The 226,471-nt window shown below is 58.9% G+C and carries 226 protein-coding genes, 3 tRNA genes, 2 pseudogenes and 1 other annotated feature (2 of these 232 only partly in view); of the genes and pseudogenes, 105 read left to right on the top strand and 126 right to left on the bottom strand.

The window, feature by feature from the left end; translation table 11 throughout:
* Nucleotides 1–235 carry the 5' portion of a hypothetical protein gene (locus SLH49_RS10275; protein WP_320269066.1) on the bottom strand. Its footprint begins 200 nt before the window's first position, so only the first 235 of its 435 coding nucleotides appear in the window; the start codon lies at nt 233–235; its stop codon lies beyond the left edge, outside the window.
* 78 nt (nt 236–313) lie between these two features.
* On the opposite strand from SLH49_RS10275, the gene SLH49_RS10270 reads away from it, so the two are divergent.
* Both SLH49_RS10270 and SLH49_RS10265 read left to right on the top strand, forming a co-directional pair.
* Nucleotides 314–1,591, top strand: coding sequence for an aminopeptidase family protein P (locus SLH49_RS10270; protein ID WP_320269065.1), 1,278 nt, complete (start codon nt 314–316; stop codon nt 1,589–1,591).
* A gap of 78 nt (nt 1,592–1,669) precedes the next feature.
* Nucleotides 1,670–2,011, top strand: a complete 342-nt coding sequence (locus tag SLH49_RS10265) for a DUF427 domain-containing protein (RefSeq protein WP_320269064.1) — start codon at nt 1,670–1,672, stop codon at nt 2,009–2,011.
* Here SLH49_RS10265 and SLH49_RS10260 read toward each other — a convergent pair.
* The 15 genes from SLH49_RS10260 to ftsW all read right to left on the bottom strand — a co-directional run bounded on the left by SLH49_RS10260 (nt 2,008) and on the right by ftsW (nt 18,845).
* Nucleotides 2,008–3,696 carry a chloride channel protein gene (locus SLH49_RS10260; protein WP_320269063.1) on the bottom strand — a complete coding sequence of 563 codons (1,689 nt, stop codon included), beginning with the start codon at nt 3,694–3,696 and terminating at the stop codon, nt 2,008–2,010. The two genes, SLH49_RS10265 and SLH49_RS10260, sit on opposite strands and share 4 nt — an antisense overlap.
* Before the next feature lie 855 nt (nt 3,697–4,551).
* Nucleotides 4,552–6,201 carry a DNA repair protein RecN gene (recN, locus tag SLH49_RS10255; protein WP_320269062.1) on the bottom strand — a complete coding sequence of 550 codons (1,650 nt, stop codon included), beginning with the start codon at nt 6,199–6,201 and terminating at the stop codon, nt 4,552–4,554.
* 36 nt (nt 6,202–6,237) lie between these two features.
* A complete protein-coding gene (locus SLH49_RS10250; protein WP_320269061.1) occupies nt 6,238–7,077 on the bottom strand; it encodes an outer membrane protein assembly factor BamD in 840 nt (279 codons plus the stop codon).
* A gap of 135 nt (nt 7,078–7,212) precedes the next feature.
* Nucleotides 7,213–8,130, bottom strand: a complete 918-nt coding sequence (lpxC, locus tag SLH49_RS10245; RefSeq protein ID WP_320269060.1) for a UDP-3-O-acyl-N-acetylglucosamine deacetylase — start codon at nt 8,128–8,130, stop codon at nt 7,213–7,215.
* A 221-nt stretch (nt 8,131–8,351) separates the two neighbouring features.
* The gene (gene ftsZ, locus SLH49_RS10240; RefSeq protein WP_320269059.1) at nt 8,352–9,944 is read right to left on the bottom strand and encodes a cell division protein FtsZ; all 1,593 of its coding nucleotides are present in this window, start codon (nt 9,942–9,944) and stop codon (nt 8,352–8,354) included.
* A gap of 175 nt (nt 9,945–10,119) precedes the next feature.
* Nucleotides 10,120–11,454, bottom strand: coding sequence for a cell division protein FtsA (gene ftsA / locus SLH49_RS10235; RefSeq protein ID WP_320269058.1), 1,335 nt, complete (start codon nt 11,452–11,454; stop codon nt 10,120–10,122).
* Nucleotides 11,454–12,353 carry a cell division protein FtsQ/DivIB gene (locus tag SLH49_RS10230; RefSeq protein WP_320269057.1) on the bottom strand — a complete coding sequence of 300 codons (900 nt, stop codon included), beginning with the start codon at nt 12,351–12,353 and terminating at the stop codon, nt 11,454–11,456. The genes ftsA and SLH49_RS10230 overlap by 1 nt, the downstream gene beginning before the upstream one ends.
* Nucleotides 12,341–13,219: a D-alanine--D-alanine ligase gene (locus SLH49_RS10225; RefSeq protein WP_320269786.1), complete on the bottom strand. Its 879-nt coding sequence runs from the start codon at nt 13,217–13,219 to the stop codon at nt 12,341–12,343. The genes SLH49_RS10230 and SLH49_RS10225 overlap by 13 nt, the downstream gene beginning before the upstream one ends.
* A 112-nt stretch (nt 13,220–13,331) precedes the next feature.
* Nucleotides 13,332–14,282: a UDP-N-acetylmuramate dehydrogenase gene (gene murB / locus SLH49_RS10220; protein WP_320269056.1), complete on the bottom strand. Its 951-nt coding sequence runs from the start codon at nt 14,280–14,282 to the stop codon at nt 13,332–13,334.
* Nucleotides 14,266–14,556 carry a hypothetical protein gene (locus tag SLH49_RS10215; RefSeq protein WP_320269055.1) on the bottom strand — a complete coding sequence of 97 codons (291 nt, stop codon included), beginning with the start codon at nt 14,554–14,556 and terminating at the stop codon, nt 14,266–14,268. Before SLH49_RS10215 ends, murB begins: the two co-directional genes overlap by 17 nt.
* Nucleotides 14,557–14,628: 72 nt before the next feature.
* Nucleotides 14,629–14,919, bottom strand: coding sequence for a UDP-N-acetylmuramate--alanine ligase (locus tag SLH49_RS10210; protein WP_320269054.1), 291 nt, complete (start codon nt 14,917–14,919; stop codon nt 14,629–14,631).
* The gene (locus SLH49_RS10205; RefSeq protein WP_320269053.1) at nt 14,916–15,170 is read right to left on the bottom strand and encodes a DUF2484 family protein; all 255 of its coding nucleotides are present in this window, start codon (nt 15,168–15,170) and stop codon (nt 14,916–14,918) included. Before SLH49_RS10205 ends, SLH49_RS10210 begins: the two co-directional genes overlap by 4 nt.
* Nucleotides 15,167–16,564 (bottom strand): UDP-N-acetylmuramate--L-alanine ligase, encoded by a 1,398-nt coding sequence (gene murC / locus SLH49_RS10200; RefSeq protein WP_320269052.1) that lies wholly within the window; start codon nt 16,562–16,564, stop codon nt 15,167–15,169. The genes SLH49_RS10205 and murC overlap by 4 nt, the downstream gene beginning before the upstream one ends.
* 17 nt (nt 16,565–16,581) lie before the next feature.
* Nucleotides 16,582–17,679, bottom strand: coding sequence for a UDP-N-acetylglucosamine--N-acetylmuramyl-(pentapeptide) pyrophosphoryl-undecaprenol N-acetylglucosamine transferase (locus SLH49_RS10195; RefSeq protein WP_320269051.1), 1,098 nt, complete (start codon nt 17,677–17,679; stop codon nt 16,582–16,584).
* Complete coding sequence (gene ftsW / locus SLH49_RS10190) at nt 17,676–18,845, bottom strand: putative lipid II flippase FtsW (RefSeq protein WP_320269050.1); 1,170 nt, start codon at nt 18,843–18,845, stop codon at nt 17,676–17,678. The genes SLH49_RS10195 and ftsW overlap by 4 nt, the downstream gene beginning before the upstream one ends.
* Before the next feature lie 187 nt (nt 18,846–19,032).
* Between ftsW and SLH49_RS10185 the strand changes: the two genes are divergently transcribed.
* Nucleotides 19,033–20,214, top strand: coding sequence for an NAD(P)/FAD-dependent oxidoreductase (locus tag SLH49_RS10185; RefSeq protein WP_320269049.1), 1,182 nt, complete (start codon nt 19,033–19,035; stop codon nt 20,212–20,214).
* Between the two features lie 112 nt (nt 20,215–20,326).
* Nucleotides 20,327–22,306 carry an autotransporter domain-containing protein gene (locus tag SLH49_RS10180; RefSeq protein WP_320269048.1) on the top strand — a complete coding sequence of 660 codons (1,980 nt, stop codon included), beginning with the start codon at nt 20,327–20,329 and terminating at the stop codon, nt 22,304–22,306.
* A 34-nt stretch (nt 22,307–22,340) separates the two neighbouring features.
* Here SLH49_RS10180 and murD read toward each other — a convergent pair whose 3' ends face one another.
* The 11 genes from murD to SLH49_RS10125 all read right to left on the bottom strand — a co-directional run bounded on the left by murD (nt 22,341) and on the right by SLH49_RS10125 (nt 33,564).
* On the bottom strand, nt 22,341–23,741 hold the full coding sequence (gene murD, locus SLH49_RS10175; protein ID WP_320269047.1) for a UDP-N-acetylmuramoyl-L-alanine--D-glutamate ligase: 1,401 nt from the start codon (nt 23,739–23,741) through the stop codon (nt 22,341–22,343).
* Nucleotides 23,742–24,000: 259 nt separating this feature from the next.
* Entirely contained in the window at nt 24,001–24,651 is a 651-nt protein-coding gene (locus SLH49_RS10170) for an SDR family NAD(P)-dependent oxidoreductase (RefSeq protein WP_320269046.1), read from the bottom strand.
* A 70-nt stretch (nt 24,652–24,721) separates the two neighbouring features.
* Nucleotides 24,722–25,258, bottom strand: coding sequence for an AAA family ATPase (locus SLH49_RS10165; protein ID WP_320269045.1), 537 nt, complete (start codon nt 25,256–25,258; stop codon nt 24,722–24,724).
* A 15-nt stretch (nt 25,259–25,273) separates the two neighbouring features.
* Nucleotides 25,274–25,789 (bottom strand): hypothetical protein, encoded by a 516-nt coding sequence (locus tag SLH49_RS10160; RefSeq protein WP_320269044.1) that lies wholly within the window; start codon nt 25,787–25,789, stop codon nt 25,274–25,276.
* A 190-nt stretch (nt 25,790–25,979) separates the two neighbouring features.
* Nucleotides 25,980–27,062: a phospho-N-acetylmuramoyl-pentapeptide-transferase gene (gene mraY, locus SLH49_RS10155; RefSeq protein WP_320269043.1), complete on the bottom strand. Its 1,083-nt coding sequence runs from the start codon at nt 27,060–27,062 to the stop codon at nt 25,980–25,982.
* Between the two features lie 9 nt (nt 27,063–27,071).
* Nucleotides 27,072–28,499 carry a UDP-N-acetylmuramoyl-tripeptide--D-alanyl-D-alanine ligase gene (locus tag SLH49_RS10150; protein WP_320269042.1) on the bottom strand — a complete coding sequence of 476 codons (1,428 nt, stop codon included), beginning with the start codon at nt 28,497–28,499 and terminating at the stop codon, nt 27,072–27,074.
* Nucleotides 28,496–29,983, bottom strand: a complete 1,488-nt coding sequence (locus SLH49_RS10145) for a UDP-N-acetylmuramoyl-L-alanyl-D-glutamate--2,6-diaminopimelate ligase (RefSeq protein WP_320269041.1) — start codon at nt 29,981–29,983, stop codon at nt 28,496–28,498. The genes SLH49_RS10150 and SLH49_RS10145 overlap by 4 nt, the downstream gene beginning before the upstream one ends.
* Before the next feature lie 12 nt (nt 29,984–29,995).
* Nucleotides 29,996–31,780 carry a penicillin-binding protein 2 gene (locus SLH49_RS10140; protein WP_320269040.1) on the bottom strand — a complete coding sequence of 595 codons (1,785 nt, stop codon included), beginning with the start codon at nt 31,778–31,780 and terminating at the stop codon, nt 29,996–29,998.
* Nucleotides 31,777–32,136, bottom strand: a complete 360-nt coding sequence (locus SLH49_RS10135) for a cell division protein FtsL (protein ID WP_320269039.1) — start codon at nt 32,134–32,136, stop codon at nt 31,777–31,779. Before SLH49_RS10135 ends, SLH49_RS10140 begins: the two co-directional genes overlap by 4 nt.
* Entirely contained in the window at nt 32,137–33,117 is a 981-nt protein-coding gene (rsmH, locus tag SLH49_RS10130; protein ID WP_320269038.1) for a 16S rRNA (cytosine(1402)-N(4))-methyltransferase RsmH, read from the bottom strand. It abuts the gene before it with no gap.
* A 6-nt stretch (nt 33,118–33,123) separates the two neighbouring features.
* Nucleotides 33,124–33,564 (bottom strand): division/cell wall cluster transcriptional repressor MraZ, encoded by a 441-nt coding sequence (locus tag SLH49_RS10125; RefSeq protein ID WP_413785279.1) that lies wholly within the window; start codon nt 33,562–33,564, stop codon nt 33,124–33,126.
* 690 nt (nt 33,565–34,254) lie between these two features.
* Between SLH49_RS10125 and SLH49_RS10120 the strand changes: the two genes are divergently transcribed.
* Nucleotides 34,255–34,572, top strand: a complete 318-nt coding sequence (locus tag SLH49_RS10120; RefSeq protein ID WP_320269037.1) for a hypothetical protein — start codon at nt 34,255–34,257, stop codon at nt 34,570–34,572.
* 41 nt (nt 34,573–34,613) lie between these two features.
* On the opposite strand, the gene SLH49_RS10115 is transcribed toward SLH49_RS10120, so the two are convergent.
* Together SLH49_RS10115 and SLH49_RS10110 are read right to left on the bottom strand one after the other, a co-directional pair.
* Nucleotides 34,614–35,114 (bottom strand): GNAT family N-acetyltransferase, encoded by a 501-nt coding sequence (locus SLH49_RS10115; protein WP_320269785.1) that lies wholly within the window; start codon nt 35,112–35,114, stop codon nt 34,614–34,616.
* A 2-nt stretch (nt 35,115–35,116) separates the two neighbouring features.
* A complete protein-coding gene (locus SLH49_RS10110) occupies nt 35,117–36,190 on the bottom strand; it encodes an Mrp/NBP35 family ATP-binding protein (RefSeq protein ID WP_320269036.1) in 1,074 nt (357 codons plus the stop codon).
* Between the two features lie 244 nt (nt 36,191–36,434).
* On the opposite strand from SLH49_RS10110, the gene SLH49_RS10105 reads away from it, so the two are divergent.
* Complete coding sequence (locus SLH49_RS10105; RefSeq protein WP_320269035.1) at nt 36,435–36,650, top strand: DUF1127 domain-containing protein; 216 nt, start codon at nt 36,435–36,437, stop codon at nt 36,648–36,650.
* Between the two features lie 327 nt (nt 36,651–36,977).
* Here SLH49_RS10105 and SLH49_RS10100 read toward each other — a convergent pair whose 3' ends face one another.
* Nucleotides 36,978–37,430, bottom strand: a complete 453-nt coding sequence (locus SLH49_RS10100) for an Lrp/AsnC family transcriptional regulator (RefSeq protein WP_320269034.1) — start codon at nt 37,428–37,430, stop codon at nt 36,978–36,980.
* Between the two features lie 72 nt (nt 37,431–37,502).
* Between SLH49_RS10100 and SLH49_RS10095 the strand changes: the two genes are divergently transcribed.
* Complete coding sequence (locus SLH49_RS10095) at nt 37,503–38,102, top strand: LysE family translocator (RefSeq protein ID WP_320237833.1); 600 nt, start codon at nt 37,503–37,505, stop codon at nt 38,100–38,102.
* Between the two features lie 63 nt (nt 38,103–38,165).
* Here the strand turns inward: SLH49_RS10095 and SLH49_RS10090 are convergent, their stop codons facing one another.
* Entirely contained in the window at nt 38,166–40,544 is a 2,379-nt protein-coding gene (locus SLH49_RS10090) for an ATP-dependent helicase (RefSeq protein ID WP_320269033.1), read from the bottom strand.
* 97 nt (nt 40,545–40,641) lie between these two features.
* Here SLH49_RS10090 and SLH49_RS10085 point away from each other — a divergent pair, with 97 nt between their 5' ends.
* The 5 genes from SLH49_RS10085 to SLH49_RS10065 all read left to right on the top strand — a co-directional run bounded on the left by SLH49_RS10085 (nt 40,642) and on the right by SLH49_RS10065 (nt 46,490).
* The gene (locus SLH49_RS10085) at nt 40,642–41,781 is read left to right on the top strand and encodes an alpha-hydroxy acid oxidase (protein ID WP_320269032.1); all 1,140 of its coding nucleotides are present in this window, start codon (nt 40,642–40,644) and stop codon (nt 41,779–41,781) included.
* A gap of 61 nt (nt 41,782–41,842) precedes the next feature.
* On the top strand, nt 41,843–45,286 hold the full coding sequence (locus SLH49_RS10080) for a pyruvate carboxylase (RefSeq protein WP_320269031.1): 3,444 nt from the start codon (nt 41,843–41,845) through the stop codon (nt 45,284–45,286).
* A complete protein-coding gene (locus tag SLH49_RS10075; RefSeq protein ID WP_320269030.1) occupies nt 45,270–45,767 on the top strand; it encodes a hypothetical protein in 498 nt (165 codons plus the stop codon). Before SLH49_RS10080 ends, SLH49_RS10075 begins: the two co-directional genes overlap by 17 nt.
* Before the next feature lie 7 nt (nt 45,768–45,774).
* A complete protein-coding gene (locus tag SLH49_RS10070; protein WP_320269029.1) occupies nt 45,775–46,164 on the top strand; it encodes a VOC family protein in 390 nt (129 codons plus the stop codon).
* Nucleotides 46,165–46,415: 251 nt separating this feature from the next.
* A tRNA-Gly gene (locus SLH49_RS10065) sits at nt 46,416–46,490 on the top strand.
* A gap of 456 nt (nt 46,491–46,946) precedes the next feature.
* Here the strand turns inward: SLH49_RS10065 and SLH49_RS10060 are convergent.
* A complete protein-coding gene (locus SLH49_RS10060) occupies nt 46,947–47,669 on the bottom strand; it encodes an imidazoleglycerol-phosphate dehydratase (RefSeq protein WP_320269028.1) in 723 nt (240 codons plus the stop codon).
* A 145-nt stretch (nt 47,670–47,814) separates the two neighbouring features.
* Between SLH49_RS10060 and hisB the strand changes: the two genes are divergently transcribed.
* Together hisB and hisH are read left to right on the top strand one after the other, a co-directional pair.
* Nucleotides 47,815–48,402, top strand: a complete 588-nt coding sequence (gene hisB / locus SLH49_RS10055) for an imidazoleglycerol-phosphate dehydratase HisB (RefSeq protein WP_320269784.1) — start codon at nt 47,815–47,817, stop codon at nt 48,400–48,402.
* Nucleotides 48,399–49,037: an imidazole glycerol phosphate synthase subunit HisH gene (gene hisH, locus SLH49_RS10050; RefSeq protein ID WP_320269027.1), complete on the top strand. Its 639-nt coding sequence runs from the start codon at nt 48,399–48,401 to the stop codon at nt 49,035–49,037. Before hisB ends, hisH begins: the two co-directional genes overlap by 4 nt.
* Here the strand turns inward: hisH and SLH49_RS10045 are convergent.
* Together SLH49_RS10045 and SLH49_RS10040 are read right to left on the bottom strand one after the other, a co-directional pair.
* Entirely contained in the window at nt 49,034–49,702 is a 669-nt protein-coding gene (locus SLH49_RS10045) for a hypothetical protein (RefSeq protein WP_320269026.1), read from the bottom strand. The genes hisH and SLH49_RS10045 overlap by 4 nt on opposite strands.
* Nucleotides 49,699–50,283, bottom strand: a complete 585-nt coding sequence (locus SLH49_RS10040; protein ID WP_320269025.1) for a TetR/AcrR family transcriptional regulator — start codon at nt 50,281–50,283, stop codon at nt 49,699–49,701. Before SLH49_RS10040 ends, SLH49_RS10045 begins: the two co-directional genes overlap by 4 nt.
* Before the next feature lie 133 nt (nt 50,284–50,416).
* Here SLH49_RS10040 and SLH49_RS10035 point away from each other — a divergent pair, with 133 nt between their 5' ends.
* Nucleotides 50,417–50,890 carry a lytic transglycosylase domain-containing protein gene (locus SLH49_RS10035; RefSeq protein WP_320269024.1) on the top strand — a complete coding sequence of 158 codons (474 nt, stop codon included), beginning with the start codon at nt 50,417–50,419 and terminating at the stop codon, nt 50,888–50,890.
* 51 nt (nt 50,891–50,941) lie between these two features.
* Here the strand turns inward: SLH49_RS10035 and SLH49_RS10030 are convergent, their stop codons facing one another.
* A complete protein-coding gene (locus SLH49_RS10030; protein ID WP_320269023.1) occupies nt 50,942–51,331 on the bottom strand; it encodes a DUF2147 domain-containing protein in 390 nt (129 codons plus the stop codon).
* A 138-nt stretch (nt 51,332–51,469) separates the two neighbouring features.
* Here SLH49_RS10030 and hisA point away from each other — a divergent pair, with 138 nt between their 5' ends.
* Together hisA and SLH49_RS10020 are read left to right on the top strand one after the other, a co-directional pair.
* Nucleotides 51,470–52,195, top strand: a complete 726-nt coding sequence (gene hisA, locus SLH49_RS10025) for a 1-(5-phosphoribosyl)-5-[(5-phosphoribosylamino)methylideneamino]imidazole-4-carboxamide isomerase (RefSeq protein WP_320269022.1) — start codon at nt 51,470–51,472, stop codon at nt 52,193–52,195.
* Complete coding sequence (locus SLH49_RS10020) at nt 52,192–52,647, top strand: DUF2867 domain-containing protein (RefSeq protein ID WP_320269021.1); 456 nt, start codon at nt 52,192–52,194, stop codon at nt 52,645–52,647. The genes hisA and SLH49_RS10020 overlap by 4 nt, the downstream gene beginning before the upstream one ends.
* Here the strand turns inward: SLH49_RS10020 and SLH49_RS10015 are convergent.
* The gene (locus tag SLH49_RS10015; RefSeq protein WP_320269020.1) at nt 52,634–53,077 is read right to left on the bottom strand and encodes a DUF302 domain-containing protein; all 444 of its coding nucleotides are present in this window, start codon (nt 53,075–53,077) and stop codon (nt 52,634–52,636) included. The two genes, SLH49_RS10020 and SLH49_RS10015, sit on opposite strands and share 14 nt — an antisense overlap.
* 79 nt (nt 53,078–53,156) lie before the next feature.
* Here SLH49_RS10015 and hisF point away from each other — a divergent pair, with 79 nt between their 5' ends.
* Both hisF and SLH49_RS10005 read left to right on the top strand, forming a co-directional pair.
* Entirely contained in the window at nt 53,157–53,918 is a 762-nt protein-coding gene (gene hisF / locus SLH49_RS10010; protein WP_320269019.1) for an imidazole glycerol phosphate synthase subunit HisF, read from the top strand.
* A complete protein-coding gene (locus SLH49_RS10005) occupies nt 53,915–54,223 on the top strand; it encodes a phosphoribosyl-ATP diphosphatase (RefSeq protein WP_320269018.1) in 309 nt (102 codons plus the stop codon). The genes hisF and SLH49_RS10005 overlap by 4 nt, the downstream gene beginning before the upstream one ends.
* Here SLH49_RS10005 and SLH49_RS10000 read toward each other — a convergent pair.
* From SLH49_RS10000 to rlmB, 4 genes are all read right to left on the bottom strand, one after another.
* Complete coding sequence (locus SLH49_RS10000) at nt 54,220–54,687, bottom strand: CoA-binding protein (protein WP_320269017.1); 468 nt, start codon at nt 54,685–54,687, stop codon at nt 54,220–54,222. The two genes, SLH49_RS10005 and SLH49_RS10000, sit on opposite strands and share 4 nt — an antisense overlap.
* 190 nt (nt 54,688–54,877) lie before the next feature.
* Nucleotides 54,878–55,324 (bottom strand): YHS domain-containing (seleno)protein, encoded by a 447-nt coding sequence (locus SLH49_RS09995; protein WP_320269016.1) that lies wholly within the window; start codon nt 55,322–55,324, stop codon nt 54,878–54,880.
* A 101-nt stretch (nt 55,325–55,425) separates the two neighbouring features.
* On the bottom strand, nt 55,426–55,749 hold the full coding sequence (locus tag SLH49_RS09990; protein WP_320269015.1) for a hypothetical protein: 324 nt from the start codon (nt 55,747–55,749) through the stop codon (nt 55,426–55,428).
* A gap of 18 nt (nt 55,750–55,767) precedes the next feature.
* A complete protein-coding gene (gene rlmB, locus SLH49_RS09985) occupies nt 55,768–56,544 on the bottom strand; it encodes a 23S rRNA (guanosine(2251)-2'-O)-methyltransferase RlmB (protein ID WP_320269014.1) in 777 nt (258 codons plus the stop codon).
* Between the two features lie 117 nt (nt 56,545–56,661).
* Here rlmB and SLH49_RS09980 point away from each other — a divergent pair.
* Both SLH49_RS09980 and SLH49_RS22340 read left to right on the top strand, forming a co-directional pair.
* Nucleotides 56,662–56,745: transfer RNA gene (locus SLH49_RS09980), tRNA-Tyr, on the top strand.
* Between the two features lie 213 nt (nt 56,746–56,958).
* A pseudogene (locus tag SLH49_RS22340) lies at nt 56,959–57,449 on the top strand (AAA family ATPase); the annotation flags it as partial.
* Here SLH49_RS22340 and SLH49_RS22335 read toward each other — a convergent pair.
* From SLH49_RS22335 to SLH49_RS09940, 8 genes and pseudogenes are all read right to left on the bottom strand, one after another.
* A complete protein-coding gene (locus tag SLH49_RS22335; protein WP_413785292.1) occupies nt 57,358–57,804 on the bottom strand; it encodes an IS3 family transposase in 447 nt (148 codons plus the stop codon). The pseudogene SLH49_RS22340 and the gene SLH49_RS22335 sit on opposite strands and share 92 nt — an antisense overlap.
* Nucleotides 57,730–57,846 (bottom strand) — a sequence feature (AL1L pseudoknot). Its footprint overlaps the gene before it by 75 nt.
* Before the next feature lie 80 nt (nt 57,847–57,926).
* A pseudogene (locus tag SLH49_RS22330) lies at nt 57,927–58,073 on the bottom strand (IS3 family transposase); the annotation flags it as partial.
* 109 nt (nt 58,074–58,182) lie between these two features.
* Nucleotides 58,183–58,557: a Na+/H+ antiporter subunit G gene (locus tag SLH49_RS09965; protein WP_320269012.1), complete on the bottom strand. Its 375-nt coding sequence runs from the start codon at nt 58,555–58,557 to the stop codon at nt 58,183–58,185.
* Between the two features lie 10 nt (nt 58,558–58,567).
* Nucleotides 58,568–58,837: a K+/H+ antiporter subunit F gene (locus SLH49_RS09960; RefSeq protein ID WP_320237807.1), complete on the bottom strand. Its 270-nt coding sequence runs from the start codon at nt 58,835–58,837 to the stop codon at nt 58,568–58,570.
* The gene (locus SLH49_RS09955; protein WP_320269011.1) at nt 58,834–59,325 is read right to left on the bottom strand and encodes a Na+/H+ antiporter subunit E; all 492 of its coding nucleotides are present in this window, start codon (nt 59,323–59,325) and stop codon (nt 58,834–58,836) included. Before SLH49_RS09955 ends, SLH49_RS09960 begins: the two co-directional genes overlap by 4 nt.
* A 3-nt stretch (nt 59,326–59,328) precedes the next feature.
* Nucleotides 59,329–60,873 carry a monovalent cation/H+ antiporter subunit D gene (locus SLH49_RS09950; RefSeq protein WP_320269783.1) on the bottom strand — a complete coding sequence of 515 codons (1,545 nt, stop codon included), beginning with the start codon at nt 60,871–60,873 and terminating at the stop codon, nt 59,329–59,331.
* A complete protein-coding gene (locus SLH49_RS09945; protein WP_320269010.1) occupies nt 60,870–61,241 on the bottom strand; it encodes a Na+/H+ antiporter subunit C in 372 nt (123 codons plus the stop codon). The genes SLH49_RS09950 and SLH49_RS09945 overlap by 4 nt, the downstream gene beginning before the upstream one ends.
* Before the next feature lies 1 nt (nt 61,242).
* Nucleotides 61,243–64,101 carry a monovalent cation/H+ antiporter subunit A gene (locus tag SLH49_RS09940; protein ID WP_320269009.1) on the bottom strand — a complete coding sequence of 953 codons (2,859 nt, stop codon included), beginning with the start codon at nt 64,099–64,101 and terminating at the stop codon, nt 61,243–61,245.
* A 242-nt stretch (nt 64,102–64,343) separates the two neighbouring features.
* On the opposite strand from SLH49_RS09940, the gene SLH49_RS09935 reads away from it, so the two are divergent.
* The 5 genes from SLH49_RS09935 to SLH49_RS09915 all read left to right on the top strand — a co-directional run bounded on the left by SLH49_RS09935 (nt 64,344) and on the right by SLH49_RS09915 (nt 71,898).
* Complete coding sequence (locus tag SLH49_RS09935) at nt 64,344–65,225, top strand: BadF/BadG/BcrA/BcrD ATPase family protein (RefSeq protein ID WP_320269008.1); 882 nt, start codon at nt 64,344–64,346, stop codon at nt 65,223–65,225.
* Nucleotides 65,222–66,355, top strand: coding sequence for an N-acetylglucosamine-6-phosphate deacetylase (gene nagA / locus SLH49_RS09930; protein ID WP_320269007.1), 1,134 nt, complete (start codon nt 65,222–65,224; stop codon nt 66,353–66,355). The genes SLH49_RS09935 and nagA overlap by 4 nt, the downstream gene beginning before the upstream one ends.
* A 67-nt stretch (nt 66,356–66,422) precedes the next feature.
* A complete protein-coding gene (locus SLH49_RS09925) occupies nt 66,423–67,412 on the top strand; it encodes a hypothetical protein (RefSeq protein WP_320269006.1) in 990 nt (329 codons plus the stop codon).
* 171 nt (nt 67,413–67,583) lie between these two features.
* A complete protein-coding gene (locus SLH49_RS09920) occupies nt 67,584–68,876 on the top strand; it encodes an O-acetylhomoserine aminocarboxypropyltransferase/cysteine synthase family protein (protein ID WP_320269005.1) in 1,293 nt (430 codons plus the stop codon).
* A 109-nt stretch (nt 68,877–68,985) separates the two neighbouring features.
* Entirely contained in the window at nt 68,986–71,898 is a 2,913-nt protein-coding gene (locus SLH49_RS09915) for a hypothetical protein (protein WP_320269004.1), read from the top strand.
* Here SLH49_RS09915 and hppD read toward each other — a convergent pair.
* Nucleotides 71,895–72,989, bottom strand: coding sequence for a 4-hydroxyphenylpyruvate dioxygenase (gene hppD, locus SLH49_RS09910; RefSeq protein ID WP_320269003.1), 1,095 nt, complete (start codon nt 72,987–72,989; stop codon nt 71,895–71,897). The genes SLH49_RS09915 and hppD overlap by 4 nt on opposite strands.
* A gap of 132 nt (nt 72,990–73,121) precedes the next feature.
* Here hppD and SLH49_RS09905 point away from each other — a divergent pair, with 132 nt between their 5' ends.
* Entirely contained in the window at nt 73,122–73,580 is a 459-nt protein-coding gene (locus SLH49_RS09905) for an Lrp/AsnC family transcriptional regulator (RefSeq protein ID WP_320269002.1), read from the top strand.
* Here SLH49_RS09905 and SLH49_RS09900 read toward each other — a convergent pair.
* Entirely contained in the window at nt 73,577–74,764 is a 1,188-nt protein-coding gene (locus tag SLH49_RS09900; RefSeq protein ID WP_320269001.1) for an MFS transporter, read from the bottom strand. The two genes, SLH49_RS09905 and SLH49_RS09900, sit on opposite strands and share 4 nt — an antisense overlap.
* 86 nt (nt 74,765–74,850) lie before the next feature.
* On the opposite strand from SLH49_RS09900, the gene SLH49_RS09895 reads away from it, so the two are divergent.
* The gene (locus tag SLH49_RS09895; RefSeq protein WP_320269000.1) at nt 74,851–76,728 is read left to right on the top strand and encodes a monovalent cation:proton antiporter-2 (CPA2) family protein; all 1,878 of its coding nucleotides are present in this window, start codon (nt 74,851–74,853) and stop codon (nt 76,726–76,728) included.
* A gap of 26 nt (nt 76,729–76,754) precedes the next feature.
* Here the strand turns inward: SLH49_RS09895 and cobT are convergent, their stop codons facing one another.
* A complete protein-coding gene (gene cobT / locus SLH49_RS09890) occupies nt 76,755–77,765 on the bottom strand; it encodes a nicotinate-nucleotide--dimethylbenzimidazole phosphoribosyltransferase (RefSeq protein WP_320268999.1) in 1,011 nt (336 codons plus the stop codon).
* A gap of 50 nt (nt 77,766–77,815) precedes the next feature.
* On the opposite strand from cobT, the gene cobS reads away from it, so the two are divergent.
* The gene (cobS, locus tag SLH49_RS09885; RefSeq protein ID WP_320268998.1) at nt 77,816–78,604 is read left to right on the top strand and encodes an adenosylcobinamide-GDP ribazoletransferase; all 789 of its coding nucleotides are present in this window, start codon (nt 77,816–77,818) and stop codon (nt 78,602–78,604) included.
* Here cobS and SLH49_RS09880 read toward each other — a convergent pair.
* Together SLH49_RS09880 and SLH49_RS09875 are read right to left on the bottom strand one after the other, a co-directional pair.
* On the bottom strand, nt 78,597–79,337 hold the full coding sequence (locus tag SLH49_RS09880) for a VCBS repeat-containing protein (protein WP_320268997.1): 741 nt from the start codon (nt 79,335–79,337) through the stop codon (nt 78,597–78,599). The two genes, cobS and SLH49_RS09880, sit on opposite strands and share 8 nt — an antisense overlap.
* A complete protein-coding gene (locus SLH49_RS09875) occupies nt 79,337–79,660 on the bottom strand; it encodes a 2Fe-2S iron-sulfur cluster-binding protein (RefSeq protein ID WP_320268996.1) in 324 nt (107 codons plus the stop codon). Before SLH49_RS09875 ends, SLH49_RS09880 begins: the two co-directional genes overlap by 1 nt.
* A gap of 320 nt (nt 79,661–79,980) precedes the next feature.
* On the opposite strand from SLH49_RS09875, the gene SLH49_RS09870 reads away from it, so the two are divergent.
* Both SLH49_RS09870 and SLH49_RS09865 read left to right on the top strand, forming a co-directional pair.
* The gene (locus SLH49_RS09870; RefSeq protein ID WP_320268995.1) at nt 79,981–80,988 is read left to right on the top strand and encodes a TAXI family TRAP transporter solute-binding subunit; all 1,008 of its coding nucleotides are present in this window, start codon (nt 79,981–79,983) and stop codon (nt 80,986–80,988) included.
* 58 nt (nt 80,989–81,046) lie between these two features.
* Complete coding sequence (locus SLH49_RS09865; RefSeq protein WP_320268994.1) at nt 81,047–83,143, top strand: TRAP transporter fused permease subunit; 2,097 nt, start codon at nt 81,047–81,049, stop codon at nt 83,141–83,143.
* 104 nt (nt 83,144–83,247) lie between these two features.
* Here the strand turns inward: SLH49_RS09865 and SLH49_RS09860 are convergent, their stop codons facing one another.
* The 5 genes from SLH49_RS09860 to rpiA form a co-directional block, all read right to left on the bottom strand.
* The gene (locus tag SLH49_RS09860; RefSeq protein ID WP_320269782.1) at nt 83,248–84,678 is read right to left on the bottom strand and encodes a Do family serine endopeptidase; all 1,431 of its coding nucleotides are present in this window, start codon (nt 84,676–84,678) and stop codon (nt 83,248–83,250) included.
* 288 nt (nt 84,679–84,966) lie between these two features.
* Nucleotides 84,967–85,848, bottom strand: coding sequence for a protease modulator HflC (locus SLH49_RS09855; RefSeq protein ID WP_320268993.1), 882 nt, complete (start codon nt 85,846–85,848; stop codon nt 84,967–84,969).
* Nucleotides 85,848–86,996 (bottom strand): FtsH protease activity modulator HflK, encoded by a 1,149-nt coding sequence (gene hflK, locus SLH49_RS09850; RefSeq protein ID WP_320268992.1) that lies wholly within the window; start codon nt 86,994–86,996, stop codon nt 85,848–85,850. Before hflK ends, SLH49_RS09855 begins: the two co-directional genes overlap by 1 nt.
* 79 nt (nt 86,997–87,075) lie before the next feature.
* Nucleotides 87,076–88,515, bottom strand: coding sequence for an FAD-dependent oxidoreductase (locus tag SLH49_RS09845; protein ID WP_320268991.1), 1,440 nt, complete (start codon nt 88,513–88,515; stop codon nt 87,076–87,078).
* 45 nt (nt 88,516–88,560) lie between these two features.
* A complete protein-coding gene (rpiA, locus tag SLH49_RS09840; protein WP_320268990.1) occupies nt 88,561–89,349 on the bottom strand; it encodes a ribose-5-phosphate isomerase RpiA in 789 nt (262 codons plus the stop codon).
* Nucleotides 89,350–89,564: 215 nt separating this feature from the next.
* Here rpiA and SLH49_RS09835 point away from each other — a divergent pair, with 215 nt between their 5' ends.
* From SLH49_RS09835 to SLH49_RS09820, 4 genes are read left to right on the top strand one after another with little or no spacing between them, the layout of a single operon-like run.
* Entirely contained in the window at nt 89,565–90,251 is a 687-nt protein-coding gene (locus SLH49_RS09835) for a glutathione S-transferase family protein (RefSeq protein WP_320268989.1), read from the top strand.
* Complete coding sequence (locus SLH49_RS09830) at nt 90,251–91,624, top strand: L-serine ammonia-lyase (RefSeq protein ID WP_320268988.1); 1,374 nt, start codon at nt 90,251–90,253, stop codon at nt 91,622–91,624. The genes SLH49_RS09835 and SLH49_RS09830 overlap by 1 nt, the downstream gene beginning before the upstream one ends.
* Nucleotides 91,625–91,633: 9 nt before the next feature.
* Nucleotides 91,634–92,125: a DUF6886 family protein gene (locus SLH49_RS09825; protein WP_413785278.1), complete on the top strand. Its 492-nt coding sequence runs from the start codon at nt 91,634–91,636 to the stop codon at nt 92,123–92,125.
* A 37-nt stretch (nt 92,126–92,162) separates the two neighbouring features.
* Nucleotides 92,163–93,074: a DMT family transporter gene (locus tag SLH49_RS09820; RefSeq protein ID WP_320268986.1), complete on the top strand. Its 912-nt coding sequence runs from the start codon at nt 92,163–92,165 to the stop codon at nt 93,072–93,074.
* Here SLH49_RS09820 and SLH49_RS09815 read toward each other — a convergent pair.
* Nucleotides 93,016–93,684: a thiamine diphosphokinase gene (locus SLH49_RS09815; RefSeq protein WP_320268985.1), complete on the bottom strand. Its 669-nt coding sequence runs from the start codon at nt 93,682–93,684 to the stop codon at nt 93,016–93,018. The genes SLH49_RS09820 and SLH49_RS09815 overlap by 59 nt on opposite strands.
* Before the next feature lie 129 nt (nt 93,685–93,813).
* On the opposite strand from SLH49_RS09815, the gene SLH49_RS09810 reads away from it, so the two are divergent.
* On the top strand, nt 93,814–95,631 hold the full coding sequence (locus tag SLH49_RS09810) for a hypothetical protein (protein WP_320268984.1): 1,818 nt from the start codon (nt 93,814–93,816) through the stop codon (nt 95,629–95,631).
* Between the two features lie 82 nt (nt 95,632–95,713).
* Here the strand turns inward: SLH49_RS09810 and SLH49_RS09805 are convergent, their stop codons facing one another.
* On the bottom strand, nt 95,714–95,932 hold the full coding sequence (locus SLH49_RS09805) for a DUF2842 domain-containing protein (RefSeq protein WP_320268983.1): 219 nt from the start codon (nt 95,930–95,932) through the stop codon (nt 95,714–95,716).
* 5 nt (nt 95,933–95,937) lie between these two features.
* The gene (locus SLH49_RS09800; RefSeq protein WP_320268982.1) at nt 95,938–97,230 is read right to left on the bottom strand and encodes an adenylosuccinate synthase; all 1,293 of its coding nucleotides are present in this window, start codon (nt 97,228–97,230) and stop codon (nt 95,938–95,940) included.
* A gap of 139 nt (nt 97,231–97,369) precedes the next feature.
* Here SLH49_RS09800 and SLH49_RS09795 point away from each other — a divergent pair, with 139 nt between their 5' ends.
* The 3 genes from SLH49_RS09795 (at nt 97,370) to SLH49_RS09785 (ending at nt 99,998) form a co-directional block, all read left to right on the top strand.
* Nucleotides 97,370–97,765, top strand: a complete 396-nt coding sequence (locus SLH49_RS09795) for a DUF6524 family protein (protein ID WP_320268981.1) — start codon at nt 97,370–97,372, stop codon at nt 97,763–97,765.
* A 76-nt stretch (nt 97,766–97,841) separates the two neighbouring features.
* A complete protein-coding gene (secG, locus tag SLH49_RS09790; protein WP_320237774.1) occupies nt 97,842–98,195 on the top strand; it encodes a preprotein translocase subunit SecG in 354 nt (117 codons plus the stop codon).
* A 159-nt stretch (nt 98,196–98,354) separates the two neighbouring features.
* Nucleotides 98,355–99,998 carry a CTP synthase gene (locus SLH49_RS09785; protein ID WP_320268980.1) on the top strand — a complete coding sequence of 548 codons (1,644 nt, stop codon included), beginning with the start codon at nt 98,355–98,357 and terminating at the stop codon, nt 99,996–99,998.
* Nucleotides 99,999–100,160: 162 nt separating this feature from the next.
* On the opposite strand, the gene SLH49_RS09780 is transcribed toward SLH49_RS09785, so the two are convergent.
* Together SLH49_RS09780 and SLH49_RS09775 are read right to left on the bottom strand one after the other, a co-directional pair.
* Complete coding sequence (locus SLH49_RS09780) at nt 100,161–101,204, bottom strand: hypothetical protein (RefSeq protein ID WP_320268979.1); 1,044 nt, start codon at nt 101,202–101,204, stop codon at nt 100,161–100,163.
* Nucleotides 101,205–101,430: 226 nt separating this feature from the next.
* Nucleotides 101,431–102,168, bottom strand: a complete 738-nt coding sequence (locus SLH49_RS09775) for a MipA/OmpV family protein (protein WP_320268978.1) — start codon at nt 102,166–102,168, stop codon at nt 101,431–101,433.
* A gap of 115 nt (nt 102,169–102,283) precedes the next feature.
* Between SLH49_RS09775 and SLH49_RS09770 the strand changes: the two genes are divergently transcribed.
* From SLH49_RS09770 to SLH49_RS09715, 12 genes are all read left to right on the top strand, one after another.
* The gene (locus SLH49_RS09770) at nt 102,284–103,075 is read left to right on the top strand and encodes a 23S rRNA (adenine(2030)-N(6))-methyltransferase RlmJ (RefSeq protein ID WP_320268977.1); all 792 of its coding nucleotides are present in this window, start codon (nt 102,284–102,286) and stop codon (nt 103,073–103,075) included.
* Between the two features lie 5 nt (nt 103,076–103,080).
* The gene (locus SLH49_RS09765) at nt 103,081–103,518 is read left to right on the top strand and encodes a TerB family tellurite resistance protein (protein WP_320268976.1); all 438 of its coding nucleotides are present in this window, start codon (nt 103,081–103,083) and stop codon (nt 103,516–103,518) included.
* Nucleotides 103,515–104,267 (top strand): phosphate/phosphite/phosphonate ABC transporter substrate-binding protein, encoded by a 753-nt coding sequence (locus tag SLH49_RS09760; protein ID WP_320268975.1) that lies wholly within the window; start codon nt 103,515–103,517, stop codon nt 104,265–104,267. Before SLH49_RS09765 ends, SLH49_RS09760 begins: the two co-directional genes overlap by 4 nt.
* Before the next feature lie 87 nt (nt 104,268–104,354).
* Nucleotides 104,355–105,128, top strand: coding sequence for an amino acid ABC transporter ATP-binding protein (locus tag SLH49_RS09755; protein WP_320268974.1), 774 nt, complete (start codon nt 104,355–104,357; stop codon nt 105,126–105,128).
* A 22-nt stretch (nt 105,129–105,150) separates the two neighbouring features.
* Nucleotides 105,151–105,882, top strand: coding sequence for a transporter substrate-binding domain-containing protein (locus SLH49_RS09750; RefSeq protein WP_320268973.1), 732 nt, complete (start codon nt 105,151–105,153; stop codon nt 105,880–105,882).
* A gap of 54 nt (nt 105,883–105,936) precedes the next feature.
* Nucleotides 105,937–106,821, top strand: a complete 885-nt coding sequence (locus tag SLH49_RS09745) for an ABC transporter permease (protein WP_320269781.1) — start codon at nt 105,937–105,939, stop codon at nt 106,819–106,821.
* Nucleotides 106,818–107,624, top strand: a complete 807-nt coding sequence (locus SLH49_RS09740) for an ABC transporter permease subunit (RefSeq protein ID WP_320268972.1) — start codon at nt 106,818–106,820, stop codon at nt 107,622–107,624. Before SLH49_RS09745 ends, SLH49_RS09740 begins: the two co-directional genes overlap by 4 nt.
* Before the next feature lie 96 nt (nt 107,625–107,720).
* Entirely contained in the window at nt 107,721–108,404 is a 684-nt protein-coding gene (locus SLH49_RS09735) for a type 1 glutamine amidotransferase (RefSeq protein WP_320268971.1), read from the top strand.
* The gene (locus SLH49_RS09730; protein WP_320268970.1) at nt 108,401–109,753 is read left to right on the top strand and encodes a glutamine synthetase family protein; all 1,353 of its coding nucleotides are present in this window, start codon (nt 108,401–108,403) and stop codon (nt 109,751–109,753) included. Before SLH49_RS09735 ends, SLH49_RS09730 begins: the two co-directional genes overlap by 4 nt.
* Nucleotides 109,750–110,535 carry a hypothetical protein gene (locus SLH49_RS09725; RefSeq protein WP_320268969.1) on the top strand — a complete coding sequence of 262 codons (786 nt, stop codon included), beginning with the start codon at nt 109,750–109,752 and terminating at the stop codon, nt 110,533–110,535. The genes SLH49_RS09730 and SLH49_RS09725 overlap by 4 nt, the downstream gene beginning before the upstream one ends.
* A gap of 4 nt (nt 110,536–110,539) precedes the next feature.
* Nucleotides 110,540–111,844, top strand: coding sequence for an FAD-binding oxidoreductase (locus SLH49_RS09720; protein WP_320268968.1), 1,305 nt, complete (start codon nt 110,540–110,542; stop codon nt 111,842–111,844).
* Between the two features lie 72 nt (nt 111,845–111,916).
* Nucleotides 111,917–113,122, top strand: a complete 1,206-nt coding sequence (locus SLH49_RS09715; RefSeq protein ID WP_320268967.1) for a DegT/DnrJ/EryC1/StrS family aminotransferase — start codon at nt 111,917–111,919, stop codon at nt 113,120–113,122.
* 4 nt (nt 113,123–113,126) lie between these two features.
* On the opposite strand, the gene phaR is transcribed toward SLH49_RS09715, so the two are convergent.
* The 3 genes from phaR to SLH49_RS09700 form a co-directional block, all read right to left on the bottom strand.
* Entirely contained in the window at nt 113,127–113,669 is a 543-nt protein-coding gene (gene phaR, locus SLH49_RS09710; protein ID WP_320268966.1) for a polyhydroxyalkanoate synthesis repressor PhaR, read from the bottom strand.
* Between the two features lie 202 nt (nt 113,670–113,871).
* Nucleotides 113,872–114,321 carry a phasin family protein gene (locus tag SLH49_RS09705; RefSeq protein WP_320268965.1) on the bottom strand — a complete coding sequence of 150 codons (450 nt, stop codon included), beginning with the start codon at nt 114,319–114,321 and terminating at the stop codon, nt 113,872–113,874.
* Between the two features lie 147 nt (nt 114,322–114,468).
* Nucleotides 114,469–116,265: a class I poly(R)-hydroxyalkanoic acid synthase gene (locus tag SLH49_RS09700; RefSeq protein WP_320268964.1), complete on the bottom strand. Its 1,797-nt coding sequence runs from the start codon at nt 116,263–116,265 to the stop codon at nt 114,469–114,471.
* Between the two features lie 69 nt (nt 116,266–116,334).
* On the opposite strand from SLH49_RS09700, the gene phaZ reads away from it, so the two are divergent.
* Nucleotides 116,335–117,606 (top strand): polyhydroxyalkanoate depolymerase, encoded by a 1,272-nt coding sequence (phaZ, locus tag SLH49_RS09695; protein ID WP_320268963.1) that lies wholly within the window; start codon nt 116,335–116,337, stop codon nt 117,604–117,606.
* Nucleotides 117,607–117,643: 37 nt separating this feature from the next.
* On the opposite strand, the gene SLH49_RS09690 is transcribed toward phaZ, so the two are convergent.
* The 5 genes from SLH49_RS09690 to SLH49_RS09670 all read right to left on the bottom strand — a co-directional run bounded on the left by SLH49_RS09690 (nt 117,644) and on the right by SLH49_RS09670 (nt 122,373).
* The gene (locus SLH49_RS09690) at nt 117,644–118,345 is read right to left on the bottom strand and encodes a glyoxalase superfamily protein (RefSeq protein ID WP_320268962.1); all 702 of its coding nucleotides are present in this window, start codon (nt 118,343–118,345) and stop codon (nt 117,644–117,646) included.
* Nucleotides 118,346–118,525: 180 nt separating this feature from the next.
* Nucleotides 118,526–119,242 carry an alpha/beta hydrolase gene (locus SLH49_RS09685; protein WP_320268961.1) on the bottom strand — a complete coding sequence of 239 codons (717 nt, stop codon included), beginning with the start codon at nt 119,240–119,242 and terminating at the stop codon, nt 118,526–118,528.
* Nucleotides 119,243–119,339: 97 nt separating this feature from the next.
* The gene (locus SLH49_RS09680) at nt 119,340–120,197 is read right to left on the bottom strand and encodes an alpha/beta hydrolase (RefSeq protein WP_320268960.1); all 858 of its coding nucleotides are present in this window, start codon (nt 120,195–120,197) and stop codon (nt 119,340–119,342) included.
* On the bottom strand, nt 120,190–121,515 hold the full coding sequence (locus tag SLH49_RS09675; RefSeq protein WP_320268959.1) for an MFS transporter: 1,326 nt from the start codon (nt 121,513–121,515) through the stop codon (nt 120,190–120,192). The genes SLH49_RS09680 and SLH49_RS09675 overlap by 8 nt, the downstream gene beginning before the upstream one ends.
* Before the next feature lie 96 nt (nt 121,516–121,611).
* Nucleotides 121,612–122,373, bottom strand: a complete 762-nt coding sequence (locus SLH49_RS09670; RefSeq protein ID WP_320268958.1) for an alpha/beta hydrolase — start codon at nt 122,371–122,373, stop codon at nt 121,612–121,614.
* Nucleotides 122,374–122,418: 45 nt separating this feature from the next.
* On the opposite strand from SLH49_RS09670, the gene SLH49_RS09665 reads away from it, so the two are divergent.
* The gene (locus SLH49_RS09665; protein WP_320268957.1) at nt 122,419–123,210 is read left to right on the top strand and encodes a metalloregulator ArsR/SmtB family transcription factor; all 792 of its coding nucleotides are present in this window, start codon (nt 122,419–122,421) and stop codon (nt 123,208–123,210) included.
* On the top strand, nt 123,210–123,641 hold the full coding sequence (locus SLH49_RS09660; protein ID WP_320268956.1) for an MAPEG family protein: 432 nt from the start codon (nt 123,210–123,212) through the stop codon (nt 123,639–123,641). The genes SLH49_RS09665 and SLH49_RS09660 overlap by 1 nt, the downstream gene beginning before the upstream one ends.
* Nucleotides 123,642–123,695: 54 nt before the next feature.
* On the opposite strand, the gene SLH49_RS09655 is transcribed toward SLH49_RS09660, so the two are convergent.
* Both SLH49_RS09655 and SLH49_RS09650 read right to left on the bottom strand, forming a co-directional pair.
* On the bottom strand, nt 123,696–123,941 hold the full coding sequence (locus tag SLH49_RS09655) for a hypothetical protein (protein WP_320268955.1): 246 nt from the start codon (nt 123,939–123,941) through the stop codon (nt 123,696–123,698).
* A 98-nt stretch (nt 123,942–124,039) separates the two neighbouring features.
* A complete protein-coding gene (locus SLH49_RS09650; protein WP_320268954.1) occupies nt 124,040–124,630 on the bottom strand; it encodes a hypothetical protein in 591 nt (196 codons plus the stop codon).
* A gap of 196 nt (nt 124,631–124,826) precedes the next feature.
* Here SLH49_RS09650 and thrS point away from each other — a divergent pair, with 196 nt between their 5' ends.
* The 5 genes from thrS (at nt 124,827) to SLH49_RS09625 (ending at nt 129,522) form a co-directional block, all read left to right on the top strand.
* A complete protein-coding gene (gene thrS, locus SLH49_RS09645) occupies nt 124,827–126,773 on the top strand; it encodes a threonine--tRNA ligase (protein ID WP_320268953.1) in 1,947 nt (648 codons plus the stop codon).
* 233 nt (nt 126,774–127,006) lie between these two features.
* Nucleotides 127,007–127,309: a DUF2282 domain-containing protein gene (locus tag SLH49_RS09640; RefSeq protein WP_320268952.1), complete on the top strand. Its 303-nt coding sequence runs from the start codon at nt 127,007–127,009 to the stop codon at nt 127,307–127,309.
* Between the two features lie 60 nt (nt 127,310–127,369).
* Nucleotides 127,370–128,224, top strand: coding sequence for a DUF692 domain-containing protein (locus tag SLH49_RS09635; protein WP_320268951.1), 855 nt, complete (start codon nt 127,370–127,372; stop codon nt 128,222–128,224).
* Nucleotides 128,221–128,958, top strand: coding sequence for a DNA-binding domain-containing protein (locus tag SLH49_RS09630; RefSeq protein WP_320268950.1), 738 nt, complete (start codon nt 128,221–128,223; stop codon nt 128,956–128,958). Before SLH49_RS09635 ends, SLH49_RS09630 begins: the two co-directional genes overlap by 4 nt.
* 12 nt (nt 128,959–128,970) lie before the next feature.
* Nucleotides 128,971–129,522, top strand: a complete 552-nt coding sequence (locus tag SLH49_RS09625; RefSeq protein ID WP_320268949.1) for a DoxX family protein — start codon at nt 128,971–128,973, stop codon at nt 129,520–129,522.
* Here the strand turns inward: SLH49_RS09625 and SLH49_RS09620 are convergent.
* Both SLH49_RS09620 and SLH49_RS09615 read right to left on the bottom strand, forming a co-directional pair.
* Entirely contained in the window at nt 129,506–129,874 is a 369-nt protein-coding gene (locus SLH49_RS09620) for a hypothetical protein (RefSeq protein ID WP_320268948.1), read from the bottom strand. The two genes, SLH49_RS09625 and SLH49_RS09620, sit on opposite strands and share 17 nt — an antisense overlap.
* 45 nt (nt 129,875–129,919) lie before the next feature.
* Nucleotides 129,920–130,249 carry an arsenate reductase family protein gene (locus SLH49_RS09615; protein WP_320268947.1) on the bottom strand — a complete coding sequence of 110 codons (330 nt, stop codon included), beginning with the start codon at nt 130,247–130,249 and terminating at the stop codon, nt 129,920–129,922.
* A 176-nt stretch (nt 130,250–130,425) separates the two neighbouring features.
* Between SLH49_RS09615 and SLH49_RS09610 the strand changes: the two genes are divergently transcribed.
* Nucleotides 130,426–130,635, top strand: coding sequence for a cold-shock protein (locus tag SLH49_RS09610; RefSeq protein ID WP_320237731.1), 210 nt, complete (start codon nt 130,426–130,428; stop codon nt 130,633–130,635).
* Between the two features lie 1,012 nt (nt 130,636–131,647).
* Here SLH49_RS09610 and SLH49_RS09605 read toward each other — a convergent pair.
* On the bottom strand, nt 131,648–132,358 hold the full coding sequence (locus SLH49_RS09605; protein ID WP_320268946.1) for a hypothetical protein: 711 nt from the start codon (nt 132,356–132,358) through the stop codon (nt 131,648–131,650).
* Nucleotides 132,351–133,259, bottom strand: a complete 909-nt coding sequence (gene thyX / locus SLH49_RS09600) for an FAD-dependent thymidylate synthase (protein ID WP_320268945.1) — start codon at nt 133,257–133,259, stop codon at nt 132,351–132,353. Before thyX ends, SLH49_RS09605 begins: the two co-directional genes overlap by 8 nt.
* A gap of 118 nt (nt 133,260–133,377) precedes the next feature.
* Here thyX and SLH49_RS09595 point away from each other — a divergent pair, with 118 nt between their 5' ends.
* Complete coding sequence (locus tag SLH49_RS09595; protein WP_320268944.1) at nt 133,378–134,739, top strand: hypothetical protein; 1,362 nt, start codon at nt 133,378–133,380, stop codon at nt 134,737–134,739.
* Nucleotides 134,740–134,749: 10 nt separating this feature from the next.
* Here the strand turns inward: SLH49_RS09595 and SLH49_RS09590 are convergent, their stop codons facing one another.
* On the bottom strand, nt 134,750–135,178 hold the full coding sequence (locus tag SLH49_RS09590; RefSeq protein ID WP_320268943.1) for a MarR family winged helix-turn-helix transcriptional regulator: 429 nt from the start codon (nt 135,176–135,178) through the stop codon (nt 134,750–134,752).
* Between the two features lie 72 nt (nt 135,179–135,250).
* Between SLH49_RS09590 and hmgA the strand changes: the two genes are divergently transcribed.
* Nucleotides 135,251–136,612, top strand: a complete 1,362-nt coding sequence (hmgA, locus tag SLH49_RS09585; RefSeq protein ID WP_320268942.1) for a homogentisate 1,2-dioxygenase — start codon at nt 135,251–135,253, stop codon at nt 136,610–136,612.
* A 131-nt stretch (nt 136,613–136,743) separates the two neighbouring features.
* Nucleotides 136,744–137,607, top strand: a complete 864-nt coding sequence (locus SLH49_RS09580; RefSeq protein ID WP_320268941.1) for a fumarylacetoacetate hydrolase family protein — start codon at nt 136,744–136,746, stop codon at nt 137,605–137,607.
* Here SLH49_RS09580 and SLH49_RS09575 read toward each other — a convergent pair.
* The 17 genes from SLH49_RS09575 to SLH49_RS09495 form a co-directional block, all read right to left on the bottom strand.
* Nucleotides 137,582–138,454 (bottom strand): NAD(P)-dependent oxidoreductase, encoded by an 873-nt coding sequence (locus SLH49_RS09575; protein ID WP_320268940.1) that lies wholly within the window; start codon nt 138,452–138,454, stop codon nt 137,582–137,584. The two genes, SLH49_RS09580 and SLH49_RS09575, sit on opposite strands and share 26 nt — an antisense overlap.
* A gap of 36 nt (nt 138,455–138,490) precedes the next feature.
* Nucleotides 138,491–140,377, bottom strand: a complete 1,887-nt coding sequence (locus tag SLH49_RS09570) for an acyl-CoA synthetase (protein ID WP_320268939.1) — start codon at nt 140,375–140,377, stop codon at nt 138,491–138,493.
* A 114-nt stretch (nt 140,378–140,491) separates the two neighbouring features.
* Entirely contained in the window at nt 140,492–142,282 is a 1,791-nt protein-coding gene (locus tag SLH49_RS09565; RefSeq protein WP_320268938.1) for an ABC transporter transmembrane domain-containing protein, read from the bottom strand.
* A 101-nt stretch (nt 142,283–142,383) separates the two neighbouring features.
* Nucleotides 142,384–142,457, bottom strand: a tRNA-Gly gene (locus SLH49_RS09560).
* Nucleotides 142,458–142,567: 110 nt separating this feature from the next.
* Nucleotides 142,568–143,209 carry an NAD(P)-binding oxidoreductase gene (locus SLH49_RS09555; protein ID WP_320268937.1) on the bottom strand — a complete coding sequence of 214 codons (642 nt, stop codon included), beginning with the start codon at nt 143,207–143,209 and terminating at the stop codon, nt 142,568–142,570.
* 12 nt (nt 143,210–143,221) lie between these two features.
* Nucleotides 143,222–143,932, bottom strand: coding sequence for a bifunctional 2-polyprenyl-6-hydroxyphenol methylase/3-demethylubiquinol 3-O-methyltransferase UbiG (gene ubiG / locus SLH49_RS09550; RefSeq protein WP_320268936.1), 711 nt, complete (start codon nt 143,930–143,932; stop codon nt 143,222–143,224).
* A gap of 74 nt (nt 143,933–144,006) precedes the next feature.
* Complete coding sequence (cysG, locus tag SLH49_RS09545) at nt 144,007–145,410, bottom strand: siroheme synthase CysG (protein ID WP_320268935.1); 1,404 nt, start codon at nt 145,408–145,410, stop codon at nt 144,007–144,009.
* Nucleotides 145,407–146,342, bottom strand: coding sequence for a glycosyl transferase family protein (locus SLH49_RS09540; RefSeq protein ID WP_320268934.1), 936 nt, complete (start codon nt 146,340–146,342; stop codon nt 145,407–145,409). The genes cysG and SLH49_RS09540 overlap by 4 nt, the downstream gene beginning before the upstream one ends.
* Nucleotides 146,339–148,915, bottom strand: a complete 2,577-nt coding sequence (locus SLH49_RS09535) for a nitrate reductase (protein WP_320268933.1) — start codon at nt 148,913–148,915, stop codon at nt 146,339–146,341. The genes SLH49_RS09540 and SLH49_RS09535 overlap by 4 nt, the downstream gene beginning before the upstream one ends.
* Nucleotides 148,912–149,247, bottom strand: a complete 336-nt coding sequence (gene nirD, locus SLH49_RS09530) for a nitrite reductase small subunit NirD (RefSeq protein WP_320268932.1) — start codon at nt 149,245–149,247, stop codon at nt 148,912–148,914. Before nirD ends, SLH49_RS09535 begins: the two co-directional genes overlap by 4 nt.
* Nucleotides 149,244–151,676 (bottom strand): nitrite reductase large subunit NirB, encoded by a 2,433-nt coding sequence (gene nirB / locus SLH49_RS09525; protein ID WP_320268931.1) that lies wholly within the window; start codon nt 151,674–151,676, stop codon nt 149,244–149,246. The genes nirD and nirB overlap by 4 nt, the downstream gene beginning before the upstream one ends.
* 33 nt (nt 151,677–151,709) lie before the next feature.
* Nucleotides 151,710–152,126 carry a globin domain-containing protein gene (locus SLH49_RS09520; RefSeq protein ID WP_320268930.1) on the bottom strand — a complete coding sequence of 139 codons (417 nt, stop codon included), beginning with the start codon at nt 152,124–152,126 and terminating at the stop codon, nt 151,710–151,712.
* Between the two features lie 65 nt (nt 152,127–152,191).
* Nucleotides 152,192–153,895 carry an ABC transporter ATP-binding protein gene (locus SLH49_RS09515; RefSeq protein ID WP_320268929.1) on the bottom strand — a complete coding sequence of 568 codons (1,704 nt, stop codon included), beginning with the start codon at nt 153,893–153,895 and terminating at the stop codon, nt 152,192–152,194.
* 5 nt (nt 153,896–153,900) lie between these two features.
* The gene (locus SLH49_RS09510) at nt 153,901–154,974 is read right to left on the bottom strand and encodes an ABC transporter permease (protein ID WP_320268928.1); all 1,074 of its coding nucleotides are present in this window, start codon (nt 154,972–154,974) and stop codon (nt 153,901–153,903) included.
* Between the two features lie 77 nt (nt 154,975–155,051).
* Nucleotides 155,052–156,422, bottom strand: coding sequence for a CmpA/NrtA family ABC transporter substrate-binding protein (locus tag SLH49_RS09505; protein WP_320268927.1), 1,371 nt, complete (start codon nt 156,420–156,422; stop codon nt 155,052–155,054).
* 250 nt (nt 156,423–156,672) lie between these two features.
* Entirely contained in the window at nt 156,673–157,818 is a 1,146-nt protein-coding gene (locus SLH49_RS09500; RefSeq protein ID WP_320268926.1) for a CmpA/NrtA family ABC transporter substrate-binding protein, read from the bottom strand.
* Nucleotides 157,815–158,399 (bottom strand): ANTAR domain-containing response regulator, encoded by a 585-nt coding sequence (locus tag SLH49_RS09495; protein ID WP_320237700.1) that lies wholly within the window; start codon nt 158,397–158,399, stop codon nt 157,815–157,817. The genes SLH49_RS09500 and SLH49_RS09495 overlap by 4 nt, the downstream gene beginning before the upstream one ends.
* A gap of 253 nt (nt 158,400–158,652) precedes the next feature.
* On the opposite strand from SLH49_RS09495, the gene SLH49_RS09490 reads away from it, so the two are divergent.
* Genes SLH49_RS09490 through SLH49_RS09480 form a run of 3 tightly spaced genes read left to right on the top strand, consistent with a single transcriptional unit; the run spans nt 158,653 to nt 159,793 of the window.
* Nucleotides 158,653–159,066 carry a hypothetical protein gene (locus SLH49_RS09490; protein ID WP_320268925.1) on the top strand — a complete coding sequence of 138 codons (414 nt, stop codon included), beginning with the start codon at nt 158,653–158,655 and terminating at the stop codon, nt 159,064–159,066.
* Nucleotides 159,063–159,383, top strand: a complete 321-nt coding sequence (locus SLH49_RS09485) for a metalloregulator ArsR/SmtB family transcription factor (protein WP_320268924.1) — start codon at nt 159,063–159,065, stop codon at nt 159,381–159,383. Before SLH49_RS09490 ends, SLH49_RS09485 begins: the two co-directional genes overlap by 4 nt.
* Nucleotides 159,380–159,793, top strand: a complete 414-nt coding sequence (locus tag SLH49_RS09480; RefSeq protein WP_320268923.1) for an SRPBCC domain-containing protein — start codon at nt 159,380–159,382, stop codon at nt 159,791–159,793. Before SLH49_RS09485 ends, SLH49_RS09480 begins: the two co-directional genes overlap by 4 nt.
* 94 nt (nt 159,794–159,887) lie before the next feature.
* On the opposite strand, the gene SLH49_RS09475 is transcribed toward SLH49_RS09480, so the two are convergent.
* Nucleotides 159,888–161,450 (bottom strand): bifunctional metallophosphatase/5'-nucleotidase, encoded by a 1,563-nt coding sequence (locus SLH49_RS09475; RefSeq protein ID WP_320268922.1) that lies wholly within the window; start codon nt 161,448–161,450, stop codon nt 159,888–159,890.
* Nucleotides 161,451–161,601: 151 nt separating this feature from the next.
* On the opposite strand from SLH49_RS09475, the gene SLH49_RS09470 reads away from it, so the two are divergent.
* Both SLH49_RS09470 and SLH49_RS09465 read left to right on the top strand, forming a co-directional pair.
* Complete coding sequence (locus tag SLH49_RS09470) at nt 161,602–161,934, top strand: DUF952 domain-containing protein (RefSeq protein WP_320268921.1); 333 nt, start codon at nt 161,602–161,604, stop codon at nt 161,932–161,934.
* The gene (locus tag SLH49_RS09465; protein ID WP_320268920.1) at nt 161,931–162,983 is read left to right on the top strand and encodes a quinone-dependent dihydroorotate dehydrogenase; all 1,053 of its coding nucleotides are present in this window, start codon (nt 161,931–161,933) and stop codon (nt 162,981–162,983) included. The genes SLH49_RS09470 and SLH49_RS09465 overlap by 4 nt, the downstream gene beginning before the upstream one ends.
* Here SLH49_RS09465 and SLH49_RS09460 read toward each other — a convergent pair.
* Genes SLH49_RS09460 through SLH49_RS09450 form a run of 3 tightly spaced genes read right to left on the bottom strand, consistent with a single transcriptional unit; the run spans nt 162,960 to nt 165,221 of the window.
* Complete coding sequence (locus tag SLH49_RS09460) at nt 162,960–164,297, bottom strand: MATE family efflux transporter (protein ID WP_320268919.1); 1,338 nt, start codon at nt 164,295–164,297, stop codon at nt 162,960–162,962. The two genes, SLH49_RS09465 and SLH49_RS09460, sit on opposite strands and share 24 nt — an antisense overlap.
* On the bottom strand, nt 164,290–164,784 hold the full coding sequence (locus SLH49_RS09455; protein ID WP_320268918.1) for a PaaI family thioesterase: 495 nt from the start codon (nt 164,782–164,784) through the stop codon (nt 164,290–164,292). The genes SLH49_RS09460 and SLH49_RS09455 overlap by 8 nt, the downstream gene beginning before the upstream one ends.
* Nucleotides 164,781–165,221 (bottom strand): PaaI family thioesterase, encoded by a 441-nt coding sequence (locus tag SLH49_RS09450; RefSeq protein WP_320268917.1) that lies wholly within the window; start codon nt 165,219–165,221, stop codon nt 164,781–164,783. Before SLH49_RS09450 ends, SLH49_RS09455 begins: the two co-directional genes overlap by 4 nt.
* Before the next feature lie 177 nt (nt 165,222–165,398).
* Here SLH49_RS09450 and SLH49_RS09445 point away from each other — a divergent pair, with 177 nt between their 5' ends.
* From SLH49_RS09445 to SLH49_RS09410, 9 genes are all read left to right on the top strand, one after another.
* Entirely contained in the window at nt 165,399–165,767 is a 369-nt protein-coding gene (locus SLH49_RS09445) for a MerR family DNA-binding transcriptional regulator (protein ID WP_320268916.1), read from the top strand.
* Between the two features lie 322 nt (nt 165,768–166,089).
* Nucleotides 166,090–166,491: a MerR family DNA-binding transcriptional regulator gene (locus SLH49_RS09440; RefSeq protein WP_320268915.1), complete on the top strand. Its 402-nt coding sequence runs from the start codon at nt 166,090–166,092 to the stop codon at nt 166,489–166,491.
* Nucleotides 166,492–166,534: 43 nt separating this feature from the next.
* Nucleotides 166,535–168,313, top strand: coding sequence for an acyl-CoA dehydrogenase C-terminal domain-containing protein (locus tag SLH49_RS09435; protein WP_320268914.1), 1,779 nt, complete (start codon nt 166,535–166,537; stop codon nt 168,311–168,313).
* Between the two features lie 78 nt (nt 168,314–168,391).
* Nucleotides 168,392–169,021, top strand: a complete 630-nt coding sequence (locus SLH49_RS09430) for a glutathione S-transferase family protein (protein ID WP_320268913.1) — start codon at nt 168,392–168,394, stop codon at nt 169,019–169,021.
* 79 nt (nt 169,022–169,100) lie between these two features.
* On the top strand, nt 169,101–169,490 hold the full coding sequence (yidD, locus tag SLH49_RS22325; RefSeq protein ID WP_413785277.1) for a membrane protein insertion efficiency factor YidD: 390 nt from the start codon (nt 169,101–169,103) through the stop codon (nt 169,488–169,490).
* A 54-nt stretch (nt 169,491–169,544) separates the two neighbouring features.
* The gene (locus SLH49_RS09425) at nt 169,545–170,756 is read left to right on the top strand and encodes an acetyl-CoA C-acetyltransferase (protein WP_320268912.1); all 1,212 of its coding nucleotides are present in this window, start codon (nt 169,545–169,547) and stop codon (nt 170,754–170,756) included.
* Nucleotides 170,757–170,763: 7 nt separating this feature from the next.
* Entirely contained in the window at nt 170,764–171,690 is a 927-nt protein-coding gene (locus tag SLH49_RS09420; protein ID WP_320268911.1) for a hypothetical protein, read from the top strand.
* The gene (locus tag SLH49_RS09415) at nt 171,683–173,878 is read left to right on the top strand and encodes a 3-hydroxyacyl-CoA dehydrogenase NAD-binding domain-containing protein (RefSeq protein WP_320268910.1); all 2,196 of its coding nucleotides are present in this window, start codon (nt 171,683–171,685) and stop codon (nt 173,876–173,878) included. Before SLH49_RS09420 ends, SLH49_RS09415 begins: the two co-directional genes overlap by 8 nt.
* Before the next feature lie 263 nt (nt 173,879–174,141).
* The gene (locus SLH49_RS09410) at nt 174,142–175,767 is read left to right on the top strand and encodes an AMP-binding protein (RefSeq protein ID WP_320268909.1); all 1,626 of its coding nucleotides are present in this window, start codon (nt 174,142–174,144) and stop codon (nt 175,765–175,767) included.
* A 61-nt stretch (nt 175,768–175,828) separates the two neighbouring features.
* On the opposite strand, the gene SLH49_RS09405 is transcribed toward SLH49_RS09410, so the two are convergent.
* Nucleotides 175,829–177,874 (bottom strand): NADH:flavin oxidoreductase, encoded by a 2,046-nt coding sequence (locus SLH49_RS09405; RefSeq protein WP_320268908.1) that lies wholly within the window; start codon nt 177,872–177,874, stop codon nt 175,829–175,831.
* A 393-nt stretch (nt 177,875–178,267) separates the two neighbouring features.
* Between SLH49_RS09405 and SLH49_RS09400 the strand changes: the two genes are divergently transcribed.
* From SLH49_RS09400 to SLH49_RS09385, 4 genes are all read left to right on the top strand, one after another.
* Nucleotides 178,268–178,765: a hypothetical protein gene (locus SLH49_RS09400; RefSeq protein ID WP_320268907.1), complete on the top strand. Its 498-nt coding sequence runs from the start codon at nt 178,268–178,270 to the stop codon at nt 178,763–178,765.
* Between the two features lie 166 nt (nt 178,766–178,931).
* Nucleotides 178,932–179,948 (top strand): hypothetical protein, encoded by a 1,017-nt coding sequence (locus SLH49_RS09395; RefSeq protein WP_320268906.1) that lies wholly within the window; start codon nt 178,932–178,934, stop codon nt 179,946–179,948.
* 32 nt (nt 179,949–179,980) lie between these two features.
* Nucleotides 179,981–180,424 (top strand): GNAT family N-acetyltransferase, encoded by a 444-nt coding sequence (locus SLH49_RS09390; RefSeq protein ID WP_320268905.1) that lies wholly within the window; start codon nt 179,981–179,983, stop codon nt 180,422–180,424.
* 120 nt (nt 180,425–180,544) lie between these two features.
* A complete protein-coding gene (locus SLH49_RS09385; RefSeq protein ID WP_320268904.1) occupies nt 180,545–181,972 on the top strand; it encodes an MFS transporter in 1,428 nt (475 codons plus the stop codon).
* A 4-nt stretch (nt 181,973–181,976) separates the two neighbouring features.
* On the opposite strand, the gene upp is transcribed toward SLH49_RS09385, so the two are convergent.
* The 6 genes from upp to SLH49_RS09355 are packed head-to-tail and all read right to left on the bottom strand — an operon-like array spanning nt 181,977 to nt 187,596.
* Nucleotides 181,977–182,609, bottom strand: coding sequence for a uracil phosphoribosyltransferase (gene upp / locus SLH49_RS09380; RefSeq protein WP_320268903.1), 633 nt, complete (start codon nt 182,607–182,609; stop codon nt 181,977–181,979).
* Nucleotides 182,606–183,595 (bottom strand): adenosine deaminase, encoded by a 990-nt coding sequence (locus SLH49_RS09375; RefSeq protein WP_320268902.1) that lies wholly within the window; start codon nt 183,593–183,595, stop codon nt 182,606–182,608. The genes upp and SLH49_RS09375 overlap by 4 nt, the downstream gene beginning before the upstream one ends.
* The gene (locus SLH49_RS09370; RefSeq protein ID WP_320268901.1) at nt 183,592–184,767 is read right to left on the bottom strand and encodes a phosphopentomutase; all 1,176 of its coding nucleotides are present in this window, start codon (nt 184,765–184,767) and stop codon (nt 183,592–183,594) included. Before SLH49_RS09370 ends, SLH49_RS09375 begins: the two co-directional genes overlap by 4 nt.
* The gene (locus SLH49_RS09365; protein WP_320268900.1) at nt 184,767–186,068 is read right to left on the bottom strand and encodes a thymidine phosphorylase; all 1,302 of its coding nucleotides are present in this window, start codon (nt 186,066–186,068) and stop codon (nt 184,767–184,769) included. Before SLH49_RS09365 ends, SLH49_RS09370 begins: the two co-directional genes overlap by 1 nt.
* 4 nt (nt 186,069–186,072) lie before the next feature.
* Nucleotides 186,073–186,465, bottom strand: coding sequence for a cytidine deaminase (locus tag SLH49_RS09360; protein WP_320268899.1), 393 nt, complete (start codon nt 186,463–186,465; stop codon nt 186,073–186,075).
* Between the two features lie 18 nt (nt 186,466–186,483).
* Nucleotides 186,484–187,596, bottom strand: a complete 1,113-nt coding sequence (locus SLH49_RS09355; protein WP_320268898.1) for a cupin domain-containing protein — start codon at nt 187,594–187,596, stop codon at nt 186,484–186,486.
* A gap of 122 nt (nt 187,597–187,718) precedes the next feature.
* Between SLH49_RS09355 and SLH49_RS09350 the strand changes: the two genes are divergently transcribed.
* Both SLH49_RS09350 and prpE read left to right on the top strand, forming a co-directional pair.
* Nucleotides 187,719–189,998 (top strand): NADP-dependent malic enzyme, encoded by a 2,280-nt coding sequence (locus SLH49_RS09350; RefSeq protein ID WP_320268897.1) that lies wholly within the window; start codon nt 187,719–187,721, stop codon nt 189,996–189,998.
* A gap of 70 nt (nt 189,999–190,068) precedes the next feature.
* Nucleotides 190,069–191,961 carry a propionate-CoA ligase PrpE gene (prpE, locus tag SLH49_RS09345; RefSeq protein WP_320268896.1) on the top strand — a complete coding sequence of 631 codons (1,893 nt, stop codon included), beginning with the start codon at nt 190,069–190,071 and terminating at the stop codon, nt 191,959–191,961.
* Here the strand turns inward: prpE and SLH49_RS09340 are convergent.
* Nucleotides 191,958–192,653: a hypothetical protein gene (locus tag SLH49_RS09340; protein ID WP_320268895.1), complete on the bottom strand. Its 696-nt coding sequence runs from the start codon at nt 192,651–192,653 to the stop codon at nt 191,958–191,960. The genes prpE and SLH49_RS09340 overlap by 4 nt on opposite strands.
* On the bottom strand, nt 192,646–193,410 hold the full coding sequence (locus SLH49_RS09335; RefSeq protein WP_320268894.1) for an NAD kinase: 765 nt from the start codon (nt 193,408–193,410) through the stop codon (nt 192,646–192,648). The genes SLH49_RS09340 and SLH49_RS09335 overlap by 8 nt, the downstream gene beginning before the upstream one ends.
* A 184-nt stretch (nt 193,411–193,594) precedes the next feature.
* Between SLH49_RS09335 and glyA the strand changes: the two genes are divergently transcribed.
* Nucleotides 193,595–194,890 carry a serine hydroxymethyltransferase gene (gene glyA / locus SLH49_RS09330; RefSeq protein WP_320268893.1) on the top strand — a complete coding sequence of 432 codons (1,296 nt, stop codon included), beginning with the start codon at nt 193,595–193,597 and terminating at the stop codon, nt 194,888–194,890.
* Here glyA and SLH49_RS09325 read toward each other — a convergent pair.
* Complete coding sequence (locus SLH49_RS09325) at nt 194,875–195,819, bottom strand: LysR family transcriptional regulator (protein ID WP_320268892.1); 945 nt, start codon at nt 195,817–195,819, stop codon at nt 194,875–194,877. The two genes, glyA and SLH49_RS09325, sit on opposite strands and share 16 nt — an antisense overlap.
* A 90-nt stretch (nt 195,820–195,909) precedes the next feature.
* Between SLH49_RS09325 and SLH49_RS09320 the strand changes: the two genes are divergently transcribed.
* Nucleotides 195,910–196,524 carry a class I SAM-dependent methyltransferase gene (locus tag SLH49_RS09320; protein WP_320268891.1) on the top strand — a complete coding sequence of 205 codons (615 nt, stop codon included), beginning with the start codon at nt 195,910–195,912 and terminating at the stop codon, nt 196,522–196,524.
* On the opposite strand, the gene SLH49_RS09315 is transcribed toward SLH49_RS09320, so the two are convergent.
* Entirely contained in the window at nt 196,521–196,889 is a 369-nt protein-coding gene (locus tag SLH49_RS09315) for a hypothetical protein (protein ID WP_320268890.1), read from the bottom strand. The two genes, SLH49_RS09320 and SLH49_RS09315, sit on opposite strands and share 4 nt — an antisense overlap.
* Before the next feature lie 77 nt (nt 196,890–196,966).
* On the opposite strand from SLH49_RS09315, the gene SLH49_RS09310 reads away from it, so the two are divergent.
* The 3 genes from SLH49_RS09310 (at nt 196,967) to SLH49_RS09300 (ending at nt 198,307) form a co-directional block, all read left to right on the top strand.
* Nucleotides 196,967–197,704: an alpha/beta fold hydrolase gene (locus SLH49_RS09310; protein WP_320268889.1), complete on the top strand. Its 738-nt coding sequence runs from the start codon at nt 196,967–196,969 to the stop codon at nt 197,702–197,704.
* Nucleotides 197,705–197,765: 61 nt separating this feature from the next.
* Nucleotides 197,766–197,879: an entericidin A/B family lipoprotein gene (locus SLH49_RS09305; RefSeq protein WP_320268888.1), complete on the top strand. Its 114-nt coding sequence runs from the start codon at nt 197,766–197,768 to the stop codon at nt 197,877–197,879.
* A gap of 68 nt (nt 197,880–197,947) precedes the next feature.
* Entirely contained in the window at nt 197,948–198,307 is a 360-nt protein-coding gene (locus tag SLH49_RS09300; RefSeq protein WP_320268887.1) for a hypothetical protein, read from the top strand.
* On the opposite strand, the gene SLH49_RS09295 is transcribed toward SLH49_RS09300, so the two are convergent.
* The 4 genes from SLH49_RS09295 to lepA all read right to left on the bottom strand — a co-directional run bounded on the left by SLH49_RS09295 (nt 198,300) and on the right by lepA (nt 203,500).
* Entirely contained in the window at nt 198,300–199,928 is a 1,629-nt protein-coding gene (locus tag SLH49_RS09295) for a choline dehydrogenase (RefSeq protein WP_320268886.1), read from the bottom strand. The genes SLH49_RS09300 and SLH49_RS09295 overlap by 8 nt on opposite strands.
* 345 nt (nt 199,929–200,273) lie before the next feature.
* Entirely contained in the window at nt 200,274–200,777 is a 504-nt protein-coding gene (locus SLH49_RS09290; protein ID WP_320268885.1) for a hypothetical protein, read from the bottom strand.
* Nucleotides 200,768–201,403: a hypothetical protein gene (locus SLH49_RS09285; protein ID WP_320268884.1), complete on the bottom strand. Its 636-nt coding sequence runs from the start codon at nt 201,401–201,403 to the stop codon at nt 200,768–200,770. Before SLH49_RS09285 ends, SLH49_RS09290 begins: the two co-directional genes overlap by 10 nt.
* Before the next feature lie 297 nt (nt 201,404–201,700).
* The gene (gene lepA / locus SLH49_RS09280) at nt 201,701–203,500 is read right to left on the bottom strand and encodes a translation elongation factor 4 (protein WP_320268883.1); all 1,800 of its coding nucleotides are present in this window, start codon (nt 203,498–203,500) and stop codon (nt 201,701–201,703) included.
* A 121-nt stretch (nt 203,501–203,621) separates the two neighbouring features.
* On the opposite strand from lepA, the gene SLH49_RS09275 reads away from it, so the two are divergent.
* Nucleotides 203,622–204,719, top strand: a complete 1,098-nt coding sequence (locus tag SLH49_RS09275; RefSeq protein WP_320268882.1) for a hypothetical protein — start codon at nt 203,622–203,624, stop codon at nt 204,717–204,719.
* Between the two features lie 203 nt (nt 204,720–204,922).
* Entirely contained in the window at nt 204,923–205,246 is a 324-nt protein-coding gene (locus SLH49_RS09270) for an arginine transporter (protein ID WP_320268881.1), read from the top strand.
* Here the strand turns inward: SLH49_RS09270 and SLH49_RS09265 are convergent.
* Genes SLH49_RS09265 through SLH49_RS09255 form a run of 3 tightly spaced genes read right to left on the bottom strand, consistent with a single transcriptional unit; the run spans nt 205,203 to nt 206,801 of the window.
* Nucleotides 205,203–205,571, bottom strand: a complete 369-nt coding sequence (locus SLH49_RS09265) for a low molecular weight protein-tyrosine-phosphatase (RefSeq protein WP_320269780.1) — start codon at nt 205,569–205,571, stop codon at nt 205,203–205,205. The genes SLH49_RS09270 and SLH49_RS09265 overlap by 44 nt on opposite strands.
* 59 nt (nt 205,572–205,630) lie before the next feature.
* Nucleotides 205,631–206,062: a hypothetical protein gene (locus tag SLH49_RS09260; protein ID WP_320268880.1), complete on the bottom strand. Its 432-nt coding sequence runs from the start codon at nt 206,060–206,062 to the stop codon at nt 205,631–205,633.
* A 52-nt stretch (nt 206,063–206,114) separates the two neighbouring features.
* Nucleotides 206,115–206,801, bottom strand: coding sequence for a site-2 protease family protein (locus SLH49_RS09255; RefSeq protein ID WP_320268879.1), 687 nt, complete (start codon nt 206,799–206,801; stop codon nt 206,115–206,117).
* Nucleotides 206,802–206,877: 76 nt separating this feature from the next.
* Here SLH49_RS09255 and SLH49_RS09250 point away from each other — a divergent pair, with 76 nt between their 5' ends.
* The 6 genes from SLH49_RS09250 to SLH49_RS09225 all read left to right on the top strand — a co-directional run bounded on the left by SLH49_RS09250 (nt 206,878) and on the right by SLH49_RS09225 (nt 212,609).
* On the top strand, nt 206,878–207,552 hold the full coding sequence (locus SLH49_RS09250; protein WP_320268878.1) for an NAD-dependent deacylase: 675 nt from the start codon (nt 206,878–206,880) through the stop codon (nt 207,550–207,552).
* Between the two features lie 43 nt (nt 207,553–207,595).
* On the top strand, nt 207,596–208,588 hold the full coding sequence (gene meaB, locus SLH49_RS09245) for a methylmalonyl Co-A mutase-associated GTPase MeaB (protein WP_320269779.1): 993 nt from the start codon (nt 207,596–207,598) through the stop codon (nt 208,586–208,588).
* 200 nt (nt 208,589–208,788) lie between these two features.
* Entirely contained in the window at nt 208,789–209,073 is a 285-nt protein-coding gene (gene rpmB / locus SLH49_RS09240) for a 50S ribosomal protein L28 (RefSeq protein ID WP_320237637.1), read from the top strand.
* Between the two features lie 170 nt (nt 209,074–209,243).
* A complete protein-coding gene (locus SLH49_RS09235; RefSeq protein ID WP_320268877.1) occupies nt 209,244–209,639 on the top strand; it encodes a hypothetical protein in 396 nt (131 codons plus the stop codon).
* Nucleotides 209,640–209,676: 37 nt separating this feature from the next.
* Complete coding sequence (gene hrpB / locus SLH49_RS09230) at nt 209,677–212,082, top strand: ATP-dependent helicase HrpB (protein ID WP_320268876.1); 2,406 nt, start codon at nt 209,677–209,679, stop codon at nt 212,080–212,082.
* Nucleotides 212,083–212,153: 71 nt separating this feature from the next.
* The gene (locus SLH49_RS09225) at nt 212,154–212,609 is read left to right on the top strand and encodes an NUDIX hydrolase (RefSeq protein WP_320268875.1); all 456 of its coding nucleotides are present in this window, start codon (nt 212,154–212,156) and stop codon (nt 212,607–212,609) included.
* Nucleotides 212,610–212,616: 7 nt separating this feature from the next.
* Here SLH49_RS09225 and argF read toward each other — a convergent pair whose 3' ends face one another.
* From argF to SLH49_RS09200, 5 genes are all read right to left on the bottom strand, one after another.
* Complete coding sequence (gene argF, locus SLH49_RS09220; protein ID WP_320268874.1) at nt 212,617–213,522, bottom strand: ornithine carbamoyltransferase; 906 nt, start codon at nt 213,520–213,522, stop codon at nt 212,617–212,619.
* Nucleotides 213,523–213,557: 35 nt separating this feature from the next.
* Entirely contained in the window at nt 213,558–214,040 is a 483-nt protein-coding gene (locus tag SLH49_RS09215) for a GNAT family N-acetyltransferase (RefSeq protein WP_320237631.1), read from the bottom strand.
* Nucleotides 214,033–215,211: an aspartate aminotransferase family protein gene (locus tag SLH49_RS09210; RefSeq protein ID WP_320268873.1), complete on the bottom strand. Its 1,179-nt coding sequence runs from the start codon at nt 215,209–215,211 to the stop codon at nt 214,033–214,035. Before SLH49_RS09210 ends, SLH49_RS09215 begins: the two co-directional genes overlap by 8 nt.
* A 189-nt stretch (nt 215,212–215,400) precedes the next feature.
* Nucleotides 215,401–215,925, bottom strand: coding sequence for a hypothetical protein (locus SLH49_RS09205; protein ID WP_320268872.1), 525 nt, complete (start codon nt 215,923–215,925; stop codon nt 215,401–215,403).
* 3 nt (nt 215,926–215,928) lie between these two features.
* Nucleotides 215,929–216,768, bottom strand: a complete 840-nt coding sequence (locus SLH49_RS09200; RefSeq protein WP_320268871.1) for a DUF6584 family protein — start codon at nt 216,766–216,768, stop codon at nt 215,929–215,931.
* Between the two features lie 133 nt (nt 216,769–216,901).
* On the opposite strand from SLH49_RS09200, the gene SLH49_RS09195 reads away from it, so the two are divergent.
* On the top strand, nt 216,902–217,780 hold the full coding sequence (locus SLH49_RS09195; protein WP_320268870.1) for a DMT family transporter: 879 nt from the start codon (nt 216,902–216,904) through the stop codon (nt 217,778–217,780).
* A gap of 69 nt (nt 217,781–217,849) precedes the next feature.
* A complete protein-coding gene (locus tag SLH49_RS09190; protein ID WP_320268869.1) occupies nt 217,850–218,263 on the top strand; it encodes a hypothetical protein in 414 nt (137 codons plus the stop codon).
* On the opposite strand, the gene SLH49_RS09185 is transcribed toward SLH49_RS09190, so the two are convergent.
* Entirely contained in the window at nt 218,260–219,057 is a 798-nt protein-coding gene (locus tag SLH49_RS09185; RefSeq protein ID WP_320268868.1) for an ABC transporter permease, read from the bottom strand. The genes SLH49_RS09190 and SLH49_RS09185 overlap by 4 nt on opposite strands.
* A 200-nt stretch (nt 219,058–219,257) precedes the next feature.
* Here SLH49_RS09185 and SLH49_RS09180 point away from each other — a divergent pair, with 200 nt between their 5' ends.
* Both SLH49_RS09180 and SLH49_RS09175 read left to right on the top strand, forming a co-directional pair.
* Nucleotides 219,258–219,851 carry a GcrA family cell cycle regulator gene (locus tag SLH49_RS09180; RefSeq protein WP_320268867.1) on the top strand — a complete coding sequence of 198 codons (594 nt, stop codon included), beginning with the start codon at nt 219,258–219,260 and terminating at the stop codon, nt 219,849–219,851.
* Nucleotides 219,852–220,040: 189 nt separating this feature from the next.
* Nucleotides 220,041–220,814 carry an SDR family oxidoreductase gene (locus SLH49_RS09175; RefSeq protein WP_320268866.1) on the top strand — a complete coding sequence of 258 codons (774 nt, stop codon included), beginning with the start codon at nt 220,041–220,043 and terminating at the stop codon, nt 220,812–220,814.
* 57 nt (nt 220,815–220,871) lie between these two features.
* Here SLH49_RS09175 and SLH49_RS09170 read toward each other — a convergent pair whose 3' ends face one another.
* On the bottom strand, nt 220,872–221,534 hold the full coding sequence (locus SLH49_RS09170; protein WP_320268865.1) for a VPLPA-CTERM sorting domain-containing protein: 663 nt from the start codon (nt 221,532–221,534) through the stop codon (nt 220,872–220,874).
* 248 nt (nt 221,535–221,782) lie between these two features.
* On the opposite strand from SLH49_RS09170, the gene rimO reads away from it, so the two are divergent.
* The 3 genes from rimO (at nt 221,783) to SLH49_RS09155 (ending at nt 224,418) form a co-directional block, all read left to right on the top strand.
* Nucleotides 221,783–223,177, top strand: a complete 1,395-nt coding sequence (gene rimO, locus SLH49_RS09165) for a 30S ribosomal protein S12 methylthiotransferase RimO (protein ID WP_320268864.1) — start codon at nt 221,783–221,785, stop codon at nt 223,175–223,177.
* Nucleotides 223,178–223,405: 228 nt separating this feature from the next.
* Nucleotides 223,406–224,026, top strand: a complete 621-nt coding sequence (locus SLH49_RS09160) for a hypothetical protein (RefSeq protein WP_320268863.1) — start codon at nt 223,406–223,408, stop codon at nt 224,024–224,026.
* A 152-nt stretch (nt 224,027–224,178) separates the two neighbouring features.
* A complete protein-coding gene (locus SLH49_RS09155) occupies nt 224,179–224,418 on the top strand; it encodes a CDGSH iron-sulfur domain-containing protein (RefSeq protein WP_320268862.1) in 240 nt (79 codons plus the stop codon).
* 58 nt (nt 224,419–224,476) lie between these two features.
* On the opposite strand, the gene SLH49_RS09150 is transcribed toward SLH49_RS09155, so the two are convergent.
* Nucleotides 224,477–224,710, bottom strand: coding sequence for a hypothetical protein (locus tag SLH49_RS09150; protein WP_320268861.1), 234 nt, complete (start codon nt 224,708–224,710; stop codon nt 224,477–224,479).
* Nucleotides 224,711–224,856: 146 nt separating this feature from the next.
* Here SLH49_RS09150 and ppk2 point away from each other — a divergent pair, with 146 nt between their 5' ends.
* Complete coding sequence (ppk2, locus tag SLH49_RS09145; protein ID WP_320268860.1) at nt 224,857–225,717, top strand: polyphosphate kinase 2; 861 nt, start codon at nt 224,857–224,859, stop codon at nt 225,715–225,717.
* 127 nt (nt 225,718–225,844) lie between these two features.
* The gene (locus SLH49_RS09140; RefSeq protein WP_320268859.1) at nt 225,845–226,342 is read left to right on the top strand and encodes a hypothetical protein; all 498 of its coding nucleotides are present in this window, start codon (nt 225,845–225,847) and stop codon (nt 226,340–226,342) included.
* Between the two features lie 69 nt (nt 226,343–226,411).
* Here SLH49_RS09140 and SLH49_RS09135 read toward each other — a convergent pair whose 3' ends face one another.
* Nucleotides 226,412–226,471, bottom strand: partial view of a DUF6455 family protein gene (locus SLH49_RS09135; protein WP_320268858.1) — the end only. The gene runs 195 nt beyond the window's last position; the window shows 60 of its 255 coding nt (coding positions 196–255); the start codon falls outside the window, past its right edge; it ends in the stop codon at nt 226,412–226,414.

The following is a 226,471-nucleotide window of genomic DNA, read 5'->3' as shown; positions in this document are numbered from 1 at the left end:
ACCCGGCGTTGGGAACCGTCTCCAAAAAGCTGGTTTGTGTGATCAGCAGGACGTTGAGCGCCACGGCCACGGCGAGCCGGATCGCAATGCCCGAAATGCGCCCCAGGATCAGCCCTGCAACCATTATGGCAGCGATGGCAGGCAAGAGATAGGGCGAGTCCGCCCCAAGCAGCCACCCCAGGATGGCGCCGCCAATGATGGTGGACCAGATCGCATCTTTCAGTCGGTTGATCATCAATATTGTCGTTGCACCTATGGCGCGGCAGGCTAGTCTTTCCAAAGAAATCGTCAACTAAGGGCCAAGGCTCCTCTCATGCTCCAAACCTTCGAGGCCCAATCCTCGCCCGAGCAAGGTCCATCACGGCTTGCCGCTCTGCGCCTTACCATGGCACAGCATGGCTTTGACGGATTTCTCGTCCCGCGAGCGGACGCGCATCATAGGGAGTATGTCGCCGAACGTGATGCACGCCTGGAACGGTTGACCGGGTTTTCAGGTTTCGCCGGGGAAGGCAAGGCCCGTGATGTGATGGATCATCTGGGCACTGATGTCGTCTTGCGCGACGTTGATGACTTTTTGAACGCGGTCAAAGCACTTGGTGGCCCGGTGCAGATCGACCCCAAATCCTGCCCCGATATCATCGCGACCACATTGCGCGACGCTGAGGTTGAGGTGATCGAGGCGCGAGACCCCTGCGTCCTGCCCAAGGCGCGCAAAAACGAAGTCGAGATTGCCGGCGCAAAAGCCGCACAGGAACGTGATGGTGTCGCCATGGTCCAGTTTCTGGCCCGGCTTGATGCGCAAGATCTTGATGCTGGCCTGACCGAGATCGACGTAGTCAAGACCCTCGAAGGTTTCCGCCTGAAGACAAATGCGCTGCGCTATATCAGCTTTGACACGATCAGTGGCGCGGGCACCAACGGCGCTATTGTGCATTGCAGGGTCAATGAAAACACCAATCGGCGCGTTGGCAAAGATGAGTTACTGCTGGTTGATAGCGGCGGACAATACGTAGACGGCACAACCGATATCACACGGACCATTGCCATGGGCACGCCGACAGACGAACAGCGCGCCTGCTACACCCGCGTGTTGCAAGGCATGATTGCCATCAGTCGCGCCCGCTTCCCAAAAGACGTCGGCGGCCAGAATCTTGACGCGCTTGCACGCGCGCCGCTCTGGATGGCCGGTATGGATTATGACCAGGGCACAGGCCATGGCGTGGGCAGCTATCTTTGCGTCCATGAGGGGCCGCAACGCCTCGCGCGCCGGTCCAAAGTCGCGTTTGAGCCAGGCATGATCCTGTCAAATGAGCCGGGCTATTACCGCGAAGGCGCCTTTGGCATTCGGATCGAAAACCTGATCATTGTGGTGGAGGCGCCGGCTATTCCAGGCGGTGACGATCGCGACATGCTCTGTTTCGAAACGCTTACATATGTGCCGTTTGATCGTCGGCTGATCGACACGGCGATACTGTCAAGACCAGAACGCGACTGGATCGATCAGTACCATGCCACGACCCTCGACAAACTTGCGTCGCGGTTGGACCCGCAAACTCAAGATTGGCTGCGCGCAGCCTGTGCACCGCTTTGACATCAAAGCGTTACCCAGCATCCCTAACCTATCGCAGCCGCGCCATACGGCGCAGAAGATGAAGAAAGGAAAACCCAAATGGCAGATCACATCAAAATCCGCCCGGCCACAGGAACATGGGTCGTGCGCGCCGCCGGGGCCGTTTTGGGGGAAAGCACGCAAGCGCTTGAACTTGTGGAGGGGGATTATCCACCCGTGATCTATTTCCCGCGCAGCGATATCGCGATGGCCTTTCTTGAACCCAGCGAAACGACGACCACTTGTCCTTACAAGGGGGCCGCACGCTATTACACGATCCAGGCCAAAAGCGGCGCTATTCCCGATGCGGCCTGGTCGTACGAAGATCCAAAGGCCGAAGTAGCCGAGATCAAAGACTATCTGGCGTTCTACACATCGAAAGTGGCCGTGGAAGAAGTTTAGGAATGCTCTTCCGCTGCTGTTTCTGACAAGGCGCGGTTCATCGCCTTGAGCGCATCCACCTGAAACAAAGCGCCCCATAGCTCTGGGGGGGCGTCCTCACCGCCCAGGGTGACGACCGGGATAAAACGATATCCGCCCTGATCAAACATCGGCATGGCCTGTTCCAGTGTGGCGTTGCCGTCGATGTAAATCCCATCCCGAATTAAGTCCCAGCACTCATTTTCAGGCGCTGAACGTTCTGCACCCATGGGCCGCATGATGCTAGACACCTTAAAAGTGGCCAATAGGTAGGCCTGCGGGCCCGCCGCCAGATGCACATTGCGCCGTTCAAGTTGGGTGAGGAAGAAGGACCGGTCCACCAGCTTTGTCGACAGCGCGGTTGAAAGCGATACGGCGACCATCACGGCAAGACCGGTCTGCCAGTCACCGGTGAGTTCAAAGACAATCAGTGTCGTCGAAATCGGCGCGCCAAGCACTGCGGCAGCAACCGCGCCCATGCCGGCCAATGCATAAGTTGTTCCCTCGCCCGACACGTTCGGAAAAATGGCTGTGGCAATGATGCCAAAGGCAAGGCCCGTCAGCGCACCGATCATTAAGGACGGTGAAAAGACGCCGCCACCCATCCGACCACCCATCGTGATGGCGACTGCAATGATTTTCATGATCACGAACACAATGGCTTCGTGTACGAGCAACTCGCCGGTAAGCGCGGCAGAGGTTGTTTCATACCCAACGCCGATAATATGCGGCCACCAGATCGCCATCGCGCCCAGCAGTGCACCTGCAAAGGCTGGGCGCAGAAAACGGGGCAGACCCGTCATGTCTTGCAGATAAGTCGCAAAATCGTCGATCCAAAAGATCGCCTTCATCAGGGCAACCGCGACGATGCCACAGACCAGCCCAAGGATCAGAAATGCGGGTAGCTCGACATAGAATGCCAGGGCATTTTGCCCCGGCAAAACAAACTCGGTCACATCGCCAAAAACGAGCCGATTGATCACTGTGCCGGCGGCAGAGGCGATGACGATGGGCGCAAAAGCATGCACGGCGAAGTGACGCAAAACCACCTCAAGGGCAAAAAGCGCCCCCGCAATCGGCGCGTTAAAGCTGGCAGAGACCGCAGCAGCAACCGCACATCCCAAAAGGTCTCGGCCCGTAATGCCATTGGCTCCCATCCAGCGGCAAACCAATGTCGACAGAACCGCGGCCAAATGGACCACCGGGCCTTCGCGGCCGCTTGACCCGCCCGTGGACAAGGTGATCATCGAGGCCGCGGCAGAGGCGAGGCCACGCCGCACTTCGACCCGACCCTCTGACAAGGCGGCACCTTCGATCACGTCGGCGACAGATCGCACCCGCCCATCGTCGGTAAAGCGGTCGAGGATGATACCAACGATCAGCCCGCCGCAAATCGGGATCACCAAAATCTGGTACCATGCCAGATCCGCCGCAAAGGAATGCAAAAGCCGGATATCATCAGTCCCATAGGCGGTAGATTGGATGAACTCGATCCCCAGCCGAAACAGGACCGCGGCACCACCCGCAGCGATCCCGATTGCAAGCGCGATGAACCAGAATTGTATCTGGCTTGGTCCACGTGTTTTCAGAATATGGGCCGCGTCACGACAGGTTGAGGTTATCTCAGCCACACCATGCTGCACTAACACTTTGACGGGCTTGCCCATACAGATCGCTCTCTGGCTGTCGCGGGTGCACAGCCGAGCCGTTGCAAATGCCGCGCATTTTGGTGTTCTAGAGGATCAGTTTTCGCGGGCCAAGGGTACAGAATGGCCGCGCAAGCCATTGTGACCCACTTGCGCCAAAAAGAATCAAGCGATCAGTGACGTGATCGAAATTTTGGGCATTGTCTCGGCTTTGGAAATGATACTGTGACCTAGCGGCAACCCTTTCCAAAAAGCTGACAGTCACAATTTGTTTGACCACGCGTCACAATGCCTCGAAAAACAATCGAAAATTGAATTGACTCCACTTTTAGCTGATTCTCTCAACGTCCTTTGTGGCGTATTTTCACTGCATTTCAGCCCAAAAACACGCCCAAATGACATACAAAATATTGATTTCATTACAGTTTTAAAAGGGCAGATCTTGAACTAGAGAACCGCGAGGGCGCGGTACGGCATAACAGGACATGCAACCTGTAATAGTTATGTCAGCAATATTGACATACTTTGGGACAGGTTGATTGGCAACAGACCGCTCGGTTATTCCGTTTTTAAGGCATGTAGCCTTGCGTTGGTAACGAGTATTTGGGTTCGGTTTACCATTTCGGCAAATAGAACTCAGCTTTAAAGAAACTGGACGTTTGCGGCCTTTTTCTGTGTGTGATTACAGGACGTTTCGGAGGTGAGTGGCCGATCGGACTGGATTAATGAGTGGGTTGGGTAACCCGTTGTTAAGGGGGACAGTGTGTGGCTCTGCTTAAGCATTCACACACTGTCCCCATCTAACGAAAACCTCCAGAAAATCTGTCTTTGAGTGTTACCCGCAAGGCTTTGCGCGCGGGTTTAGAGCAGCGGGATTCAGGCCTCGATCAGTGCCTTAGCCGCCGCCCGCGCCGCATCTGTCACCGTATCGCCCGACAGCATGCGCGCAATCTCATCAATCCTTGCGGCCTGATCCAGCGGAACAACCGTTGAGAGCGTTTCATTCTTTGCCTGCTGCTTTTCGACGCGCCAATGATGGCCACCCAAAGCAGCCACTTGCGGAGAATGCGTAACAACAAGCACCTGTCCGCCCCGCGCCAATTCCGCGAGCCTGCGCCCTACTGCGTCGGCGGTGGCACCGCCAACGCCTCGGTCAATTTCGTCAAAGATCATTGTCAGACCCGGATTGGCTTGTGTCAGGCATACTTTCAGAGCCAAGAGGAATCGGCTGAGTTCCCCGCCCGAGGCAATCTTGTTGAGCGGACCGGCGGGCGCACCGGGATTGGTCGCAACGGTGAATGCAACTGCGTCGATACCATCAGGCCCCGGCGCGGCGTAACTCAAAGTCGTTGAAAAAACGGCGCGTTCCATCTTCAGCGGCGCCAATTCCTCGGTCATCGCAAGGTCGAGCGCTTTGGCTGCTTTCACACGCTTAGACGACAAGGTAGCCGCAGCTGCGTCATAGCGCTCTTGGGCGGCGGTCACAGCCTCTGACAGAGCCCTCAGATCGCCTTCACTCTCATCCAGCATGGTGAGGCGGCGGCGCAATGTGTCAGCAAGCTCTGCCAGCGCATCGGGCATCACATTATGCTTCCGCGCCAAACCGCGTATCGCAAAAAGCCGCTCTTCCACTTCTTCGAGTTCAAGCGGATTGAAGGTCAGCGCATCCAGACACTGGGCAACCCCAAGCTGTGCCTCATCAAGCGCCATTGTCGCGCGTTCAATGGCCGCCAGTGGCTCATCAAGCTGCCCCTCGGCCTGATCAACAACACCCTGCAACCAGCGCGAGGCGTCCGTCACAAGCCCCTCTGCCCCCTGCAGCCCTAGCGCCTCTGCAGCTTTTCCGATATCTACACGGATCTTCTCCGCGGCCTGCATCAGACGGCGCTGCGTGTCCAAAGCAGCCTCTTCGCCGGCCTCCGGTGACAATGCATCAAGTTCAGCCACCGCATGGCGCAGATACTCTTCTTCGGTGCGTGCCTCCGCAATCCTCGCCTCGGCATCACTCAACGACTTACGCGCATCAGATAAGGCCCGCCACGCAGTACGTGTCGCAGCGATGTCCTCCTCCAGCGCAGCATATGTGTCCAGCAGTTGGCGATGGCCACGGGGGTTGAGAAGCCCGCGGTCATCATGCTGTCCATGAAGCTCAACCAGCGTATCAGACAATGCACGCAAGACCTCTCCACTGACGCGGCGGTCGTTGACCCAGGCTGTCTTGCGCCCCTCGCGCGTATTGATACGGCGCAGTATCAGCTCATCCTCCACCGCGATTCCCGCCTTTTCCAGGACCGCCGCAGCAGGATGCCCCTCGGGCAGGTCAAACCACGCCGTCACCTCGCCCTGTGCTGCGCCCTGGCGCACAAGCTCGGCCCTGCCGCGCCAGCCAAGCACGAACCCCAGCGCATCAAGCAGGATCGATTTGCCCGCGCCCGTTTCACCCGTCAGCACATTCAGACCGGGCTGAAAAGCCAGTTCCAGCCGGTCAATAATCAACATGTCCCGAATGTCTAATCCACGCAGCATGTCATGACCTGCACAGATTTAGGCCCACCTGCATGATCAGAGCCACTCACCACGCACAACCTGACGATAGATTGACGCCAACCAATTGTCACCGGTGGCGTTGGGGTTCAGGCCTTCGCCGGTCAGCAGGATAAAGCTGGCCTCGTACCACTCGCTTGAACGGTAGTTGAAACCAAGGATCGCGCCAGCGCTTTGTGCCTCGTCTACCAGACCAAGCGACAGGTAACATTCGACCAGGCGATGCAGTGCCTCGGCGGTATGCGTTGTCGTCTGGAAATCCTCCACAACGGTGCGGAACCGGTTTGCGGCCGCCGCATATTGCCCGCGTTTCAGGTAATAGCGCCCGATCTCCATCTCTTTGGCCGCGAGATGGTCAAAGGCGAGATCGAATTTCAGCACTGATGTGCGGGCATATTCAGAATCCGGATAGACTTCGATCACCTGCCGCAGCGATTGCAGAGCCTGAAATGTCAGGCCCTGATCGCGTCCGACCTCGTCAATCTGATCGTAATAAGAGAGCGCCAGAAGATAGGCGGCATAGGCGGCATCATCTTCGGCTGGGTAAAAGTCGAGATAGCGTTGCGCCGAAGCGCGGCTATTAGGATAATCTTCTGCCCGATGATACGCAAAGGCCTGCATGATCAGCGCACGTTCAGCAAATTCCGAATAGGGATAAAGCCGCTCAATCTCGCCAAAGGTGAAGGCGGCATCATCGGGCCGGCCATCTTCGATCTGCTGCTCACCGCGCGCAAAAATCTCTTGCGCGGTCAAATCATCTAGCGGCGCGCCCGATTGTTCACTGCTACACGCCACCAACAGCAAAACTGCCAATGCCACGCCGAACCGCCGCCTGATGTGATGAGCGCTGCCTGACACGTAGCTCGTCCTTACTTTATCACTGCCTAACGTAAGGGTTGTTACCCCCGGATTGCAGCGGGTCTAGCATAGAAACATGGGGGGCAAAATGCCTTTTGAACAGCCCGCGATCAACTGTTTGGAACAGGAATGCGATCAGGCGACAGCGTCGAGATCAGCAACACTCACGCCAACGCCTGGCAAACGCGCTGCAGTCTTTGCATCACACGTGACCCAGCGCCATGCGCCGTCATCGGCAAAGAGCGCATGCAACAGCTTGTTTGTCATCGCATGGCCGGACCGTGTGCCTGTATAACGCCCGAGGATCGGTGCTCCCGCTGTATAAAGATCACCCAACGCATCCAGCATCTTGTGGCGTACAGCCTCATCTGCATGGCGCAGGCCACCAGGCGTCAACACTTTGTCCCCGTCCACGACAACCGCGTTCTCCATCGTCCCGCCAAGCGCCAGACCGTTCGCCCGCATCGCATCGACGTCAGATGACCGGCAGAACGTCCGGCTATCGCAGAGCTCACGCACAAAGCTGCCATTGGCCATGTTCAGCATCTTGTGCTGCTGCCCAATCGCCGCATCGACAAAATCGATCGCAAAGTCGATCTGCAAGGTTGTGGCAGGCGACAATTGTGCAAATGCCGCGCCTTCAGACACCGCCACGTCTTTCAGTACTTCAATTGCGCGCAACGGTGCGGCAAGCCGGCTCAGCCCTGCTTTCACGATACCGCGCACAAACGCCGCAGAACTACCATCGAGGATCGGCACTTCTGGCCCGTCAATATCGATCAACGCGTTGTGCACACCACAGCCAGCCAGGGCGGCCATCAGATGTTCAATCGTCGATACCGTCACCCCATCCGCATTGGTCAAGCGCGTATTCAGAGGCGACACAACAACACGGTCCCACCGCGCCTGCAATCTGGGCTGCCCAGTGACGTCAGTTCTGCGAAAAACGATTCCACTGCGCGCAGGCGCCGGATGCAACACAACCCGCACAGGCATACCGGTATGCAAGCCGGTGCCCTCAAAGGCGACACGTGTTTTCAGGGTAGTCTGCACGATAGGATTCTTCTTTCGCATGCGTTTTGCTGCGATTGAACTATAGCGCGTGTGTTTCTCTCTCAACTCACTCTTTACAACGGTCTGAAACATCGCCCGACAATTTCAAGGCGAGAATGTGGCGCACCTAGCAACTCAATGATTTCAAAAGAAAAAGGCCGCAGATTCGCGGCCTTTGATGTGAGTTTAACCTCACGTTCTGTTTCAGCTTTGCAATCGGTTCAGTTGGCCTGGCGGCGCAGGAAGGCCGGAATCTCGATCTTTTCCTGATCTTCATTTGGCCCGGTTTCCTGATGCAAGGCGGTCACCTGCGGCTGTGTGCGGGCAGGCTGCGGTTGTGCGCCAGCATCTGCCTGCGCCCCCGTCATCCGGTTGATCAGTGAGTTGATACCAAAGCGCGGCTTGTCCGCTTCCGCCGCTAGTGCGGCCTGCTGTGGCTGCGCTTCAACCGGACGCGGTGCGGCGCGGCTCACGGCTGCCTGCAGGCGTGCCAGTGCCTCTGGCGATGGCGTACCCGGGGCTGCGGCGCGGGGCGCGACGAAGCTTTCAGCCTCTGCCATGACAGGCTCTGGCCTTGGCGTGTAGGCTGGTGGTGGCAACTCGTCCTGTGCTGCAGGCTGCGTTGCCACTTCGGGCTCTGGCCGCGGTTGGAATGCTGCAGGCTGCTGCGGCTGGGCCGTGGGCACGTCCAGCTCTTCGAACAACGTGCGCTCTTCTGCTGCCGGTGCTTGCGCCACGGCGGCAGGGGCCGCTTGCACAGGCTGCGGCGCAGGCGCCTCAACAGCTGCAGGCTGCGCCAAAGGTGCTGCCATGGACCGGCGTGGCAGAGGCGTTTCGGCGTTGCTTGCCACCGCGTCGATACCAGTCGCCACGACAGAGACGCGCATTTTTCCTTCCATCTCCGTATCAAGCGTCGAACCCACGATGATATTGGCGTCGCCATCCACCTTTTCGCGGATCTTGTTCGCGGCCTCATCCAGCTCGAACAGCGTCAGGTCGTAGCCGCCGGTGATGTTGATCAATACACCTTTCGCCCCTTCCAGAGAAATCTCGTCCAGAAGCGGGTTGGCAATCGCCTTTTCGGCAGCTTGGATCGCGCGGTTCTCGCCATCGGCCTCACCTGTGCCCATCATCGCCTTGCCCATCTCGTCCATCACGGCGCGGACATCCGCAAAGTCGAGATTGATGAGGCCCGGGCGCACCATCAGATCGGTCACGCCTTTGACGCCCTGATAAAGCACGTCATCGGCCATCGCGAAGGCCTCGGTGAAGGTTGTGTTTTCGTTGGCGAGGCGGAACAGGTTCTGGTTCGGGATGATGATCAGCGTGTCGACAACTTTCTGAAGCGCTTCAACACCTTCCTCGGCTTGCTTCATGCGCTTGGCGCCTTCGAACTGGAAGGGCTTGGTCACAACGCCAACCGTCAGCACACCCATTTCACGCGCGGCCTGCGCGATGATCGGGGCGGCCCCTGTCCCGGTGCCACCGCCCATCCCGGCAGTGATAAAGCACATGTGCGCGCCAGCCAGATGGTCGACAATCTGTTCGATGCTCTCCTCAGCGGCCGCCGCACCCACGGTTGGGCGTGCCCCGGCGCCCAAACCTTCAGTGACTTTCAGACCCATCTGGATCTTCGATCCGGCATGTGATTGCTGCAGCGCCTGCGCGTCGGTGTTGGCCACCACAAACTCGGTCCCGTCAAGCTGCTGCTCGATCATGTTGTTGACCGCGTTGCCACCAGCACCGCCCACACCGAACACGGTGATACGGGGTTTCAATTCCTCATGCCCGGGAAGGGATAGATTCAAAGTCATTGCTTGATCCGCCTGTTTTTTTGGCCCCGTGCCCACGGGTGCTTACTGCTTATTAAAACTCACACTAGCGAAGTGATGCCGAAAGGTCACGACAAAAACACAAAAAAGCCACCAAATCTGGACGAAAAACTTGGGTAACCGCCTGTATTTCCACATGTCGGCAAGATGTTGCGCATTACCAATTGTCCTTAAACCACTTGACGGCGCGTTTGAGCGATCTGGTCGGGTAGCGATCTGCTGGAATTTCGAAATCCCACCATTCATCCTGTGGATTTGCGGCGAACAGCGTCAGGCCCACCGCACTGGAAAAGGCCGGGCCAATCGCCGCCTGCGGCAGGCCCTGCACACGCAAGGGCCGTCCAAGCCGCACCTGCTGGCCAAGGATTTTGCTGGCGAGACCATCAAGGCCGGGTATCTGGCTGCCACCACCGGTCAGCACGATCTGTTGGCTTGGCAGGTACTCAAAACCCGCCGCATCCAGCCGCGCACGGACTTCTTCGAGGATCTCTTCAACGCGGGGGCGCATGATCCCGATCAGCTCCGCCCGGCTGACCGTGCGCCGGTCATGTTCCCAATCACCGGTATCGCCGCCGATTTCGATCATCTCGCGATCATCCATGCCGGTGGCGACAACGCCGCCATAGAAGGTCTTGATCCGCTCCGCGGTCGGCGCCGGGATCTGCAGGCCCATCGAGATGTCAGAGGTCACATGCTCCCCGCCCATCCGCACCGAGTCCGCGAAGATCATGTGCTTTTTCATGAAGATGGAGATGCCAGTGGACCCACCGCCGAGATCGATACAAGCAGCACCCAACTCTTGCTCATCCTCCACAAGCGAGGACATGCCCGAGACATAGGCCGAGGAAGCAATCCCCGCGAGTTCCAGATCACAGCGCTTGATGCAGTAAAAGATGTTCTGGATCGCCGATGCATCGACGGTCAGCATATGCATATCCGTCGTCAACCGGTTGCCGATCTGGCCACGCGGATCGGCCAATCCGCTGCGATGATCAAGCGCGAAGTTGATCGGCTGCGCGTGCAGCACTTCGCGGTCGGCGCCGTAATCAGGCACATCGCAGGCAGCCATGACCTGGCTGATATCCTGCTCGGCGACCATTGCACCACCGATATCGATGGCACCATCCAAACCGTAAGAGCGTGGGCGCGCACCCGACAAGCAGGCAATTACATGATCGACACGCACATTCGCCATCTTCTGGGCGGCTTGCACGGCAGTCCGAATGGCCCGCTCTGTCTCTTGCATGGCGTCCACTTCGCCAAAGCGCACCCCGCGCGATCGGGTGGTCGCAGCACCGATGACGCGGAACTGTGATTGCCCGGCCATAGACCCGACACCATCCACGCTGCGAAACTGCTCTGGCCCGTCAAAGCGCAACACGAGGCAGGCGATTTTTGAGGTGCCCACGTCCAGAATGGCCACAACGCCGCGCTGCATCGCCGCTTTGCGCATCTGCCGCATGGCCCGTTGGCTGTCGTAAATATCGCCCATCAGTTCTCTGCCCCGTTATTGTTGATTGTTGTATTCACGCGTCTTAGCGCGAGCGCTGCCTCTTCATTCATCCGCAAGGTGGGTCGTTCGGCATTGCGCATATCGACGACAGCGACATCCCGGCTGAGCATGTCTTGCGCTTCACTCAACGCGATGACCCGGTCCAAGGCGGCAACAGCCCCCTCACCTGGCAAGAGGATGCGCTGATCCCGATCAAGCACGATGTCCCAACGTCGTTCCCCCATACGCACAAGCCCCCGCACCCGCTCGCGCAATGGGCCCGCACCCGCATAGAGCGCCAACGCTTCTGCGATCTTCTGCTCGGCGCCGTCGCCGGCGATCAGCGGCAGGTCCAAACGATCCGCCCGCGCCGCGACAATGCCTGACCGCAACCCATCCCCATCAATCAGGCGCAAAGTAGCGCCATCCCGCCAAAGTGCGGCCGGCACACGCGGGGTCAGGCGCACGTCCAGAGTACCCGCCTGCCCCACCCGCACGCTGGCTGATTTGATCGGGTCAAGTGCCTCGATTGCGGTACGCATCCCTTCAAGGTCGAGATCAAACGATGACATCGGGTAGTTAGAGGGCAGCATATCGCGCACAGCCGCTGTGATCTCGCCATCCGCACCGGTGATGTTCAGGCGTTGCACCATGAATTGCGGGCGTTCCTGAAAGCTTTGCTTGGCCGAGGCGATCTGTGCCGTAAGCGCCGCCCGGTTCTCGGGTTTCGAATACCACGAGCCGATAATCGCCATGATCAGCAGGATTGGCACACCGATCCGCACCGTCGCCCGGAAGCCGGGCGTCAGCATCAGGCGCTGCCATCTGTAATCAAGCTTCGACGGCGCCGGATCGCGCGGCGCGTTGTCGGCAAGGGCGCGGCGGATCAGCGATCGCATGACGCATCCTCCACCAGCCAACGGCAGAATTCGACGAATGAGTAACCCACATGCGCGGCCTGTTCGGGCGTTAGCGATGTGGGCGTCATGCCCGGCTGCGTATTGGTCTCAAGCAGGATCAGGCCCGAGAGGCCACGCTTCTCATCCCAGCGGAAATCAGTGCGGCTGACACCCCTGCAACCAAGCGCCTGATGGGCGCGCAGCGCGTAGTCCATACAGGCATCGAAGATATCGGCGGGGATGTCGGCGGGCAGAACATGATGCGAGCCGCCCGGCGCATACTTCGCATGATAGTCGTACCACCCATCGGTGATGATATCGGTAACGGTCAGCGCCCGGTCACCCATCACGGTGACCGTCAATTCCCGCCCGGGCACGAAGGTCTCAACCATCACCTCATCCGGCATGTCGGGGGCGAGCTTCGGCGGGCCATTGGCCCTTTCAGGGACGATGTAAATCCCCACGCTGGAGCCTTCGTTATGCGGCTTGACCACATAAGGCGGCGCCATCACGTGCGCAGCCTGCACCGCATCCTTGTCAGCGAGCAGGCTCTCCACAACGGGAAGGCCCGCCGCCCGATACACGGCCTTCGTCCGCTCCTTGTCGATCGCCGTAGCCGAGGCGAGGATTCCGGAATGCGTGTAAGGGATCTTGAGCCATTCGAGGATGCCTTGGACGACACCGTCTTCGCCCCATCGACCATGCAAGGCGTTAAACACAACGTCAGGGGCGATCTCGATCAGACGTGCGGCGACATCGCGGCCTGCATCGACCTCGATCACTTCGCATCCCGCTTCCCGCAAAGCTGCCGCGCATTCCGCACCCGTCGACAATGAGACTTCGCGCTCAGCCGATGGGCCGCCCATCAGGACAACAACTTTCGGGTTTGCCCTGCTCGACATACCCTACCGCCTCTTTCGCGGGTCTTTTGCGACCCGTCATTTCGTTTGATCCTTGCCTCGGATCTTGGCCTTTGGCCTATTCTTTTTGCGCGTCTTGGTCACCACGGCGACCGACCCGCATGATTTCCCACTCTAGCTTAATCCCTTGGGAAGCGTAAACCTTTTTCCGCACGTCTTCGCCCAAATCCTCAAGGTCGGCGGCGGTCGCTCCACCGGCATTGGTCAGGAAGTTCGAATGCTTGGTGTTCATAGCAGCGCCACCAAGCGTGGCCCCACGCATGCCCGCATTGTCGATGACTTTCCAGGCTTTCAGATCATGCACGTCATCCGTGCGACCAGTAGAGGAAAAGCCCGCCGGATTGCGAAAGGTCGACCCCGCAGTGCGGTCCTTCGTGGGTTGCGTCTCGTCACGCTTGGCCAGTTGGTCCGTCATACGCTGCGCCAGTGCTTCCGGGTCCCCCGCAGGCGGGCTAAACCGTGCTTGCGTGATCACGGCCCCATCAGGCAATGTGCTTTGCCGGTAAGCAAGGCTCAGCGAATTCGCGGTGATTTCGGTGACGGTGCCGTCGCGCAGCACAGCAGTCACTGATGTCAAAACATCAGCCACATATGACCCATAGCAACCGGCATTCATCCGCACCGCCCCACCAATTGTGCCGGGGATGGTGCGCAGAAACGTCAGGTCCAACCCGACTTCGGTTGCCTTGCGCGCGACATGCGCATCCAGGGCGGCAGCACCAGCGATGACCTGATCGCCTTCTATCGTGATGGTGTTAAACCCGCGCCCAAGCCGGATGACGACGCCGTCGATCCCCCCGTCACGCACGATCAGGTTGCTGCCGACGCCCATTGGGAACACAGGGATGTCGGGATCAAGGGCCGACAGAAACGCAGCCAGATCATCCTGATCCGCTGGCTGAAACAGCACCTCAGCGGGTCCGCCGACACGCATCCAGGTGAGGTCCGCCAAGGGGCGATGCGCGGTCAGCGTCCCGCGCACCGCGGGCAGATCATGCAAATCTTTCATTGTCCTTTTTGACCCACCCAATAATTCCGCCGATCAATCCGCCAACGCTAGCCGGGGCGCTGATACAAAAGAGCCCAAGCAGATAAATCAGACCGTCCCACCCAGAGGCAACTTCCATGCCAACGAACATCCAACCTGTAAACACGGCCCAGATTGCCCCAAGGACACCAAGCACCTTTCCGTTGCGGTCCTTCGCATAACGATAGGCAAGAAAGATGGAAAGCGCGAGGACCGACACGGGGATGCCAAAAATAAGAAATTCTTCGATAGCCATGATTCGTCTCCATTTATGAACATTGTTCATTTCTTTACCGAACTTTTGAACGACGTTCAATTCTAAGTTTGGCTATTTTACGGAACGATCATCCTGTCTGCGCAGCAGCCAGCCAAGAAAGGCACCAGCCGTGCTGCCCAAAAGCGCCGGAATACAGGCCAGCATCGCGATCATCATCGCAAGTACGGGATCAATGCCAAAGGGTCGCCCACTCGCATAGATGAACATGGCCAGCGTCGCGCCAATGATGGACACGATGGTCAGCGCAAGACCGCTCTGCCCCGACCGCATCAGATAAGTGAGCAGCGCAAACGGCACACCTGCGAAAAGCAGCATACCCCCGAGAACCATTCCTTGCGTCATCTTGTGGTCCCCATCTGCCGTTTGATCCAGCGCAGAAGATAGCGCACCGGCCAACGCAGAACCAAGCCCCCAACGACAAGGCCCAAAAGGCCCATCATGATGCCACCTTCCCAGACCAGAAAGACCATAATCGGCGCGCCCAGCGCCATCAGCACATAGGCCCGCCGCCAGTGATTGTCGTTTGAAGGGATGGCCGCCATCACGAATGCGACGACAACCCAAAGGCAAAGCAGAAAAAGCGACAGGCTCACTTTTCCAAACGCGCAGGCAATCCGTTCGCCCAGGCGCTGATCGTGCCCGCGCCGAGGCAGACGACGATATCACCCGCTTTGGCCTGTTCGCGCACGATCCGCTCCAGATCATCTTCGGATTCGACCGTCCGCGCATGGCGATGCCCATGCCGGATCAGACCGGCGACGAGATCCTTGTGGCTCGCGCCCTCAATCGGGTCCTCACCAGCGGCAAAGACCTCGGCAATGCCGACCACATCGGCATCGTTGAAGCAGGAGCAGAATTCGTCGAAATGATGCGACAGCCGCGTGTAGCGGTGCGGCTGATGCACAGCGATGACGCGACCCTCGGAGGCCTGACGGGCCGCTTTCAGCACAGCTGCAATCTCAACCGGATGATGACCGTAATCATCAATGATTGTGACGCCATCAACCTCGCCTACCTTGGTAAATCGGCGATTCACACCCTTGAAGTCCTTGAGCGCTGCGCGGATTTCATCCCGCTTCATGCCCAGATGGCGGGCGACAGCGACGGCGGACAACGCATTCGAGACGTTATGATCCCCCGGCATCGGCAAGGCGCAACCTTCGATCAGCGCATCCTCGGCCTGAAGTGCTACGTCAAAATGGGCGACGCCAGCCTTGTATGTCAGGTTGACGGCCCGCACATCGGCCTGCGCGTTAAAGCCAAAGGTTGTCACGCGCCGATCCGTGATCTTGCCCACGAGCGCCTGCACATCAGGATCATCGGTGCAGCAGACGGCGAGCCCGTAGAACGGAATGTTGGAGACGAAATCATAAAAGCCCTGATGCAACGCCTCTTCCGTGCCCCAATGCTCCATATGTTCGGGGTCGATATTTGTCACAATCGCGATGGTCGCGGGCAGGCGGTTGAAGGTGCCGTCGCTTTCATCCGCCTCCACCACCATCCATTCACCCTGCCCCATCCGCGCATTGGAGCCATAGGCGTGAATGATCCCACCGTTGATCACCGTCGGGTCGATGCCACCTTCATCCAGAAGGGCCGCCACCATGGTCGTGGTCGTCGTCTTGCCGTGGGTCCCCGCCACGGCCACGTTGGATTTTAGACGCATCAGTTCCGCCAGCATCTCGGCCCGACGCACCACGGGCAGACCCTTCGCGCGCGCCTCGTCCAGTTCCGGGTTGCCGGGCTTGATGGCCGACGAAATCACGACAACCTCTGCCCCTTCCAGATTCTCGGCTCGCTGCCCTTCATAGATCACCGCACCCAGCGATTTCAGACGCTCCGTGATCTTCGAGGCCTTCAGGTCAGAACCCTGAACCGTGTAGCCATGGTTGAGCAACACTTCGGCAATACCGGACATGCCAATGCCACCAATGCCCACAAAATGGATCGGCCCCACATCCAGGGGAAGTTTCGTTGCCGCATTCATTCTCGGATTCCCGTCCATCATTTCCCGCCTGCCTCTGCCAGATTTTCCACCATATGTACAAGACGCGCTGTCGCGTCAGGGACGCCACAGGCGGTGGCTGCCTGTGCCATTTTCATCATTGCTGGCCCATCTGACAGCATTTCGGAGATCTTGTCCGTCAGGGGCGCCACCTCAAATTCCGCTTCGGTCATGATGACGGCCCCGCCCGCCTCGACCAACTGCCGGGCATTGGCTGTCTGCTCGTCCCGGATTGCGCCCGCGAACGGCACCCAGATGGCGGGCCGCCCCACGATGCTGACATCGGCCACTGTCGAGGCCCCGGACCGCGCGATCACCAGTTGCGCATCCGCCAGACGCCCCGGCACGTCATCGAAGAAGCTCTCGACTTCGGCCGTGATCAACTCGCTTTCGTAATAGTCTGTCACCCGTTGCAAATCCTCTGGCCGGGCCTGCTGGCTCACGCGGATATTGCGGCGGATATGCTCTGGCAAAGCGGCAATCGCGGGCGGCACGATATCCGACATGATCCGCGCGCCTTGGCTTCCGCCCATGACAAGGATCGACATCGGATAATCGCCGGGCGGGATATATGGCGCCGCCTCGCGCGCGAGGATCGCCGCGCGCACGGGGTTGCCGGTATGCTCGCCCTCAACACCACCAGGCAAATCGGTCGGCCACGTGCCACAGGCGATCTGATGCACACGGCGGGCAAAAAGCTGGTTCACCCGGCCCAACACGCCGTTTTGCTCATGGATCATGCGCGGGATACGCAAGGCCCACGCCGCCGACATGGCCGGGATTGTCGGATATCCGCCAAAGCCCACAACCACCTTGGGCCGGTCGCGCAACATGCGCAGCTTGGCCATGCCGACACCGCCCAGAATGCGAAAGGGCACAAGTAGCTTCTGCAGGATGCCGCCGCGCGCGAAAGTTGCGCTGCCCACCACGCTGATCTCAACCGCATCGGGAAAGCGGCCCGTATAGCGGGCACCACGCGCATCCGTTGAAAGCCGCACGCGCCAGCCCTTTTCCAGCATCGCCTCGGCCAGCGCCTGGGCTGGGAACATGTGCCCCCCTGTTCCACCCGCCGCAATGATCAAAAGCGGTGCCTTCATCGATTGGCCCTGCGCAACAGAATATCCTCCATCTCGCCTTGTGGACGGCTGCGGGTGAAGGCGAGCAACATACCCACGGCGATCCCACCCGCGATCAGCGAAGAGCCCCCGTAAGAGACAAACGGCAACGTCATCCCTTTGGCAGGCAGAAGCCGCACAGCGACCCCCATATTGATCATTGCCTGCACCCCAAAGGCACAGACAAGCCCGGTGCCCGCGAGGCGAATGAATACATCACGTTCCTTCATCAGCCGCAGCAAGGACCGGACCACAATGACGGCATAAAGCGCAATGATGACAAGCACGCAAATCAACCCGTATTCCTCAGCCGCGACCGCGATGATGAAATCGGTATGCGCATCGGGCAGTGACCATTTCACCTGCCCCTCGCCCACGCCCACACCAAAGAACCCGCCTTCGCGGATTGCGTTGGTGGCGTAGCCCAGCTGCGTGGTCGGGTCGATTTCCGGCGACAGAAACCCATCGATCCGACGCGCAAAATGCTCTGAATTGGCATAGGCGAAGCTGCCTGCAACAATCACCAATCCCGCCAGCACGATCAGGATCAGCATCGGCGCCCCGGCGACAAAATACATGACGCCCCAAGCAAAAAGGATCAGGGCCGCCTGTCCGAAATCAGGCTGCAGGGCGAGCATCAGGACGATCATCACCGTCAACACAAAGGAATACGTCTTGCCCGGCGGCCCGCCCAATTGCTGAGACGCGGCCAAGAGCCAAGCGGCCATGACAATAAAGCCGGGCTTGAGGAATTCCGACGGCTGCACAGCCGCAAACCCCAAGGAATACCAACGCGTTGCACCCTTGCCGAAGTCGGTCCCGAAGACGGGAAGGAAAGCCAAAGCGGCAAAAGCAACAAGGAACCCCAGCACGGCCAAACGGCGCACCAGCGTGGGTGACATCATCGACACGACAAACATGATCGCCATCGCCATGCCGCCAAAGATCGCCTGACGCGTGACATAGTGAAACGGATCCAAACCGTTTTTCGCGGCCAGCGGCGGCGAAGAAGCCAACCCCAACAGCAATCCGATCCCGAACAGGATCAGGATGCAGGACATCGTCCATTTATCGATTGTGCGCCACCACCGTGGCAAAACAGGATCGCCGGAACTCACCGGGATCGCGCCATGGACCATTTCCGTCATGGATCTACCGCCTACTGCCTCTGTCGCCCGTTTGCCGGGTCTGACGGCACCTTAGCCCGGCTTTCCATGCGATTCTACCTCAATTTCAATGCGCCCCTGATCTTCTCATGTTCAAAAATACCTCCGCCGGAGGCATCAAGTTTCTAGAAATTTGATCTCGACCTCGCGCTGCGCCATATGCGGTGCGATGAAGGTGGAGACGTTGATCATAGGGGCCGGTGCTGCTGGCATGATGTGTGCGGCGCATGCCGGCCCGGGTTTTTTGATCATCGATCACGCCAAAGCGCCGGGCGAGAAAATCCGTATCTCTGGTGGTGGTCGCTGCAACTTCACCAACCTCCATGCCAGCCCCGCAAATTTTCTAAGCCAGAACAAGCATTTCTGCAAATCGGCACTCAAACGCTACACCCAGTGGGATTTCATTGATCTCGTCGATCAACACCGCATCCCCTGGCACGAAAAGACGCTCGGTCAGCTTTTCTGCGACACAAGCGCGAAGGACATCATCGCAATGCTCCGCGCGGAGATGGACAAGGCAGACGCGCAGCTTTGGCTGCAAACGGAAGTTGGCGAGATCAACCATGACGGTAACCACTTCCGTGTTGGACTAACCAAAGACGGGCAGACAAAGACGGTCACCGCGAACAACCTTGTCGTGGCATGTGGGGGCAAATCCATTCCCAAAATGGGGGCGACAGGTCTTGGCTATGACATCGCGCGGCAATTCGGCCTCCCTCTGGTCGACCCACGCCCAGCGCTCGTCCCCCTCACCTTTCCTGATAACCAGTTCAAACACCTCGCCGGTGTTTCCGTCCCCTCACGGGTCAGCGCGAATGGGACCAGCTTTGATGAGGCGCTGCTCTTCACCCATCGCGGCCTCTCCGGACCGGCGATCTTGCAAGCCTCATCCTATTGGCGCGAGGGCGATGCGATCAGCGTCCATCTGGCGCCAGAGATCGATCTGATGACCGCACTGCAAAAGGACCGTCAGTCCGATGGCCGCAAGGCCCTGACCACGCGGCTCAGCCAGTACCTACCAGCACGTTTAGTAGACCATCTGGCCGAGGAACTGGCGCTGACGGGCACCATCGGCGATCAAAGCGATGCCGCCTTGAACACGATATGCCACGCCTTGCAAAACTGGGAACTGCGCCCCGGCGGGTCGGAAGGCTATCGGACTGCCGAGGTGACCTTGGGCGGTGTGGACACAGATGCTTTGTCATCCCAAACCATGATGGCCAAGGACGTTCCCGGCCTTTATTTCATTGGGGAATGCGTGGACGTGACCGGCTGGCTGGGCGGCTACAATTTCCAATGGGCCTGGTCATCCGGCTGGGCAGCGGGCCAAGCGCTTAAAGCGCGCCGCTAAACGCCGCCCACGACCTCAAATTAACTTTTTCAGAATAAATCTTAACAACGGCGCGTAGCCCTTCCGAGCCCGCGAATAAACGCGGCGCGAACACTTGGAAGGTACACGCATTATGTCGCAAAAACCCACAAAAACACACCCCATTTCCCAAGTCTCTGCCCTGGCATTGGCCATCGGGTTCACCACATTTTCACCCGCTCTTGCCCAAGAGGCGATCATCATCGCGAATGGTGAGATCGTCACGGATCAGCAACTTCTCGATCAGGATGGTGACAGCCTGACGGTTGATGCTGGCGGCACACTTGACGTTGGGGACGACAGCGCCGTCATTGTTAACGCGAACGATGCCGTTGTCGAGAATGACGGGACGATCAACGCATTGACCGACGCGGTCGACGCGAGCGGGGACAATCTCACCCTCACGAATGACGGTGAGATTATCGCCGCGGGCGATGATGGCTTTGACATCGACGGCATCGGCGCAGAGATCACAAATAACGGTCTGATTACTGCAGGCAATGACGGCATCTTCTCCAATGGCCTTGATGCGAACATCGTCAATACCGGTACAATCGACGCTGCTGATGAAGGGATCGATTCCGAAGGGGATAACGCCCGGATCGTCAATACTGGCAGCATTACCACTGACGAAGGCGACGCGATTGAAACGGAAGGCACAGGCATCGTTATTGAAAATAGCGGCACCCTCATCGTGGCCAACGACGCTGACGGCATTGATGTCGGTGGCAGCGACACGGTCGTCACAAATAGTGGAACAATTGAAGCAGCCGATAGCGGCATCGAAACGCAGGATGACGCGGCGAATGTGCTGATCACCAACACCGGGCGGATCGTCATTGCGGACGGCTCGGACGGCGCAGCCATTGAGATGAATGGGGACAACGGGCAGCTGATCAATACCGGCCTGCTCTCTTCCGACGATGTCGCCATCGAGGGTGGCAGCGGCACGCAGTCCGTTACACTCGGCGCTGGCTCCCAAATCATCGGTGAAATCGATCTGGGCGGTGGCGACGATGTGCTCGCTATCGAAGAGGGCAGCGCATCTGCCGTCCTCGCGATCAGCGGGGTGGAAACCCTGAACCTTGCCGATGACCTGGTCGCGTTTGAGACCGTCAGCGGTGTGGTGACCATCGATACCACAGGCGTGTCGGTATTGAACGAGGCCGTCGGCACGCTGGCGCAGGATGTGCAAACACAGATCGCCGGGCGTTTCTCTACCGCCCCTGATCTGACGACCCGTGGCCCGCAGGCCGGTACTTCAGGCGCCTGGGCCAGTGTGATCGGTCAAAGCCGCAATGTCGGCGATGATGGCGCGGCCCTCGCCTATGACCATGATTTTGCAGGGTTGCTTGCCGGTTATGACCGGGACTTTGGCGGCACACGGTTCGGTTTTGTCGGCGGTGTCGCGCAAGGCGAGATCGCGACCGATGAGGCATCGCAGGACATCGAAACCGAAAGCGTCTTCGCAGGTGTTTACGCCAACCGCCAGGTCGGCGCTTTTGACCTGACCGGCAGCGTTCTGGCAGGTGCCGAGACGCATGAGAGTGAGCGGCTGGTGATCGACGCGCTGGAGGGCGAAGAGACTGCAACCGCCAGCTTTGACAGCCGTTTTGTCAGTGCGTCGGTCAATGCGACGGCGCGAAGCTTCACGCTGGGCGATGTCGCAGTCATTCCGTCGGTGCAGGCCACATATACGGCGGCTGAGTTCGACGGCTACACCGAAGAAGGCACGACAAATGCCAATCTGGAGGTCGGCAGCCGCAATGCGCAAACGCTCTCTGGCCGTGCGCAATTGGCCACTTATGTCGCCATGGGTGCCCTGCAGACCGAGCTGCGCGCCGGGATCGACGCGCGCGCCAGTTTTGAAGACGATATCAGCCTGACGCTGAACGGCACCACACTGGATGTTGAGGCGAGCGACAGTGATCGGTTAATCGGCGGGTTCTTCGGTGCGCAAAGTCAGCTTTTCACAACCGGCGGGCTGAACGTGACTGGTGATGTCGAATACCAGTTCGGCGAGCGGGAGACGGATGCGCTGTCAGCTGCTTTGACCGTCAGCTTCTCATTCTGACGCAACATTCCTGTAAGGTGGGTTTTGGCCCACCTTACGACAGGGCGTCTTTCACGTGTTGAATGAAGTCCGCACCCCTTTTTTCGAAGTTGTCGTATTGATCAAATGAGGCCGCCGCCGGCGCGAGTAACACAACCTCACCCGGCTGCGCCTCTGCCGCCGCTTGGGCCACTGCAGCGGCCATCGTGCCGCAGATCGCCACATCCGCATCTGCCAATTGCCGTGCAAAATCAGTGGCTTCGCGTCCGATCACGTAAGCTTTGACGACGCCGTCCAGATGGTGCGGCAAGTCACCCAAGCCACCCTCTTTCTGCAAGCCACCGCAAATCCAGCGGACCTTTGGAAAGGCCGACAATGCCTTAATCGCGCTGTCGATATTGGTGGCCTTGCTGTCGTTGATGAAGATCACCCCGTCACGCTCGGCCACGACCTGTGACCGGTGCGGCAGACCGGGATAGCTGCGCATCGCGGCCTCGATCCCCTTCGGCCCCAACCCGACAGAGCGGCAGGCCGCATAGGCCGCACAGGCATTTTGATGATTGTGCGCACCCGGTAAGCCCTTGATATCCCTCAAATCTATCGACCCGATCTGCCGGCCCTTGCGGTATTCCGACAGGAACCCCTTGCGCGCAAAAACGTTCCAGCCCAGCCCGCCCAGCTTTTGGCCCGATGACACGCGGATCACGCGATCATCGCGCGGCCCGGCGATCAGCTGATTGGCGATGTACCGCCCCTCGGCCTCGTCCACGCCGATCACAGCACGGTCCGGGCCACCTTCGGCAAAGAGCCTGCGCTTGGCCGCGAAATACCCGCCGAGGCCCGCATGGCGATCCAGGTGATCCGCAGAAAGGTTCGTAAAAACAGCAACATCCGGCGTCAACGACCGTGCGAGGTCGGTCTGGTAGGAGGAGAGTTCCAGCACCACCACCTCCCCATCATGGGCAGGTTCAATATCTAACACGCCGCGCCCGATGTTGCCCGCAAGCTGCGCGGGGCCGCCGTTTTCGACCAGGATGTGGTGGATCAGGGCGGCGGTGGTGGATTTGCCGTTGGAGCCGGTGACCGCGATCACGCGCGGGGTGGTGTCGAAATCGTCCCAATCGGACGTGGCAAAAGAGCGAAAGAAGAGGCCGATATCGTTGTCGACGGGCACGCCCGCCTCCCATGCGGCGGCGATTGCGGCATGCGGTGCGGGGTAGAGATGTGGGATGCCGGGGCTGGTGATCAGGGCGCTAGCCCCTTCGAAAGATTGGGGTTTCGTGAGGTCTCGCAGCACGAAACCGTCAGCCTCTGCATCCTCGCGCGCAGGTGTGCTGTCATCCCAGACGATCACCTCGGCACCCCCTGCCTCTAATGCCGCAGCCGCAGCCCGCCCGGTTCGTCCGAGACCGAGGACAGCCACCACCTGCCCCGCAAAACCCTGCACTGGAATCATCGCCCTGCCCTTTATCCCCGTGGCGCGCAGAGTGCCCATTGGGGATGCGACGTGCAAGAGAGGTTAAAGGGTGGTTAAGACGGGCGGCGACATGGCTCGCATCAGGCGGGGAATCACTTGATTAACAAGGGTTTCAGCGCGGTTTGTGACGTCTGCTTTCCGTACAGAGCCTGTACAGAACTTGTACGTAAAGATGTACGCAAGGTGCGGTGCTAAGAGTGCGTGCGGTGGGATTTGTTAAGGATGTGTCTGCCGCACGTCACCAGGCCAACGGTTTCCGGTCGCGGAAGAAGCCGCCTGAGGGGCCGTCGGCTGGCAAGGTGGCGAGCCAGATGGCGGTGTCTGCAGCCTCTTCCGGTGAGCGGGTCGCGCCCGCCCCGCCCATGCGGGTGCGGACCCAGCCGGGACACATTGAATTTATCTTGATGAAATCCGGCGTGTCGCGGTTGGCGATCACCGTTAGGGCATTCATCGCGGCCTTGCCGATGCCGTAGGCACCGCCGCCACCCAGCCCTTCGGCAAAGCTGCCCCAACCGGACGAGACGTTGACGACGCGGCCATAGCCTGCGGCCTCCATCGCGGGCAAGGCGGCGCGGATCAGCGCAAAGGGGCCGTGCAGAGCCGTGTCCATCGTGGCCTCGAAATGGTCCATGTCATCGAAAAGCTTGTCGTCCCAGAGGACACCGGCATTGTTGACAAGCACGGTGACGCCATCGATGGCCCGGTCGCAGGCTGCGGGGTCGGTAAGGTCAAGCTGAATGGCCGAGGCCCCGACGTCGCGCGCCGCGTCCTGACCGGCGGCAAGATCGCGGGCACCGATGATCACCTCCAGCCCTTCGCGCACGAGACCTGCGGCAATCGCCTTGCCGATGCCACGGTTACCGCCTGTGACCAGTGCTTTATGGGTCATCGCTCCCTCCGTCTTGTCCACACTATCGCAGAGGTGGTTGTCGGCAACCAGATGTGATTATGCGCGGGCGTCATCCGTCCAATGCGGCGAGGACCCAGTCCGCGCGGGCCGCGACGTCTGTTTTCGGCAGAATGCGGATGTCATAGCCTTTGGCGGGGTAGCTTTGGCGCAGCGCGTTGTATTCGGCGATGGCGGCGTCCAGCCCGTGCCATCTTTCGTCGTCTTGTACATAGATTTCCGGCAATGGTGGGGCGAGAAAGACGGGGCTGTCATAGCGGTGGCTCTGGATCAGGTTGCGGACCTGATCGGGCACCTGTTCGGTCTGGCCTTCGCACCATGTCACCGCGTCGATCAGGGAACGGTCATAGAAGCACAGCCCCTCTGCGGCCTGCCAATCTGCGATGCCGCGTGTGATGACAAGATCGGCAAAGCGTTTGGGATCGACCCATGGCAGGCCAGTGCCGCCTGTCGCTGTCTCGGCCTTCACGACCGCGCGGCCCGGCTCTGCGAAGACGCGGTGGCCGCGTTCTGCAAGGGCCGCGAGCAAGGTCGATTTGCCGCCACTGGAACAGCCGGAGATGACGATGCGGCGTGTCCCGGTACTCATCGGCCGGGGCGCGGCCTAGCGGTGGAAGGCCCGTTTCATATCCGCAACCGCGTCCATCTGCGCATGGCTCAGCTCGCCATCAACGAGGCTGGTCAGGATATCCTGCAGCAGGTCCCATGACGCATCGCCGTCGATCCGGTGCAGACGGCGGGCGAGCCGTGTGATCGCCGCACCGGGCGTCTGACATTGGGCGACGAGCCAACGGCCGAGCACCTCCATCTCTTGCGCCTCATCGGCGCTGGCGCGCAGCTTTGTGCGTAGGAGCGTGTTCAGGTGGGTCCGCTGTTCCGCCGTAGGCAGGCTGTCGAGTTCGATAAAGGCCTGTGCAAGGGCGCAGATGGCGATGCGGGCATCGTCGATGCCTTCCACGGGATGCGCCTTGGTCTGGCGACGAAAGGCCAGTTTGCGTGGGGCGTTGCGTGCGGTTGTGACCGCGTCCTGCGCGGCATAAATCGCCTGATCGGGGTTCTGTCGGGCCCACCACCAAAGCGCGCCGCCGATTGTTGTGAGGATGAGAATGATAATGGGCATAAGAATGACTTTCGCTGTTTGGTCCAGCATGTACACGGGACCGTTGCAGAATTAAGGGGCTATTTGCGGGATTGGCGGTTTTGAGCGGAAAGGTGTGTCAGTTCCGCCCAGAATTGCCACCGGGTGCGGCCGCATTTGGCTGTGCCAAACGCTTTCCCGCACGCCGCAAAACGGCTTTGCCGTTTCGCGGTTAGCGCACCTTCAGGGTTGCAAGCCCAATCATCGCGAGGATCAATGAAATGATCCAGAAGCGGATGACGATCTGGGGCTCGGCCCAGCCTTTTTTCTCGTAATGATGGTGGATCGGGGCCATCAGGAAGACGCGTTTGCCGGTGCGTTTGAAATAGGCGACCTGGATTATGACCGATAGTGCCTCGACCACGAAGAGGCCGCCGACGATGGCCAGGACGATCTCGTGTTTTGTCGCAACGGCGATGGCACCCAGCGCGCCGCCCAAGGCCAGCGAGCCGGTATCGCCCATGAAGACCGCCGCCGGGGGGGCGTTGTACCAGAGGAAACCGAGGCCTCCGCCGATCAGCCCGGCGCTGAAGATCAGTATTTCACCGGTATCGGGGACGTAATGCACGTCCAGATATTGGGTGAAATCGACCCGGCCCACGGCATAGGCGATGATCCCGAAGGTACCCGCCGCGATCATCACGGGCATGATGGCGAGCCCGTCAAGGCCGTCGGTCAGGTTCACCGCATTGGCCGCCCCCACGATCACGATGATCGCGAAGGGGACGAAAAGGATGCCGAGGTTCAGGAGCACATCCTTGAAGACCGGCAAGGCGAGTTGGTTGGTGAGGTCATCGGGGTGGTAGGCAGCGGCCCAGTAGCCTGCGATACCGGCAATCAGAATACCCAGCAAAATCCGTATCTTGCCCGACACCCCCGCCGTATTCTGCTTCGACACTTTCGCATAATCATCCGCGAAACCGATCGCCGCGAAAGAAAGGGTCACGAAAAGCACCATCCAGACGAAGGGATTGTCGAGCCGCGCCCAGAGGAGCGTGGATGTGGTCAAAGCTCCCACGATCAGCAGGCCGCCCATGGTGGGTGTGCCCGCCTTCTCAAAATGCCCCTCTGGCCCGTCGCTGCGGATCGGTTGGCCCTTGCCCTGCTTGCGACGCAGCACGTTGATCAGCGGGGGCCCGAAGATGAACCCGAAGAAAAGCGCCGTCATGAACGCGCCGCCTGCGCGGAACGTGATGTAGCGAAAGAGGTTGAAAAAGTCGCCGCCGTCCGAAAGTGCCGTAAGCCAGTAGAGCATGTTGTCCCTTTATTCTTCTTGGGGGCGCCGGTGCCCCAGTTTGCGGATGGCGTCAACGATCAGACTGACTTTGCTGCCCTTGGAGCCTTTGACGAGCACCACGTCACCCGCATCGACCAGCCGGGGCGCTTGACCCACAAGCTCTGGCGCGGTCTCGGCCCAGCGTCCGCGCTGCCCCTCCGGAAGGTCCTCCCAGAGATGCCGCATCAGGGGGCCGACACAATGGACCAGATCGGCCTGTTGCAGATGCGTGTTGGCGGCCATGTCGCGATGCATCTGCACTTCGTTCGTGCCAAGCTCCAGCATATCGCCGAGGATGGCGACTTTGCGCCCTTTGATGATGCGACCGACATTGTTGGCCGGTTTTGCCGCGGCCAGTACCTCAAGCGAGGCGGCGAGTGATGTGGGGTTGGCGTTGAAGGCGTCGTCGAGCAGTTCAAGGCTTTCTTCGTTCGCATCGTCGGTAACGATGATCTCGCGCGTGCCGCGTCCTGCGGGTGGAATCCATCGTGCAATATCGAGGGAGGCGGCAACAGGGTCCGCGCCCAAGGCATCGGTGACGGCCAGCACGCCGACGGCATTCATTGCAAAATGGCGGCCGGGGACGGAGAGCTTAAAGAGGTAGTGCTGGTCACCGTGGCTGGCATTGATGATGGTGACATCTCCGCTGAGCCGGACATCTTTGACGGTCCAGTCCCGCCCTGTCTTGCCAAAGAGCGTGGTTTTGACGCCCATCTCAGCCGCGTGGTCCTGCAGGATCTGGGTGGTCTCGATATCAGCGTTCAGCACGGCCACGCCACGGGGTTGGAGGCCATCCATGATACAGGCCTTTTCGACCGCGATGGCCGCGAGACTTTCGAAAGAGGCGAGATGCGCCGCCGCGACCGTCGTGACCATCGCCACATGCGGTTGCGCCATTTGCGAGAGCGGTGTGATCTCGCCCGGATTGCTCATCCCGATTTCGATCACAGCGTAATCGGCGTCAGCGGGCATGCGGGCGAGGGTGAGCGGCACACCCCAGTGGTTGTTGTAAGAGGCTTCTGCCGCGTGGCATTTGCCCTGCTTCGACAGCACGGTGCGCAACATTTCCTTGACGGATGTCTTGCCGACAGAGCCGGTGATCGCGGCGATCCGCGCCGTTGTGCGTGCCCGTGCCGCGCGGCCCAGATCGCCGAGCGCTGTCAGCACATCAGGCACGATCAAAAGCGGGGCGTTTTCGGGCACGCCGAGCGGGCGGTGGCTGACCAGTGCGGCGGCGGCGCCTTTCTCGAGCGCCTGTGCGACGAAATCGTGCCCGTCTCGGATGTCTTTGAGGGCGACGAAGAGATCGCCCGGTTGCAAGGTGCGCGTGTCGATGGACACGCCCTTGGCATTCCACACCGTCGTGCTTTCGCCGCCTGTGGCGGCTGCGGCATCGGCAGAGGTCCAGAGGCTCATATCCGCCCCTCAAGCGCTGCGACGGCCACGCTGGCCTGTTCGACATCGTCGAAGGGGTGGATCGTATCGCCCACCTCTTGCCCCGTCTCATGCCCCTTACCGGCAATCAGCAGCGCGTCACCGGGGGCAAGCTGGTCGATGCCGCGCAAGATCGCCTCGGCCCGGTCACCGACCTCGGTAATGCTGTCACTGCCGCCCGCATTCACGGCACCGGCCATCACGGCGGCGCGGATGGTGGCGGGGTCCTCGGAACGGGGGTTGTCATCGGTGATAATCACGATATCCGCGTTCTCTGCCGCTGCAGCCCCCATCAGGGGGCGTTTGCCGGTGTCCCTGTCGCCGCCCGCACCGACGATGACAATAATCCGGCCCATCACGTGGGGGCGCAGCGCCTTCAAAGCCGTCGCCACGGAATCAGGCGTATGCGAATAATCGACAAAAACCGCCGCACCATTGGCCCGCGTCGCGGCGAGTTCCATGCGGCCCCGCACCGCGCTGAGCTTGGGCAAAGCGGCGAAGACCGCTGCCGCATCGGCTCCCGCGCCAATCACCAGCCCGGCGGCCAGCAGTGCGTTTTCCGCCTGAAACCCGCCGATCAGATCAAGCCGCGCGTGATGCCGTTGCCCCTGCCAGGTAAAAAGGATGTCCTGCCCCGTCGCATCAAAACGCTGACTTGTCAGTTGCAGTCGGGCTTGCGTGTAATGGCCGACGCTGATCACCTCCTGCCCGCGCGCGGTGCAGATATCGGCAACCTCTGGCCCTTTGGGATCATCAAGGTTGATGACGGCGACCGCATCATCGGGCAGTACCCGTTTGAAGAGGCCCATTTTGGCATCGAAATAGGCCTCGAATGTCTTGTGATAATCTAGATGGTCTTGCGTGAAGTTGGTAAAGCCTGCGGCGGCCAGCAGCACGCCATCAAGGCGGCGTTGATCAAGGCCGTGGCTGGACGCCTCCATCGCCACATGGGTGACATTGTTTTGATGTGCCTCGGCCAGCACGCGATGGAGCGTGATGGGTTCCGGCGTGGTGTGTTTCAGAGGGTGGGTCCAGGCGCCTTCGACGCCTGTGGTGCCAAGGTTGACGCCTGCGACGCCCATCGCCTCCCAAATCTGGCGGCAGAAGGTGGAAACGGAGGTCTTGCCGTTGGTCCCTGTCACGGCCACAACCGTGCTAGGATGCGGGCCGAACCAGAGCGAGGCGGTTTGCGCCAAGGTTTGGCGCGGGTCTTCTGCTATGACGAGGGCGGCATCTGACGCCGCCAGCTCTGTTGCCGCGATCTCTGCCCCTTTTGCGTCGGTCAGGATCGCCGATGCCTGCATGCGCAAGGCATATTGGATGAATTCGCCGCCATGGACGCGCGCGCCGGGCAAAGCGGCGAACAGAAAGCCGGGCTTCACTTCGCGGCTGTCGACGGCAATGCCGGTGATCCGGGCCTCTGCCCCGCCCTGTGCCCGCAATCCAAGCTCTGCCAGCGACTTCATCAGCGCCCCCGCCTAATTTGAAGTGAGTGTTACACCGATGGATTGGGAGGAGTCCACTTGTGGCCGCAAGCCCAGCAGCGGCGCGACGCGACGGATCATTTCGGCGGCAATGGGAACGGCTGTCCAACCGGCTGTGCGGCGCGGTTCGTCACCGGAATTCTCGGACGGCTCGTCGAGAGTGACGACCAGCACATATTGGGGATCATCCGCGGGAAAAGCCGCGGCGAAGGTCGCGATGACCTTGTCATCATAGTACCCGCGCCCGGATGTCAGGGGTTTGTCGGCGGTGCCGGTTTTGCCGCCGACATTGTAGCCAGGTACGTCCCCAAAAGAGGCTGAGCCGCGCAGTACGACCTGGCGCAGCATTTCCATCGAGCGGCGGCTGACGGCTTCGCTGACGACGCGGGGGCCCTCGACCTCATTCGCCATGCGCAAGAGCGTGGGTTCCACGCGGGTGCCACCGTTCAAGAGCGAGGCATAGCCCGCAGCCAGATGCAAAGGGGACGAGGACAGGCCGTGCCCGTAAGAGATTGTCATCGTTGAGATTTCCGACCAATTGCGCGGCAGCAATGGCTTGCCGGTTGGTGCTTCGGTCAGTTCAATCGGGGTGGGTTCGAGAAATCCCAACGACCCCAAGAAATCACGCTGCCGGTCCGCGCCGATCATCATCGCGATGCGCGCCGTGCCGATGTTGGAGGATTCGACGATCACGTCTGTCGCGCTGAGTTCCTCGCCATTATAGCGGAAGTCACGAATGCGGAAGCGGCCCCAGGTCAGTGGCCCGCTAATGTCAATAATGGTGTTCGGGTTGATCAGGCCCAGCTCCATCGCCTGCGCGGCGGCGAAGATTTTGAACGCGGAGCCCAGCTCGTAGACGCCCTGCACCGCGCGGTTGAAAAGTGGGCTGTCGGATTGGTCACCGGTCGTCAACACGCGCGGGCGGTTATTAGGGTCGAAATCGGGGAGCGAGACCATGGAGATGACCTCGCCCGTATGGATATCCATCAGGACAGAGGCCGCGCCTTTGGCGTTCATGATCGACATGCCGCCGGCGAGAACCTGCTCAGCCGCCGCCTGCACCGTCAGGTCGAGCGAGAGCTCCAGCGGTGCGCCTTCATTGGCGGGATCGCGGAGGTAGGCGTCAAACTGGCGTTCGACACCCGCGACGCCGATCACTTCGGCGCTCGCAACGCCCTCGCGGCCATAGCTGGCGCCGCCCAGGACATGCGCCGCGATGGGGCCGTTGGGGTAAAGCCGCATCTCACGCGGGCCGAAGAGCAGGCCGGGGGAGCCGATATCGTGGACGGCTTGCATTTGCTCGGGGCTGATCTGACGACGAATCCAGAGGAAACGGCGGTCACCGGTGAAGTCTTTCAGGAGCTCCTCGGCATCGAGTTCGGGGAAGATTTTGGCCAGTTCCGTCGCCGCATGCTCCGCGTTGATCATGTCGCGCGGGTGGGCGTAGAGCGAATGGGTGGCCAGGTTTGTTGCCAGAATACGCCCGTTTCTGTCAACGATATCAGAACGTTGGCCGATGATCGGGTTACCCACTGCGGAGGCACGCGGTTCTTCCGGTACAGATGAGGCGAGCGCGCCCATGCGCATGCCGATCACGCCAAAGGCGCAGAAAAACGCAAGGCCGAGCACGAGCAAGCGCCCTTCGGCACGCTGGCGCTGTTTGTCGGCCATCTCCTCATGGCGTTTCCGGCGGTTTTCGGCCTCAATTGCAGCAGGGTCTTCGCCCTGCGCGCGCGCGCTGAGAATGCGAGCCAGTGGGCGCAACGGGGTGCGGATCATAGATCGTTCTCCAGCGCGGCCAGCTCATCCGCCGACAGTTCAATCGGGTTGATGATGGGCGCAATGGGCGGGATCGGATAGATGATCTGATCCACCGCGCCAAAGGCGTCGGGCATCAGGGGCAAGAGGCCCAACCTGTCGAAATTCAGATCGGCGAGATCAGCAAGCCGGTCGGGCCGGTTGAGATAGGCCCATTCGGCCCGCAGCATGCCGAGGCGTTCATGCGCCGCCCCGATTTCCGCATGCAGCTGACGCACCTCTCTGATCGCGCCTTGGGTCTTGTAGTTTTCCTGATAGGCCCAAAAGGCCAGCCCCATCACGGCGAAGGCGGCGATGACATAAAACAAACCACGCATTTACTTGCCCCCCTTTCTCTTTCTCATCGGCATGCCCAAAGCGGCAGGATCAATCGCCTCGGCCGGTGCATCTGTGCGGATCGCGACGCGCAGCTTGGCGGAGCGTGCGCGTGGGTTTTCCGCAAGTTCCTGATCGTCCGGCCCAATCGCCTTGCGGGTCTCAATGCGCCAGGCAGGAGTGACCTGTGCGGTCTCCGGCGCGTAGCGGTTGGCATTGGCCACATTGCCGGACCGCGCCTGCAAGAAGCGTTTGACCATGCGGTCCTCGACTGAGTGAAACGTCACAACGGCCAGCTTGCCGCCCGGTTTTAGGGCGCGTTCAGCGGCCATGAGCCCTGCAGCCAATTCGCCGTATTCATCATTCACCGCAATCCGCAGCGCCTGAAATGTGCGCGTTGCGGGGTGGGACTGACCGGGCTTGGCGCGCGGTAAGCAACTTTCGACGACCTTGGTGAGTTGCAAGGTCGTCGAAAGCGGGCGAGCGGCCACAATGGCTTTGGCGATCCGGCGCGAGGCGCGTTCTTCGCCATAAAGATAAATAATATCAGCGAGTTTTGCTTCTTCGGCTTGGTTGCAAAGGTCAGCGGCAGACGGTCCATCCTGCGACATCCGCATATCCAGCGGCCCGTCGCGCATGAAGGAAAAGCCACGCTCGGCGATATCAAGCTGCATGGAGCTGACGCCGAGGTCGAGCACGACGCCATCGAGGTCCTGGCCGTATTCATCGAGCTTCGAAAACACGCCCGCCACGGTTTCGATCCGGTCCCCATATTCACCGATCCACTCGGCGGACATCTCGAACGCCAGTGGATCACGGTCAACGCCGATGACCTTGTCGGCCCCTGCCGCCAGCAAGGCACGCGTATAGCCGCCATTGCCAAAGGTCCCATCCAGCCAGACCCCAGAAACGGGCGAAACCGCTGCGATGAGCGGTCGGATCAGAACGGGGATATGGGGTGAGGTGGTCGCGGCAGCAGACATGGCACCCTACTCATCCAAGAGGATGAGCGGATCAAAGCCATCCTCCTGTTCATCGAGCCAGCCGCTGAGGTCCTCCGACACTTCCGCCGCAAAGGTCTCGGCCTTCCAGATTTCAAAGTGATCACCAAGGCCACTGAATGTCAGCTCCCCATCCGTCAGCCCCAGCTTCTGGCGCTGCTTGATGGGCATGACGGTGCGCCCGTCTTTGTCCACATCGAGACGGATCGATTGGCCAATGATCAAACGGGACAGTTTTTTCTTATTAGCCGAACCGCGCGGCAGCGCGTTGATCTGGGCGACAACTTTCTGAAACTCGTCAACCGTGTAGCCGTGCAACTGGTTTTTCAGGTGATCGCCGTACAGCAGGTACATGCGGGGGGAGAGGCCGGGCGTCCAATCCGGGTCACCGGCTTCGAGAACACGACGAAAATCGGCCGGGATCGACATGCGCCCCTTCCCATCCACCTTTTGGGTGTGTTCGCCTGTAAAACTCAGAACCACTGTCCCTTCGGTCCCTTACCCCCCGAACGCCTTTTTGAAGTGAAAACGGCGGATTGATCTGCTGCCACTGATCAATCCGCCGCCCTCGTCCCATTTGCTGGGAAGTCCGACTGCGCGTGCCACCTGGGGGGATGTCTGCTCGCTCACGCGCCGGATCTTTGTTGGGTAAGGGCGTAGCCTGTATGAAACCTGGCTTTGCCGGTGGGGTTCTTGGCGCCCCGTTTGAAGTCTTGGTCGTCCTTACCGTGGACCCTTTGTGGCATCCCTTGGATCACCGATCAACAACTTTTTGGGAATTCATGGTACTAGATGGTGTTTTCCGGATGCGCTGGAAACAACATCTAGGGTAAATGATGTCGTTTTGTGCGCATTTATTGGGCTCTTTGTGCTAATAGACACAACATGTAGTCAAAACTTGCTAGTTCACAAAATTCCCGGCTTGGCTGTCTTTTTTCGAGCCCGCTTCCGAATTTCACGAAAATTCGTGTATTTTTGAAGATCAAATCGCCGGAATTTCCCGAATCCATCTTGATTGTGATTCGAAAATCACACTGATTCCATGATTTCCCGATTGCGTTATTCCGGACCCGGATCGGTGTTGAGCTGAATTTAACCGTTCCGCATCGATGATGATCTATGCCGCTACGAAACGAAAAACTGGTCAAAGTGGATTTCACCGTCATCCATCCACATCCAGAGCTCCCACTTATTGACCTGGAGACTGTTGTTGTCAGCCGATATGTGCCTGCCAGCTGTTTTTTGCCCGAACTTGCGGACAAACGACAGATTGTCTCGTGTCGCATCACGGAAGCCCAGGATCTGTTGGCCGCTGCCCGGAAAATGGCGGCCTTCGCTGACAATTGGGTGCTGGATCGCTTGCTCTATGCCAAAGCGATGCAGAAGCTTGGCAAGTCGCGTCGGCAGAAAGTGCCCCGAAAACGCTCAGTTGGATAGGTGTGCACGGGCAGGAAGGTGAAGTAGGTGCGCGTGCAGGTTTACTTGGCAGAAGGGCCGATTTTAGCGAGGCTCTTATACATGATGTGGGCGTCGACGAACCCGAGCTGCGGGTGATCGAATGCCTCGTGTATCGTCCCGATGGTTTCAAAACCCAGGCGGTGCCAAAGCCGAATGGCGCCTTCGTTGCTGGCCAGAACGAAGTTGAATTGCATGGCTTTGTAGCCCAGATGGCGTGCCTCATCCTGGCTGTGCGCGCACATCAGAGCCGCCAACCCCCGCCCGCGGGCCTCAGGGGCCACGATATATCCGCAATTGCAGATATGCGCGCCGCCACCGGGCTGGTTGGTTTTGATGTAATAGGTGCCGCGGATTTGGCCGTTCTCTTCCGCAACGTAAACGGCGCGGGGCTGGGTCATCCAGTAATTGAGCGCGGCATCCTTGCTGATCTGCGGATCGACCGCATAGGTCTCGCTCGCGCGAAAAACGTCCCGCAGAAGCGGCCAGATCGCGTCCGCATCCGTCGCGCGCGCGAGCCGGATACTCACGCCATGCCGCCTGCGATGAACCTTTTCGCGAGTTCGCGGTAAGCTTCTGCCATGGGGCTGTCACCTGCTGCGATGGGCGTGCCGTCGTCCCCGGCAAGGCGTGTGTCGAGGTCGATGGGCAATGAACCGAGCAGGGGCACGCCAATCCGCTCGGCCTCTGCCGCGACGCCGCCATGGCCGAAGATGTGGCTTTCGTGTCCGCAATTGGGGCAGCAGAAGGTGGACATGTTCTCGATCAGACCCAGCACAGGTGTTTTGAGATTGTTGAACATATCCAATGCCTTGCGCGCATCAATAAGTGCCACGTCCTGCGGCGTGCTCACAACGATTGCACCGGTCAGATGCGTTTTCTGGCACAGTGTGAGCTGCACATCTCCGGTCCCTGGCGGCAAATCGACGATCAGCACGTCCAGTTCACCCCATTGCACCTGACCCAGCATCTGCTGGAGGGCTCCCATCAGCATCGGCCCGCGCCAGACGACGGCCTTGTCGGGATCGACCATGAAACCGATGGACATGATCGTGACCCCATGGGCATGGAGCGGAATGATGGTTTTGCCATCCGGGCTGCCCGGGCGCTTGTTAACCCCCATCATCCGCGGCTGAGAAGGGCCGTAGATGTCCGCATCCAAAAGGCCCACACGCCGCCCTTCGCGCGCCAAGGCGACCGCCAGGTTGGAAGAGACGGTTGATTTGCCGACCCCGCCCTTGCCGGAGCCAATGGCAAGGATCCGATCAACACCAGACACTTTTGCCGGGCCCGCCTGCGGCGTCGGATGCCGCCCGACCTTCAACGATGGTGGTTCCGGGGCTTTGGGTGCGGGCCCATGTGCGGTCAGAACGACAGAAACGCTATCTACGCCCTGCAAATTGCTGACAAGCTGCTCTGCAGCGCGGCGTACGCCGTCCATCTTGGCCGCTTCAGCAGGATCAGCGGCTTCGATCACAAAGCGGACGGCACCGCCTTCAATGGTCAATGCCCGCACCATATCGCGCGATACAAGGTCATCCCCGCCCGGCAGCGTGAGTCGTGACAGCGCGCCTAATACTTCATCGCGGGTGACAGGCATATTTTGCTCTCTTTTTTACACAATGACCAAATTCTACCCATCATCTGGCACCTTTTGAGCAAAGCGCAAGTCTTTGCCGATGACGACAGGTGAATACGACAAAATCATGACATTAGGTCAGCAGTGCTTATGCAGTTTCTGCATAGCAGCGTTGCTCAATAGGACATTGTGCAGTCGCAGCATTATCATACATCATGAGGGCAACAAGGCAGCATATGCCGAAGACGATAGATGAGATGAGCACATGACCTACAACACTGATACTGCCTTTGCCGGCGTCTCCCTCGCACAACGCTTTGCTGCGCTGCGTGCTGATTTGGCAGAAAGAGCCGCGAAACGCAAAGTGTACCGTACCACGCTCAATGAGCTGCGTGGCCTTTCAGACCGCGACCTCAACGACCTCGGCATGAGTCGGGCGATGGTTAAGGGGATCGCGTTGGAAGCCGCTTACGGCGAATGAAATTCAAGGATCAGATTTGCCGCCTCCTCCCATTAGGCAAATCTGAAAGACCCCGCGCTCTCTCCTCCTCCCTGAGCTAGGGGTCACCAATAAGGTGGCGGCATCCACCTCCTCCCGGATGCCGCCACTTTGAAACAAGTTTCGGAACCGCCCACCTCCTCCCGGGTTGGAACCGATGAAGACCGCTGGCAACGCTCACCTCCTCCCGAGCCAAGTCAGCGAGAAGGCGCTTCGCTCTCCTCCTCCCTTGAGCGAGCGCTGACCAATAGGACGGCCATGCCCACCTCCTCCCGGGCATGGCCGTTTTTTTGTGGCAAGTGCTAGCGACTACCCCCGCACATCCTTGGGCGAACCCATCACCATGTAGCTGGTGATCGAACGCACATGTGGGACAGTACCCAGAATATCGGTGTGGAAGGCCTTGTAGGCAGGCAGATCGGCCACTTCGACGCGCAGGATGTACTCAAAAGCACCGGCGACATTGTGGCATTCGGTGACCTGATCGGCCTGTTGCATGGCCCGTTCAAAGCCTTCTTGGGCAGCTTTCGTGTGTTCGGAAAGACCGACGGCGACGTAAACCAGATAAGCCTTGTCCGTTTGGACCGGGTCAAGGCGCGCGCGATAACCCTTGATCACGCCTTTGCGTTCCAGTTCTTGCACGCGGCGCAAGCAGGCGGAGGGCGATAGCCCTACTTTGTCAGCCAGTTGCAGATTGCTGATCCGGCCATCGGCAGCAAGCGCACGCAATATCGCGTCGTTGATTGGGTCTGCTGTCATCATTTATTGCGACATTAGGCTATTTTTGCGCAAGTTAGCAATTTCATTGTGCCTTTCGCCCATTATCATTGCGCAATGAGCTTTGAGATCCTGATTGCCCTGATCGGCTTTGCCTTTGCCAGTTCGATTACACCGGGGCCGAACAACCTAATGCTGATGGCGTCTGGTGCCAATTACGGGCTGCGGCGCACAGTGCCACATATGCTGGGTATATCGCTCGGCCATGCATTCATGGTGGTGATGGTGGGCATCGTGCTGCTCAGGATGTTTGAGGCCTATCCGGCGCTGAACACCCTCCTGAAAGTGTTGAGTGCGGCCTATATGCTGTGGCTAGCCCGGAAGATCGCCAATGCTGTGGCGCCAGAGGCGAAGGAGGTGACGGGCAAGCCGTTCACGTTCCTGCAGGCGGCGGCGTTTCAATGGGTCAACCCCAAAGCGTGGTTCATGGCAATCACCGCGATCAGCGCCTATGCGCCGCAGGAGATGGGGGTGCTGATCGGGTCACTGCTGGTCGCACTGGTCTTTTCGGCAACCAATCTGCCATCGGTGACGGTCTGGGCCTGGATCGGTGTGCAGGTGCGGCGTTGGCTTGGCACGGCGCGGCGATTGCGCATCTTCAATGTGACGATGGCCGTGCTGCTGGTTGTCTCGCTTTATCCAATGTTGATGACCTGAGATAAAATTTAGCTAAATTTTATCATCCCGCGAGATTTTTCGTGACGAAAAATCTCGCGCGTCTCAGAACGGCACATCATCGGCGGCTGCGGCATTGACGACAAACTTGGCCACCACATTCTTTGACCCGGCCTTGTCGAATTCGATCTGCAATTTGTCACCTTCGATGCCGATCACCTCGCCGTAACCGAATTTCTGGTGGAACACCCGGTCGCCTTCGGTGAAGGCAGACACGGCTTCCATATCGATGGTCATATTGCGCGCCTCAGAGGGTTGCGCCATGCTGCGCTGCTGCCCGCGCGCCTGCAACCTGCGCCAGCCGGGGGAGTTGTAGACATTCGCCTCTGCCGCCTTTTCATGCAGGTCCGAGCCCATCATGCCCTGCACCGCAGGTGAGGCCGCAGCCGCGCCATATCCGCCGCCATAAAGGCCTGGCGGGGTCAGCACCTCCACATGATCCTCGGGCAATTCGTCGATGAACCGCGAGGGCATTTGCGACTGCCATTGGCCATAGACGCGGCGGTTTGCAGCGAAGGAAATCGTGCAAAGCTCCTCGGCCCGCGTGATGCCGACATAGGCGAGCCTGCGTTCCTCTTCGAGACCTTTAAGCCCGCTTTCATCCATGGAGCGTTGCGAGGGGAAGAGCCCGTCCTCCCATCCCGGCAGGAACACGGCGGGGAATTCGAGGCCCTTGGCCGCGTGCAGGGTCATGATGCTGACCTTCTCGCCCGGCTCATCGCTTTCATTGTCCATGATCAGGCTGACATGTTCGAGGAAGCCTTGCAGGTTCTCGAAATTCTCCAGCGCCTTGACGAGTTCCTTGAGGTTTTCGAGCCGTCCAGGTGCCTCGGGCGTTTTGTCGTTCTGCCAGAAGCCGGTATAGCCAGATTCGTCCAGGATCATCTCGGCCAGTTCGACATGGGTATCGGCCTCGGCGCGGACTTGCGCCGCCCAGCGATCAATGCTGGCGACCAAAATGGTCAGTTCCTTCAACCCCTTGCCGCCCAGCAGCTTGCCCTGACAGCAGAGCCGCGCGCCTTCGACCAGTGACACACCATTCGTCCGTGCGGTGCGCTGGATCGTTTGCACCGCCTTGTCGCCAAGGCCGCGTTTGGGCGTGTTCACGATCCGCTCGAAGGCCAGATCGTCCTCTGGGGTGACGGCGAGGCGGAAATAGGCCATCGCGTCGCGGATCTCCATCCGTTCGTAAAAGCGCGGGCCGCCGATGACGCGGTAGGGCAGGCCGATGGTCAGGAAGCGGTCTTCGAAGGCGCGCATCTGGTGCGAGGCGCGGACGAGGATCGCCATTTTTTCGAGGCCAATCGGCGCCATGCCTCTTGTGCCGCGTTGCATCGCCTCGATCTCTTCACCGATCCAGCGCGCCTCTTCCTCGCCATCCCAATGACCGATCAGGCGGACCTTTTCGCCGTCTTCACCACTAGTGAACAGCGTCTTGCCCAACCGCCCCTTATTGGCGGCAATCACGCCAGAAGCGGCGGCGAGGATATGCCCGGTCGAGCGGTAGTTTTCCTCCAGCCGCACCACATGCGCGCCCGGAAAATCCTTTTCAAACCGCAGGATATTGCCCACCTCGGCCCCGCGCCAGCCATAGATCGACTGGTCGTCATCGCCGACGCAGCAGATGTTCTTGTGCCCGCCTGCGAGCAGACGCAGCCAGAGATACTGGGCGACGTTCGTGTCCTGATACTCGTCCACGAGGATGTAGCGGAACCAGCGTTGGTATTGCTGCAGGATGTCGTCGCGGGTCTGAAAGATTGTGACCATGTGCAGCAGGATGTCGCCGAAATCGACCGCATTCAGCTCTAGTAGGCGCTGCTGATAAGCGGCGTAGAGGTCGACGCCCTTGTGATCGAACGCCCCGCTTTCGGCGGCGGGCACCTTGTCGGGTGTCCAGGCCTTGTTCTTCCAGCCATCGATAATCCCCGACAGCATCCGCGCAGGCCAACGTTTTTCGTCGATATCGGCGGCCACGATGAGCTGCTTCATCAGCCTGATCTGGTCGTCGGTGTCGAGGATGGTGAAGCTCGTTTTGAGGCCAGCCAATTCCGCATGGCGCCTAAGCAATCGCACGCAGACCGCGTGGAAAGTGCCGAGCCAAGGCATCCCCTCCACCGCCTCGCCCATCAGGCTGCCGATGCGGTTCTTCATCTCGCGCGCGGCCTTGTTGGTGAAAGTCACCGCGAGGATTTCGTTGGGCCGCGCCGTCCCGGTCGCCAGAAGATGCGCAATCCGGGTCGTCAGCGCTTTGGTCTTGCCCGTGCCCGCCCCGGCGAGCATCAGGACGGGTCCTTCCAGCGTCTCGACAGCCTCACGTTGTGCTTGGTTAAGCCCCTCAAGATAAGGCATCGCAGGTCGCGCCATCGCCCGCTGGCTTAGCGGCACAGCGGCCCCAAACGCGTCGTCTTCGGAAAAACTGCTCATGTGTGCAAAGGTAAACTGAATCCTGTGGCAGGGAAAGCCCTTGTTCACTTAATGTTCTGCACGTTGACTTCACCCCGCGCATGGGTAACGTCGCGCAATGGACCTGCACAGCCGCTACCCCGCGATTTCCGACCTCAAGGCCCGCGCCCGTTGGCGTATCCCGCATTTTGTGTGGGAATATCTGGACAGCGCAACGGGGATAGAAGCCACACAGGCGCGCAACCGGACGGCGCTGGATCAGGTCTTGCTGAACCCATCAATCCTGCACGGAGAGTTTGACCCCGACCTCTCGACCAGCCTGTTGGGGCAGACGCATCCTCTGCCCTTTGGCATCGCGCCTGTCGGCATGTCGGGTCTGATCTGGCCGGGGGCGGAAAAGATGCTGGCCAGGACGGCGGCGAAAGAGGGGCTGCCGTTCACTTTGTCGACTGTGTCCACGCAACTGCCCGAGGATATGTCCAGTCATCTGGGCGAACATGCCTGGTTTCAGCTTTATCCGCCACGCGACCCGGGCATTCGCGATGATATCCTCAAGCGCATCAAAAATGCAGGGTTTTCGACGCTTGTGTTGACTGTTGATGTCCCCGTCGCCTCACGGCGGGAGCGGCAGACACGCGGGGGCCTGACCAATCCGCCAAAGCTCACGCCACGACTGGCGATGCAGGCCGCGATGTGCCCTTTCTGGCTGAACGGTATTCGCCAGACGGGGATGCCGCGCATGAAGCTGATGGATGACTATTCAGAAAACCGTAGCGCCCTGCCCTCAAACAAGCATATCGGTTATTTGCTGCGGACCTCGCCTGACTGGGATTACTTCAAGTTATTGCGTGAGGCGTGGGACGGCCCCTTGATTGTCAAAGGTGTGGGGCGCGCGGATGATGCGGCACGGCTGACGGATGAAGGCGCTGATGCCATTTGGGTCAGCAACCATGCGGGGCGGCAATTTGACGGCGGGCCTGCCACGATTGAAACGTTGCCTGCGGTGCGCGCGGCGACGAATTTGCCGGTCATCATGGATAGTGGGATTGAAGGCGGGCTGGATGTGCTGCGTGCGCTGGCGTTGGGGGCCGATTTCGTGATGCTCGGCCGCGCGTTTCACTATGGCTTGGCTGCTTTGGGCGAAGTCGGGGCTGCCCATGTCGTCGACATTCTGCGCCAGGATATGATCAGCAATATGGGGCAGCTTGGCGCAAAAACGCTCAAAAACGTGGGCGACTGCCTACGAACTACCCAGTAATCCTTATGGACGCCCCAGAATTTGCCCCTTAAGGAATGCTGCAACTGCGAAGGGGAGTGTGATGGCCGAGTTTAACAAGATCCTGATTGCCAACCGCGGCGAGATTGCGATCCGCATCATGCGCGCCGCAAACGAGATGGGCAAAAAGACGGTCGCGGTTTTTGCTGAAGAGGACAAGCTGGGTCTGCACCGGTTCAAGGCGGATGAGGCCTATCGGATCGGCGAAGGGCTTGGGCCCGTCGCGGCTTATCTGAGCATTGATGAGATCATCCGTGTGGCCAAGATGGCCGGGGCAGATGCCATTCACCCGGGCTATGGGTTGCTTTCGGAGAACCCCGATTTCGTGGATGCTTGTGCGGCCAATGGCATCACTTTCATTGGCCCCAAGGCCGATACGATGCGTGCCTTGGGTGACAAAGCCAGCGCGCGGCGGGTCGCGATTGAGGCCGGTGTGCCCGTCATCCCGGCAACCGAGGTGCTGGGTGACGATATGGCGGCGATCAAGAAAGAGGCAGCTGAGATTGGCTATCCCCTGATGCTCAAAGCGTCCTGGGGTGGAGGCGGCCGCGGAATGCGTCCGATCTTTTCCGAGGATGAGCTTGAGGAGAAGGTGCGTGAAGGCCGGCGCGAGGCCGAGGCTGCCTTTGGTAATGGCGAGGGTTATCTCGAAAAGATGATCACCCGCGCGCGCCATGTGGAGGTACAAATCCTCGGCGACAGTCATGGCGTGATTTATCATCTGTGGGAGCGGGATTGCTCGGTCCAGCGCCGCAATCAAAAGGTCGTGGAGCGCGCGCCTGCTCCATATCTGAGCGGCACCCAGCGCGAACAATTGTGCAATCTGGGCAAGAAAATCTGTGCCCATGTGAACTACGAATGTGCAGGCACTGTTGAGTTCCTGATGGATATGGATTCAGGCGAGTTCTATTTCATCGAGGTGAACCCCCGCGTGCAGGTTGAACACACCGTGACCGAAGAGGTGACGGGCATCGATATCGTCCGCGCGCAGATCCTGATTGCCGAGGGCAAATCGCTGGTAGAGGCGACGGGCTGTGCTTCGCAATACGATGTGAAGCTCGACGGCCATGCGTTGCAGTGCCGGGTCACGACCGAGGACCCGCTGAACAACTTCATCCCCGATTATGGGCGTATTCAGATGTACCGCTCGGCCACTGGCCCCGGCATCCGTCTGGACGGGGGCACTGCCTATTCAGGCGCTGTGATCACCCGCTACTACGACTCGCTTCTGACAAAAGTGACCGCCCGCGCACCCACGCCGGAAATGGCAATTGCGCGGATGGACCGGGCCTTGCGCGAATTCCGTATTCGCGGGGTCAGCACGAACATCGCCTTTGTCGAGAACCTGCTGAAGCACCCGACCTTCCTCAACAACGAATACACGACCAAATTCATTGACGAGACGGCGGATCTGTTTGACTTTGAGACCCGCCGCGACCGGGCCACGAAAATCCTGACCTATATCGCGGATATCACGGTGAACGGGCATCCCGAAACCGCCGGTCGCCCCCTTCCGGCTGCGGATGTGAAACCGCCCAAGCCCCCCGTGAAACCTACCACCGATGTTCCAGCGGGCACGCGCAACATCCTTGATACGTCGGGGCCACAGGCCGTCGCCGACTGGATGCGCGATCAGAAACAGCTTTTGATCACCGACACCACGATGCGCGACGGGCATCAGTCGTTGCTCGCGACGCGCATGCGCTCCATCGACATGATCAATGCCGCCCCGGCCTATGCTACGAAGATGAGCGGGCTTTTCAGCGTTGAATGCTGGGGTGGTGCCACGTTCGACGTGGCCTACCGGTTCCTGCAGGAATGCCCTTGGCAGCGCCTGCGCGATATCCGCGCTGTGATGCCCAACATCATGACGCAGATGCTGCTGCGCGCCTCAAACGGGGTGGGCTACACGAATTATCCGGACAATGTGGTACAGGCTTTTGTGGCGCAGGCTGCGGCGTCTGGCGTGGATGTGTTCCGAGTGTTCGACAGCCTCAACTGGGTTGAGAATATGCGCGTGGCGATGGATGCCGTGATCAAGGCCGAGAAGGTCTGTGAGGGCACGATCTGCTATACCGGCGACCTGATGGACCCGGCCCGCGCCAAGTATAATCTGAAATACTATGTCGCGATGGCCAAGGAGCTTGAGGCGGCGGGCGCGCATGTGCTGGGGCTCAAGGATATGGCCGGGCTGATGAAGCCAGCGGCGGCCACGGTATTGGTCAAGGCATTGAAAGAAGAGACAAATCTGCCGGTCCATTTCCACACGCATGACACGTCCGGGGCGGCGATTGCGACGGTCCTCGCGGCCTCTGCCGCTGGTGTGGATTGCGTGGATGGAGCGATGGATGCGCTGTCGGGCAACACCTCTCAGCCGACTTTGGGCTCAATCGTGGAGGCTTTGCGGGGCAACGACCGCGACACGGGCCTCGATATCGGAGCGATCCGCGAGATCAGCAATTACTTTGAACAGGTCCGTGCGCATTATGCGGCGTTTGAGAGCGGGCTGCAGGCCCCGGCGTCGGAGGTCTACCTGCATGAAATGCCGGGCGGGCAATTCACCAATCTTAAGGCACAGGCACGCTCGCTTGGTCTTGAAGAACGCTGGCACGAGGTGGCCCAGACCTATGCGGATGTGAACCAGATGTTTGGCGACATAGTGAAAGTCACGCCATCGTCCAAGGTCGTGGGTGACATGGCGCTGATGATGGTCAGCCAGAACCTCACCCGCGCACAGGTGGAGGACCCGAAGGTTGACGTCGTCTTTCCCGACAGCGTGGTCGACATGATGCGCGGCGCGCTCGGCCAACCACCCGGTGGCTGGCCAAAGGCGATCCAGGAAAAGATCCTCAAAGGCGAAAAACCGATGACCGAGCGCCCCGGCAAGGCGCTGAAACCTGTGGATCTGGAGGCGACACGCGCCGATCTGTCGGCCCAGCTTGAGGGTCAGGAGATCGATAACGAGGACCTGAACGGGTACCTCATGTATCCCAAAGTCTTTTTCGATTATGCGAAGCGGCACAATATCTATGGCCCGGTCCGCACCCTGCCCACGCGCACCTTCTTTTACGGGATGGAACCCGGGGAAGAGATCGCGGCCGAGATCGACCCCGGCAAGACGCTCGAAATCCGGCTGCAGGCCGTAGCGGAAATGAACGAGGATGGCGAGGTCAAAGTCTTCTTTGAACTCAACGGCCAGCCGCGCACCATCCGGGTTATGAACCGCCTTGCCGCAGCTGAAAAGGTGCAGCGTCCCAAAGCTGAAGACGGCAATACAAATCACATTGGCGCGCCCATGCCAGGGGTTGTCGCCTCCGTCGCCGCTCAGGCAGGCAAAGAGGTAAAGGCGGGCGATCTTCTGCTGACCATTGAGGCGATGAAGATGGAAACTGGCATTCACGCGGAACGTGACGCGGTGATCAAAGCGGTGCATGTTCAAGCTGGGGGACAGATTGATGCCAAGGACCTGCTTGTCGAACTGGACTAAGATCATCTGGGTTGCTTTGGGCCTCAGTACCGTCGCACATGCCCAAGAACCACCTCTGCCGCCTTGCACATTGGCGTCGTACCGCGCGGCAGCCGTTCCGGATGTCGCGAAATCCTGGCCCATCGTCGCGCGCAATGCGTTCGACGAAAGCGGCATCGCTCATCCATCTCTGCTTATCTCGCTGCTGATCGCCATTGAAAGCGGTGGCGGCGCATCATGCCTTTCGGCCTATCTCGTTGACGACCTTATCCGGTCGCCTGACGGGGCCATCACAGGCAGGGTTGTCCCAACAAACAGAGACCACCCAGTGTTCTTCGGCGACAAAATTGTAGTGGACCCTCAGATGATCATCGATTGGCGCTATGCGGAGAGCACGAACGGCCCGCGTTACGGGGATTTTCAAGGCCGATCTTTACTGAACAAAACAGAGCTTGAAGCATTGGGTTTCAGCCCAGATGCGATGCCACCACATTGGAAGTGAAAGGTTGATGGCGCAACGGCTTGCTCTGCTCTCCATCTTGGTGCCGGACTACGAAGCCGGTATAGCGTTTTTTGTAGACAAACTAGGCTTCGAGCTTTTGGAGGATACCGATCTCGGCGGTGGCAAACGCTGGATCCGTGTAGCGCCTGCGGAGGCCGAAACGGGCTTTCTGCTTGCCCGAGCGGTTGGGGAGCGGCAGATCGCTGCCATCGGAAATCAAGGGGGCGGTCGTGTATCGCTGTTTCTTGAAACCGATGCATTCGCCGATGATCATGCCCGGATGATCGCGAATGGAGTGATCTTTGAGGAACCCCCCCGCGATGAACACTATGGAATTGTTGCAGTGTTTCGTGACCCCTTTGGCAACCGCTGGGATCTGATCGAGTTCAAGAGTTAGGCGGTCGAAAAGCGGCTCCATTTAATCTCCATCGAAACTCATCTATCGACTGACGAACCGGTGACGTCTTAAGGTGTGCTAACGACCAAGAAATCCGTAGATGTAAGCAAATGCGAGGCGTACAGCTAGGTCCGCACGTCATCGGTGGCTTTAGCGAACCGTGATGTCACTTGCAAAAAATGTCGACGAGCGCGGTTTTGCACTTGCGAACTGACAGAAGTGTTTATAGATGACCTCTCACACAATGGAGTGCGGGCGTAGCTCAGGGGTAGAGCATAACCTTGCCAAGGTTAGGGTCGTGAGTTCGAATCTCATCGCCCGCTCCAATTTAGACCAACAAACCCAGTTGGTTACGATATGGTCGCTCTCAGGCGGAGCTTCGCCATTTTATGCCATTGGATCACAACTGCTTCAAATCGTCGCCCATTTGACGCCAAATTCCAGATGTAGCTACGTGATTGAAAAACCGTAGAATTTGGCATCATGGTGCGTCCTAGAACCGACGAATAACCCTTCTTGCGCTCGAAACCCAGCGGAGTCCTCAAGGTAATATGGTACGAGAAAGGCAACTGACGCCGCAAGATTACTGACACAAGATGTCAAGTTACGGCACAGGCAATGATCCCGAGCATCGTTCTCGCCGGAACAAAGCCTTCTCTTGGTGCGGAAACGAGGACCGATCAGGCATTGTTAACGATGCCTGATCGGATTGGCATGAACGTGACCGAGGATCTTCACACTGAAGACGAATGTAGCTTTATCACCGCCCCCCTGCGCCCACACTATGCGGCAGGCTGCGGCTGAATTCGTTGTGGTTCTGCAAATTGTGATGAAGCCGCCTTATTCCGCGCAAACGGTGACTGTGTCTGTGAATCCACCTCGTAAGCCGCCAAGGTCGCGTCAACCCTCATACGCGCAGCGAGAGACGGAACGCGAGCAGGTTTTTCGGGGACGACGGGCAGAGGCTGCTCCTCCAGCAGTTCCGCTGCCATCAATGCTTCGTCGGCAAGTTCCTCTTCAAACTCATCCCAGGCGTCGGCTACGATCGCGGGCGTTTCATCAGGTTCGATCATTAGATCATCAGGCAATGCCTCTTCGGCTATGTCGGCAGCCGTGTTTGCAGCCACCCGGGTCAACATATCCGTAGTCTTTACCAAGGATGCTAGTGCCAATTGTCCTACAAGGGACGGTGCAGTGTCGACGCCAACCAGCGCGTAAAGACTTGGGATCAGATCATAGAGATCATCGGTTTCATCCCGCGACCGATCGGTCATCAAGATAGCGCTGATATACGGGTTTTTCCGCTCTCCGGAGAGGGCCACGGCATGGGTCATCTCACCCTGCACCTTTTCATCCATGACCAGAAGGTCAATCGTGTCAGAGCGGACCAGCATCTCAGCGGCCGCCCGCGTGTCGACACAAAGGATTTGGAACCCTTTTTCAATTAACGCTCGGGAACTGGCAACGGCGGCGATGGGATCATGACGTAAAATCAAAGCGCGCATCGGATTCTCCTAATATATGGCAGCGATTGCGGGCACCTTACGCCGCGAAAACTTAAAACTTGCTGAAAAGCCGCCAGAGTTTTTCCGCTCTCTTGGCCCCTGCCCCGGATGCGCCTATAGAGACGCGCAAAGAAGAGGAATGGCGATGCGCACGGCGACGATCACACGTGAGACGGCGGAGACGGATATCTCTGTGACGGTGAACCTTGACGGGACCGGAGAGTATGACAACCAGACCGGCGTCGGGTTTTTTGATCATATGCTGGATCAATTGTCGCGCCATGCGCTGATCGATATGACGATCCGGGCCGAAGGCGATCTGCATATTGATGACCACCACACGGTGGAGGATGTGGGCATCGCGCTGGGTCAAGCGCTGACACAGGCGCTCGGCGACAAAAAGGGCATACGGCGCTATGGCGCCTGCCATCTGGCGATGGATGACGCGCAGGTGCGTTGCGCGCTCGATCTGTCGGGGCGGCCTTATCTGATCTGCAATCTCGACCTGCCATTCGGCAAGATTGGCACGTTTGATACCGAATTGGTGCGGGAGTTCTTTCAGGCGCTCAGCACCCATGGCGGCATCACGCTGCATATCGACCGTCTGCATGGGTTCAACGCCCATCACATTGCGGAGGCCGCGTTCAAAGCGGTTGCGCGTGCACTGCGCGAGGCTGTTGAGACCGATCCGCGCAAGGCCGATGCCATCCCGTCGACCAAGGGCAGCCTATGACCACGGCCCTTGTCGATTACGACAGCGGCAACCTGCATTCCGCCCAGAAGGCATTTGAGCGGATGGCGGCGGAGATTGGCGCGGGGTCGATCATCGTAACGGCGGACCCGGATGTTGTGTCCAAAGCCGACCGGATCGTGCTGCCGGGTGATGGTGCCTTTCCCCATTGCCGGGCGGAGCTTTTTGCCCGGTCTGGCCTGGCCGAGGCCATCATTGAGGCTGTGACGGTCAAGGCGCGGCCCTTCTTTGGCATCTGCGTCGGCATGCAGATGATGGCGACGACTGGCCATGAATATGAGCCGACGCCCGGCTTTGACTGGGTGGCGGGCGATATCCGGCGGATCGCGCCCGAAGATGCGGCCTTGAAGGTGCCGCATATGGGCTGGAACGATCTTGTGATCGACCATCCTCACCCGGTGCTGGAAGGGATCACGACGGGCGATCACGCATATTTCGTGCATTCTTACGCGATGGATGTAACGCATGCGGCAGAGCGGCTGGCCCATGTGGATTATGGGGGGGATGTGACCGCGATCATCGGGCGCGACACGATGATCGGCACGCAATTCCACCCCGAAAAGAGCCAGCAGGCCGGTCTGCGGATGATCGGGAATTTCCTGAAGTGGACGCCTTAGCGGGGCTCACAGAACGTCTCGTTTAGAAGACGTTGCAGCGCTGTTGCGAGATTGCCATCGCGCAAGGGTGATCCGTGGCAGGACAGCAATATGGTCGGTGGGCGTAACGCCAGCTGCTTTTCGACCCAACGGCAGAATTTCCCGCTATCCTTGATCCCGTATTTCGGGAAGGTGCCCAGCATGGATGGCGCGTCGGCCTCCTCGCCCGCCGGGTGTCGTTTGGTGCTGAAGGCGTCGGTGACGACCCAGGCAACTTCCTCCCCTAGCACGATCTCCGACCAGACTTCCCCAGTCTTCAGGCCCTCTGGTTCAAGCAGGCGGGTTCCGTCAGGCAATTGCGGGGCGAGTGCTTTCACGTCCGAAAAGGCCAACCCGGTGATCTTCTTCAGCCTTGGAGCCGCGGCGTTCGACGACATGAGTGTCGCACGTGGAAACGCCGCAACATGCTCCTTAAGGCCCATATTGTGGTAGTGGTTCGGCGCGAGAAGCACGGAGATGCCGCCCTTCTCACCCAGTTCCGTTTGTGCCTCCTGCGCCATTCCCGCGATGGGGCTGTAGAGACAATAGGTTCCGTCCTTGAGCCTCAAGGCGAAAGACGTGAGCTTTGCGGATTGCAGAAGATAGACGCCGTCAAGGCCGGGCGCGGGCGTGAAGTGCATGTTCATGTCTGCTCCAATGCGGCAAGGTTGGCGCAAACCATATCTACCAGATAGCGGCCTGCCCGATTTGATTGCTGTGCCCGGTTCTGCGCGTGAATGCCCATCACGGCGGAGACCAGCGCTTTGGCGAGTGTCTCGGGATCAAAACGCGCGGGCTGTCCGGCGTCTCGTTCCAGCGCCTGCCTGAAATGCGCCTCAAGTGCTGTCCAATAGGCGCGTGCGGCTTCGTCCAGCCTCTCGCTTTGGACACGGGCATTTTCGATGCCGGTATTGACGATCAGACAGCCGAAATCACTGGAGGTGAGCGAGCCGTCCGCCACCAGACCGCGAAAGAACGCCATCACTTCAGCGATCCCACCCGTCTTCATCGGCGCGAATTCCTCGGTCATGGCAGCGTCGACATAATAGCGCAGCGCTTCGAGATAGAGCCCCTCTTTCCCGCCAAATTCGGAGCGGATGGCAAACTGGTTCAGGCCTGTCAGCCGCTCCAGCTCGCGCACGCCCAGCGCCTGATAGCCGTGCTGCCAGAACGCCATACAGGCTTTGGCAATCGCATCTTCGCGGTCATATGATTTTGGTCGCGCCATTTCTATACGATTGCATAGAAATTATTTCAATGCAAGTGCATAGAAACAGGATTCCGCCAAACGCAAAGAAGATCGGGTGACTTTTCTGTCAGATCGCCGATACTGCGCGCAAAAGAAAAATCAGGAGCAGTTCATGTATCACCGACGCTTTGTCATCGGCGCACTTGCGGCCCTTGCCGCATGCGGTCGCCGCCGCGAGGATGACACGCCATCGCGCGCCAGCAATGACATCCCGCTTTACCCCAATGAGACGCCGGAATTGCGGCGGCTGATCAACAAATATGCGGAGGTCCACGACATCCCGGTCACCTTGCTGCACCGGGTGATCGTGCGCGAAAGCACCCACCGGCCCTGGGCGCGCAACGGCCCCTATTACGGGCTGATGCAGATCCTGCCCGAGACGGCGCGCACGATGGGATATCGAGGATCACCGGAAGGCTTGCTCGATGCCGAGACGAACCTGATATATGCGGGTCGCTACTTGCGCGGGGCGTGGCTGGTATCGGACGGGGATGAGGCGACGGCGGTCAGCTGGTATGCGCGCGGCTATTACTACGAGGCGAAACGGCGCGGGATGCTGGTGGAGACAGGCCTGCGGCCTGGCTGACGAAAGATGCCGCGCGGCAAGGCGCGGCATCCCGACATTTTCATCTACTGATCAGTTCGCGCGCGTCCAAGTCCCGCCGTCACGGCAGATGCCGAACACGCATCCTGAAACTGCCAGAGAATTCCCGCTCAGCTGAAGGCGCGAATTGTAAGTGCGGTCGCGGTCGGGCGCATAGACCTTGCCACGATAGGCGCCGCCACCTTGCGGCACCATTTCCGAGATGATCATGCGCCCGTCAAACTCGGTCGAGATCTGATTGCCTGACGCATCGAACGACTGCACCAACCGCCCACAAAACGCATTGCCACAAGGTGCCACCTGAATGATGCCGGAATTGCCATTGTCATCGCGCGCGGTCTGCCAGCGCCCCTCCAAAGGGTCTGCCAGGGCAGAAGTGGACAGAGCGATCAGGACTGCAGCTGCGATTTTGAGGGTTTTCATCTTTCAGGTCCTCCCAGTTGTTGGCGTCAGGATGCGCGGTTCTTTCCGGCGCAATCAAGTCTGCATGTGACGTGACGCTGCGTTGCAATTGGTGGCCCGGCAGGCGTAAAGACTGGGCAAACCTCTGAAAGGCACCGCATGATCCTTTATCCCGCGATTGATCTCAAAGATGGTCAGGCCGTGCGCCTTGTCCATGGCGATATGGATCAGACGACGGTCTTTAACGACGACCCGGCAGCGCAGGCCAAGGCCTTTGTCGCGGCGGGCTGCGAATGGCTGCATCTGGTTGATCTGAATGGCGCGTTTGCCGGAGAGCCGGTAAATGCTGCCCCGGTTGAGGCGATCCTCGCCGCCTGCCCGGTGCCCGCGCAATTGGGTGGCGGCATTCGGGACATGGCCACGATTGAACGCTGGCTGGATAAGGGGCTGGCGCGAGTCATCCTTGGCACGGTCGCCGTCGAAAACCCGGACCTCGTGCGGGACGCGGCGCGCGCCTTTCCCGGTCAGGTCGCGGTTGGCCTTGATGCGCGCAACGGCAAGGTGGCCACGCGCGGATGGGCGGAAGAGACTACCGTGATGGTGACGGACCTTGCGAAATCCTTTGAAGATGCTGGGATCGCAGCGATCATCTACACCGACATCCTGCGGGATGGGGCGATGAAGGGGCCAAATGTGGCCGCGACAGCCGCCTTGGCAGAGGCTGTTGATATTCCGGTCATCGCCTCTGGCGGTGTGTCGTCGCTGGAAGACCTTAAGACACTCCGGGATACTGATGTGATTGCAGGTGCGATATCGGGCCGCGCGCTTTACGACGGAGCGATTGACCTGAGCGCGGCGCTGACACTGCTCAAGGACGCGGCATGAGCATGGTGCGCTTCACCGCCCTGCCCGCCAGCAGTGCTTTGCATCAGCGTCGGGTGCCGGATGATTTCCTTGATTGCTACGCAGTCCATGCCGACACGACACCGCGTGCAGCTGCTGAGGTGATCACCGATTTTCCCGGCTGGGCGCAGTTTCTGCTGCTGATCCGCAGGATCATGACGGCGCCGTTTGGTCTGGACAATGACGGACCGGATGTGCCTGACAAGGTCGGGCCATTCCCCGTTGAAAGCGAAAGTGGGACGGAGCTCATCGCCGGATTTGACGATAAGCATCTGGATTTCCGTGTCTCGGTGATGGCGCTGGACGGCCAGGTGAGCCTCGCCACTTGGGTGTCGCCCCACAATATCGGGGGACGACTTTATCTCGCGGCGATCATGCCGTTTCACATTGCGATTGCGCGCAATGCTTTGGCGCGGGTCGCTAAGGCGCAATAGCCTTGTCTGTCAGCATGTTGAGGGCACCGTTCATGCGGCCGATGACCTCTGCGCTCATATCAACGCTCAGCCCGTCCAGCAGCGTCTCGGCGGTTTCATAGCTGACAGCCACGCTGCCATCCGCAGCCTCATGCACCAGCACGCGCAAGGGCAGCTGCAGGCCTGCGACGATATCCATGTTCATCACCGGCGTCCCCAGACGTGGATTGCCAAAGATCAACAGCTGCGCCTCCGGCATCTCCAGATCGACGCTCGCCGCACCCGCCCCGTGATCCACACGGGCAAAGACCGTGGCCCCTGCCCCGTTCACCGCTGCTTCGAGCGCGTCCATCGTCTCTGCCACCGTTTTGGGTGACGGTTTTGAGACAAGCTCTGCTGCTGCTTGTGTCGCCGAAAGCCCGATCAGGGCCGTTGCAATGAGGTATTTCATAAGTTGCTCCCAGTTCCGGTGGCCAACGCCTATCACCCCCCTCTTCCCATTTCCCGCCTTTCCGCCTAGAGATCACGCCATGTTGAAGACCCGCATCATCCCCTGCCTCGACGTGGCCGAAGGCCGCGTGGTGAAAGGCGTGAATTTCGTCGATCTGGTGGATGCGGGTGACCCGGTGGATGCAGCTATCGCCTATAACGCAGCAGGTGCGGATGAGCTCTGCTTTCTCGACATCTTGGCGACGCAGGAAAATCGCGGGACGATGTTCGACCTCGCCACCCGCACGGCGGAGCAATGTTTCATGCCGCTGACTATCGGTGGTGGCGTGCGGACCCACCATGATGTGCGCGATCTGTTGCTGGCAGGGGCCGACAAGGTCAGCTTTAACTCCGCCGCGGTCGCCGACCCTAATGTGGTGGCCGAAGCCGCGATGCGCTTTGGCTCGCAATGCATTGTCGTCGCCATTGATGCGAAGACGGTGGCACCGGGGCGTTGGGAGATCTTCACCCACGGCGGGCGGCGGCCTACAGGCATTGACGCGGTCGCGTTCGCCAAAACCGTTGTTGAGAAGGGCGCGGGCGAAATCCTTCTGACCTCGATGGATCGAGATGGCACAAAGTCCGGCTTCAATCTACCGCTGACCCGCGCGATCTCAGACGCTGTGGACGTTCCCGTCATCGCATCGGGGGGCGTCGGAACGCTCGACCACCTTGTCGAAGGTGTGACCGAAGGCGGCGCGTCTGCCGTGCTCGCCGCGTCGATCTTCCATTTCGGCACCTACACAATCGTGCAGGCCAAGGCGCATATGGCGGCGGCTGGTATACCGGTGAGGCTGTCATGACGCTTGATGATTTAGCCGAGGTGATTAGGGCGCGCAAAGGCGCTGACCCTGACAGCAGCTGGACCGCGCAATTGCTGGCCAAAGGGCCAGAGAAGTGTGCCGAGAAGTTTGGGGAAGAGGCGGTTGAGGCGATCATTGAGGCGGTCAAAGGTGATCGCGCCAGTCTGACCGCAGAAGCGGCGGATGTGCTTTACCACCTGCTGGTAATGCTGGCCGCCTGCAATGTGCCGCTTGATGCCGTGATGGATGAATTGGCCAAACGGCAAGGCCAATCCGGGATCGCCGAAAAGGCCGCACGCCCTTAGAGCTTTGAAGATACGCGCCCGGTGACAAAACCGCCCATTCTGAGTTCATTGAACAGGCGCTGATACTCGATCTTCGGACAGCGGTTCTGGATGACGTCAACGCCGCGCGCTTTGGCCTTCGCCGAAGCCTCAGCATGTTCGACGCCGATCTGCATCCAGATAGTCCGTAAATCCGGCCAGCGCGCTAAGGCGGCATCCACAATCGGTGGCACGGCCTCTGACCGGCGGAAAATGTCGACCATATCCACATCATCAGGGATATCCGCGACATTGCCATAGACCTCCTCGCCCAGCAGCGTTTGCCTGGCCAGACCCGGATTGACCGGGATCACACGATAACCTTTGAGGCCCAGATAGCGTGCGACGTAATAGCTGGGCCGCACCGGATTGGCAGAAATGCCCACAACGGCAATCGTCTTGGTCCGTTCAAGGATCGCGCGCAGATGATCATCCGTATAGGTCATGGCATCCTCGTATCAGCAGACCGCGCGACAAAAAAGCGCCCGGTGCAGACCGGGCGCAAGGTATGGAACGAGGGACAGTGAGCCGAAACGCACTTGTTCCAGAAATGCGTTTCCAAACTATATGTATGTTGGCGGCTAAGCTCTCAGTAGAGTTGATCAGCAAAATGTGAACGTGCGTTAAGCGCCGCCCCTACCAATGCGCTGCCCGCCAATGCGCATCGGCCAGAGAAATGAAACGTTCAGGGTCCTGCCGCCAGCGATCACGCGCCGCAATGGAATGAGTGAGATAGAGCCGGCCCTCGTGAATAGTCCAAGCATCCGGATCGCTGGGCGACCATTGCCCGCTGATAAGTGACATCGCGCAATACCCGCCATAGCGCGGCGCAAAGACGCGCGGTGCTGCCTCGAACGCGGCCATGTTGATTGCGCTCTCAAACCGCCAGATCGCCTTGCGCCACATCAAACGGTGCGCATCCTGGCCTGCGATCGGTGCATCATTGCGGAAGTAAGACACCGGATCGATCCCGCGAATGGCATAGCCACCCTCCGCAAACACCGCCGCAGGCGTGGCAAAAGCCTTATTGCCCACAAAAGCGGTGGCGGCGAATGCGCCAAGAATGGATCGTCGTGTGATCATGGATAGGACTGCTCCGATAACGCCTGTTGCGTCTCAAGATGCGCACAGATTGCGCGTCTGCCTACCCACCTCGCCAAGCCGTGAGCGATGTTGAAAGGGCGTCAATCAAAGACCTCGTCCACGATCTCTTCCATGACATCCCATAGACCGGACATCACTTTGCGCCCGAAGCTTTTGCTTTTGCGTCGTTTTTTAGGACGGCGGGCATAGTCGTCATCATAGTCGCGGTGGTACTTCTTGGTTTCTTTGTAGCCATGCTTTGTAACCTTGCCCCGCTTTGGCTGGGCGTCTTTTGGTAACATTTTCATTGCATGGATCGGCGCGCCGCAATTGCTGCAGGTCAGCTCATGCCGCTCTTTGCCACGCAAAACCAATGCGGCACGGGTCCCGCAATAACAACATGTGGTAATCTTCGTCGCGCCCATCAGATGCCCGCCTTCTTCTCAGCCTCGGATAGCATATAAGGCCACTGCCGCAGCATTCGAGACGTTGAGCGAGCCAAAAGCGGCCGCCGCGTCGATTCGCACAAGCTGATCGCAGGTCTCCTTGGTCTTATCGCGCAAGCCCGGCCCTTCGGCACCAAGGACGAGTGCCACAGGCCGGTCGCGTTTACCCTCAATGGCGGCCTCAATCGTCTGCTCTGCCTCGCCATCAAGACCCAGCACGAGATAGCCAACATCCTGCAGCGCGATCATCGCATCAGCCAGATTGCGGACACGCAGATAGGGCTGTCGCTCCAGCGCCCCGCTTGCTGTCTTCGCGAGCGCCCCTGTCTCGGGCGCGGAATGCCGTTGCACCGCGACAACCGCCCGCGCACCGAAAACCTCCGCTGACCGCAAAATGGCACCGACATTATGCGGGTCCGTCACCCGGTCGAGCAGGACGATGCGCGGCGGCATCGCCCCATCACCGAGGGCGAGATCGTCGAGTGAGCCCCAATCGAGCGGCTTGACCTCAAGCGCGGCCCCCTGATGCACCGATTGCGGATCAATCGGTGCGGCGAATTTCCGGGGGTCGGAGATTTCGGGCGTCAGACCGCCGGTGGCCACCGCCTCTCCCAGCCGGTCCAGCGCATTGCGGGTCACGACCAGACGCAGTTTCTCGCGTTTCGGGTTCAGCAAGGCATCCCTCACCGCATGCAAACCAAAGAGCCAGACGGTCTCTTGCGCGGCGGCCCGTTTCGCCTGTTCCTTGGCGATGACCCACTTTGGTTTCTTCATGATCGGTTCCCGTTTGGTCATCCACGCAAGCGCGATACCCGACAAAGCGGGGCAAGTGAAGTGCCACGACTTTTGCGGTTGACGGCCTAAGGGGCGGCAGTTAATCAGCCCGTCAGTGGGCGACAGGCCGCAAGGTGTGGCAGGGGACTGTAACTCCCTCGCGGAGACGCACGCCTGGTTCGATTCCAGGGTCGCCCACCATCTCGCACTTTTGTGTTGAAAATCCCGCTAACACCTTGAAGGAAAAGGTAGTTTTAGCGGTTCGATAGCCACTCTTACGATTGTAGCTCAGTGGCTCCGCGAAGGCCAGTTTGAGCACTATTCTACGCAGCGCAATACCACCATTCTCGTATATATTACAAGGGCTTGCCAGGAAGGCCCTAGTGTGTTCGATAAAGTCGTCGAACCTGCCCTTTCTCGCCGCACCTCAATTGCCTTATCGGCATTCAAGGCAGTGGTAAGTCTTCAATCCTTGAGAGTTTGCGTTACGCACTCAACATCCCCTTTGGTGAAAAGGCCCAGGACAAGGACTACAAGAGCGGCTTGCTTACCTATATTTTGAAAAGCGGCGGCAAGATCATTGCCGAAGCCACTGACCGGCACGGCGGGCGGTTTGAAGTCAGCCGCATCTGGAATCATTCGCCCGATGTGTATGTTGATGGAGCACTGCGTCCCGGAGTCTCGATTAAATAAACAGTCATCGCTAAGCCTCTGTATTTTGGTCAGAAAGACCTCTCTGCCGCAGGAAAAGGGTTTGGGCACGACCTCGTTAAAAATTGATGGGCGATAGCCTCAAAACAGTTCGCCAGACTATCACGGAGAAGGCCGAAGAGCTTGAGACTGCCGTGCAGAACTACCTTTCCGTTCGCAGCGACGCGGAAGACAAACAGGCCCTCGAAGACGAGTCAAGGGGCACTGATCTGCTGGCTGACCATGGGTGGTTTTGATCTTCTTTCCGCGCCGGGCGCTGTGAATGCCAAGCTGGCGCATCAAGCTTTCGACTGTGCAGCGGGCGACATCAATCTTCTCACGCTTCATCGCATGCCAGAGTTTGCGTGCGCCGTAGACAGACCGGTTCTTCTTCCAAACCTCTTTCATCTCTGTGCGCAAAGACGCATCCCGCTTAGCGCGATCCGAAGCACGGTCGGGATCACGCTCGATGGCAAGACGTTCATAAAAAGTCGAAGGGGCAATCTGGAGAACCCTACAGATCGGCTCGACCCCATGCGCCCCACGATGATCCTGGATGAACGCAATCATTTGCGGAATGGGCGGTCGAGCTCCGCCTGTGCAAAATAAGCAGACGCCTTCTTCAAAATCTCATTGGCTTGGCGCAGCTGCCGGTTCTCGCGCTCAAGTTCCTTGATGCGATCCCGATCCGCAGTCGTCAAACCATCGCGCTTGCCAGTATCCGTCTCATACTGCTTCACCCAGATGCGTAGGCTGTCCCTGCTGCATCCAACCTTCTGAGAGATCGACAAAATTGCCGCCGATCTGCTCGCGTATTCTGTCTCGTGATCCAAAACCATCCGCACCGCTCTCGCGCGCAGTTCCTCTGGATAACGTGTTCCGTTCTTCGTCTTTCCCATGACCCAGTATCCTTACTTCTGGGCCTCCGGCAAACAAGGGGCGGTTCGGTCAGTGATCCAACTTGGTTTCAGGAGGATCGTCGTAAACCGACCAACCGAAATCCCCCTTGCTCTCAGGTAGGTCTTCTTGGCGCAGGTTCCCGGCCAGATAAGTCTTGGCGATGAAGTTTGCCGTAATCGGTGCTGTCAGGAACAGGAAAAGCGTGATCAGGAGTTCGTGGACCGAGATGTGTCCGGTTCTGGCGTAAAAGAAGATCATGGAGGCGATCAGGACACCACCCACACCCAACGTCGTCGCTTTGGTTGGCGCATGCAGCCGCTGCAGCGGGTCTTTGAGTTTTATCAGCCCATAAGAGCCCACAAAGCCAAAGATACCGCTGATAACAAGCGCCAGTGAGATCAAGAGTTCCGCAACAAAGCCCATCGGATCCCCCCTATTCGATGATGTCGCCGCGCAGGATGAAGCGACAATAAGCGACCGTTGAAACAAAACCGACCATGGCGATCAGCATCGCAGGCTCAAAATAAATCGCAGAACCGCGCCAGACCCCGTAAAGGACCAGAAGGGCAATCACATTGATCACCATCGTATCCAGCGCGAGGATACGGTCCGCGGGATCAGGGCCAATTGCGATGCGCCACAGATCCAGTAAAAGCGCCACGCCATAACAGCCAGCTGCGAAGACAAGAGCGTATTCAATCATTGAAAAATCTCCAAAAGGCGGCTTTCGTAGCGGGATTTGATCGCGTCGCGGACACTGTCTGGATCATCGGTATGCAGGCAGTGCACGAGGATGGAATTGCAATCGGCGGCAAGCGTTGCGGACACCGTTCCGGGCGTCATGGTAATCGTTCCGGCCAGAACCGTGATCGCCTCGGCCGAGGTCAACTCAAGCGGTATGGGGATCCATTGCGAATGGATTGTCTGTTCACGCTTGAACAGGATGATCATGGCAACTTCGACATTCGCCACAACGATATCCCACAGCACAATTAGCGTGTATTCTGCTATCTTCAGCGGGCGCGAAATGGCTGGACGATTGGGCCAATAGGCTGCCGTGACAATCGGAATGATGAGACCGAAAACCGAGCCAAGGATCAGGTTCCCCAAGGTGAACGTGTTCACAAGGCCAATCCAAACCAGAACCAGTGTCAGGCTCAAAAGCGGGTGCGGGATCAGACGGTGCAGCATCGGTCAGCTTTCCTCCCCTGCAGCGCCGCTCAGCACTGCATCAACATAGCCCGCCCGATCGAAAAGCTGTGCGGACGTGTCATCAAGATAGGCGGCAACCGGACCGGCAAAGACTGCAAGCGCACCCAGAAGGCCAAGCGCCAGCATCACCGGGGCGATCTGCATCGTTGTCGCAGGTGCTGCAGGTGCGCTGGCACCACCCTGATCATCGTCTGTCGGCGCCGCGACTGAAGTTGATTTCCAGAAAAGCGTGCTTCCAGCGCGACCGAAGCCCACAATCGTTAAAAGCGACCCGACAAGGATTGCCGACCACGCCCAGCCGATAACACCCGGCTCTCTCAAAGCGTCGAGGACAAGAAGCTTGCCCAGAAAACCGCTCAGCGGCGGCATGCCGACCATTGCAATGGCGGCGGCAAAGAAAAGTGCTGCAAAAAGGCCGTTTTGGGCAGTGACCGGCTGTGCGCTGAGTCGGTCCCCGGACCGACGTGTGACAACAAGATCAGCGATCAGGAATAGACACGCCGCCGCGAAGGTCGAATGCACCATATAGTAAAGGGCAGCAGTGGTCGCTGTTGTCGAGAAGGCAGCAACCGCCACCAAGAGCGTCCCCATCGATCCCACGACAGAAAACGCGATCAACGGCATCAGGCGTCGCGCACCAAGCACCCCAAAAGCCCCGACAGCAATGGTCATGATCGCAGCGGGGAAAAGCCACGTGCCTGCAAGATCCTCGGTCCCTGTGATACCCGGCCCGAACGCCGTGGTGTGGACCCGCAGTATTGCGTAAGCCCCAACTTTGGTCATGATCGCGAAGAGTGCCGCCACCGGAGCGGGGGCATTGGCATAGGTCATGGGCAACCAGAATTGCACGGGGAAAAGTGCCGCCTTCACCGCAAAGACGACCATCAAAAGGATCGCTGCCACCCGGACAAGTGCGGCCTCTTCAGGCGGGATCTCAGGTATGCGGGTCGCGAGATCCGCGATGTTGAGCGTGCCGGTCGAGGCATAAAGTGTGCCGAGCGCGAACAGAAAGAGCGTCGATCCGGCAAGATTCATCACCACATATTGCAGACCCGCGCGCATCCGGTCTTTCCCGCCGGAATGGATCATCAATCCGTAGGACGCGATGAGCAGCACCTCGAAAAAGACGAAAAGGTTAAAGACGTCGCCCGTCAGGAACGCGCCGCATATGCCCATCAGCTGAAACTGGAAAAGCGCGTGGAAGTGACGCCCCCGTTCGTCCCACCCTGTCGCGATTGCGTGGATCAGAACGATCAGCGCCAGCGTCGAGGTCAGAAGAACCATAAGCGCTGAGAGGCGATCCAGCACCAGCACAATGCCGAAGGGCGCGGGCCAGTCGCCCAGCCGATAAACATGCGTTGTGCCGTCCGCCGCCACCATGGCAAGGCCCACGGCCACAGCCAGCAATATGACCGTGCCCGCGACCGAGGCAGTACGCGCCAGCGTGATGTCGTGCCGCATCACAAATCCGATCAGCGGGGCAAGAAGCGCGGGCAGGAAGACGGGCAGGATGATCCAGTGCATCAGGCGCACTCCTCGGCTTCCGACGCGTCGTCGCGCTCGCCCTCATGCGGGTCGATGTCGATGCGGTCGCTTTCAGATTCCAGAAACGCGCCTAGCCCCATCATCACCAGAACGGCTGTCATTCCGAAAGAGATCACGATGGCCGTCAACACCAGCGCCTGCGGCAGTGGATCGGAATAGCTGGCGTCACCATAGGGCGACAGTATCGGCGACTGATCGATGGCAAGCCGTCCACTGGCAAAAAGAAAGACGTTCACCGCATAGGACAAAAGCGCGAGACCAAGAATGACAGGGAAAGTCCTGAGACGCAGCAGAAGATAAACCCCGCCCGCCGTCAGAACACCGATGCCGCTTGCAACGATAAACTCCATCTCAGCGCTCCGGTTCTTCTTTAAGGTGATTGGCCGGATTGTAGTCCATTGGCCTCACGTTCACCGTCTCCCCGGCAAAGCGGGCGATGCGACTAAGGCTATAGAGCATCAGCATCACCGCCCCGAGCACCGTCAGGAAAACGCCAAGATCAAAGATCATGGCGGTCGCCAGCTCAAACTCTTCGATGGGTGGAAGATGCACGTAGGTATATGCACTCGTCAGGAAAGGCGTCCCGGCCAGCCAAGAACCCGCGCCCGTGAGCGCCGCGATCACTACGCCAAGGCCGATCATCGTGTGATACTCGATCTTCTTGCGTTCCTGTGTCCAGGCAAAGCCAGAGGCCATGTATTGCATGAGCAGCGCGATAGCGATGACCAGACCCGCGACAAAGCCACCGCCCGGCTCATTATGACCACGCAGGAAGATATAAAGGCCTACGACAATCGCGATAGGCATCAGAACGCGCGTGACGACAACCATCATCAGCGGGTGCCGGTCGCGCGACAGGTCCTGAGAGAAATCCATGTTCTTCAATCTTCGCCCTGCAGGCCCGTCAAGCAATGCGTGCATCAGCGCAAAGATCACAAGACCGGCGATCCCCAGCACGATGATTTCGCCAAAGGTGTCATAGCCGCGAAAATCAACGAGGATAACGTTGACGACATTGGTTCCGCCGCCGCCCTCATAGCTGTTGGCGATGTGGTAATCCGAAATCGTGTCGATATCGCGCATCAGGAACGCATAGGCGAGCGCCGCCACACCGCCGCCAGCAGCGACTGCGATGACCGCATCCCGCAGTTTAAGGCCCAGCGGGCTCTCCTTCGGCGTCACCTTCGGCATGAAATGCAGTGCGAGCAGCAGCAGCATGATCGTAACCGTCTCGACCGAGATTTGGGTCAGCGCAAGATCGGGCGCCGACAGATAGGCGAAACCGGCAGAGATCGACAATCCGATGATCCCGATAAGGACCAATGCGCGAAAGCGGTGGTGGTGCATGATCACAACCGAAATCGTGGCGACAATAAGCATGACCCAGCCCACGGCAATGACCGGCGCCACTGGTAACATCTCACGCGTTGGGGCAGACAAGCCGCTTGATGAATAGGCGACCCAGCCAAGGAACACGGACGTGACTGTAAAGATGGCGAGATAGCGACTGATCGCACCATTGTGGCTGATCTCGGAAATGGCACGGCTCACGGCGACGATCAAGGCAACAAGTTTGTCGAAAATCGCCTTCGCTTCGGGCCTTGGTGCCGCAATCCAAGCTTTGTCAAGCGGTCGGTGTATAAGCAGCAGGATCGCACCGCCAGCGATGGCAATGACAGACATCCACAATGCAGGGGTGACGCCGTGCCAGATCTTCAGATGCGGATGCAGATCGGCGCCGGTCACAGCACTGGCCGCCGCCGTGACAATGCCTTCAGCAAGGAACGGAGCCACGCCAATGATGATCACCATGACGACCAAAAGCGCAGGTGCGGCCCACATCCCAAACGGGGGATCATGCGGGGTGTGCGGGTAATCGTCGCGTACCGGTCCGAGAAAGACGTGCGCCACAAACCGGAACGAATAGGCAACCGACAAGAGCGCACCGATCGTTGCCAGCACCGGCACCGCGTAATGACTACCCAGCCAGTCGGTATGCGATGCCTCTTCCAGCATCATCTCTTTCGACAAAAATCCGTTCAAAAGTGGGATGCCTGCCATGGAAAGCGCCGCGGCCGTGCCGATGACAAACGTAATCGGCATCAGATGCCTGAGACCGCCAAGCCGCTTGATATCGCGCGTGTGGGTTTCGTGATCAACGATGCCAGCAGTCATAAAGAGCGCTGCCTTGAACGTCAGGTGATTGATAATGTGGAACACGGCCGCGACCGCAGCAGCTTCAGTTCCGAAACCCAGCAACATGGTCAAAAGCCCAAGATGACTGACTGTCGAGAAGGCCAGCAGCGCTTTCAGATCGTCCTTGAAAAGCGCTATCAGCGCGCCAATCACCATGGTGACAAGGCCGGTCGTGGCCACAATATAGAACCATGCGTCAGTGCCGGACAACACGGGCCACATGCGTGCCATCAGGAAGATGCCGGCCTTTACCATTGTGGCGGAATGCAGATAGGCCGAAACCGGCGTGGGCGCAGCCATGGCATGCGGCAGCCAGAAATGGAACGGGAATTGCGCCGACTTTGTAAAGGCGCCGAGCAGGATCAGGATCAGCGCAGGCAGGTACCATTCGGACGCCCTGACTTCATCTCCGGCCTGAAGAATGTCGGTCAGGTTGTAGCTGCCAACGATATTCCCAAGGATCAGCATCCCCCCGATCATCGCGAGCCCGCCCGCGCCGGTCACAGTCAGCGCCATCCGTGCGCCCTGGCGCCCTTCCGGCAGGTGCTTCCAATAGCCGATCAAAAGGAAAGAGGAGAGCGAAGTGAGTTCCCAGAAAATCAACAAAAGCAGGATGTTGTCGGACACCACGATGCCAAGCATAGCGCCCTGAAACAGTAGCAAATATGTATAAAACTGTCCCATCGGATCGTCACCCGACAAGTAGAAGCGGGCGTAGAGCGTGATCAACAACCCGACGCCAAGGATCATGGCCGCAAAAAGCAGCCCCAAACCGTCAAGGAAAAAAGAGGCCGAAAGACCCAACTGGGGCAGCCATTCAATCTGCGCTTGAACGACTTCTCCACGCAGGACCGATGGTGCCAGAATAAGCAGAATGATCAGCGCCAGCAGTGTCGGCACCGCCGTTGAAATCGCACAGACATTGCGCCCCGCCCGGATCATCAGACCCGGTAGCAACGCCCCGGCAAAGGGCAGCAACGCAATTATGAAAAGGAGAGTCCCCCCGTGGCTCATGGAATAGCCTTACCCGTCTTTATTATTGCAGCAATGCTTAGCCGCTGCAGCAAGACACCACAACCATGCGTTTTGCCTCGCAGCCAAGGCTGTGCTTCAAAACCTCGCTGAAGTCATGGGCTAGCGAAGACCAAGCTGGCCGAGTTGAGGCTGCTGGGAGCATAATCATTCGTCGCAAGGCAGATACGTGCCATTGTCACGACCGAAATTGCATCGCTGCAACAGCGTGATAGAGGTGTCGCATGCATAATGCGGCAGATCAGTACGTGTTTGGTGTGGATGGCGGTGGCTCCGGCTGCCGCGTGCAGGTCACGGACCCGACGGGAAAGCGGTTGGTTGTGACTGAGGGCGGTCCCGCGAATGTCTATACCGACCTTGACGGTGCACTGAAGAACATACGCACGGCGATCAAAGGTGCCGCAGCGCAGCTTGGGCTGGATGATCGACATCTGACAACCTGTCCGGCGCATTTGGGACTGGCAGGAGCGATAAGCAACGTTGAAAGTGATGCCGTGAAAGTTGCAATACCGTTCGAGAGACTGTCGGTTTCGGATGACCGCGCGACCACGCTGGCCGGCGCATTGGGGGACACTGACGGTATCGTGGCTTCAGTCGGCACGGGAAGCTTTGTAGCCGCACAGATGGGCGCGCAACAACGCTTCTTTGGCGGGTGGGGCGCGATGATCTCGGACGAGGCGTCTGGCGCATGGCTGGGATATCAGTTGTTGACCCGATCCGTTTTCGCGGCGGATGGGCTGATAGCAAAAACAGTGCTGACCAAAGAGATGTTGACGCAAGTTGGCGGAAGTCCCGCAGGGCTGACCGCAATGGCCAAGGACGCGGCACCAGACGACATCGCCGCACTCGCACCAAGGGTCGTATCGGCTGCAAATCAGGGTGACGAGGTTGGCGTGGCGCTCATGAAAGAAGGCGCGAACTATCTGATGGCTTGCATTCGGGCTGCCGGTTGGGGCCCAGGTACGCGTTTGTGTCTGACGGGCGGGATCGGTCCGTATTACGCCCCTTATCTTGATGCAGATCTACAGCCATTTCTGGAACCGCCCGCGGGATCGGCGCTCGATGGAGCCGTGTTGCTCGCACTGCGACACGTGACTCAACCATGACCCGAAAGGCGATTACCGGCGCCGACATCTTTGACGGGCGCATTCTGCATCAAGGCGCCGCCTTGCTTTTGAAGGGGGACGTCTTTGAGAGCATCTGCGCGGAGGAGGAGATCCCATCAACCTATCATCGTCATCGCGTTGATGGCGGCACTATCATGCCGGGCTTTGTCGATCTTCAGGTAAACGGCGGCGGAGGCGTGATGTTCAATGACGACACTAGCGTTGCAGGCCTCAGGACAATTGCCGACGCCCATGCTGCGACCGGTACGCAGGCCTTCTTGCCGACTCTGATTACTGACACCGCTGAACGTACCAAGGCCGCCATTGACGCGGTTGCCGCCGCGATTGACGCGGGCGTGCCGGGTATCGTCGGGCTGCATTTGGAGGGGCCACATATCGCAGTCGCCAAAAAGGGGGCCCATGATCCGGCACTGATCCGCCCCATGACCGCCACAGACGAAACGATAGTCCTTGATGCAGTGGCGCGCCTGCCGAACGTGATGATCACCGTCGCCCCGGAGAGCGTGACGCATGCGCAAATCGAAAAGCTCGGTACCGCAGGCGCGATCGTAGCGCTGGGGCACACAGATTGCAGCTTTGCCGAAGCGCAAAAAGCATTCGCTGCGGGCACAAGCTGTGTCACCCACCTTTTCAACGCGATGAGCCAGCTCGGCAGCCGCTCACCTGGTCTTGTTGGCGCCGCCCTTGCCACGCGTGGAATTGCCGCTGGCCTGATCGCTGACAATATCCACGTCCATGCTGCCAGCATCCAGATTGCCCTTGATGCAATGGACCCCACCGATCTGTTTCTCGTGACCGATGCGATGGCGAGCGTCGGCTCCAACATCACTGGATTTCAATTGAATGGGCGTGAGGTGCGCCGCGCTGACGGATGCCTGCGGCTGGAAGACGGCACATTGGCAGGTGCAGATCTGACCATGCCAAGGGCCCTTTCCGTGCTGTTGGCTGAGACGAATGTATCGCGCGAGCGCGCCTTTGCTATGGCGACATTCGTTCCGGCGCATCTGCTGAAGGATGCCTTGGGCCATGGCGCGTTCACACGGGGCCAACCGGCACACGCGATCCATCTGGACCCGGACTGTGTCTATCGCGGCGCGCTCGCGGTCTGACGAATGGTTGCGTGACAGGCAACAACGGATATAGGCATGTGCGTCAACAACGCCGGTCAAACACCGTATGAGCCACGCTTTGCCCTTTAACATCATGATCGTTGGCCAGGCGGGGCGGCTGCAATATGAGGCGCTGATCTTTGCCGCCTCGTTACGCACCTTCTCACCTGATTTTCGCGGCAAGCTTCTTGTGGCCGAACCGCAACCCGGCCCGAAATGGCCACGCGACCCGCGAATGTCCGGCGACATCAAGGATGCGTTGACAGCACTTGGTGCCGAGATACGGCCCTTCCAGTCCGTGTATTTTGGGCACAGCTACCCTTATGGCAACAAGATTGAAGGGCTGCAGATACTTCCAGCAGAGCAGCCTTTCGTCTTCTTTGACACCGATACATTGATCACAGGCGACCTGACGCGCGTGCCTTTTGACTTTGATCGCCCCGCCGCCTCAATGAACCGAGGGCCGACCTGGCCGGTGGAGGAGCTCTATTGGCCCGGCTACACGGCGATCTGGAAATCGCTTTACGACGGGTTTGGACTGGATTTCGAAAGCTCGCTCGATCTGGCGCAGCCCGACGAGTATTGGGAGCGATATCTCTATTTCAACGCTGGCTGGTTTTTCGGCAATGATCCGGCGGCTTTTGGAAAGCTCTTCACCGAATACGCAGTCGCGATCCGGGATGATCCGCCGCCTGAACTGGTGATCCAACCGCTCGACCCTTGGCTGGATCAGGTTGCGCTGCCGCTTGTCATTCATGCTTTGGGCGGCGGGCGCCCCGATGCGGGTCTGCGCGGATTGGACGGCGCTGTCACTTGCCATTACCGCGCGCTGCCACTCCTTTATGCGCGCGGGAGAGACACGCAGATTACCGCATTGGAAGAGGTCACCGCACCTAATAAGATCAAGAAATTGCTCAAGCAATATGAGCCGATGAAGCGCATGATCTATCAGGGACGCGGGCACAAAGTACGCGCGATGTTCGACCGGGCCGCGCTGCCGCGTCACGAAAAGGCGCTGCGCAACAAGATCAAAGCGGCCGGTTTCTGGATGCGGTGATCCTGACCTCCGCGCGGCAGTTCATGGAAGACGGAAAGCTATCGTCGAAACCGCATCAACGTCAAAACGTCGTACCGGTAAAAGCATATAGTCCTTTCATGGGCTGCGCCGTTGAGTGTCCACGGCTTTGCGCCTACACGTATGGCCGAAAGACCTTAGGGAGAGATGACGATGTCCGACAATCCAAGCTACGGCTTTGATACGCTGCAAATACATGCTGGCGCCCGGCCCGATCCGGCAACCGGCGCACGGCAGGTGCCGATTTATCAGACCACGGCCTATGTATTCCGTGACGCAGAGCATGCGGCCGCTTTGTTTAACCTGCAGGAAGTCGGCTATATCTATTCGCGCCTGACCAATCCAACAGTTGCCGCATTGCAGGAACGCATTGCGACGCTCGAAGGCGGTGTCGGCGGTGTCTGCTGCTCTTCGGGACATGCGGCACAGATCATGGCGCTTTTCCCGTTGATGCAGCCCGGGCGCAATATCGTTGCGTCAAGCAGGCTTTACGGCGGGACCGTCACCCAGTTCAGCCAAACGATCAAGCGGTTTGGCTGGTCCGCGACCTTCGTGGATTTTGATGATCATGACGCCGTGAAGGCAGCCATCGACGACGACACGCGCGCCGTTTTTTGCGAGGCGATTGCCAATCCCGGCGGGCACATCACCGATCTTGATGCCATAGCCGCAATCGCTGACGAGGCGGGCATACCGTTGATCGTGGATAACACATCAGCCACGCCCTATCTCTGCCGCCCCATCGAACATGGCGCGACGCTGGTTGTGCATTCGACAACTAAGTACCTGACAGGCAATGGCACGGTAACCGGAGGATGTGTTGTCGACAGCGGTAAGTTCGACTGGGCCGCCAATGACAAGTTCCCCTCGCTCAGCGAACCGGAACCAGCCTATCACGGCCTGAAGTTTGCCGAGACCTTCGGCCCGCTCGCCTTCACGTTCCACGGGATTGCAATCGGACTGCGTGATCTGGGCATGACGATGAACCCCCAGGCCGCCCATTACACGCTGATGGGGATTGAGACCCTATCATTGCGGATGGAACGGCATGTCGAGAACGCGATGAAGGTCGCAAAATGGCTGGAGGATGATCCGCGCACCGATTACGTGACCTATGCGGGTCTGCCGAGTTCGCCCTATTCCAAGCTCGTTCCAAAGATTTGCCCACGCGGTGCGGGCGCGCTGTTCACCGTGGCCGTCAAGGGCGGGTACGAGGCTTGCGTGAAGCTGGTCGACAGTCTTGAGATCTTCAGCCACGTGGCCAATCTCGGCGATGCGCGCAGCCTGATCATCCACTCAGCGAGTACCACCCACCGGCAATTGACAGCGAAACAGCAAGAGGCCGCAGGTGCCGGACCGGGCATCGTGCGTCTGTCCATCGGGATCGAGGATGCCGACGACCTGATTGCCGATCTGGACCAGGCGTTAACCAAGGCAACGGCTTGATCTGACGGAACCTGCCGGTGCTCTTGGCGTGGGCAGGTTTCTGCTGTAGGGTCCGCAGGCAGCGGCAAAACGCGTTTTGCCACAACAACCAACATGCTAGATGCGTTCGATGACCCCGAATTTCGCGCTATCGTTGTCGTTTGAAGGAATTGAACTGCTGCAACGTGTGCAGCATGGCTGGAAGCGTGTCGGTCGGGCTGATGTCGAAGACGAAAATCTTGATGCCGTCCTCGCGGATCTGCGCGCGAAGGCGGAGGCACTCTCCCCGGATGGTTTTTGCACCAAACTGATCATCCCGCTTGATCAGATCAAATATGTCGCCATCGACAGCACGCAAACGACGGATGAAGACATCGAGGCCGAGCTTGACGGTGCCACGCCTTATGGCCTGAACGAGTTGGTGATTGATTGCGAGCGTTTCGGCGGACGCACCCATATTGCGGCTGTCGCCCGTGAAACGCTGATCGAGGCGGAAACCTTCGCAAATGCGCATGGGTTCAATCCGGTCTCGTTCGTGGCCGTGCCCGAACCTTTCACGTTCCAGAAAGAAGTATTCTTTGGCCCCACATCCATGATGCGGGATTTCCTGGGATGGGATGGCGAGGTCGAACGCGACCCGCTGCCCGTAATGGTCGTGGGCACGCGTATCAAGTCGCGCCTGCTTGTCTTTGACCTGCCCGAAGAAGTGATCCCGCCCAGCGATGACACCCTAGATCTGACAGAGGCTCTGCCTGCCAGAGAAGAAGCTGAGGCGCCCAAAAAGCCGAATGCCGACGAACCGCCATCGATGGGCTTTGATCTGGCGGCGGCACTGGCGCCGTTTGCGGATGACGCCCCCGCAGAGACAGACCCGCCAAAGGCTGCTGAGGCCTCTGGCGGCGACAAAGAGGACGAAAAGTCCGAGGGTTTCGATCTCGCAGCGACCCTGGCGCCATTTGTCGAGGAAACACCGGCTGCAAACGAGACCGCCAAGATTGACGACGTAGCCGATGATGGTGAAGAGGACCCGGAGCCTGAATTGCCCTTGGCTGCCGAGGTTGCGCCAATCGAAGAATCCGGCGCCACTGCTCTGGAGGCCGATGAACCGGCGCCGGTCGCCGCAGAGCCGACCGAACAACCTGCCGCCGCGCCCGAATTGCCGCAGGAGGAGGCACCGGCTGAGCCTCCGTCACCAGTTATTGTCGACACCATCATTCCAGAGACCGCGACGCCTGAGCCTGCCGCACCACCAGCGCCGGTGGCCGAAATGGGGCAACCACTACATGTACCGATCCCCGATGATCTGGCACTTTATACACCACGGCTTCTCGACACAATCATCGCCGAATACCACAAACCGAAGCTGCGCAAATCGCGCCGACAGCGCAGCCGTTTGATCGCCCTCGCACCACCAACGCAGGTGGCGGCGACTAAGATACCCGCACCGCCGCCGCGCCCAATTCCGATCCCGCAAACAGCCAATGACAATCGCCGCCCCCGTATGATTGCGGGCGCAATTGCTGCGAGCCTCGTCGTGGTTGGCGTGGTCGCATGGGCCATGCTGCGCGAGACCGAGGGCGCAACGACGCCTGAAGAGCCAACCGCCATCGCCGTCGAAGAGGCATTACAAGAAGCCACGGCGATACCCTCCCAGACCACGGATGAGGATTTGGTCGGCCCCGCGCCAGCGCTGCCACAGCTTGACGTTGCAACACTCACCGCCCCGGCAGATGAAGACGTCACCAATCCCGCCTTTCCGCCGGTTGACGCCGCTCAGACGCAAACCGACCTGCCGCAAGCATTGGCAGGCGCTGCAACGCCTGATGCCGCGCTCCCACCGGTCGAACCTGCACCGGCGCCACCTGCGGAGGAACAAGCCACTGCAACCGTCGGCGCACCCATTCTGCGTGGCCGCGTGCTAAGCCCTGCTGACGCGGCCCGCATCTACGCGGCCACGGGCGTCTGGCAGCGGGCACCGCGGTTTGTTGATGTGCCGGGCACCACCTCGACGGCAGGCATGATCGTCCCGACATCCGAGACGATGCCAGAACGATTGGCGCGGCCCGAAGCACCGCTAACCGACGATCTCGCGACCGATCTGAGCTTTCTTGCCCCAGCCGATCCACCCCCACCTGAAACGACGTTCGCACTTGATGAGGATGGTTTTGTGCTTGCCACTTCCGAGGGCGCGGTCACCCCGGAAGGTGCCATCGTCTTTGCTGGCGCACCGGATCTTGAGATACAATTGCGCCCGACCTTGAGCGCGGCGGACCTTGAGCGCATGGCGCTGCTCGCGCCGGCGCCTGAAGACGTTGTGATCGTCGCGGGGCGTCCTGATATCGTGCCGCCGTTGCGGCCCGCAGATGCAGCGCTTCCCACCGACGACAGCGTTGTTGCCAATGCAGATGCAACGGCAGAGGAGCAACCAACACCGGGCGGTGTCGCGCTTTCCGCCCTCGCGACAGAGGAGATCGACCCGACACCCTCCACCGCCCGCCCCGAACTGCGCCCATCAGACTTTGCCTCAACAGCGCGCCCTACCGATCCAGGCACCCCGGATATCACGGCGATCATCGCGGGAATTGAAGCCGAAGAAACTGAGGCGACCGCCAATGCTATCGTGAACGCGACATCCCAAGCAGTCGCCGCCTCGCTGCGCCCAACGGAACGTCCAAACAACTTCAACCAGGTGGTTGCGGCAGCCCGTGCACAGATCGAACGCCAGCAAAGCACCGCTGCCCCTGCTGCCGCACCAGTCCAGACTGCCGCACCTGTCGCCCCACAGAACTATGCGCCGGTTCCTGGCGGTGTGGCGCGCGCCGCGACGCAGGACGACGTGATCCGCCTGCGCGAGATGAACCTGATCGGCGTCTATGGTCGACCTAACGCGCGCCGCGCGCTCGTCCGTTTGAGCAATGGGCGCTATGTGCGGGTGGAAGTGGGCAGCGCGCTAGATGGCGGCCAGGTTACCGCCATCGGAGAGTCAGCGCTCAACTACGTCAAGCGCGGGCGTACCTACGCGCTGGAATTGCCGTCGGGCTAGCTCGCCTCAAGCACACCGCGGGCGATCTGGTCGGCTTCGATGCTTTCAAAGAGCGCCTTGAAGTTCCCTTCGCCAAAGCCGTCATCACCCTTGCGCTGGATGAACTCAAAGAAGATCGGCCCGATCACCGTCTTGCTGAAGATCTGCAGCAGGATGCGGGTTTCGCCGCCATCCACGACACCTTCGCCGTCGATGAGGATGCCGTGCTTTTCCATGCGGTCACGCGGTTCGTCGTGACCTTCGACACGCTCAGAACTAAGGTCGTAATAGGTGCTCGGCGGCTTCGGCATGAACTTGATGCCGCGGTCGGCGATCTCATCGGTCGCCTCGTAAAGGTCATGCGCGCCCACAGCGATATGCTGGATGCCCTCACCCTTGTACCTCTTGAGGTATTCGACGATCTGCCCGGTTTCGCCCCGGTCTTCGTTGATCGGAATACGGATACGCCCGCAGGGTGAGGTCAGCGCACGGGACAGCAGCCCTGTAAACTTCCCTTCGATATCAAAGAACCGGATTTCTTTGAAATTGAACAGGTCACCGTAGAACTTGAACCAGACATCCATGTTCCCCTTGTGAACATTGTGTGTCAGGTGATCGAGATAGTAAAAGCCGACGCCGGTTGGATGCGCGTCAGAGACCCAATTGAACTCAGTATTGTAGGGATTGGCCTCGTAATACTGATCAATGAAATAGATCAGGCTACCACCGATGCCGACGATGGCCGGCACGTCCATGGTTTTGCCAGCACCTTCATACGGGGTGGCACCGTTCTTGACCGCATGATCGAAAGCGTGCTGCGCATCAACGACCCGCCACCCCATCGAAGGCGCGCAGGGGCCGTGCTCTTCTACGAAGCTGCGCGCATGGCTGCCCGGTTCGTCATTGATGATGTAGGTGATATCGCCCTGCTGCCAAAGCTCGATATCTTTGGATTTGTGCGTGGCCGTGTGGGTATAGCCCATCTTCGTGAAGAGATCGCGTAGGGTCTGAGGTTCAGGATGCGCGAATTCGACGAATTCGAAACCATCCGTCCCCGCTGGATTGTCCGGGGTGATCGTGGATTTTGGTGCGTCATGCGGGAAAGGTCCCATGGGTCATCCTCCTGTTCGCGGTTGCTTGATTGTATCGCATGGGGTCTGTCCAAGGTGCGCATTCTAGTGGATTGATCCATCAAATCATGCGAGAAACCCGCGTGACTAACATCAATAGTGCCAGAAATCCGCATGAACCTTGATGAAGCCGATCTGAAACTTCTCGCCGCACTTCAGCGTGATTCCACCCGCACCGCGCAGGAATTGGGTGACGCGCTGCACATGTCGGCCTCGCAGGCCGGACGGCGGCGCCAACGGCTTGAGGTGGAGGGCTATATCGCCGGATACCGCGCACGCCTCATGCCCGAGAAAGTAGGGCTGTCCGTTGAGGCCTTCATTCAGATCGTGATGGCCACACATACCGAACAGAACGCCCGCGACTTTGTGCGGCTCACGCAAACGCGGGCCGAGATTGTGGGCGCCTGGACGCTGACGGGCGAGGCTGACTACCTGTTGCGCGTCTATTGCCGCGACCTTGCAGCGCTGAATGATCTGGTGCAGCAGGTCCTGCTCCCGCATCCGGCGGTCAGCCGGGTGCAAAGCCAGATCGTGATGGAGCGGGTGAAAACCGACGCGCCCCTGCCCGTTTAGTGCCGTGCCTGCAGGGCGAGAGCGCGCAAAGCCACTACAAACATCAGCGCGCCGCCACAGATGAACGCCATGCCAAAGGATGTGGCGGCGGCAATGGCCGCGCCCATAAACGGCGCGGTCAAAAGCGCAATCGTATTGATCGCCTCGCTTAATGCCGTGACGCGCCCGATCCGATCCGGCGCTGTATGGGTCTGGATGAGCGTGCGGAACGGGACGAGATTGATCGCCGAGGCAACGCCAAGACCGAAGAACAGGCCCAAGTAAAGCGGCAGCGTGATCGGCATGCCCAAAACCTCTGCCACGCCCAATGCAATGGTGAGAAGGCTGGCAACTCCTGCACCGGCGGCAATCCAGCGAAATGGATACTTTGTCTCGCCCAACACCAATGCGCCAAGCACGCTGCCTGCCCCTACTGCAGCCAGCGAGAGGCCCAAAGCGGTCTCGGAGAAGCCAAGGTCACGTGTCAGTGGCGCAATCAGCGTGTCGTAAAAGAACATCGCGAAATAGCCGATGGCCATCATGATAAGCGTAGCCCGCAGTATTGGCTTTCCGGCGATCTCGGCAATTCCGGCACGGATGTTTTGCATCATGCCGGTCGGCTCTGGCGTCTCGTCCACATCCCGTTGAATTGGCGGCAGACGCCAGACCATGAGCACAGCAATCAGTGATACCAGCGCATTGATAAGGAATATCTGCTGTGGTGCCAGCCAGATCAGCAGCGTGCCGCCCAAAGCCGGGGCCGCGATTTTGGACACCTGATTAATCGCATGACTGTGGCCATTCGCGCGCATCCGCGTATCATCATCGGTAAGTGCCTGGATCGCTGCCTGTTTTGCCGGTGTGAAAAACGTATCACAGCTGGCGCGCAAGGCGATAAACACCATCAGAACTGGCCAATGCGGCGCGAGAAACAGCGCCGCTGTACAGATTGCGCGCCCCAGATTGCTGAGAAGTAGGACGCGGTTCAGGTTGCTGCGGTCGACCCAGACACCGGCAAACGGCCCGATCAGCAGGTAAGGCAGCCCCATGCTCACCGCCAGAACGGCAAAGACATAAGGCGGCACCGTCCAGACAAAGGCCAGCAGCGCGCCAATCGCAACGAAGTCCAGCCAATCGGCAAAATCCGCAGGAACCTGGGCAATCAACAGGCGCCGCAAAGTCGCGCGGTGGTCAGGTGTGCTCATGGGGGCAACCTATGCCGGGTCCGGCGGTCGCACCATCCGCAAACTGCCGCGTTGCGCGTTTGAGGTTCCCTTGCGATACCTGAGCCATGGAATCCTTTTTGTTTCAAGCCACAATCTACTTGGGTGCCGCAGTGATTGCGGTGCCGCTGGCGGCGCGTCTGGGCTTTGGATCGGTGCTTGGCTACCTCTTGGCAGGCATTGTGATCGGACCTTTGACGGGCCTTGTTGGGTCTGAAACGCAAGATCTGCAGCATTTCGCAGAGTTCGGCGTTGTCATGATGCTGTTCCTGATCGGGCTGGAGCTTGACCCCCGCGCACTCTGGGCGATGCGCCAGAAGCTGATTGGTCTGGGTGGCTTGCAGATCAGTCTGACCATGGCAGCGGTGATGGTCGGTGCGATGGCATTGGGTTATGACTGGACGACAGCACTTGCCATCGGGATGATCTTTGCTTTGTCCTCGACGGCGATTGTGCTGCAAACGCTTACCGAAAAAGGGCTGATGAGCACCAATGGCGGACGGTCAACGTTCTCGGTTCTGCTGACGCAAGACATCGCCGTGATCCCGATGCTGGCCGCCCTGCCCTTGCTGGCGGTCCCGACAATGATGACGCTGACCGAGAATGGATCGGTCCATCGCGCCGCGGACGATCATCATGGCAGCCACGCGACGCTCAGCCTTGTCGAAGGTCTGCCCGGATGGGGGGTGACGCTTGTCACGGTGGGTGCGGTTGCGCTTGTGATCCTCGCAGGCATCTATCTGACCCGGCCGGTTTTTCGCTATATCCACCATGCGCGACTGCGCGAGATGTATACAGCGCTCGCGCTTCTGATGGTTGTGGCCACCGCCGTATTGATGAGCCTCGTCGGCCTCTCGCCCGCCTTGGGCGCATTTCTGGCGGGTGTGGTGCTCGCCAATTCAGAGTTCAGGCACGAGCTTGAAAGCGACCTTGCGCCGTTCAAGGGCCTGCTTTTAGGGCTGTTCTTCATCACCGTTGGCGCAGGCATCAACTTTGATCTGTTCTTCAACGACCCGGTCTACATTCTTGGCCTGACCTTCGCGGTGATGCTGATCAAATGGGTGATCCTGTTTGGGATCGCAAACCTTTTCAAGATCACCGGCAAGGATCGGTGGCTTTTTACTCTTGGCCTCGCGCAGGCGGGGGAGTTCGGTTTCGTGCTGATTGCGTTTTCAAGGCAGCAAGGCGTTCTGTCGGGTGCGCTGGCGGGGCAGCTTTTGCTTGTCATCGCGCTGTCGATGCTGATCACGCCGCTTTTGTTCATTGCCTATGAGTGGCTCAGCAGTCGTGGAGGCGAGGCCGAGGATCACGAACATGACGAGGTGAAGGAAACGGGTGCCGTGATCATCGCGGGCATTGGACGTTTTGGGCAGATCGTAAACCGCTTGGTGCAAAGTGCCGGTTTCAAGACCGTGGTGGTCGACAGCAACCTGGGCACGGTGCAGATGATGCGAAAATTCGGCTTTCGCGGGTATTTTGGCGATCCGACGCGGCCTGATCTTCTGAATGCGGCGGGACTGCAGGAAGCAGCCGTTCTGGTCGTGGCGATTGATGACAAGGCCTCTGCCAACAAGTTGGTCGCATATGCGCGCAAGGCACAGCCGGATCTGCATATTATCGCCCGCGCACGCGACAGGGTGCATGTCTACGAGCTTTATGATGCGGGCGCCAACGATATCGTGCGCGAGATGTTTGATAGCTCACTCCGCGCCGGACGGTATGCGCTTGAAAACCTGGGGCTCAGCGAGTTCGAGGCTTCCGAGATTGAGCAAGCGTTTTATCAGCACGACCGCTATGCCTTACGTGAACTGGCGCAGCTTTGGCAGCCCGGCGTGCCGGTGTCGGACATCCCCGAATATGTCAAACGCGCCAATGAGTTGAACAACGATCTTGAGACAGAATTTGCGACCCGCCAGCAAGCAGCGGAACGCAAAGACATAGCGTAGCCAGGATTTTTAGAAAATTGGCGGCCCTAGCCGTCGCTAACGCCCGCTTCGGCAAACGTTGCCATGCCGGAATGGCAGGCAACGGCCCCTTTCAGAACGCCAATGGCAAGGACCGCGCCTGACCCTTCGCCAAGCCTCAGCCCAAGATCCAGAAGCGGCTCTTTGCCCAAAGCTTCCAGCAGTTTGCGATGGGCACCTTCCGCGCTCAAATGTCCGGCCACGCAATGATCAAGTGCTGCATCTGCTAACTTGGCCAACACCGCAGCAGCCGCACAACAGATGAAGCCATCAAGGATCACCGGAATGCTGTGGTGCCGGGCGGCCGCGATCGCCCCAGCCATCGCCGCCAACTCGCGCCCGCCCAGGCAGCGCAACGCCTCTAGCGGATCATCGGTTGCATGCAAGGCGAGCCCTTGCGCCACCACATCGGTTTTGCGCGCGAGGCCCGCATCGTCCACACCCGTTCCGCGCCCGGTCCAAGACGCGGCATCGCCACCCAACACACAGGCAGCGACGGCGGCTGCGGACGTGGTGTTCCCGATCCCCATCTCGCCGGTGACCAAAAGATCCGCAGCTGGATCGACTGCATTCCAGCCGGTCTGCAGGGCAGCAATGAACTCATCCTCCGTCATCGCAGGCTGCTCGGTGAAATCTGCGGTGGGCACATCCAGCGACAGGGCGTGCACGTCCATTCTCGCACCAAAGGCTTTTGACAGCTGATTTATTGCAGCACCGCCATGGTCAAAGTTGGCGACCATCTGCACAGTGACCTCTGGCGGAAAGGCCGACACGGCTTTTGCACAGACGCCGTGATTGCCTGCGAAGACCACAACCTGCGGCGCTTTGATGTCCGGCTGGGGCGTCCCGCGCCAGCCTGCATACCAGATCGCCAGATCCTCCAGCCGCCCCAGCGCGCCCGGTGGTTTGGTCAGCTGACCGTTCCGTTCTTCGGCGCCAGCGATCGCTGCGGAGTCAGGCTTGGGCGCGTCGGTCAAGAAGTCACGAAAAGCGGCGAGGGTCGAAAATGGTGCTTGCATCAGGGTCTCATTCCATCAATCGTCGCACCTGTTTAACGATCACATCCGGGATGAAAAGACCCGCGAAGGACAACCCTTTGTACAAACACGACACCCCTTTGGTGGATCGGATTGATCTGTTGGCTGCATTGGGTCTTTTGACCCGTTTGCCAATAAGTGTTGACGGTGAGAGGGCGGTTGAGCGCGGTGCCGCATCGGCCTGGGCCTACCCGTTGGTGGGGGTCATCGTCGGCGTGATCTGTGCCACAGCCGCCACGTTGTTGGCCGCCGTCGGATTGCCCGCAGGCATCGTGGCAGGGCTGATCCTCGCGCTCTCGGTCATTCTGACCGGCGCGATGCACGAAGACGGGTTAGCTGACAGCGCAGACGGCCTTTGGGGCGGGTGGGACAAGGCGCGGCGGCTGGCCATCATGAAGGACAGCCATATCGGGGTTTATGGCGTTTGCGCGATTGCCCTGTCGCTGCTATTACGCTGGCTGGCGCTGAGCACGATTATTGCGATGGGCGCTTACTGGGTTGCCCTGATCGCCGTTGGTGCGCTGAGCCGATGTGCAATGGTTGTTGTGATGGCTACGCTATTGCCCGCACGCAATTCCGGCCTTGGCAAGAGCGTGGGGCCACCGCCCACCAATACCGCGTGGCTGGCGATTGTGATTAGCATTGGAGTGGCGGTGCTAACTGGTTATCCGCTTCTCGTGTTGTTTGCGGCACTTGCCAGTCTTGCCTGCGGTTTGATTGCGTCAGCCAAGGTTGGTGGTCAGACGGGAGACATTCTTGGCGCGACGCAGCAGGTCACGGAAACCGTGACGCTCATCGCACTTGTGACAATGATTACCTGACGGCTTGACAGGCAAGCGCCTGGGTAAAGCTGTCACGACCCGCAAATGGCCCGATATCCTGCGCCCGAAGTGACCCGTTCTCCAATCGGGTGGCCATGATACGAGTCCAGTTTGCGCTGGCCGTGATCATCTCGGGCCCCTGCCCGCAATCGCGGACGCCACCGCTGATGAAGTCTTCACCGATCCGATGGTTGCTGAGGCCGGAAGCGGCGGCAATCTCGGTGAAATCTCCGTCCTTGTAACGCCACACGCGCAGCGTTTTGGCCAGATGCGGGCGGTCGATATAGGCGATCTCGACAAAGCCGTCCCCGTCAAGGTCGGCAGCTCCGATTGGGGCCAGCCAGCGGTTGCGCGTCCCGATATGCGGGGTTGCAGCGATCTTGCCAGTCTCGTCATAAATCGCCAGCTGTGCGCCGGTATCGACCTGCGCCTCAACAACAATCACCTCGGGCGAGCCATCGCCATCGATATCAGCGAGGCGTGGCGCGATATCTTCGAACACGCGATCCGGACCAAGCGTGACTTCACGGACCACCCGTCTGGGAATGGGAAGCTCCAGGCCTCCAAGACCTACCCTGCCTTCGGAAGTGATGCGCAACTGCGACCATTCAATCGCGTCTCCCAACACGCCATGGGCATAGCGATCTGTGGGGCCGTCATATTCGGCAGACAGGATCGTCTCAGCAGCAAGCGGCGCCGCGAAGAACGCCAACACTGCCGCCAGGCGGATCATCAGATTTGCTTTTCCGGCATTTGCACGCGCAGCCCGTCAAGAGCATCCGTCACCTTCAACTGGCAGGTCAGGCGCGATTTCACCGCATCGGGCTCGTAAGCGAAATCCAGCATATCCTCTTCCATCGGATCTTTCGCAGGGAGCTTCTCCACCCATGCGTCATCCACGTAGACATGACAGGTGGAACAAGCACAGGCACCGCCGCAATCTGCCTCAATCCCTGGAATACCGTTGTCACGTGCCCCTTCCATCACGGTCAGCCCATTGGCCACGTCGACCACATGTTCTTTGCCGCCATGTTCCACATAGGTTATCTTGGCCATGCCTGTTGTCCCTTAATCGTCAAATCTGCTGGGATTACCTAGTGCATGGCAGATCAAGGGACCAGTGCAAATGCAAGACCATCAGGTCACAAAAGCAAGTGTCTGATGCCTTTGTTACCCAAATGCGTTCGCTGCACCAGAATCTGTGTGGGAATCCACACAAACTGCGTCGCAAACGTGCAGGCAACGCGCGGAACTCGTTGGAAACTATCAGATTGTGCAGATTTGGGCGGTTGCCCCTTGTCACCGGTGTTCAGTATTGCATCTTTCACGCTATTCTCCGGTTCGACCGGCACAACAAACTCTTGGGAGGAGACGTTATGAACTTTGTCAAAGCTGCAGTTGCGGCGACCCTAGTCCTCGCAGCCCCGATGGCCAAGGCCGACGTGGAAGAGGCAAGCTACATCCTCGCCACGGCTTCGACAGGCGGTACTTATTATCCTGTTGGGGTGGCGCTTTCCACATTGGTCAAGGTCAAGCTGGAACCCGGTATGAAAATCGGGATGTCGGCCATCAGCTCTGCCGGTTCTGGTGAAAACGTGCGCCTGATCCGTGAAGGCGAGGCGCAGTTCGGTATTCTGCAAGGTCTCTTTGGGTATTACGCCGCCACCGGCACTGGACCAGTTGAAGAATCCGGCCCGCAGGCACATCTGCGTTCGGTCACGATGCTGTGGCCCAATGTTGAGCAATTCGTGGTCTCGTCTGACGTTGCCCCCACTGGCACGATTGAGGATATGACCGCCCTGACGGGTGAGGCGATGGCGCTTGGCCGTCAGAACTCCGGCACCATCGGGTCGAACCGCACGGTGATGGCTGGTTTCGGCGTGAATATCGATGAGGATTACGAACTGGTCTTTGCCGGTTATGGCCCCTCTGCCGAGGCGCTGCAAAACGGGCAGGTCAAGGGCATCAGCACGCCTGCCGGTGTACCCACCGGTGCTGTGAGCCAGTTGATGGCGGCTGCGGGTGACAGCGTGAAATTCCTGGAATTCACGGATGAGCAACTGGCCCAGGCTGATGGCGGCCGTGAACTCTGGACGCGCTACGTGATCCCTGCAGGCACCTATCCGGGTCAGGACGCGGATATCAACACGATTGCGCAGCCGAACTTCCTCGCCACCCATGCGGATCTGCCGGAAGAAAACGTCTATCAGATCACCAAGACGATCTATGAAAACCTGCCCTTCCTGCAGGCGATCCACCCGGCCACCAAGGCCATGGCGCTGGAACAGGCCATTGCAGGTCTGCCGGTGCCGCTGCATCCCGGTGCGGCCCGGTATTACCAGGAACAGGGGATCGACATTCCTGAGCGTCTGATCGCTGAGTAATCCTCTTGCGGCCCGCATGTGATCCATGCGGGCCGTTCGTACGTTAAGGGGACAGGATATGTCTGACGAACCCAAGGCCGAGGCAGCCGTTCTGCGCGCCTTTACCGGCTGGCCGAATACCGCCTTGACGGTTTTGTGTTTCCTGATCGCCGTTGGCCATATCTATGTCGCCTTTGATCCGATCATTTCCGAATTTCAGCGCAACGCCTATCACTTTGCCGGCTTCGCGTTTCTTGCGGCAGTCCTGTACCCGCTGATCAAGGGACACACGCGCAGCAAGGGCATGCTCGCCTTTGATCTGACGCTCGGCATCTGTGTCGCGATCTCAGCCATTTACCTGCCCTATGCCGAACAAGGGATTTACGACCGTGGCGTGAAGTTTTCGACGCTCGATTGGATCGCATCGGTGATCTGCGTTGTTGGCGCGATTGAATTGACCCGGCGGCTGACCGGCTGGGTCATCCCGTCGCTGATCATCATCGCGCTGTCTTACGTCGGCTGGTGGGGCAGCATGATTGGCGGTGTATTCTCGTTTCCGGGCCTCAGCTGGGAGAGTATCGCGTTTCGTTCGATCTTTGGTGACGATGCGATGTTCGGCACCATTGCTCGGATTTCCTCGACCTTCGTCTTTCTCTTTATCATTTTCGGCGCGTTCCTTTTGCGCTCTGGCGCCGGGGATTTCGTCATAAACATCGCGCGTGCCATCGCGGGCCGTTTGGTGGGCGGGCCGGGTATCGTGGCGGTCATCGCCTCCGGCCTCACAGGCACGATTTCCGGCTCTGCTGTGGCCAACACCGCCTCGACCGGCGTGATTACAATCCCGTTGATGAAGAAGGCCGGTTTTCCTCCGAAATTCGCAGGCGGAGTTGAGGCCGCATCCTCCACCGGCGGCCAGCTGATGCCGCCGATCATGGGTGCGGGTGCCTTTGTGATGGCCAGCTTCACGCAGATCCCCTACGAGACCATCGTCGCCGTCGCGGCCCTCCCAGCCCTCCTCTACTTCCTGTCGGTCACATTCTTTGTGCGCATTGAGGCGCGGCGCCTCGGCCTGCAACCGATGGACAACGATGGGGAAACCGTTTGGTCAGCCTTCAAGAAGGGCGGTGCCAGCTTTGTCATTCCCATTGCCGGATTGATCGGGATGCTGGTTGCCGGGTTCACACCGGCATATGCCGCTGTCTTTGGCATTCTTGCGGTGATCGCCTCAAGCTGGCTGACCCAGAACCCGATGGGCCCGCGCGCCGTGTTCGAGGCGCTGGTGATGGGCACCAAGGGTATGATCATGACCGCCGTGCTGCTTTGCGCCGTTGGCCTTGTGGTGAACGTGATCGCCACAGCCGGGATCGGGAATACGTTCAGCCTGATGATCGCCGACTGGGCCAATGGCAATTTGCTGGCCGCCATCGTCATGGTCGCCATTGCGAGCCTCGTGCTGGGCATGGGCCTGCCGGTGACAGCGGCCTATATCGTGCTCGCGACGCTTTCGGCGCCCGCTCTAGCAGGCATGATCTCCGACCGGTTCGTGATTGACGCACTGGCGGCTGGCACATTGGGCGATGCGGGTCAGACGATCCTAATGCTTGGCTTGGCGGACCCGACCGTCTTGGCCGGACCGCTGACACTGGAAGAGGCCGGTGCCATAATCAAGGCACTCCCCTTGGAAGTTGCCGCCCCACTTCGCGATCTGGTTGTCCCGCAGGAGGTCGCGGTCGCCGCCCTCCTCTCTGCACATATGATCATCTTCTGGCTCAGCCAGGACAGCAATGTCACGCCGCCTGTGGCGCTTGCCGCCTTTACGGCGGCAGCCATTGCCAAGGCTCCGGCGATGGCTACAGGCTTTGCCAGTTGGAAATTGGCCAAGGGCCTCTATATCGTGCCGCTCCTGATGGCCTACACGCCGTTCCTGTCAGGTGACTGGCCGACGATGCTGATGATCTTTGGCTTTGGCGTTGTGGGCATTTATGGACTGGCGGGGGCTCTACAAGGCTGCATGGAGCAGCCCATCGCCGTGCCCCTGCGGTTTGTCGCAGCCATTGCAGGCGCGGCCTGCATCTGGCCCGCGCCGCTGTGGGTGCAAGCAGCTGGCGCTGTCGTTGTGATCGGACTGTTGATATGGAACATCCGCACCATGCCGCAGATGGCGCCAGCGCAATGATTACTGATCGGGTGCGAGTTCTGATCTGATGACAATGGCTCGTCATGGATAATGAAAAAGGCGGCCTCCACGGGCCGCCTTTTCTCAGTTCGATGGGTGGACCGTTACTGGTCCTCAAGCACCAACGCTACGAAACGCGGGTCGCCACCCCGGCGCACCAGCAACAGGATGGATTTGCGTCCTGCATCGGACGCCGCTTCAATCTGCGTTTCCAAATCGGCAATCGTCGCGACAGCCTGTTGTCCAGCTTCAGTGATCACGTCGCCTTCCAAGAGGCCCTTGGACGCCCCTTCTGAGTCGGGATCAATGCTTGTAATGACCAGACCTTCATCGATGCTCAGCGAAAACTGATCGGTCAATTCCGGCGTGATCTCTGACAATGTCAGGCCCAGGATTTCAGACTGCTCCGCTTCTTCCGGTTCCGTTGATGCAGGGAAAGCAACGGCCTCAGACGTTTCGCGGCGCCCCAAAACAACAGTCAGCTGCTCCATATCACCTTCACGCAAAACCGAGACAGGGACCTCTTTGCCCACAGGTGAATTGCCGACGATACGAACGAGTTCGCGGGTATCTTCAATCTCAATCCCGTCGAAGTTCAGGATCACATCGCCTGACAGCATACCCGCATTTTCAGCCGGGCCCGCTGGCACATCGGTCACCAATGCACCCCGCGCCAGATCCAACCCGTCGATGGCATCCACCATATCAGGTGTCACGTCCTGAATACGCACGCCCAGCCAGCCGCGGCGCGTCTCACCAAACTCGATCAACTGATCGACCACGTTGGTGACCACTGCAGAGGACATCGCAAAACCGATCCCAATTGACCCGCCATTTGGCGACAGGATCGCGGTGTTCACGCCGATCACCTCACCATCCATGTTAAACAACGGACCGCCGGAATTGCCCCGGTTGATGGCCGCATCCGTCTGGATGTAATCATCATACGTGCCCGACAGCGCACGGTTCCGGGCAGAGACGATACCTGCGGAAACCGAGAAACCCTGCCCCAACGGATTGCCCATCGCCATAACCCAATCGCCTACGCGACTGCCGGGGCCATTACTGTCGCCGAATGCAACGTAAGGCAGGTTCTCAAGGTCAACCTTCAGCACGGCGATATCCGTGTTCGGGTCTGTGCCAACCAATTCAGCTGGCACGCCAGGTTCGCCGCCTGGGAAGAATTCGATCAGGATCTCATCAGCCCCTTCAATCACGTGATTGTTCGTAACGATATAGCCGTCATCAGAGATCACAAAACCGGAGCCCAGCGCCGAGGACCGGCGCGCGCCATTGCGCCCATCAGGGTCGAGATCGTTGAAGAAATCTTCAAAAGGGGAGCCCTCTGGCACCAGTCCCTGCGGTCCGGTCCGCCCAGCAATAGTGGTGCTAGTCGTGATATTCACAACCGAAGGGCTGATTTGTTCCGCCAGATCGGCAAAGGTTTCGGGGCGGTTCTGCGCCTCAGACGAAGTGGCCTGCGCGAGCACCAGCGCCAGCGCCAAAGCGCCTGCTGCAAAGAGCGCGGTGAGCATGCGGCGCGCGCGCCCGTGATCATGTTGGATTGCGATTGCCTTTGTTTTTGCTGCCGTCGATTTCACGGGGCAAATCTCCTTATACACTGCGTTGCGCCGCACACGGGGGGCTGCGCGATTGTCTTTCGATGATCTATGTAGCGCGCGCATTGTGCAACGCAAACTTCGGTGCCGGTCACTCAACTGGATGTGATTTATTGTTTGCGACAGCATTTATAGCCGCATTTAACTAAGAAAAGCAAAAGGCCAGCGCTGACGCTGGCCTTTTCAATGACTTCGGGTCAAGGACTATTGCCCGGCATTGTTGCCCTGATCTGACTTCAGATAGTTAAAGAAGTCGCTGTCAGGCGACAGAACCATGGTCGAATTGCCAGGTTGCAGCGACCGCTGATAAGCCGTCATCGAGCGGTAAAATTCAAAGAATTCCGGGTCCGCACCAAAGGCCTGGGCAAAGATTTCGTTCCGACGGGCATCGGCCTCACCCTGGATGATCTGGGCCTGACGTTCCGCGTCAGAGACAAGCTCGATCACGGTCCGGTCAGCTTGCGCCTGGATCCGCTGCGCTGCTTCGTTACCGCGTGCGCGTTCGTCAGCGGCTTCACGGTCGCGTTCCGCCTTCATCCGCTCATACGTGGCGTTGAGGTTCTCCGGTGGCAGGTCCGTGCGCTTCAGACGCACGTCGATCACCTGCAGGCCCAGCGCCTGTGCTTCGGCAATCGCGCCATTGCGAATGCGCAGCATCAGCGCAGCCCGGTCTGTCGACAGGATATCATTCGAGCTCACCGAACCCAGAACAGCCCGCGTTTCCGCTTCCAGAATGCTGTCCAGACGACGTGCGGCGGCATCCTCACCACCTGAACCAACTGCTTGTCGGAACTGTTCCACGTCTGCGATCCGGTAGCGCGCGAAAGCGTCGACAACCAGACGCCGGTCATCCGATGGGGTGACTTCGAGCGGTTCCAGATCGCGGCTCAGGATACGGTCGTCATAGCGGACAACCTCCTGAATGAGCGGTATCTTAAAGCCCAGCCCAGGTTCTTCCTCGACCCGGACAATCTGACCGAATTGCAGCACAAGCGCCTTTTCGCGTTCGTCCACAATAAAGACTGCTGACAAGGCCCCGATGATGATCACCGCGAGCGCGGGTAAAAGGAATGCTGATTTCCGCATTAGTTTGACCCTCCTGCAGTTTGTTGCGGTGTCCGGCGCAGATCATTCAGCGGCAGATAGGGGACAACACCCTGGCCATTACCCCCATTTTCATCGAGCAGGATGATGTCAACGCCGCCCAGAACATTTTCCATGGTTTCAAGGTAAAGACGCTTGCGTGTCACCTCTGGCGCCTTTTCATATTCGGCCAAAACCGCAAGGAAGCGTGACGCCTCACCTTCGGCTTCGTTCACGACACGGGCGCGATAACCTTCGGCCTCTTCAAGTATTTGGGCCGCTTGACCACGCGCTTCTGCAACAACCCGGTTCGCATAAGCGTCAGCAACGTTCTGCACCCGGTCGCGTTCCTGCTCGGCGTCCTGCACCGCGCGGAACGAGGCAATCACCGGCTCTGGCGGGTCGGCCTTGTTGAAGTTAACCCGAACAATCGTCACACCGCTGTTGTAACTGTCGAGCGTTTGCTGGATCAGCAGTTCAAGGCGATCCGCAATCGCGTCACGATCCCGGTTCAGGATCGGTGCAAGGTCGGATTGCGAAATGATCTCGCGCATGGCGGACTCCGCCACAGCCGCAATCGTTGCTGGTGGATCGGCCAGGTTAAAAAGGTATTCCTCGGGGTTGTTGATGTTCCAGACCACCTGGAAATCAATGTCGACGATGTTTTCATCACCGGTCAGCATCAGGCCCGCATCCATGCCGGCACGGCTGGTGCCGATATCGATGTTGCGTTCCGTCGTCACCGGAAGGACCTCGCGCGTGACGATCGGCCATGGCGCAAAGTTCAGACCCGGATTGCCGACCTCAAGAAAATCACCAAGCAACAGCTCGACCGAGCGCTCTTCCGGACGTACGGTGTAGAAAGACATCGCAGCCCAGCCAACAAGCGCCAAAATGGCGCCGAACCCGATCGTGCCGCGGGTCAGTTGCGGGCCACCGCCCCCACTGCTGCTACCGCGCCCGCCGCCCTGGCCGCCACCGCCCATCAGCACGCGCAATTGCTCGCGGCCCTTGTTCACCAGATCGTCAATTTCAGGGATGTTCGGCCCGTCATTATTTGGCCTGCGACCGCCACCACCGCGGTTGTCATCACCCCCGCCTGATCCGTTATTGCCGCCGCCACCCCAAGGGCCCCCAGAATTACCTGCCATTGTCTTCCTATGCTTCCTTTCATCAAGGTGCGCGCATCTTGCACCGTTGAACTGCCATGTGTGTCTTTGCCCCGCGAAATCAAGCGGTCCGCATTGGTTCCTTCATCGTCACAAGCTCTTCCGCCATGGTCGGATGCACGGCCACGGTGCGATCAAAATCCTCTTTTGTCGCACCCATCTTCACGGCGATCCCCGCAAGCTGGATCATCTCGCCTGCATGATCCGCCACGATGTGACAGCCAAGCACTTTGCGGCTTTCCTTGCTTACGACCAGCTTCATCAGGACGCGGTCGTCGCGGCCCGCAAAGGCGTGGTTCATCGGTTTGAACGAGGTGCAGTAAATCTCAACCGGCTCAATCTCGCGCGCCTCTTCTTCGGTCATGCCCACTGTACCCAATTCCGGTTGGGTGAACACGGCTGACGGAATGAGGTGATGATCCACCGGTGTCGGGTTGCCCTTGAAAACGGTTTCGACAAAGGCCATGCCTTCGCGGATCGCAACGGGTGTCAGCTGCACGCGGTTGGTTACATCACCAATGGCATAGATCGACGGCACCCTTGTCTGACTGTAGTGGTCAACCACAATTTCGCCGCGTCTTCCGATCTCTACCCCGGCTTCTTCAAGCCCAATGCCACTTGCATTGGGTGCACGGCCGGTTGCGAACATGACCTGATCATAGACTTTTTCGGTCCCGTTTGTGGCCTTGACCCAGATACCGTGACCCGCCGCCTTTTGGGGCAATTGCGCGGGCACACCGCCCTCTAACGGCACACCATGATTTTGCTCTCCGGCCAGATCGGCCTCGCTCGCCGCGCGCATCTCAACCAGATTGGTGCCCAGATGCAGCTCGATCCCCTTGGCGCGCATGCCTTCGGCGACCAGCCCGCGCGCCTCATCGTCAAAGCCGCGCAAAATCTGCGCACCGCGATAGAACTGAGTGACCTTGACACCCAGCCCATTCAGGATGCCGGCGAATTCCGAGGCGATATAGCCACCGCCGATGATCAGGATCGATTGCGGCATTTGCGGCAGATTGAAGATGTCGTTTGAGGTGATCCCAAGCTCCGCCCCTGGCATCTCTGGCACGACAGGACGCCCGCCCGTGGCCACGAGAACGTGTTTTGCCGTGATCTCTTCTCCGGTCGAAAGCGTGATCGTGTGCGGGTCCTTCAGCGATGCACGGGCATCGAAGATCGTGACGTTGGAGCCGCCCAGCAGCGTGCGGTAAATCCCCTCCAGCCGGTCGAGCTCGTTATTAAGTTTCGTTGAAAAGCGCGACCAGTGAAAACGCCCCTCTTCCAAATCCCAGCCATAGCTGCGCGCATCCTCAAACATCTCCGAGAAGCCCGATGCGAACACCATCAGCTTCTTCGGCACGCAGCCACGGATCACACAGGTACCACCCATGCGGTATTCTTCAGCAAGCGCCACCTTAGCGCCGGTTGCGGCGGCCATCCGCGCCGCACGCACCCCGCCAGAGCCGCCTCCGATGACAAAGAGGTCATAGTCAAAAGTCATGTGGCAGGCTCCGTTTACTTATGTGGCGCCGATCTGGCGGTGGCGTCAGTCAGCGATATTGACGAAAATGTTGTCATCGTCGCGCACGTCGAAGCGGACCACCTCGTTCGTGCCGTTGGTGATATCGGTCACTTCCACCTTTCCATTGGCGTGACCAACGATGACCATGTCGCAGATATCAATGAACAACCCATTTTCAACCACACCAGGTATCTGGTTGAGCGCGAGGCTCAGCTGGCGCGGATTGCCGATGCGTTTAAGGTCCAGGTCAAGGATGTAGTTGCCCTCGTCAGTCACGAAGGGCGCGGTGCCGTTCATCCGCAGGCTGATATCGCGGTTCAGCACATCCATGCCAATCAGGGTTTCGGCAATCAGATCCTGCGTGGTCCGGTAGCCGAATTGCAGGACCTCAAGCGGCAAGGGAAATGCGCCGAGCCGTTCGACCTTTTTTGACGCATCCGCGATGACGATCATCCGCTCGCTGGCCGTGGCGACGATCTTTTCCTGTAGATGCGCCCCGCCGCCACCTTTGATCAGGCAAAGATCTTCATCATACTCGTCCGCACCATCGATGGTCACATCCAGCCATCGCGCCTCATCCAGCGTGATCACATCGATGCCAACCTGCCGCGCGAGCCTGGCCGTCCGGGCCGATGTGGGCACGCCTTTAATGCGCAACCCCTCATCGCGCACCATCTCGCCCAGGCATTGCACAAGCCAGGCCGCCGTTGATCCGGTGCCCAGGCCCACCTTCATCCCGCTTTCGACATATTCGGTGGCCTGCTTTGCAGCGACGAACTTTGCCGTATCAATGGGCGATAATTCACTGGACATGGGGTGGCTCCGGCAGATGCTTGGTGCGTTATAGGCAAGTTATCTTCCGGGTGCGAGACCCCAAATTTCATTGGCGTCATTGGGTTTTGAATTTGGCTGGTCTTTCGGCAGCGCACCAAGTCTTTTGCGCGCGTGCGCTTTCGGGAAAACGCGAAAGCGGCCCAAGACGTCGCTTTTGGCATAGCTGTGCATTGCCGAGATCATAGCGTGGCGCCATGACTGAAACCTTGCGCTTGCATTACGCCCCCGACAACGCCTCGCTTTGCGTGCGGATTGCGTTGGAAGAGCTGGGTTTGCCCTATCAGACGACGCTCGTGGATCGCAGCAAAGAGGCGCAGCGATCTGCAGCCTATCTCGCGCTGAACCCCAACGGCCTGATCCCAGTGCTGGAAACGCCACATGGACCGGTCTTTGAAACGGCGGCCATCCTGCTGTGGCTCGCAGACAGGTCCGGAAAACTGATGCCACCGCCGGACGGTCCGGACCGCGCTCATGCGCTGCAATGGCTGTTCTGGTTGTCGAACACGCTGCATGCGACGCAACGGATGCTGTTTTACCCGAATCAATATAGTGTGGGCAACATTGAGCCGCTGCGCATTGTCACCCGCAAGCGCCTTGTGGCCAAGCTGGACCTCTTGAACACAGCGCGCAACGCTGCATGGATTGACGCGGAGGACGCCACCGCGCTCGGCTGTTATCTGGGACCGCTCCTGCGCTGGTGTGCCATCTATGGCGGCTCGCCGGATTGGTACGATCTGGATCGCTGGCCGCGCCTGCGCGATTTTGCAAAGCGGGTAGAGCAGCGCCCGGCGGTGATCCGGGTGGCCCGCGCCGAAGGGCTAGGGGCTACGCCATTCTCGGCTCCACAGCCATGCGATCCGCCGGAAGGCAGTGCTGTCTGATGTTTTTGTCGGTTTTTGATATGTTCAAGGTGGGCGTCGGCCCCTCATCGTCGCACACGATTGGGCCAATGGTGGCAGCGGCACGGTTTCTTGATCATTTGCGCGCGCAACCTTTTCAGGTGGCAGGCCTGCGCGCCTCATTGCATGGCAGCCTCGCGTTTACAGGTGTTGGCCACGCGACGGACCGTGCCGTGATCCTCGGCCTCGCCGGGTTTCGCGCCGATGACTACGACGCCGACAGGGCCGAGGCAGAGCTTGCGCGGATAAAGACCGAAAACACGGTCGCACCAGATGGTCTTGGCACCCTGAAATTCAACCCCAAGGATGATCTGGTGTTTGACTACGGTCCCGCCTTGCCCGGTCATGCCAACGGGCTGATCCTGCGGGGTACCGATGCGCAGGGCGATGTGATCACCGAGGTGACCTATTATTCCATCGGTGGCGGCTTTGTCCTGACGGCGGCGGAACTGGCCGCTGGCAAAGACACCGATACCGGCGCGCCGGTGCCGTTTCCATTCCATACCGCGCAAGAGATGCTGGATATGGCCGCGATGGCGGGCAAGACCATTGCCGAGATGAAGCGGGCGAACGAAGTCTCGCGCATGGGCCATACCGATTTTGACCGGGGCCTTGCCCGCATCTGGGAGGTGATGAATGCCTGTATCGACCGCGGCCTCACGACCGAAGGCATCTTGCCCGGCGGTTTGCAGGTGCGCCGCCGGGCCAAGGGCATTTATGATGCGCTGCAGGCCGAACGCGGGCTGAACCTGACCGCCCCGCATACGATCAACGATTACATGTCGACTTATGCGATGGCCGTGAATGAAGAAAACGCCGCAGGCGGGCAAGTGGTTACCGCCCCCACCAACGGTGCGGCAGGCGTTGTGCCCGCCACGATCCGCTATTGGCTGGACCATGTGCCGGGCGCCACCAGTGCGCAGGTGCCAGAGTTTTTGCTAACCGCCGCCGCCATCGGTGGACTGATCAAGTTCAACGCCTCGATTTCCGGTGCAGAATGCGGCTGTCAGGCGGAAGTGGGCAGCGCCTCTGCCATGGCCGCGGCCGGCCTTGCGGCCGTTCTTGGCGGAACGCCGGAACAGATTGAAAACGCGGCGGAAATCGCGTTGGAGCATCATCTGGGCATGACCTGTGATCCAGTTAAAGGGCTGGTACAGGTGCCCTGCATTGAGCGGAATGGTCTGGGGGCGATCAAGGCCGTTTCTGCGGCATCACTCGCCCTGCGCGGGGACGGTGTGCACCTGGTTTCGCTTGATGTGGCGATTGAAACGATGCGCCAAACTGGCGCTGATATGAGCGAAAAGTACAAGGAAACCGCGCTTGGCGGACTCGCAGTGAATGTACCGAACTGCTAAAGCAAGCCGATGCTTTATCATTTCAGTGATCACCCTGATATCACCTGTTTTGCCCCCAGACCGTCGCGCCTGGGCCAGCCAATGGTATGGACGATCGCACCTGATCACGCGTTTCTCTATCTTTTTCCGCGCGACTGCCCTCGCATTCTGATCTGGCCCAAGGCGCACAGCAGCGTTGTTGATCAGGATATCTGGCTGCAGGGCGCCCGCCGCGTGGCCTTTGTCGAAACGAGGTGGATGTCCCGTATCAGGCGCGCCACGCTTTACCGCTACACGTTGCGCGACGATGCGTTTCGCCCGTTAGATGATGTTGGAATGTATGTCGCAGACAAGGCAGTGCGTCCAACTCATATGCGCGTCATCAGCGGCCTGCCCGCTGCCTTGGCCCGCGCTGATGTGGCGCTCCAGCCCTTGCCAACACTCGCCCGGCTCAAGCGGGTTTGGCAAACCAGCCTGCATGCCAGCGGGATCAGATTGAAAAACGCTCGCGATTGGCATTGATCTTTCCGTTACAGGCAAGCACGCTTAAGGTACGCGGATGACCAACGACCATCCCTTTCTTGGTGTGATGCTGATGCTCGCATTCTGCGTGCTGGCACCGTTGGGTGACAGCATCGCAAAACTGCTGGGGGGTACAATCGCGCTTGGTCTTTTGGTACTGGCGCGGTTTGCGATTCAGGCTGCTATTCTTACACCGCTGGTGATCTGGTCAGGCAAGGGGTTCGGCTTGCCGCCACGGGTCCTGAGATGGAGCCTTGTGCGGACGGTGTTGCACATCCTTGGCATTGGTCTGATGTTCAGCGCGCTGCAATATCTACCACTGGCTGACGCCTTGGCCATTGCCTTCGTGATGCCCTTTATCATGTTGATTTTGGGACACTTTGTGTTGGATGAACATGTTGGGCTGCACCGGATGGTGGCGTGCGCCGTTGGCTTTGTCGGCACTCTGCTGGTTATCCAGCCCAACTTTGTCGAAGTGGGCTACCCCGCCCTTTTGCCGCTTGGCGTGGCGGTGATCTTTGCGCTCTTCATGATGGTGACCCGAAAGATCGCCCGTGCTGTGGACCCGATCAAGCTGCAGGCGATCAGCGGGATACAGGCGACGATCATTCTGGCGCCGTTTCTGATCTTTGGCGGATTGCAGACAGGTGCTAGCGAGATGGCCATTTCAGGTACCACATGGGCGATGCTTCTGGGCCTTGGCGTAATCGGGACGCTCGCGCATCTTTTCATGACGTGGAGCCTGCGTTTTGCCCCTGCGGCCACGCTTGCGCCGATGCAATATCTCGAAATCCCCTTTGGCACCGCAATCGGCTGGCTGATTTTCGCGGACCTGCCCAATGGTCTGGCGGCCCTGGGCATTTGCATCACAATTGGCGCCGGGCTCTACATTATCTTGCGTGAGCGATGGCTGTCACAGCAGAGCCAAGATGCGCCCGCGGCAACGTAACCAGCAGCGGGCCATTGGTCTGAATGGATATCGGACCACCAGTTGCCGCGTTCGATCCGCTTGTGCGGCCCGCAGGATGCATTGCAAACTCATCAAGCGGCCAGCGCAACCCGGTGGCGGAAACGGTCGCTTTATCGAGCGGCATCAATGAAATCCGCGTGCCTTCAGGTAGTACCAGACCTTCAAGGCTGTTTGCGACGACAAGGGACACGTCTTCGTCATCCACCAAAAGCACCCGACGATCTGCATAGCGGGCCATGACATTGAGCACGCCAAGCGTGTGGTCGATCCGCCCGCCCGTGAACCCGACCGCATAGATCGACGGGGCCGCAACGCGCATCAACGCCTTCTCAAAATCCGTCGTCTCCTGCTCGGCCACATGGCACAAGATGTCCGAAAATGTGGCACGCGCCCGATCTGACAGAGAGTCGAAGTCACCGATCACGGCAACGGGCGAAATCCTCGCCGCAAGCAGATGATCTGCCCCACCGTCAACGCCCACAAAGCCTGAAACGCTTGGAAAATCAGCGGCAAGAGATGCGTTGCCAATATCTCCGCCACCGACAAAGCAGACTGGGCTATCGCTGGAAACAATGATATCCGATATCATCGATTACATCCTGATTCACAAGCATTCCCCAAAACGGTCACAAAATGATCGCGAAGGTAACGTCATGCTGTTCTCGATTAAGAACCAATTGATGTCCATCGGACAGCGGCCAAAACCAATGGAAAGTATATGAAAAACATGGACGACTCCCCCAAAATCCTTGCCGTGTCGTATGGCAACTTTTCTTGCCGGCTGGAAGGATTCGACGATTCGGTCGAAACCATGAAGGCTGTGGTGTCGTATTTTCATGAATTGGCCGGGCATGAGCGTTTCATGGATATGGACCCGCAGGCGCCCGATATGGACACACTGGCGCGCCTGACCGAAGAGCAAGTGGGTGAACCCGTCGAGGTCACAGGCGAGGGTAATTCCGTCAGCCTGCGCGTCGCGGATGCCGAGGCGGATGCAGATGATGACGCGGCGGAAGAGATCGACATGGCCGATGTCGAGGATCTTGATCTTGCCGACGACGATCTCGAGGATGATTTCGACGCACCTTTGGAAGCCGAGGGTGATGCCGAAGAGACGCTAGATGATGTCCATGACACAATCGTTCTGCGATCGGACGACGAGATCGAAGAAAACGACGTCGATGCGGTCGACGTAGATGACGTCGCAGAAGATGCCGAAGACGCGTTTGACGAGGATGACAGCGTCGCCGCACGGCTCCAGCGTATTCGTGCTGTTGTTGACAATGGAAATCCAGCAGAGAGCGGTCAGGAAGAGCCAGAACAACCCGCCGCCCCTGCCGCGGGCGTCAACCCGCTTGCCCAGCGGCTGGCCGATCTGGCAAAACGCAATGCAGAGCGTGCGGCGGAAGAAGCTGGCGTCGAGCTGCATCTGGATGAGGACGAAGAGGACGCGGTCAGCGCAGAAGAGCTGGCTGAACTTGATGCCGAATTCGCCGAGGAAGAAGACGATGTGGCAGCGGAAGCTGAGGATCTTGTTGCCGAAAGCGATGAAGATCTTGACGAAGGTGTCGATGATGACGTGCTGCAGCTCGCCCCCGAAGACCTTGCCGAAGATGCGGCCCCGGCAGATGAGACGGATGGCCCGCTCGTTCTGACCGCATCCGAGGAAGTCCCCTCGCGCGGCGGCGATTACGGCGGAGATTTCAACCTTAAGGAAGAGGTCGCCGAGGCACAGCGCGAAATCGAGGAAATCCTTGAGGAGAAGGACGAACGTTCAAAGCACGACAACGTTCTCGATAATGTCGACAAGAGCATGACGCGCATCATGTCGCAGACCGATGAGCACTTGAACGAGCCTGAAGGGCGGCGCCATCGCGACGCGTTCGCACAGCTAAAGGCTGCCGTCGCCGCAACTGAAGCCGCGCGCCAATTGGGCGATGCCGGTGCGCAGGCCCGCGACAAGAATGAGGTCTTCCGCGAAGACCTTGGCGCGCTCGATGCCGAAGATGCCGAAGACAAGGTTGTTGAAGACGAAGAAACCCTCGAAACACCGGTCGAGGAAGTCGCGAGCGACGATGTTGCTGATGAGCCAACCGATGCGGAAGACGCACCTGAGGAAAGCGCGGCCCCTGCGCCGCTCAAGCTCGTCTCGTCGCAGATTGTTGAGCAGCCCTCCACCACGCTTGATGCGGCCTCGGCCCGCTTGCGGCAAATTGCGGCGCAAAAGGATGCCGGTGGCGCGCCCAAAGGCGGCTTTGCCGAGTTTGCAGCGCAACAGGGTGCTACGGAATTGGGCGACTTGCTGGAAGCCGCTGCCGCTTACATCGCCTTTGTGGAAGGGGACGAAGACTTCTCGCGACCACAGGTGATGAAGAAGGTACAGGCCGCCTCACCCAATGAATTCACGCGCGAGGATGGCTTGCGGTCGTTCGGGCGGTTGCTGCGTCAAAGCCGGATCATCAAGCTGAACAACGGACGTTTTCAGGTGGCGGAAGACACGCGTTTCCGCCCCGGTGATCAGGCTGCACAGGGCTGATCGTCAAGCATTGCAACGGAAGGCGGGGTTATCCCCGCCTTTTTTCATTTTTGGGCAACAGACAAGCGATGATAGCCGGTGATCAGTTGCGATCCTGATCGGGGTCCGGCTGGCCGATCCCCTTAAAGACCCACTTCAACGGAAAGGCCCAGCCGATCCCAAGGGCAAGGTAGATCAGGAACTCGACGACCAGCGGAAAGCGTGATGCCTGGCTCATGATCGTCACGGCGATGACGATGTAGACGGGCAGCCCGACCACCAGAACAAACAATGCCAGCTTTTTGCGCGCCTTGTACGTCATCACCTTCAATCCGCGAATGGATCTGTCACCAGAATGGTGTCTTCCCTTTCCGGTGAGGTGGAAACTAGGGCAACTGGGCAGTCGATCAACTCTTCGATCCGGCGCACATATTTGATCGCTTGCGCGGGCAGGTCGGCCCAGGAGCGTGCGCCTTCGGTCGATTCCGACCAGCCCTCGATTTCCTCGTAAATTGGCGTGCAACGTACCTGTTGATCCGCTGCTGTTGGCAGATAATCAAGCGTCTGCCCATCAAGCTCATATCCCACGCAGATCTTCAGCTTCTCAAATCCGTCAAGAACATCGAGCTTTGTCAGTGAGATACCGGAGACGCCTGAAGTCGCACATGTCTGCCGCACAAGGCAGGCATCAAACCAGCCACAGCGCCGTTTGCGCCCCGTTGTCGTGCCGAATTCATGACCGCGCTCGCCCAAGCGCTGCCCATCGGCGTCATCAAGCTCGGTCGGGAAAGGCCCCTCGCCCACACGTGTTGTGTAGGCCTTTACGATCCCAAGGACGAAATCGATGGCGCCGGGCCCCATCCCAACGCCTGTTGCGGCCTGCCCCGCGATCACGTTGGACGACGTCACGAATGGATAAGTGCCAAAGTCGATATCAAGCAGCGCACCCTGCGCACCTTCGAAAAGGATGCGTTTGCCCGCTTTGCGCTTTTCATTCAGCACCTTCCAGACCGGCGCGGCATAGGCGAGGGTTTCGGGCGCAATCTCGCGAAGTTGCGCCAGCAGGGCATCACGATCAATAGGCCCCAGCCCAAGGCCGCGCCGCAAAGCGTCATGATGAACAAGCGCGCGATCAACGCGCAGCTCAAGCGTCGCATCGTCTGCGAGATCAGCCACGCGGATCACACGGCGGCCGACTTTATCTTCATAGCAAGGACCAATCCCACGACCGGTCGTCCCGATCTTGGCCACGGAGTTCTGGCTCTCACGCGCGCGATCAAGCTCACCATGGAACGGCAGGATCAGTGGCGTATTCTCGGCGATCATCAGCGTCTCGGGCGTGATGGCCACACCCTGCTCACGCAACGTCCCGATTTCCGTAATCAGATGCCAGGGGTCCAGCACAACGCCGTTGCCGATGACCGAGAGTTTGCCGCCGCGCACCACACCGGATGGCAAGGCATGCAGCTTGTAGACCTCACCATCAATGACAAGCGTATGGCCCGCATTGTGCCCGCCCTGAAAGCGCGCGATCACATCTGCGCGTTCCGAAAGCCAATCAACAATCTTGCCTTTGCCTTCATCGCCCCATTGGGCGCCGACGACGACCACGTTTGCCATATACACGTTCCCCTTTCGCAGCAGCGTGCCCCCTATATCGGCGCGATGCCCGGCGCGAAACCGCAAATTTGGGTCCGCGCAGACTGGACAGGATCAAACCACCTCGCCATGGTCGCCCAAACAAGACGCGAGGGATATCATGGGTTTCCTGATCAGGTGGGTCTTTGCCTTTGTACTGCTGGCCGCCACTTACAACCCGACCGCATGGAACTTCGTGCGGTGGAGCCTGGATAATTACGAGACCAACCTGTCGATGACCGTCCTCTTCGGGCTGATCCTGTTGGTGGGTTACATCATCTACCTGCGCGCGACATTGCGGTCTATCGGGGTGTTCGGGATGGTGCTGATCCTTGCCGTCGTGGGCACGCTTTTGTGGGTGCTCTTTGACCAAGGTGTTATCAGCCTCGATAACCCGACCGTAAATACCTGGATCGCAATCGTTGCGTTGTCGATTGTTCTTGCCATTGGATTGAGCTGGTCAATCGTGCGGCGCCGTCTCACCGGACAAACTGACGTGGATGACATCGACGAATAAGGGGGTTTCGGGGGTTGCGGGATGTCTGCGCAGCTTTTAGATACCGCGTGTTCGCGAACGCCCTGAAAGGCCCCTTATGGAAAACGTCGTTCTCATCATCCACCTGATCCTGGCGCTCAGCCTGATTGGCACGGTGCTCTTGCAGCGCTCTGAAGGGGGCGGGCTTGGCATGGGCGGCGGTGGCGGTGGCGCGACAGGCGGACGCCCTGCACCTACTGCGATGAGCAAGTTTACTTGGATCCTCGCCTCGGCCTTTATCTGCACGTCTATCGCGCTGACGCTGATTTCGGCGAGCGATACGGCGGGATCGTCCGTGACCGATAGGCTGGGCATTCAGGCGGATGATGAGGGCGCACCGGTGCCTGGGCTTGGGGACAGCCTCCTGCCGCCATCTCTGGATGACGCGCCACTCGTCCCAGCGGGCGAATAACCACAATAAGTGGCCGCAAGGCCACGAACAGCAACATGATGTTGGGTCAGCGGTTGCCTCGGCGGTCCGAATCCGCTAGAGCTTAAATCCCGTGATACTGCGAAATTCGACCTTCGCTTTCCCACAAGATTTGGACATTTTCACGGGAGTTCCCTGCCAATGGCGCGTTTCATATTTATTACTGGCGGCGTTGTCTCCTCTCTTGGAAAGGGGCTTGCATCGGCGGCGTTGGGGGCGCTCTTGCAGGCACGCGGTTATTCCGTGCGACTGCGCAAGCTTGACCCTTACCTGAACGTCGACCCCGGCACGATGTCTCCGTTCGAGCATGGTGAGGTATTCGTCACCGATGACGGGGCAGAAACCGATCTCGATCTTGGTCACTATGAGCGTTTCACAGGCGTGCCAGCCCGCAAAACGGATTCGGTGAGTTCCGGACGCATCTACTCAAACGTGCTCGAAAAAGAGCGGCGCGGGGATTATCTGGGCAAAACCATTCAGGTGGTTCCGCATGTGACCAATGAAATCAAGGACTTCATCGCGATTGGCGAGGATGAGGTTGATTTCATGCTCTGCGAAATCGGCGGCACGGTCGGCGACATTGAAGGCCTGCCGTTCTTTGAAGCCATCCGCCAATTTGCCCATGACAAACCGCGCGGCCAGTGCATCTTCATGCATCTGACCCTGCTGCCCTATCTCGCCGCGTCGGGTGAGTTGAAGACCAAGCCCACCCAACACTCGGTCAAGGAACTGCAATCCATCGGGATTGCGCCAGATATCCTTGTCTGCCGGTCCGAACAGCCGATACCGGACAAAGAGCGTGAGAAGATCGCGCTCTTCTGCAATGTCCGCAAACAAAGCGTCGTCGCGGCCTATGACCTTAAGTCGATCTATGAGGCGCCATTGGCCTATCACGAACAGGGGCTGGATCAGGCTGTGCTGGACGCCTTTAACATCTCGCCCGCCCCTGCTCCGAAACTGGATGTCTGGCATGACGTTTTTGACCGCATCCACAATCCTGAAGGCAAGGTGAAGGTTGCCATTGTCGGCAAATACACACAACTCGAAGACGCCTACAAATCTATTGCCGAGGCACTGACCCATGGCGGCATGGCCAACCGCGTCAAGGTGCAGATCGAATGGGTCGATGCGGAGCTTTTCGACAACGACGATGCCGCCCCACACCTGCAAGGCTTTCACGCTATCCTCGTCCCCGGCGGCTTTGGAGAACGCGGCACGGAAGGCAAGATCAAGGCCGCCCAATTCGCTCGTGAGCGCAAAATCCCTTATCTGGGCATTTGCCTTGGCATGCAGATGGCGGTCATCGAAGCGGCCCGCAACGTGGCGGGTCTTGAAAAGGCGGGGTCCGAGGAGTTTGACCACGAGGCGGGCAAGAAGCGTTTTGAACCGGTCGTCTATCACCTCAAGGAATGGGTGCAGGGCAACCATAAGGTCGCCCGCAAGGCCGATGATGACAAAGGCGGGACGATGCGTCTTGGGGCCTACAACGCCACCCTGACCGACGGATCACAGGTGGCAGAGGTCTATGGCGCAACCGCGATCGAGGAACGCCACCGCCACAGATACGAGGTCGACATCAAGTATCGCGACACGTTGGAAAAGGCCGGGCTGCAGTTTTCGGGCATGTCACCCGACGGCAAACTGCCCGAGATTGTGGAATGGAAAGACCATCCGTGGTTTATCGGCGTGCAGTTCCATCCCGAACTGAAATCAAAGCCCTTCGCGCCGCATCCCCTTTTCGCAGATTTCGTAAGGGCCGCGGTTGAGACATCGCGTTTGGTCTAGTTTGTAACTTCTCCGGATGGCCACTTCGAGCCCATGGTGTCCGATGTTGCGCATCGAACCAATGTAGGCTCTCCTACGATGCGAGTGAGTTTGCGCGCGCCCACAACAGACCTGAGACCGCTACCAGGACACGGCGCCAAAGCGAGGCAAGGCGCACCGGTTTCACTCAGCTTCCCGCCAACTGGGACCAGGATAAGCGAGATGTAATCCGGCATCGTCCGAGAATGCGTAAGGCGAATTGTATCCGCGGTTTGCCGGGTGGGTCGGTGGTACGCTGCTGTCGAGTAGACCATTGGGACGTGGCAATCCACTGAGCTTAAGCGCCGCTTCATACTTCGTCAGTATATCGGCGGCTTCGTCGTCACTCATGCCGCCGCCGACATGTTCTCCTGCCTGTAGGGAAAGGGCAACAAAACGTCCGGAATTGAAGGCTTCAATGACGCTGGCGAAACTCTCCAACCGCTCATCGGGTCGTGAATAATCAGCATATGCCTCGCTTAAACGAAAGCGGAGAAACCCCACGATAAAATCGGATGCAGTGGCGCGGTCGCAAGCATCCTGTTGCAAGATCCAAAAGGCGGCATCCAGACGGTCGCCAGCAAGCTCGTGAAAGTCGGTTGCTACGCCATGCCACAAACGGATATCCGGGCCAGGAAGGCTTTTGAGGAATGCAATCCAACCATCCTTCAAGAGGTGGCTCTGGTCCGGGTCGCCCACCTCGGCCAGCCAGGCCTCATACGCTTCTGCACGCGATGCGCGTTCGGCATACCATACGTCCACACGTTCTCGCAGGTTGAGAAAGACGTCTTTGCGTCTAACGTCGCGCAATTCGCTGGTCGGCGGGGAACTCCGATCGTCTTGGCCAAGCTCAAGAAAACGGACGAGCTTCTTTTCTGATCGCAATTCATCGTCTGATCGATCTGGTCGCATGAGGCCCAGTTCATTGAGTGCGCGCATTTCTTTGTCAACGAGCGCGTATACGTCATTCGTCGCGCTCTTGTTCGACCTGCCGCCGATACGTTGCATACCCTGCACAAAAAGGGATGATTTGATCGCTAAAGCCCGCGCATCGGGTTTCATTGGCTTCCAATTCAGCTTCGGCTTCAGCAAACCAAGGCGCCCGAATTTTACCAGATATGCGTAGCGCACGGTATAGAGCGCACTTGCAAAGGCAAATGCTCCAAGGGCCAGCGCGGTGTCGTTCATCGAAAAGCCGCTTGCTACAGCTCCGACCAGCGAAAGTAAAAGGAACGAGACGGCCAAAAGAAATAGTGTTGTGAGGAGCGTTCGCATGTTGGGTTAACTGCAAGAAGAATGCGGCTGAACTATGGAAGGAGTTCACAAGGCAAACGTCGTGGAGCGTGTGGCTAGCGACAGCTTTGTCCGCAAAGCCATCCCACCGTCAGCTCGAATTGAACTTGGGGTGCAGCCCTCAAAACCCGAATGAAATCCGCCGGGTGATCACGACGCTACCGGTCAATTGGTCTTCGGATTGGGTGATCGGGCTGTCGGCTGCGTCGTCTTGCAGCCGGTCGTAGCGCACTTTGCCTGCGACACCCCAGGTATCGTTGAATTGATAGGTCGCCTCTGCTGCAACGCCAGCGCTAACAAGACCGGCGCCGGGCTCAAAGGCATTGAAATCGCTTGCCGCACTTTCCTCAGGGGTCACACCGAAATAGGTCTGGGTGAAATCCTCACTGCCCCACAACAGCCGAGGACCGGCGCGCAAGGTGACTTGGTCATCAGGGCGTATGATCAAATCACCACCAAGTTCCGCGACAAGCGCCTCATGCCCGATCACGCCATAGCGCAGTTTGGCGAACAGCTCATAGTCCGGCGCGTTGAATTCAAGGCCACCGCCCACTTCCAAGGAGAAATCGATATCATCGAGTCCCTCAAGTTCCGGATAGTCATCCGCAGAGCGTTCATCGATGAACCGTGCCGAGCCACCGAAACGCAGCCCGTCCCGTGATCGCCCGCCGAGGCTGATCGAGCCAAATTGCAGGCGTCCGAATTCAAAGTCGGCGCCGGGGCCGACCTCATTGTCGTCTGCGCCAAAATAGCCCGGCTGCGACTGCGCACCAAGGCCGAGCGTAAAGGCAATTCCGTTAGCGTCTTGTGCATGCGCCATCGCCGGCAGACATAAAAGTGGGATCAGAATTTGGCGCATCGCGTCTCTCTTTTTTACTTGGCGAGAGGTAGCCCGCCCCTGCATCTCGGCAACGCCCCCTTGGCAGTATCCTGCGCAATGGGTAGGGCTGGGAAGCAGAGGTTTGGGCGAAAGCATGCTGTCTTATCAACATATCTATCACGCAGGCAATCTAGCGGATGTGCACAAGCATAGCCTGCTGGCTTGGGCCTTGGCGTATATGACGCGCAAGGACAAGCCACTCAGCTATATTGAGACACATGCGGGGCGCGGTCTTTATGATTTGTCGGACGCGGCATCCGTGAAGACGGGTGAGGCGGCCAAAGGGATCGGGCGGACCGAAGATTGGTTCCTGCCGGACCATCCGTACCGCCGCGTTTTGGAGCGGGTGCGACAAAGCCACGGGCCGCATGCCTATCCCGGCTCACCCCTGATCGCGGCGGAGATATTGCGCGCCAGCGATACGCTGCACCTTTGCGAGTTACATCCAAAGGAGTTTGCGGCGCTTGAAACCGCATTGGCCGGTTATGGCGCTGAGCCCAAACAACGAAACGGGTGGGACATGGCCCTGTCCTTTTGCCCACCCACACCGCGGCGCGGCGTATTGCTGGTTGATCCATCGTATGAAGTGAAATCGGATTATCAGACCATTCCGGCGACATTGACCAAGATCCACCGTAAATGGGGCGTCGGTGTCCTGATGCTGTGGTATCCGATCTTGGACAGCGCACCGCACAAGCCGATGATTGGCGCGCTGACCTCAGCGATCCCTAGTGCGTACGTGCACGAAGTGAAGTTCCCACCTGCGCAGTCAGGTCATCGGATGGTCGGATCGGGGCTTTTCGTCGTGAACGCACCTTACAGATTTGCCCAGGAAGCGGCACGCCTTTCTAAACTCTTTGAAGATCACCAACAGGCGCTTATGTAACGGGGATGTTTAGTGATCTTCTCAGGCGACTGACCGCCCCCGAACCCGCGCCGCTTGCGCAAACTGACGCCCGGCTGGCGCTTGCGGCACTTCTCGTGCGCATTGCACGCACCGATGGCGACTATGCCGCCGTCGAAATCGCGCAGATCGACCAAAGCCTCGCTCGCCGTTACGGACTTGAGGCAGGTGCCGCGGCAGCGTTGCGTCAGGAGGCCGAGGCGCTAGAAGCCGAGGCGCCGGATACCGTGCGCTTTACCCGCGCCATCAAGGATGCCGTCGCCTATGAGGAACGTGTAGGCGTGGTCGAGGCGATGTGGGCCGTTGTCATGGCAGACGGCGTGCGCGACGATGAGGAAGACAGCATGATGCGCATGGCGGCATCTCTGCTTGGCGTGTCTGATCAGGATAGCCACGCTGCACGGCTGCGCGTCAGCGCCGGATGATTGCCAGCCTGCCGATGTATGCGCTGCCCGGCACAGAGGCAGCACATGATCGGTTTTGGGTTCTTGTAAGAGACTATCTGAGGGCGGCTGGGATCGCGGCGCCAGATGCGCTGACGCACATCGATGGCGATTTGCTCAACCATTGGCGCGCGCCGGACCTTGTTCTGTCGCAGACCTGCAGCCTTCCTTACCGAAGCCGCTTGCGCGATCACGTCACGCTGATTGGCACACCTGACTACGGGGTCGAGGGTTGTCCGCCTGGCTACTACCGGAGTGTCATCATCGCCCGTTCAGATGATGCTCGCGATCATCTTGAGGCCTTCTCCAACAGCCGCTTTGCGTTGAACGACCCCGTGTCGCAATCAGGCTGGGCCGCTCTGGCCTCAGAGCGGCCGGAGGTTTTGCAAGGCCCACAGATGATCACTGGATCGCATCGCGCGTCGATGAATGCCGTACAGCGGGGTGCGGCGGATTTTGCCGCCATTGACGCGGTGACATATCACAGCCTCGCAAACGCCGGAGAAACGAATGGGCTCCGAATACTGGAACAGACCCGACCTACACCTGGCCTCCCGCTTATCGCGGCGAAAAGTGTTCCGGCACTGCCGGTTTTCCAAGCACTGCGCGCTGCGATTGACGCTTTGGACCCCGAAGACAGAGAGTCGCTTGGACTGCGCGCCCTCGTCGCACTGCCCCCAGACGCCTATGATTTGCCCATTCCGCCTGCACCGCATGCAAATGCCGTCTGACCACACGTCAATCCGCCGAATGCGATTGCAAATGGTTAAGAAATAGGCCCTAATCCCGCGGTCAATAAGAAAAAGCTGCCCGCCAACGTGACCGATTCCACCCCCGTTATCGATATCCGCGACCTGCATAAGGCTTATGGCGATCTTGAGGTGATCAAGGGTGTCAACATTACCGCCGCTGCCGGGCATGTCGTGTCGCTGATCGGCTCATCGGGTTCCGGCAAATCCACCATTTTGCGCTGTGCAAATCTGCTGGAAGACAGCCAGCAGGGCGATATCCTTTTTTGCGGTGAGCCGGTTGTCTGGAAAGGCACGGGGTCGCGCAGGCATCCGGGGGATCATCAACAGATGATCCGTATCCGCACCAACCTGTCGATGGTGTTTCAGCAGTTCAACCTCTGGGCCCATATGACGATCCTTCAGAACGTGATGGAGGCACCGCTGACGGTCCTGAAACGCGACCGGGCTGAGGTTGAGGCGGCGGCACGCAAATACCTCAGCAAAGTTGGGATCGGCGACAAATGTGACGTTTATCCCGCCCAGCTTTCCGGTGGCCAGCAACAGCGCGCCGCCATCGCCCGCGCACTGTGCATGGAACCCAAGGCGCTCTTGTTCGATGAACCGACAAGCGCGCTTGATCCCGAACTGGAACAGGAAGTCGTGAAGGTGATCAAGGATCTGGCCGCTGAAGGCCGCACCATGATCATCGTCACCCACGACATGCGCCTTGCTGCGGATGTCAGCGACCATGTCGTCTTTCTGCACCAAGGCAAGATCGCCGAAGAAGGCCCGCCAGACGTGCTTTTCGGCCAACCAAAAACCGAACGCTTGCGCGGCTTTCTGTCCGCAACAGCATCCTAATCATTCAACTGGGAGACTACCAATGAAGAACCTGATCCTTTCCACAGCCGCGCTGGCGCTCACCGCTGGCATGGCGTTGGCCGATGGCCATTCCGTCGTGCGCATGGGCACCGAGGGCGCCTACCCTCCCTACAACTTCCTCAATGACGATGGCGAAATCGACGGGTTTGAGCGTGAAGTCGGTGATGAAATGTGCGCCCGCGCCGAGCTGACCTGCGAATGGGTCACCAATGAGTGGGACAGCATCATACCGAACCTCGTTTCGGGCAACTACGACACGATCATCGCCGGTATGTCGATCACCGAAGAACGCGATGAAGTCATTGATTTCACACAGAACTATTACCCGCCAACCGAATCTGCATTTGTCGCAGCATCTGAGGACGTTGATCTGGAAGGCGGCGTGATCGCCGCCCAGACCGCGACCATCCAGGCCGGTTACGTGACCGAAACAGGTGCGGCCCTGCTGGAATTCCCAACACCGGATGAGACCATCGCCGCCGTCCGCGCCGGTGAAGCCGATGCGGTTTTCGCTGACAAGGACTTCCTCGCCCCCATCGTCGAAGCCTCGGGTGGTGAGTTGATGTTCGTGGGCGCAGGTGTTCCCCTCGGCGGTGGCATTGGCATGGGTATCCGCGAAAGCGATACCGAACTGCGCGAGAAAATGGATGCGGCCATCACCTCGATGAAAGAAGACGGCACGCTCAACGAGATGCTCGTCAAGTGGTTCGGCGACGGCATCACGCTTTACTAAGACCCTTTGCGCCCCGCCACCTGCGGGGCGCAAAACTAGCCCGAGGCATCCCGCATTTTCAGCTATTGCACTGATCCTGCCGCACTTGACGGCTTGGCGTGGTTTTCATGCTATCTGACAACCGGCAAGCATATGTCGATCTATTATGCGGTCGGCACGGTGCTTTTGCTGTTGGCGATCACGGCCCCCTTGTCGCTTGCCTTCGGCTTCGGCGGGGCGACGGCGGCACGTAGCCAAGTCCTGCCGCTCCGCTGGTTCGGGAACACGTATATCGCCATTGTGCGCGGTGTGCCGGATATCGCCTTTTTCCTCTTCTTTGTCATAGCACTCGATCAGGCGTTTGAGTATCTGCGCCACCGCGTCAAATGCCCCGAATGGGAGGCTCAGGTCTGGCAGGGCAACGATTTCATCGTCTGTGCCGCCGCCAAACTCCCCCTGGGCAACGCGCCGCAATGGGTGCATGAGACTTACGGGTTTTTCCTCGCCGTCCTGACCTTCGCCATCGTTTTTGGTGCCTTCGCCGCCAATGTCCTCTTTGGTGCGATGCGCGCCGTGCCACGCGGCCAGATTGAGACAGCCGAGGCTTATGGCATGACATCCCGCCAGACCTTCTGGCGCGTAATCGTCCCGCAAATGTGGGTCTATGCGCTGCCGGGCCTGTCGAACCTTTGGATGGTGCTGATCAAGGCGACCCCCTTGCTGTTCCTCCTCGGCGTCGAGGATATCGTCTACTGGGCCCGCGAATTAGGCGGCACGAAAACCCCGCAATTCACCGACTACCCCCATGGCGACTGGCGCATGTGGTATTTCCTTGCCCTGCTCGTCTTCTATCTCGGATTCACCAAAATCTCGGAAGTCGTTCTCGACCGGATCATGGCGCGCCTGACCCATGGCCAGGCCACGGCCGCGGGCGAAGCCCAACGCAAGGCCGCCGCATGAGTTGTTGGGAAACGATCGCCGATTACGCCTTCCGCAGCCTCGGCTATGGCGAACGGTTGTTGCCGCGCAGCGATTTCACGCTCTGCCAGCAATTCACGCTGATCGGCTCCGGCATGATCTGGAACATCTATTTCGGGTTCTTCGCGCTGACCTCCGGTTTTCTGTTGGCTACGGGCGTCGCCGTGGGGAAGGCCGCCCGGAACCCGCTGATCCGCAAACCGGCGGAATGGTTCATTTTTCTCTTCCGCGGCTCCCCGCTCTTTATCCAGTTCTTCTTTGCCTACTTCCTGTTCTTGAACCTCAAAGGCGTGTCGGACTTCTTTGACCCCTTCACCTCGGCCTGGGCTGGCGCACTTCTGGTCCTGTTTCTGAACACCGCCGCGTATTCGGGTGAGATCTTCTTTGGCGCGCTGAAATCGATCCCCAAAGGCGATATCGAAGCGGCGGATGCCTACGGCCTGTCAGGCTGGGCTCGGTTCCGCCGCGTGATCTGGCCCACCATGCTGCGCCTCGCCTGGCCCGCCTATACGAACGAGGCGATCTTCCTCTTTCACGCCACAACGCTTGTCTTCTTTTCCGGCTTCCCGGCGGCACAACAACGGGGCGACGCGCTCTACTACGCCAACTATTTTGCCGACAAGACGTTCGACCCCTTCATCCCCTATCCGATCCTCGCGGCCTATTTCATCCTGCTCACGCTAGTGATCATCGGGATCTTCGGGCTGATCAATCGGCGCCTTAACCGGCACTTGCCGCAGCAAACACGCCAGAAAATGAAACTCAGGCCGCAGATCATCCGCTAAACCACAAAGGGCAATGATCCCCGCCTACCAGAGCGCCCGCTTGCGACCAATCTTGTCCCACGATAGCGTGAGGCGAGGCCAACGATGTGGTGATCTATGAAAATCGGTATCCTGCAAACGGGACACGCGCCAGACGCGCTGCGGGACGAACTTGGCGATTTTGAGCATCTGTTTCAGCGGCTGCTTGACGGGCATCGCTTCGAGTTCGAGACCTGGAATGTCGTCGATATGGATTTTCCTGCTGCCATTGACCTGTGCGAGGGGTGGCTGATCACTGGGTCCAAACATGGCGCCTATGAGGACCATCCCTTCATTCCACCGCTGGAGGCGATGATCCGTGACATCTACGCCGCCGATATTCCGCTTGTGGGCGTGTGTTTTGGCCACCAGATCATCGCGCAGGCCCTGGGCGGTAAGGTCGAGAAGTTTGGCGGTGGCTGGGCTGTTGGTCGTCAGACCTATGACTGGGAAGGTGAAACCGTCGCCTTGAACGCCTGGCATCAGGATCAGGTGGTCGAGCGCCCGGCGGGCGCACGCATCGTGGCAACGAATGGTTTTTGCGACAACGCGGCCCTCATCTACGGCCAGAAAGCATTCACTGTGCAACCGCACCCGGAATTTGGTGCCGATTTCGTAGCGGGTCTCGCCCGGCATCGCGGGCCGGGGATCGTGCCACAGAACCAGCTTGATGAGGTGGCTGCGAACCTAAACCAACCCGTCGCGAATGAACGGCTAGCTTCGCAAATCGCTTCATTCTTCAAGTCGCGATCCATCGCATGACCTGGGTCGATCAGATCCCGCCTGCCGCCCAAACCTACCTTCAGGAAAACCGGCTGGACGAGGTCGAATGCGTTATCGCCGACCTGCCCGGCATCGCACGTGGCAAGGCGGTGCCAGCGGGGAAATGGGAGAAGCAGGCGCATTTTCACCTGCCCAATTCGATCTTCTTTCAGACCATCACCGGCGATTGGGGCGAGGCTGCTGGGCCAGACGGCTTTCTCGAACCCGACATGGTGCTTAAACCCGATCTGTCGACCACCACAGCGGCCCCCTGGGCCGATGATGGGACCTTGCAGGTCATCCACGATGCTTTCGACCAAAAAGGTGAACCTGTCCCCTTTGCGCCGCGTAACGTGCTGCGGCGCGTCGTTGGGCTTTATGAAGCCGAGGGTTGGACCCCTGTCGTCGCCCCCGAAATGGAGTTCTACCTCGTCGCCCGCAACATCGACCCGGCCAAAGAGATCGAACCGATGATGGGCCGCACCGGGCGCCCGGCAGCGGGGCGGCAGGCCTACTCCATGTCCGCCGTCGATGATTACGGGCCGGTGATCGATGACATCTATGAATTCGCTGAAATCCAGGGCTTTGAGATCGACGGCATTGCGCAAGAAGGCGGCGCGGGCCAGCTAGAGATCAACCTGCGCCACGGGCATCCGGTGAAACTGGCCGACGAGGTGTTTTACTTCAAACGGCTCATCCGGGAAGCGGCCCTGAAACACGATTGTTTCGCCACCTTCATGGCCAAACCGATTGAGGGCGAGCCGGGCTCAGCCATGCATGTGCATCACTCGATCCTGGATGAGACGGGCCGCAACATCTTCACCGGCCCGCAAGGCGGTGAGACGGATGCCTTCTTCCATTTCATCGGCGGTCTACAAGAATACATGCCCAGCGTCATCGCCATGATCGCACCTTACGTAAACAGCTACCGCCGCTACGTACGTGATCATGCAGCACCCATTAACCTCGAATGGGGACGGGACAACCGCACGACCGGTATCCGCATCCCCGTCTCACCGCCCGAGGCGCGCCGGGTTGAAAACCGCCTCGCCGGGATGGATTGCAACCCATACCTCTGCATCGCGGCATCGCTGGCCTGCGGGTATCTGGGCATGAAGAACGAGATCCGGCCCGACAAAAGATGGCGCGGTGATGCTTACGAGTCCGAGGATGAAATACCGCAAGGGCTCTACACTGCGCTCGACCTCTTTGATGAGGCCGAGGCGATCCATGAGGTGCTCGGCCCCGATTTTGCACGTGTCTACTCGATTGTGAAACGCGCCGAATACAATGAATTCCTGCAGGTCATCAGCCCGTGGGAACGCGAACATCTGTTGCTGAACGTATGATTTGGCATGGGCTGATCATCATCGCGCTGACCGCGCTGACGCAGCTGGGTGGCCTCGCCTGGGGTCTGGCGCTTTTGTTGCGAATGGCGTTCGGGCGGTTTCTTCTGTCCTTTCTTATCGTCTATCTCGGACTGACGGTGGTTGCTCACTACACGGCCCCGCTGGCTGGGCGGGAACCCCTACCCTGCCTTGATGCAGGGCCCAATCAGATTGCCGTGCTCAACCCGCTTTATTGCGCACTCAACCGCCACTACGTGAACCCGGCCATGAAGGCGCATGCCGACGCGCTGTCTGCCCATATTCATGAAAGCTTTCCCGGAACACGCACGCGCGCCCTTGATGCAAGCTTTCCCTTCATTGACGGCTTTGCGATGCTGCCGCACCTGTCCCATGATGATGGCAACAAGCTTGACCTCGCCTTCTACTACACTGATCAGCACGGAGAGTACCGGCTAGGTCAGACCAAATCCTTTATCGGCTATTGGGGGTTCGAGCAGCCGGGGCCCGGCGACCCGCAACCCTGCGCCAGCGATACGGGCATTTCATTGCGGTGGGATGTCGCTTGGGCACAACCCTACTTGCGCGACTGGCCACTTGACGCCGCCAGAACGGGCGAGGCGTTACGCTGGCTCGCCGACAATCCGGTTGGCAACGACTACAAGATATTCGTCGAACCCTATCTGGCCGAACGTCTCGGTGTTTCAAGCGACACCATCCGGTTTCAGGGCTGCAGTGCCGCGCGGCATGACGATCATATCCATCTTGAGTTCAATCCCGGTTAGGTCGATGAACCCGCTTTATCGCAACGACACACCCGGCCATCTCCCCAAGAGCTGGTACGCGGCCAGCACCGAAGTACCGCCTGAGCGGCCACCTCTTTACGGTGAGACGCGCGCCGACGTTTGTATAGTTGGTGCCGGGTTCACAGGGCTATCGGCGGCATGGCATCTGGCACAAAAGGGCATGGATGTTGTCGTGCTGGATGCGCATTGTCCGGGCTTTGGTGCCTCCGGGCGGAATGGCGGACAGGTTGGCAGCGGCTATAACGCCGAGCAGGGCGATCTAGAGAAACGCTATGGCCGCGAAATGGCGCGCGATCTGTGGGAGCTCGCCGAAGAGGCGAAGGCCGATATTCGCGATATCTGCGCGAAACACATTCCCGATTCCCGCTACACGCCCGGTGTCGCCCACGGCTGCTATAGCGTGCAGGAGGCGCGCGACTATGCCGAGGACGCGGCCCATCTCGCGGAAAAGTACGGTTATGATCAGATCACGTCGATGGATGCAGATGCGTTTCGCGATCTCGTCAAATCGCCGCGTTATTGGGGCGGCATCCTGGATCATGGTGCGGGCCACATTCACCCGCTCCGCTATGCCCTGGGGTTGGCCCGATTGGCCGAAGACGCAGGCGCACGGCTTTATGATCGGTCTGAGGTCCACGACATTGTCGAAGGCGACACTGTTCTTTTGCGCACCAATCGCGGATGCGTCCGGGCAAAGCACGCGATCCTCGCGGGCAATGGCTACTTGCCCACTCTTACCCGAACGGTCGCAGCCAAGGTGATGCCAATCAACAGCTTCATCTGCGCAACGGAACCGCTCGGCGACAGGGCGGTCGACGTTCTCTCCCGCGATATCGCTGTGGCCGATAGCAAATTCGTCGTGAATTATTACCGGATGTCGGAAGACAACCGCTTTCTCTTTGGCGGGCGCGAAAGCTACAGCATTGGATTTCCCAAGGACATCAGCACGGCGCTCATCGCACGGATGACGCATCTGTTTCCTCAATTGAAAGGTGTGGGGGTCGACTATGTTTGGGGCGGCACCTTGGGCATTACCATGACCCGCCTGCCCGCGATCCAACGTGTGGCACCAAACATCCTTTCCGGAGCAGGCTTCTCCGGCCATGGCGTCGCCCTATCGGGGCTCGCGGGAAAGGTAATGGCCGAGGCCATCGCGGGTCAGGCAGGGCGTTTCGACACACTCGCAGCACTCAATGTGCCCAACTTCCCCGGTGGGCCCGCGATGCGCGCACCTCTGTTGACACTGGCCATGTCATGGTATGCTTTGCGCGACAGGCTGGGTATTTGACGCGGATGTCACGGGCTTGTGACATGCGTGCTGTTAAGCCTCTGGCCAATAACAATGACAAGGAGCAGTGCCATGTCCCAAGTGCCCAATGTCTATGATGCCGAACCCATTCCCGACGCCGCACTTGTGACCGTGCGGCAATTGCTGCAATCGGGCGATCTTTTTCGCTATACCTCTGACAATTCGCCGGTCGCCTTGCTTGAGGCGGAGTTTGCGCGCGCATTGGGGGCGAAATACGCATTGGCCGTCTCGTCCTGCTCGGCGGCTTTGTTCCTGTCGCTTAAGGCATTGGGGCTCCCGCGCGATGCAAAGGTCGTGATCCCCGCCTTCACCTTTGGCGCGGTACCGTCATCAGTCGTCCACGCCGATTGCGTACCTGTGCTATGCGAATGTGGTGAAAACTACCGCATCGATCTGGAGGATTTCGCTGCAAAGCTGCCCGAAGCGGATGCCGTCATCATCAGCCATATGCGCGGGCATACGTCCGATATGGATGCGATCATGGCGCTCTGCGATGCGGCTGATATTCCGGTGATTGAGGACGCGGCGCATTCACTGGGTACCACGTGGGGCGGAAGGAACATCGGGACAATTGGGAAAATTGGTTGCTTTAGCTTTCAATCCTATAAGCTATTAAATGCCGGTGAAGGCGGTATCATGATCACGGACGATGCCGACCTGATCGCCCGCGCTGTCATCATGTCCGGCGCGTATGAGCATAACTGGAAAAAGCATCCCGTCTTACAGGCGGCCTTTGCCAAATGGCAAAATAAGCTGCCGCTCTATAACCAGCGACTGAATGTGTTATCCGCAGCGGTGATCCGGCCGCAACTTGAAGAATTGCCGCGCCGGGTCAGTCAGGGACGGCGCAATCATGATCATGTGGCTGCCCAGCTTAATCAATCACGTTGGCTGCACGTACCCGCAAAGCTGCCACCGGAGGAACGGGCACCTGACTCGATCCAGTTCAATCTGGTAGATATGTCCGCAGAAGAAACCGAAAGCTTCGTCGCCGCAGCCAAATCGGCTGGAGTGAGCGTTCAGGTCTTTGGGCAGAGCGCTGATAACGCGCGTGCGTTCTGGAACTGGCAGTTTCTGTCAGACCTGCCCGAACTACCGAAAACGCGCGCGATGCTGATGCGGGCTTGTGATGTCAGGCTGCCTGCGCGGCTGACATTGCCAGAATGCGATGTGATCGCCGGGATCATTCTCGATGCAGTTGAGAAGGTGATGGGCGCGCATCAGGCACCTGAGGCAGCGACCGTGCGCAGCGCCTAGTGCATTACTTACTGATCTTGGAAAGCTTTTCCTGCAATTCGGCAAGCTGGTCCTTGATCTGATCCAGATCGTCGGCGTCCTCCTTGGGCTCGGACTTTCCGACGCCGGGCATCATGCCACCCGTCATCGCGTTGAAAAACGCCTGTTGCTGGGCACGCATCGCCTCAAAGCCGGGCATGGCGGCCATAGGGTTGGCCTTCGTCATGTTCTCCATTGCCTTGGATTGACCTTCGCGCAGCATCTCGAAACTGGCCTGCAGGAATTGCGGAACGACTGAGGCCGCCTGGCTTGTATAGCTGCGCACCAGATCCGTCAGTACATCAACAGGCAACACATTTTCGCCGCGGCTCTCATGCTCAGCGATAATCTGCAACAGGTATTGCCTCGTGAGGTCATCCCCGGATTTCAGATCAACGATCTGCACATCACGTCCCTCACGGATGAAAACAGCGATATCCTCCAGGGTCACGTAGTCGCTCGTTTCCGTGTTATACAAACGGCGGCTTGCATAGCGCTTGATTAGTAGCGGTTTGTTGTTGTCGGTCACGGGCGTCCCTCCCAAGACATAGTGCGCTGTCAGCAAGCCTATGCTGCGTCTGCACGAAAGAAAAGCAAATCCTGATCGGGTCCCTTAGCACAACAGGACGTTTGGCAGCCACAGACCCTGAAAACAAAGGACGGCCCGCGCGATGCGGACCGCCATTTGAAAAACAGACCCCTAGGGAGGATGGGGTTGTTTTGGACGTGACTTACTTTGCAGCAGCAGTTGCTTTCTTTGCGGCGGCTGTCACTTCGTTTGTCGCTTTTTTTGCAGCAGCTGTCATGTCTTCAGAGAAGTCTTTGCCAGCGGCCAGAACCAGCTCCATGGTCTGCGTCTGCACTTTTTTCGCGATTTCAGCGAAAGCAGACATGTGCTCTGCAGCGCTTTCAGCGGACGCAGATGCGAAGTCGGTCATTGCTTTTGCGTAGTCAGCAGGCTCTGCCTTTGCTTTGGACATCGCTTCCATCTTGGCGATGGTGTCTTGTGTCCATTTTGCGGACAGTTCAGCAGATTTACCAGCTGCGTCCAGAGCAACAGCAGACATTTTTTCTGCCAGCGTTGTCTGGTTCTTGAACTGCTCTTCCATTGCCTTTGTGTCGACAGGGAACGCGCCCATCATGTCTTTGAAGATGGCGGTGAAGTCTTGTGTCTTTGCCATTTGATCAGTCTCACTTTCAGTACTTGCGGAGCCCCCTCCGCGGTTATCTCGTGACACCAATATGCATGCTGCACTGCAGCATTTCAAGTCTTTTTTCTGCACTGCAGCATATTCTTCTGCATGCGCAAATTTACCCAAAGGAAATAGCTACTTAGCAACAACGTAGGTGCCAGGCGCTGGGGCGAGAACAGGGTGATCCGCATCTCCCGGCTCACGCGCAGCTATCTTCTTACCAGACTTTTGTGACAACCATTTATCCCAGGTAGGCCACCATGAACCTTCATGTTGATCCGCCGCATCCAGCCAGTCATCCGCCGTCAGCCCCATTTCGGGATTGGTGTAATACCCATACTTGTTCTTGCTCGGCGGATTGACGATACCCGCGATATGCCCAGACCCCGACAGAATAAAGGTTTTGTCCTTTGACCCCATTTGCTGAACACCGGCATAGCTGCTTTTCCAAGCGGCGATATGATCCGTCTCACAAGCGATGGCGCAGAGCGGCACGGTCACCTCATCCAGTTTGACCACCTCGCCAGCAATCTCGAACCCATCGGTTGCGAACTTGTCGTGCTGGCAAAGCCCGCGCAGATATTCAACCGACATCTTCGCCGGCAGGTTGGTGCCATCGCCGTTCCAATAAAGCAGATCGAAGGCAGGCGGTGCCTTCCCCATCATGTAGCTTTTGATCGCGGGCCCATAAATCAGATCATTCGAACGCAGATAGGAAAACGTCCGCGACATGAAGAAGGAATCGAGAATACCAGTTTCCGCCACCTCCGCCTCGATCCCATCGACAAAGTCATCATCCAGGAACACACCCACCTCGCCCCGGTCAGAGAAATCCGTGAGCGTCGTAAAGAACGTCACGGCATTTACCGAGGTATCCTTGCGCTTTTTCATCAGCGCTAGGGTCAGCGCCAGCGTCGTGCCCGCGATACAATAACCAACCGCATTCACTTTTTTGACGCCGCAGATATCCTTCACTTCGTTGATCGCGGTCAGATAACCGCTCTCCACATAGTCCGTCATCGATGTCTCACGATAGCCGGGGTTGGGGTTCACCCATGAGACGACAAAAACCGTATAGCCTTGATCCACCGCCCATTTGATCAGGCTGTTTTGCGGCTTCAGATCAAGGATGTAAAATTTGTTGATCCAGGGCGGGAAGATGATCAGCGGTGTCGAATAGACCATGTCCGTCGTCGGCGCATATTGGATCAGCTCAAACAGGTGGTTACGGAACACGACCGATCCGGGCGTCGTGGCCAGGTTCTCACCCAGTTTGAAGGCCTTCTTGTCGGCCAGCGTGACGACCAGGTCACCATCATTGGCTTCCAGATCCGCAATCAGGTTCTCAAGGCCCGCCACAAGGCTCTCGCCTTCGGTCTCTGCCGCCAGTGCTAGCGCTTCGGGGTTGGTCGGCAGGAAATTCGTGGGGCTCACCATGTCCACGATCTGCTGGCTAAAATAGCGCAGTCGCTTCTTTTCCTCAGAATCAAGCGTCTCTATATCCTCGACCGCCTGCTGCACTGCAGAAGCGTTCATGAGGTATTGCTGTTTGATGAAATTGAAGTACGGGTTGGTCTCCCACAACTCATGAGAAAACCTTCGATCCTTGGGGGTTTCGTCCGTCGGCGGCTCCAGCTTGCCTTGCGCCAGAAGGTGCTGTGCTTCGACATAATGTTTGACAGACTTGCTCCAGAATTGCAGCTGATGCTCAAGCAGCTTGGCAGGATTGTGCATCATTTCAGTCATATAGGCGGTGGCCGCCTTTAGGTAGAGTTCCTGACTTGGCCCCTGTAGCGCGGGCGCCACATGGCGGCCATGACCCATTACCTTCAACAAACGTTGGGTTAACTCTTCGACCCGGGTGAGGTTTGCCTCAAGTTTTGCAACATTTGGGCTAACATTCGCCGCCTCAATTGAATCGTTTGTTGTCATGTTAACCTTCCTTGGCGTATGCTGCAGGTGCAGCATACTGCCGCGCGCTGACCATCGGAGACCGAGTACATGAAGTATATGATGACCTATGACCTGATGGAAACCATGCGTAACACCAATCAATGGCTTGGCGCATCGGCACGTGCTTTGGCGTCGTATCCTGTGATGTCCTGGGGGGCCAATCCGGCCATTGACTGGCTGAAAGCTTGGGGCGAGGTGACGGAGCGTACGTTTGAGCGGATGATCGTCAAGCCTGACTGGAATATACCGCCCGTCCCCGGCGACAAGGGGCGCGACTACCCGGTGGAGATTGAAACGGTTGTTGAAAAACCTTTTGGCGATTTGATCCACTTTACGATGCCCGGCCGCAAGCCCAGCAAGCGGCGCGTTCTCTTGGTCGCCCCGATGTCGGGTCACTACGCGACGCTGCTGCGCAAAACCGTGATCAGCCTGCTGCCTGACTGCGATGTGTATGTCACCGACTGGCACAATGCGCGGGATATCCCCGTCAGTGCGGGCAAGTTCGATATTGAGGATTACACCCTCTATCTGATGGATTTCATGCGCGAACTTGGCGCGGACGTTCATGTGATCGCTGTCTGTCAGCCGGTGCCACTTGCGCTGGCCGCGACCGCTTATCTGGCAGAGCTTGATCCTGATGCACAACCCCGCTCGCTGACCCTGATCGGCGGCCCAGTGGACCCGGAGGCGAACCATACCGAAGTAACGGATTTCGGCCGCACCGTCACAATGGGCCAGCTGGAAGAAACGATGATCCAGCGGGTAGGCTTCAAATATGCTGGCGTGGGCCGCATGGTCTATCCGGGGCTTCTGCAATTGGCGTCTTTCATTTCCATGAACGCCGAGATGCACGCCAATTCCTTCCGGGATGAGATCATTCGCGTCGCCAAAGGCGAAGCATCAGAACATGACCGCCACAACAACTTCTACGACGAATATCTTGCCGTGATGGACATGACGGCGGAGTTCTACCTCTCGACTGTCGAGCGCATCTTCAAAGGTCGCGAGATTGCGCGCAACGACTTCATGGTCGCGGGTCACAAGGTTGATTTCAGCAAGGTGACGACTGTCGCGGTCAAGATCGTTGAGGGCGAGGAAGACGACATCTCTGCCCCCGGCCAGTGCCTTGCCGCGCTTGATCTGCTAACTGGCCTGCCCGACGACAAGAAAGCCTCACATCTGGAACCCGGCGCGGGCCATTACGGGATTTTCGCAGGTGGCAGCTGGCGTAACAATATCCGGCCACTGGTGCTGGAGTTCATTGATGCCAATTCGGGCAGCACAAAACGTAGGCCCTCAAATGTCGTGAGCATGAACTGAAGATACAGGCGGGGAGGACCCCGCCTGTCTTTGTCTCTCAGGCAGTTTGGTCTTTAGGGCCGAAATTGAGGTTGCTGGGCGCGTTCAGATAAGACCCTTTGTCAGATGTGACCGCAACGCCGCCATCAACGACATCAATCTCAAACCCGCGACACCAACACTGCCCGCGTCCCTCAAGCATGAAGCCAAATGCGATTTTCTCGGCATCAACGGGCACGTCGAGCACGATGGCACGCCGCGTCCAGTCTTGTGTGCCGATCAGCGGCCCATTCTCTTGCCGATTGAGCATGTTATCGAACCGAATGCCGCCTCGCTCTGCGCTATCAACCCGCATCCACATCGTCGCCAGACCGTCGGTATCCGCGCAGGACAAATCGCCCACCAACCGGACCCGCTTGCCCTGATAAGCCTTCGCGTCGAAGCTCTGCATCAGCGTCGCAAAACCGGTAATCTGTCTCCCATCCTTCTTAGCGTAGATCGTGGCCACCTGATCAGCGCGGTCCGGGTCGCGGCCTGCATGATAGTCATGCGGGGCAGAACCCGCGAGAAACCAGTCTTGCGGCAAAGACAACAGCTTTGCAGAGTTGCGCCCGCCGGCCGCAGCGGTGTTCCAATCTACAAAGCCCAGTTGCTGGGCCACAACTTCCAGACATTGGCCGTGAGACAACGCAATATCGCGTCGGGCTAGCGCGCCGCGTAGCGACTTGGCCATCGCCTTTGGATCACGTGAAACGTGCATGATGATCTCCTTAACCGGGGACAAGCCAAAGCATCAGTGCGCGCATTGCTGACGGGCCGGTCCCGTTCAAAGCAAATCATTTCAGATATGACAGGCCTTCACCAAACCCCGAAAGAGGCGCGCGCGGCAGGTGCCCGAAACCTTGGCTTTTCGGTAGCGCGACCTTGCCGTAAGGTCAAGCTACGACCGCAGCATCAACGGCGCGGTCATCCAGTCTTGTAGGATGCCAGTGACAGCATCAGGCGCTTCCAGTGTGGGTAGATACCCCGCGTCGTCAACGACTTGCAAATCGGCATAGGGAATAAGCTCCGCCAGAAACTCGTGGCGTTTCAACTGAAACTGACCGTCATGGCGTCCGCAGATCACCACGGTCTGTTGCGTGATGTTGCGCATCGTCGCCTGCTGGTCCTTACGGCGCTGCAGCGCACGGGCTTGTTTGACATAGGCGTCAGGCCCCATCGCATCGCCCATCTCGGTCAGTTGTCGCACAAGCGCTACCTTGTCAGCACTCGGCGCCATCCAGGTGGAGTTAATCTCGTGCCGCAATACGTCCGCCCAACGACCCGCGCGGGCGGCGATGATATGGGGTTCTCGCGCCGCAGCCGCTTCCGGGGTGTCGGCCTGTGGGCTGGTGCTGATCAGCGCGATACGGGTCACACGCTCCGCCGCCCGGCGCAAGATCTCCATCGCCACCATGCCGCCCATCCCCATGCCCGCGACAGCAAACTTCGTTGGAGCCCAGCTCAGGATCTGGCTCGCGATTTCTTCCATCCGCTCGCCCCGGCAGGTCGGCGCAAACAGAACCGCATGCTGGCGCGACAGCGCACGGATCTGCGCGTCAAAAATCCGCGCATCGCTCAGGATGGGCGGAATCATCACCAGCGTTTCACTAGGCATCGGGGGCCTGCTCGGCGGACATGCGCAAACTCTCTCTGACGGAGATTTTGGTAAAGTGTGGCCCGCAATGGCCATTATCGCAAGGGTTTCGACCAGACTAGGCGCTTTTCACCCATGCGAGTATCTTTTCGGCAAGGGGCTCGGTCTGCCTGGGGCTGAAGATGTCACCGGCCATCACATGCCCCATCAGGTCATCATCAGGCCCCTGCTCCAGCAGCAATGTCGTGACCGGCCCGCCCCAACGGGCGATCACCTTGCGCGTGTCAGCCTCATGCACAACCTGATCAGCTGGGTTGTAAGCGAAGAAGGCAGGAACCTTAACCTGCCCGAGATCAACACGATGCACTGCGCGCACCGCATCCCCCATCGGATGAACTGCGGCGGTCGGGTATTCGGTTGTCCAATAGGCGGCATGGGCTTCGCTGATCACCTCGTAAGACCGTGTTTTCCCCGCCAGAAGATGCGCCCAATGCTGCGCAAAGGGCATGTCCATCACAAACTGCGCGGCCCTGTTGCGCAGGCCGAAATTGGGTGAGACATGGATCACCGCCTTGGCCTCCAGCCCCTCCGCCAAGGCGAGCGTGGCAAGCGTGCAGCCGGTGGAGCACCCCATCAGGATCACCTCATCCCCAAGGGCACACACAACCGCAACCGCGTCGGCCACATCCTGCCGCCACGCGTCGAGCGTCGCCGTGGCCATCGCAGCCCCATCCTGCCCATGCCCGGTCAATCGCGTGAAATAAAGGTTCGCGCCCAGCCCCTTGCCGACCAGATCAGGCAGCGGCCGCAACTCCTCCGGCGACGCCGAAAACCCGTGAATGTAGAGCACTGCGACAGACGTCTTCACCGCCGGGTCGCCCGACCAGACAATCCGCCGCGCGCAACCCGGTCGCAACCCTGGCACCTGTGCCTCTTCGGCGGCGATCTGCGCCTCTATGCCATCAAGCTCAAGCAAGGGCGCGCACCGCCATCGGGCGATAGATCATCAGCAAGACGAAAACCGCCACCACCAGAATGCCCGCCGGGATCAGCGTGATCGCCAGTTGCAGGGCCTCCAGCGCCGCATCGCTTTGCGCAACGAAGCCCTCTGTCGTTTCCTGCCACCCCGCGCGGGCGAGGATCAGGCCAAGCAGCGCTGGCGAAATCGCATTGGCGAGCTTCTGACCAAACAACCAGACCGCCGAAAATGCGCCCTCAATCGCGATCCCGCTTTCCTCGCGGGTCACATCCATCAGATCGGGATACATCGCCCACGGGATTTGCTGATAGGCGCCATTGGTAATCCCGGCGATCACAAACACCCCCGCAACCAGCGTCACATTGGTGGACGGCAAGATGCCCGACAGCCCGTAAAGCAGCGCCACATAACCGGACAATCCAATCACCAGCGCCCAAAGCTTGCCCAAACGATGCGAGATCAACACCCAAAAGACTTGGCTCAGGATCGCGCCGACAAAGAATGCGCCGAAAAGCACGCTGAGCACTGTCAGCGCCTCTGCGGCACCCGACAGCGCATTTTGCCCGTCATCCACGACAAGATACGCGGCGGCAAAGGGCAGCCCGGCGGTGATCAGCGCCACCGCCAACGTCATCACGCCATAGCCGAGCGCCAGCACAACAAAGGTGCGGTTCGAAAACACCAAGCTATACGCCGCGACAAACCCGGTCTTCGCGGGCGTCTCGATCCGTGGTGCGTTTCGGGTGGACCACAGCGACAGCCAGATCGCCCCGATCATCAGCGGTGTCACGTAAAGTGCGGCCAGCGGGAACCCAAAGGCCCCGGCAAGACCGGGCAAAACAGCGCCACCCACCAGAATGCCGACTGTGGCAAAGGCCATCCGCCAGCCAGTCATGGTCGACCGCTCGCGCGGGTTCTGCGTGATCTCGCCCGCCTGCGCGCCATAGGGGATCGCGCACATGGTGAACCCGATTGTGGCCATCCCGAACGCCGCGATCACCCAGGTCAGTTTCGCGCCCATCGCCGCCTCGACCGGCGCCATGAACAGCCCCAGCATGCCCAGCGCCATCACAACGGCGCCAACAAACATCCATGGCGCACGCCTGCCAAAACGGCTTTGCGTCCGATCACTGAAATAGCCGATCAACGGATCAGTGATCATGTCGAAGATCAACACAATCGTGGTCACAAAACCCGCAATCGCAACGGGGATGCCAAGATATGTCGTCAGATAGCTGACGATCAGCAATTGCTTGACGATGACAAAGACAACAATGCCCGCATCCGCGAGGCCCCAGCCGGCCTTTTGACCCATCGACAACGCCATCACCATTCCTCCCGCGGCCTTCCGAACGATTAGACGCGCGCAGACCCGCAGAGGGAAGCGAAACGTGGCGTAGGATGGGTGATTTCACCCATCTTGTGCCGCGAGCACATCTTCGACCGAGGCTTTGATCAGATCGAGGCAGGTCTCATCCGAAAACCGATGATCCGCGCCGTCCACCAGCGTCAGGCGCATATCCGGCCCTTCCGCATGACTCAGCAGACGCAGCGCGACCGACATATCCACATCCGCATCCGCCGTCCCTTGCAGGAAGCGAACGGGAAAGGGCAGCGAGAGCGGGTCGCGCAGGACCAGCCGTTGCCGCCCCTCTTCGATCAGGCGTTTCGTGATGATGTAAGGCTCGCCATATTCAGATGGCAGGGCCACCTGCCCTGCGCCGTCAAGTTCCGCCTTCTGCGCATCTGAAAACCCGACCCACATACTGTCTTCGGTGAAATCCGGGGCCGCAGCGATGGTGACCATACCAGCCACTCGCTCCTGCATCGCGCGCGCAACCAGCAGTGATATCCACCCGCCCATAGAGGAGCCGACCAGCACAACTTTTCCGGCGAGCAGCCCAATCGCGGCGCAGGCATCCGCGAGCCAGTCCCCAATGCAGCCATCCGTGAAGGCCTCGCCACTGTCCCCATGTCCCGAATAGTCAAACCTCAGGAAAGCACGTCCCGAATCGCGAGCCCATTTTTCCAGAAAAACGGCCTTGGTCCCGCCCATATCGGACTTGAATCCGCCCAGAAAAACCACCGCAGGGCCGGTCCCATCGGTCAAATGATAGGCGATGCGTCGCCCTTCTGGCGAGATGAATGATGGGATTTCAGTATTATTTTCCATGCACTTACAGGATCACAGCGAGGCGCCGAGCGCAAGATTTATTAGGTGACTATCTTATCACGTGAGTATCTAGTCACGTATAAGGCATCCATGGATGCGATTTTCAAAGCCCTCAACGACCCCGCCCGCCGCGCACTGCTCGACAGTTTGCGCGCCAAGGACGGCCAAAGCCTGATGGAATTGGAAGAGCAACTGGACATGACCCGCTTCGGGGTCATGAAACACCTCAAGGTTCTTGAGGACGCAAACCTGATCGTCCCGCGCAAAGTGGGGCGGTTCAAATATCACTATCTCAACGCCATGCCCCTGCAGGAGGTGATCGACCGTTGGGTCGAACCACTCCTCGCCCGCTCGGCTGCAAGGGCAATGGCAGATTTGAAACAGGAACTGGAGAAACCGATGTCGAAAAAGCCTGATTTCGTTATGCAGACATTCATTCGCTGCACACAGGACGCATTATGGGACGCGCTGACCAAACCCGAAGGGATGGCCAATTACCACTTCATGGCCAATCGGATTGAGTTGGAGGGTAACCAACTGATCTACTACACGCCCGACGACAACAAGATGCTGGTCTGCACCAGCATCGCAGAAACACCCAAGACGCGGATCGAAAGCACGTTTGAGCCGCATTGGGCGGGCCCCGATGTCCCGCTGGCGAAATCGTCCTTCGTCTACCTTATCGAACCCGAAGGGCCGCAATGCAAGCTGACATTGGAGCATTATGACATCCCGGAAGGTCAGGAAGGCGTGACCGATGGCTGGGCGCGCATGATGTCGGGGCTGAAGACCTGGCTTGAAACCGGTGAGCCCGCCAACTTTGGGAGTGCCGCGTGATGGAAAGCTTTCCAACGGAATTGGGCATCCTGACATGCCTCGGTATCCTCGCAGCATCGCTTTGGATCCCCTACATCATCGGGGTCAATACCTCAGAAGCTGGCAGCCCTGCAGATATTGATAGCCAGGACTTTTCGCGCCCAGCCAATCCGGCGCTTCAGCGGCCATGGGTGCACCGTGCATATCGGGCGCATCTGAACTTGCTTGAGCAATTCGTGCCCTTTGCATTTCTGGTGTTGCTGGTCGACCGGGTGGATGGCTTTACCGCGCTGACATACTGGACCGCAATTGCCTTCTTCTGGCTGCGTGTCGCACACGCCATCGGATACATCACCGGTTGGGCCCGACTGCCCGCGCGTCCGATTATCTTTACGCTGGGATGGGTATGCTGCCTGATTATGGCGTATGCGGTCTTCGCAGCTGCACTGTAGAGTGAAACACGGTGCACGCCTCAAAAGGGGCGTGCACGCCACTGTTTTGACGGCCTAGCCGCTGACGTAGACGGCGGTCTTTGGGCGATAAAAAATCTTTTGATCGTGCAGACGCCCCAACAATTCCTCGTTCGCGCGCTGGTCCTGTTCAATCACGCGTATCGCTTCCAGATGAGCCGGGTTTTCCTCCGACAAGGCCAGCCGCATCCCCGAAAGCTCTCGCCCGCGAGCGCGCAAAGCCTCTTCGATCATGTCGATGTCATTGATGCTCAGATCAAAGCTTCGATTGTAGCGCGGCATATGCATTCCCCAACATATAGGTTTCTTATCGGAAACACCGTCGTATTTAACCTATAAGATGTCGCAGTCAACGTATATGTCGGTATACCGCGAGAAACCTAACGCTCGGTGAAGAGGCTCCCCTGCACATCAACCGTTGTCGCGGTACCACTGTCGGCGCCCGTCCCTGTCACAACACCCGAAATGTAGTCCGCATCATTGCCGGAAATGGTTCCGGTCAACGTTGTATCCAACGCCAATGGAGTGCCATCGAACGTCACTGTGCCATTGATGTCGCCAGTGACTTGGCTCACGCCCGGCAAGATCAAACCGTTGGCAATCGTGACAGTGCCGGAAGTCGCATTGCCATCCAGATCAAAAAAGTTGTCCGCCCCACCGGTCACCACACTGGTCGCAAAATTCGCGTTCACCTGCGCCTGACCGATCACACCTTCCCCGCTGCCATCTTGCAGTGTCAGCGTCAGCGCGCCGCGATAGATCGATGAACCGCTATCGGGAATGTCGTCCTCGGGGGTCACGCTGGATGACGCGACTTCATTGATGATTTGCGAGTTCGTTTCATTGAGTTCGTCGAACGTAAGCGCCGCCGCGTTCCCGCCGCCCCCCGCCAATGTGTCGTTATCACCAGATCCCTCGCCACAGGCTGCAAGCCCCACAACCACTGCGATCATAGCCGTTGTTCGTATCATCTTTGGATACCTCTTCTTGATTGATTTTGGGAGATGCGCAATCTCCCGGTCCTGCCTGCTCTCGATACTGCACAAAACCCCTTGCATCGCAACAACATAGCTTGACGAGGGTGGGTAGATCGGCGACATAGCGGCACATATACAACCCGCAACCGGGCGTTTTGTAGGCGCCAAACCGACGAGGAGCTTGCCACCAATGGCACAGATTTCCCTGACTTTTCCTGATGGCAATGCGCGCGATTATGCGGCTGGGATCACCCCTGCCGATGTCGCTGCTGATGTTTCGAGCAGCTTGCGCAAAAAGGCGATCAGCGCGACTGTAAACGGCCAGCATTGGGACCTGCAATGGCCGATTGAGGCCGATAGCAGCATCGCCATCAACACCATGAAAGACGAGGAGCCGGCGCTGGAACTGGTTCGCCACGACCTCGCCCATATCATGGCGCGCGCAGTTCAGGAGATCTGGCCCGACACACAAGTCACCATCGGCCCTGTCATCAAGGACGGCTGGTACTACGACTTCGACCGTGAAGAGCCTTTTGTGCCAGAAGACCTCGCGCTGATCGAAAAGAAGATGAAAGAGATCATCAACAAGCGCGAGCCGGTGACGACCGAAATCTGGGAGCGTGAAAAGGCCATTCAATATTACAAAGACCGAGGCGAGCCCTATAAAGTCGAACTGATCGAAAGCATCCCTGGTGATGAACCGCTCCGGATGTATTGGCACGGTGATTGGCAGGATTTGTGCCGCGGGCCGCATCTGCAACATACCGGTCAGGTGCCTGCGGACGGCTTCAAACTGATGTCCATCGCGGGCGCCTATTGGCGCGGTGACAGCGACCGCGCGATGCTGCAGCGGATCTATGGATGCGCCTTCACCAATAAAGAAGGCCTGCGCAAGCACCTGAACATGCTGGAAGAAGCGGCTAAGCGCGATCACCGCAAATTGGGCCGCGAAATGGACCTTTTCCACATGCAGGAAGAGGCCCCGGGTCAGGTATTCTGGCACCCAAATGGCTGGACCGTCTACACGGAGTTGCAGGACTACATGCGTCGCAAGCAACGGGCCGGCGGTTATGTTGAGGTGAACACACCGCAAGTCGTGAACCGCAAGCTGTGGGAAGCCTCCGGCCATTGGGAAAAGTATCAGGACAACATGTTCATCGTCGAAGTGGACGAAGAACATGCCCGCGAAAAGGCGATCAACGCGCTTAAGCCGATGAACTGCCCTTGCCATGTGGAGATTTTCAAACAGGGCCTGAAAAGCTATCGCGATCTTCCCTTGCGGATGGCTGAGTTCGGGTCTTGCGCGCGCTATGAACCCTCCGGTGCTTTGCACGGTATCATGAGGGTGCGCGGTTTCGCCCAGGATGACGGCCATATCTTCGCTGAAGAGAGTCAGATTGAAGCGGAATGCGCGCGCTTCATCGCGTTTCTGACTGAGATCTATAAAGACCTGGGCTTTGAGAGCTTCAGCGTCAAATTTTCTGATCGGCCCGAAACACGCGCCGGATCAGACGAGGTGTGGGACAAGGCTGAAACCGCCCTTTTGGAGGCAACACGCGCCGCAGGCGTGGAACCTGAACTGAACCCAGGCGAAGGGGCCTTTTACGGGCCGAAGCTGGAATTCGTGTTGACCGACGCCATCGGGCGGGACTGGCAGTGCGGCACTTTCCAGGTCGATTTCGTGCTGCCTGAACGGCTGGATGCCACCTATATCGGCACCGACGGCGAAAAACATCGCCCTGTGATGCTGCACCGCGCGACGCTGGGGTCGTTCGAGCGCTTTATCGGCATCCTGATCGAGGAACATGCAGGAAAGCTACCCTTCTGGCTCGCCCCACGGCAGGTGGTTGTGGCAACCATCGTCTCAGATGCCGACAGCTATGCGGGCGAAGTTGTCGCAGCCTTGAAGGCAGCTGGCGTGCGGGCAGAGGCTGATATCCGCAACGAAAAGATCAACTACAAGGTTCGCGAGCATTCCGTCGGGAAGGTACCGATTATCCTCGCGCTTGGTGCGCGCGAGGTTGCCGAGAAAACCGTAACAGTGCGGCGGCTAGGGGAGAACAAGACATCTGTAACATCACTTGATGAGATTGTTGCAGAACTCGCAAAAGAAGCGACACCGCCGGATCTTCTGTAACATTCCAGCGCTGGAAGCTGTAACAAAAGCCCACGGCGCGGGCGCAATCTTCGCCGTTTTACAACGGTTTGAGCCCGCGACAGCCTGCCACAGTTAACAAGATGCTTAACTGACCTCACGGAAATGCGATGCACAGGTCTGTGACTGGCGCAGAGGTGGTCGCACTCGTTAGGGTCTGGCCATCGCCGATCAACGGTGACGGATAACGTTGACTCAACCAAAAGGAAATTCCGATGTCGAATGCAACCAAGACCCTCATCCTCGCAAGTGCTGTCGCAACCGCCGTTGCCGGCCTGAGCACAACTGCCACAGCGCAAGCCAATGTTAAGTGCTTTGGCGTATCGCTGGCTGGCGAAAATGACTGCGCTGCGGGCCCAGGCACAACCTGCGCCGGTACATCAACCGTTGACTATCAGGGCAACGCCTGGACGCTGGTGCCAGAAGGCACATGTGAAACCATGGAACTGCCTGCACAGGCTGACGGCACGCCACGTCAGGGTTCGCTCGAAGAGCTGGACCGCGACCTGCCTGCATAAGCCAAACTATGGTAAGGTGGGTGCAAGCCCACCTTCCACCACCGACGAAGGGACCGTTTCATGCTTGACGCAACGCACCGCTCATCGCTCCCCTCCCGTCCCGGCGTCGGTTACAAACCACAGCATTACAGCGCGATCATGGCCGATCCCGGCCCTGTGGCGTGGCTCGAAATCCATGCCGAAAACTATATGGGCGACGGTGGCCGCCCGATTGCGCAACTCCGCCACCTTGCCGAACGCTTTCCCATTTCCGTGCACGGCGTTGGCCTGTCCATCGGCGGCGAAGGTGATCTCGACCCGGATCATCTGGCGCGCCTGAAGCATCTTGTTGGCTGGCTGAACCCCGCCAGCTTTTCCGAGCATCTGGCTTGGTCCACCCATGACGCGCATTTCTTCAATGATCTGCTGCCGCTTCCCTATAATGAGAAGACGCTGAACCGCGTCGCTGATCATATCGACCAGGTGCAAGAGACGCTGGGCCGTCAGATGCTGCTTGAGAACCCGTCAAGTTATCTCGCCTTCGCGGAGTCCACCATGTCCGAAACCGATTTCTTGCACGAAATCACGGCTCGAACCGGTTGCGGCCTGCTTCTGGACGTGAACAACGTCTTTGTCAGCGCCACGAACCTCAAGACATCGCCTCAGGCCTATGTCGATGCGTTCCCCCTTGAGGCCGTCGGTGAAATCCACCTTGGCGGCCATGACGAGGATGAGGACGAAACCGGCGCACCACTTCTGATCGATAGCCATGGCAAAGCCGTTGTAGACCCGGTCTGGGCACTGCTTGACTACACGCTGGTCAAATCCGGTCCCAAACCATTGCTGATCGAATGGGATACGGATGTGCCCGAATGGCCGGTTCTGGCGGCTGAAACCGAACGCGCGCAGCAGGCATTGGCGCTGGTGACATCATGACTGTCAGCCAAGCAACATTCAAAGACACGATCCTTGATCCGCAAGCCCCGGTGCCTGCAGGCCTGATCAATCCTGACGGCCAGACCGCAAGCAAGCGGTTTGACGTTTATCGCAACAATGTCGCGGTCAGCTTGTCGGACGCGTTGGAAACCGCCTTCCCGGTGGTCCGCAAACTGGTCGGTGATCAGTTTTTCCGCGCAATGGCAGGCGTTTACCTGCGAAAGCACCCACCTAAATCGCCGCTGATGATGTTTTACGGGGAGGCGATGCCCCAATTCCTGACGCGGTTCGAGCCGGCCAAATCCGTGCCTTACCTGCCCGATATCGCCAAGGTCGAACTGGCCTTGCGGCACGCCTATCACGCAGCGGACGTCGCGAGCATCGATGGACAGACGCTTGCGGCGTTAGCACCCGACGCGCTGATGTCAGCGAAGCTGCGCATCGCCCCGGCGGTGCACACGATAACCTCGCAGTTCCCGATCCATGCGATCTACCGAGCCAACACCGAAACGGACGCCCCAAAGCCTGTGATGCAGGCAGAGGCGGTCTTGGTCACGCGCGCGGATTTTGATCCCCAGTTACATCTGATCAACGCAGCAGCGGCGGAGTGCATCACCGCCCTGCAGGGCGGCAAACCATTGGGTCAGGCCATGGCCATGACCGACGACACACTTGACCTTGGCACTGTGCTTGGACTGCTTCTGGTGCAGGGCGCGGTCGCGGAAATTTACTGAAAGGCAGAAGACATGAATACCGTCCTTGCATCGCTGGACCGCGTGACCAATCCCATCAACAAGGCTGGGGACGAACTGCTCCCCATCCTTGCACGCCTGGTCTTTGCCGGGGTCCTGGTGCACTACTTCTGGAAATCCGGCGTGACCAAACTTGGCGATGGCATCTTCGGCATCTTCAACCCCTCGCTTGGGGCCTATGCGCAAATCTTCCCCAAAGCGATGGAGGCGGTCGGTTTTGACGTCTCGCAACTGACGTTCTTTCACTGGGCCGTTGTGTTTGGCGGCACAGTCGCGGAATTCGTTCTGCCGCTTCTGATCATCATTGGACTCTTCACCCGCTTGGCGGCGGTTGGCATGATCGGCTTTATCGTTGTCCAGTCACTGACTGATCTCTACGGCCATAACGGCTTTGCGAATGGCGTACTCGGCGCGTGGTTTGACCGGTTCCCTGATGGCGTGATCCTTGATCAGCGCGCCTTCTGGGTGCTGTGCCTGCTGATCCTCGTATTCAAAGGTGCAGGCGTCCTGTCAGTTGACCGTTTCCTCTTCAAAAGTGCGCCTTAGGCTCATCCGGCTTGCCCGCCGCAATCGCAAGTAAGCCGCCAAGTACCGTAAAACCGATGGGAAACATCGTGGCCACGTTGAAACCAAATGCGGTGTAAAAGAGGGCTGCTGCGATGAGCATCAGTCCGCCGCCCCAGAGCGCGCGCACTTTGGCCATCGCACCGCCCGCAATCGCCAGGAGCGGGGCCAGGAAACTGGCCAACCGGATAAATGCGGGGTTTTCAAAGGCCCCGAAAATCTCGCCGACCTCTGGCTGACGCTCGGACAATTCGGCATAGCCATAGCCGAAAAGCCCCACAAAGATGCCCATGAGGCCTGCAATTATTCCCAGCATCAATGCGGCGTTGCGCATGGCGTCTCTCCTTACTGCTCAAAGGATCACTTAAGCGCGCGCAGCCTATCCGCCAAGATATTTTGCCTGCACGTCTGCTTTCCAGCCGATGGTCCAGCCGCCATCTGCCGCAATCACGGGGCGTTTCATCAACGTCGGATAGGCCGCCAGCAAAACCGCCGGGTCACCTTGTTTTTCGGCCTCTGTCAGGCCACGCCAGGTGGTTGAGGCCCGGTTCATCGCCGCTTCACCGAATTGTGAGATGATCTCTTTCAGGTCCTCTGCCGCAATACCGTCCGCGCGAACATCGATCACCTCCGGCGTGTATCCCGCTTCTGCCAAAGATTTCAGCGCTTTGCGGCAGGTGTCACAGGTTTTCAGGCCAAAAAAACGCATAATGCCTCCTGATTGAGCAAATAGGCGGCAGATCGCGCGTGTGCGACGAACTGTCATTTGCCTTTTGCTTAAAACACTTAAGTGTTGAAGCACAAGACGAAGGGAATACCGCGTGTCGCGGGGCCCAAGACTTGCCCTGCCCCTGAACCGGGGCGCGACAACAAGGAGAGCGGAGCATGCCAAGTGGTACCGTGAAATGGTTCAATACGACAAAGGGCTATGGCTTCATTGCACCTGACGATGGTGGATCGGATATTTTTGTACATATTTCGGCGGTGGAACAATCCGGCATGACCGGGCTGGCCGACGACCAAAAGGTGACTTTCGACCTCGTCGAGGGCCGTGACGGCCGCAAGATGGCTGGGAACCTCGCCAAGGCCGACTGACCCCACATCACCAGACAACAGAGCAGGCCAGGACTTGGCCTGCTTGTTCTCGCAGGCATGTCGCATGCCGCGCAGTTTTCCTCTCAGAAATCCTTCATCGCCCGGCTCGCGTCATTTCGCGCGTCTAAGACAGCGATGCCGGTCTCGCTGCGCCGTGGAAGACGCGGGCCAAAACGCAAAACACCCCGCAAGCGGGGTGTTTTTCTGTGAGTGGTGTGGACTGGGAGATCAGCCTGTGCGCAGCGTCCGAGAAGTAGGTGAGGCCACAAGTGTTGGTTGATGCCAGGGCGCGCCCGCCTGGCTTTCACACTCGCGGGTCAAACGTTCGAGCAGGTCACGCCGAATAGGTGCAAATGCCCGTCTTTTAGTGTCGTCACTTTGGTTCGTCTGTTGTGTCTTGATCGTCATGTCCGGCCCCCGGCATGTGTTTCTCAAAACGTTTTATACTGGAACATGCCCTCTGCTCAGAGGGGAACCTAGGGTCACCTTTACCCCGATGACGTAGGGTCATGAAGATTTTGGTCTCATTTTCACCGAAAACAGACCAGATTTCGGCCACTGGATGGTCCAGACCACCCGCCAGCCGACGCCCCTAGGTTGTGCGATGACACTTAACGAATCGTTAATCGCACTGCTTGACGTGGGGGCAGCGGTGGGTGTTTCAGCGCATGACGTAAAGGCAGCGCCCGGAGTGAGGGGGTCTGGACCGTCTCAGAAACTGTCCAGTGGACAGTTTCAGGTCCAGACGGGCGGAGCCCAGGGGGCGCGGGGCTGGCGCGCAACATGAGGGCAGCGCCCGGAGCTCGGGGATGGCGCGCCGACATTCGTGCGTGGCGGGCCGGTCAATTCAGATGCAGCGGTTGTGCTGGGTGAGGCGGTGCAAAGGCGCCCTCCCCGTAGGAGAGGGTTTGAACCGTCTCGGAAATGATCCAGTGGATCATTTCAGGTTCAAACGGGCGGAGCCCCGTTGAGGGCGCTGCCCGGCAATGCCGGGCGGCTCACCTCACGGCAGTTACTCCGCTATTTCCGATAGCAAGCTATTCCGTCTGTCTAATTGATCAGGTGCATAGCTAATCCGCTCAATTGTAGTCTTAAGATCAAATAATAGGAGATCTGGAGGCGCCAGTAATACCGCCTTTGGCGGTACTTCATTTCCAAATTCGTCTGAAAAGAGCAAAGTACAAAAGCTTCTAACCGGCTCGTTGCGTTCATCAATTGCGATATTTGCTGGCTGCAAACTGGGCGCGAAGTAAGTCAGCGATGCTTGTTTTTCACTTGCCAAGATAGTTGGCAAGTCTCCGGTGAAGTAGACATAGACGGTTTCGAAGACTTCGCCCGGATTTGGCCAGCGCATAGTTCCGTTGTCCTCAAACAAATTAGTAATCTCACGAGGCAAGGCAAGCATGCATCTTGGACCATCAAAAACCAGAGTTGATGAACCCCTGTTAGTCACCAATAAGGACACCGAATTCAGGGAGATATCTGTAACGAGAACTGAGGTGTCAGGCAGCAATGTGGGAAAGAATGTCGATTTGACGTGCGCGATTTGATCCCAAAATGCACCTACAACGGCCAGTATAGCTATGGGTAGAGCAAGTGTAGATGAAAAAGTCCCAAGATGTCGTCTCCAGTCTTGATACGAAGAGCAGTTCGTACACTTAACTGCCGAAATAGGAATTTCAGATGAGCATTCAACGCAGTTCTTATTCTGCTGGTCACTCACCAATGATTCCCTCAAACTCTCGCCATTCCCCCTTGCTCATGCCCGAGGTCTCCTGCGTCACCTCCTCACCCTTAAGCATACGCCGCAGGCAGTCAATCGCCTTTGACGAGAGTGTGGCGCCGCCCATCCGGTAGTCCTCGAAGGCGCCATAGGCGGCGGGCACCCAGTCGGCGACAACCTTGCAGATCTCTTCCGCATAGACCCGGATTTCGTATTGCGCGTGGCTGTCCGCCCGCAGCCGCAGGAAGTGGAACAAATTATGCAGATCCACCTTCCAGTACCATTGGGTGTAGATATTAGCGGGCAGGTTCATGCGGGCGAGTTCACGGGCGAGGCCTTGCTGGTCCTCCTGCCCGATCATTTCCTCGTAGTGGTCATAGCAGCGGGCGGCGTCGCCTTTGAGGTATTCGAGCACGCGCGCGGCTTCCTCGCCCGTCAGCGCCTCCCCCCTGCCCTGATTGTTGATCACCGATTGCGCGGCGAGGTGTTCGGGCGCGGGGATGTAGAACTCCCGGTCGAGGATCGAATAGCGGGCGGAATACTCGTTCACATTCGCCGTCCGGTGCCGGATCCATTGCCGGGCGACGAAGACGGGCAGTTTGACATGCAGCTTGATCTCGCACATCTCGAACGGGGTCGAATGCCAGTGCCGCATCAGATAACGAATGAGCCCGGCATCGTTGGACACCGACCTGGTGCCCTTGCCGTAGCTGACACGCGCCGCCTGACAGATTGCCGCATCGTCGCCCATATAGTCGATCACGCGAATAAAGCCGTGATCCAGCACGTCATATGCATGGTAGAGGTGCTGCTCCATCCACGGAGCGACCACGCGCAATGTGGGTTGCGGGTTTGCGCGCAATGCGTCGATCTCGGCCTGTTGTTCGGGGGTGATGGGCATATGCTTCTCCGGCAGCTTGGATTCGGGTGCGCCCGACTATAGAGGATGGTACGGCAGGGCAAAGCCCAATGCCGATGAAGCGAGGGCGCAAGAGGCGATGAGAGCATGGATAAGATGGGTGCTGGTCGCGCTTACCCTGTGGGCGGCGCCCGTGGCCGCGCAACCGGTGGACCTGTCGCTGGACGATGCGCGCCTGCTGGCCCGACAGGCGATAGCGGCGGGGGAGTTTGCGCTGGCCGCCGAGATTGCCCGCAAGCTGATCGAAGTGAACCCGGATGATCGTGACGCGCATCTGTTCCTGGCGGTGGCCGCGCCGCAACTGGGCGATGCCGATGAAGGCAGGCGAGCGGGTGCCAGGGCCTGGCGGCTGTCGGAAACCTCTGCCGAACGTTATGAGGCAGCTCGCGTCACCGCACTGGCCGCCGCGAATGGTGAGCGGTTCACACTGTCGACCATCTGGCTGCGGATCGCGCTCAACGACACCCCGAACGAGGCCGCGCGAACGCAAACCCTGCGCGATGCACGGACCGTGGCGCGGCGAAACCCGTGGTCGACCCGGCTGACTTTTTCCATCGTGCCGTCCAACAACATCAATGGTGGCGCCGACGATGAGGAACAGCGCATCAATGGCGAGACGGATGGCGGCACATTGTCAGAGGATGCGGTGGCCCTGGCTGGCTGGCGCACCACGCTAGGTGTGCGTACGCAATATCGTTTTCAGGAAAACAACGAGAGCCGCACCGCAATTGGCCTGCAATACACTGCCAATCGCGCGCATATCACGGATGATGTATCGGTACCCGACGAGGCACTGACATCAAATTATGCGGAACTGTTCCTGCGCCACGATCGCGCGTTGGAGAATGGCTTGATCACGGGACGACTTGCGACAGGAACGCTCGATTATCGCAACTATCGGCAATCGACCGACGATGTCGAATTTGAAAAATACGACTTTGTGCGTGTCGGTCTTGACCGGCAGTTCCCGCTTTCCGATGACCTCACGATGTCCCTCACGGCGCAGCGCGAACGGCTGGAGTATTCGGTCATAGACATTGGCCGCGTGGATCGCACGTTCTTGAGCAGCATGCTCAGTTACCAATTGGATAACAACGATCGCGTAAGCGCGAATTTATCCTTTACCAATAGCGATGGAAAGGCCGAGAGCGGCAACTTCACGTTCGATAGTTGGACCCTGCAGACCAGCTATGCCTGGGCAGAGCCGTTTGGCCCGGTCTCGCTTTCCGTGAATGGCGGTCTTCAGATCAGCGACTACCCGAAATACAGCGTCGGTGGCGCGGTGGAAGGCGGACGCGAAGACACGACTGTCTTTGTTGGCGCGAATGTCGGCTTTCCAGACGTTGAATATTTTGGCTTTAGCCCCGGTATCGCGATCGCTGCCCGAACGGCCGACAGCAATATCAGCCGGTTCGAGCGTGATACGTTTTCGATGGGTTTCACACTCAGTTCAGCTTTCTAGACCGAGCCTCTCAAAGCTTTGCAAGCTGCCGCAGGCATTTGCGCAACGTGTCGCGCTCAGTGTTGTCGAATGGCGCCATGATCGCCGCGTCAAAGCGTTGCGCCTCAGCGGCCAGATCGTCAAATGCGCGGCGCCCGGCCTTGGTGAGTGTCAGGTTTTCGTGTCGCCGGTCTTGCAGCAAGGCACTCCGTGTCAGAAATCGCTTCGTCTCTAGCGCTGTGACTGCCCGGCTCACTTTTGTCTTGTGTAGCCGCGCGCGGGCGCAGATGCCTTTTGCCGTCATCGTGCCATAATGGCCCAGATGAAACAGAACACGCCACTCGGTGCGCAGCATGCCATAGCGGGACTTGTAATAGTCCTGAAACTCCAGCGCGGCCGCGTCGGCCGCCTGATTGAGGAGGTAGGGCAGGAAGTCCGTTATCTCGAAAGTGTCATGCATGAGGCCTCGTTAGGCCTTGTTAGTTACAAAAACAACTAATATCCGAGATGGGCCCAACCGAAAGGATGCGACATGAACAAGGATACTTCTCTTGGTAGCTTGCAGCGCGCGGCCACGCCCGTTGGCACGGCTGAGGGTTACATGCCCGGTTTCGGAAATGATTTTGAGACTGAGGCGCTTCCGGGTGCGTTGCCGCAAGGCATGAACTCACCGCAGAAGGTGAACTATGGGCTTTATGGCGAGCAGCTTTCGGGGACCGCATTCACCGCGCCCAGCCATCAGAACGAGCGGACTTGGTGCTATCGCATCCGCCCTTCGGTGAAGCACACGCACCGGTTTACCAAGATCGATCTGCCCCATTGGAAGTCAGCGCCGCATATCGACCCTGATATTGTCTCGCTCGGCCAGTATCGCTGGGACCCGGTGCCGCATGAGGATACGCCGCTGACTTGGCTCACGGGCATGCGGACGATGACGACAGCGGGTGATGTGAACACGCAAGTGGGGATGGCCTCGCATATCTATCTGGTCACGGAAAGCATGGCGGACGCCTATTTCTATTCCGCTGACAGCGAGCTGCTTGTTGTACCGCAAGAGGGGCGCTTGCGGTTTTACACGGAACTGGGTGTGATCGATCTGGAACCGCAAGAGATCGTCATTCTGCCGCGCGGTCTGGTTTATCGGGTGGAGGTGCTGGACGGCCCCTGTCGCGGGTTCGTTTGCGAGAATTACGGCCAGAAATTCGACTTGCCGGGTCGCGGCCCGATTGGCGCCAACTGCATGGCGAACCGGCGCGATTTCAAAACGCCTGTCGCCGCTTTCGAGGATCGTGAGGTGCCCAGCACGGTCACCGTCAAATGGGCGGGGCAGTTTCACGAAACGCGGATCGGGCATTCGCCCCTGGACGTGGTCGCATGGCATGGAAACTACGCGCCTTGCAAATACGATCTACGCACGTATTGCCCCGTCGGCGCGATCCTGTTCGACCATCCTGATCCTTCGATTTTCACAGTTTTGACTGCGCCCTCTGGCGTGGAAGGCACCGCAAATATTGATTTTGTGCTATTCCGCGACCGCTGGATGGTGGCCGAAGACACATTCCGCCCGCCCTGGTACCACAAGAACGTCATGTCCGAACTGATGGGCAATATCCATGGCGTCTATGACGCAAAGCCTCAGGGCTTCATCCCCGGGGGCATGAGCCTGCACAACATGATGCTGCCCCACGGGCCTGATCGTCAGGCTTTTGAGGGTGCCTCGAACGCCGATCTGCAGGCTGAGAAGCTTGAGAACACGATGTCCTTCATGTTCGAAACCCGCTTCCCCCAGCACTTGACGGCCTTTGCCGCGCAAGAGGCACCACTGCAGGACGATTACATCGATTGCTGGGCGGATCTTGAGAAGAAATTCGACGGGACACCGGGCAAGAAATGATAGTAGGAACACTGCGCGTCAAATCGCCGAAATACGATGGCTCGGTCCCACAAGACGGGCTGCTCGTTTCGGTGTCCGCTGATTTGAAACAAACTGCTGCTTTTCGATCGGCGTCAAATCTGCAGTTTGCCTTGGACTTCACATTTGGTCGGATCGACGGTGAGTACGCCGAAATTGCTGACGGATTTGAATTTCACTCCCCACTGCCCCGCGCTTATCAGTTCCTCGACGGCTCGGCTTACGTCAACCATGTCGAACTTGTCCGCAAAGCACGCGGAGCCGAAATGCCTGAAAGCTTCTGGACCGATCCGCTGATGTATCAGGGCGGGTCTGACAGCTTTCTGGCGCCGACCGACCCCATCATCGGCGATCCAGCTTGGGGCATCGATTTCGAAGGCGAAATCGCTGTGATCACCGGCCCTGTGCGGATGGGCGCGAGCCGAGAAGAGGCGTTGGAGGCGATCCGCTTTGTGATGCTCTGCAACGATGTCTCGCTGCGGAACCTGATCCCGGATGAGTTGGCCAAGGGCTTTGGCTTCGTGCAGTCAAAACCGGCTTGCGCGTTTTCGCCGGTTGCTGTCAGCCCGGATGACTTACCGGGATGGCGGGAGGGCAAGTTAAATGGGATTCTCCGCATTGATCTGAACGGCGAACCTTTTGGCCGGGTGGATGCTGGTGTCGATATGACCTTCGATTTCGGGCAATTGATCGCCCATGCCGCCAAGACAAGACACCTTGGGGCAGGTACCATCATCGGCTCAGGCACTGTCTCCAACAAACTGGATGGCGGGCCGGGCAAGACCGTCGCCGATGGTGGCACGGGCTATGCCTGTATCGCCGAACAGCGTATGGTCGAAACCATTGTCGAAGGCGCCCCGCGCACACCATTCATGCAGCCGGGAGATCGTGTGCAAATCTGGATGGAGGATGCCAAAGGTCAGAACATCTTTGGCACTATCGACCAGGTTGTCAGCCCATGGCCTGCAACCGCTTGAGCAGTGAGGACGTATCCCAGCGCCCGCCGCCCAGTTTCTGCACGTCCTTGTAGAACTGATCGACAAGTGCCGTGACCGGCAGGCTGGCCCCGTTTTCGTCAGCGGTCGAGAGGCAAATGCCAAGGTCCTTGCGCATCCAATCCACGGCAAAACCGTGATCAAAATGGTCATCCAGCATTGTCTCATAGCGGTTGGACATCTGCCAGCTGCCCGCAGCGCCCTGGCTGATCACCTCAACAACCGCACGGCCATCCAGCCCGGCCTTCTGCGCGAAATGTAACGCCTCTGACAGGCCCTGTACCAGCCCGGCAATCGCAATCTGGTTGCACATCTTGGTCATCTGGCCCGCGCCGCTGTCGCCCAGGCGACGGCAAAGCTTGGCATAGGCGTCAATGACTTTCTCAGCGGCCTCGTAGCTTTCCTGCGCGCCGCCGCACATGACCGATAGCTGGCCATTCTCGGCGCCTGCTTGCCCGCCAGAGACGGGTGCATCAATGAAAGCGATACCCTTGGAAGCGGCCACGTCATTGAGTTCGCGCGTCACAGCGGCGGAGACGGTCGTGTGATCCACAAAAATCGACCCTTCGGCCATGCCTGCAAAGGCCCCATCATCCCCCAAACAGACGGCGCGCAGGTCATCGTCATTACCCACGCAGGACATGACCATGCTGGCGCCTTCGGCAGCCTCGCGCGGTGTCGCCCCCAGTGCCCCGCCATGCTGGCCCACCCATTTTTCGGCCTTGGCCGTTGTGCGGTTATAGACGGTTACGTCGTGCCCTGCAGCCTGCAGATGCCCGGCCATCGGGTAACCCATGACCCCAAGACCCAAAAACGCCAGTTTCGCCATTTCTCATCGTCCTCCAAATTCATTGGCGGGGAACGATCAGTCGGCCAACTCCCACGGAATGGTGTATTCGTTCAACGCCTTGCCGATCACTTCATCGGTCACCGCGCCGGATTTTGCAACATGCGCCACGAGGCCACGCTTCTTATCCTCAGTCACTTCCTTGATCTCGGCCCCGGTATCCGCCAGCGCCTCGTTGTAGATACGGGTGATCGCGTGTTTACGCAGGTCGGGCTTAAAGATCTTGCCCACGGCGGTCTTGGGTAGTTCGGGCAGGATCTGCAGATGCTTGGGATGGGCTGCGCGTTCGTGGATATGCTCTTTGGCATATTCCAGCAGGTCTTTTTCAGACACCGATGCTCCATCGACGAGTTCGACAAAGGCGCATGGCACCTCGCCCGCATGTTTGTCGGGCTGGCCAATGGCACCAGCAAAGGCCACGGCGTCGTGACCGGCCAATGCCTCTTCAATCTCGGCGGGGTCGATATTGTGACCACCACGGATGATCAGATCTTTCGCTCGGCCCGTGATCCACAGATAGCCATCAGGATCCTTGCGGCCCAGATCGCCGGTGCGTAGATATTGCGCGTTCGAAATCGCACCCGCATAGAACAGATCAACGTTCTTGTCCGGCTCGGTATAGGTCTTGCCACCGTAGACACCGGGGTTCGAAACACAGATCTCGCCAATCTCATCCGTAGGAACATCCTTGCCCGTGGCCGGATCAATGATCCGCACATCCGTGTAAGGAAATGGCAGACCGATGGAGCCCACACGCTTTTCGCCGTCGGGCGGGTTGATCGAAACGAGGCAGGTGGCCTCGGTCAGGCCGTAGCCTTCGCAGATGGTGACGCCTGCGGCCTCTTCAAAGCGCCGATAAAGCTCAAGTGGCAGAGGCGCGGAACCGCAGAAGGCCAGACGCAGGGTCGAGATATCGGCATCCACCTTGCGCTGCATCAGGGCAGACATGGCGGTCGGCACAGTGATCATGAATGTCACTTTGTGCTTTTCGACCAGTTTCCAGAAATTGTCGAAAACACCGTCCCCGCGATAGCCTTGCGGAGTGGGAAAGACGATCTGCGCGCCAGAAGCGAGCGACGCACCAAGTGACACAATTGTCGCGAAGACGTGGAAGAGCGGCAGCGGACAAATCTGCACGTCATCTTGAGTGAAAAGCAGATTGGCACCCAGCCAGCCGTTATAAACAATTCCGGAGTACCGGTGCTGGACAACCTTTGGCATGCCCGTCGTCCCGCCCGTATGGAAATAAGCCGCCACACGGTCAGCCTTACTGTCTTCGAATGTCAGCTCTTTCGGATGCTTTGCCAGTTCGGTTTGGAAATCGTAGACCTTCGCGTCGTGGTCTGTCGGGTTCTTCGGGCGGATCAGGGGGACGATGAATTTCTTCAGCCCGGTGAGGTAGCGCAGCAAATCCACCTCAACCACATGTTTGACATTGGGGGCAAAGCGCACGGCCTCAGCCGCCTTTTGCGGCACATCCGTTTTGGGGAAAGCCTTGAGCGTGACCAGCACTTTTGCATTGGTCTCACGCAGGATCGATGCGATTTGTTCTGCATCGAGAAGCGGGTTGATCGGGTTCACGATCCCTGCGATCTGCCCGCCCAGATAAGTCAGGATGGTCTCGGTCGCATTGGGCATGAGGTAGGCGACAACATCGTTTTCACCGACGCCCATCGCGCGAAACATATTTGCCGCCTGCCCCGCCTGATCGCGCAACTCATTCCAGGTCAGCGTTTCGCATTTCGCCTCCGGGTCAGAGAGAAGACTAAAACTGGTGGCCTTACGATCCCCGTATTTCGCGGCAGTTTGGCTCACCATCTCATAGGTGGTGGTCGGCAGTTGCCGCGCCTCCCACGGCATTTCATCCTCAATGGCGTTGCGGTCCGCAATCGTCGCGTAGGTCATGGCGTCTCCTCCCCTTTTTATTGTCCACCGCATCGTCCCCAAATGCGGCGCTCCTCTGACGGCGCAAGTTGGGCAAAGTTGCAGACAATCACAAGGCTGACGCTACGAAATATTCTATTCTGCGGCCAACCCTTCGGTGAATTGCAGGCGTGCAAGACGCGCATAAAGCCCGCCCTGGGCCACCAGACTGTCATGCGTACCTTGCGCCACGATCCGCCCCTTATCGAAGACGATGATCCGGTCGGCCTTTTTCACGGTCGCCAAACGGTGGGCCACAATCAGCGTGGTCCGCGTTTTGGCGAGGTCCTCGACCGCGCGCTGCACCGCGTACTCGCTTTCGGCATCAAGCGCACTTGTTGCCTCATCCAAGAGCAGCACGGGCGCGTCACGCAAGATTGCGCGGGCAATGGCGATCCGCTGCTTTTGTCCGCCGGAAAGCATGACGCCGCGCTCACCGACATAGCTTTCGTAGCCATCGGGCAAGGCGATCAGGAAATCATGGGCGGCAGCGGCTTTCGCGGCTTCTTCAACCTCGGCATCCGTCGCATCAGGCCGTCCAAAGCGGATGTTCTCGCGGGCGGTTTCAGCAAAAATGACCGGGTCTTGCGGGACCAGCGCAATGTGTTGGCGGAAATCCGTTCGCAGCATGTAGCGCAGGTCGACGCCATCCAGCAGCACCGCCCCTTCCTGCGGGTCATAGAAGCGCTGCACCATCTGGATTATCGTGCTTTTGCCGGCGCCCGATGGACCGACCAATGCCACCGTCTCACCCGGTTCAATCGCCAGATCAACACCAGCAAGGGCCGAGATATCGGGACGCGAGGGATAGCTGAATTGTACGCTATCGAAGGTCAGCGCACCTTTGACCGGGCTTGGTACAGGGAGCGGGTCCACAGGATCCTGCACGCTGTCTTCCATCGTCAAGAGTTCGACCAAGCGCTCCGTCGCACCAGCCGCCCGCTGCAATTCGCCCCAGACTTCCGACAGCGCAGCGACCGCCCCGCCGACCATGATCGTATAAATCAGGAACTGGACGAGCCCGCCCTCTGTGATCACGCCAGCCGTCACGTCCTGCGAGCCCATGCGCAAGAAAAGCACGATTGCCGCGAACACCATGAAGATCACGATGGCCGTCAAAAACGCCCGTGTGATGATCCGGCGCCTTGCTGAGCGATAGCTTTGCTCGGTCACCTCATCGAATTTCACGCGGCTAAGGTCTTCGTGGGTAAAGGCCTGGACGGTCTGAGCCGAGAGGAGCTGCTCTGACGCCCCTCCGCTCGATTCAGCGATCAGGTCCTGGTTTTCGCGCGACAGGCTGCGCACCCGTCGCCCCAGAAAGATGATCGGAAACAGCACGACAGGGATCGGCCAAAGCACCATGATGCTCATTTTGACGGACGTCATCAGCATCAGGATCACGCCGCCGATGAAAAGCAGGATATTCCGCAAAGCGATTGAGGCGGAGCTGCCAATGACCGACAGGATCAGCGTCGTGTCGGTGGTGATCCGGCTCAGCACCTCACCGGTCATGATCCTTTCGTAAAAGGCCGGGCTCATCCCGATCATGCGCTTGAACACAGCCTTGCGGATATCGGCCACGACCCGTTCGCCCAAGCGGGTCACAAGGTAGTAACGAAACGCTGTCCCGAAAGCGAGCAGGACGGCAATGGTCAGCATCGTCGTAAAATGTCGCTCGATATCGTCTGATGACACGCCAAACGCGTCCACGATCTGGCCAGCCGCGATAGGCAACGTCAGCGACACCATCGCCGTGAAAACCAGCGCAAAGCCTGCTGCAAACATGTTCAGCTTGTAAGGCACCATATATGGCCACAGCGCGCGCAAGGCACTGACCCTTTTTCCAACGGGCCGGTCCTCTGGGCTTTGCGTCTGCGGGTCTGCCATCAAGCGTCCTTTGTGATGTGGTGGCCTGACATAAAACTGGTGCGCCACATAGACAAGCCAAGTCTGCGTATGCGCGTTATTCGTTTATGAACATGAAAGAATGGAGCGGGCGACGGGAATCGAACCCGTATCATCAGCTTGGAAGGCTGAGGTCTTACCATTACACAACGCCCGCGTCGCTGCGCCGGTAGGTATTGAACCTTTGTTACGAGGTCAAGCCACAGTTCTGTTGTCGTTGCGGACGGAGGGAGGCGGTCGAAACCGCGCGAAGCATCAACATCCTGCTTATCGCGTCAGAACGACGTCTCCGCGGATGTCCTGCCCACCACTCGCCGCAGCGATCAGATACTCGGCGACCGCCCAGCGTGAAATCAGACCGTTTCGCCAAGTGGCAGGGTCGCGCAGCACCTGATAGCTGCGGCCATCACGGTTATCGGTCAGGATCACAGGCCGCACGATGGTCCAGTCGAGCGGGCTTTGCATGATCATCTCTTCCTGCACATCCTTATCTGCGTAAGGCCGCCCAAGGATGGCACGGTGGCCAATCTGCTCAATCGTGCTCATCGCGGACCGGCTGCGCCCGGCACCAAAGCCGGTGACGACGAGAAGCCTTTTGACACCAGCCCTCTCCATCTCCGGCAGCAGAACCTCAGTAGAGGCGGAAAAGAGCGTCACCGTTTTCCACAGTTTGCCGAGGGTTTTCTCAACGCCCAGAGCGTAGATCACCGCATCCATCCCGTCGAGCGCGCCTGCCACATCCGCCGCGACCAACGCATCGCCTGCCACGGCCTCCAGATTGTCGCGCGGCGCCATCTCGGCCGCGCGGCGAGAAAACGCACGCACGATCAGACCTTTGGCGAGGCCCACCTCAACCGTGCATTTCCCAATGCCCGAAGTCGCCCCCATGATCAGCACGCGCTTGGTCATCTGTCCTCTTTCTCAGGCTGGTTTACAGGCGGTTCCCATGAAGATCACCATCGTGCCCGGCAGCCTGCCGAAGAGGAAATCTCCGCGCCGGTTTATCCCTCGCGGTCCAAGTCCAACGGTTTTGCCGGAGGTCAGGCCCGCATTCTCCAGCTCTCGACGCAATTCGGCGGGTTTGACGAACATGGCCGGGTCATGCGTGCCTTTGGGCAGAATGCGCAGGATATCCTCGGCCATTGTGATCGTCACGAAGCGGGCAATCGGATTGCGGTTGATCGTGTCGAATAGGAAGATGCCACCGGGGCGTAAGACACGGGCGACCTCGGAGATGACCTGTGTCAGGTCGCTGACATGTTCCAACACATCCACGCAGACAACAGCATCAAATGCATCGTCCGGGTAAGGCAGTGACTCGCCCAAACCGACATCATAGGTGATCTCGCGGCTCGTCGCCTCTGCATGCGCCCGCGCCGCTGCGATAGCGTCAACGGCTGGGTCTATGCCTGCTACCTTCGCGCCGCGATCATGGATCGCCTCGGCCATGAAACCACCTGCGCAGCCAAGGTCCAACACATCCTTGCCCTGCCAGTCGATGAAACGATCAAACCAGGAGAGCCTGCCCGGCACCATGTTCTTCAGCGTGCGGATCCAACGGATATCGTCCGACCACCATTGATCGGCCACATCATCGTAAATCGCTAGATTGTTCCGTTCCGGGCGGGGCATCAGAGCTCTTTCGTCTTGTCCGAAAGACAAGCTAGCCCAGTGGGCACGGTTTCAAGCGTGACAGATGTCGCGCTTTATGCCAATAGCGCCACTGGCGCCGGCGCGGTACTCACCCCTGCGCTGGCCACGCTGAGCGGCCAGCGGATGAACAGGATCGCGGTGTCTGTGATTTGATGCGCGGCAAGCGTCGCGGCGATATCACCGATGCCGCATGATGCGGTCACCTGCCCGGGCCGCTGCGCATTGGCGACGATCTGCACCTCGAGCGGGATGCCTTGATGGCTCCGCTCCAGATGATTTGAGATATCCGCTGCAGCACCTACGCCCATGTAAAGTGCCACACAGCCGCCGGGTTTGAGATCGCGCACAGACTCAGGCACCAAATAGCCATTCTTGAGGTGTCCGGTGCTGAATGTCAGCGTGTTGATCTCATCCCGCTCAGTCAGGCTCTCGCCCATTGCTGCAGCGGCGGCGCAGGCGGCCGTTACGCCGGGCACGACTTCGACCGCGATCCCGGCCTCTTTCAGCGGGCGTATCTCTTCATTGCTGCGACCGAAGATGCCGGGATCGCCGCACTTCAGGCGCACGACCCGTTGACCGCGCTTCGCAGCGGCGATCAGGGTCTGCGTGATCTTCTCTTGCGGCCAGCTATGGCAGCCGGGGGCCTTGCCGACATAGATGCGCTCCGCATCACGGCGGGCGAGTTCCAGGATTTCCGGCTCCAACAACCGGTCATAATAGATCACATCCGCCTCTTGCAGGCGTTGCACGCCACGCAAGGTGATCAGGTCTTTCGCACCCGGACCCGCGCCCACTAGGCTGACGCTACCTTCCTGCTTTATGCCAAACTCACCGTTTTCGATGGCCGCCTTGATCATCTTAGCCGCGTCACGCTCGGCCCCGCTGGCAAAGACCCGGCGTGGGGCATCGTTGAACACCCAGCGCCAAAGATCGCGCCTCGCGCGGGGCGCGAGCCGGGCGGCTGCCGCGTTGCGGAGCCGACCCGCGAGGCTTGCTAAGTCGCCCAGACGCGGCTCCAAGACCTCCTCCAGCTTCGTCTTGATCTGCCGCGCAAGCACCGGTGCCGTGCCTTCTGTACCAATGGCAACAACCACCGGATCGCGGTCCACAATGGACGGCGTGATCGCGTCGCAAAGACCTGGTTGGTCGACCACATTCACCATCGCCCCGCCTGCCTTCGCCAGTGCGTGAAGCGCCATATCTGCGCCTGGACAACCGGTCGCCACAAAAACCAACGCGGTTTCAGCGAAATGCGTGGGCGTGATCGGACCTGTCACATGCGTGATGCGACCCTCCGCCACCAGACCGGCCAATTCATCGTCCAACTCTGGTGCAAGGATCGTCACCTCCGCCTCGGATTTCAGGATCAGCCGCGCTTTCTGGGCGGCCTGTTCGCCTCCGCCAGCGATCACAACACGGCGTCCGGCCATCTGAAGGAACATCGGAAAGGTTTTCATGCGGACAGGCTTTCTTGTTGGTGGCGGGTGGCCCAGAGATCATCGGCCATGTCTTGTGCAGCGGCGAAATCGGGCGCGGCTTTTAGGGTCCAGAGGGCCAACGCAGCCGTTCCGGTGATCGTCGCAACGGCAAAGGGATCATTAACTGTGCCCCGCCAGAGCCCGCGCAGATCAACTTTGTGGTCCACTTCGTGCAGACGACGCGTGGCGTCCACGATGGATGGCGCGTTTTCTTCGATATGCGCGCCGTCTCGCAGGCCAAACACCTGAATGGCCTTGCCCGGATGCCGTTCGAACTCGCCGCCGCCGCCCTTGATAATGCTGAGATCGCGCTGCCCCAGCATTTCAGCCGCTTGCGCCTGCAGGCTACGGTAGGAGGGGTGGAACACGCCTTGCACCGTCGCCGGCGCGCCTGACGGGTTCCACATGCGCAAAACCGTGTTGAAACAGGAGCGCAGGCCAAACGTGTCGCGCAACTTCAGGAGCGAAAACGCGGCGGGACTAAGCGCTTCGAGCGGCGTGTAACGCACATGCGGTCCGGCGAGCGTCAAGGCGTCGCGGACGGACGCGGTGACGGATTGGTGTGAATTCCAACCATGCATGGAAATCGTATAGCCCGCCTGCCCCACAAGCCGCGCAGCCAGCAGAAAGAGCGGCGCGCCACGGCTACGCCCGGCGGCATAGGACGGCCAATCAAGATCGGCGTGCACGAGCTTTCCTTTCACATACGCGCGCAAGGCGGCCGTAAAACCGGCGATCTCTTCTGCCGTCTCTCCCCGCAAACGCATGACCATTAAGAGCCCCCCCACCGCTTCTGGCGCGGCCTGCCCTTGCAGGATCAGCGTCATCGCCTGCTGCGCCTCATCCAGCGTCATGGACCGCGCGCGGCCTTTGCCGCGTGCGACGATCTGGACAAATGGTGCGAGGCTCATTCGGCGGCCATCGGAACCGATGCCTCTTCCAACAGGGCCGCGAGTTCGGGCTTGCAGGACCCGCAATTGGTGCCCGCGCATGTGACTTCCCCCAATGCGGCGACACTGCGCGCACCCTCGGCTGCAGCCACAAGCAATGTGTTACGACCCACATTGAAGCAGGCGCAGACCGTTGGACCGGGATCGGGCTTATCGGCAGGCGTGCGCCCGGCCAGCGCTTGAAGCGGAGCGGTTGTTGTCCCGATTGCAGCAATGGCCGCCGCGCGCGACAAGACAACAGGTGTCGGCGCGGCAAAGAACAAGGCGGCGATCTTTCCATCCACCTCGATCGCCACACGCACATCGCCCGTGGCCGGATCGCTCTGCAGGGCCGCTTCACCGCCGGCCAGGCCGCTGAGTTCGCGCGCGGTGGCGACCCAGTCATCCGACGTCTTGCGCCCGGCCAATTCGGCCTGCCAGCCGGTTTGCGTGCGGGCAATCGCGGCATAGGGTGTTTGCGGCGCGAGCGGGCTCGCAGCAGCCAGAAACCCATACCATTTGGGGCGATAGACACTGGCATTCACCGCCCCGGCCTTCAACGCAGGCTGCCCGGAAAACGGGTCAGTGACAGGCAGCGTCACGCTATTGATCACGCCTTGCGTCGTCCGCTGCCGCGTCCAATGCATCGGCGCAAAGAGTTGTCGGGGCGCCACGCGCGAAGTTACCAGCGCGCGCAAGATCGCGCTGCCATAGATGTTCTCAACTTCGATCAGATCACCGGGGGCAACCTTGAGTGACGCAGCATCAGCAGGGTGGATTTCGAGATACGGTTCGGCCAGATGCGGACCTAAACGCGGGGATTTGCCAGTACGCGTCATCGTGTGCCACTGGTCGCGGTTGCGCCCGGTATTGAGTGTAAAGCGCGGGCTGGCCAATGCCGGTGCCGTCACCGGGATCATCCGCGCCTTGCCGTCCGGGTGATAGAATTGGCCATCCGCAAAAAAGCGTTTGTCATTGCGCGGCCATTGGGTCGGGATCAGGTTCGCATAATCGGCGTCAGCAAAGATGCTGAGATCCAGATCACGCGGGAAATGTGAGACAGCGGCATCAAGCGCTACGTATTCAGCAAAGACATCAGCAGGTGTGTCATAGGCAAAAGCAGCACCAAATCCCATGCGCCCTGCCACGTCGCTGATAATCGCCCAGTCGGGGCGAGCGTTACCCGGTGCTGGCAAAAACGCCCGCTGGCGCGAAATCCGACGTTCGGAATTCGTGACCGTGCCGTCCTTTTCGCCCCAGCCGGTTGCGGGCAGGCAGACATGGGCAAGATCGCTCGTATCCGTGCGCTCCATGATATCAGAGGTCACGACGAACGGCACATTGCGAATGGCTGCGGCAACCCCGTCGGCATCAGGGAGTGACACGGCAGGGTTGGTCGACATGACCCACAATGCCTTGATGTCACCCGCAGCACACGCCTTGAAGAGATCAACCGCCTTCAACCCCGGCTGCGTGCAGATCGTCGGGCTTTCCCAGAAATCCTGCACGGCCTGCCGGTGATCGGCATTCCCGAGTTCCAGATGGTTGGCGAGCATGTTTGCGAGCCCCCCTACCTCGCGCCCGCCCATTGCATTCGGCTGACCTGTCACCGAAAACGGGCCCATACCGGGATTACCGATCCGGCCCGTGGCCAAATGGCAGTTCAGGATCGCGTTGACCTTGTCCGTCCCGCATTGCGACTGGTTCACGCCTTGCGAATAGATCGTGACGACCTTTTCCGTCCCGGCCCAAAGAGCGTTGAAATGCGCGACCTCCTGAGCCGACAGGCCTGAATCGGCAGGGTTCGACTGACGTGCAGCCGCAAGCGCATCAGCCAGTCCGTTAACGTGATGATGGGTGTACGTTGCATCAATGCGGTTGTGATCGGCGATGTATGTCAAAAGCCCGTTGAACAAAGCGACATCGCCATCAGGCGCGATCTGCAGATGCACATCAGCCAGATCGGTTGTGGCCGTCCGACGCGGGTCGATATTGACGATCCGCATGTCTGGCCGCGCCTCTTTCGCTGCCGCAATGCGCTGAAACAGGACGGGATGACACCAGGCGAGGTTCGATCCGACCAGCACGATCAGATCAGCTTCTTCCAGGTCTTCATACGTACCCGGCACGGTATCCGTCCCAAAAGCGCGTTTGTGCCCCGCCACGGATGAGGCCATGCAAAGCCGCGAATTCGTGTCGATATTCGCCGATCCGATGAAGCCTTTCATCAGCTTGTTGGCAACGTAGTAGTCTTCGGTCAGCAACTGGCCAGAGGCGTAGAACGCGACACTGTCGGGGCCGTATTCGGCGATGGCGGCGTTGAATTTTTCGGCGACCAGATCAAGCGCCATATCCCAACTGGCCCGCTGCCCACCCACTTTGGGATGCAAAAGCCGCCCGTCGAGATCGATGGTCTCACCCAAAGCCGACCCTTTAGAACAAAGCCGCCCGTAATTTGCGGGATGGTCCGGATCACCCTTGATCGTGCCGTCAGGCCCGGCCAGCACACCGCACCCGACGCCGCAATACGGACAGGTGGTGCGGGTCAGGGTCATGCAGCGGCCCTTGCGCGCAGAAACGACCGGTCGAGCAGGATGCGGCCCCCTTCGACCCGGGCGGGGTACGTCGCGACCCGCCCCTCATCCGCCCCTTGCGCCTCGCCCGTTTCCAGCGAAATCACCCAATTATGCAGGGGGCAGGTCACCGATTTGCCGTGCACGATGCCCTCGGCCAAGGGCCCGGCTTTGTGCGGGCAGGCATTGTTGAGGGCGAACACCTCATCCTCGGCTGTGCGGAAGACAGCCACGCACCCTTCAGAGGTTTTTACCACCCGCGCGCCGCGCTTCGGGATGTCATCAAGGGCCGCGATATCGATCCAGTTGTTCATTCCGCAGCCTCCAGAGAGAGATTTGCAAGCGGCTGATAACTCTCGGCTTTCTTCGCCGCGTGCTCGGCCCACGGGTCCTTGCGATAGATGGACTGGCTCAGCTCGAACCTTTCGACCAGTGCCTGCTGCATCTGCGGATCGTCGATCTGTTCCTTGATCCAGTCCAGACCAACCTTTGCCATCCACTTATAGATACGGTCGAGATACTTGGCATTTTCGCGATAAAGCTGCGTGACCGCCTTGATCACATCAATCGCCTCTTCCTCCGTCGCGACCTGCACCAAGAGTTCGGTTTCCTTCACATCCATGCCCGCGGCGCCGCCTATGCTCACCTGATAGCCGCTGTCGACGCAGACGACGCCGATATCCTTGCAGGTCGCCTCGGCACAATTGCGTGGGCATCCCGACACCGCCATCTTGAGCTTGTGCGGTGTCCACGACCCCCACATCTCTTTCTCGATCTTGATCCCCAGCCCGGTGCTGTCCTGCGTCCCAAACCGGCAATGATCGGTGCCCACACAGGTCTTCACCGTCCGCAGCCCCTTGGAATAGGCATGGCCTGAAACCATGCCCGCTTTGTTCAGATCGGCCCAGATGTTCGGCAGATCCTCACTGCGCACACCAAGAAGGTCGATCCGCTGACCGCCGGTGACCTTGACGGTCGGCACCATGTATTTGTCAGCGGCGTCAGCGATCGCCCGCAGCTCATCCGGCGTTGTGATCCCGCCCCACATGCGGGGGACCACGCTGAACGTACCGTCTTTTTGGATATTGGCGTGCTTGCGCTCGTTGATGAACCGGCTTTGCGGATCGTCCTGGTATTCCAGTGGCCAATCGGCGAGCAGGTAGAAGTTGAGCGCCGGGCGGCAGACATGGCAGCCGCAGGAGGTCTTCCAGCCGCATTCCTGCATCACCGCCTGCATCGAGGTGAGCTTGCGGGATTTGATCATGCGCCGCACATCCTCATGTGTCATGTCGGTGCAGCCGCACATCGGTTGCGCGGTGGGCATGACGAAATCATCGCCCAGGCTGACCGCCAGCACTTGTTCGACGAGCCCGGTGCATGTCCCGCAAGACCCCGATGCCTTCGTCACCGCCCGCACAGCGCCCAGATCAGAGGCGCCCGCAGCGATTGCGTCTTCGATTTGCCCTTTGCAGATTCCGTTGCAGCCGCAGATCTCCGCGTCACGCGGTAAGGCTGCAACAGCTGCTAAAGGGTCCAGGGGGGTCCCCCCTTGATAGGCAGGTCCAAAGATGAGCGTGTCGCGCATCTCGGAGATATCGGTCTTGTCCTTGATCAGCCCGAAGAACCAGTTGCTGTCGGCGGTGTCGCCATACATGACGGCCCCGATAACCACGTTGCTCTCGATGATCAGGCGGCGGTAGACGCCACGCGCCGGGTCGCGGAAGACGATGTCTTCGCGCCCTTCCCCATCGGCGAAATCACCGGCGCTAAAGAGGTCGCACCCGGTGACCTTCAGCTTGGTTGAGAGTTCCTTTTGAACGAATGTGTCTTCCTCTCCCATAAGGGTTTTCGCAACCACTTTCGCCTGATCGTAAAGGGGTGCCACAAGGCCGAAGATCGCCCCGTCATGTTCGACGCATTCGCCAACCGCGAGAATGTCGGGGTCGGAGGTCACCATCTGGTCATCCACGTGGATGCCCTTGCCCACGGCGAGCCCCGCCTCTTGTGCGAGCTTCACATTGGGCCGGATACCCACCGCCATGACCAAGAGATCGCAGGGCAGTTCGGTTCCATCATCGAGCAACAGCGCTTTGACATGGCCCTCATCGCCCAGGATTTCCTTGGAATTGGCCGAACACTTGACGGTGATCCCCTTGTCCACCAGCGCCTTGCGCAAAAGGTACCCGGCAGCCTCGTCCAACTGCCGCTCCATTAGATGGCCCATGATATGCACGACGGTGACATCGACACCACGTGCCGCCATCCCCGCAGCCGCCTCTAGCCCCAAGAGGCCGCCGCCGATCACCACAACCTTTTTGTCGGGACCCAGCGCCATCATACGCTCGGTATCTTCCAGATCGCGATAGGCGATCACACCTTCCAGATCATGCCCCGGCAATGGGATCATGAATGGGTTTGAGCCGGTGCCGAACAGCAGCTTATCGTAATGCAGCACGTCGCCATTCTCAGCCATAACTGTCTTCGCCGCCCGGTCAATCCGCGCCACGCGCTCCCCAAACCGGCACGTCACACCATTGGCGTCGTACCATTCCGCATCATGCGTGACGATCTCGTCATACGTCTTTTCGCCAGACAGAACCGGCGACAGCATGATCCGGTTGTAGTTCCCACGCGGCTCCGCGTTGAAAAGCGTGACGTCGTAGTCACCGCCCGCCTCAAACAGATGCTCCAGCGCGCGACCGCTGGCCATGCCAGCGCCGATTACGATCAGTTTCTCAGTCATGGCAACCCCCAACGCGCGGGGATGCCGCTTGGTCTATGCGGCGGAATTGACCATCGTATCCACCATCATGTCGGTGATTTCGCCGTAGGCAGCCACCCATGCCTCTGTCTCGACGGGCGTCAGACCATTTGGCGTTGTTTGCTTGAGCGCGTAAATCAGGGCGTGCCCGACCGGTGCAAAATGCTCTGGCCGCGCCCCGTATTCCACGTGACGTTTCGCAAGACCCGCGATTGTGTCGTTCAGCGCGTGCAGCTGGTGCAGGTTCAACACCACCGCCGACAATGTGTCGACCAGTTTGACCCGCTGGGAATGCATCTCTGACGGGAAATAGGGCCGGACGCTGGGCGCGATCCGAAACAGCTCTGCATAAAAGGTCAGCGATAGCGACAACGCAACTGGTGCAACCCGCTGAAAACTGTCCTTCACCGTTTCGATCTGATTGGGTGTCATGCCACTGCTCCTGCGCTGTCGGGCGCAGAGTGGGGCAAGAGTGTTGAGAATTTCTTTCCATTTTCTTACTCCGCCGCAATTGCTTTGGGCTTTGCAGCCTGATCACCATTGGATGCTGCGGATTTCGGTTTCGCGCCATGCTCGTATTCCTCAAGGAAATCAAGCACCTCTTGGCGGTAATTGTAGTAATCGGGGTGTTCGAGCAGCGCCTTGCGGCTGCGCGGCCGCGGCAAATTGACGTCCGTGATTTTACCGATGGTCGCCTGTGGTCCGTTCGTCATCATCACCACGCGGTCGGCCAGCAGGATCGCCTCATCCACGTCATGGGTCACACAGATGGCTGTGACCTTGGTACGTGACCACACCTCCATTAGCACTTCCTGCAATTCCCACCGCGTGAGGCTGTCGAGCATGCCGAAGGGTTCGTCCAAGAGCAGCAGTTTCGGCGACAACGCGAAGGCACGCGCGATCCCGACACGCTGCTTCATCCCGTTTGAGAGGTCAGCCGCGCCCTTGTCCATCGCATCCGCCAGCCCGACGCGTTCAAGATAGTATTCGACAACATCCTGCCGCTCAGCCTGGCTGGCCTTGGGATAGACCTTGTCCACACCAATCGCCACATTCTCTTTAGCTGTTAGCCATGGGAACAGGTTGGGCGACTGGAACACCACCGCGCGTTCCGGGTCAGCGCCTTCCACATGGCGGCCATCCAGCTTGATCGCGCCTTTGCTGATCTCATTCAGACCCGCCGCCATCGTCAGCACCGTAGACTTGCCGCAGCCCGAATGACCAATGAGGCTGATGAACTCGCCTTTGTTAATCTTCAGATCAAAGTCCTCCACCACCGTCAGCGGCCCCTTGGGCGTCGGATAGACCTTGTGAAGTTGCGAGAAGTCGAGGAAGCGTTCCTCGATCATGCCTTTCTGCGCCTCGGCCACGGCGGTGGGCACACCATGGATCGGCGTAACATCGGGCAATTGCCGTGTCCCCTCGACCTTGGCCGCGATACCCACATCCATCAGGTAGTTGGTCACATCCGCGCGCAGCCGCTTGAACGTCTCGTTGTGGTTCATCGCCATCCTGTCACGTGGGCGGGCGATATCGACCTTGAATTCCTGCCCCAACGTGCCGTCAGGGTTCAGCGCGATGATCCGGTCGGCCAGAATGATCGCCTCGTCCACATCATTGGTGATCAGCACACAGGTCTTTTTGTCGGCCTCCCAAATATGCTCAATCTCATCGGCCAGATTGGCGCGGGTGAGCGCGTCAAGCGCCGAAAGTGGCTCATCCAGCAGCAGCATTTCCGGGTTCATCGCCAAGGCACGGGCGACGTTGACACGCTGACGCATCCCGCCCGAAAGCTCCGCCGGGCGGCGCGTTGTGGCGTGGCTCAGCCCCACCATTTTGACGTAATGCGCCACCTTCGCGGCGCGCTCGGCCTTGCTGAGATCGGGGTAGATCGTATCGACGGCGAGCCCGACATTTCCGTTCACTGTCAGCCAAGGCATTAGCGAATAGCTTTGAAAGATCACGCCCCGTTCGCGGCCCGGTTCCTTGACCGGCGCGCCCTTGAACGTGACCTTCCCCTTCGTCGGCATCTCCAGCCCCGCCATCAGATTGATGAGGGTTGTCTTGCCAGTGCCCGAGAAGCCGAGGAGGACGAGGAACTCGCCCTCCTCTACGCTCAGATTGATGTCGTTCAGGACATGGGCCGCACTTGTGCCCTCGCCATAACTTTTTGAGACGTTTTTGAGTTCAAGAAAGCTCATCACGATCACCGATTGTTCGAGAATGTGAACATGGATTGCAGGGCATACATCACACGGTCCAGGAGGAAGCCGATGATCCCGATGGTGAAGACGGCAACCATGATCCGGGCGAGGGATTGTGAGGACCCGTTCTGGAACTCATCCCAGACGAATTTGCCGAGGCCGGGGTTTTGCGCGAGCATTTCAGCGGCGATCAGCACCATCCAGCCGACACCGAGCGACAGGCGTAACCCTGTGAAAATCAAAGGCAATGCGGACGGCAGCACCAGTTTCGTGATCTTGGTCCAGGTATTCATTTTCAGCACGCGGCTGACGCTCACAAGGTCCTTGTCGATGCTGCTCACGCCCAAGGCGGTGTTAATCAGCGTTGGCCAGAGTGAGCAGAGCGTCACGGTGATGGCCGAGATCAGGAAGGATTTGGAGAACATGCCGTCATTGCTGGTGTAAACAGCCGAGACGATCATCGTCACAATCGGCAACCATGCCAGTGGTGAGACCGGTTTGAAGATCTGGATCAACGGGTTCAACGCCGCATTTGCAGTGACCGAGAGGCCAGCAGCGATGCCGAGAGGGATGGCCACGACTGAAGCAATTAGAAACCCGAAGAACACCGTTTTGATCGAGGTCCAGATCTGGTCGTAATAGGTTGGTTTGCCGGTGTAAGTCCGTTCGCGCACGCGGTCGGTATCGCCATTCGCGATATGCTCGGCATTGCGCGCGTCCTGGCGTTCATAGAACGCAATTTCCTTTTCTTTCTCGCGCTGCGCGTCGGCATGCAGGTTACCCACCTGTTCCCACACCTGAGCGGGGCCAGGCACGGCGCCAAGTGACGTCTGCACCTGCGGGGCCAGCGTGCCCCAGGCCAGAAGGAACGCGATGATCGCGAAAACAGGTACGCCCAGAAGCTGCCAGAGTTCTTTGACCTGCGCGCGCGGATTGTCGCCCGCAATCGCCTTCAGGATCGGCGTGACCCAGGACAGGCCAAGGACCCGGAACCAAGTGTCGGCCTTGTTGATACGGGTGAAACGCCGGGCGCGGCGGGCCTCGGCATCAAGTGTGTCAGGGTCAATTGCGGTCATGATCAGGTTCCTTGAAAAAGACGGGACGGCGGGCGGGGCGATGCGCGCAAGCGCGAGCGACGCCCTGCCGGTCAGGATCAGCCTTGGATTTCGCTACCAACGACGGTCTGACCGCTCTTCAGACCAATCGGCAGGCTATCGATATAGGCGTTGGGCTGACGGCCATCGTAAGGAATGGCGTCAATGATATCGGCGGCAGGGGTCGGTTCCTTGAACCCGTCGCTGTCCCATGGGAAGTCAGCTTCGTTCGCCATGCCCTCATCGACCAGCATGCGTGCCGCTTCGAGATAGATATCGGGGCGGTATACCTCGGCAGCGGTTTCAAAATACCACTCATCGGGCTTGGTTTCCGCGATCTGGCCCCAGCGGCGCATCTGGGTGAGGTACCAGATAGCGTCGGAATAGAACGGATAGGTCGCGTTGTAGCGGAAGAAGACGTTAAAGTCCGGCGCAGGGCGTACATCGCCTTTTTCGAACTCGAAGAAGCCAGTCATGGAGTTGGCGATTACGTCATAATCCGCACCCACATATTCAGAGCGGGACAGGATCTCGACAGCCTCGGGCCGATTGGCGTTGTCGTTTTCATCCAGCCAGATCGCCGCGCGGATCAATGCTTTGGTCAGGGCCAGCGTGGTGTTGGGGTTCTCTTCGGCAAATTCTGCAGTGATACCGAAGACCTTTTCAGGATTGTTCTTCCACATATCGTAATCGGTGATCACCGGCACGCCGATGCCCTTGAACACAGCTTGCTGGTTCCACGGTTCACCCACGGCGTAGCCATAGATTGTGCCTGCTTCCATTGTGGCGGGCATCTGAGGGGGTGGCGTCACCGACAACAGCACATCAGCGCCAATCTGGCCCGAGATATCCTGCGGCGAATAATAGCCTGGCTCCAAACCACCGGCGGCGAGCCAATAGCGGATTTCGTAGTTGTGGGTCGATACGGGGAAGACCATACCCATGTTGAAGGGAATGCCCTGATCCTTGTAATCCTCAACGACCGGGGCCAATGCACTGGCGCTGATCGGGTGCTGCGGGCGACCATCGTCCATCAATGGCACGTTGGGCTTCATCTCTTCCCAGATTTCGTTGGAAACGGTGATACCGTTGCCGTTGAGGTCCATCGAGAATGGCGTGATGATATGCGCCTCGGTCCCGTAACCGATGGTCGCGGCGAGCGGCTGACCGGCGAGCATATGTGCACCATCCAACTGGCCGCTGATCACGCCATCAAGCAAAACTTTCCAGTTCGCCTGCGCCTCAAGCGTCACGAACAGGCCTTCATCCTCGAAATAGCCAAGCTCATAAGCAACAGCCAAAGGCGCCATGTCGGTCAGCTTAATAAAGCCAAGGGTCAGTTCGTCCTTCTCAAGATCGAGAAGTTCCGCCGAGGCGGCTGTGGCAAGCAGGCTGGTCGTTGCCAGCATCAGGGAAAGTTTTGTCTTCATCTGTTGGTTCCTTTCTCGGACCCGGCACCCGGGCAAAACAAAAAAGCCGCACGCATGTGTCACGGGGGAGGAGGTCCGTGATCCATACGAGCGGCTTTGCTCTTAAAGTCGTATCGCCTTCATCGGCGGATACTGAAAACCGGGCTACATTGCCCTTCACGAACATCATTGCGAGCGTGTTCAGATCAGACAATGGTTATTCTGCGCTGCCGCATTTTTTCATGCGGCGATGCAGAGAACGCCCAAAAATTCATCGCTCTTTCCCGGCATAATCAAAGGTTCTGCCATCGAAAAAGGCATCAGGGGCAAGAATCATGTGCCCGCGAGAGGAGGCGACGGCGGTTTCGAACTGCAGGGACCCCTCTACTTTTTCAGATGCGCCGGGCATATCCGCCCCAACCGCCGCCAGATTCGCGCGATAAAGATCGGTCCGAAAGCAGGCCTTGGCGGTTTCGAGGTCTTCGCCCTCAGCCCCCAGTTGATGCGCGATCCAGGCCGCCTGGCTGCGCCAGGGGAAGCTGGCAGCATATCTGTGGAATTGCAGGAACCGCTCCACTTCAACCGGATGACCGCCTATTTGCGGCAAGAGATGTCCGCTCACGGCTGGATCAATCAGATCGGCAGGCAGGCTCAGATGCTCACTGCGGCTTAAGATCTCAACGGCAAGCGGCTTGTTGCGTTTCACATCCAACCATTTGGCGGCATGGAAGACGGCGCGCATCAAGCGGCGCACGGTATCATCGTTCTCAACCACCCAATCGTGACGGGCAGCCAGCACCTTTTCGGGCGCGAACTGCCACACATCGCGGCCCGTCATCATCAATTGCGCCACATCGCGCCCCACCGCGACGCTGCCCCAAGGCTCACCCACCCAGAAGGCGTCCACATGGCCGTCAGCCACTGCATCGGCCATGCGGGGCGGTGGTACAGTCACTTCTTCAATCTGCAGATCGGGCGCAGCGGAGGTCCAGTAGGACAACAGCAGCCGGTGCATGGAATAGTGGAACGGCACGCCAATGCGCAAAGGCGCCCCGTCGCGCGCGGCGATCTTGTGCAGCACCGCATTGGCGTCGCCAAAGGGAACGGGGCCAAGCGCCTCCGCCACCGCGTTTGACACCCCGAAGACAGTGCCGTTGACTGACAGGACCATCAGCGTATCGATCTTCGCGGCCAACCCGCCCAGGCCAATCGACATCGCGACGGACATGGGCGACAGCATTTGCGCGGCATCCAGATGGCCGAGTGCCAGCATATCGCGCAAGGCCGACCAGGAGGGTTGGCGCACAAGGTTCAGGTCAAGCCCCTCTTCCGCCGCGAAGCCCAGTTCCTTGGCCAGCACCAATGGCGCGCAATCCACCAACGGGACATAGCCGCAATTCAAGACTGTTCCGCTCATGACAAAAGATCCGCCGCCGTCACAAGCGCCTGCGCCACTTCGATCACCTTGCGGCCCTGATCCATCGCGGCCTTGCGCAAGAGCGTATAGGCCTCATCTTCGGTCAGGCCACGCTGGCGCATTAGGATGCCCTTGGCGCGGTCGATGGTCTTGCGGTCTTCCAATGCCTGTTTGGCAGCGTCAAGCTCCGACTGCATCTGGCGCATGATCTTGAATCGCGCGATGGCCGTTTCCAGCACCGGTTTGATCCGGTTCATCTGCAGCCCATCGACCACATAGGCGCTGACACCCGCGTTCAGCGCGGCCTGCGTCAGGTTCTCATCGGTCTGATCGACGAAGAGCGCAACCGCCCGCTTTTCGGTCTCGGTTACATAAGAGATGTGTTCCAGCATGTCCCGATCCGGGTTCGCCAAATCGATCAGAACAATATCGGGGGCAAAGTCTTTGACGGTCCGATCAAGGGCCGAGACATTGCCCAACGCCTTCACGTCGCGCCAGCCGGCTTCGCCGAGCGCGTCCACAATCTCACGCACGCGGTTCTGGTCAGGTTCGACAACAAGGATACGAAGGTTCGCGCTCATGCCCCGTATCTGTCAGGTCATCCGACTGGCTGCATTGGTGACGCTGCTGATCATCCGCGCCCGCCGCAAACTCGCTGAAAAAATGTGCAGACGCCCCACGAAAGCCTAGCAGGCATGCGCATTCGAAACCGCCAAGCCCTTGGACGCGCTTACAACAGAGCGCGGCAAAGAAAGATTCAGCATCTCTCTTGACATGATACCTTTCGGTTTCATAAATAAATGATACCAAAAGGTATCACAATTGGAGGTCATTATGAAACGTTCAATCTCGGCGTCCATCGCCGCCATTCTCCTCGCCGCGACCAATGCTGGCGCTGATCCGATCCAACTGCTGGGCGCGGATGACTTTGCATGGGAAGCCACACCTGAAGGCGTCGCGTTCGCCGCCTTGCAAGGTGACCGGTTCACAGAACCTTATCAGGCGCTGGTCAAGCTGCCCAGCCCGCCACATGTCAAAACCGCCAACATGCATGGCGTGATGCTGGAGGGAGAAATGATCCACTACCTCGACAACGCCGATCCCGAAGCAGCGCGGAAAATCGGGCCAGGCTCTTACTACAGCATTGCGGCAGGTACGCCGCATGTGTCGGCCTGTGTGTCGGATACACCATGCATCGCCTACCTTTATCAGGACGGTGCCTTTGATTTTCTGCCGGTCCAGCAATGACAGAGCCAGAGCAACTAGGGTTTCGCGCGCTGGCCGACCCGACCCGACGTAGCATTCTGCGCCTGCTTGCCAGCCAGGACATGACAATTGCCGAAGTGGCCGAAAACTTCGACATGACCAGGGCCGCCGTCAAGAAACACCTGACTATTCTGGACCAGGGCAATCTGATCTCGGTCGAGACTGACGGCAGGTCGCGCGTCAACAGGCTCAATCCAATTGGCCTGAAAGGCGTTTTCGACTGGTTCACCTACTTCGATGCATTCTGGGATAGCCGCCTCGATACCCTCAAATCCGAAATTGAGAAAGACAGACAATGACCGACAACGTGCTCGAAAAATCTATCTACCTCAAAGCCACGCCCGCGCAGGTCTGGGCCTATCTGACAGAGCCGGAGAAACTGGCGATCTGGTTTCACAAACCCAATAACGTTCTGGTCGATGGACCTTATGAAATGTTCGGCGTTGAAAGCGGTGACAGGCTGATGTGGGGTGAGGTTCTGGTCGCAGAGCCATTCCGCCGTCTGGAATACACATTCACGATCAAACCAATGGGTGACCGGACCAGCATGGTGAAATGGGCATTGGAAGAGGTCGCCGGAGGTACCCGGTTATCACTCCGCCATGAGGGCCTTCCACAAGGGGAAGAGGCATTCGGGCTCATGCTCGCGCTTGACGAGGGTTGGGATGATCATCTGGCCCGGATGCGAAAATCGGTTCACGCCGCATAGACCGGTCCGCAAAACCACCACACGACCACGCCTCAACTTCAAAAAAAAACGCGCCGCAGCATTTGCGGCGCGTTTTCTGGTAAGCCCTTGCGGCTTACTTCATCGTAATACGACCGTCCGTGTAAGGGCTGTAAGGTGCATTCGCTGCAATGAATTCAGCAGTCACATCCGCCAGATCCGGGCCGTAATCGTAGGCATTCATCGCATCTTCGAACATCGAATAACCGTCGCCGCCGTTGCGCACGTAGTTGTTCGACACGACACCGTAGACGGCAGCCAGATCAATCGGCGCGCCGCCCACCATCACGTCAGATACACGCGATCCGGGCGCGGCAGCCGCATCAACCGTAAAGGTCATGCCTGCTACCTGCGGGAAGCGGCCCGCGCCCTCTTCAATCTGACCGACACCGTTTTCAAGTGCTGCGACAATTGCGTCGCCCTTCACTTCAAACGTTGAGAGCGTGTTCTGGAAAGGCAGCACCGTCAGCACTTCGCCCATCGTGATCTCACCTGCGTCGATGGAGGCACGCAAGCCGCCACCGTTCTGGATCGCGATCTGGATGCCTTGATCCTTCACACGGTCCAGCATCGCATCGGCCACGAGGTTACCCATCGGGCATTCCATCGCGCGGCAGACGGAACGATCACCCTCAATCGGGGCGGCTGCTTCAGCAACCACACGCGTCTTCATCTCTTCGATGGGTCCGGCGAGTTCAGCAACACGGGCCACGGCGGCTGCATCTTCGGCGACGCTGGCATCAAGCAGGATCGTGTCGCCGGTCGCCGATGTCACATTGCCATCCGCGTCGAACTCCAAAGTCAGATGCCCGACATATTTGGAATAGGCATAGGCCTGCACGACAGGCACATCACCCACCATCATCGGGTAGTCGAGACCGTCTTCGTCCGTATTGGAGAAGAGCGTATGGGAATGCCCACCGACAACGGCGTCAAGGCCAGCAACTTCGGTCGCAATCATTCGATCCTTGTCCACCCCCACGTGGTTTAGGGCGATGATCTTGGTGACACCTTCCGCCTCAAGCATGGCCACATCGGCAGCGAGGCTTTCCACCTCATCTTTGAAGATGACGGCATCAGACGGGCTGGAGGTCTCGACGGTGTCCGCAGCCAGGGCTGAGACGATACCGATACGCTCACCGCCCACTTCGAGCACAACGTGGTTTTCGATCTGTCCCGCCAGCACATTCGACTGCGATACGTCAATATTGCCCGAAATGATCGGGAATGAGACGTTGTCGGCCAGCTTGCGCAGCCCTTCGTCACCATCATCAAATTCATGATTGCCCACGGCCATCGCGTCAAAACCGATCAGTTCAGCAAATTCCGCTTCCACATCACCCTTATAGGTCGTGTACATCAGGCTGCCCTGATACTGGTCGCCCGCATCGAGCACGATCACATTCTCGCCCGCCAGCTCTTCGCGCAATTCGTTGATCTTGGTGATCACACGCGCGACGCCGCCAAAACACTCGCCCGCGGCGTTGTCTTCCGCATTGCAGGTCGAATCGAAGCGATTGATCGGCTCGATCCGGCTGTGAAGATCGTTGATGTGAATGATGTGCAATGTGTAGTCGGCCTGCGCCATGCCCGCAGTCATGGCCAGCGCGCAGGCGGTTGTCAGGATTCTTGTTTTCATGGAATGGGGTCCCCCAGGTTGGAATGTACGAAGATTGGCGGCGTACTTTGACAGAGTCAAACAGCTAGCCAGCACTGGTTGGCCGACCTTACGTCAGTTTTGCCGCACGCAACCGCTTGACCATCTTTTGTGGAGCCGCCATGACGCGGGCATGCTGATTTACAAGATTTTCCGCGCCGATGAATGGGCCACGCTGCAGGCCGATGGCGAAACTGTCGGCGCGCCGATTGATGTGACCGACGGCTATATCCACTTTTCAACCGCCGAGACCGTGGCAGAGACGGCGGCAAAGTACTTTGCCGGAGTCGACGGCCTCATGTTACTGGCAGTTGAAGCCGATGGGCTGGAGCCATTGAAATGGGAGCCTGCGCGGGCTAGTATGCTCTTCCCGCATCTTTACCGCAAGTTACAGATGGATGACGTGGTTTGGAGCATGACGCTGCCGCTGGTGGATGGCGTGCATCAGTTTCCCGATTTAGCATGAAGGCCCTGGAACGGGTTGGCCTGACGGCCCTGCGCCGGATTGACCCGGAAACGGCCCACGGGCTGGCGTTAAAGGCATTAAACGCGGGGCTAGGGCCGCGCGGCGGAGCTGTGACATCGGATCGGTTGCGCACGCATTTGGCCGGGATGGAATTGCCCAACCCGGTGGGCCTCGCCGCAGGGTTCGACAAAAACGCAACCGCACTGCATGCGCTGGCCAAAACGGGTTTCGGTTTCCTGGAGGTTGGAGCAGCGACACCCCGCCCGCAACCGGGGAACCCTAAACCGCGCCTCTTTCGGCTGTCGCAAGACGGGGCGGCGATCAATCGCTTTGGTTTCAACAATGACGGGATGGAGGCGATTGCAGAGCGGCTTGCCAAGCGGCCCAAAGGTACGGTGATCGGCCTGAACCTTGGTGCGAACAAAGACAGCACCGACAAGGCGCAAGACTTTGCGACGGTGCTGGCGCGGTGCGGCGCGGAGGTCGACTTTGCCACGGTCAATGTCTCCTCCCCAAACACGGAAAAGCTGCGTGATCTGCAGGGCAAGGCGGCGTTGGCGGCTTTGCTTGACGGCGTCATGCAGGCACGTGCAGCACTGACCAATCCGATCCCGGTATTCCTGAAGATCGCGCCTGACCTGACGGTTGACGAGATCGCGGAAGTGGCCGAGGTCGCGAATGCCGCTCGCATTGCAGGGATCATCGCGACCAACACAACATTGGACCGCGACGGCCTGCATGGCCCGCATCGGGCTGAGGCCGGTGGCTTGTCTGGCCAACCGCTCTTTGAGAAATCAACGCGGGTGCTTGCACAACTCTCGACCCTGACTGATCTGCCGATCATTGGCGTGGGTGGCGTTGGCAGCGCCGAGCAGGCCTATCAGAAGATCCGCGCAGGCGCGTCAGCGGTCCAGTTGTATACCGCATTGGTTTATAGTGGCCTGTCATTGGTCGGCAATATTGCCAAAGGGCTCGACCAACTGCTTGCACGCGACGGATTTGCAAATGTCGCCGAGGCGGTCCGGTCAGGTCGCAGCGACTGGCTTTGACGGTGTATCCGCCTCTGCCTCCAGCGCGGGATACTTCCACCCTAAGGTAGCGCCGCGCACCACAAAGCTGATCAGCAAACCCAGCCAAAGCCCGTGATTGCCATAGGCCGCCATCAGTGGAATAACGGTGGCGAAATAGACGATCGTCGACAAGATCATCATGTTGCGCATATCGGTGGTCCGCGTTGCCCCGATGAAAATCCCATCCAGCATCCAGGCCGCCACACCAATGATCGGGGCGGCGATCATATAAGGAAGATAAGTGTTAGCGGTCTCTCGCACCTCGACCGATGTTGTCATCACGCCGATAATCGCGGGACCGAACAGGGCAAATGACAGCGACAAGACAGCACAAATCCCCGCCCCCCAAAGCGAACTGAGCAATGCGCTGCGCCGCAACGCGGCCCGCGCCCGTGCGCCCAGCGCCTGTCCCACCAGCGCCTCGGCCGCAAAGGCGAAACCGTCCAACGCATAGGCGGTCACATGCAGGAATTGCATCAGGATCTGGTTCGCGGCCAATTGCGCATTGCCAAAGTCGGACCCGTAGAGGAGGAAGCTGACAAAAATCGCTTGTAACAGCACCGAGCGGATCAGGATGTCAGTGTTCACAACTGCCATGTGTTTCAGACGGGCCATATCAAAGACCCGCGCCGCCGAACGCCAGGCGGCCCCCGCAAATACATCACGACAGAGATAGAGCCCTAGCAACAGGCCACCCCATTCCGCGATGAATGTGGCCCAGGCGACGCCGTTGACGCCCCAGCCAAGCTCCAACCCTAGATAGAAGCTGAGCGCGATATTGGCCCCGTTCATCAGGACTTGAATGGCCAGCACCGCCCGTGTGCGTTCCTGTGCGATCAGCCAACCGGTGATTCCATAAAGCGCGATGGTTGCGGGCGCTGACCAAACGCGGATCATCATGTAGTCTCGCGCCAGCGTCTCAACTTCCGCACTGGCCGGTGACACCCAGAAAGCACCCGCGAAAAGCGGGATTTGTGTGGCGATGATCACGGCACCGGCCGTCAGCCCGATCAATAGCGCGCGCGACAAGAGCGCCTGCGCCTCATCCGCATCCCCCGCACCAGCCGCCTGAGACGTAAGACCGGTGGTCCCCATGCGCAAAAACCCGAAGACCCAATAGATGGCCGGCAGAATGATCGCGCCAATTCCTACCGCACCGATTGGCGCCGCCGTACCCAATTGCCCGACGACCGCGGTATCGACGACCCCCAAGATCGGCACCGTCGCGTTAGACAGCACAATCGGCAGCGCGATAGCCAGCACTCTGCGATGGGTCAGCGCGGTCTCAGCCATTGCGTTGCGGCATCAGGAAATGGCCAGTGCCTTGGGCAAAAAGCCGGGTGCGATTGTCCTGCCACGCCTCCACATGAACGGAGGCATAACGCCGACCAGAGCGATTGATCCGCGCACGCGCATAGGCATCTCGCGGCAGACCTGAGCGGAGGTAATCCACGGTAAAGTCGATTGTCTTGGGCAGCTTCGGGCGCAGCTCCGCATCCGGGTCGAGCTTGCCGCTCTCCATATCTTCCCAGATCATAGCCCAACTGAGTTCGATAATGGCCGTCACCTCAAGAAAGGCTGCAGTAACGCCACCATGCAAAGCCGGTAATGTAGGATTGCCGATCAGCTTATCCGCATAAGGCAGGACACCGGTGAGCTCATCGCCCCGGCGATCAAAGCAGATACCTAGGAACTGGATGTAGGGCACGCCGCCGATCAATCGGTCCAGCATTGCATCCCGTCGCTGCTTGATCACCTGGACAGGTTCGGGGCGGTTCATCTTGTGGCCCTTTCGATTGTGAACGCACCTGTTGCTGTTGCCACGGGCCGGTCCGGGTCGGCATCCACTGCCGTCGCGCGAATGAACGCGACCGAGCGTGTCACATGGTAGCATTCGGCTGTCGCCGTAATCCGCTCACCCGGCGTTGCGGAGCGCATGTAATCAATCCGCAGATCCAGCGTCGCTGTCGCAATAGCCGCTGCGGGATGCGCCATCACGGCGGCACCCGCACATGTATCCATTAGCGCAGAAACCGCTCCTCCATGAATGACGCCAGTCTCAGGATCGCCGACGAGGCGCGTGTCATAGTCCATCGTGATCACCGCCTTGCCATCCCCGATTTCGGTCATCTGCATGCCGAGTTCCTGCGCATGCGGAATGGCCGCGATAAACTGGCGTGCAATCTTGTCGCGACGGGTCTTTTGATCATCTGCCATGGCGATCCTTATCAGCTTTGGCGGTGCCAGAACGGCACTTTTCTTAGGGTATTCCATATTGGTCAGCCGCTGACCACGGCAAAGGTACGTGCCCGTGTGACATTGTGTGAACGCATGTCACATCCTGCGGTTGCCCCGCACTTCTGTTGGCGTTACGCTACGAAAAGGGAGGTCGTAATGTCTGAAAAACGTCTGACATTCAAAGAGATGTGCGCGGAATTCGATGTCACGCCACGGACCTTGCGCTATTACGAATATATCGAATTGCTACAGCCCGAAAAGGAGGGCCGGTCCCGCTTTTATGGCCCGCGTGAACTCGCGCGTATGACGCTGATCCTGCGTGGCCGCCGCTTTGGTTTCGCGCTCGAAGACATTCGCCAATGGCTGATGATCTACGAAAAAGAAGGAACCGAGGCGCAGATGCGCGAGTGGATCAGCCTCGCCGATCGCCAGATGATCGAATTGACCGAACAGAAAAAGCAGCTCGAAGAGACCATGCAAGAGCTGCAGGCCCTGCGCGATGAGACTGCAAAGACCCTCGGCTGACGTAAGGTCGCTGTCCGATTGAGCCTCACATCCCCGTCAGCTTAAGCGCTAGACACATCACAATTGCGACCAATCTCATGTCATTTTCGCCATAAAAACTAAGACTCACAGCACTTCAAACCCCTATTCAAAACGTTTGTGGGGAAGAAATGAAATTTTTCCCAGTTTTTTTATTTCGCCTGACCTAGCGTCCGGTTTGCTGACCTTTCGTCAGCCGTCAAATGACGCCACGTTCCGTTTACGTTAACGTCAGCTTTGCTTGTATGGTGCGTCCGAGTTCCTCAAGTGCGGGCCATTCGAAACACGCATAAGGAATGTAACAATGACGACTGAGACGCTGAATATTCGCGAAATGTGTGACGCATTTGAAGTAACACCACGCACCCTGCGCTTCTATGAAGCCAAGGAATTGCTGTTCCCCATTCGCGAAGGGCAGAAACGCCTGTTTACAAAGCGCGACCGCGCCCGCCTGAAGCTGATCCTGCGCGGCAAGCGCTTTGGCTTCTCTTTGGAAGAAATCCGCCAGCTGCTTGACCTGTATCATATGGATGACGGGCAAGAGACTCAGCTTGCCAAAACCTACGAGCTTGCCGAAAAGCACCTTTCTGACATGGAAGCCCAGAAGGCCGAGTTGGAAGAGGCGATCACCGAACTGAAAGAACAAATGGCCTGGGGCGCTGACAAGCTTTCCCAACTGGCCAAGGCAAAAACCGTCGCGGCCTGAAATTCGGGCGCGACGCCCAAATGTTGAAACGGAGAGACACCAGATGCCGATCTACCACGCCCCTGTTAAAGACATCCAATTCGTTCTGCACGACCTTTTGCGCGTCAGCGAACAGGATATCCCAGGCTTTGACGACCTCGATCGCGAGTTCACAGGCGCCGTTGTAGAAGAAGCTGGCAAGGTCGCGATGGAAGTGCTGCACCCGCTGAACGTTGTGGGCGACACGGAAGGGTGTGTGCTTGAAAACGGCGTCGTCCGTACCCCCAAAGGCTTTAGCGAAGCCTTCGAGCAGATGAAAGAGGGCGGCTGGACCGCCATGGACTGCGACCCTGAGTATGGCGGTCAAGGCTTGCCTTATGTCATGCATACCGCCGCTCAGGAGCCGTTCGTTTCCGCCAATATGGCGTTTAACATGTATCAGGGCCTAACACATGGCGCCTATTCAGCGATCTATGCGCATGGCTCTGAAGACCAGAAACAGAAATACCTGCCCAAGATGGTGTCCTGCGAATGGACCGGCACGATGAACCTGACCGAGCCGCATTGCGGCACCGATCTGGGCCTGATGCGCACGAAGGCTGTGCCGAATGGCGACGGGTCCTACAAGATTTCGGGCCAGAAGATCTTTATCTCGGCTGGCGAACACGACATGGCCGACAACATCATCCACCTTGTTCTGGCGAAGATCCAAGGCGGGCCCGAGGGGATCAAGGGTGTGTCGCTCTTCATCGTGCCCAAGTTCATGGTCAATGATGATGGCAGCCTCGGTCAGCGCAATGGCGTCGCCTGCGGCAAGATCGAAGAAAAGATGGGCATCCACGGGAATTCAACCTGTGTGATGAACTACGACGAGGCGACAGGTTTCCTCGTCGGTGAAGAGCACAAGGGCATGCGCGCGATGTTCACGATGATGAACGAGGCGCGTCTGGGTGTGGGCCTGCAGGGCTACGCGCAGGCAGAAAGCGCTTACCAGAACGCTGTGGCTTACGCCAATGATCGTCTGCAGGGCCGCGATGTGACGGGTGCCAAGAACCCAGACGGACCCGCCGATCCGCTGATCGTGCATCCCGATATCCGCCGCAACCTGATGGATCAGAAGAGCTTTGTCGAAGGTGCCCGCGCCCTCACCTATTGGGGTGCGATGCTGATCGACCAGGCCCATAAGAACGACGACAAGGATGCGGACGGCCTGATCTCATTGATGACGCCTGTCATTAAGGGCTTCCTGACCGACAAGGGCTTTGAGTATGCGACCGCTGCCCAGCAGGTCTATGGCGGCCATGGTTATATCGAAGAATGGGGCATGTCCCAATATGCCCGCGACGCCCGGATCGCGATGATCTATGAAGGTGCCAACGGCATTCAGGCGCTCGACCTCGTGGGCCGCAAGCTCGCGCAGGACGGTGGCAAGCATGTCATGGCGTTCTTTGAGATGGTGAAGACCTTCATCAAGGAAAACGAAGGCAATGAGGCGCTGAAGGCTGACTTCCTTGACCCGCTCAAAGCCGCGTCAAAGGACCTGCAGGCCGCCGGGATGTATTTCATGCAGAACGGCATGAAGAACCCGAATAACGCACTGTCTGGTTCCTACGACTTCATGCACATGATGGGCCATGTCTGCCTTGGCCTGATGTGGGCGCGGATGGCGAAGGCAGCGATGGAAGCGCTGGAAGGCGGCGCGTCCGACACCGAGTTCTACGAAACCAAGATCGCGACGGGCCGCTACTACATGGCACGCCAACTGCCAGCCACATCTATGCATCTGGCCCGGATCAACACCGGTGCCGATACTGTGATGGCGCTGGAAGCAGCAAACTTCTAAGCTGATCGAGGAGGGCGCGGCAATCGCGCCCTCTGCCGACGCCCCTTGCGTCACTGATTGGTTGGGGAGGCCTTTCATATGTCCATGAAACTGCATTGCTTTGGCGAAAGCGGAAACGCTTACAAGGCAGCTTTGACACTGACCCTCGCTGGCGAGGCGTGGGAGCCCGTTTTCGTGGATTTTTTCAAAGGCGCCACAAGGTCGCCGGAGTTCAAGGCGCTGACCGTCATGGCGGAAGTGCCGGTACTGGAAGATGGCGACACGGTCCTGACCCAATCCGGCGTTATTCAGGACTATGTCAGCTCAAAAACTGGCAAGCTCGGTGGAAAATCCGCTGCGGAACGGCGCGAAGTGCTGCGCTGGATGTTCTTTGACAATCACAAAGTGTCGGGCGTGGCTGGCCCATTGCGTTTCAACATGAACTTCCTACCTGAAGAGAAACGCAATGCGGATGTGAATGCCTTCATGGCCATGCGCCTAGCCTCAGCCGTCAAGGTTCTTGAGGCCCAGCTTGCGGGTCGCGACTGGCTCGCCAGCGACGAGATCACGATCGCCGACATCGCCTGCTGTGGCTACCTGTTCTATGAAGAAGACTTCACCCTCGACCGTAAACAGTATCCGAATATGGACGCCTGGCTCGACCGCATCGCGGCCCAGCCCAGCTGGAAACATCCTTATGATCTGATGCCCCGCGCATTGCCTGCATGAACGAAAGTAGACACATATCAAGGCTTTCCAAAACATCCCGGTTGGTCAAAGCTGCGCCTCGTTTGAAAGGACGGCAATTATGCTTGGACGGGCAGCCCTGGGCGGCATTTGGATATATCAAACCTATATCTCGCCACGCAAAGGGTTTCGCTGCGCCTATTCTGTTCTGCACGGTGGAACCGGCTGCTCAGGATATGCCAAACAGGCCATTCAAGAGCATGGTGCATTTGGCGCAATCCCACATATCCGGAACAGATTCCGCGACTGCAAGGCCGCGCATTTCACACTGCGTGACGAAGAACCGAAAAAGAACCGCAAGCGCCGTAAGAAAGAAGGCTGGTTTCACTGGACCGATTGCTGCAGCGGCTGCGGGCCCGGTGATTGCAGACCGGGTGCTGGCAAAGGGGGTAGCGATTGCAGCCCAGGCGATTGTCCCGCTAGCGGTTGTGAAGTCTGCAGTTGCGGCTAGCGGCTACCCCAACGCAAAGAACACGAATTCTGACTTAATTGAACGGAGGACTTCATGACCGAAGCCTATATCTACGACGCCGTGCGCACGCCGCGCGGCAAGGGCCGCAAGGACGGCAGCCTGCACGAGGTGACGTCCGCGCGCCTGTCTGCTGGCGTGCTGAACGAGCTGAAAGCGCGTAACAATCTTGAGGGTCACGTCGTGGAAGACGTGATCTGGGGGAATGTCACGCAGGTTGGCGAACAGGGTGGTTGTCTGGCGCGCACGGCTGTTCTGGCCTCCGATCTGGATGAGCGCATCCCGGGCCTTGCGATCAACCGTTTCTGCGCCTCCGGCATGGAAGCCGTGAACCTCGCCGCCAACCAGGTCAAGGGTGGGGCCGGTCAGGCCTATATCGCTGGCGGTGTCGAGATGATGGGCCGTGTCGCCATGGGCTCGGATGGCGCCGCGATTGCCGTGGACCCATCCATCGCCATGGAGACGTATTTCGTCCCGCAGGGCATCTCGGCCGATATCATCGCGACCGAATACGGGTTCACGCGCGATGACGCCGACGCACTGGCCGTTGAAAGCCAGAAACGTGCCGCCGCTGCCTGGGAAGACAACCGGTTCGAAAAATCCATCGTGCCGGTCAAGGATATCAACGGCCTGACTATTCTCGACAACGATGAATACATGCGCCCTGGCACCGATATGCAGGCTCTCGGGTCATTGAGTGCGTCGTTCCAGCAGATGGGTGAGGTGATGCCCGGCTTCGACAAAGTTGCGTTGATGAAGTACCCACATCTGGAGAAGATCAACCACATCCACCATGCGGGGAACTCTTCGGGCATTGTGGACGGTGCAGCAGGTGTGCTGATCGCCAACAAGGAATGGGGCGAAGCCCACGGCATCAAACCACGTGCGCGGATCAAGGCCACCGCAAAGATCGGCACGGACCCAACAATCATGCTAACGGGCCCAGTACCCGTGACTGAAAAGATCATGGCTGATAGCGGGATGAGCATCAGCGACATCGACCTCTTCGAAGTGAACGAAGCCTTCGCTTCTGTCGTGCTGCGTTTCATGCAGCGTTTTGACGTCGATGACAGCAAGGTCAATGTCAATGGCGGCTCTATCGCGATGGGCCATCCTTTGGGCGCAACCGGCGCGATAATCATCGGCACGCTGCTGGATGAGCTAGAACGCACCGGTCAGGGTACAGGCCTCGCGACACTCTGCATTGCATCTGGTATGGGGGCGGCAACGATTATCGAACGCGTGTAGGTTTTGTATGCGGCAACCCGAACTGAAGACGGCCAAGGAAATTTCAGAACACCTGCTGAATGTCACGGCCAACGCTCTGATGCAGCACGACTTTGAAAGCTTTGCCTCAGCCTTCGGATTGCCGCAGACCATGACAACAGCCGAAAGCGAAATCCGGCTGCTAACGCGTGACGATCTGCGTACAGCGTTTGAACAGATGTGTGAGTGTTTCCAATCCATGGGCGTGACGGAATTGCGGCGGGTCTGCGAGGCTGCGGCCTTTTGCGGGCCTGACCGGGTTGAGGCCACGCATACCAGCTATGTGCTGGCCCATGGCAATGATGTGGTCCCGCCCTACCCGGTGTTTTCCGTACTGGAGCGCTTGCAAGGACAGTGGAAAATCACTTCATCGGACTATGCCCTGGCCGCTGATCAGCCGCAGGCGCAGGCACTTGATCCGCATCGTATGAGCAACAAACGGGCCTTGCTGATCTATCAGGATCATCTTGACCGGACGACGGCGTCGCTGATGGCGGGGGATTTTGCTGCGTTTCGTGAAACGATTGAGTTGCCCCATACGATGCAGACCGAAACGGGAACGCAGCTTGTCACGACAACCGACGACATGGAGCGGACATTTTACCTCTTTGCCGAGAAATACCGCGACACTGGCATGACCGATTTCTTTCGGATCGCCAAAGAGGCGTACTTTCACACCGAAGATGACATCCGCGGTGTGCATGAAAGCCATCTGATCCGTCATGGCACGCGCCTCATCCCACCCTACCCCAACCGCGTTCGGCTCAAGCGTTGTGCTGATGGCCAGTGGCGTGAAACACATTCGACCAACGCCATCAGAAATGGCGAAGGTCGCTTTCATCTCTGGGCTGAAGTGGCGGAAAAGCCAACGCTGCCCGATCTTGTTATCGATCCTGAAAGGACACCTAATGACTGATTTCACCATGGCCATCGACGCGGACGGCGTCGCGACAATCACCTGGGACATTGTCGGCAAATCCATGAATGTGATGAGCCGCGATTCCATGCAGCTTCTCAACAAGCTTGTGGATGATGCGCTGGCCGATGATACGGTTAAGGGCATCATCATCACATCTGGCAAGGATACATTTGCTGGCGGGATGGACCTGAACGTGCTGGCCAGCATCCGTGATGAAAGCGGTGAGAACCCGGCGCAAGGTCTATTTGATTTCACTATGGCCGGTCATCACATGCTGCGCAAGATCGAGCGGGCGGGCATGGATCCCAAGACCAACAAAGGGGGCAAGCCGATTGCCGCCGCCCTGCCCGGCACGGCGCTTGGCATCGGTCTGGAAGTGCCGCTGGCCTGTCACCGCATTTTTGCCGCCGACAATCCCAAGGCCAAAATCGGCCTGCCTGAGATCATGGTCGGTATCTTCCCCGGCGCAGGCGGGACGACCCGTCTGGTCCGCAAGCTGGGGGCCATGGCCGCATCTCCGCTGTTGCTCGAAGGCAAGCTGAACGACCCAAAGAAAGCCAAAGCTGCTGGTGTGATTGACGAAGTCGTCCCTGCCGACGAATTGCTCGCGAAAGCCAAGGAATGGGTTCTCTCTGAGCCCAAGATCGTCAAGCCATGGGACGAAAAGGGCTATAAGATGCCTGGCGGTGCGCCTTACCATCCTGCAGGTTTCATGACCTTTGTCGGCGCGTCGGCCATGGTCAACGGCAAGACCCAAGGGGTCTATCCTGCGGCCAAGGCGCTGTTGTCTGCCGTCTATGAAGGCGCACTTGTCCCCTTCGATCAGGCGCTGAAGATCGAGGCGCGCTGGTTCACCAATGTGCTGATGAACCCGTCATCCTCGGCCATGATCCGCAGCATCTTCATCAACAAGGAAGCTTTGGAGAAAGGTGCGAACCGCCCCGAAGCCCCAGATCAGAAAGTCAGCAAGGTCGGTGTCATCGGCGCAGGCATGATGGGCGCGGGTATCGCGCTGGTCTCGGCGCTCGCGGGGATCGAAGTTGTCCTGATCGACTCAAGCCAGGAAGCCGCCGACAAGGGCAAGTCATACACGACCGCCTACATGGATAAGGGCATCGCCCGCAAAAAGGCGACCGAGGAAAAGAAAGAGGCCGTGCTGGGCTTGATCAACGCCACCACCGACTATGCCGCCCTTGAGGGCTGTGACCTGATCGTCGAGGCCGTGTTCGAGGATGTGGGCGTCAAGGCCGACGTCACCGCCAAGGTGCAGGCCGTCACCGGCCCCGATTGCATCTTCGCGACCAACACATCAACCCTGCCGATCACAGAGCTCGCCAAGGCGTCAAACGATCCCGAGAAGTTCATCGGCATCCACTTCTTCAGCCCCGTCGACAAGATGCTGCTGGTCGAGATCATCAAAGGCAAGGAGACGGGTCCTGTCGCCGTCGCCAAGGCGCTCGACTATGTACGCCAGATCAAGAAGACCCCGATTGTCGTCAATGACGAACGGTTCTTCTATGCCAATCGCTGCATCATCCCTTACATCAACGAAGGTATCCGGATGGTGAAGGAGGGGGTTGAGCCTGCGCTGATCGAGAACGCGGCCAAGCTGGTCGGCATGCCTTTGGGTCCGCTACAACTGACTGATGAGACCTCCATCGATCTCGGCGTGAAAATCGCGAAAGCCACCAAGGCCGCGATGGGCGACGCCTACCCGAACGAGGCCGTGGACGAGGTGCTATTTTGGATGTTCGATCAGGAACGTCTCGGCCGCAAATCCAACTCCGGCTTCTATGCCTATGACGAGAAAGGAAAACGTCAGGGTCTGTGGGACGGCCTTGCGGCACAATACCCCGCCGCCGATGAGCAGCCCGACCTGACCACCGTGCAGCATCGTCTGCTCTTCGCGCAGGTGCTCGAAGCCGTCCGCGCGCTGGAAGAAGGCGTACTGGAGGACATCCGCGAAGGCGATGTAGGCGCGATCCTCGGCTGGGGCTTTGCCCCATGGTCAGGCGGACCGTTCAGTTGGCTCGACATCATCGGCGCACCTTATGCGGCGGAACGGTGTGATGAACTCACCGCTGCGTTCGGCGACCGTTTCAAGACACCGGATCTGCTGCGCGAGATGGCGGAGAAAGGTCAGTCCTTCTACCAGCGCTTCGGGCAAGAGGCGAAAGCGGCCTAAACCTTACGGATCAAATCTGTAACCAAAGCGGGCAATATCCTTGCCCGCTTTTTTGTCTCAACGCGCAACAAATCTCCAAACTCGCAAATGCTTATCCGGCCAGCTAAGTATTCCGATGGTCGCACCCAAAGCCCTCTTCGGCAAAGAATAGGCGTTCAAAAGTAAGGCGATATCGCAGCCCCTCTCCAAATGTCTGACAATTGAGACTTGTCAGACCGGCTGAACTTCCTTTCTTATGGCGAAAGATTTGGGAGGATCGACAGATGGGTTGGATGCGTGATGAAACGGGCCTCGGCAAAAGGGCGGCGAATTATGTTCCGCTGACGCCGCTCTCGCATTTGCAGCGGGCCGCATTGGTCTTTGCGGAGCGCGAGGCTCTGGTCTACGGCAGCATTCGCCGGACCTATGCAGAGTATTACAAACGCGTCTCGCAACTGGCCTCGGCCCTCACAAAGGTAGGGATCGCCTCCGGCGATGTGGTCGCCACCATCCTGCCGAATGTCCCTGCCCAGTCAGAGGCCGCTTTTGGCGTACCCGCCTGTGGTGCGGTGCTGAACACGATCAACACACGGCTCGATGTGGATACGGTCGCCTATATCTTCGATCACGGCGAGGCGAAGGTAGCACTCGTTGACAGCCAGTTCTTGCCGCTGGCGATGGCCGCGATCGACCTGATGGAAGGGCCCGCCCCGCTGATCATCGAAGTCCCCGATGACGAGGCGGGCGTACACGCCATGGCCGAACAACAGAATTACGAAGATTTTCTGGCGACCGGCGACCCGGATTTCAAATGGATCATGCCCGAGGATGAATGGGAAAGCCTTGCTCTGAACTACACGTCCGGCACCACGGGCCGTCCCAAAGGCGTCGTCTACCACCATCGCGGCGCTTATCTGATGACGATGGGCACACCGATCTCGTGGGAGTTGCCGCTTTTCATGCGCTATCTGCAGATCGTACCGCTTTTTCATTGCAACGGCTGGAACCATACCTGGATGATGCCGAGCCTCGGCGGCACCGTGATCTGTTGCCGCGATATCAGCGCCAAGGCGATCTATGATGCCATTGCTGATGAGGACGTGACCCATTTCGGGGGGGCGCCGATCGTACTGAACATGATCGTCAACGCGGTCGACACGGACCGCCGCGCGTTCGAACACATCGTCCAAGTGTTCACCGCAGGCGCACCGCCTGCTCCGGCCACGCTCGCCGCCATCAGCAAGCTTGGCTTCAACGTCAAACAGGTCTACGGGCTGACCGAGACCTATGGCCACGTGACCGAATGCATCTGGGATGCAGGGTGGGACACGCTCCCAAGCGACGAACAAGCCGCAATCAAGGCCCGCCAAGGCGTCGCTTTTCCGATGATGGAGGATGTGACAGTCGTTGACGACCACATGGCACAGGTCGCCATGGATGGAGCAGCGCAAGGCGAGATCGTGATGCGCGGGAATGCGGTCATGAAGGGGTATCTGAAAAATCCTGAAGCTACCGAAACGGCCTTTGCTGGCGGCTATTTCCACTCCGAAGATCTGGCAATCCAGCATCCTGACGGGTCTATCCAGATTTCCGACCGCGCGAAAGACATCATCATCTCAGGCGGCGAAAACATCAGTTCGGTCGAAGTGGAAGGCGCGCTGATGCACCACCCCGCCGTCAACCTCTGCGCCGTAGTCGCCAAGCCAGACGAAAAATGGGGCGAGGTGCCCTGCGCCTTTATCGAGTTGAAAGACGGCGCCAAAGCCGATGAGGCCGAAATAATCGCCTTCACCCGTGAACGCCTGGCGGGCTTCAAAACACCGAAAAAGGTGGTATTTCAGGAACTGCCAAAAACATCGACCGGCAAAATTCAGAAATTCGAGCTGCGCAAACTGGCAAAATACATGTGACGGGCCCCACGGGATGGCGGGTGGGGCGCCTTTCGCGCCAGCGAAACAGCGACACCTGGCATCACATCACATGACACAGGCGCAACGCATCATAAATCGCCGCATGCGTATTGCGCGACGACACGGCATCACCAATCCGAAACAGCTGATAGGCCCCATCCGGGTTCACCCGCAATGCCTGCGGCCCACCAGCAATGAAAGCATCGTGATCTAGTTGCCCACCGTTTGAGGACCCGTCACGCAAATCGAAATAGAGGTCATCCAAAGGCCGCGTCCCGTAATTCACAACCACCTGATCGTAATGCTGAACCTTGGTGAAATCACTATAATCCGTCCCGATCGTGGCCGCCAACTGGTTCCCGTCGCGCACCACGCCCAAGAGCCGCTCTGCCACCGTCAAACGCACGCCGAATTTCTGCAAATTGCGTAGGTAAGGCGTCAGGTTCATCCCCATCACCTCGGGCGCAATACTGCGGTCTGGGGTCATCACCTCCACATTAGCCCCCACCTCAGCCGCCATCTCAGCCGCCTGCAGCCCCGGGTTATCGCCGCTTTCATCATAGATCAGCACGCGCCCCGCAGGCTTCACATCGCCGGAAAGAATATCCCAGGTGCTGATCACATGCGCAGCCTCACCACACGTTTCGAAGAGCTCAAGGTTCGGCAATCCGCCAGTTGCGATGATTGCCACATCAGGTGCAAGCGCGGTGACATCGGCCGCCTCCGCATAAGTGTTGAACTGAAAACGCACATTACGCGCGGCACATTGCGCCATACGCCAATCGATAATCCCGATCATCTCGCGCTTGCGTGGCGATTGCGCGGTCAGCCGGATCTGCCCACCGGGCTGGTCAGCCGCCTCAAACACCGTCACATCATGCCCACGTTCCGCACAAACACGCGCAGCTTCCAGCCCGCCGGGCCCCGCACCAACAACCACGATCTTCCTGCGCGTCTCTGCCGGGCTGATCACCTGCGGCATCTGCAATTCGCGGCCCGTAGCGGCGTTGTGGATGCAAAGCGCCTCGCCCCCCTGATAAATCCGGTCGAGGCAATAGGTGGCACCCACACAGGGCCGGATATCATCCTCACGGCCCTCCATAACCTTCCGCACGATATGCGGATCAGCCATATGAGCGCGCGTCATCCCCACCATATCCAGCAGCCCGGCAGAGATCGCATGGCGCGCAGTTGCAACGTCAGGAATGCGCGCCGCATGAAAGGTTGGCAGGCCCGTCGCCGCGCGCACAGCCCCCGCGAAATCGAGATGAGGCGCCGATGCCATACCCTGCAGCGGGATCACATCTGTCAGCGCCGGATCCGAATGCACCCGCCCCCTAATCACGTTGAAGAAGTCGATCTTGCCCGTCGCTTTCAGGACCTGTGCCATCTCAAGCCCAACCTCAGGCGTGATCCCCCCTTTCGCAGCCTCATCCGCTGTGTAGCGGATGCCGACGATGAAATCCGGCCCCACCCGCTCCCGCACGGCATCAATGATATCGAGACCGAACCGCATCCGGGTCTCAAGCGAGAAGGCCCCGTAGGGGCCGTCGAGCGCGTTGGTCAACGGCGACCAGAATTGATCGATCAGATGGCCGTAAGCCTCAATCTCGATCCCATCCATGCCGCCCTGTTTCATCCGCTCGGCAGCATCTGCAAAATTGGCGATCACCCGCGCGATATCCCAATCCTCGACGATCTTCGCAAAGGCACGATGCGCCGGTTCCCGATGCGGGCCGGACGAAATGGATGGCAGCCAATCGCCCTTGTTCCAACCTGTGCGCCGCCCCAGATGGGTCAGCTGGATCATAACGGCACAGCCATATGCATGACAGGCGTCGGTCAACTGCCTGATCCACGGCACCACCTCATCCTTATAGGCCAGCACATTGTTGAACGATGGCGGGCTGTCACGTGACACAACGGCAGAGCCCGCCGTCATCGTGAGCGCGACGCCGGCCTTGGCCCGCTCCGCGTGATACGCGATGTAGCGTTCTTTCGGCATTCCGTCTTCGGGATAGGCCGGTTCGTGACTGGTGGTCATCACCCGGTTGCGCAATGTCAGATGCTTCAACTGAAACGGCTGGAGCAATGGATCATTGGACATCGGCACACCTCTTCTCACTGGCTAAGTTCAGTTGGCCCGGCGGGGCAGCAATGGGTCAAGTCTGTTTCCGACATGCTGAGTACCGGTCCTTTGGGGCTCGTGTCTCTTACTCCCGACAATGAATCCACAATCTCAAAGTGCAATCGACTAACAGCTCTCGAAATCCAGAACGACACTCACGCTCTACTTCTGAGTGAGCGGAGGACCGGAAGTTGCCATATCTGTTAGCACTGCAGTGCCGACGCCAATACATCATTGGGCCGAAATTGGAGCTTTCAAAAAGGCGTCTTCGCATCGCCTCAAAAGAAAAGATCACCATCGCGTAAATGAGCCTTGGCAATGACAATTGGTGCAGTTAACCACTCAAAACACTGATAAAACTGGGAACGATCTATGCCTTTCAAGATTACAAAATCGCTTTCTGCCATCGCGGTCGGACTTTCGCTCTCTGCGTGTCTACCCGCCGAAACAGGATCACAAAACGGCGCTTCCGTGAATGCAACTACCGGCGTAGCTGCAAGTGATCCGGTTGTCGCTGCAAGTTTTGACGGCGGAAGTGTCCGCTGGAACGATGACAGCGTGATGGTATATCGGTTTATGGCGATTGAGCGTGCTGGCGAAGTATTTCTGTGTGGCGCTTATGCTGGCGAAGGAAGGTCTTACACCACCCAATTCAACCGTGAACTGCTTCGGCGGTCTGCTGCCACCGTGAATGGTGAAGAAGTCATGCGGAACCTGGCATTTTTCAACAGGGCTTCGGCCGAAACGCTGGAGGCCGGGCTTGAGGGAAGCAACACACGATGCAGGTCAACAGGTCTGGCGGCCGGTAGCGTCGCGCTCGAGGATGTCGACGTCGAACTGCGCCAGGGTCGCATCCGCATTCGCGTGTGAGCAAAAGTGTCCGAGGCTCAGGTGGAACGCCTCGCTACGAGAAGACCGTTCGAAGCAGATGGACCGCACCCGTTGCGTAGGCTTCGGAAAACGGTCTTCAACATAGCCCAGATGACAAGTGCCACTTGACCAGATATTCTGGCAAGAAAAAGGGGCAGCTTGGGCGATGACAGCGCTTGATAAGTATCAGCGGCTTGAGAGTGGTGGTATCTGGCGCGCGGATGCAGAGGCGCAGCGTCGTGATGTGGTGATTTCGTTTGGCGATGCGACCTTGGTGATCGCCGACGGCACTGCACGGCCACTGGCGCATTGGTCTTTGCCCGCCATTGTGCGACGAAACCCCGGAGAGCACCCGGCCCTCTATGCACCGGACGACCATGGCGGCGAGCTTGTCGAGATTTCCGACGATTTGATGATTGACGCCATCGAAGAGGTCCGCGCAGCGCTCGACAAGGCGCGGCCCAAGCCAGGTAAGCTGCGCCACTGGATCACGGGTGGGATCGTTGTGGCGGCGATGGCACTCGCGATCATTTGGCTGCCCGGCGCGCTAATCCGGCAAACGCTTGCCGTTGTTCCTTTTCCCAAGCGGGTCGAGATCGGCGCGACAATGCTCGGCTACCTGCAGGGGGAAACTGGTGCAGTGTGCAATGAACCCCGCGCCAACGATGCCAGTAAACGACTGACAGCGCGGCTTTTTGGGGCGCAGACACTCACACAAATCATCGTGGTTCCGGATTTGCCCGCCGGTGCCCTTGCCCTTCCCGGCGATTTGGTCGTTGTAGATTACGCGCTCTTGCGGTCTTCAGACGACCCCGCCGCAGCCGCAGGCTTCATTCTGGGCAGTCGTGCCGCGTTGACCCACATGGACCCGCTAGAGGAATTACTCCACAACGCCGGGCTTGGCGTCACATTCAGGCTGCTGACCACCGGAGAGATCCCCGCAACCATTCTGCAAGACGCTGCAGCGGCGCTGCTGACGGAAAACGCGCAAGACGCGCCAGCGGACTTGCTGCGCGACGCGCTCGCCGATGCACAGGTGCCGCAAGCACCATTCCTTGCCGTCGCGGATGCACGCACCGGCACGATGCCTGATCTGGGTGGCGACCCTCTGCAAGGCACCGATGTTCCTGCGCTTCTGACCGACAGCGACTGGGTCAGCCTGCAGAACATCTGTGATGTTTAGAGCTTCTAATGCCGGGCAATGAGAAGACGGAGTTGACGCTTCGACCGATCGCGGCAGACGACTTGCCGCAACTGCTGGAACTCTATAGGCATCTCAGCCCCGATGATCCGCCTTGTTCGCCCACCCGTGCGGAGGACAATTTTGCGCGCTTTCTGCGCTATGGCGGCAGTGCAATCCTTGTCGGAACCAAGGACCGCATCTTCGTCACTTCCTGTGTTCTGGTCGTTATCCCCAACCTTTCACGCTCTGGCCACCCATATGCGCTGATCGAAAATGTCGTCACGCATGAAGATCATCGGAACCAGGGGTATGCGACACAAGTCCTCAATGCCGCCTGTGATCGCGCATGGTCCGAGGGGTGCTACAAGGTGATGCTGATGACCGGCTCAAAGCAGGCGGCAACCTTGCGCTTCTATGCCAAGGCAGGATTTGCACAGACCAAGACCGGCTTTCAAAAACGTGCACCAGGTTACTGAGTGTCAGCAAGGACACACAGAAAGGCAGACATGTCTTACACAAGGGATTAACGTCGCGCATAAGCAGGAATAGCAAAGGACGCACATGCCTTCGCCCCGCCACCAATGTATCGACACGCTATGACAAATGCACTGCCATTTCCCTGTGCCACAGAGGCGGCGCGCGCAGAGGGGAGCGAAGGCGATTGCCTTGACCCCAAAGGCACCCTTTTGGCGACGATCCTTGGGTCAAGCCTCGCCTTCATCGTCGGTTCGATCATCAACGTCGCCCTGCCGCAGATGGAGGCCACCTTTGACGCAGGACCAACGGGCATCCAATGGATCGTGAATGCTTATCTGCTGCCATTGGGTGCCCTCGTCCTCATCGGCGGTGCCATGGGCGATATCTATGGGCGCAAGCTGATCTTTCAGTGGGGCTTGGGCATCTTTTCGGTGGCTTGCATCATCTGCGCGGTCGCTTGGTCCCTGCCCGTTCTGCTCTTTGGCCGTGCGCTAGAGGGGATCGGGGCTGCAATGCTCGCCCCCACCTCGCTCGCCATTATCGCTGATGGGTTTTCCGGACGCGCGCGGAGTGCGGCGATTGGGACCTGGGCGGCAGCTGGGGCAGCTGCGGGGGCTGCAGCGCCGCTCTTGGGTGGCATCATTGTCGATGTCGCTGGGTGGCGGTGGGCCTTTGTCGCCGTCACGCCCATAGCGATTTACGCGATGATCGTCGCGAGAAAGTCGGTGCGCGAAAGCAAGGCGCGCGAGGATTCCTCGGCGCTCGACTGGACCGGAGCGGGATTGTCCGGGTCAGGGCTCTTCGCACTGATTTGGGCGTTGATCGCCCTGCCGGATCAGGGCCCGACTGCGCCCGTCCTCGCAGCTTTGGTCATCGGCACAGCCCTGCTGTTCAGCTTTGTTGCGGTCGAACGCCGTCTTGGCGACGCGGCGATGACTCCACTAGTCCTGTTCCACAACCCGACCTTCTCCGGCCTGTCGTTGCTGACGCTTTGCCTTTACGCGGCTTTGGGCGGGCTGCTCGTCCTGCTGCCTTACGTCCTGATCCGCGAACTAGGCTATAGCGCGACCGCCGCGGGCGCGGCCATTCTGCCCTTTCCGCTCGTCATGGGGCTTTTGTCGCGCTTCGTCGGTGGAGCGATGACCGACAGGTATGGCACCCGCACCTTGCTTGTCGCAGGCTCTGTGCTAGTGGCACTCGGCTTTGCGTTGTTTGCCCAGATACCTTCGGGCGAGGTTGTCTATTGGTTGCACCTTTTTCCCGGCCTGATCGTGATGGCGCTTGGCATGGCGGCATCGGTTGCGCCGCTGACCACTGCGGTGCTGAACAGCGCGGGCGCGCGCTACACCGGCGTAGCATCGGGGATCAACAATGCGATCTCGCGCATCGCCGGCCTGCTTGCCACGGCGTTTCTGGGGCTTGTCCTGATCGGCGCGGCAGACGATCTGATCGCAGGCTTTGCCGCTGCCGCGTGGGCAGGCGTCGCGCTGTCGCTTTTAAGTGCGGCAACGGCATATTTGCTAGTAGCGCGAACCGAACCCGCCTGAGTGGCTACTTCGTCCCGAACATCCGGTCGCCCGCATCGCCGAGGCCTGGCACGATATAGCCATGCTCATTCAGGTGACTGTCAATCGCCGCCGTCACGATGGGCACATCGGGGTGCGCCTCTTTCATCCGCGCAATCCCTTCGGGCGCGGCGAGCAGGCAGAGGAAGCGAATATTCTTCGCGCCAGACTCCTTCAAAAGGTCGATTGCCGCGACGGAGGAGTTCCCGGTCGCCAGCATCGGATCTACAGCGATGACTAACCGACCGTCCAACTCGGTCGGGACCTTGAAATAGTATTGCACCGGTTTCAGCGTCTCTTCATCCCGGTAAAGCCCCACAAACCCGACGCGGGCCGAGGGGATCAGTTCCAGGATCCCATCCAAGAGCCCGTTTCCCGCCCGCAGGATCGAGACGAGCGCCAGTTTCTTACCGTCGATCACCGGGGCATCCATCGGCTCCAGCGGCGTTTCGATGGCGCGGGTCGTCATGGGCAGATTGCGCGTCACCTCATAGGCCAGTAGCTGACTGATCTCGCGCAAGAGCTGCCGGAAACTCGCGGTCGAGGTGTCCTTTTTCCGCATTAGCGTCAGCTTGTGCTGCACCAGCGGGTGAGTGACATGGGTGACGTGGTCGGTCATGTGGCAGGCTCCAGTCGTTTGGCCACGCGGGCGCGGGTGTCATCATCGCAAAAGGCGGCGGCAAGGGCGGTTTCGTTGATCGCTTTGAAATCATCCTCGTCCCAGCCGAATGTTTTGTTGAGCATGTCGTATTCGGCGGTCATCGTCGTATGAAAGAACGGCGGATCGTCCGTCGAAACCGTGACTTTGACGCCCGCATCACGCAGCTTGACGATCGGGTGATCGGCCCAACCGTTCACTGCATTCAGAACCACGTTGGAGCCGGGGCAAACCTCAAGCACGATCCCTTTCTCGGCGATTTCCTCGACCAGCGCCGGATCGCTTGCCGCGCCGATCCCGTGGCCGATCCGGACCACGTTTAGATCGCGGATCGTGTCGGCGACCATATCGGCCCCGCCCCATTCGCCTGCGTGACAGGTCAGCGGCATCCCCGCCTCGCGCGCCATGTCGAAGCTATAGGCGTAATCGCCGGGGCGGCCCACCATCTCTCCACCCGCCATGCCATAGCCGGTGATGAAGCTGCCGAAGGTTTCGACAGCACATTTTGCGGCTGGTTTGCAGGCCTCAGGCCCAAAATGGCGGATGCCGGTGACGATGCCTTTGAGGGTGATGCCCAGCTTCGCCTCAGCCTCATTCGCTGCATCTTCGATGGCCGCGAGGTATTCGCGCCACGCGCTCAGGTCCCCGCCGCCGCAAAAATCGGGCGAGACGAAGGTTTCCATATAGACGACGCCATGTGACGCCGTTTCCTCAAGCACGGCCATGGTGAGGCGGCGGAAATCTTCAGGGCTTTGTAAGGTGGTGCAAGCGGCTTCATAGACTTGCAGGAAATGGTCGAAGTCGCGGAAGGCGTAGCCGCCATCGGGTGTGAAGATCTTGCCCAGATCGATGCTTTTCTCCGCCGCCAATCCTCGGATGAAAGCAGGCGGGGCGCAGCCTTCCAGATGGGTGTGCAACTCGATCTTGGGTGTCGATTGGAATGTCATAGAAAGCTTCTTCCTTCGCCGCTATACAGCACCTCAAGATGGTCAGCTACGCTAGCGGCAACATCGGTGAACGCCAGATGCCCCAGTGCATTGGCCCCGATCCCATGCACCAGCACAGGCACCCGTTCGCGGGTGTGATCGGTGCCGGGCCACGTTGGGTCATTGCCGTGGTCGGCAGTGACGATCAACAGGTCATCGGCGCGCAGTTTGGGCAGCAGTTGGGCCAATGCCTCATCGAACCATTCAAGGTGCTTACCATATCCTTGCGGGTTACGCCGGTGCCCGTATTCGCTGTCGAATTCCACGAGATTGGCGAAGATGAAGGCACCGTCCTCAGCCTCATCCACAAGGTTATGAAGGTGATCCATCAGCGCCGCGTCCCGCCCCTTGCGCAGATCGTCAATGCCGCGCATCGAAAAGATGTCGCCGATCTTGCCCACCGCATAAACCTTGCGCCCGGCACCATGCACATCATCACAGATCGTCGGCGCGGGGGGCGCGATGGCAAAATCCTTGCGGTTGGCAGTGCGGGTGAAATGACCTGGCTCGCCGACAAAGGGGCGCGCAATGACCCGACCCACTTTCATTGCGTGCAAGGTGGGCGCGAGATCGGCGCAAAGCTGATGCAGCCGGTCGAGGCCGAAATGATCCTCATGCGCTGCAATCTGCAGAACGCTATCGGCGGAGGTGTAGCAGATTGGCCAGCCGGTTTTCAGGTGTTCGTCTCCATGCTTGACGATGATCGCAGTCCCGGAGGCATGACAATTGCCAAGGATTCCCTCTGTGCTCGCCTTGGCGCAAATCTCCGCGGTCAGATCACCGGGGAAAGCCGGAACCTGCTCGGGAAACACATGCCAGTCCCATGGCACGGGCACACCTGCCAATTCCCAATGGCCCGAGGGCGTGTCTTTGCCCGGTGACACCTCAGTCGCCGCACCCCACGCCCCTGCCGGCGTCTGCCCAAGGCCGGGTGCATCCATGCCAGAGGCGAGCTTGACCGCGGCACCAAAGCCCAGCGCATCCAGCGTTGGAACATGTAATCCGGCAGTTTCGGCGATATGGGCCACCGTATTTGCCCCGGTATCCGGCAGATCACCGTTAAAGAAACGATCCGCATCGGGCGCGCCGCCAATCCCGACGCTGTCAATCACGATCAGAAAGGCACGGGGCATCAAGTGATCCTTTCGATAATCAAGGGACCGCGTGCGCCGCGTGCGCCAATCGTGATCGCCGCGCGCACCGCCTGCGCCGCCGCCTCGGCGCTCTCTTCGTCAGCGGCATGCAGGATGCAAAGCGGATCACCGCGCGCGACCTGATCGCCAAGGCCCACCATCTCTGTCAGTCCCACGGACGGATCAATGCTGTCCGTCTCAACCCGCCGTCCGCCGCCCAGACCCACAACCGCAAGGCCCAGCGCCTCCCCATCTATCGCCGCGATCTGCCCGCCTTCAGGGGCAGTGACAGCCCCGACAACCGGCGCTTTGGGCAGATGGGTATGCCAGTCCTGCGCCATATCTGGCGGTCCACCCAAAGCAGCGACCATTCGGGCAAAACGCTCCATCGCCGCACCCGAGGCGATGGCACGGCTGACCCGTCCGATGGCCTTGTCTTCATTCTCGCCTTGCATGACGAGCAGCCGCACGCAAAGCGCAAAGCTCAGATCATAAAGCCGGGGGGCAGCGGTTTTGTTGCCCGCCAGCACCTCCATGCAGATCGCCACCTCAACAGCATTGCCCAAAGCAGGCGCCAGAGGTTCGTTCATATCGGTGATCATGGCTTCAGTCTTGCAGCCCGCCCCATTTGCGGCGTCCACTAAAGCGCGAGCCAGGGTTCGGGCCTCATTCGGCGTCTTCATGAACGCGCCGGTACCGCATTTGACGTCGAGGATCAGGCTCTCCAAACCGGCCGCCAATTTCTTTGACAGGATCGAGGAGGTGATCAGGTCGATGCTTTCGACTGTCGCCGTCACATCGCGGATCGCATAAAGGCGTCTGTCGGCAGGTGCGATCTGCCCGGTCGCGCCGACAATCGCACAGCCGATCTCGCCCGCGATACTGCGAAATTGCGTTTCGCTAACATAGGTGTTCACACCGGGGATCGCCTCAAGCTTGTCCAGAGTCCCACCGGTATGGCCCAACCCCCGGCCAGAGATCATCGGGACATAGACATCGCAAGCCGCAAGCACCGGTGCAAGGATCAGTGAGACGCAGTCGCCCACGCCACCGGTGGAGTGTTTGTCCAAAACCGGCCCCGGCAGATCCCATGCCAGCACATCACCGCTGTCGCGCATGCCCTGGGTCAGCGCGACCCGGCCCGCATCGGATAATCCGTTCAGGCAGACCGCCATGGCAAAGGCGCCGGCTTGCGCGTCGCTCACTTCACCATTCGCCAAGCCGCGCGCGAACGAGCAGATCTCGGCAGGCTCCAGTGCTTCATTGCGCCGGATGGCAGCTATGATCGCGCGGGCATCCATGTGGTTAGACGCGGCTCATGTAATCGGCATCGAAGACGCCCGGCAGCAGTTCGGCGACCGTCGTTTCCTGTGTCACGCCATCCACCGTTGTCAACACAACCTTGGTGTCGCCCGAGGCAAATTCGGCGATTTTCTGACGGCAGCCACCGCAGGGACTGATCGGTTTGGGGCTGTCGGCGATCACCGCGATTTCGGCGATCTCGGTATCGCCCCCGGCCACCATGGCAGCAATCGCCCCGGCCTCGGCGCAGGTCCCCTCCGGATAGGCCACGTTTTCGACATTGCAGCCCGTGTAAACGTTACCGGAGGTCGCACGCAAAGCTGCGCCAACCTTGAATTTCGAATAGGGGGCATGTGCGTTTTCGCGGACCGCGCGGGCGGCATCGATCAGGGACATGGAAGCTCCGCATTTGTTTCAGGCAGAGTGATCCGGCTTCGGGGCAGATGCAAGGGTCGTCACCGCGCCGGGCAAGGTGACTTCGAGCAATTCGATATCGTCGGACGGCGTGGCATAGCGGGTCGCCATGCCCGGCGGGATCACGAAGGCGTCGCCGTGTTCCAACTTGTATGGTACCTTCCCCTGGCCTTCCAACGTCATGGTCCCCTGCATCACAAAGGTAAAGTGGATATCCGCGTCATGGGTCGTCCATTCCGGCGTCCCCTGGCCCCGGCGCAGAACCTGCACGCCCGCGACGTCCTTGGTGTTCTTTGCAATCGTCGTATCGCGCGCGATAAAACCGGGCAGGTGTGATGGCTGCCAGTCGGCACTCGCGGCCTGATTGAACACGAATTTCTGCCCCTGCCATTCCCGATCCGGGCGCAGGTCCGGCGTGGGCAGCTCCATCTGGTGATCAATCTCGGTGATATGCTCGGCGGGCACACCGATTTCGATCACTTCGATGCCGTCGGACGCCTCCAGCACCCGGTGCCGGATTTCGGGCGGCTGAATGAAACAATCACCCTCCGTCAGCCGGATCGGCGGACCCTGATCCTCGTAGACCACGTCAACCCAGCCCCGATAGCAGAAGATCAGCTGGAACCCGACCTTGTGGAAATGGACCATATCCGGCACCGGGCCGCCATCGGGGATGCGGATGTGGCTGGCGATAATCGATCCACCGAGACGGCTGGGGATCAGATCGCGGTAATGCATGCCCGCGCGGCCAATCACCCAGGGCGCTTGGTCGGCCAAGCGCCGCACGACAAAAGCGTGATCGGTTTCGGGCAGGATCAGCGGCGGGTTCAGCGGGTGGATTTCGACCGGTATGCCGCCCGGCGAGGCGAGCGCCTTGGCGCCATCCGCAAAGCAGGGATCATCCGTCAGGATCCGCAATCCGGGGTTCGGGCCCGTCCCCTGCTCCAACCGCACGCGCAGCCCGTGCCCCGAATAGACCGCGACCGTGGGATCATCCGCCGGGTAAATCATATCCAGCCGCATCCGCAGCAAATTGCCGAAAAAGCCCAGATCGGCGCGCAGGTCAGTCGTGGACAGGCAGATTTCGGCCCGGATGTCATTGTCTTGTGTCATAGAACGCACCCTGTGAGGCCATGGAATGATTTGCAAGAGGCGCCTAAGCATGTTTAACCACAAGGGCGCTTTCCCCTACGGGGAGAAAATGGTTTAACATTAAACCATATTGGGAGGACGGGATGCCAGACGACGCGAAAGAGGGCCTGCGCCAGGCCGCACTGGACTATCATCAGTTCCCCAAACCCGGCAAGTTGGAGATACGCGCGACCAAACCGCTCGCCAATGGGCGCGATCTGGCGCGCGCCTATTCGCCCGGCGTGGCCGAAGCCTGTCTGGAGATCAAGGCCGACCCCAGCGTCGCCCGCGACTACACCGCCCGGGGCAATCTTGTGGCCGTAGTCTCGAACGGAACGGCGGTGCTGGGCCTTGGCAATATCGGCGGGCTTGCCTCAAAACCGGTGATGGAGGGCAAGGCGGTTCTCTTCAAGAAATTCGCCAATATCGACTGCTTTGATATCGAGTTGAACGAACCTGATCCAGAGAGGCTTGCCGATATCGTTTGCGCGTTGGAACCGACCTTCGGCGCGATCAATCTGGAGGACATCAAGGCCCCTGATTGCTTTATCGTCGAAAAGCTGTGCCGAGAGCGGATGAACATCCCCGTCTTCCACGATGACCAGCATGGAACAGCAATCGTTGTTGGCGCCGCAGCCACGAACGCCTTGCGGGTTGCGGGCAAAAAGTTTGAAGATATCAAGATCGTCTCAACCGGTGGCGGCGCGGCGGGCATCGCCTGCCTAAACATGCTACTGAAACTCGGTGTTAAGCGCGAGAATGTGTGGCTCTGCGATATCGAAGGCCTGGTTTATCAGGGCCGTGAAAAAGACATGACCCCGCAAAAGGCCGAATATGCCCAAGGGACGACGCCCGCCACGCTGGATGAAGTGATCGGCGGCGCCGATCTGTTTCTGGGTCTGTCCGGACCGGGCGTGCTGAAGCCCGACATGGTTGCCAAGATGGCCGACCGACCTATCATCTTCGCGCTGGCCAATCCCACGCCCGAGATCGATCCCGACGCCGCGCGGGCGGTCAATCCAGACGCCATCATCGCCACGGGCCGCAGCGATTTTCCCAATCAGGTCAATAACGTCCTCTGTTTTCCTTTCATTTTCCGAGGGGCGCTCGACGTTGGTGCGACCGACATCAATGACGAGATGAAGATTGCGTGCGTCGAGGGCATCGCAGCGCTCGCCCGCGCAACCACAAGTGCCGAAGCCGCAGCGGCTTATAAAGGCGAACAACTCACCTTTGGCGCAGACTACCTGATCCCGAAACCATTCGATCCCCGCCTGATGGGTGTGGTCGCAAGTGCGGTTGCAGGTGCCGCCTGCGCAACGGGTGTCGCCACGCGCCCAATCACGGATATGAAAGCCTACAAGGCCAACCTCGACAGCTCTGTCTTCAAATCGGCGATGATCATGCGTCCCGTCTTCGACGCCGCCCGCACCTCGGCCCGGCGGATCGTTTTTGCCGAGGGCGAGGATGAACGGGTCTTGCGCGCGAGCCAGGCCATCATGGAAGAGACCACTGATACGCCCATCCTGATCGGCCGCCCTGAAGTGATCGAACTGCGCTGCGAACGGGCCGGTTTGAAGATCCGCCCCGGTGTGGATTTCAGTATTGTGAACCCCGAAAACGACCCGCGTTACCGCGATTATTGGGGCACATATCATGAGTTGATGGCCCGCAAAGGTGTCACGCCCGATCTGGCCAAGGCCATCATGCGCACGAACACAACCGCCATTGGTGCGGTGATGGTCCACCGCGATGAGGCCGACAGCCTGATCTGTGGCACATTCGGACAGTTCCTGTGGCATCTCAACTATGTCTGCCAGATCCTCGGCACAGATGACTACCACCCGGTCGCAGCCCTTTCGCTGATGATCCTTGAAGACGGGCCGCTATTTGTCGCCGATACGCAGGTTCACCCTGAACCCACGCCTGAGCAGATCGCCGAAACGGTCATCGGTGCTGCCCGCCACGTGCGCAGGTTTGGTGTTGAACCCAAAATCGCGCTGTGCTCCCACAGCCAGTTCGGCAATCTCGACAGCGATAGCGGGCGGCGGATGCGCGCAGCGATGGAAATCCTCGACAGCACCCCGCGCGATTTCGCTTACGAAGGTGAGATGCATATCGATGCGGCCCTGGATATCGAGCTCCGCAACCGCGTCTTTCCCGGCGCGCATCTTGATGGGGCGGCGAATACGTTGATCTTCGCCAATACCGACGCCGCCTCTGGCGTGCGCAACATCCTGAAGATGAAAGGCGGGGGGCTGGAGGTCGGCCCGATCCTGATGGGGATGGGCAACCGCTGCCACATCGTGACACCGTCGATCACAGCACGCGGTTTGCTGAACATGTCAGCCGTCGCTGGCACGCCGGTCACGCATTACGGTTAGTGCACGGTCCCGCTTGCCGCCCAGACCCGCTGCGCGTAACACTTTCGTCTGAAGATGACGGGAGGCAAGTATGGGTTACGCGGATGTTTACGCAAGCTGGCAGAATGATCCGGAAGGGTTTTGGTTAGATCAGGCCAAGGCCATCGATTGGGTGAAACCGCCCAGCAAGGCTCTGGATGACAGCAAAGCCCCGCTTTACCGCTGGTTCACCGATGCGGAGGTGAACACCTGCTATAATGCCGTGGATCGCCATGTTGCAAATGGCCGGGGCGATCAGGCGGCCATCATCTATGACAGCCCCGTCACCAATACCAAACGCCAGATCACCTATGCGGAACTGCAGACCCGCGTTGCGTCACTTGCTGGTGCCTTGCGCGCAAAAGGCATCGAAAAGGGCGACAGGGTCATCATCTATATGCCCATGATCCCCGAGGCGTTGGAGGCGATGCTCGCTTGCGCCCGACTGGGCGCGATACATTCAGTGGTCTTTGGCGGCTTTGCGGCCAACGAACTGGCGGTCCGGATCGACGACGCTACCCCCAAGGCGATCATCGCGGGGTCATGCGGGATCGAGCCAGGGCGCGTCGTGCATTACAAACCGCTCCTGGATGAGGCCATTGATCTGGCCAGCCACAAGCCCGATTTCTGCGTGATCTTCCAGCGCGAACAAGAGGTCGCAGCACTCACTCCCGGTCGTGACTATGATTGGCACGGTTTTCAGGCCGACGTCGCGCCTGCGGAATGCGTGCCGGTCAAGGGCGATCATCCGGCCTATATCCTCTACACATCCGGGACGACCGGCGCGCCGAAAGGCGTAGTTCGCCCCACGGCAGGGCATCTCGTGGCCCTCAACTGGACAATGAAGGCGATCTACAACGTCGATCCGGGTGAGGTCTTCTGGGCCGCCTCTGATGTCGGCTGGGTCGTCGGCCATTCCTATATCTGCTACGCCCCCCTGATCCACGGCAACACCACAGTGGTGTTTGAGGGCAAGCCCGTCGGCACCCCAGACGCGGGCACGTTTTGGCGCGTCATCGAAGAGCATGACGTCAAATCCTTCTTCACCGCCCCGACAGCCTTTCGCGCGATCAAGCGTGAGGACCCGAAAGGCGAGATGATCAAGGATTACGACATCTCCGGCCTACGCGCGCTCTATCTCGCGGGCGAACGCGCGGACCCGGACACGATCGAATGGGCCCAACGCGTGATGGGCGTGCCGGTCTACGACCATTGGTGGCAGACCGAAACGGGCTACACCATCGCGGGCAACCCTGCGGGGATCGAGGCGCTGCCGGTCAAGATCGGCTCACCCACTGTGGCAATGCCCGGCTACGATGTGCAGATCCTCGATGAGGCAGGGCACCCCATGCCCGCCGGTGAGTTGGGCGCGATTGCCGTAAAACTCCCCCTGCCCCCTGGCACCCTGCCCACGCTTTGGAATGCCGAGGAGCGCTTTATCAAATCCTATCTCAACACCTTCCCAGGTTACTACGAGACTGGGGATGCAGGGATGATTGATGAGGACGGCTATCTCTACATCATGGCGCGCACCGATGACGTGATCAATGTGGCCGGGCATAGGCTCTCGACAGGTGCGATGGAAGAAGTTTTGGCCGCCCACCCGGATGTCGGTGAATGCGCGGTGATTGGCGTGACAGATGAGTTGAAGGGTCAATTGCCCTTGGGCCTCATTTGCCTGAATGCAGGCTGCGACCGCCCCCATGACGAGATCAAACAAGAGGTCATCGCCCGCGTCCGCGATCAGATCGGCCCCGTCGCCGCGTTCAAGCTGGTCACCGTGGTTGACCGTCTGCCAAAGACGCGCTCCGGCAAAATCCTGCGCGGGACGATGGTGAAAATCGCCGATGGCGCGGATTTCAAGATGCCCGCGACAATCGATGATCCGGCGATTTTGGATGAGATCAGAGAAGCGCTGATGCCGTTTGGGTATGCAAAGTGCTAATTGTGCAGTTCATCTGTCAGCTTTTGAAGCCAACTCTGCATTTCATCTGCGCACTCAATACTCTCAAATAATGCCGGGACAACACCAACCGCACGCCCAACGGGCCAGCCTGGATGCCTCAGACCAAATCCAAAGGGTTGAACCTTATCATCGGTTAATAGAGATCCGACCTGCACTGAATCGTACTTACGCCCCGGATATATCAAATAGGCATACGCCCTTTGAAAGGGGAAGGATAATACATAGCGCCTTGATGCCATTCTGAAGTTTCCGTCTCGTCTTATGATATAGGCACAATCCTCAGTCACAGCATAAAAGAGATTGCTCATCACATATGCGCGTGAAGAAGCCAGAAACCAGAAGAACAAGAAACCTCCAATCGTCAACAGCATCAGGAACATGTAAGAAAAAATCGCGCCATCGAAAGAATTGTGGTCGTCAAGCAGACCAACGATCCAAATGATAACGCAACCGACCAGCATGCTCCGATGTAAAACGAGCTCCTGCCCTTCGAATTCCCAGAAATTACGGCCGTGCTTAGGGCGACCGCACCAAAGAACTCTGTCATCTTCCGAGAAGACACCCTCCCAAATAGGATCAAGTTGATTATGGGGGATTGGCTGATTGTTCACGGTAACGAGTATTGATAATTTAATTGTAGCTGTTGAATTGTACTGCAAGCCGCTACGCAAACTGCTCCCGGATTAGCCGTTCTTCCAAACCATGCCCCGGATCGAACAGGATCCGGTGTCTTACCGAAGGCTCTGACCGAATCTCCACGCTCACCACGTCTCGCACTGATTTGCCATCGGCCTCTGCCATGACAGGCCGTTTGTTCGGGTCGATCACGTCCAGCCGCACCACAGCCCTTTTCGGCAGCAGCGCCCCACGCCAGCGGCGGGGGCGGAAGGCCGAGACTGCCGTCAATGCCAACACGTCCGACCCGATGGGCAGGATCGGCCCGTGGGCGGAGTAGTTGTAGGCGGTGGACCCAGCTGGCGTCGACACAAGCGCGCCGTCACAGACAAGCTCGCTCATCCGCAGCTTACCATCCACCGTAATCCGCAACTTCGCCGCTTGCGGCCCGGCGCGTAGCAGGCTCACCTCGTTGATTGCGAGCGCTTCATGCATCTCACCATCCGCGGTCAGCGCGGTCATGGCGAGCGGGTTGATCACCTCTTCCTCAGCCTCCTGCAAACGGTCTCGCAGGCCGTCTGCGGCAAATTCATTCATCAGAAACCCAACCGTCCCCCGGTTCATCCCGTAAACCGGCACATCCAGCCCTTCGGTCGCATGCAGCGTCTGCAACATGAACCCGTCGCCACCAAGGGCCACGATCACATCCGCTTCATGCGCCTCCACATCGCCATAGGCCGCGGCCAGTTCGCTTTGTGCGGTTTGTGCAATCGGTACGGGGCTCGCGACAAAAGCGATCTTGGGGCGCGACATTGGGCAAAAACCTTTCAGTTCCGATACGTTGTGCGGTGATCGCACCCGAAACGCAAGACGCGCATATGAAACCTGCATGACGTGCTCATAAACATCTTGGTCGTTTTGATGCTTTAGAACGCAGCGATCCTGGGGTATCAGGGCGCAATTTTTGAAAAGTCCGGCACCTGAAGGGGGATGCATCATGAATATCACCGTCCGCGACAACGGTTTTTTCACTGAAACACTCGATACGCGTGATCCGGAATTGCATGCGGCTATGCAGGCCGAGCTCAAACGCCAACGCAAAGAGATTGAGCTGATCGCGTCGGAGAACATCGTCTCAGCCGCCGTGATGGAGGCGCAGGGCGGTGTGATGACCAACAAATATGCCGAAGGCTATCCGGGCCGTCGCTATTACGGTGGCTGCGAGCACGTGGATGTGGCGGAAAACCTCGCCATCGACAGGGCCAAGCAGCTTTTCGATTGTGGTTTCGCCAATGTGCAGCCGAACTCTGGCTCTCAGGCGAACCAGGGCGTGTTTCAGGCGCTTCTCCAGCCGGGCGACACGATCCTTGGGATGTCGCTCGATGCCGGTGGGCACCTCACCCACGGCGCCAAGCCCAACCAGTCGGGCAAATGGTTCAACGCGATCCAATATGGTGTGCGCCGTCAGGACAGCCTTTTGGATTATGACGAAGTCGCCCGGCTGACGGCAGAGCATCAGCCCAAGATGATCATCGCCGGTGGCTCCGCCATCCCGCGCATTATCGATTTCGCAAAGATGCGCGAGATTGCCGATACCGTGGGCGCATACCTCCTCGTCGATATGGCCCATTTCGCCGGACTTGTGGCGGCAGGCCTCTACCCCTCACCTTTCCCCCATGCCCATGTGGCCACGACGACCACTCACAAAACCCTCCGCGGTCCGCGCGGCGGCATGATCCTGACCAATGACGAGGCGATGGCGAAGAAATTCAACTCCGCCATCTTCCCCGGCATCCAGGGCGGTCCGCTGATGCATGTGATCGCAGGCAAGGCCGTTGCCTTTGGTGAGGCGCTGCGCCCCGAATTCAAGACCTACCAGGAACAGGTCATCAAGAACGCGCAGGCGCTGGCCGATCAGTTGATGAAAGGCGGGCTGGACATCGTAACAGGCGGCACAGACAGCCATGTGATGCTCGTTGATCTGCGGCCCAAGGGCGTGAAAGGGAATGCCACTGAAAAGGCACTCGGGTGCGCCCATATCACCTGCAACAAGAACGGCATTCCCTTTGATCCGGAAAAACCCATGGTCACATCGGGCATCCGCCTCGGCTCTCCTGCGGGGACGACACGCGGCTTCGGAGAGCCTGAGTTCCGCCAGATCGCCGATTGGATCGTCGAAGTGACCGAGGGGCTGGCCGCCAACGGTGAAGACGGCAACGGTGCCGTCGAGGCAAAGGTCAAAGCCGAGGTCGAGGCGCTCTGCGATCGCTTCCCGATCTACCCAAACCTCTGATCACCCATAGTTTTTTGTGTTTGCGGTGGACCCGGCAGGGTCCGCTGCCCCAATACCTGCGCAAGATGGTCATAGACCAGCCGAATGCGCTTTGAGCTATGCAGTTCACGGTGCACAGTCAGCCAGTACGGCACCTCAACGGGTTCAAGATCAGGCAGGATCATCTCCATATCCGGGAAGGCAGAAGCCAAATCCTCGGTCATCGGCATGAGGCCAAGACCCTGACGCGCAAACTCCCAACTGGCCACACCGCTACCGCCCAGAATGGCGAGGTTTTTTGCCGAAACGGGTAGCCCCCAATTCTTCAGGAACGTGATCAATTCCTCTGCATCGTCGATGCCAATAATGTCCGCCCGGGCGACGTCCTCGACACTGCGAATTGGACCGATACGACGCAGATAATCGCGGCTGGCATACAGATGCCCGAAACTGCGACGCACCTTGCGGGCGATCAGGTCCGGCTGGGTCGGGGCGACATGCCGCACCGCGATATCCGCCTCGCGCCGCTGCAAGTCCGACAGCGCGTTTGAGGCCAGCACTTTGATCTGCATCTGCGGGGCAATCCTGCGCAAATCCGCCACGATATGCGGCATAATGTAGACCGCAAAGATGTCGGTGACCGAGATACAGACCTCGCCCGTCACAGTCTCTGACCGGCCAGAGGCGGTCAGGGTCGCCCCAATCGCGCTCTCACCCATCGCCCGAAGATGCACCAGCATATCGCGCCCGGCTGGCGTCAGTTCCAGCTTGCGACCAATCCGCTCAAACAGAACGATATCAAGCGCCTCTTCGAGCCCAGCGACTTGTCGCCCCAAAGTGGGTTGGGTCATCTTCAGCGCACGCGCCGCAGCCGAGAACGACCCCGTCTCGGCGGTCACCAGAAAAGCCCGTGCTTGGTTCCAGTCAAAGTTCAGAGCCTGCCAGTTCATGCATTTCTGTATAACCAAGAGGCAAATCTTGGCAATTCCGCAATTGAGCATGCACGAATAACATAGAGTAAATCCGAAAAGGAATTGAACATGCAAAATGCAGCCTTCTGGGATCGCATGGCGCCCAAATATGCCAAGGACCCGATCAGCGACCAAGCCGCCTATGAGACTACTTTGGGGCGCATGCGTCATTATCTGCAGCCTGACCATCACGTTGTCGAACTGGGCTGCGGGACAGGATCAACCGCGCTGGCTCTTGCGCCCGGGGTGCAAAGCTATCTTGGCACGGATGTATCATCGGGAATGATCGACATCGCGCGCCGCAAGCTGCAACCGGACGGTCCGGAGAAACTAAAGTTTGAAGTGGCAGCCGCCGCCGAATTGCCGCCCGGCCCGGTTGATGCTGTGCTGGCACTGAACCTCTTGCATCTGCTGCCGGACCTGCCGCAAGTCCTTCGCAACATCGCATCCGCCCTTCCGAAAGATGGTTTGCTGATCACCAAAACAGCCCTTTTGAAAGAGGGGCCGTGGTATCTCGGCGTGATGATCCCAGTCATGCAGGTCTTCGGCAAAGCCCCTTACGTTTTGCGCCTATCCCAATCAGAGCTCTTGTCAGCGATAGAAGAGGCCGGGTTCGATGAGGTGGAGACCATCCTTCAGCAAGGGACCGCACCGCGACTTTTTACAGTGCATCGCAAACGTTAAACGAAGCCGCGCAACACCAGAACCACCAGCACCAGCACGCCGGTGACCAGAAACACAAAAGCAATCGAAGCAGCGAGGTTGATCATCGCCGTGATCCGCTCTTGCCTGGGATCCAATCCGTCCAGATAGGCCACGATGTTGCTGTAGGCGCGATCCATTTTCTTTCCGTCAACCATGCGCGCCAGCTTTGGATTGGCCATCAAACCGTAACTCTCAAGAAAAAAGCGTGCGTCGCGCCGGACATGGCGTGGCAAACGCCGCCCTGCCTTGCGAACCTGCGCCTCAAGGTCGCGCCCCTGCACCCGCAGCTTTTCCGCGAAAAGCGTGCGCAAGGCGTCAACCTGGTATTCAACAGACTTCCCCATCCCTGCCCGCTAGGGGCTTGCGGCTGAGGGCGCAATCCCTCTGGAACTTCGAAAGGCGGAAGGGTTAGAAGCGATGCATGTTGAACACGGTCACCTATGACGGCCCCGGCCAGACACCATTGCTGATTGCCCATGGCCTGTTCGGGTCGGCGCGCAATTGGGGTGTCATCGCCAAACGCCTATCCGAAGCAAGACCTGTCGTTGCGGTGGACATGCGCAATCATGCCGGCAGCCCCTGGTACGATACGCATTCCTATGCCGATCTGGCCCAGGACCTTGCAGAGGTGATTGAGATGCCCTGTGACGTGCTCGGGCACTCCATGGGCGGCAAAGCTGCAATGCTGCTGGCGCTTCAAGCACCGGAAAAGGTGAACCGTTTGATCGTCGCCGACATTGCCCCCGTGGCCTACAGCCATTCGCAGATAGGGCCGATTGAAGCCATGCGGCGCGTTGACCTCGCCACCATCCAAAGCCGCGCTGATGCAAAGCAGCAATTGGGGGACCTTGATCCGGGGGTTCCAGACTTCCTGCTCCAAAGCCTTGATATGAAGGAAAGAAGATGGCGATTGAACCTGGATGTGCTCGAGTCTGAGATGGACAAGATCATCGGGTTCCCCGAAGTCTCGGGTCAATTCAATGGTCCGACGCTGTTTCTGTCAGGCGCGGCATCTGACTACGTCCAGCCCGATGCGCGGGCCACGATCAAGGGTCTGTTTGCAAATGCGAAGTTCGCAAAGATCCCGGGCGCAGGCCACTGGCTCCACGCCGAAAAACCGCGTGAGTTCGAAGCTGCCGTGGCCGCATTTCTCGGATGAAAAGAATGTTGCCCACACACTCCGGGCGCTCTAACCTGATCAAAATGAACGAGGGAAGATCATGATCAGACTCATTGCTTTGGCTGCCTTTCTGGCGTTGCCAGCCTGCGAAACTGCACGGGGCTTGGGGCAGGACATCAGCAACGCAGGCGACGCGATCAGCGACGCGCTCTAGATCAGACAGACTTGACAGGCATGCTGCAACGCAGCGAGACTTGAGGTATTAACCTCAAGGAGATTGCGATGCTCAGCCCATTTGACATATGGTCACCCACCTTCCACGCCCCGTTTTCGGGTGACGTGACCCAAGAAATCACGCCCCGCGTTTTTTCGCCCGACATCAAGGGCAGCATGGGGATCGAAAACCGCGTCCAGACGCAAGTTGCCAGCTATGGCAAACAACTCGGCAAAATCCTCGAGGCGCTGATGGTACTTGCCGCCAAGGACAACACCAAATTGCCCGACATCCAGAAACTGATTGATGACATCGAGGAGGTCAAAACGGACGCCAAGGACCTCTTGCGCGAGGAAGCCATCGCCGCCCTCGCCCGGCTCGAAAAAGCGGACCCAGAGGCGCATGCGGAATTAACCAACCTCAAGTAGGCGGGGTGCTTGCGCCCATTTTGCCACGGATCAGATCCGCCGCCTTCTCGGCAATCATGATCGTGGGCGCATTGGTGTTCCCGCCGATCAGCGTCGGCATCACCGACGCATCGATCACGCGCATCCCCTGCATGCCGCGTACTTTCAGTGCTGGATCGACCACGGCCATGTCGTCCACCCCCATCTTGCAGGTGCCGACGGGGTGATAGATCGTATCGGCGCGCGCGCAGATATGGCGTTCCCATTCGGCGTCGCTCATTCCGTCCCGCGTGCCGTGTAGTTCATTATGCCGGAAGGACGCCAATGGCGGGGCCCGCAGAATCTCCCGCATCATCTTCGCCCCTTTGACCGTCGTCGCCAGATCGCGTGGGTCCGACAGGAATTGCGGGTCAATCGCGGGCGCGGCCAGCGGATCGCCGCTTTGCAGACCCACCGTGCCCCGACTATGGGGGCGCAACGCGCAGACATGGCAACTGAACCCATGCCCCAGATGCAGCTTGCGCGCATGGTCATCGACAATCGCAATCACGAAATGCAGCTGGATATCGGGCCGATCGAGTGCCGGATCCGTCTTCAGAAACGCCGCCCCCTCGGCAAAGGGTGAGGCGAGCATGCTCTTCCCGTCTTTGCGCCACCGCAAAGCATGCCGGATCAGGTTCCAGGTGCCCCGCGCGCTGATCCCGAAATTGTCCCGATCCTTGGATTTATAGGCGAGGATGAAGTCCAGATGATCCTGCAGGTTCTGCCCCACGCCGGGCAATTCATGCACCATGCTGATCCCGTGGGGCGTGATATCCTCAGGCCGTCCTACACCGGACAATTGCAGGAGCTGAGGTGAGTTGAAGGCCCCACCGCAAAGCAGCACCTCTTTGCCCGCCAGCACCTGTTTCTCGGCCTTGCCCTGCCGATACATCACGCCCGTCGCGCGCTTGCCCTGAAACAGCACCCGCGTCGCCTGCGCCCGCGTGACCACCGTCAGATTGGGCCGATCCATCACAGGGTGCAGATAGGCCGCTGCCGCCGAGCACCGCTCGCCCGCGCGTCGCCCATGAAACTGCGTGACCTGATAGGTCCCGATCCCCTCATTATCACCCCGGTTGAAATCCGCCACCTCGCGATGCTGTAGGTTCGTGCCCGCCTCGACGAAGGCGCGCGTGATGGGCCGCATCGCCTGCTGGTCGGTCACATGCAGCGGGCCGTTGCCTCCATGAAAGTCATCCGCCCCGCGCGCATTATTCTCGGACTTGCGGAAATAGGGCAGCACATCATCCCAGCCCCAGCCATCGCAGCCCAGATCGGCCCAGCCATCGTAATCCGACCGGTGCCCGCGCACATACAGCATCGCGTTCAGCCCGCTCGACCCGCCCAGCATCTTGCCGCGCGGTTGATACCCCCGCCGCCCGTTCAACCCCGGCTGCGGCACAGTCTGATAGGCCCAATTGCTGATCTTCGGCCGCCCCGGCAACATCACAAGCGCCCCGGTCGGCAAGCGGTAAAGGAGCCCCTTCGCCGGTCCCCCGGCCTCCAACAGGCAAACGGATGTGTTAGGGTCCTCCGACAAACGCGCCGCCAGGACAGAGCCCGCCGAGCCCCCGCCCACAATCACATAATCATAGGCCATCCCGCCCTCCCTCGGCGCGCAAGGTAAGGCTGCGATGTGGGAGATGTCCAGCGGGTCAGACCACGGGTGAGGTCAGAAAAGTCGCCAGACAAAGACCGCCCATCAGAAAGAGAAAAGCGTGAGGCAAAAAGCGCATCGGATGCTCCATCGCGGGGTGATGGAGGTTGAACGTGGGAGGGTGCGGTTTCCGGCGCATGTGTGATCAGTGCCGCGCCCGAACCGACGGGGAGGTTGGTCGTGCCTTTGGCACAAGAAAGGATCCGCGGGATCGTTTCAGACCAGAACGGGCGAAGCCATCGGCGAATGGCAGACTGCTGGTAAATACAAAGCTAACGTGGGTTTAAATCAAATCAAATTTGTCAAACTATTTGTTAAGAAGTTCGCTAATATCGCAGCCAAAATCCCTGCAACCCAACCAGTCCAGATAGGAATGGGAGGCCTTGCTCCAATTTCAACTTTACTCAAGAAAAGTCGTCCTAATTGCGCACGATCCAGCTTAGCTCCATGTCTTGCAGTGCCGACAAGATAGGTTCCAAATAAGATTCCAACAAACATCGAACTAGTAGTGAACAATTTCAAGAAATGATCAATATATCTATTGATAGGCCCTTGACCCTTTGCATACTCGCCATATTCACTTAAAATCATTACTTTAGAAAGCGTGGCAAGTTCCGCGGCTCGCTCCCAGCCTAACTCTTCCACCTTATCTGAGAAATCAGTCAACGAAACAGTTCGAGTAGAAGGATCAAAAATATACACATCACTTTTTGTTGCTTCTTCGACAAGAATGGTTGGAACAATGAAGATTAATATAGTAAACATAAAAAGGAATAAGACTTTTATCTGCATTTCATAAACGTTTCTTTTCCCTCCAAGATTTCGACTTCTTCTAAACAGATCAGCTGCCCAAAAAAAGGGTTTTTTCTCATTTGTGGCTCAGGCGAGGTTCTCGACGAAAGCCCTCTAATCTCTTTTTCCAAAAGGGACATGATTGCTGGTGGCCATGTTATTTCCGTGGAACGAACACGTATTTCAAATTTTCCAGGGTTGCCTCTTGACGCAATTACTTGAACAACCTGCCGTTCGTAAGTCTTTTCTTCTGAACTACGCCGAAAACCTATCAAGTATGTTTTGGTAACGCTAAAATTTATTGGCGTCGGACGACTTCCATAATCGACGTCTGCAAACTCTTCAATTGATCCTATACTTAAGTCACTAGTATCTTCAAAGCTAATTTGTGCGGATACTTCTTCATTCAAAACATCATTTTGTGTTCCAACATGTTGATCTAGCTTTTCAAACAAAATTCTTAGGTCACTAGGAGTTGCGTCAAAACCAAGATGGATTGTCTTTTGCTCTTCGCGGGGTGTTTGTAACAACTTCCCTAGAAACTCGCTGAACCCCTCTCGGTTAAAGCTCAATGCTATCTCATCATCATTATGCATACTTGACTTGAGTTGAATTGGGTTTTTCATTTTATCACACCTTACAGACGCTTACTTGACACAATCAATTTTTGATTTGGGCACATGATCTTAGTTGTCCCTTATCAAAAAACTTTGTTCACAGGAAACGTGAGATTTTTGGGAGTATGGTCGCCACTTATACTTACGGTTGTCAAGCTTATCCAACGGCTTTAGACTATGCCAGTCGATTGCGCGCGAACTCTCCGAAGATGGTGAGCTAAGTTGTCGATCAGCACTTAACGTGCAACCGGATGGGCACGCATTTGGCTTCGCCAAACGCTTCCGCCTACTGTCACTCAAAATGGATTAGGAATCCATTTTGAGTGCTGAAATAAACGCCTCCTGCGGGATATCCACCTTCCCGAACTGCCGCATCTTCTTTTTCCCGGCCTTCTGCTTGTCCAGCAGCTTACGTTTCCGCGTGGCGTCCCCACCGTAGCATTTGGCCGTCACGTCCTTGCGCAGCGCTGACAGCGTCTCGCGCGCGATCACCTTGCCGCCGATGGCCGCCTGGATCGGGATTTTGAACATGTGGCGCGGGATCAGGTCCTTGAGCTTTTCGACCATCGCCCGCCCCCGCATCTCCGCCCGGTCGCGGTGGACCATCATTGACAGAGCGTCAACGGGGTCCTCATTCACCAGCACGGACATTTTCACCAGATTATCCTGCTGGTAACCGGTCATCTGGTAGTCAAAACTTGCATAGCCCTTGGTCACCGATTTCAGACGGTCGTAGAAATCGAACACCACCTCATTGAGCGGCAGGTCATAGACGACCATGGCGCGAGAGCCCGCATAGGTCAGGTCCTGCTGCACGCCGCGCCGGTCCTGGCAGAGTTTCAGCACGTCGCCCAGATACTCATCGGGCACTAGGATCGTCGCCTTGATCCGCGGCTCCTCCAGATGGTCCACATGGGTCAGGTCGGGCATGTCGGCGGGGTTATGCAGCTCGATCATCTCGCCGTCGCGCATATAGACGTGGTAGACGACCGAGGGCGCGGTGGTGATCAGGTCGATATTGTATTCCCGTTCGATCCGGTCGCGGATGACTTCGAGGTGGAGAAGGCCAAGGAACCCGCAGCGAAAGCCGAAGCCAAGGGCGGCGGATGTTTCCATTTCGTGGCTGAAAGAGGCGTCATTCAGCGCCAGCTTTTCGATGGCATCGCGCAGGTCTTCGAATTCGGAGCTGTCCACGGGGAAGAGCCCACAGAACACCACTGGCTGCGACGGTTTGAAGCCGGGCAGCGGTTCCTCCGTCCCCTTCTTTTCGGACGTGATCGTATCGCCCACCCGCGTGTCGCGCACCTGCTTTATCGAAGCGGTGATGAACCCGATCTCCCCCGGTCCCAGCGCGTCGACATCCTGCATCTTGGGCCGGAACACCCCGATCTTATCGATCTGGTGCACGGTGCCGTTCGACATGAACTTGACCCGGTCGTTCTTCTTCATCTGCCCGTCGATGATGCGGACAAGGACGATGACGCCGAGGTAGCTGTCATACCAGCTATCGACCAGCATCGCCTTCAGTGGCGCGTCGCGGTTGCCTTCCGGCGCGGGTAGTTTCTGGACGATGGCTTCGAGCGTTTCGTGGATGCCCACCCCGGTCTTGGCGCTGACCTGAATAGCGTCGGTCGCGTCGATGCCGATCACATCCTCGATCTGTTCAGCCACCCGGTCGCATTCAGACGCGGGCAGGTCGATCTTGTTGAGCACGGGGACGATTTCATGATCCGCGTCAATGGCTTGATAGACATTGGCCAGCGTCTGCGCCTCGACCCCTTGGGTGCTGTCGACGACCAGCAATGACCCCTCAACCGCGCGCATGGACCGCGACACCTCATAGGCGAAATCCACATGGCCCGGCGTGTCGATCAGGTTGAGCACATACTGCTGCCCATCATCCGCCTTGTAGTCGATGCGGACGGTATTGGCCTTGATCGTAATCCCCCGCTCCCGCTCAATATCCATCGCATCGAGCAGCTGCTCCTTCATCTCGCGGTCCGACACGGTGTTGGTGGACTGAATGAGGCGGTCAGCGAGCGTCGATTTCCCATGGTCGATATGGGCGACGATGGAGAAATTGCGGATATGCGAAAGGTCTGTCATGCGGGGTCACTGGCCTATGCGAGAATGGTGCTTGTCAATGGCGCGATGTAGGGGCTTTTGCAAGAGGATTGGTGGTGTAGGGTGGCGGAACTAAGGCGTTAAGACGCGGGTGAATTGCACGGTGGCGCACTTTGAGTTCCTGACCGAGGAAGACCGAAAGCAGTGGCTGATGCGGCACGACCGATCTGCCCATACGTGTTTCGCAACGCGTTCTGCGTTGCGAACAGTACCGAGGCTTGCTGCCTCGCCTGCGAACATAAGCAGAAATGCTTTTCTGACGGTGGCGCGCGCAATAATCGTTGCAGCAGTTGCTGCAAAGAGGCCATCGCTTGATTTGAAGAGTTTTGCTAGGTCGGCGACCGGGGCGGTTTATAAGTTACTAAATGATGAACTGAACCATTTCCAATACTCCGTATATTCGTCCGAAAAAGCTGTAGGTTCTGTATTTGAGCTCGACACTGTTGACGGCGCCAACAGTGCGGCGTCCGCTTATGCGACGCCTAGCGCTGTCAGTAAATTCGACCGTTACGATGCCAAGAAAATCGAAGACGAAAAAGATCCGGCAGCGGTCTTTGACACATTTCTTTGGCCGAGACAGGAACCATCAGATACAGAAGAGGAAAATTTACGACGGCTAAAGCTATACTGGCAAAGCGAACCGGATGTATGGGGATTCTGGGAGGGCTGGTATGTTGGCTTTCTGAAGGGCGTGCCGGTTGACTGGGATGTCCAACAAGAAGTTGCTCAGTTGTCCGATGAGGATTGGAGCGAAGGTCCAGAACGGATCGCCGAGAGAATTGCCGAAATAGAGACCCGTGTTGGTCTGGAAAATCACATACAAGAACTCCAGAAAGCATTGATTGCCGAAAATGGGGATCGGCACGGAATCGGTGGCAACAACCCACCTGAAGCGATTGAGACATTTAGCGAAGTATCGCCTGAACTGCTTATTGTTTGGGAACCGCTGACAGAATTACAGCAGCAGGCTCAGTCAAAACAACCCAATATGAGTATTATCAAAGGAGCGATCAACAAGCTCACCACAATCGCGGTTGGTTGCGGTGCATGGACGTGGGAAAAGGCCAATGTGTTTCTTGATGCTTCATTGAAGACCAGTGGCGCGGCGGCGGGTACTGCTGCGATTGCATTTGCAACAGGGCACGGCGACAAGATCATCGCGGTGATCAAGGCGGCTTGGGAGTGGATGTCGTTCCTGTAGCCAAATTGTGGGTGCAAGCACCCACCCTGCATGAGCCCACCTTTTAACAAGCCCCCACCCTACCGCACGTTTTCCCCGCGGGGAAGGTTCCACACCACAATCCTAATTGCATCCCGCCCCAGCGCCCTACATACTCTGCCATGAGGGGCACAACCTGAACGGATCACCTGCGGGTAAGACAGGGGCCGGTAGAGGATGAGGCGATGCGGTTTTTGTTGATGGTGGGCGCGGTGGCGTCGATGGCGGCCTGTGGCGGGCGCTCTGGCCCGGTGACGGGCGATATATCGGAGGCATGCCTTGCCGCCGACAGGCGCGCGGCGTCGCCCGCGCTATGCTCTTGCGTGCAGCAAGTGGCGAACCAGACACTCTCAAGTCGTGAACAGGCGCGGGCTGCCACGTTCTTTGAGGAGCCACAGCTGGCCCAGGATACCCGCCAATCCGATCGTCCCGCCGACGAACGGTTCTGGGATCGCTACCGCAGCTTCAGCGATCTTGCGACGGAGATATGTCAACCAGTAAACGCCTAGCCGCAGCCTCGATCAGATCCAGCGCACCCTCAAAATCGCGCGTGTAATAGGGGTCAGGCACGTCCGTGTCCGCCATCAGGCGCACGGGCGTCGCATTCCCCGCCGGGCGCAAGCGTTCGATATCCGCCTTGTTCTGTGCGTCCATCGCGATGATCAGATCAAAACGGTCGAAATCAGCGCCCATGAATTGTCGCGCCCGCAAGTCGCTCAGGTCAATTCCACGGGCACGTGCAGCTTCTTGCATTGGGCCATAAGGCGGATCACCCACATGCCATCCTCCGGTGCCCGCGCTGTCCAGCTGCAGATCAGGCGCAAGCGCGCGCATAACACCCTCAGCGGCGGGCGACCGGCAGATATTGCCGAGACAGACAAAAACAATCCGCGTCACCGCAAGACCCCAGCCTTTGTCATCGCGCGCGCATAAAGCCAAAGGCCGATCAGGATGACAGGAATGGCGATGGTAAACGCTATCGCCGTTGGTCCGGCAGCGGCCACCATACTGCCCCCATCTGCGATCCCATAATTGTAGATCGATGACCCGATCAGCCCCGCAAGTGACAACGCAAATGCCGACCCCGCCATACGCGACCGCAACAGCAGCAAGAGTGATCCAATTATAGAAAACCAGACGCCCACGGCCCAGGTGATGTCAAACCAGAACGGCGCGTCCGTCAGCATCGCCAGCCGCTCTGGCGGTTGGGCGGCCAGATAGTCCGCGGCGCCCGTCCGCGTCATCACATAATCCATCGCCCCGCCTGCATTCCATAAAAGCGACAGGACCCCCACGATCCACAAATGCAATGGTGTTTTGGTCATGCACCCCTCCCTCTTTCAGGGGGAGCCTAACAAAGTCCGGCCCGCCGCGTCACTAAGCTAGTTGCCCACGCAGCATCCGGTAGTGGGCGGGGATCGAGGGGATGAAGAACAGGATCCAGCCGAATGTCAGATAGGCATAGATTGCTGCCGGGATCCACGCGATGGACAGGAGAAGACCGACGCCACCTGCCAGCCGCTGTGCACTCATCTGCGGCAAAAACCGCAACAGCAACAGGTGAAACAGCTTGCCACCATCCAGCGGCTGCACCGGGATCATGTTAAAGATCACAAGCGCCATGTTCAGCCAGATCACCGTCCACAGGATGTAGCTGACCTCGATCATGAAATCCGAGGGCGGCCCGGCATCAAAATCCTGCCACATCCACCATTGGACAAGCGAGGCGACAGCCCAGATCGCGAGGTTCACAATCGGCCCCATCGCCACGATCAACTCTTCCTCGTAAGGCGTGGCCGAGCGGGTGCGTTCGCAAAACCCGCCGCCGCCATGCAGCATGATGCGCCGCACCGGGATGCCTTGCACCTTGCACCCCCATGCATGGCCCAACTCATGCAGAAAGATCGACGCCAGCAGTACCGTCGCAAAAATCAGGCTATCGACCACCTCCCCGCCTGACAAAAATACAAGAAGGCCCAGCAGAAAGATGATCGACTGGCCCACATCGACCCGCACACCCATCGGCCCATAAAAACTGAAAACAACATTATCGTCTTGCAACATCAAAACGTCCCACCATCGCTTAACGTCTGTTAATGATGCCGGGCATGAGTGTGGAACATGGCGGAAGTGAGGCGAAATGCGCATTGCGATCTTAACCGGAGCGGGTATTTCCGCCGAAAGCGGGCTCGGTACGTTTCGCGATAAAGACGGGCTCTGGAACAGATATGATCTGGAGGATGTGGCGACGCCCCAAGGCTTTGCCCACAACCCTGCACTTGTGCATGAATTCTACAACCAGCGGCGGGCCGATTGCATCGCCGCGCGGCCCAATGCTGCTCATGAGGCCATCGCGCGGCTGCAAAACAGTGCCCATGAGGTGACCCTGATCACCCAGAATGTCGATGATCTGCACGAAAGGGCGGGGGCGAGCCAAGTCATCCATATGCATGGCCAACTCAGACGCGCGCTTTGTGCGGCCTGCGACCACCGCTGGGATGCGCCGACGGCGATGAATCCAGCGGATGCCTGTCCGTCCTGTGGTGCACAGGCGACCCGCCCGGACGTCGTCTGGTTTGGCGAATTCCCCTACCAGATGGATGCTATTGAGGCGGCGGTCATGGCGGCCGATCTCTTCGTCGCCATTGGCACCAGTGCCGAGGTCTATCCCGCCGCAGGCCTTGTCGAACTGGCCAAAGCGGACACGCTTGAGATCAACCTCGCCCCTTCCGCCCGCGCAAACGCTTTCACCGCCCGCCGCTTCGGCCCTGCAACCGAAATGGTGCCGGTGTGGGTGGATGAGATCATGGGGTAGTGGGGCTGGACCTTTGCTCGTCCGCGCCCGTATGAACGTGGCGATGGATGCGCAAACGGATATCGCGGCCTTGGCCGAGAAACTGCGCCGGGGTGACAGACGGGCCCTGGCACGGGCGATTACGCTGGTGGAAAGCGCGCGCGAAGATCATCGGGAACAGGCCCTCGCACTTCTGGACACGTTAGGCTCCGACCGGCAGGCCTTGCGGATCGGCCTTTCCGGCACTCCCGGTGTGGGCAAATCGACCTTTATCGAAAGCTTCGGGCTGATGCTGACCGGAATGGGCAAGCGCGTAGCGGTGCTTGCTGTTGATCCCTCCTCGGCCCGGTCCGGTGGGTCAATCCTCGGCGACAAAACCCGGATGGAGCAATTGGCGCGTGATCCCAACGCCTTCATCCGCCCCTCCCCCAGCCAAACCCAATTGGGCGGCGTCGCCCGCCGCTCGCGCGAGGCGGTCAGCTTATGCGAAGCAGGGGGATTTGACATCGTGCTGATCGAAACCGTGGGTGTCGGTCAATCCGAGACAGTTGTAGCGCAGATGGCGGACCTCTTTGTCCTGCTCCTGGCACCTGCAGGCGGCGATGAATTGCAGGGCGTCAAGCGCGGCATCATGGAAATGGCCGATCTGATCCTCGTGAACAAGGCGGATGGCGCGCTGAAGGCCCAAGCCACCCGGACCTGCGCCGATTACGCCGGGGCCTTACGGCTGCTACGCAAACGCCCACAGGACCCGGAAGGGTTCCCCAAAGCGCTGACAGTCTCTGCATTGGAGACGGACGGGCTGGATGAGGCCTGGGACGCGATGCAGGAGCTCAGCGCTTGGCGCAAAGAGGTCGGCATCTGGGCCGAGACCCGCGCGGGGCAGGCACGCTATTGGTTCGGCGAGGAAGTGCATCAGGGTTTGCTCGACATGCTGCGCAACGACCCTCAAACCGCGACCCGGATGAAAACGGCTGAGGCCGACGTGATCGCGGGCCATATCGGCCCCTCTGCCGCAGCGCAGACCGTGCTTGCCGGGTTGAAGGCGCGAGAATAGGTCTGCAGACCTATCCAAGCGGCGAAACAGTGACGCAGCGCATTGTCCTGCAATCGCCCCTCAAACCGGGTTGACGGGCATCAGGAATCCGCCTATCTGGCGCTGATCTTATGCACAGCCCTGCTTTTGCGGGGTACACCCCCGTATGACAAGGCGTCCCGCGTATGCGGTGATGTCCTTAAAAGACAAGGAAAACGCTCATGTCGCGCCGTTGCGAACTGACTGGAAAAGGCCCGATGTCTGGCAACAATGTCAGCCACGCCAACAACAAGACCAAGCGCCGCTTTCTGCCCAACCTGCAGGATGTAACCCTGCAATCTGACGTGCTGGGTCGTGCGTTTAAACTGCGAATCTCCAACGCTGCTCTGCGTACAGTTGATCACCGTGGTGGTCTGGACGCGTTTATGGCCAAAGCGAAAGACAGCGAGCTGTCAGCAGAGGCGCTCAAGATCAAGAAAGAGATCGCAAAAGCGTCAGCAGCCTAAGATCAAGGCGCATTTCGAGGTTATTGAAACCCGAAAGCTGCGGCTTTCGGGTTTTTTGTGCGACAACGCACAGTGTGACCTGCGACACTTGGATTAAGAGCTTCACATTCTTATGTCTTTTTAAGAAAATGTTGCCATTCTACGTTATGCGCCGCGAAAGGGGGCGCCCGATGAAAAACAATATCATATCTGCTCTGATCGCTGCCGCGTTGAGTCTCACCATTCTGCTACCAACCTCTGCCCGTGCAGAGGACCATCTGCAGTCGCAGTTTTCTCATACCATTGATTACATCACAGAACATGGCGTTTCGGTCGTCCGGTCCAGCGATGGCGGCAATCTTGTCGTGATCGAGACCGACTTTAACACCCGCAATCGGTCTGAACTGCGCTTGCTTCTGGGCCGTGACGGGATGTTCATGCCCGAGGCTGATCTGGGCCCGCTCGCCCGGGTCACAGGCTTGCAGGTTTTCAAGGCGCCGCCTGGCCTCGATATCCAGCAGTACACCGAGGTGCATATCTGGAACCCGCAGCACAATGTGATCGTGGGTGTGGCGCCTCTGAAATAAGCTGCACCTGACTGGTTCCTGTGGCAAAGCGTATCTCATGACTGCTTTGCCCATTGATCCGGTTCTGCCTGATATCATCACCGCTTTGCGCGAAGCGGGCCGGGCCGTCCTGCAGGCCCCGCCCGGTGCGGGTAAGACGACACGCGTGCCGATCGCCTTGCTCGAAGCCGGGCTGACAGACGGGAAGATCATCATGCTGGAACCCCGCCGCCTTGCCGCCCGCGCGGCGGCAGAGCGGCTGGCCGAAGGATTGGGCGAACGTCCCGGCCAAACAATCGGCTATCGCATGCGTGGAGACAGCAAGCCGGGAACCCGGATCGAGGTTGTGACCGAGGGTATCCTGACCCGCATGATCCAATCAGACCCTGATCTGAGCGGCATCGGCGCAGTGATCTTTGACGAATTTCACGAACGATCATTGAATGCAGACCTCGGCCTCGCCCTGACATGGGAAATCCGCAATATCCTGCGCCCAGACCTGCAGATCATTGTGATGTCCGCGACTCTCGATGCGGGGCCGGTGGCCGAGATGCTGGACAATGCGCCGGTTATCACCTCCGAAGGGCGATCCTTCCCGGTCTCCACGCATTTTCTGGAACGGGCGACACCGAAAGGCGTGCGGCTGGAGGCCGCGACCGCCGATCTGATCGTCAAAGCCGTGGCCGAGACGTCAGGCGGCGTGCTTGTCTTTCTGCCCGGTGAGGGCGAAATCCGACGCACGGCGCAAGCGCTGGATGGCCGCCTGCCTAGTGGCTGCGTGATCCGCCCGCTTTATGGCGCTTTGCCGTTCAAAGACCAGCGTGCCGCCATCGCGCCGGAGAAGACGGGCCGCAAAGTGGTCCTGTCGACTGCCATCGCCGAAACGTCGCTGACCATCGAAGACATCCGTGTGGTCGTCGACGCAGGCCGCGCGCGGCGGGCGCGGTTTGACCCCGGCTCCGGCATGTCGCGGCTGGTGACGGAGCGGGTCAGCCGCGCCGAGGCAACGCAACGTGCGGGCCGTGCCGGGCGGGTGGCACCCGGCGATGCTTACAAACTATGGACCAAGGGCGAGGATGGGGCGCTGCCCGCCTTCGCCCCGGCCGAGATCGAAGCCGCCGATCTGGCCGGCTTCGCTTTGGAACTTGCGATCTGGGGCAGCGATGATCTGGCGCTTCTGACGCCACCGCCTGCGGGCGCCCTCGCCGAGGCGCGCGCGCTTCTGACAGGTTTGGGTGCACTGGATACAGACGGGCGGATCACGCCGCATGGGCGCGCTCTCGCCGCAATGCCGCTGCATCCGCGTCTTGCCCATATGCTGCAGCGGGCAGGCGCACAGGCAGCACCGCTAGCGGCATTACTCTCCGCCCGCGACCCGCTGCGCGGCGCGCCGACTGACCTCACCTTACGCATCAAGGCACTCAAGGGCCGCTATGACGGGCCGGGTGAGGTCAATCACGCCGCCCTTGCGCAGATCAAGGCAGAGGTCCCGCGTCTTGCAAAGAACCTCGCCGACGCTCCCACCCTACCCCTCGCCGCCCAGGCGGCACTCGCCTACCCCGACCGCGTCGGTCTGCGCCGCAAGGGGGAAGATCCCCGCTACATCCTGTCAGGCGGCAAGGGCGCGGTGCTGGACGCCAGCGACCCGCTCGCAGGCGAGCGTCTGATCGTTGCGACCGATCTGGACGGCGACCGGCGCGAGGCGCGAGTCAGGCAGGCCGTCGCGATCACCGAAGGGGAATTGCGCGATCTCTTTGCCAACCAGATTGCCTGGCATGATGTCTGCGCGTGGTCACGGCGCGAGGGGCGCGTGCGGACCCGCAGACAGGAACGCTTTGGCTCGCTCGTGCTGGATGACCGAGTATGGTCGGATGCCCCGGACGACGCCGTTGCACAAGCAATGCTTGAAGGCGTGCGCCAATTGGGCCTGCGCCTGTCCCCAACAGCCAAGCGTTTTCAGGCACGGGTGGCGCTGATCGACGGGATGCCCGCGATGGATGACGCGCATCTGCTGGACACTCTGGAAGACTGGCTGCTCCCGCATCTGCGTGGTGTCCGCAGCAGCGAAGACTGGAAACGGTTCGATCCCTTGCCCGCGCTGCGCGCTATGCTGGATTGGGACCAGATGCAACGCCTTGACCGGCAGGCACCTGCGCATTTCGAAACGCCTTTGGGGCGTCACATCCCCATCGATTACACCGGCGAAGCGCCGGAAATCACCCTGCGCCTGCAAGAGATGTTCGGCGTCACGCGGCATCCGATGGTTGGCAAAACACCGCTGCGGCTCACACTTCTGTCGCCGGGGCAAAAGCCCGTGCAGGTCACGCAGGATATTGTGGGGTTTTGGGCCACCTCCTATGCCGATGTGCGCCGCGATATGCGCGGGCGCTATCCACGCCATCCCTGGCCCGAAGACCCGACCGAAGCCGACCCCACACTGCGCGCAAAGCCGCGCAACAGATAGACGCGATTTGCCAATGGGGACCCCTTATGTTAACAAAATCCCAATAAAAAAACACTATCAGCAGCCAGATCATGAATATGTTGCAGCGCACCACCGGGGCCAGAAAGGTCGACCCGACGGCAAAGGCATCGCCTTTGCTGCAGGTTGCTGCGCTCTGTACCCGGCAGGGGCACAAGGGCACACAGGTCCTATTGGTGCAATCATCGCGGGGGCGCTGGATCCTGCCCAAGGGCTGGCCCATGGATGGCCGGACCGATGCTGAGGCCGCGAAGCTTGAAGCTTGGGAAGAGGCCGGTGTCGCCAAGGGCAGCGTGGGCAAAGCACCCATCGCGCGTTTCATGACCAAAAAACGCTTCGAAGACGGTACAACGGCCCCCTGCCTCGTGACTGTCTATCCAATTGCCGTCACAACCATGACCAAGACCTATCCAGAGGCAGAGCTGCGCCGCCGCCGCTGGGTCTCGGTCAAGAAGGCCATCAAACTGGTCAGCGAAGAAGGGTTGCGGGATATCCTGCGCGCGCTTTAGGCGGCCCTCACTTACCCAAGCAATAGCGCATGATTGCCTTTTGCGCATGCAGCCGGTTTTCCGCCTCGTCAAAGATCACCGAGTGCGGGCCGTCCATCACGCTGCTTGTCGCCTCATCATCGCGGTGGGCAGGCAGGCAGTGCATGAAAAGCGCATCATCCTTGGCCTTAGCCATCAGCGCGTCGTTCACCTGATAGCCACGCAACTGATTGTGCCGCCGCTCGCGCGCTGATTGCGGATCATGCATGCTGACCCACGTATCGGTCACGACAAGATCAGCCCCCTGCACGGCCTCATGCGGGTCACGCACGATCGTATAAAGGCCCTCCAGCGCCGGTTCGGGGTCCAGGGGCGGTGGACCCGTAAAGACGAGATCAAAATCAAACTGTTTGGCGGCATGGGCGAAACTGGCAAAGACGTTGTTGCCGTCGCCCGACCAGACCACCTTTTTGCCTTTGATCGGGCCGTTATGCTCTTCAAACGTCATCACGTCCGCCATGATCTGGCAGGGATGTGTGCGGTTAGTCAGGCCGTTGATCACAGGTACATCGGCATATTCCGCCATCTCCAACAGCGTTTGTTCTTCAAACGTACGGATCATGATCAGATCAACGTAGCGCGACAGGACGCGCGCGGTGTCGGCAATCGTCTCCCCATGGCCAAGCTGCATGTCGGTGCCTGAGAGAACCATCGTCTGCCCACCCATCTGGCGGACGCCCACATCAAAAGAAACGCGCGTGCGGGTTGACGGTTTCTCAAAGATCAGAGCAACCATATGGCCCGCCAGCGGCTGCTCGGCATCAGGAGTCCCTTTGGGCAGCCCAGCGCGCGCGGCTTTCATGTCACGGGCCTGATTGATGATCTGGTGAAGTGCTGCCGGGGCGGTCTGATGAATATCAAGAAAATGGTTCATGAGGGTCGCTTCTTTCAGGCCCTAAGGCCAAGAGATTAAAGATGAGTCATCACCTGGACGAGCTTGCCGTCGCGGGTCGAGGCCAATCGTCGCTTGTGAAATCCCGCCTGAGAGTAAATGCCAATTGCGCGAGTATCAGTTGTGTTGGGGCCAACGGCGACCATCGGGTAGCGCAAGCGCAAATCGCGCAGACGGGCATCGATATAGCCCGCCGAATGGCCCTGCCCCATGAAGTCGGTATCGCCCACAAATGTGGCAATTACACGCGTGCCAGGCGGCAGATCGGCATATTGCGGCATGCCGAAGCTGCGCGCGTCATGGTCGTGGATATACGCGAACGGATGGTTGATCAGACTGACCACCAACATGTTGATTTCGGGGTTTTCCATATCCTGCTGCATCAATGCGATCTGCTTGTCGACATTCGGCCACCAGACCCGCACCTGAGACGCCTGCAGCCAGCGCTGCATCAGCGGCAAATCATCCGGGGTCAATTTGCGAAAGCTGTAGTTACGCATGATCCCTTCGCAATTGAAGGGCGGCCGCGTCCAGTTTGTCGACCGCAGCGCCGATATCGTCGTCTTCGATATTGAGCGCTGGCAGGATACGCACAACGTTGTCCGCCGCCGGAACGGTCAGCACACCTTGTGCAAAGCCAGCGGCCACAACATCCGCATTCGGGGCCTTGCATTTCAGGCCCAGCATCAGGCCCGCGCCGCGCACATGTTCAAAAATGTCCGGATAGCTGGCGACCAGCCCTTCCAGCCGTTGACGCATCAGCGCGCCCTTGCGACTGACGTCGGCCAGAAAATCGTCTTCGCTGACAATCTCCATGACCTTTGCGCCTACAGCGCAGGCCAGCGGATTGCCACCATAGGTCGATCCATGCGTACCGGCTGTCATGCCAGAGGCCGCTTCTTCGGTCGCAAGCACGGCACCCAGTGGAAAACCACCGCCAATTCCCTTGGCCACCATCATGATATCAGGGATGATCCCGGCCCATTCATGGGCAAAAAGCTTGCCGGTGCGGCCCATCCCGCATTGCACCTCATCCAAGATCAACAGGATATTATGCTGATCGCAGAGGTCGCGCAGGCCCTTCAGGCACGCATCAGGTAACGGACGGATGCCGCCCTCGCCTTGGACAGGTTCAACGAGGATCGCGGCGATCTTGTTGCTAACGGCGGCATTCAGCGCGTCATGATCGCCAAATTCCAGATGCGTGAAGCCGGGAAGCAGGGGGCCAAAACCCTTTGTCATCTTCTCTGACCCAGCAGCGGCGATCCCGGCGCTCGAGCGGCCATGGAACGACCCGGTGAAGGTGATGATCTCGGTCCGATCCTCGCCTTTGTCGAACCAGTATTTGCGGGCCATCTTCACGGCCAATTCGCACGCCTCGGTGCCTGAATTGGTGAAAAACACCGTATCGGCAAAGGTCTTGTCTACCAGCGCATCGGCCAATTGCTGTTGTGCAGGGATATTGTAAAGGTTTGAGACATGCCAGAGCGCCGAGGCCTGGGTATTCAGCGCCTGCACCAATGCCGGATGCGCATGGCCCAGCGCATTCACCGCGATCCCCGCGCCCAGATCAAGAAAACGTCGCCCATCAGCCTCGGTCAACCAGGAGCCTGCCCCGGACGTGAATGTCAGGGGAGCGCGCGAATAGGTCGGCAGAATAGATGCGATCACGGCGATAATCCTTGCGATTAAGCCCGATTGGTGCAGAACCATACGGGAGGTGTCAATGATTTAAGGGGTTTACGACAGACGTGACAAAGAGCGGCGCAATTTAGCGTCGGCGTCGGATCATTATTGTCACAGCAAGCGTCATGCTGGCGTGATAGCGGGCCTGATGCGATATGGAAAGCGGTTTTTGCCTTAGTGCCGGGTCGTCCTTGTCGGAAGCGCCACGATTTCATCGATATGATTGGCATGAAAAACGATGTTCTTGCCGATCAGGGCCTGCAGCCCTTCCACCTCAACGTCGTGAATACGCCCTGTAAAGCAGTCATTCGCGCGATTTTCAGTCACTTCGATCAACAAATCCTCGGTCATTTGTCCATCATCGATCAGAAGATGTACGACCTGACCAACCGCAATGGCGCGTTTCGCGCCCAAAGGCGGCAATGGTTGGGAAGGTGGGTCTGATATGGCGGCGGCAGCCAGATCAATCAGTTCGAAACCATCATCGGCCATCGTCGGAAAGCCCGCCTGATCTTCCGGCAGCGGAACATATTGCTTTCGATAGCTTTCCATTTTCTTGCGCATTGTGGCTGACACCGCCTTGGATTTCGCTTCCGCGGCCGCTTTTTCCTGCAACTCCTTGCGGCGGTAATACCAAAGCACGCCAACCACGAGCGCGACGATGTAGATGATCACAAGCAGTGTCACTGTATCCGGCATTGGCTAGAGCCCCCTATCAATCGCGAAAAGGACAGCAACGACCCCAGCGAAAATCGCAACTTCGACGATGAGGTCTTTATGCTCGCGCCAGAATGCCACCCGGGGCGCAGGCATCACGTGATGCAAATAGGCACCGACAGCCCGATAGACCCAAGATCTTTGATCTGCTTCCCGATGAACCTGGGCATAAAGCTGCAACAGAACCCGCTGGCTCGTCTTACTCAGCCCCGCACCGCTGACGCCCTTGATGGACCTGCGCAGGATCTGAAACGGATCGTCGCCGTTGGCGCGATAGAAAGCACGGATCGCCCCCCGTTCTTCTTCGGTTGGCGCTGGATGCAGGATGAGAAAACGCCCGGCTTCAGCGTGACGACCGCCTTCCATCAAGTAAATCCCCAAGCGACGGCGCAACCCCATATTGTCCGGGTAACAGGATATCAGACCGTGCAGACGATCCATCGCACGTTCAACCTTGCCCGCCTCAAGATCGCGTGTGATCCGGGTGTTGATACGCGCGATATGGCGCCGCTCGGCCACAAAGCGAAACATGTCCTGGCGGAGCGTCAGCGCATAAAGCGCGGCCCCGTAGATCACCAACAAAATCAGCGCTTTGAAACCGGCCCATAGGAGCATCAGCGCACCGATGAACCCCAGGATGCTTGTATTGAATGCCTGCAAAACCCACAATCCGGCGAAGGCCCATGCTGCACCGGTCACACCATGCGTCAGAAGCGGTGCGACTAGGTCACGCTGTCGCGGCACCTTTGTCGGTCGCGAAAGATCGATGCGCGGCGGGTGTGACGCGATTTCGGACATCATCTGAACCAGTATTGCGGCCCGCAAGCCTGCGCGCCTGACTTTGGGTTAACGCGCCATTTAGGCCATTCGATGGCAGGTCGATGTCGTAGGTCTGATGGCGGCATGAAATGACAGATATCGCCTTGCCAAGCCCGCGAAAGCCGCGCAGACGGGCTCCATGACACTGCGCCCCGCAAATCCGAGACTTGCGATCCTTTTGATGCTCAGCGCCACTGCGTTCATCGCGGCCACGACGCTCTTTGCGAAGGCGCTTGGCACCGATGCGCTCGGTGAACCACTCCACCCCCTACAGATCAGCCATGGCCGTTTTCTGTTTGCTTTCATCGCGATCAGCATGGCCACCGCCGCATTGCGCCCGCAACTAGGACGGCCCGATTGGCGCCTGCATATCGGGCGCACACTTTTCGGCTGGGGCGGCGTGACCTGTATGTTTGCCGCAGTGGCGTACATCCCGCTATCCGATGCCACGGCGATCAGCTTTCTGAATCCAGTCTTTGGCATGCTGCTCGCCATCCCGCTCTTGGGAGAAAAGGTCGGGCGCTGGCGCTGGTTGGCGGCTACGCTCGCACTTGTCGGCGCGATGGTGCTTTTGCGGCCCGGCACAGGAACGTTTCAATTGGCCGGGCTTATCGCCCTGGCCGCTGCGGCCCTCATGGGGATGGAACTGATCTTCATCAAGAAACTTGCGAACAAAGAGCCCGCATTTCAGATATTGTTGACGAACAACGCACTTGGCCTTGGCGTCGCAACTCTGGCCGTCATCCCTTTTTGGACAGGTCCGACAAGCGCGCAATGGACGGCGCTTGCCGGGCTCGGTTTCATGATGGCCGCCGCACAGGCCTGCTTTGTGAACGCCATGGCCCGCGCGGATGCGAGCTTTGTGACGCCTTTCAGTTATATGACATTGGTGTTTGCGACACTTTACGATGCAGCAATCTTCGACGTCATTCCCGATTGGATCAGCATCATCGGAGCCGCGATCATCCTTGCCGGTGCCAGTTTGCTTGCATGGCGCGAAAGGCGGCTGACAACCTGATCGCCTTGTCGCATTTGCCATGGTAGATGTGACAAATTGCAGCCATTTTCCTGATTTAGACGCGCCCGCATGAACGAGGATTACGAGTATCGCAGGGCGCCCAACCGAGGTGTCATCTGGTTATCCGTTGCCGCTGTGATCCTGTTGATCGTTGCAACGACCCTGACCGGCTCGGAAGAGCTGTCATGGCTGGTTTGGGCCCTCGGGTCCTTGACACTTTGCTGGATGCTCATGCCAAAACCGGTTGCAGGAATCCGCATCGATAACGAATACCTCGTGCTTTCTGCCTGGCGCCAACCGCGCGCGATCAAGCTTGACGACATCGCCTATCTGCGGGTGACCGAAGCAAGTGCCGAGACCTACCTGGCTATCGTGTACAAGGACGGCACGGAAGAGGGCGTCTTTGCTGGCGACCTGCCCGATCTCGAAACCCTTGCCGAGGTTTTGGCCGCTCGCGGGATCGCCGTACGGGATCGGTATTAGGGCTTCAGCCGATATCCGATCTTCATCCAGCGCCAGCAAATGCCGACAACCACAAGGCAGGCCAAACTGACAACCGCCAGCCCGGTCCATGGACTGCTGTCGCTGACACCGATCATCCCGAACCGGACACCGTCAATGATGTAGAAGAATGGGTTGGCGTGGCTGAGCGTCTGCAGAAAAGGTGGCAGAGCTTCAATCGAATAGAATGTGCCCGACAAAAAGGCCAAGGGTGTGACGAGAAAGTTCGAAATCGCGGAAAGCTGGTCGAACTTGTTGGCGAAAATCCCGGCAATCAACCCCAGACCGCCCATCAGCACTGATCCAAGCAAGACAAACACCGCGACCCATAGGGGTTGTTGCAAGCCAACACCCAGAAACAGTGCGGCGCCGAGGGCAATGACAATCGCCACCAGAACTCCGCGCGCCACAGCCCCGCCGATATAGCCTGTGACCAACTCGCCCGCAGAAAACGGCGGCATCAGTGTATCCACGATGTTGCCCTGCACCTTGGCCGAGGCAAGGCTGGACGAGGTGTTGGCAAACGCGTTCTGAATCACTGTCATCGTCAGGATGCCGGGGGTGAGGAAGGTCATGAACGGCACCCCCATCACCTCGCCCCGCTGTGGGCCAATCGCGATGGTAAAGATCATCAGAAAGAGACCCGCATTGATCAGCGGCGCCATGATTGTCTGCGACCAGACATTCATGAACCGACGCACCTCGCGCTGGACCAGCGTCCATGTACCCAGCCAATTGATGGCGCCAAATCGGCGGACCCCCATTGCGGTTTTCATCGCAACATCCATTCTCTTTTTTGTGCAGCAGCGCTGACATATCCGATCTGACGGATTTGGCCAGTGGCGCGTTACGCCACAGCCTCGAAAGATCGCCTGGTTTGCCCTTCACATCGGCTGCGGCACCACCTAATATGTAACGTTGACACTGTATTAGCGCGGATGACGCAATCCGCCTTACGAAAATCAAAGGAACACGAATGTCCTGGACTGACGAGCGGGTTGAGACGCTGAAGAAGATGTGGGGCGAAGGCCAGTCGGCCAGCCAGATCGCCAAAGAGCTGGGCGGCGTGACCCGCAATGCGGTCATTGGCAAAGTGCACCGTTTGGGCCTGTCGAACCGGGCCGGATCGGGCGGTGCTGCCAGCAAAGCGCCCGCCAAGGAAAAGCCAGCGGCGGCGCCAAAACCCGCACCCAAGCCCACGGCTGCCAAGGCAAAACCCGCGCCCGCCGCACCTGCTGCCAAGGAAGAGCCTGAACTGGACGAAAACGGGATCCCGATTTCCGCAGCGCGGCGCGCCATCATCCCGGCGGGCCAGCCACTGCCACCCCAACCATCGGCCAATGAAATCAGCCCCGAGGCGCTGGCAAAGGTGAGCGAGGTCGAAAAGACGGCACGCAAGATCAGCCTGATGGAATTGACGGAAAAGACCTGCAAATGGCCCATTGGCGATCCCGCGACCGAGGATTTCTGGTTCTGTGGCCTCCCAGTGCAGGCGGGCAAGCCCTATTGCGAAGCGCATGTGGGCGTGGCGTTTCAGCCAATGTCCTCGCGCCGCGACCGGCGGCGGTAAACCCGGCCTTCAAACCGTTTTCGAGGGGCTGCATTATCATGCGGCCCCTATTTTATTGGATCTTATCCGCGCAACGTCATGGAAAACACCAGCCCGCGTGACGCGACGGCTGGCCTACATGGCCATTGAAAAACGCGCCTTTGCTGTCCAAATCCGTGCTAATATGTCGGCATAAGTAAAGGAAAGCCCATGCCCAATACCGCTCTTGTCACCGGCGCCTCTTCGGGAATTGGCCGGGAATTCGCTCGTTATCATGCCGAAAAGGGCGGCGATCTGATCATCACCGCGCGCCGCGCAGCCGAGCTTGAGGCGCTCAAATCTGAGATCGAGGCGGATCACGATGTGAAAGTGCAGACAATTGCCCTGGATCTTGGCAGTCCGGAGGGGGCGCAGGAACTCTATGATCAGACTAAGGGGCAGGAGATCAGCATCCTGATCAACAATGCCGGGTTTGGTGGCCATGGCGCTTTCACGGATCGTGAACTGGCCAGCGACCTTGCAATGATTGATCTCAATGTCAAAGCACTGGTCACGCTGACCCATCTTGTCGCACGCGATATGGCCAAGCGCGGCTCCGGTAAGATCCTGAATGTCAGCTCAACAGCCAGCTACATGCCGGGTCCGCTGCAAGCCACTTATTTCGCCACCAAAGCCTTTGTCAGCAGCTTCTCACAGGCACTTGCAGGCGAACTGAAGGAGAAGGGCATTACCGTCACCGCGCTTGAGCCGGGCTATGTCGAAACGGAGTTCGCGGCGCGGGCCGACCTGGACGGAACCGATCTTACGAAATCCGGCGCCACACCGCGCAGCGTGGCGAAATATGGCTATGATGCAATGCGGCGCGGTGAGCTCAGGGCGATCAATGATGGCCGCCTGCGTTTCATGCTCAATTGGATTGTCCCATGGCTGCCGCGTTGGACCGTGCTGAAGATGGTGCGCCGCATGCAGGAAAAAGCGGCCTGAGAAAAAGAAAAAGGCCGCGCAATTATCGCGGCCTTCGTTCAGCTGTGATTTTCAGGCTCAGACGGTCTTGCGCCCACGGCCTGCGAAACCCAGCGCCCCGATCCCGGCCAGCAGCAGCAACAGCGATGCGGGCAAAGGAATGGGCGCGATCTCATAGCTCAGGTTATCGATGGCACCAGAATCGCGACCGAAACTGAAGGTCAGTTGTGTAACATTCGTCCAGTTCAGAAGACCTGAACTAGTGAAGTAGTTGTCAAAGGCGCTGCCACGCGGCGTGCCAACGGTCGCACTATTGTCATTGTTGTCGGTGACAACAACGTCACCATCGTCCAGGAAGTCAAAGCCAAGGAACGTAATCGCTTGCGAGAACGTGAACGTGATCCAGCCACCACGTCCGTCGTCATCAGCAGCCGTATTGGGGCTTTCCTGAATGATCAGCGCGTTGCCCGGACTGATGTCATAGACTTCGCCATCGGTGGTGAACGGCGCCTCAAGGTCTGGGTCACGTGTCCCGCTGAGCGATGTGTCAAAGATCCACGCCTGGTCAGGCGATGAGCTTGAATTGCCGTTGGCGGTCACTGCCGCCGTGACGCCGCCTTCCAGGTTCACTGAAGTGACAATGTCGCCATGGCTGTAGTCTTCAAAGGTTAGAGTGGCGGCCGTTGATCCGCCAGCCGCCAATACTCCGGCGGCAACAGTAGCTAAAAATATACTTCTCATAAGCACCCCAATCACGCTTAACGATGGTTAACGAAATGTGAACGCAGCATACCTTTGTGCGCCGACCGATCAACCAGTGTTGCAAATTTCATGAAACTTGTGATCGAAAAAGCATCATTGCAGGAAACAAACGCCCGCAAACACGTCTATTCATCTACAATCCGGGGATAGTGATGCCATCTGATGCCGCGAAAGCAGGCAGTTCTATGACCATTCCAAAGCCAGGCGCCTCGCGCTATAGCCTGCAAATGACACAGAATCCCCCAAATCGGCGCCCCGATCTTGCCCCGAAACCTCAGATTTCAGATGCGCCGCGCAAAGGCCAGCCCACCATCGGGATGGTCTCCCTTGGCTGCCCCAAGGCGCTGGTCGATAGTGAACGCATCCTGACCCGCCTGCGGGCCGAGGGCTACGCCATCTCCCCCGATTACGCAGGGGCCGAGGCTGTGATCGTCAATACCTGCGGGTTTCTGGATAGTGCCAAGGCCGAAAGCCTCGATGCGATTGGCGAGGCGCTGCAGGAAAACGGCAAAGTCATCGTGACCGGCTGTCTGGGGGCCGAACCTGACTATATCCGCGACCACCACCCGCAAATCCTCGCCGTCACGGGGCCGCATCAATATGAACAGGTGCTCGATGCGGTGCACGCCAATGTGCCCCCCGCACCTGACCCGTTCGTCGACCTTCTGCCTGCCAGCGGCGTCAGCCTGACCCCGCGCCATTACAGCTATCTGAAGATTTCCGAAGGCTGTAATCACAAATGCAAGTTCTGCATCATCCCCGATATGCGCGGGCGGCTGGTCTCGCGCCCCGCTCACGCGGTGCTGCGCGAGGCGGAGAAACTGGTCGAGGCAGGTGTCAAGGAACTGCTGGTGATCAGCCAGGACACGAGCGCCTATGGCCTCGACCGGAAATATGACAGCCACCTGTGGAAAGACGGTGAGGTGCGCAGCCACATCACCGACCTGACCCGCGAGCTGGGGCAACTCGGGGCATGGGTGCGCCTCCACTACGTCTACCCCTACCCCCATGTGCGCGAGTTGATCCCGCTGATGGCCGATCCCTCAAATGGCGTCCTGCCCTATCTCGACATCCCGTTCCAGCACAGCCACCCCGACGTGTTGCGCCGCATGGCTCGCCCCGCCGCCGGGGCAAAAACGCTCGAAGAAATCGCCCGCTGGCGTGGCGATTGCCCCGACATCACCCTGCGGAGCACCTTCATCGTGGGCTATCCGGGCGAGACCGAGGCCGAGTTCCAACACCTCCTCGACTGGCTGGACGAGGCGCAACTCGACCGTGTCGGCTGCTTCCAATACGAAAACGTCGCTGGAGCCCGCTCCAACGCCCTGCCCGACCATGTGGCCGACGCGGTCAAACAGGAAAGGTGGGAGCGTTTCATGGCCAAGGCGCAAGCCATCTCCGAGGCCAAACTCGCCGCCAAGGTTGGCAAGGTGCTGGAAGTGATCGTCGACGACATCGACGAAGACGGCATCGCCACCTGCCGCACCTGGGCCGACGCACCAGAGATCGACGGGAATTTGTTTATTGATGAGAGAGCCCACACACTGGCCGTTGGTGATGTGGTGAAAGTCGAGATAGAGGAAGCGGGTGAATATGACTTGTGGGGTCAACAACGCCGGTGAAGAAAAATCAAGTGAAACGTGTTCGGCAGACGGGCTCATTGCTAACCACTTCTACTGACAGCACAGATGTCAAACCCAAGCCTTGAAACTACACGAACGGATCGCCGGTCTTGGATCGATCAGTCGCCGACTGAGGAAGAGCTCGTTTGGACGACAGAAATCCTTCGCCGACTTCCAGACTATGTCACAAAGGACCCCGAAAAGCCTTGCGCGTATGCGCCATGGACAATGGCCTTTAAAGAGGTAGGTGTGTGGCCTTGGCTGATCACGGGGCTTGTCGAAAGACTCAGCAAACGCCAATGGTCCGCGCTTCAAGTCCAGAAAGTAGAATTTGCGGTTACCTACCTCGAAACGGACTTGATGCAGTTTCGGTCAGGCTATTTCAAAGGAAAGCTGATTAGAAGGCTGGGGCAGGTGGAGCTTTCGCCAGAGCACCGCGAACGGGTGGTGGGACTACTCAAACGCGCCGTACTGCAGGGTGCCGGTAGAGAAGAGTTTTTTGCTTATTGCAAGTTAGCGGCAAAGATAAGGCCTGAAGGTTTGCGTGCGTGGCTGAATAGTTACGCATTGGATGCCCAGATCAGCGTTCAGGATTGGGAAGGCCCAAGCATGCAGGCTTCGTGGAAAGAAGTAATGCAGAACGGTGTTTATCTGCTTCGCTATGGCTCCATTCATTGGTTTGCCCGGAAGCAGGAAACCGGGTCGCCTCTTTGGGTGACGGCTCAACGCATTCAAACCCCCGAACAACAGATAGCGCGCAATGCTTGGTATATGTTGATGCGACTAGAATTGAGTCTTTCAAGCGACTCCAGAATCGCCCTTCCGGTTCAAAGCACAGCCAAAGACTAAAGTGGTTCGCCGAAATCGCTGTGCATGATTTGTCCGATTTCCGTCTGTTTGAACTTGCAGCAGTTTACAGTATCGCAAACAAAACTGTTCTCAACCCTGCACCTAAACAAACTCCACACTACATTTGCCTAAAGCGTCAATTGAGAGCCAGCATGTCCGCACGGCATATTGCCCAAAAAGGGCCGATCCCCGTCGATGTTGAGGCCGGAAAATCCTATTTCTGGTGCTCTTGCGGGAAGTCCTCCAACCAGCCGTTTTGTGATGGCTCGCATCAGGGCTCGGACTTTGCACCTGTGAAATACGAGGCGGAGGAGACCAAGCGCGTTTTCTTTTGCGCCTGCAAGCAGTCGAGCGCGCCTGTCACCTGTGACGGGACCCACAACACGCTCTGAATGCAAAATGATCACGCGAAAGGCAGGATCGCAATGGAATTCGAAATGGTTTCGCCCCTTAAGACGTCACTTCTCGGGCTGCGCCGTAGTTGCACCCGCCGTGACCTGACAGGTCTTTGAGCGGAGAAGATGTGTCCGTCACCGCAACGCAAGTCTGCAGACCTGCATCCCATGTGGTGCCCACCGCGCATGTCTGGCTTTGGGCGATGGGTTCGGTCGGGGCAGGCAAGGTAGTGTTTTGGGCAAACGCCGCCATCGGCAGCATGACAAAGGCAAGTACAGTCAGACGCATGATGAACCTCCTGCTGGGTGCGTGGTGTAAGGGTAGCGTGCTGGCCTTAAAAATCAAAGAACCGCCATGTCGCACCCCCTTGACGCACATCAAGGCAGGCTGCGGGTACCTCTGCTATCCTTGTCGAAACTAAAAAGGAGAGGGACATGAAAGATACCGTGCTTGAGCGCAAGCCAAAGACCCGTCGTCGCCGCACGCCGCGGCTCCCCAAACTCGCCCGTCGGCCTTATGAGGCAGAAAAGGCCGAATTGCAGGCCGAGCTTCTGAAGGTGCAGCTTTGGGCGCAGGAAACGGGCCAGCGCTTTGTCCTTCTCTTCGAAGGCCGCGATGCGGCTGGCAAAGGCGGGACGATCAAGCGCTTTACCGAGCATCTGAACCCGCGTGCCGCACGTGTCGTCGCCCTCAACAAGCCGACCGATGCAGAACGCGGCCAGTGGTATTTCCAGCGCTATGTCGATCATCTGCCCACGTCCGGTGAGATCGTGCTTTACGACCGCTCCTGGTACAACCGCGCGGGTGTCGAGCGTGTCATGGGGTTCTGCGAACCTGAAGAATACCTCGAATTCATGCGCCAGACGCCCGAACTCGAACGAATGCTCACGCGGTCGGGCATCCGGCTTTACAAATACTGGTTCTCGGTCACGCAGGACGAACAGAAGCGCCGTTTTGAAAGCCGCGCAACCGATCCGTTGAAACAGTGGAAGCTCTCCCCCATAGACAAGGCCTCATTGGATAAGTGGGACGATTATACCGAGGCCAAAGAGGCGATGTTCTTTTACACGGACACCGCTGATGCGCCCTGGACGGTTGTGAAATCGAACGACAAGAAGCGCGCGCGGATCAATTGCATGCGCCATTTCCTCTCCACGCTCGATTATCCCGGCAAGGACCCCACGATAGCGCAGCCACCGCAACCCGAGATTGTGGCAAGCGCCAAAAGGGTAATTCACCACGCGGACCATATTCTGGGCACCGCGCTGCATCCAGATACACGGCATGTGAGATGAGCGCCGCGAGTTCTGGCCCATAATTCAGTTTTCGTCCCGACAAGAGGCTTGTATACGCAGCACGCTAGTCAGGTATTCCAGACTAGGCGGAAAAAGCACCACGTGCCACACAAATGCTGTGCAACTATTGCGCGAATATATTGGTTCTTTTTTTTGGAGATTTTTCATGCCTTTCGTTCAGGATTTTATCGTCATTCCAACTGGTACTGGCCAAGGCGGCTTCAGCCGATCAGCGCGTGTCGGAGATTCCTCTCCTGGTTTTCCTGAGGTGAACACCAACGTCACAATCAACGACATTCGAACGGATCAGTTTTCAGTACTACACTTCGAAGTACGCGGATTGACTGTCGCCAACGAAAATCCGCGCATTGAAGTGAACGGCAATTTTGTGGGCCGCATCTCGCGATATGCGATGGGCTCAAAAGGATCAGACGGTGAAAGCCGCTTTTGGATGCATCAGAGCCTTGTGATTGCGGGCAATCGCTTCCGCCGCGGCAACAATACGATCACGATCCGGCCTGCCGGTTGGGCCGATTCCAACAGCAATGACCGGTTCGATGACTTTGACATCCGTAATATGGTGCTGTTCTACAAAACAAATATCGGAGCAACACAACTCACCTGACGCAATATAAGTTGGAAGGTACAGGGGCGTTGCAGTATGCAGCGCCCCTGTCATCTGCCTGGGCAAGGTTCAGGCCGAGCGCAGCCGCGCAAATGTCTCTCGGTTCACGCAGTATTCCGGCGCCTCCTC

The sequence above is a fragment of the Cognatiyoonia sp. IB215446 genome, from assembly GCF_033963825.1.
Classification (GTDB): Bacteria; Pseudomonadota; Alphaproteobacteria; order Rhodobacterales; family Rhodobacteraceae; genus Yoonia.
The sequence above is the reverse complement of the archived record's forward strand: the minus strand, read 5'-3'. Positions and strand labels throughout refer to the sequence as shown.

Coding starts and splice junctions, on each gene's coding strand:
- SLH49_RS10270 (WP_320269065.1), top strand. CDS start 314: ATGCTCCAAACCTTCGAGGCCCAATCCTCGCCCGAGCAAGGTCCATCA.
- SLH49_RS10265 (WP_320269064.1), top strand. CDS start 1,670: ATGGCAGATCACATCAAAATCCGCCCGGCCACAGGAACATGGGTCGTG.
- SLH49_RS10260 (WP_320269063.1), bottom strand. CDS start 3,696: ATGGGCAAGCCCGTCAAAGTGTTAGTGCAGCATGGTGTGGCTGAGATA.
- recN (WP_320269062.1), bottom strand. CDS start 6,201: ATGCTGCGTGGATTAGACATTCGGGACATGTTGATTATTGACCGGCTG.
- ftsZ (WP_320269059.1), bottom strand. CDS start 9,944: ATGACTTTGAATCTATCCCTTCCCGGGCATGAGGAATTGAAACCCCGT.
- ftsA (WP_320269058.1), bottom strand. CDS start 11,454: ATGGGCGATATTTACGACAGCCAACGGGCCATGCGGCAGATGCGCAAA.
- SLH49_RS10230 (WP_320269057.1), bottom strand. CDS start 12,353: ATGCGATCGCTGATCCGCCGCGCCCTTGCCGACAACGCGCCGCGCGAT.
- SLH49_RS10225 (WP_320269786.1), bottom strand. CDS start 13,219: ATGGGCGGCCCATCGGCTGAGCGCGAAGTCTCATTGTCGACGGGTGCG.
- murB (WP_320269056.1), bottom strand. CDS start 14,282: ATGAAAGATTTGCATGATCTGCCCGCGGTGCGCGGGACGCTGACCGCG.
- SLH49_RS10215 (WP_320269055.1), bottom strand. CDS start 14,556: ATGGCTATCGAAGAATTTCTTATTTTTGGCATCCCCGTGTCGGTCCTC.
- SLH49_RS10210 (WP_320269054.1), bottom strand. CDS start 14,919: ATGACGCAAGGAATGGTTCTCGGGGGTATGCTGCTTTTCGCAGGTGTG.
- murC (WP_320269052.1), bottom strand. CDS start 16,564: ATGAATGCGGCAACGAAACTTCCCCTGGATGTGGGGCCGATCCATTTT.
- SLH49_RS10195 (WP_320269051.1), bottom strand. CDS start 17,679: ATGAAGGCACCGCTTTTGATCATTGCGGCGGGTGGAACAGGGGGGCAC.
- ftsW (WP_320269050.1), bottom strand. CDS start 18,845: ATGACGGAAATGGTCCATGGCGCGATCCCGGTGAGTTCCGGCGATCCT.
- SLH49_RS10185 (WP_320269049.1), top strand. CDS start 19,033: ATGAAGGTGGAGACGTTGATCATAGGGGCCGGTGCTGCTGGCATGATG.
- SLH49_RS10180 (WP_320269048.1), top strand. CDS start 20,327: ATGTCGCAAAAACCCACAAAAACACACCCCATTTCCCAAGTCTCTGCC.
- murD (WP_320269047.1), bottom strand. CDS start 23,741: ATGATTCCAGTGCAGGGTTTTGCGGGGCAGGTGGTGGCTGTCCTCGGT.
- SLH49_RS10170 (WP_320269046.1), bottom strand. CDS start 24,651: ATGACCCATAAAGCACTGGTCACAGGCGGTAACCGTGGCATCGGCAAG.
- SLH49_RS10165 (WP_320269045.1), bottom strand. CDS start 25,258: ATGAGTACCGGGACACGCCGCATCGTCATCTCCGGCTGTTCCAGTGGC.
- SLH49_RS10160 (WP_320269044.1), bottom strand. CDS start 25,789: ATGCCCATTATCATTCTCATCCTCACAACAATCGGCGGCGCGCTTTGG.
- mraY (WP_320269043.1), bottom strand. CDS start 27,062: ATGCTCTACTGGCTTACGGCACTTTCGGACGGCGGCGACTTTTTCAAC.
- SLH49_RS10150 (WP_320269042.1), bottom strand. CDS start 28,499: ATGAGCCTCTGGACCTCTGCCGATGCCGCAGCCGCCACAGGCGGCGAA.
- SLH49_RS10145 (WP_320269041.1), bottom strand. CDS start 29,983: ATGAAGTCGCTGGCAGAGCTTGGATTGCGGGCACAGGGCGGGGCAGAG.
- SLH49_RS10140 (WP_320269040.1), bottom strand. CDS start 31,780: ATGATCCGCACCCCGTTGCGCCCACTGGCTCGCATTCTCAGCGCGCGC.
- SLH49_RS10135 (WP_320269039.1), bottom strand. CDS start 32,136: ATGCGTGGTTTGTTTTATGTCATCGCCGCCTTCGCCGTGATGGGGCTG.
- rsmH (WP_320269038.1), bottom strand. CDS start 33,117: ATGTCTGCTGCCGCGACCACCTCACCCCATATCCCCGTTCTGATCCGA.
- SLH49_RS10125 (WP_413785279.1), bottom strand. CDS start 33,564: ATGTCGATCCCGGCCGATTTTCGTCGTGTTCTCGAAGCCGGTGACCCG.
- SLH49_RS10120 (WP_320269037.1), top strand. CDS start 34,255: ATGCCGCTACGAAACGAAAAACTGGTCAAAGTGGATTTCACCGTCATC.
- SLH49_RS10110 (WP_320269036.1), bottom strand. CDS start 36,190: ATGCCTGTCACCCGCGATGAAGTATTAGGCGCGCTGTCACGACTCACG.
- SLH49_RS10105 (WP_320269035.1), top strand. CDS start 36,435: ATGACCTACAACACTGATACTGCCTTTGCCGGCGTCTCCCTCGCACAA.
- SLH49_RS10100 (WP_320269034.1), bottom strand. CDS start 37,430: ATGATGACAGCAGACCCAATCAACGACGCGATATTGCGTGCGCTTGCT.
- SLH49_RS10095 (WP_320237833.1), top strand. CDS start 37,503: ATGAGCTTTGAGATCCTGATTGCCCTGATCGGCTTTGCCTTTGCCAGT.
- SLH49_RS10090 (WP_320269033.1), bottom strand. CDS start 40,544: ATGAGCAGTTTTTCCGAAGACGACGCGTTTGGGGCCGCTGTGCCGCTA.
- SLH49_RS10085 (WP_320269032.1), top strand. CDS start 40,642: ATGGACCTGCACAGCCGCTACCCCGCGATTTCCGACCTCAAGGCCCGC.
- SLH49_RS10080 (WP_320269031.1), top strand. CDS start 41,843: ATGGCCGAGTTTAACAAGATCCTGATTGCCAACCGCGGCGAGATTGCG.
- SLH49_RS10070 (WP_320269029.1), top strand. CDS start 45,775: ATGGCGCAACGGCTTGCTCTGCTCTCCATCTTGGTGCCGGACTACGAA.
- SLH49_RS10060 (WP_320269028.1), bottom strand. CDS start 47,669: ATGCGCGCTTTGATTTTACGTCATGATCCCATCGCCGCCGTTGCCAGT.
- hisB (WP_320269784.1), top strand. CDS start 47,815: ATGCGCACGGCGACGATCACACGTGAGACGGCGGAGACGGATATCTCT.
- hisH (WP_320269027.1), top strand. CDS start 48,399: ATGACCACGGCCCTTGTCGATTACGACAGCGGCAACCTGCATTCCGCC.
- SLH49_RS10045 (WP_320269026.1), bottom strand. CDS start 49,702: ATGAACATGCACTTCACGCCCGCGCCCGGCCTTGACGGCGTCTATCTT.
- SLH49_RS10040 (WP_320269025.1), bottom strand. CDS start 50,283: ATGGCGCGACCAAAATCATATGACCGCGAAGATGCGATTGCCAAAGCC.
- SLH49_RS10035 (WP_320269024.1), top strand. CDS start 50,417: ATGTATCACCGACGCTTTGTCATCGGCGCACTTGCGGCCCTTGCCGCA.
- SLH49_RS10030 (WP_320269023.1), bottom strand. CDS start 51,331: ATGAAAACCCTCAAAATCGCAGCTGCAGTCCTGATCGCTCTGTCCACT.
- hisA (WP_320269022.1), top strand. CDS start 51,470: ATGATCCTTTATCCCGCGATTGATCTCAAAGATGGTCAGGCCGTGCGC.
- SLH49_RS10020 (WP_320269021.1), top strand. CDS start 52,192: ATGAGCATGGTGCGCTTCACCGCCCTGCCCGCCAGCAGTGCTTTGCAT.
- SLH49_RS10015 (WP_320269020.1), bottom strand. CDS start 53,077: ATGAAATACCTCATTGCAACGGCCCTGATCGGGCTTTCGGCGACACAA.
- hisF (WP_320269019.1), top strand. CDS start 53,157: ATGTTGAAGACCCGCATCATCCCCTGCCTCGACGTGGCCGAAGGCCGC.
- SLH49_RS10005 (WP_320269018.1), top strand. CDS start 53,915: ATGACGCTTGATGATTTAGCCGAGGTGATTAGGGCGCGCAAAGGCGCT.
- SLH49_RS10000 (WP_320269017.1), bottom strand. CDS start 54,687: ATGACCTATACGGATGATCATCTGCGCGCGATCCTTGAACGGACCAAG.
- SLH49_RS09995 (WP_320269016.1), bottom strand. CDS start 55,324: ATGATCACACGACGATCCATTCTTGGCGCATTCGCCGCCACCGCTTTT.
- SLH49_RS09990 (WP_320269015.1), bottom strand. CDS start 55,749: ATGGGCGCGACGAAGATTACCACATGTTGTTATTGCGGGACCCGTGCC.
- rlmB (WP_320269014.1), bottom strand. CDS start 56,544: ATGAAGAAACCAAAGTGGGTCATCGCCAAGGAACAGGCGAAACGGGCC.
- SLH49_RS22335 (WP_413785292.1), bottom strand. CDS start 57,804: ATGATTGCGTTCATCCAGGATCATCGTGGGGCGCATGGGGTCGAGCCG.
- SLH49_RS09965 (WP_320269012.1), bottom strand. CDS start 58,557: ATGGGCTTTGTTGCGGAACTCTTGATCTCACTGGCGCTTGTTATCAGC.
- SLH49_RS09960 (WP_320237807.1), bottom strand. CDS start 58,837: ATGATTGAATACGCTCTTGTCTTCGCAGCTGGCTGTTATGGCGTGGCG.
- SLH49_RS09955 (WP_320269011.1), bottom strand. CDS start 59,325: ATGCTGCACCGTCTGATCCCGCACCCGCTTTTGAGCCTGACACTGGTT.
- SLH49_RS09945 (WP_320269010.1), bottom strand. CDS start 61,241: ATGGAGTTTATCGTTGCAAGCGGCATCGGTGTTCTGACGGCGGGCGGG.
- SLH49_RS09940 (WP_320269009.1), bottom strand. CDS start 64,101: ATGAGCCACGGGGGGACTCTCCTTTTCATAATTGCGTTGCTGCCCTTT.
- SLH49_RS09935 (WP_320269008.1), top strand. CDS start 64,344: ATGCATAATGCGGCAGATCAGTACGTGTTTGGTGTGGATGGCGGTGGC.
- nagA (WP_320269007.1), top strand. CDS start 65,222: ATGACCCGAAAGGCGATTACCGGCGCCGACATCTTTGACGGGCGCATT.
- SLH49_RS09925 (WP_320269006.1), top strand. CDS start 66,423: ATGAGCCACGCTTTGCCCTTTAACATCATGATCGTTGGCCAGGCGGGG.
- SLH49_RS09920 (WP_320269005.1), top strand. CDS start 67,584: ATGTCCGACAATCCAAGCTACGGCTTTGATACGCTGCAAATACATGCT.
- SLH49_RS09915 (WP_320269004.1), top strand. CDS start 68,986: ATGACCCCGAATTTCGCGCTATCGTTGTCGTTTGAAGGAATTGAACTG.
- hppD (WP_320269003.1), bottom strand. CDS start 72,989: ATGGGACCTTTCCCGCATGACGCACCAAAATCCACGATCACCCCGGAC.
- SLH49_RS09905 (WP_320269002.1), top strand. CDS start 73,122: ATGAACCTTGATGAAGCCGATCTGAAACTTCTCGCCGCACTTCAGCGT.
- SLH49_RS09900 (WP_320269001.1), bottom strand. CDS start 74,764: ATGAGCACACCTGACCACCGCGCGACTTTGCGGCGCCTGTTGATTGCC.
- SLH49_RS09895 (WP_320269000.1), top strand. CDS start 74,851: ATGGAATCCTTTTTGTTTCAAGCCACAATCTACTTGGGTGCCGCAGTG.
- cobT (WP_320268999.1), bottom strand. CDS start 77,765: ATGCAAGCACCATTTTCGACCCTCGCCGCTTTTCGTGACTTCTTGACC.
- cobS (WP_320268998.1), top strand. CDS start 77,816: ATGAAAAGACCCGCGAAGGACAACCCTTTGTACAAACACGACACCCCT.
- SLH49_RS09880 (WP_320268997.1), bottom strand. CDS start 79,337: ATGATCCGCCTGGCGGCAGTGTTGGCGTTCTTCGCGGCGCCGCTTGCT.
- SLH49_RS09875 (WP_320268996.1), bottom strand. CDS start 79,660: ATGGCCAAGATAACCTATGTGGAACATGGCGGCAAAGAACATGTGGTC.
- SLH49_RS09870 (WP_320268995.1), top strand. CDS start 79,981: ATGAACTTTGTCAAAGCTGCAGTTGCGGCGACCCTAGTCCTCGCAGCC.
- SLH49_RS09865 (WP_320268994.1), top strand. CDS start 81,047: ATGTCTGACGAACCCAAGGCCGAGGCAGCCGTTCTGCGCGCCTTTACC.
- SLH49_RS09860 (WP_320269782.1), bottom strand. CDS start 84,678: ATGCTCACCGCGCTCTTTGCAGCAGGCGCTTTGGCGCTGGCGCTGGTG.
- SLH49_RS09855 (WP_320268993.1), bottom strand. CDS start 85,848: ATGCGGAAATCAGCATTCCTTTTACCCGCGCTCGCGGTGATCATCATC.
- hflK (WP_320268992.1), bottom strand. CDS start 86,996: ATGGCAGGTAATTCTGGGGGCCCTTGGGGTGGCGGCGGCAATAACGGA.
- SLH49_RS09845 (WP_320268991.1), bottom strand. CDS start 88,515: ATGACTTTTGACTATGACCTCTTTGTCATCGGAGGCGGCTCTGGCGGG.
- rpiA (WP_320268990.1), bottom strand. CDS start 89,349: ATGTCCAGTGAATTATCGCCCATTGATACGGCAAAGTTCGTCGCTGCA.
- SLH49_RS09835 (WP_320268989.1), top strand. CDS start 89,565: ATGACTGAAACCTTGCGCTTGCATTACGCCCCCGACAACGCCTCGCTT.
- SLH49_RS09830 (WP_320268988.1), top strand. CDS start 90,251: ATGTTTTTGTCGGTTTTTGATATGTTCAAGGTGGGCGTCGGCCCCTCA.
- SLH49_RS09825 (WP_413785278.1), top strand. CDS start 91,634: ATGCTTTATCATTTCAGTGATCACCCTGATATCACCTGTTTTGCCCCC.
- SLH49_RS09820 (WP_320268986.1), top strand. CDS start 92,163: ATGACCAACGACCATCCCTTTCTTGGTGTGATGCTGATGCTCGCATTC.
- SLH49_RS09815 (WP_320268985.1), bottom strand. CDS start 93,684: ATGATATCGGATATCATTGTTTCCAGCGATAGCCCAGTCTGCTTTGTC.
- SLH49_RS09810 (WP_320268984.1), top strand. CDS start 93,814: ATGAAAAACATGGACGACTCCCCCAAAATCCTTGCCGTGTCGTATGGC.
- SLH49_RS09805 (WP_320268983.1), bottom strand. CDS start 95,932: ATGACGTACAAGGCGCGCAAAAAGCTGGCATTGTTTGTTCTGGTGGTC.
- SLH49_RS09800 (WP_320268982.1), bottom strand. CDS start 97,230: ATGGCAAACGTGGTCGTCGTCGGCGCCCAATGGGGCGATGAAGGCAAA.
- SLH49_RS09795 (WP_320268981.1), top strand. CDS start 97,370: ATGGGTTTCCTGATCAGGTGGGTCTTTGCCTTTGTACTGCTGGCCGCC.
- secG (WP_320237774.1), top strand. CDS start 97,842: ATGGAAAACGTCGTTCTCATCATCCACCTGATCCTGGCGCTCAGCCTG.
- SLH49_RS09785 (WP_320268980.1), top strand. CDS start 98,355: ATGGCGCGTTTCATATTTATTACTGGCGGCGTTGTCTCCTCTCTTGGA.
- SLH49_RS09780 (WP_320268979.1), bottom strand. CDS start 101,204: ATGAACGACACCGCGCTGGCCCTTGGAGCATTTGCCTTTGCAAGTGCG.
- SLH49_RS09775 (WP_320268978.1), bottom strand. CDS start 102,168: ATGCGCCAAATTCTGATCCCACTTTTATGTCTGCCGGCGATGGCGCAT.
- SLH49_RS09770 (WP_320268977.1), top strand. CDS start 102,284: ATGCTGTCTTATCAACATATCTATCACGCAGGCAATCTAGCGGATGTG.
- SLH49_RS09765 (WP_320268976.1), top strand. CDS start 103,081: ATGTTTAGTGATCTTCTCAGGCGACTGACCGCCCCCGAACCCGCGCCG.
- SLH49_RS09760 (WP_320268975.1), top strand. CDS start 103,515: ATGATTGCCAGCCTGCCGATGTATGCGCTGCCCGGCACAGAGGCAGCA.
- SLH49_RS09750 (WP_320268973.1), top strand. CDS start 105,151: ATGAAGAACCTGATCCTTTCCACAGCCGCGCTGGCGCTCACCGCTGGC.
- SLH49_RS09740 (WP_320268972.1), top strand. CDS start 106,818: ATGAGTTGTTGGGAAACGATCGCCGATTACGCCTTCCGCAGCCTCGGC.
- SLH49_RS09735 (WP_320268971.1), top strand. CDS start 107,721: ATGAAAATCGGTATCCTGCAAACGGGACACGCGCCAGACGCGCTGCGG.
- SLH49_RS09730 (WP_320268970.1), top strand. CDS start 108,401: ATGACCTGGGTCGATCAGATCCCGCCTGCCGCCCAAACCTACCTTCAG.
- SLH49_RS09725 (WP_320268969.1), top strand. CDS start 109,750: ATGATTTGGCATGGGCTGATCATCATCGCGCTGACCGCGCTGACGCAG.
- SLH49_RS09720 (WP_320268968.1), top strand. CDS start 110,540: ATGAACCCGCTTTATCGCAACGACACACCCGGCCATCTCCCCAAGAGC.
- SLH49_RS09715 (WP_320268967.1), top strand. CDS start 111,917: ATGTCCCAAGTGCCCAATGTCTATGATGCCGAACCCATTCCCGACGCC.
- SLH49_RS09705 (WP_320268965.1), bottom strand. CDS start 114,321: ATGGCAAAGACACAAGACTTCACCGCCATCTTCAAAGACATGATGGGC.
- SLH49_RS09700 (WP_320268964.1), bottom strand. CDS start 116,265: ATGACAACAAACGATTCAATTGAGGCGGCGAATGTTAGCCCAAATGTT.
- phaZ (WP_320268963.1), top strand. CDS start 116,335: ATGAAGTATATGATGACCTATGACCTGATGGAAACCATGCGTAACACC.
- SLH49_RS09690 (WP_320268962.1), bottom strand. CDS start 118,345: ATGCACGTTTCACGTGATCCAAAGGCGATGGCCAAGTCGCTACGCGGC.
- SLH49_RS09685 (WP_320268961.1), bottom strand. CDS start 119,242: ATGCCTAGTGAAACGCTGGTGATGATTCCGCCCATCCTGAGCGATGCG.
- SLH49_RS09675 (WP_320268959.1), bottom strand. CDS start 121,515: ATGGGTCAAAAGGCCGGCTGGGGCCTCGCGGATGCGGGCATTGTTGTC.
- SLH49_RS09670 (WP_320268958.1), bottom strand. CDS start 122,373: ATGGAAAATAATACTGAAATCCCATCATTCATCTCGCCAGAAGGGCGA.
- SLH49_RS09660 (WP_320268956.1), top strand. CDS start 123,210: ATGGAAAGCTTTCCAACGGAATTGGGCATCCTGACATGCCTCGGTATC.
- SLH49_RS09655 (WP_320268955.1), bottom strand. CDS start 123,941: ATGCCGCGCTACAATCGAAGCTTTGATCTGAGCATCAATGACATCGAC.
- SLH49_RS09650 (WP_320268954.1), bottom strand. CDS start 124,630: ATGATACGAACAACGGCTATGATCGCAGTGGTTGTGGGGCTTGCAGCC.
- thrS (WP_320268953.1), top strand. CDS start 124,827: ATGGCACAGATTTCCCTGACTTTTCCTGATGGCAATGCGCGCGATTAT.
- SLH49_RS09640 (WP_320268952.1), top strand. CDS start 127,007: ATGTCGAATGCAACCAAGACCCTCATCCTCGCAAGTGCTGTCGCAACC.
- SLH49_RS09635 (WP_320268951.1), top strand. CDS start 127,370: ATGCTTGACGCAACGCACCGCTCATCGCTCCCCTCCCGTCCCGGCGTC.
- SLH49_RS09630 (WP_320268950.1), top strand. CDS start 128,221: ATGACTGTCAGCCAAGCAACATTCAAAGACACGATCCTTGATCCGCAA.
- SLH49_RS09625 (WP_320268949.1), top strand. CDS start 128,971: ATGAATACCGTCCTTGCATCGCTGGACCGCGTGACCAATCCCATCAAC.
- SLH49_RS09620 (WP_320268948.1), bottom strand. CDS start 129,874: ATGCGCAACGCCGCATTGATGCTGGGAATAATTGCAGGCCTCATGGGC.
- SLH49_RS09615 (WP_320268947.1), bottom strand. CDS start 130,249: ATGCGTTTTTTTGGCCTGAAAACCTGTGACACCTGCCGCAAAGCGCTG.
- SLH49_RS09610 (WP_320237731.1), top strand. CDS start 130,426: ATGCCAAGTGGTACCGTGAAATGGTTCAATACGACAAAGGGCTATGGC.
- thyX (WP_320268945.1), bottom strand. CDS start 133,259: ATGCCCATCACCCCCGAACAACAGGCCGAGATCGACGCATTGCGCGCA.
- SLH49_RS09590 (WP_320268943.1), bottom strand. CDS start 135,178: ATGCATGACACTTTCGAGATAACGGACTTCCTGCCCTACCTCCTCAAT.
- hmgA (WP_320268942.1), top strand. CDS start 135,251: ATGAACAAGGATACTTCTCTTGGTAGCTTGCAGCGCGCGGCCACGCCC.
- SLH49_RS09575 (WP_320268940.1), bottom strand. CDS start 138,454: ATGGCGAAACTGGCGTTTTTGGGTCTTGGGGTCATGGGTTACCCGATG.
- SLH49_RS09570 (WP_320268939.1), bottom strand. CDS start 140,377: ATGACCTACGCGACGATTGCGGACCGCAACGCCATTGAGGATGAAATG.
- SLH49_RS09565 (WP_320268938.1), bottom strand. CDS start 142,282: ATGGCAGACCCGCAGACGCAAAGCCCAGAGGACCGGCCCGTTGGAAAA.
- SLH49_RS09555 (WP_320268937.1), bottom strand. CDS start 143,209: ATGACCAAGCGCGTGCTGATCATGGGGGCGACTTCGGGCATTGGGAAA.
- ubiG (WP_320268936.1), bottom strand. CDS start 143,932: ATGCCCCGCCCGGAACGGAACAATCTAGCGATTTACGATGATGTGGCC.
- cysG (WP_320268935.1), bottom strand. CDS start 145,410: ATGAAAACCTTTCCGATGTTCCTTCAGATGGCCGGACGCCGTGTTGTG.
- SLH49_RS09540 (WP_320268934.1), bottom strand. CDS start 146,342: ATGAGCCTCGCACCATTTGTCCAGATCGTCGCACGCGGCAAAGGCCGC.
- SLH49_RS09535 (WP_320268933.1), bottom strand. CDS start 148,915: ATGACCCTGACCCGCACCACCTGTCCGTATTGCGGCGTCGGGTGCGGT.
- nirD (WP_320268932.1), bottom strand. CDS start 149,247: ATGAACAACTGGATCGATATCGCGGCCCTTGATGACATCCCGAAGCGC.
- nirB (WP_320268931.1), bottom strand. CDS start 151,676: ATGACTGAGAAACTGATCGTAATCGGCGCTGGCATGGCCAGCGGTCGC.
- SLH49_RS09520 (WP_320268930.1), bottom strand. CDS start 152,126: ATGACACCCAATCAGATCGAAACGGTGAAGGACAGTTTTCAGCGGGTT.
- SLH49_RS09515 (WP_320268929.1), bottom strand. CDS start 153,895: ATGAGCTTTCTTGAACTCAAAAACGTCTCAAAAAGTTATGGCGAGGGC.
- SLH49_RS09510 (WP_320268928.1), bottom strand. CDS start 154,974: ATGACCGCAATTGACCCTGACACACTTGATGCCGAGGCCCGCCGCGCC.
- SLH49_RS09505 (WP_320268927.1), bottom strand. CDS start 156,422: ATGAAGACAAAACTTTCCCTGATGCTGGCAACGACCAGCCTGCTTGCC.
- SLH49_RS09500 (WP_320268926.1), bottom strand. CDS start 157,818: ATGAGCGGAACAGTCTTGAATTGCGGCTATGTCCCGTTGGTGGATTGC.
- SLH49_RS09495 (WP_320237700.1), bottom strand. CDS start 158,399: ATGAGCGCGAACCTTCGTATCCTTGTTGTCGAACCTGACCAGAACCGC.
- SLH49_RS09490 (WP_320268925.1), top strand. CDS start 158,653: ATGAAACGTTCAATCTCGGCGTCCATCGCCGCCATTCTCCTCGCCGCG.
- SLH49_RS09485 (WP_320268924.1), top strand. CDS start 159,063: ATGACAGAGCCAGAGCAACTAGGGTTTCGCGCGCTGGCCGACCCGACC.
- SLH49_RS09480 (WP_320268923.1), top strand. CDS start 159,380: ATGACCGACAACGTGCTCGAAAAATCTATCTACCTCAAAGCCACGCCC.
- SLH49_RS09475 (WP_320268922.1), bottom strand. CDS start 161,450: ATGAAAACAAGAATCCTGACAACCGCCTGCGCGCTGGCCATGACTGCG.
- SLH49_RS09470 (WP_320268921.1), top strand. CDS start 161,602: ATGCTGATTTACAAGATTTTCCGCGCCGATGAATGGGCCACGCTGCAG.
- SLH49_RS09465 (WP_320268920.1), top strand. CDS start 161,931: ATGAAGGCCCTGGAACGGGTTGGCCTGACGGCCCTGCGCCGGATTGAC.
- SLH49_RS09460 (WP_320268919.1), bottom strand. CDS start 164,297: ATGGCTGAGACCGCGCTGACCCATCGCAGAGTGCTGGCTATCGCGCTG.
- SLH49_RS09455 (WP_320268918.1), bottom strand. CDS start 164,784: ATGAACCGCCCCGAACCTGTCCAGGTGATCAAGCAGCGACGGGATGCA.
- SLH49_RS09450 (WP_320268917.1), bottom strand. CDS start 165,221: ATGGCAGATGATCAAAAGACCCGTCGCGACAAGATTGCACGCCAGTTT.
- SLH49_RS09445 (WP_320268916.1), top strand. CDS start 165,399: ATGTCTGAAAAACGTCTGACATTCAAAGAGATGTGCGCGGAATTCGAT.
- SLH49_RS09440 (WP_320268915.1), top strand. CDS start 166,090: ATGACGACTGAGACGCTGAATATTCGCGAAATGTGTGACGCATTTGAA.
- SLH49_RS09435 (WP_320268914.1), top strand. CDS start 166,535: ATGCCGATCTACCACGCCCCTGTTAAAGACATCCAATTCGTTCTGCAC.
- SLH49_RS09430 (WP_320268913.1), top strand. CDS start 168,392: ATGTCCATGAAACTGCATTGCTTTGGCGAAAGCGGAAACGCTTACAAG.
- yidD (WP_413785277.1), top strand. CDS start 169,101: ATGCTTGGACGGGCAGCCCTGGGCGGCATTTGGATATATCAAACCTAT.
- SLH49_RS09425 (WP_320268912.1), top strand. CDS start 169,545: ATGACCGAAGCCTATATCTACGACGCCGTGCGCACGCCGCGCGGCAAG.
- SLH49_RS09420 (WP_320268911.1), top strand. CDS start 170,764: ATGCGGCAACCCGAACTGAAGACGGCCAAGGAAATTTCAGAACACCTG.
- SLH49_RS09415 (WP_320268910.1), top strand. CDS start 171,683: ATGACTGATTTCACCATGGCCATCGACGCGGACGGCGTCGCGACAATC.
- SLH49_RS09410 (WP_320268909.1), top strand. CDS start 174,142: ATGGGTTGGATGCGTGATGAAACGGGCCTCGGCAAAAGGGCGGCGAAT.
- SLH49_RS09405 (WP_320268908.1), bottom strand. CDS start 177,874: ATGTCCAATGATCCATTGCTCCAGCCGTTTCAGTTGAAGCATCTGACA.
- SLH49_RS09400 (WP_320268907.1), top strand. CDS start 178,268: ATGCCTTTCAAGATTACAAAATCGCTTTCTGCCATCGCGGTCGGACTT.
- SLH49_RS09395 (WP_320268906.1), top strand. CDS start 178,932: ATGACAGCGCTTGATAAGTATCAGCGGCTTGAGAGTGGTGGTATCTGG.
- SLH49_RS09385 (WP_320268904.1), top strand. CDS start 180,545: ATGACAAATGCACTGCCATTTCCCTGTGCCACAGAGGCGGCGCGCGCA.
- upp (WP_320268903.1), bottom strand. CDS start 182,609: ATGACCGACCACGTCACCCATGTCACTCACCCGCTGGTGCAGCACAAG.
- SLH49_RS09375 (WP_320268902.1), bottom strand. CDS start 183,595: ATGACATTCCAATCGACACCCAAGATCGAGTTGCACACCCATCTGGAA.
- SLH49_RS09370 (WP_320268901.1), bottom strand. CDS start 184,767: ATGCCCCGTGCCTTTCTGATCGTGATTGACAGCGTCGGGATTGGCGGC.
- SLH49_RS09365 (WP_320268900.1), bottom strand. CDS start 186,068: ATGGATGCCCGCGCGATCATAGCTGCCATCCGGCGCAATGAAGCACTG.
- SLH49_RS09360 (WP_320268899.1), bottom strand. CDS start 186,465: ATGTCCCTGATCGATGCCGCCCGCGCGGTCCGCGAAAACGCACATGCC.
- SLH49_RS09355 (WP_320268898.1), bottom strand. CDS start 187,596: ATGACACAAGACAATGACATCCGGGCCGAAATCTGCCTGTCCACGACT.
- SLH49_RS09350 (WP_320268897.1), top strand. CDS start 187,719: ATGCCAGACGACGCGAAAGAGGGCCTGCGCCAGGCCGCACTGGACTAT.
- prpE (WP_320268896.1), top strand. CDS start 190,069: ATGGGTTACGCGGATGTTTACGCAAGCTGGCAGAATGATCCGGAAGGG.
- SLH49_RS09335 (WP_320268894.1), bottom strand. CDS start 193,410: ATGTCGCGCCCCAAGATCGCTTTTGTCGCGAGCCCCGTACCGATTGCA.
- glyA (WP_320268893.1), top strand. CDS start 193,595: ATGAATATCACCGTCCGCGACAACGGTTTTTTCACTGAAACACTCGAT.
- SLH49_RS09325 (WP_320268892.1), bottom strand. CDS start 195,819: ATGAACTGGCAGGCTCTGAACTTTGACTGGAACCAAGCACGGGCTTTT.
- SLH49_RS09320 (WP_320268891.1), top strand. CDS start 195,910: ATGCAAAATGCAGCCTTCTGGGATCGCATGGCGCCCAAATATGCCAAG.
- SLH49_RS09315 (WP_320268890.1), bottom strand. CDS start 196,889: ATGGGGAAGTCTGTTGAATACCAGGTTGACGCCTTGCGCACGCTTTTC.
- SLH49_RS09310 (WP_320268889.1), top strand. CDS start 196,967: ATGTTGAACACGGTCACCTATGACGGCCCCGGCCAGACACCATTGCTG.
- SLH49_RS09305 (WP_320268888.1), top strand. CDS start 197,766: ATGATCAGACTCATTGCTTTGGCTGCCTTTCTGGCGTTGCCAGCCTGC.
- SLH49_RS09300 (WP_320268887.1), top strand. CDS start 197,948: ATGCTCAGCCCATTTGACATATGGTCACCCACCTTCCACGCCCCGTTT.
- SLH49_RS09295 (WP_320268886.1), bottom strand. CDS start 199,928: ATGGCCTATGATTATGTGATTGTGGGCGGGGGCTCGGCGGGCTCTGTC.
- SLH49_RS09290 (WP_320268885.1), bottom strand. CDS start 200,777: ATGCAGATAAAAGTCTTATTCCTTTTTATGTTTACTATATTAATCTTC.
- SLH49_RS09285 (WP_320268884.1), bottom strand. CDS start 201,403: ATGAAAAACCCAATTCAACTCAAGTCAAGTATGCATAATGATGATGAG.
- lepA (WP_320268883.1), bottom strand. CDS start 203,500: ATGACAGACCTTTCGCATATCCGCAATTTCTCCATCGTCGCCCATATC.
- SLH49_RS09270 (WP_320268881.1), top strand. CDS start 204,923: ATGCGGTTTTTGTTGATGGTGGGCGCGGTGGCGTCGATGGCGGCCTGT.
- SLH49_RS09265 (WP_320269780.1), bottom strand. CDS start 205,571: ATGCGCGCGCTTGCGCCTGATCTGCAGCTGGACAGCGCGGGCACCGGA.
- SLH49_RS09260 (WP_320268880.1), bottom strand. CDS start 206,062: ATGACCAAAACACCATTGCATTTGTGGATCGTGGGGGTCCTGTCGCTT.
- SLH49_RS09255 (WP_320268879.1), bottom strand. CDS start 206,801: ATGTTGCAAGACGATAATGTTGTTTTCAGTTTTTATGGGCCGATGGGT.
- SLH49_RS09250 (WP_320268878.1), top strand. CDS start 206,878: ATGCGCATTGCGATCTTAACCGGAGCGGGTATTTCCGCCGAAAGCGGG.
- meaB (WP_320269779.1), top strand. CDS start 207,596: ATGGATGCGCAAACGGATATCGCGGCCTTGGCCGAGAAACTGCGCCGG.
- rpmB (WP_320237637.1), top strand. CDS start 208,789: ATGTCGCGCCGTTGCGAACTGACTGGAAAAGGCCCGATGTCTGGCAAC.
- SLH49_RS09235 (WP_320268877.1), top strand. CDS start 209,244: ATGAAAAACAATATCATATCTGCTCTGATCGCTGCCGCGTTGAGTCTC.
- hrpB (WP_320268876.1), top strand. CDS start 209,677: ATGACTGCTTTGCCCATTGATCCGGTTCTGCCTGATATCATCACCGCT.
- SLH49_RS09225 (WP_320268875.1), top strand. CDS start 212,154: ATGAATATGTTGCAGCGCACCACCGGGGCCAGAAAGGTCGACCCGACG.
- argF (WP_320268874.1), bottom strand. CDS start 213,522: ATGAACCATTTTCTTGATATTCATCAGACCGCCCCGGCAGCACTTCAC.
- SLH49_RS09215 (WP_320237631.1), bottom strand. CDS start 214,040: ATGCGTAACTACAGCTTTCGCAAATTGACCCCGGATGATTTGCCGCTG.
- SLH49_RS09205 (WP_320268872.1), bottom strand. CDS start 215,925: ATGCCGGATACAGTGACACTGCTTGTGATCATCTACATCGTCGCGCTC.
- SLH49_RS09195 (WP_320268870.1), top strand. CDS start 216,902: ATGACACTGCGCCCCGCAAATCCGAGACTTGCGATCCTTTTGATGCTC.
- SLH49_RS09190 (WP_320268869.1), top strand. CDS start 217,850: ATGAACGAGGATTACGAGTATCGCAGGGCGCCCAACCGAGGTGTCATC.
- SLH49_RS09185 (WP_320268868.1), bottom strand. CDS start 219,057: ATGAAAACCGCAATGGGGGTCCGCCGATTTGGCGCCATCAATTGGCTG.
- SLH49_RS09180 (WP_320268867.1), top strand. CDS start 219,258: ATGTCCTGGACTGACGAGCGGGTTGAGACGCTGAAGAAGATGTGGGGC.
- SLH49_RS09175 (WP_320268866.1), top strand. CDS start 220,041: ATGCCCAATACCGCTCTTGTCACCGGCGCCTCTTCGGGAATTGGCCGG.
- SLH49_RS09170 (WP_320268865.1), bottom strand. CDS start 221,534: ATGAGAAGTATATTTTTAGCTACTGTTGCCGCCGGAGTATTGGCGGCT.
- rimO (WP_320268864.1), top strand. CDS start 221,783: ATGACACAGAATCCCCCAAATCGGCGCCCCGATCTTGCCCCGAAACCT.
- SLH49_RS09160 (WP_320268863.1), top strand. CDS start 223,406: ATGGCCTTTAAAGAGGTAGGTGTGTGGCCTTGGCTGATCACGGGGCTT.
- SLH49_RS09155 (WP_320268862.1), top strand. CDS start 224,179: ATGTCCGCACGGCATATTGCCCAAAAAGGGCCGATCCCCGTCGATGTT.
- SLH49_RS09150 (WP_320268861.1), bottom strand. CDS start 224,710: ATGCGTCTGACTGTACTTGCCTTTGTCATGCTGCCGATGGCGGCGTTT.
- ppk2 (WP_320268860.1), top strand. CDS start 224,857: ATGAAAGATACCGTGCTTGAGCGCAAGCCAAAGACCCGTCGTCGCCGC.